Annotated in this window: 156 protein-coding genes, 2 tRNA genes and 1 pseudogene; 77 read left to right on the top strand and 82 right to left on the bottom strand. The window is 65.4% G+C overall.

What is annotated here, in order from left to right:
- Nucleotides 1–62: 62 nt before the first annotated feature.
- From VK98_RS07070 to VK98_RS07055, 4 genes are all read left to right on the top strand, one after another.
- A tRNA-Val gene (locus tag VK98_RS07070) sits at nt 63–139 on the top strand.
- Between the two features lie 6 nt (nt 140–145).
- Nucleotides 146–222 (top strand) — tRNA-Asp (locus tag VK98_RS07065).
- A gap of 188 nt (nt 223–410) precedes the next feature.
- On the top strand, nt 411–1,967 hold the full coding sequence (locus VK98_RS07060; protein ID WP_048413363.1) for a FecR domain-containing protein: 1,557 nt from the start codon (nt 411–413) through the stop codon (nt 1,965–1,967).
- A gap of 9 nt (nt 1,968–1,976) precedes the next feature.
- Nucleotides 1,977–3,629, top strand: coding sequence for a CHASE2 domain-containing protein (locus tag VK98_RS07055; RefSeq protein ID WP_048413362.1), 1,653 nt, complete (start codon nt 1,977–1,979; stop codon nt 3,627–3,629).
- Nucleotides 3,630–3,681: 52 nt separating this feature from the next.
- On the opposite strand, the gene VK98_RS07050 is transcribed toward VK98_RS07055, so the two are convergent.
- The 6 genes from VK98_RS07050 to pmbA form a co-directional block, all read right to left on the bottom strand.
- Nucleotides 3,682–6,327: a TonB-dependent siderophore receptor gene (locus VK98_RS07050; protein ID WP_048413361.1), complete on the bottom strand. Its 2,646-nt coding sequence runs from the start codon at nt 6,325–6,327 to the stop codon at nt 3,682–3,684.
- A gap of 313 nt (nt 6,328–6,640) precedes the next feature.
- Nucleotides 6,641–7,132, bottom strand: a complete 492-nt coding sequence (locus tag VK98_RS07045) for a disulfide bond formation protein B (RefSeq protein WP_048413360.1) — start codon at nt 7,130–7,132, stop codon at nt 6,641–6,643.
- Nucleotides 7,133–7,214: 82 nt separating this feature from the next.
- Entirely contained in the window at nt 7,215–8,354 is a 1,140-nt protein-coding gene (locus tag VK98_RS07040) for a patatin-like phospholipase family protein (RefSeq protein ID WP_048413359.1), read from the bottom strand.
- Between the two features lie 188 nt (nt 8,355–8,542).
- Nucleotides 8,543–9,460 (bottom strand): DNA-3-methyladenine glycosylase, encoded by a 918-nt coding sequence (locus VK98_RS07035; RefSeq protein WP_048413358.1) that lies wholly within the window; start codon nt 9,458–9,460, stop codon nt 8,543–8,545.
- 3 nt (nt 9,461–9,463) lie between these two features.
- Nucleotides 9,464–10,108 (bottom strand): DNA oxidative demethylase AlkB, encoded by a 645-nt coding sequence (gene alkB / locus VK98_RS07030; RefSeq protein ID WP_048413357.1) that lies wholly within the window; start codon nt 10,106–10,108, stop codon nt 9,464–9,466.
- 15 nt (nt 10,109–10,123) lie between these two features.
- Entirely contained in the window at nt 10,124–11,467 is a 1,344-nt protein-coding gene (gene pmbA / locus VK98_RS07025) for a metalloprotease PmbA (RefSeq protein WP_048413356.1), read from the bottom strand.
- Nucleotides 11,468–11,552: 85 nt separating this feature from the next.
- Between pmbA and yjgA the strand changes: the two genes are divergently transcribed.
- Genes yjgA through VK98_RS07000 form a run of 5 tightly spaced genes read left to right on the top strand, consistent with a single transcriptional unit; the run spans nt 11,553 to nt 15,590 of the window.
- Entirely contained in the window at nt 11,553–12,104 is a 552-nt protein-coding gene (gene yjgA / locus VK98_RS07020) for a ribosome biogenesis factor YjgA (protein ID WP_048413355.1), read from the top strand.
- Nucleotides 12,104–12,682, top strand: coding sequence for a molybdopterin adenylyltransferase (mog, locus tag VK98_RS07015; RefSeq protein ID WP_048413354.1), 579 nt, complete (start codon nt 12,104–12,106; stop codon nt 12,680–12,682). Before yjgA ends, mog begins: the two co-directional genes overlap by 1 nt.
- A 3-nt stretch (nt 12,683–12,685) precedes the next feature.
- Complete coding sequence (locus VK98_RS07010) at nt 12,686–13,633, top strand: YheT family hydrolase (protein ID WP_048413353.1); 948 nt, start codon at nt 12,686–12,688, stop codon at nt 13,631–13,633.
- A gap of 58 nt (nt 13,634–13,691) precedes the next feature.
- Nucleotides 13,692–15,008: an MFS transporter gene (locus tag VK98_RS07005; protein ID WP_048413352.1), complete on the top strand. Its 1,317-nt coding sequence runs from the start codon at nt 13,692–13,694 to the stop codon at nt 15,006–15,008.
- 12 nt (nt 15,009–15,020) lie between these two features.
- Nucleotides 15,021–15,590: a hypothetical protein gene (locus VK98_RS07000; RefSeq protein ID WP_053077275.1), complete on the top strand. Its 570-nt coding sequence runs from the start codon at nt 15,021–15,023 to the stop codon at nt 15,588–15,590.
- A 245-nt stretch (nt 15,591–15,835) separates the two neighbouring features.
- Here the strand turns inward: VK98_RS07000 and VK98_RS06995 are convergent, their stop codons facing one another.
- A complete protein-coding gene (locus VK98_RS06995; protein WP_048413351.1) occupies nt 15,836–16,987 on the bottom strand; it encodes an HD-GYP domain-containing protein in 1,152 nt (383 codons plus the stop codon).
- Nucleotides 16,988–17,154: 167 nt separating this feature from the next.
- Between VK98_RS06995 and VK98_RS06990 the strand changes: the two genes are divergently transcribed.
- On the top strand, nt 17,155–18,000 hold the full coding sequence (locus VK98_RS06990) for a dienelactone hydrolase family protein (protein WP_048413350.1): 846 nt from the start codon (nt 17,155–17,157) through the stop codon (nt 17,998–18,000).
- A gap of 6 nt (nt 18,001–18,006) precedes the next feature.
- Here the strand turns inward: VK98_RS06990 and VK98_RS06985 are convergent, their stop codons facing one another.
- A complete protein-coding gene (locus tag VK98_RS06985) occupies nt 18,007–19,113 on the bottom strand; it encodes an HD-GYP domain-containing protein (protein WP_048413349.1) in 1,107 nt (368 codons plus the stop codon).
- Nucleotides 19,114–19,255: 142 nt separating this feature from the next.
- Between VK98_RS06985 and VK98_RS06980 the strand changes: the two genes are divergently transcribed.
- The 4 genes from VK98_RS06980 (at nt 19,256) to VK98_RS06965 (ending at nt 21,755) form a co-directional block, all read left to right on the top strand.
- Nucleotides 19,256–19,855, top strand: a complete 600-nt coding sequence (locus tag VK98_RS06980; protein ID WP_048413348.1) for an HD family hydrolase — start codon at nt 19,256–19,258, stop codon at nt 19,853–19,855.
- 240 nt (nt 19,856–20,095) lie between these two features.
- Complete coding sequence (locus VK98_RS06975) at nt 20,096–20,299, top strand: cold-shock protein (protein WP_019101682.1); 204 nt, start codon at nt 20,096–20,098, stop codon at nt 20,297–20,299.
- Nucleotides 20,300–20,378: 79 nt separating this feature from the next.
- Nucleotides 20,379–20,939 (top strand): DUF1415 domain-containing protein, encoded by a 561-nt coding sequence (locus VK98_RS06970; protein ID WP_048413347.1) that lies wholly within the window; start codon nt 20,379–20,381, stop codon nt 20,937–20,939.
- Between the two features lie 81 nt (nt 20,940–21,020).
- On the top strand, nt 21,021–21,755 hold the full coding sequence (locus VK98_RS06965; protein WP_048413346.1) for a hypothetical protein: 735 nt from the start codon (nt 21,021–21,023) through the stop codon (nt 21,753–21,755).
- Nucleotides 21,756–21,858: 103 nt separating this feature from the next.
- Here VK98_RS06965 and VK98_RS06960 read toward each other — a convergent pair whose 3' ends face one another.
- The 3 genes from VK98_RS06960 to VK98_RS06950 form a co-directional block, all read right to left on the bottom strand.
- On the bottom strand, nt 21,859–22,428 hold the full coding sequence (locus tag VK98_RS06960; protein ID WP_048413345.1) for a lysophospholipid acyltransferase family protein: 570 nt from the start codon (nt 22,426–22,428) through the stop codon (nt 21,859–21,861).
- Between the two features lie 196 nt (nt 22,429–22,624).
- Entirely contained in the window at nt 22,625–23,263 is a 639-nt protein-coding gene (locus tag VK98_RS24420; protein WP_304413553.1) for a metalloregulator ArsR/SmtB family transcription factor, read from the bottom strand.
- Complete coding sequence (locus tag VK98_RS06950) at nt 23,263–24,483, bottom strand: MFS transporter (RefSeq protein ID WP_048413344.1); 1,221 nt, start codon at nt 24,481–24,483, stop codon at nt 23,263–23,265. Before VK98_RS06950 ends, VK98_RS24420 begins: the two co-directional genes overlap by 1 nt.
- 218 nt (nt 24,484–24,701) lie before the next feature.
- On the opposite strand from VK98_RS06950, the gene VK98_RS06945 reads away from it, so the two are divergent.
- The 3 genes from VK98_RS06945 to VK98_RS06935 all read left to right on the top strand — a co-directional run bounded on the left by VK98_RS06945 (nt 24,702) and on the right by VK98_RS06935 (nt 27,081).
- Nucleotides 24,702–24,929: a glycine zipper 2TM domain-containing protein gene (locus VK98_RS06945; protein WP_048413343.1), complete on the top strand. Its 228-nt coding sequence runs from the start codon at nt 24,702–24,704 to the stop codon at nt 24,927–24,929.
- Between the two features lie 96 nt (nt 24,930–25,025).
- Complete coding sequence (locus VK98_RS06940) at nt 25,026–26,393, top strand: deoxyguanosinetriphosphate triphosphohydrolase (protein ID WP_231589223.1); 1,368 nt, start codon at nt 25,026–25,028, stop codon at nt 26,391–26,393.
- A gap of 46 nt (nt 26,394–26,439) precedes the next feature.
- Entirely contained in the window at nt 26,440–27,081 is a 642-nt protein-coding gene (locus VK98_RS06935; protein ID WP_048413342.1) for a histidine phosphatase family protein, read from the top strand.
- A 44-nt stretch (nt 27,082–27,125) separates the two neighbouring features.
- Here the strand turns inward: VK98_RS06935 and VK98_RS06930 are convergent, their stop codons facing one another.
- The 3 genes from VK98_RS06930 to VK98_RS06920 are packed head-to-tail and all read right to left on the bottom strand — an operon-like array spanning nt 27,126 to nt 30,178.
- Complete coding sequence (locus VK98_RS06930) at nt 27,126–27,746, bottom strand: SCO family protein (protein ID WP_053077274.1); 621 nt, start codon at nt 27,744–27,746, stop codon at nt 27,126–27,128.
- A gap of 1 nt (nt 27,747) precedes the next feature.
- The gene (locus tag VK98_RS06925) at nt 27,748–28,194 is read right to left on the bottom strand and encodes a hypothetical protein (RefSeq protein WP_053077273.1); all 447 of its coding nucleotides are present in this window, start codon (nt 28,192–28,194) and stop codon (nt 27,748–27,750) included.
- Complete coding sequence (locus VK98_RS06920; protein ID WP_082158805.1) at nt 28,166–30,178, bottom strand: RICIN domain-containing protein; 2,013 nt, start codon at nt 30,176–30,178, stop codon at nt 28,166–28,168. Before VK98_RS06920 ends, VK98_RS06925 begins: the two co-directional genes overlap by 29 nt.
- A gap of 501 nt (nt 30,179–30,679) precedes the next feature.
- Between VK98_RS06920 and msrB the strand changes: the two genes are divergently transcribed.
- The gene (gene msrB / locus VK98_RS06915) at nt 30,680–31,072 is read left to right on the top strand and encodes a peptide-methionine (R)-S-oxide reductase MsrB (protein WP_048413341.1); all 393 of its coding nucleotides are present in this window, start codon (nt 30,680–30,682) and stop codon (nt 31,070–31,072) included.
- 248 nt (nt 31,073–31,320) lie between these two features.
- Here msrB and VK98_RS06910 read toward each other — a convergent pair whose 3' ends face one another.
- The 3 genes from VK98_RS06910 to hflX all read right to left on the bottom strand — a co-directional run bounded on the left by VK98_RS06910 (nt 31,321) and on the right by hflX (nt 35,893).
- On the bottom strand, nt 31,321–32,163 hold the full coding sequence (locus tag VK98_RS06910) for a PhzF family phenazine biosynthesis protein (protein WP_048413340.1): 843 nt from the start codon (nt 32,161–32,163) through the stop codon (nt 31,321–31,323).
- A 457-nt stretch (nt 32,164–32,620) separates the two neighbouring features.
- Entirely contained in the window at nt 32,621–34,288 is a 1,668-nt protein-coding gene (locus VK98_RS06905; protein WP_048413339.1) for an ABC-F family ATP-binding cassette domain-containing protein, read from the bottom strand.
- 216 nt (nt 34,289–34,504) lie between these two features.
- Nucleotides 34,505–35,893 (bottom strand): GTPase HflX, encoded by a 1,389-nt coding sequence (hflX, locus tag VK98_RS06900; protein WP_048413338.1) that lies wholly within the window; start codon nt 35,891–35,893, stop codon nt 34,505–34,507.
- A 162-nt stretch (nt 35,894–36,055) separates the two neighbouring features.
- Here hflX and VK98_RS06895 point away from each other — a divergent pair, with 162 nt between their 5' ends.
- Entirely contained in the window at nt 36,056–37,309 is a 1,254-nt protein-coding gene (locus VK98_RS06895; protein WP_197082987.1) for a DEAD/DEAH box helicase, read from the top strand.
- Between the two features lie 99 nt (nt 37,310–37,408).
- On the opposite strand, the gene VK98_RS06890 is transcribed toward VK98_RS06895, so the two are convergent.
- The gene (locus VK98_RS06890) at nt 37,409–38,188 is read right to left on the bottom strand and encodes an HAD-IIA family hydrolase (RefSeq protein ID WP_048413337.1); all 780 of its coding nucleotides are present in this window, start codon (nt 38,186–38,188) and stop codon (nt 37,409–37,411) included.
- 327 nt (nt 38,189–38,515) lie between these two features.
- On the opposite strand from VK98_RS06890, the gene VK98_RS06885 reads away from it, so the two are divergent.
- From VK98_RS06885 to VK98_RS06875, 3 genes are all read left to right on the top strand, one after another.
- Complete coding sequence (locus VK98_RS06885; RefSeq protein ID WP_048413336.1) at nt 38,516–39,256, top strand: acetoacetate decarboxylase; 741 nt, start codon at nt 38,516–38,518, stop codon at nt 39,254–39,256.
- Between the two features lie 214 nt (nt 39,257–39,470).
- Nucleotides 39,471–40,253 carry a 3-hydroxybutyrate dehydrogenase gene (locus tag VK98_RS06880; protein ID WP_048413335.1) on the top strand — a complete coding sequence of 261 codons (783 nt, stop codon included), beginning with the start codon at nt 39,471–39,473 and terminating at the stop codon, nt 40,251–40,253.
- A complete protein-coding gene (locus VK98_RS06875; RefSeq protein ID WP_048413334.1) occupies nt 40,250–41,437 on the top strand; it encodes a patatin-like phospholipase family protein in 1,188 nt (395 codons plus the stop codon). Before VK98_RS06880 ends, VK98_RS06875 begins: the two co-directional genes overlap by 4 nt.
- Before the next feature lie 159 nt (nt 41,438–41,596).
- On the opposite strand, the gene yfcF is transcribed toward VK98_RS06875, so the two are convergent.
- From yfcF to cmk, 13 genes are all read right to left on the bottom strand, one after another.
- Nucleotides 41,597–42,220: a glutathione transferase gene (gene yfcF / locus VK98_RS06870; RefSeq protein WP_048413333.1), complete on the bottom strand. Its 624-nt coding sequence runs from the start codon at nt 42,218–42,220 to the stop codon at nt 41,597–41,599.
- A 110-nt stretch (nt 42,221–42,330) separates the two neighbouring features.
- Complete coding sequence (gene cysM, locus VK98_RS06865) at nt 42,331–43,215, bottom strand: cysteine synthase CysM (protein ID WP_048413332.1); 885 nt, start codon at nt 43,213–43,215, stop codon at nt 42,331–42,333.
- A 94-nt stretch (nt 43,216–43,309) separates the two neighbouring features.
- A complete protein-coding gene (locus tag VK98_RS06860; protein ID WP_048413331.1) occupies nt 43,310–43,753 on the bottom strand; it encodes an NUDIX hydrolase in 444 nt (147 codons plus the stop codon).
- A complete protein-coding gene (rfaD, locus tag VK98_RS06855) occupies nt 43,750–44,745 on the bottom strand; it encodes an ADP-glyceromanno-heptose 6-epimerase (RefSeq protein ID WP_048413330.1) in 996 nt (331 codons plus the stop codon). Before rfaD ends, VK98_RS06860 begins: the two co-directional genes overlap by 4 nt.
- Before the next feature lie 54 nt (nt 44,746–44,799).
- Entirely contained in the window at nt 44,800–45,378 is a 579-nt protein-coding gene (locus VK98_RS06850; protein WP_048413329.1) for a DUF924 family protein, read from the bottom strand.
- Nucleotides 45,379–45,414: 36 nt separating this feature from the next.
- The gene (gene rfaE1 / locus VK98_RS06845) at nt 45,415–46,377 is read right to left on the bottom strand and encodes a D-glycero-beta-D-manno-heptose-7-phosphate kinase (RefSeq protein WP_053077271.1); all 963 of its coding nucleotides are present in this window, start codon (nt 46,375–46,377) and stop codon (nt 45,415–45,417) included.
- 8 nt (nt 46,378–46,385) lie between these two features.
- Nucleotides 46,386–47,705: a UDP-glucose/GDP-mannose dehydrogenase family protein gene (locus VK98_RS06840; RefSeq protein WP_048413328.1), complete on the bottom strand. Its 1,320-nt coding sequence runs from the start codon at nt 47,703–47,705 to the stop codon at nt 46,386–46,388.
- A 3-nt stretch (nt 47,706–47,708) separates the two neighbouring features.
- The gene (gene pyrF / locus VK98_RS06835) at nt 47,709–48,446 is read right to left on the bottom strand and encodes an orotidine-5'-phosphate decarboxylase (RefSeq protein ID WP_048413327.1); all 738 of its coding nucleotides are present in this window, start codon (nt 48,444–48,446) and stop codon (nt 47,709–47,711) included.
- 209 nt (nt 48,447–48,655) lie between these two features.
- A complete protein-coding gene (gene lapB / locus VK98_RS06830; protein ID WP_048413380.1) occupies nt 48,656–49,816 on the bottom strand; it encodes a lipopolysaccharide assembly protein LapB in 1,161 nt (386 codons plus the stop codon).
- 119 nt (nt 49,817–49,935) lie between these two features.
- Entirely contained in the window at nt 49,936–50,229 is a 294-nt protein-coding gene (locus tag VK98_RS06825; protein ID WP_019104285.1) for a lipopolysaccharide assembly LapA domain-containing protein, read from the bottom strand.
- 135 nt (nt 50,230–50,364) lie between these two features.
- A complete protein-coding gene (locus VK98_RS06820; RefSeq protein WP_019104286.1) occupies nt 50,365–50,679 on the bottom strand; it encodes an integration host factor subunit beta in 315 nt (104 codons plus the stop codon).
- A gap of 7 nt (nt 50,680–50,686) precedes the next feature.
- A complete protein-coding gene (gene rpsA / locus VK98_RS06815) occupies nt 50,687–52,378 on the bottom strand; it encodes a 30S ribosomal protein S1 (RefSeq protein ID WP_085951937.1) in 1,692 nt (563 codons plus the stop codon).
- A 92-nt stretch (nt 52,379–52,470) separates the two neighbouring features.
- Entirely contained in the window at nt 52,471–53,139 is a 669-nt protein-coding gene (gene cmk / locus VK98_RS06810; protein ID WP_048413326.1) for a (d)CMP kinase, read from the bottom strand.
- A gap of 229 nt (nt 53,140–53,368) precedes the next feature.
- On the opposite strand from cmk, the gene aroA reads away from it, so the two are divergent.
- Complete coding sequence (aroA, locus tag VK98_RS06805; protein ID WP_048413325.1) at nt 53,369–54,661, top strand: 3-phosphoshikimate 1-carboxyvinyltransferase; 1,293 nt, start codon at nt 53,369–53,371, stop codon at nt 54,659–54,661.
- A gap of 149 nt (nt 54,662–54,810) precedes the next feature.
- Nucleotides 54,811–55,230, top strand: a complete 420-nt coding sequence (locus tag VK98_RS06800; RefSeq protein ID WP_048413324.1) for a nucleoside triphosphate pyrophosphohydrolase family protein — start codon at nt 54,811–54,813, stop codon at nt 55,228–55,230.
- 176 nt (nt 55,231–55,406) lie between these two features.
- Here the strand turns inward: VK98_RS06800 and VK98_RS22710 are convergent, their stop codons facing one another.
- Both VK98_RS22710 and VK98_RS06790 read right to left on the bottom strand, forming a co-directional pair.
- Nucleotides 55,407–56,039, bottom strand: coding sequence for a bifunctional 2-polyprenyl-6-hydroxyphenol methylase/3-demethylubiquinol 3-O-methyltransferase UbiG (locus VK98_RS22710; RefSeq protein ID WP_082158802.1), 633 nt, complete (start codon nt 56,037–56,039; stop codon nt 55,407–55,409).
- Nucleotides 56,040–56,187: 148 nt separating this feature from the next.
- Nucleotides 56,188–56,817: a LysE family translocator gene (locus VK98_RS06790; RefSeq protein ID WP_048413323.1), complete on the bottom strand. Its 630-nt coding sequence runs from the start codon at nt 56,815–56,817 to the stop codon at nt 56,188–56,190.
- A gap of 207 nt (nt 56,818–57,024) precedes the next feature.
- Here VK98_RS06790 and VK98_RS06785 point away from each other — a divergent pair, with 207 nt between their 5' ends.
- Entirely contained in the window at nt 57,025–58,446 is a 1,422-nt protein-coding gene (locus tag VK98_RS06785) for a PLP-dependent aminotransferase family protein (protein ID WP_048413322.1), read from the top strand.
- Between the two features lies 1 nt (nt 58,447).
- Here VK98_RS06785 and VK98_RS06780 read toward each other — a convergent pair whose 3' ends face one another.
- Nucleotides 58,448–59,377: a L,D-transpeptidase gene (locus VK98_RS06780; protein WP_048413321.1), complete on the bottom strand. Its 930-nt coding sequence runs from the start codon at nt 59,375–59,377 to the stop codon at nt 58,448–58,450.
- 403 nt (nt 59,378–59,780) lie between these two features.
- Here VK98_RS06780 and rlmD point away from each other — a divergent pair, with 403 nt between their 5' ends.
- Both rlmD and VK98_RS06770 read left to right on the top strand, forming a co-directional pair.
- Entirely contained in the window at nt 59,781–61,319 is a 1,539-nt protein-coding gene (gene rlmD / locus VK98_RS06775) for a 23S rRNA (uracil(1939)-C(5))-methyltransferase RlmD (protein WP_048413320.1), read from the top strand.
- A gap of 258 nt (nt 61,320–61,577) precedes the next feature.
- Nucleotides 61,578–62,762 carry a NupC/NupG family nucleoside CNT transporter gene (locus VK98_RS06770; protein WP_048413319.1) on the top strand — a complete coding sequence of 395 codons (1,185 nt, stop codon included), beginning with the start codon at nt 61,578–61,580 and terminating at the stop codon, nt 62,760–62,762.
- Between the two features lie 62 nt (nt 62,763–62,824).
- Here the strand turns inward: VK98_RS06770 and VK98_RS06765 are convergent, their stop codons facing one another.
- The 4 genes from VK98_RS06765 to VK98_RS06750 all read right to left on the bottom strand — a co-directional run bounded on the left by VK98_RS06765 (nt 62,825) and on the right by VK98_RS06750 (nt 66,787).
- Nucleotides 62,825–63,124 (bottom strand): putative quinol monooxygenase, encoded by a 300-nt coding sequence (locus VK98_RS06765; protein WP_048413318.1) that lies wholly within the window; start codon nt 63,122–63,124, stop codon nt 62,825–62,827.
- 205 nt (nt 63,125–63,329) lie between these two features.
- On the bottom strand, nt 63,330–64,547 hold the full coding sequence (locus VK98_RS06760) for a 6-phosphofructokinase (protein WP_082158808.1): 1,218 nt from the start codon (nt 64,545–64,547) through the stop codon (nt 63,330–63,332).
- A 182-nt stretch (nt 64,548–64,729) separates the two neighbouring features.
- Nucleotides 64,730–65,530, bottom strand: a complete 801-nt coding sequence (dkgB, locus tag VK98_RS06755) for a 2,5-didehydrogluconate reductase DkgB (protein WP_048413317.1) — start codon at nt 65,528–65,530, stop codon at nt 64,730–64,732.
- Nucleotides 65,531–65,593: 63 nt separating this feature from the next.
- A complete protein-coding gene (locus VK98_RS06750) occupies nt 65,594–66,787 on the bottom strand; it encodes an MFS transporter (RefSeq protein ID WP_048413316.1) in 1,194 nt (397 codons plus the stop codon).
- A 130-nt stretch (nt 66,788–66,917) separates the two neighbouring features.
- On the opposite strand from VK98_RS06750, the gene VK98_RS06745 reads away from it, so the two are divergent.
- On the top strand, nt 66,918–67,853 hold the full coding sequence (locus VK98_RS06745; protein WP_048413315.1) for a LysR family transcriptional regulator: 936 nt from the start codon (nt 66,918–66,920) through the stop codon (nt 67,851–67,853).
- A 79-nt stretch (nt 67,854–67,932) separates the two neighbouring features.
- A complete protein-coding gene (locus VK98_RS06740) occupies nt 67,933–68,694 on the top strand; it encodes an alpha/beta fold hydrolase (RefSeq protein ID WP_048413314.1) in 762 nt (253 codons plus the stop codon).
- A gap of 168 nt (nt 68,695–68,862) precedes the next feature.
- Here VK98_RS06740 and VK98_RS06735 read toward each other — a convergent pair whose 3' ends face one another.
- The gene (locus tag VK98_RS06735; protein ID WP_048413313.1) at nt 68,863–69,372 is read right to left on the bottom strand and encodes a GNAT family N-acetyltransferase; all 510 of its coding nucleotides are present in this window, start codon (nt 69,370–69,372) and stop codon (nt 68,863–68,865) included.
- A 122-nt stretch (nt 69,373–69,494) separates the two neighbouring features.
- On the opposite strand from VK98_RS06735, the gene VK98_RS06730 reads away from it, so the two are divergent.
- The gene (locus VK98_RS06730; protein WP_053077269.1) at nt 69,495–70,274 is read left to right on the top strand and encodes an ABC transporter substrate-binding protein; all 780 of its coding nucleotides are present in this window, start codon (nt 69,495–69,497) and stop codon (nt 70,272–70,274) included.
- A 19-nt stretch (nt 70,275–70,293) separates the two neighbouring features.
- Here VK98_RS06730 and VK98_RS06725 read toward each other — a convergent pair whose 3' ends face one another.
- The 4 genes from VK98_RS06725 to VK98_RS06710 all read right to left on the bottom strand — a co-directional run bounded on the left by VK98_RS06725 (nt 70,294) and on the right by VK98_RS06710 (nt 74,145).
- The gene (locus VK98_RS06725) at nt 70,294–71,046 is read right to left on the bottom strand and encodes a LytTR family DNA-binding domain-containing protein (RefSeq protein WP_048413312.1); all 753 of its coding nucleotides are present in this window, start codon (nt 71,044–71,046) and stop codon (nt 70,294–70,296) included.
- A 29-nt stretch (nt 71,047–71,075) separates the two neighbouring features.
- Nucleotides 71,076–71,981 carry a sensor histidine kinase gene (locus VK98_RS06720; RefSeq protein ID WP_048413311.1) on the bottom strand — a complete coding sequence of 302 codons (906 nt, stop codon included), beginning with the start codon at nt 71,979–71,981 and terminating at the stop codon, nt 71,076–71,078.
- Complete coding sequence (locus tag VK98_RS06715) at nt 71,974–72,276, bottom strand: hypothetical protein (protein ID WP_048413310.1); 303 nt, start codon at nt 72,274–72,276, stop codon at nt 71,974–71,976. Before VK98_RS06715 ends, VK98_RS06720 begins: the two co-directional genes overlap by 8 nt.
- A gap of 153 nt (nt 72,277–72,429) precedes the next feature.
- The gene (locus tag VK98_RS06710; protein ID WP_048413309.1) at nt 72,430–74,145 is read right to left on the bottom strand and encodes an ABC-F family ATP-binding cassette domain-containing protein; all 1,716 of its coding nucleotides are present in this window, start codon (nt 74,143–74,145) and stop codon (nt 72,430–72,432) included.
- Nucleotides 74,146–74,652: 507 nt separating this feature from the next.
- On the opposite strand from VK98_RS06710, the gene VK98_RS06705 reads away from it, so the two are divergent.
- The 6 genes and pseudogenes from VK98_RS06705 (at nt 74,653) to VK98_RS06685 (ending at nt 78,680) form a co-directional block, all read left to right on the top strand.
- Nucleotides 74,653–75,381 carry an IclR family transcriptional regulator gene (locus VK98_RS06705; RefSeq protein ID WP_048413308.1) on the top strand — a complete coding sequence of 243 codons (729 nt, stop codon included), beginning with the start codon at nt 74,653–74,655 and terminating at the stop codon, nt 75,379–75,381.
- Nucleotides 75,382–75,406: 25 nt separating this feature from the next.
- A pseudogene (locus tag VK98_RS24135) lies at nt 75,407–75,757 on the top strand (arginase family protein); the annotation flags it as partial.
- On the top strand, nt 75,670–76,341 hold the full coding sequence (locus tag VK98_RS06700; protein ID WP_231589222.1) for a formimidoylglutamase: 672 nt from the start codon (nt 75,670–75,672) through the stop codon (nt 76,339–76,341). The pseudogene VK98_RS24135 and the gene VK98_RS06700, both read left to right, overlap by 88 nt.
- Before the next feature lie 106 nt (nt 76,342–76,447).
- On the top strand, nt 76,448–77,653 hold the full coding sequence (gene gltS, locus VK98_RS06695) for a sodium/glutamate symporter (RefSeq protein WP_048413307.1): 1,206 nt from the start codon (nt 76,448–76,450) through the stop codon (nt 77,651–77,653).
- A gap of 8 nt (nt 77,654–77,661) precedes the next feature.
- The gene (locus VK98_RS06690) at nt 77,662–78,246 is read left to right on the top strand and encodes a HutD family protein (protein WP_048413306.1); all 585 of its coding nucleotides are present in this window, start codon (nt 77,662–77,664) and stop codon (nt 78,244–78,246) included.
- A gap of 68 nt (nt 78,247–78,314) precedes the next feature.
- Nucleotides 78,315–78,680, top strand: coding sequence for a VOC family protein (locus tag VK98_RS06685; protein ID WP_043590104.1), 366 nt, complete (start codon nt 78,315–78,317; stop codon nt 78,678–78,680).
- Between the two features lie 64 nt (nt 78,681–78,744).
- Here the strand turns inward: VK98_RS06685 and VK98_RS06680 are convergent, their stop codons facing one another.
- The 3 genes from VK98_RS06680 to VK98_RS06670 form a co-directional block, all read right to left on the bottom strand.
- Nucleotides 78,745–79,731, bottom strand: a complete 987-nt coding sequence (locus VK98_RS06680) for a DUF1176 domain-containing protein (RefSeq protein WP_048413305.1) — start codon at nt 79,729–79,731, stop codon at nt 78,745–78,747.
- An 81-nt stretch (nt 79,732–79,812) separates the two neighbouring features.
- Nucleotides 79,813–80,184 (bottom strand): VOC family protein, encoded by a 372-nt coding sequence (locus tag VK98_RS06675; RefSeq protein WP_048413304.1) that lies wholly within the window; start codon nt 80,182–80,184, stop codon nt 79,813–79,815.
- Nucleotides 80,185–80,263: 79 nt separating this feature from the next.
- Complete coding sequence (locus VK98_RS06670; RefSeq protein WP_048413303.1) at nt 80,264–81,676, bottom strand: MFS transporter; 1,413 nt, start codon at nt 81,674–81,676, stop codon at nt 80,264–80,266.
- Between the two features lie 299 nt (nt 81,677–81,975).
- Between VK98_RS06670 and VK98_RS06665 the strand changes: the two genes are divergently transcribed.
- The gene (locus VK98_RS06665; protein WP_048413302.1) at nt 81,976–82,890 is read left to right on the top strand and encodes a LysR family transcriptional regulator; all 915 of its coding nucleotides are present in this window, start codon (nt 81,976–81,978) and stop codon (nt 82,888–82,890) included.
- A 10-nt stretch (nt 82,891–82,900) separates the two neighbouring features.
- Here VK98_RS06665 and VK98_RS06660 read toward each other — a convergent pair whose 3' ends face one another.
- The 6 genes from VK98_RS06660 to VK98_RS06635 all read right to left on the bottom strand — a co-directional run bounded on the left by VK98_RS06660 (nt 82,901) and on the right by VK98_RS06635 (nt 87,784).
- The gene (locus VK98_RS06660) at nt 82,901–83,680 is read right to left on the bottom strand and encodes a PhzF family phenazine biosynthesis protein (protein ID WP_048413301.1); all 780 of its coding nucleotides are present in this window, start codon (nt 83,678–83,680) and stop codon (nt 82,901–82,903) included.
- Nucleotides 83,677–84,387 (bottom strand): transcriptional regulator, encoded by a 711-nt coding sequence (locus tag VK98_RS06655; RefSeq protein ID WP_048413300.1) that lies wholly within the window; start codon nt 84,385–84,387, stop codon nt 83,677–83,679. Before VK98_RS06655 ends, VK98_RS06660 begins: the two co-directional genes overlap by 4 nt.
- 10 nt (nt 84,388–84,397) lie before the next feature.
- A complete protein-coding gene (locus VK98_RS06650; protein WP_048413299.1) occupies nt 84,398–84,823 on the bottom strand; it encodes a DUF2000 domain-containing protein in 426 nt (141 codons plus the stop codon).
- Nucleotides 84,816–85,361 carry a GNAT family N-acetyltransferase gene (locus VK98_RS06645; protein WP_048413298.1) on the bottom strand — a complete coding sequence of 182 codons (546 nt, stop codon included), beginning with the start codon at nt 85,359–85,361 and terminating at the stop codon, nt 84,816–84,818. Before VK98_RS06645 ends, VK98_RS06650 begins: the two co-directional genes overlap by 8 nt.
- A gap of 95 nt (nt 85,362–85,456) precedes the next feature.
- Entirely contained in the window at nt 85,457–86,650 is a 1,194-nt protein-coding gene (locus VK98_RS06640; RefSeq protein ID WP_048413297.1) for a serine hydrolase, read from the bottom strand.
- 114 nt (nt 86,651–86,764) lie between these two features.
- Complete coding sequence (locus VK98_RS06635) at nt 86,765–87,784, bottom strand: low specificity L-threonine aldolase (protein WP_048413296.1); 1,020 nt, start codon at nt 87,782–87,784, stop codon at nt 86,765–86,767.
- A gap of 230 nt (nt 87,785–88,014) precedes the next feature.
- Between VK98_RS06635 and VK98_RS06630 the strand changes: the two genes are divergently transcribed.
- A complete protein-coding gene (locus VK98_RS06630) occupies nt 88,015–89,310 on the top strand; it encodes a hypothetical protein (RefSeq protein ID WP_053077267.1) in 1,296 nt (431 codons plus the stop codon).
- A gap of 42 nt (nt 89,311–89,352) precedes the next feature.
- On the opposite strand, the gene VK98_RS06625 is transcribed toward VK98_RS06630, so the two are convergent.
- Genes VK98_RS06625 through VK98_RS06615 form a run of 3 tightly spaced genes read right to left on the bottom strand, consistent with a single transcriptional unit; the run spans nt 89,353 to nt 91,861 of the window.
- Entirely contained in the window at nt 89,353–90,297 is a 945-nt protein-coding gene (locus VK98_RS06625; protein WP_048413295.1) for an ornithine cyclodeaminase family protein, read from the bottom strand.
- Entirely contained in the window at nt 90,294–91,259 is a 966-nt protein-coding gene (locus VK98_RS06620) for a threonine/serine dehydratase (protein WP_231589221.1), read from the bottom strand. The genes VK98_RS06625 and VK98_RS06620 overlap by 4 nt, the downstream gene beginning before the upstream one ends.
- Nucleotides 91,256–91,861 (bottom strand): transcriptional regulator, encoded by a 606-nt coding sequence (locus VK98_RS06615; protein ID WP_048413294.1) that lies wholly within the window; start codon nt 91,859–91,861, stop codon nt 91,256–91,258. The genes VK98_RS06620 and VK98_RS06615 overlap by 4 nt, the downstream gene beginning before the upstream one ends.
- Before the next feature lie 203 nt (nt 91,862–92,064).
- Here VK98_RS06615 and VK98_RS06610 point away from each other — a divergent pair, with 203 nt between their 5' ends.
- Nucleotides 92,065–93,147: a hypothetical protein gene (locus VK98_RS06610; RefSeq protein WP_048413293.1), complete on the top strand. Its 1,083-nt coding sequence runs from the start codon at nt 92,065–92,067 to the stop codon at nt 93,145–93,147.
- 9 nt (nt 93,148–93,156) lie between these two features.
- Here VK98_RS06610 and VK98_RS06605 read toward each other — a convergent pair whose 3' ends face one another.
- Nucleotides 93,157–94,593, bottom strand: coding sequence for a PhoPQ-activated protein PqaA family protein (locus VK98_RS06605; RefSeq protein ID WP_048413292.1), 1,437 nt, complete (start codon nt 94,591–94,593; stop codon nt 93,157–93,159).
- 506 nt (nt 94,594–95,099) lie between these two features.
- Here VK98_RS06605 and VK98_RS23670 point away from each other — a divergent pair.
- The 4 genes from VK98_RS23670 to VK98_RS06590 all read left to right on the top strand — a co-directional run bounded on the left by VK98_RS23670 (nt 95,100) and on the right by VK98_RS06590 (nt 100,602).
- A complete protein-coding gene (locus tag VK98_RS23670; protein ID WP_156187788.1) occupies nt 95,100–97,346 on the top strand; it encodes an NACHT domain-containing NTPase in 2,247 nt (748 codons plus the stop codon).
- Nucleotides 97,347–97,739: 393 nt separating this feature from the next.
- Nucleotides 97,740–98,669 (top strand): substrate-binding domain-containing protein, encoded by a 930-nt coding sequence (locus tag VK98_RS06600; protein ID WP_048413291.1) that lies wholly within the window; start codon nt 97,740–97,742, stop codon nt 98,667–98,669.
- A complete protein-coding gene (locus tag VK98_RS06595) occupies nt 98,666–99,424 on the top strand; it encodes a hypothetical protein (protein ID WP_048413290.1) in 759 nt (252 codons plus the stop codon). The genes VK98_RS06600 and VK98_RS06595 overlap by 4 nt, the downstream gene beginning before the upstream one ends.
- Nucleotides 99,425–99,753: 329 nt before the next feature.
- Nucleotides 99,754–100,602, top strand: a complete 849-nt coding sequence (locus tag VK98_RS06590) for a family 16 glycosylhydrolase (RefSeq protein WP_048413289.1) — start codon at nt 99,754–99,756, stop codon at nt 100,600–100,602.
- 126 nt (nt 100,603–100,728) lie between these two features.
- Here the strand turns inward: VK98_RS06590 and VK98_RS06585 are convergent, their stop codons facing one another.
- The 3 genes from VK98_RS06585 to VK98_RS06575 form a co-directional block, all read right to left on the bottom strand.
- Entirely contained in the window at nt 100,729–107,208 is a 6,480-nt protein-coding gene (locus VK98_RS06585) for a putative adhesin (protein WP_082158798.1), read from the bottom strand.
- Nucleotides 107,209–107,544: 336 nt separating this feature from the next.
- Nucleotides 107,545–108,174, bottom strand: a complete 630-nt coding sequence (locus tag VK98_RS06580; protein ID WP_048413287.1) for a LysE family translocator — start codon at nt 108,172–108,174, stop codon at nt 107,545–107,547.
- Between the two features lie 317 nt (nt 108,175–108,491).
- On the bottom strand, nt 108,492–108,938 hold the full coding sequence (locus VK98_RS06575) for a GNAT family N-acetyltransferase (protein ID WP_048413286.1): 447 nt from the start codon (nt 108,936–108,938) through the stop codon (nt 108,492–108,494).
- A 200-nt stretch (nt 108,939–109,138) separates the two neighbouring features.
- Here VK98_RS06575 and VK98_RS06570 point away from each other — a divergent pair, with 200 nt between their 5' ends.
- From VK98_RS06570 to VK98_RS06530, 9 genes are all read left to right on the top strand, one after another.
- The gene (locus tag VK98_RS06570) at nt 109,139–109,453 is read left to right on the top strand and encodes a DnaJ domain-containing protein (RefSeq protein ID WP_048413285.1); all 315 of its coding nucleotides are present in this window, start codon (nt 109,139–109,141) and stop codon (nt 109,451–109,453) included.
- Nucleotides 109,454–109,727: 274 nt separating this feature from the next.
- Complete coding sequence (locus tag VK98_RS06565) at nt 109,728–111,176, top strand: alkaline phosphatase (RefSeq protein ID WP_048413374.1); 1,449 nt, start codon at nt 109,728–109,730, stop codon at nt 111,174–111,176.
- A 42-nt stretch (nt 111,177–111,218) separates the two neighbouring features.
- Complete coding sequence (locus tag VK98_RS06560; protein WP_231589220.1) at nt 111,219–112,580, top strand: alkaline phosphatase; 1,362 nt, start codon at nt 111,219–111,221, stop codon at nt 112,578–112,580.
- A 263-nt stretch (nt 112,581–112,843) separates the two neighbouring features.
- Complete coding sequence (locus tag VK98_RS06555; protein ID WP_053077265.1) at nt 112,844–113,515, top strand: hypothetical protein; 672 nt, start codon at nt 112,844–112,846, stop codon at nt 113,513–113,515.
- 263 nt (nt 113,516–113,778) lie between these two features.
- Complete coding sequence (locus VK98_RS06550) at nt 113,779–116,730, top strand: type VI secretion system Vgr family protein (RefSeq protein WP_082158797.1); 2,952 nt, start codon at nt 113,779–113,781, stop codon at nt 116,728–116,730.
- Nucleotides 116,723–118,648, top strand: a complete 1,926-nt coding sequence (locus tag VK98_RS06545; RefSeq protein WP_048413283.1) for a phospholipase D-like domain-containing protein — start codon at nt 116,723–116,725, stop codon at nt 118,646–118,648. Before VK98_RS06550 ends, VK98_RS06545 begins: the two co-directional genes overlap by 8 nt.
- 69 nt (nt 118,649–118,717) lie before the next feature.
- Nucleotides 118,718–119,680, top strand: coding sequence for a sel1 repeat family protein (locus tag VK98_RS06540; RefSeq protein ID WP_197082985.1), 963 nt, complete (start codon nt 118,718–118,720; stop codon nt 119,678–119,680).
- A complete protein-coding gene (locus VK98_RS23245; RefSeq protein WP_197082984.1) occupies nt 119,664–120,704 on the top strand; it encodes a sel1 repeat family protein in 1,041 nt (346 codons plus the stop codon). Before VK98_RS06540 ends, VK98_RS23245 begins: the two co-directional genes overlap by 17 nt.
- The gene (locus tag VK98_RS06530; RefSeq protein WP_053077261.1) at nt 120,688–121,728 is read left to right on the top strand and encodes a sel1 repeat family protein; all 1,041 of its coding nucleotides are present in this window, start codon (nt 120,688–120,690) and stop codon (nt 121,726–121,728) included. Before VK98_RS23245 ends, VK98_RS06530 begins: the two co-directional genes overlap by 17 nt.
- Nucleotides 121,729–122,127: 399 nt before the next feature.
- Here VK98_RS06530 and VK98_RS06525 read toward each other — a convergent pair whose 3' ends face one another.
- The 6 genes from VK98_RS06525 to VK98_RS06500 form a co-directional block, all read right to left on the bottom strand.
- Nucleotides 122,128–122,652, bottom strand: a complete 525-nt coding sequence (locus VK98_RS06525; RefSeq protein ID WP_048413282.1) for a GNAT family N-acetyltransferase — start codon at nt 122,650–122,652, stop codon at nt 122,128–122,130.
- Nucleotides 122,653–123,880: 1,228 nt separating this feature from the next.
- Nucleotides 123,881–124,990 carry a type VI secretion system protein TssA gene (tssA, locus tag VK98_RS06520; RefSeq protein ID WP_048413281.1) on the bottom strand — a complete coding sequence of 370 codons (1,110 nt, stop codon included), beginning with the start codon at nt 124,988–124,990 and terminating at the stop codon, nt 123,881–123,883.
- A 31-nt stretch (nt 124,991–125,021) separates the two neighbouring features.
- Nucleotides 125,022–128,867 carry a type VI secretion protein IcmF/TssM N-terminal domain-containing protein gene (locus VK98_RS06515; protein ID WP_048413280.1) on the bottom strand — a complete coding sequence of 1,282 codons (3,846 nt, stop codon included), beginning with the start codon at nt 128,865–128,867 and terminating at the stop codon, nt 125,022–125,024.
- A complete protein-coding gene (locus VK98_RS06510; RefSeq protein ID WP_048413279.1) occupies nt 128,864–129,628 on the bottom strand; it encodes a DotU family type IV/VI secretion system protein in 765 nt (254 codons plus the stop codon). The genes VK98_RS06515 and VK98_RS06510 overlap by 4 nt, the downstream gene beginning before the upstream one ends.
- A complete protein-coding gene (tssK, locus tag VK98_RS06505) occupies nt 129,618–130,964 on the bottom strand; it encodes a type VI secretion system baseplate subunit TssK (protein ID WP_231589224.1) in 1,347 nt (448 codons plus the stop codon). Before tssK ends, VK98_RS06510 begins: the two co-directional genes overlap by 11 nt.
- A 24-nt stretch (nt 130,965–130,988) precedes the next feature.
- Nucleotides 130,989–131,444, bottom strand: coding sequence for a hypothetical protein (locus tag VK98_RS06500; protein WP_048413277.1), 456 nt, complete (start codon nt 131,442–131,444; stop codon nt 130,989–130,991).
- A gap of 281 nt (nt 131,445–131,725) precedes the next feature.
- On the opposite strand from VK98_RS06500, the gene tssB reads away from it, so the two are divergent.
- From tssB to VK98_RS06455, 10 genes are all read left to right on the top strand, one after another.
- Nucleotides 131,726–132,271, top strand: coding sequence for a type VI secretion system contractile sheath small subunit (gene tssB, locus VK98_RS06495; protein WP_048413276.1), 546 nt, complete (start codon nt 131,726–131,728; stop codon nt 132,269–132,271).
- 36 nt (nt 132,272–132,307) lie between these two features.
- Entirely contained in the window at nt 132,308–133,786 is a 1,479-nt protein-coding gene (gene tssC / locus VK98_RS06490) for a type VI secretion system contractile sheath large subunit (protein WP_048413275.1), read from the top strand.
- A gap of 65 nt (nt 133,787–133,851) precedes the next feature.
- A complete protein-coding gene (locus VK98_RS06485) occupies nt 133,852–134,349 on the top strand; it encodes an Hcp family type VI secretion system effector (protein ID WP_048413274.1) in 498 nt (165 codons plus the stop codon).
- Nucleotides 134,350–134,352: 3 nt separating this feature from the next.
- Nucleotides 134,353–134,820, top strand: coding sequence for a type VI secretion system baseplate subunit TssE (tssE, locus tag VK98_RS06480; RefSeq protein ID WP_048413273.1), 468 nt, complete (start codon nt 134,353–134,355; stop codon nt 134,818–134,820).
- Nucleotides 134,820–136,619 carry a type VI secretion system baseplate subunit TssF gene (gene tssF / locus VK98_RS06475; RefSeq protein ID WP_197082983.1) on the top strand — a complete coding sequence of 600 codons (1,800 nt, stop codon included), beginning with the start codon at nt 134,820–134,822 and terminating at the stop codon, nt 136,617–136,619. Before tssE ends, tssF begins: the two co-directional genes overlap by 1 nt.
- Nucleotides 136,583–137,632 (top strand): type VI secretion system baseplate subunit TssG, encoded by a 1,050-nt coding sequence (gene tssG, locus VK98_RS06470; RefSeq protein WP_048413271.1) that lies wholly within the window; start codon nt 136,583–136,585, stop codon nt 137,630–137,632. Before tssF ends, tssG begins: the two co-directional genes overlap by 37 nt.
- Nucleotides 137,629–140,214: a type VI secretion system ATPase TssH gene (gene tssH / locus VK98_RS06465; RefSeq protein WP_048413270.1), complete on the top strand. Its 2,586-nt coding sequence runs from the start codon at nt 137,629–137,631 to the stop codon at nt 140,212–140,214. Before tssG ends, tssH begins: the two co-directional genes overlap by 4 nt.
- 76 nt (nt 140,215–140,290) lie before the next feature.
- The gene (locus tag VK98_RS23665) at nt 140,291–140,839 is read left to right on the top strand and encodes a hypothetical protein (protein WP_156187786.1); all 549 of its coding nucleotides are present in this window, start codon (nt 140,291–140,293) and stop codon (nt 140,837–140,839) included.
- 121 nt (nt 140,840–140,960) lie between these two features.
- Nucleotides 140,961–142,967 carry a type VI secretion system Vgr family protein gene (locus VK98_RS06460; RefSeq protein WP_048413269.1) on the top strand — a complete coding sequence of 669 codons (2,007 nt, stop codon included), beginning with the start codon at nt 140,961–140,963 and terminating at the stop codon, nt 142,965–142,967.
- 4 nt (nt 142,968–142,971) lie between these two features.
- Nucleotides 142,972–143,499, top strand: coding sequence for a toxin-antitoxin system YwqK family antitoxin (locus VK98_RS06455; RefSeq protein WP_048413268.1), 528 nt, complete (start codon nt 142,972–142,974; stop codon nt 143,497–143,499).
- Between the two features lie 389 nt (nt 143,500–143,888).
- On the opposite strand, the gene VK98_RS23240 is transcribed toward VK98_RS06455, so the two are convergent.
- Together VK98_RS23240 and VK98_RS06450 are read right to left on the bottom strand one after the other, a co-directional pair.
- On the bottom strand, nt 143,889–144,242 hold the full coding sequence (locus tag VK98_RS23240; protein ID WP_082158794.1) for a VOC family protein: 354 nt from the start codon (nt 144,240–144,242) through the stop codon (nt 143,889–143,891).
- 114 nt (nt 144,243–144,356) lie between these two features.
- The gene (locus VK98_RS06450; protein WP_053077260.1) at nt 144,357–144,998 is read right to left on the bottom strand and encodes a S24 family peptidase; all 642 of its coding nucleotides are present in this window, start codon (nt 144,996–144,998) and stop codon (nt 144,357–144,359) included.
- 489 nt (nt 144,999–145,487) lie between these two features.
- Between VK98_RS06450 and VK98_RS06445 the strand changes: the two genes are divergently transcribed.
- A complete protein-coding gene (locus VK98_RS06445) occupies nt 145,488–145,829 on the top strand; it encodes a hypothetical protein (RefSeq protein WP_048413267.1) in 342 nt (113 codons plus the stop codon).
- A 7-nt stretch (nt 145,830–145,836) separates the two neighbouring features.
- Here the strand turns inward: VK98_RS06445 and VK98_RS06440 are convergent, their stop codons facing one another.
- Both VK98_RS06440 and VK98_RS06435 read right to left on the bottom strand, forming a co-directional pair.
- A complete protein-coding gene (locus VK98_RS06440; RefSeq protein ID WP_082158793.1) occupies nt 145,837–146,847 on the bottom strand; it encodes a LysR family transcriptional regulator in 1,011 nt (336 codons plus the stop codon).
- Nucleotides 146,848–146,876: 29 nt separating this feature from the next.
- Entirely contained in the window at nt 146,877–147,965 is a 1,089-nt protein-coding gene (locus VK98_RS06435) for an agmatine/peptidylarginine deiminase (protein WP_048413366.1), read from the bottom strand.
- Between the two features lie 182 nt (nt 147,966–148,147).
- Between VK98_RS06435 and VK98_RS06430 the strand changes: the two genes are divergently transcribed.
- Nucleotides 148,148–148,972, top strand: a complete 825-nt coding sequence (locus tag VK98_RS06430) for an ABC transporter substrate-binding protein (RefSeq protein ID WP_048413266.1) — start codon at nt 148,148–148,150, stop codon at nt 148,970–148,972.
- 305 nt (nt 148,973–149,277) lie between these two features.
- Here the strand turns inward: VK98_RS06430 and VK98_RS06425 are convergent, their stop codons facing one another.
- On the bottom strand, nt 149,278–149,787 hold the full coding sequence (locus VK98_RS06425; RefSeq protein ID WP_048413265.1) for a hypothetical protein: 510 nt from the start codon (nt 149,785–149,787) through the stop codon (nt 149,278–149,280).
- Between the two features lie 644 nt (nt 149,788–150,431).
- Here VK98_RS06425 and VK98_RS06420 point away from each other — a divergent pair.
- On the top strand, nt 150,432–152,225 hold the full coding sequence (locus VK98_RS06420) for a patatin-like phospholipase family protein (RefSeq protein WP_048413264.1): 1,794 nt from the start codon (nt 150,432–150,434) through the stop codon (nt 152,223–152,225).
- 5 nt (nt 152,226–152,230) lie between these two features.
- Here VK98_RS06420 and VK98_RS06415 read toward each other — a convergent pair whose 3' ends face one another.
- The 5 genes from VK98_RS06415 to VK98_RS06395 all read right to left on the bottom strand — a co-directional run bounded on the left by VK98_RS06415 (nt 152,231) and on the right by VK98_RS06395 (nt 157,401).
- Entirely contained in the window at nt 152,231–152,623 is a 393-nt protein-coding gene (locus VK98_RS06415) for a DUF4280 domain-containing protein (RefSeq protein ID WP_048413263.1), read from the bottom strand.
- 60 nt (nt 152,624–152,683) lie between these two features.
- Nucleotides 152,684–154,381 carry a putative 2-aminoethylphosphonate ABC transporter permease subunit gene (locus tag VK98_RS06410; RefSeq protein WP_048413262.1) on the bottom strand — a complete coding sequence of 566 codons (1,698 nt, stop codon included), beginning with the start codon at nt 154,379–154,381 and terminating at the stop codon, nt 152,684–152,686.
- Complete coding sequence (locus VK98_RS06405; protein WP_048413261.1) at nt 154,375–155,475, bottom strand: putative 2-aminoethylphosphonate ABC transporter ATP-binding protein; 1,101 nt, start codon at nt 155,473–155,475, stop codon at nt 154,375–154,377. The genes VK98_RS06410 and VK98_RS06405 overlap by 7 nt, the downstream gene beginning before the upstream one ends.
- Before the next feature lie 68 nt (nt 155,476–155,543).
- Entirely contained in the window at nt 155,544–156,566 is a 1,023-nt protein-coding gene (locus tag VK98_RS06400) for a putative 2-aminoethylphosphonate ABC transporter substrate-binding protein (RefSeq protein ID WP_197082982.1), read from the bottom strand.
- Nucleotides 156,567–156,720: 154 nt separating this feature from the next.
- The gene (locus VK98_RS06395; protein ID WP_048413259.1) at nt 156,721–157,401 is read right to left on the bottom strand and encodes a DAPG hydrolase family protein; all 681 of its coding nucleotides are present in this window, start codon (nt 157,399–157,401) and stop codon (nt 156,721–156,723) included.
- A gap of 99 nt (nt 157,402–157,500) precedes the next feature.
- On the opposite strand from VK98_RS06395, the gene VK98_RS06390 reads away from it, so the two are divergent.
- Together VK98_RS06390 and VK98_RS06385 are read left to right on the top strand one after the other, a co-directional pair.
- Nucleotides 157,501–158,145, top strand: a complete 645-nt coding sequence (locus VK98_RS06390) for a TetR/AcrR family transcriptional regulator (protein WP_048413258.1) — start codon at nt 157,501–157,503, stop codon at nt 158,143–158,145.
- Between the two features lie 68 nt (nt 158,146–158,213).
- Nucleotides 158,214–159,836 carry a diguanylate cyclase domain-containing protein gene (locus tag VK98_RS06385; RefSeq protein WP_048413257.1) on the top strand — a complete coding sequence of 541 codons (1,623 nt, stop codon included), beginning with the start codon at nt 158,214–158,216 and terminating at the stop codon, nt 159,834–159,836.
- Nucleotides 159,837–159,877: 41 nt separating this feature from the next.
- Here VK98_RS06385 and VK98_RS06380 read toward each other — a convergent pair whose 3' ends face one another.
- The 4 genes from VK98_RS06380 to phnF all read right to left on the bottom strand — a co-directional run bounded on the left by VK98_RS06380 (nt 159,878) and on the right by phnF (nt 162,336).
- A complete protein-coding gene (locus VK98_RS06380; RefSeq protein WP_048413256.1) occupies nt 159,878–160,207 on the bottom strand; it encodes a hypothetical protein in 330 nt (109 codons plus the stop codon).
- A gap of 155 nt (nt 160,208–160,362) precedes the next feature.
- Nucleotides 160,363–160,932: a phosphonate metabolism protein/1,5-bisphosphokinase (PRPP-forming) PhnN gene (phnN, locus tag VK98_RS06375; RefSeq protein WP_048413255.1), complete on the bottom strand. Its 570-nt coding sequence runs from the start codon at nt 160,930–160,932 to the stop codon at nt 160,363–160,365.
- Complete coding sequence (locus VK98_RS06370; protein ID WP_048413254.1) at nt 160,922–161,614, bottom strand: DUF1045 domain-containing protein; 693 nt, start codon at nt 161,612–161,614, stop codon at nt 160,922–160,924. Before VK98_RS06370 ends, phnN begins: the two co-directional genes overlap by 11 nt.
- Nucleotides 161,614–162,336 carry a phosphonate metabolism transcriptional regulator PhnF gene (gene phnF / locus VK98_RS06365; protein ID WP_048413253.1) on the bottom strand — a complete coding sequence of 241 codons (723 nt, stop codon included), beginning with the start codon at nt 162,334–162,336 and terminating at the stop codon, nt 161,614–161,616. Before phnF ends, VK98_RS06370 begins: the two co-directional genes overlap by 1 nt.
- 168 nt (nt 162,337–162,504) lie before the next feature.
- On the opposite strand from phnF, the gene phnG reads away from it, so the two are divergent.
- The 7 genes from phnG to VK98_RS06330 are packed head-to-tail and all read left to right on the top strand — an operon-like array spanning nt 162,505 to nt 168,087.
- Nucleotides 162,505–162,945, top strand: coding sequence for a phosphonate C-P lyase system protein PhnG (gene phnG, locus VK98_RS06360; protein ID WP_048413365.1), 441 nt, complete (start codon nt 162,505–162,507; stop codon nt 162,943–162,945).
- Nucleotide 162,946: 1 nt separating this feature from the next.
- The gene (gene phnH / locus VK98_RS06355; RefSeq protein WP_048413252.1) at nt 162,947–163,519 is read left to right on the top strand and encodes a phosphonate C-P lyase system protein PhnH; all 573 of its coding nucleotides are present in this window, start codon (nt 162,947–162,949) and stop codon (nt 163,517–163,519) included.
- Nucleotide 163,520: 1 nt separating this feature from the next.
- Nucleotides 163,521–164,606 (top strand): carbon-phosphorus lyase complex subunit PhnI, encoded by a 1,086-nt coding sequence (locus VK98_RS06350; protein WP_048413251.1) that lies wholly within the window; start codon nt 163,521–163,523, stop codon nt 164,604–164,606.
- Complete coding sequence (locus VK98_RS06345; RefSeq protein ID WP_048413250.1) at nt 164,603–165,460, top strand: alpha-D-ribose 1-methylphosphonate 5-phosphate C-P-lyase PhnJ; 858 nt, start codon at nt 164,603–164,605, stop codon at nt 165,458–165,460. Before VK98_RS06350 ends, VK98_RS06345 begins: the two co-directional genes overlap by 4 nt.
- The gene (gene phnK / locus VK98_RS06340; RefSeq protein ID WP_048413249.1) at nt 165,457–166,230 is read left to right on the top strand and encodes a phosphonate C-P lyase system protein PhnK; all 774 of its coding nucleotides are present in this window, start codon (nt 165,457–165,459) and stop codon (nt 166,228–166,230) included. The genes VK98_RS06345 and phnK overlap by 4 nt, the downstream gene beginning before the upstream one ends.
- 4 nt (nt 166,231–166,234) lie before the next feature.
- The gene (phnL, locus tag VK98_RS06335) at nt 166,235–166,942 is read left to right on the top strand and encodes a phosphonate C-P lyase system protein PhnL (protein ID WP_048413248.1); all 708 of its coding nucleotides are present in this window, start codon (nt 166,235–166,237) and stop codon (nt 166,940–166,942) included.
- A complete protein-coding gene (locus tag VK98_RS06330) occupies nt 166,939–168,087 on the top strand; it encodes an alpha-D-ribose 1-methylphosphonate 5-triphosphate diphosphatase (protein ID WP_048413247.1) in 1,149 nt (382 codons plus the stop codon). The genes phnL and VK98_RS06330 overlap by 4 nt, the downstream gene beginning before the upstream one ends.
- A 190-nt stretch (nt 168,088–168,277) precedes the next feature.
- Here the strand turns inward: VK98_RS06330 and VK98_RS23660 are convergent, their stop codons facing one another.
- Together VK98_RS23660 and VK98_RS06325 are read right to left on the bottom strand one after the other, a co-directional pair.
- Nucleotides 168,278–168,424: a hypothetical protein gene (locus VK98_RS23660; protein ID WP_156187785.1), complete on the bottom strand. Its 147-nt coding sequence runs from the start codon at nt 168,422–168,424 to the stop codon at nt 168,278–168,280.
- 45 nt (nt 168,425–168,469) lie between these two features.
- Nucleotides 168,470–168,742, bottom strand: a complete 273-nt coding sequence (locus VK98_RS06325) for a hypothetical protein (protein ID WP_156187784.1) — start codon at nt 168,740–168,742, stop codon at nt 168,470–168,472.
- A 265-nt stretch (nt 168,743–169,007) separates the two neighbouring features.
- Here VK98_RS06325 and VK98_RS06320 point away from each other — a divergent pair, with 265 nt between their 5' ends.
- The 3 genes from VK98_RS06320 to VK98_RS06310 all read left to right on the top strand — a co-directional run bounded on the left by VK98_RS06320 (nt 169,008) and on the right by VK98_RS06310 (nt 171,239).
- A complete protein-coding gene (locus VK98_RS06320) occupies nt 169,008–169,295 on the top strand; it encodes a hypothetical protein (RefSeq protein ID WP_156187783.1) in 288 nt (95 codons plus the stop codon).
- Between the two features lie 802 nt (nt 169,296–170,097).
- Nucleotides 170,098–170,796, top strand: coding sequence for a winged helix-turn-helix domain-containing protein (locus tag VK98_RS22695; RefSeq protein ID WP_053077259.1), 699 nt, complete (start codon nt 170,098–170,100; stop codon nt 170,794–170,796).
- The gene (locus VK98_RS06310; protein ID WP_048413244.1) at nt 170,772–171,239 is read left to right on the top strand and encodes a hypothetical protein; all 468 of its coding nucleotides are present in this window, start codon (nt 170,772–170,774) and stop codon (nt 171,237–171,239) included. The genes VK98_RS22695 and VK98_RS06310 overlap by 25 nt, the downstream gene beginning before the upstream one ends.
- Before the next feature lie 178 nt (nt 171,240–171,417).
- On the opposite strand, the gene VK98_RS06305 is transcribed toward VK98_RS06310, so the two are convergent.
- Nucleotides 171,418–173,046, bottom strand: coding sequence for a lactate permease LctP family transporter (locus VK98_RS06305; RefSeq protein WP_156187789.1), 1,629 nt, complete (start codon nt 173,044–173,046; stop codon nt 171,418–171,420).
- Nucleotides 173,047–173,479: the final 433 nt, after the last annotated feature.

The raw sequence follows: 173,479 nt of genomic DNA, 5'->3' as shown, positions 1-173,479 counted from the left end.
GAGTCCCGTCCACTCCGCCAACAGCATTGCATAGCAGTACCCGGAAACGGTGCAACAGTTTCGGGCGGTTAGTCTCAGTTGGTAGAGCACTGCCTTCACACGGCAGGGGTCGCTGGTTCGAGTCCAGTACCGCCCACCAATTGCTGGAGTGGTAGTTCAGTTGGTTAGAATACCGGCCTGTCACGCCGGGGGTCGCGGGTTCGAGTCCCGTCCACTCCGCCAAGCATTGCAAAGAAGCAGCCTTTGGGCTGCTTTTTTGCATTTTGCGTCGCATATTTCATGCAAACATTCGCTTATCGCCCAATTTAGGACAAACAACTACCATTCTATTGCTTATCAGCTTGCAATGCGCCTAGGCTGCGGTGATACTTTTGGTTGACTTTCTGTATTTCATATAAAGAGATTCAACTATGCGCAATTTAATCCTGGCGGCTGGCTGCTTAGCCAGCGCGTTGGCCTGGGCAGGCGACCCCGCCGACAAGGCCATCTGGGAATATACGGTCAAGAACGGCGACAATCTGTGGTCGCTGGCGGCCGAGCATCTGTCGTCTCCCGGTTATGTGCCGAAGCTGCAAGCCAGAAATCGCATCGCCAACCCTTACCGGCTGATCCCCGGCAGCATCGTGCGGGTGCCCTACCCCTGGATCAAGCAAGCCCAATCCGACGCCACGCTGGAGGAAATGGCCGGCGAATCCGCCGCCGCCGACGGCAAGGGCAAGCCGCTGGAGCTGGCCGTGGGCAAGAAATACCCCAAAGGCACCCGCTTCACCACCGGCAACGACGCCATGATCAAATTGCGCTTCGTCGACGGCTCTTCGCTGGTGATCAACGCCAACACCGATCTGAGCCTGCAAACCCAGGTCTACTATCCCAGCACCGGGGCGATCCAGTCCCAGATCAAGCTGAACAACGGCAGCACCGGCAATTCGGTGATACCCAACATCCTGATGCCCAGCCGCTATGAAATCCGCACCCCGTCGGCGGTCACCACCGTGCGCGGCACCGAATTCCGCGTCAACGCCGCCGGCGGCGAAGACACCTTGGCGGAAGTGCTCAAAGGCAGCGTGGAAGTCAAAGGACGCCGCAGCAAGGTGGACGTGCCCGCCGGCTTCGGCACCCTGTCCAGCCGCAAAGGCGGGCCCAGCAAGCCGGAGGAACTGCCGCCGCCGCCCGACCTGTCCACCGTGGCGGACAACAGCCAATTCAATCCGCCGCCGCTGGAATGGCAGCGCGACGAGCGCGCCGCCTCCTACCGCGTCACCCTGAGCGGCAAGAAACGGCTGGCCGAACGCCAGTTGCAGACGCCGCGCTATTATCCGCGCCTGCCGGGCAACGGCGAATACGTGCTGAAAGTCCGCGCCAAGAACCGCTCCGGCCTGGAAGGCTACGACAGCACCCGCAGCTTCAAGCTGCAAGCCTACCCGCTGCCGCCGCTGTTGTTCACTCAAGCGGACGGCGTCCAACTGCGGGGCAAATCCCTTCCCCTGCGGGTAAACGCCAGCCCGGAACGGCCGCTGCGGCTGCAGATTTCGCGCCAGGCGGACTTCGCCCAGCCGCTGCTGGAACAGACTTTGACCGATGCCGAGTTCAAAGCCGACTTGCCGGAATCCGGCACCTGGTACTGGCGGCTGGCGCGGCTGGACGCCCAAGGGCGGCCCGGTCCCTTCTCCGCCGCGCAAAAGGTGGAGTCCAAAGGCTGGCTCAGCCGACTGGACCAAAGCGCCCCGGTGCTGGCCGCCCGTCCCTACCCCGTCGAGCGCGCGCGCTACACGCTGACGCTGAGCGCGGCCCAGGCCGCCAACGTCCCGCCGTTCTCGCTGAGCAGCGACCGGCCGCAATGGGAGCTGAAAGCGCTGGAAGCCTTGCCTGCCGGGCAATACAAAGCAACGGTCAAGATCGAGGGAGAACACGGCTACCAGGCGACGGAAGAGCAAGAAATGCTCACTCTTCCCGGAAAACTTCCCTAGAATGGCAACATGCTAACTCACTATCGCGACAAGATTTTGCGCTTGTTGCCCTTCTTGCTGGCCCTGCTGGCGGCTCTGCTGACCCTCTCCGGCCTGTTGCTGCGGCTGGATTTCTGGCTGTACGACGGGCTGATCCGGCTCAAGTCCAACCGTGACCAGGCCAGCAATATCGTCGTGGTCTCCGTGGACGAGCGCAGCCTGTCGGAACTGGGCCGCTGGCCCTGGCCGCGCGAATACCACGCCCAGCTGGTGGACAAGCTGTCGCAGGCCAAGGCGGTGGGCCTGGACATCGTGCTGGCCGAACCCTCGCACAACACCCCGGAGTCGGACCAGGCGCTGGCCGACGCCATCCGCCGCAACGGCAAAGTCATCAGCCCGGTGTTTCCCGAAATGCAGGGCAATCGCCTGACCGAAACCCGCCCCTTGCCCGGCATCGCCGCCGCCAGCGCCGGCCTGGGCCATACCGACTACGAACTGGACAGCGACGGCGTGATACGCCGCGTCTATCTGAAAGCGGGTCTGGGCTCCCCTCACCACCCGAATTTCGCGCAGGCGGTGCTGGACCTGGCCAACGGCCAGCGCCAATCCGAACAGCAAAAAATGGACATGCCCCACGGCAACCCGGACAGCTGGCTGCGCGAAGACCCGGTGATGGTGCCCTATCTGGCCGGCTCCCCGCCGTTCCAGCAAGTGTCCTATATCGACGCGCTCAATCAGCTGCCCCCGTCCTTCTTCGCCGGCAAGATCGTGCTGGTGGGCGCCACCGCCACCGGCCTGGGCGACATTCACTCCACGCCGCTGTCGGCCAACAACCGCGGCATGCCGGGCGTGGAAATCAACGCCTTCCTGCTGTACGGGCTGCAGCAGGACAACACGCCGGTGCCGCTGCCGTTGGGGTGGAAGGCCGTCATCAACGCGCTGGCCATCCTGCTGCTGGACTTGCTGCTCAGCCGCTACAAGCACCGCCAGGGCATCCTGCCGGCCTATCTCCTGGCCTCCTGTGGCGTGCTGGTGCTCAGCGTGCTGCTGCTGACGCTGGCCTCGGTGTTCTGGAGCGGCGTCACCACCGCCATCCTGCTGTGGCTGGCCGGCAGCGTGCGCTTCGTGTCGCGACAGTCCAAGCTGCTGCTGCAGGCCAACACCGACGGGCTGACCGGGCTTTACAACCGCCGGCACTTCGACGAGATCCTGGCGCCGACGCTGGACAAGCACCGCGCCGCCGGCAAGGCGCTGGCGCTGTTGATCCTGGACGTGGACAACTTCAAGGGTTACAACGACCACTACGGCCATTACGCCGGGGACCTGATTCTGCAAAGGCTGGCGCAAGAATTGAACGCCTATTTCAGCGCCCGCCGCCACATCGTGGCGCGCTTGGGCGGCGAGGAGTTCGGCATTGTGCTGGAAGAATGCGGGCTGGATCAGGCGGTGGCGGCGGCGGAAGGCTTCCGCGCCCGGCTGGAGGAATTGGAGCTGCCGCACGTGAAGAGTCCCTTGCGCAAAGTCACCTGCAGCATAGGCGTCGCCGCCCGGGTGCCGGAAGCGGACGACAACGGCCGCACCTTCTACGAAGACGCCGACAGCGCGCTCTACATCGCCAAACGCTCCGGCCGCAACGCGGTCAGCCCCGCCCCCGCCGCGCTGACCCCGCAGCACCAGCGCTGACCCCGCTCCGAAACGCCGCGTCGCCGACGCGCCGCGGACGCTGAACCAGCGTTTAGAATGCGTAGCGGCCGGACAAATACAACATCCTCCCCCATAAATCGGTGGCCGGGCCGGAGTAAGCGGCCGCCCCGCCGCTGAAGCCGGCGCCGGTGGCGTAGCTGGGCATCCGGTTGCCCAGATTGCGGATGCCGCCGCTGACGCTGAGGTTTTTGATCGGCTTCAAACCGAAATTGAGATCCAGCGCGGTATAGGACGCCACCCTCTCCTTCACGTTGCCGGCATTGTCGTACAGCTGCGAATACAGGTTTTTGTAGGAGGCGTAGCTGCGCGCCGTCAGCCCCACGGAATAGTCGCCGCGGATATAGCTCACTTCGAGAACGTTTTTCCAGCGCGGTTGCGCGCCGTAGTCGGCGTATTCCAGCAGCGGGTCGGTTTCGGTCTGCGACTCCTGATAGCTGAAGATCCGGTTTTGCGCATTGCGGAACTTCAGCTTGCCGTAAGCGCCCAGCGACCAATCGTATTGCAGGTCGATGTCCACGCCGGTGGTCCGGGTCTTGCCGATATTCATATAGGGCGCGGAGATGTAGTCGATGTCTCCCCTGACCCCGGGCAGATCCGCGGGTTTGCGCACCACGAAGCCGGGAAAGCGGTCCGGATTGTCCAGCACGTATTGCGGATCCAGCGACTGCACGGTGTTGGACACCTCGATCCGATACCAATCCACGGTGGCCGACAAAGCAGGGCTTGGCTGCAACACCAGGCCCAGCGCGTAGTTCCGGGAATCTTCCGGCTTCAGCCCGGCGTTGCCGCCGCTGCGCAGCTGATTGCTGGCCAAGCCGCAGCGCTCGCGGGCGATGCCGCGGTCGGCGCACTGCGCGTAGTCGTACACCGAGGCGTAAGCCTGGCGCGACGCGTACAGCTGCGGCAGCGTCGGCGCCTTGAAACCGGTGGTGACCGAGCCGCGCAGCATCGCCGGCTCCCAGGGACGGAAGGAAAAAGCCAGCTTGGGGTTGATCGTGTCGCCGAAGTCATTGTAGTGGTCGGCGCGCAAAGCCAGCTGGACCTCCAGATTCTTCAGCACCGGCAGATTGACCTCGCCGAAGGCGGACAGCACCGAGCGGCTGGCCTGCAGGCTTTGCTGCACGGCGAAGTTCATGATCTTGCCGGCTTGCAGCTGCGGGTCCGGCTGCGAGTCAATCGACTCGTGCGACCACTGCAGGCCGGCGGCGAAGCCGGCCGCGCCGGCCGGCAGCTGGAACCACTCGTCCGTGCTGGCCTTGAACTCGAACGCCGACAGGCGCGACGACGAGGAGTTGGCGATGGTGGTCAGATACGGCCGCAACGCTGCGGCGCTATTGTTCTGCGAAAACGGGTCGTACAAGGGCTGACCGGCGGCGCCGTTCCGCAGCATGGAAAGAAAGGCCTCGCTGAGCACCACATTGTTCTGCCTCGCCTCCGCCTTGTTGAGTCCCAGATTCAGCGAGCCCTCCACGTCCCAGCCTTGCAACACGGTGCGCGCGCCCGCCACCGCGCGATAGGTGTCGCTGGTGACCTCGTTGAGCCGTCGGCCGTTCTCGGACAGATTGCGGGTGATCTGCAGATTGTCGGTGGGCTTGAAATCCGGGTAGACCGAGGCCAGGCCGCCGTCCCGCGGATACACCGCCCAGCCCGGGCCGACTATGGTCTGGATGAAGGAATAGCCGCCGTCCAGCGGCGTCTGGCTGCGGTTCACGCCCAGTTCGGCGAAGAACTCGGCGTCGCCGCCCAGACGCTTGGTGTAGTTGGCCATCAGACCGTAGCGGCTGGTGCGCGGCGACAGCTGCGTGCCCAGCTCGTCGACATCGGACACGCACAACTTCGCGCCGCTGGGCCGCGTGGTCAGCCGCCACGGCGGGCAGCCCGGCAAGGGCTTGGCTAGCGCGTTGCTTCGGTCGGCATTGGGCGTGCGGTCGTTCCAATAGCCCCATTGCGCGCCGCTGCGCAGGTCCGGCCCGCCCTGAAACCGGTAGTCGTTGCTGCGGGTGGCGTCGTGCTTGCGGCTGAACACCGGCTCGCGGTGGTAGACGTCGAAGGACAGCAACAGGTTCTGGCCGTCCCGCTCCAGGTCGCCGAAGCCTCCGCTCAGGCTCAGCGCCTGCTCGACGCCGTCGCCGTCCAGATTGCCGCCGCCGCGCAGCGTCGCCTCCGCGCCCCGGTAATTGCGCCGGGTCTTGAAGTTGATCACGCCGGCCACCGCGTCGGAACCGTATATGGCCGAAGCGCCGTCGCGCAGAATCTCCACCGATTCGATAGCCGACAAGGGCAAGGTGTTCAGATCGACGAAGGCGTCGGTGCCGCTGATGAACATCGCGTAATTGGGCAGCCGCCGGCCGTTCAACAACACCAGCACGTATTTGGAGCTCATGCCGCGCAGGCCGGCGGTGGCCGCGCCGGCGGCGAAGCTGCTGGAGTTGGTGCCGGCCAGCAAGCTGCCCACCGACGGCAGCCGATCCAGCAGCTGGATCACCGTGGACGCTCCGGTCTTGTCGATCTCTTCCTTCTTGATCACCTCCACCGCCAAGGCCTTTTCCTTGCCGATGCGCTTGATATTGGAGCCGGTCACCGTCACCCGCTCCAGCGCGACGGTCTCCTCCGCCCAGGCGTCCGCGCCCAGCGCCATGCTCGCCGCCGCGGCGCAAGCCAGATAGCTGCGTTTCATCTCCTCACCCCCTTGTAGTTGGCGCGCCGTCGCCCAAAGCGGCGGCAACGCGCGCCCTTAAGCTGCCCCAGCGGGCGCGGCAAAGAGATCGGGAGCGGCCGCGCGCAGCCGCCCCCGGAGGGATTCATCGCAATATCATTAAAAATCAATAGCTTAATAAATAAATTATTGTTGCGGCAAAATGACAGGCCCGCCGCGCCGTCCCCGCCGTTGCGGACGCCCTCATTATTTTTTACATATTAAGCATGCAATAAGATCATGCGCCCATGAAAAAGGCCGCCCAAGGCGGCCTTGCATGGCTCGAGCTTGGGACTCAGGCCGATTTGCGCGCCAGCAGCCAGCCGGCGAAGCCGATCACGCCGACGAAGAACACCGCCACCCAGAACGGCATCGCCATGCCCAGGAAGGTCCAGTCCACGGTCGCGCATTCGCCGCTGCCCTTCAGCACCTTGGAAATCACCTCCATCAACGGCGAGGACTCCATCAGGAACTCCAGGCCCGGGCCGCAGGCCGGCACCTGGTCCGCCGGCAACTGCTGCAGCCACAGCTGGCGCAGCGACACCGACAAGCCGGCCAAGGCGGCCAGAATCGTCAAACCGCCCCAGACCCTGACGCCGCAGCGGCCGGGGTTGGCCAAGGCCGCCAGCAAGGCGATGATGCCGGCGGCGATCACGCCTATGCGCTGGAAAATGCACAGCGGGCACGGCTCCAGGCCCAGCTGGTACTGCGCGAACAGTGCGAAGCCCATCGCGCCGGCGCAGGCGGCGGCGATCAGCAGAAAACCTTGTCGGTTGCTCAAGCCCATATCTTCCTCAATGTTTGGCGGTAAAACGTCATGGCGCATGATTGTGCCATACAACATGGAGGATTCAGAACCGCGCCGCGGCTTAAAGTTCCAGGAAACGGCGGATCGCCTCTTTCTGCTGCAGGGCGTCCTTGTAGCCCAGCGTGATCAGCTCGCGGGTATAGCCCGGCTCGAACAGCAGATAGGTGGCCAAGGCAGTGCCGCGGTGGCGGGTGGCGCCGGTGCCCTTCATCAGGAAGCGCAGCAAGGGCGGAAACAACCGGGTATGCCTGTAGGCGATGCCCTCCAGCGATTTGCTGGGGTTGAGCATGAAGATGTCCACCTTGCGCAACTGGGTCTGGCGCGCCAGCTCCTCGTGGCTTTGCAGCAGCGACACAGTGTGGTTGACCCGGGTCAGCCGCTCCATGTCCACCGACATGCTGTCGATGAACACGCTGTTGAGCAGATGGCCGAAAATCTGCGCCGGCGACGGGTAGAAGCCGCTGTGGCGGCGCTCTATGGTGTCCGGCCGCTTGCTGGCCAGGCCGACGACGAACAGCTTTTCCGCGCCCAGATGCAGCGCCGGCGACAAGGGGGACAACTGGCGCACCGCGCCGTCGCAGTAGAACTTCTCGCCTATGCACACCGAGGGGAAAATCAGGGGAATGGCCGAGGTGGCCATCATGTGATCGATATTGATGCGCTCGCGCATGCCCAGCCGCTGATAGCGCTCCCACTCCTCCAGGCTGTCCGCGCCCTGGAAAAAAGTGACCGACATCCCGGTGGTGTAGCAGGAGGCGGTCAACGCCAGCGCCTTGAGCGCGCCGTGGCGAACGGAATGGTCTATGCCCTCGAACACCATCACCTTGGTCAGCAGCTCGCGCAGCGGGGCGTTGTCGAGAAAGCTCTTGGGATTGCGCCACAGCCGGCCGCCGGACAGGATGGACAGGCCGAAGTGCAAAAAGGTCTTCAGGAAGTAGCCGGAACTGGCGTCGTAGACATCCTGGATGTGCAGTTGCTTCCACATCTGCGCCAGCGTGGACACCGCCAGATGGAAATTGCCGGCGCCGGAGGCCAGCGCCACCGCGTTGATCGCCCCGGCGGACGTGCCGCAGATGATGGGAAAGGGATTGACGCGCGCGTCCGGCAACAGCCGGGAAATCCCCAGCAGCACCCCCACCTGGTAAGCCGCGCGCGCGCCGCCGCCCGACAATACCAATCCGATCTCGGATTGCCTCCCCATCCCGCACCTCGCGTGGCTATGTTGGCGGCCCGGCTTGCCGGACACCGCGCGGCTTCTTGTTCTATTTAGGCATAGTCAAACGCCGCGGCCAGCGCCAACTTCGCGCGGAGGAAATCCGCTGGACACGCCGGAAGCGCCGCCGCAGGCAGCGCAGCTACAACGCGGGCTCAGGGCTCTTGCAGCCGCCCTTAATAGCCGGCCGCCGTCTGCATCGCCCACAGATGCGCGCCCACCAGCGCGCGCCACGGCGCGAAGCCCTGCAGCCACTGCTCAGTCTCGCGCGGCGACACCGCCTCGGCCCGGCCCAGCAGGCCTTGCAGGCCGCGCCGCACCGCCACGTCGCCGTGCAGCGAACCGTCCAGCCAGCCATAGCCGCGCAGCAGCGCGTAGCTGACCGTCCACGGTCCGATGCCGGGCAAGGCCAGCAAGCGCGCGGCGATGTCTTCCGGCGCGCCGCCGTCCAGCCAGCCCTGCAGCGGCAGGTCGCCGTCGGCCGTCCTCCGGCTCAGCTCCAGCAAGGTCCGGGTCTTGGCGCGGGAGAAGCCGGCCTGGCCCAGTTGGTCCGCCTCCAGCTCCGCCAATTGCTCCGGCGACGGATGGCACAGCAGACCGCCGCTGTGGCGCTTGCCGACCAACTGCATCAGCCGACGCCGCAGCGAGATGGCGGCGTGGACGCTGATCTGCTGACCGGTGACGGCCCAAACCAGCGCCTCGAACGGGGTGGTGGTCTGCGGCACGCGCAAGCCGGGGCGCGCGGCGATCAGGCCGGCCAGCTGCGGATGGCCGCGATGCGCGCGCTCGAAATCCGCCACCGGCTGCGCCAAGCCCAGCATGCGGCGCGCCATGACGGTCAGCGCGGCCTCGTCGCCGGCCCGCGGCGGCGCGTCCGCGTCCAAGCCCACCCGCGCCGCGTCCGCGGAAAAATCCATGCTCAGGCAGGCCGGCGCGCCGCGCCACAGCAAGCCCTTGCGCAGGCTCAGCTCCGTCACCCGCTCGGACAGCTCCTGAGCGTCGCGGCGGTGGAAGGCCATGAAGTCGGCGCGGCGGAAATCCGCGGGCAGGGAAAGGGATATGGACAGCGAAACGGAATCGGCCGGTTCAGCCATGGATCAGCGCGCCTTGCGAAAAGTCAGATTGATGCGGCGCCGCCCCAGCAAAGGGTGTTCGCCCTCCGCCACCGGCAGCACCCCGTGGAACCGCATGCGGTCCGGCCCGCCCCACACCAGCACGTCGCCATGGCGCAGCTCGACGCGGCCGGGACGTTCGGCGCGGCTAAAGCCGCCGAACAGGAAGATCGCCGGCAGGCCCAGCGACACCGACACGATGGGCGCGCCGAAATCGCGTTCGTCCTTGTCCTGATGCAAGGACATCTTGGCGCCCGGCGCGTAGCAATTGATCAGGCAGGCGTCCGGCGCGAAGCCGGCAAAGCCGGCCTCGGCGGCGGCCTCCTCGGCCAGGGCCCGAAACAAGGCCGGCATCGCCGGCCAGGGCCGGCCGCTGCCCGGATCGCGCTCGGCGTAGCGGTAGCCGCGCGCGTCGGACACCCAGCCGTAAGCGCCGCAGCTGGAAGTGGCCACCGACATCGCCCGCCCTCCCGGCGTCTGCATGCCGCGCGGCGGCGCCTGTCGCAAAACCGCCTCCACTTCCGCCAGCAAGGCGGCGTCGATGTCGCTGGCGCGGCGGTGCAATAAGGCGGCGCCGGGCGACAGGCGCTCCAGCCAGCCGCCTTCTTCCGGCGCGAACAGATCCGCCATCGCCGGCCTCAGGCCTCAGGCCTCTCCGGCCACCATCATGCTGCGCAACAGCACCGAGCCCATCTGCCGGCCGCCGCGCTCCAGCACGTCGTTGCCCACCGCGTCTATCTGCATGAACATCTCGCGCAGATTGCCGGCGATGGTGATTTCCTCCACCGGGTGCACGATCACCCCGCGCTCCACCCAGAAGCCGGCCGCGCCGCGCGAATAATCGCCGGTCACGGTGTTGACGCCCTGACCCAGCAGCTCGGTCACCAGCAGGCCGGTGCCCATGGCCTGCAGCAATTCATCCAGGCTTTCGCCGGTGGAATGCACAACCAGATTATGCGCGCCGCCGGCGTTGCCGGTGGTCTGCATGCCCAACTTGCGCGCCGAATAGCTGCCCAGCATATAACCCTGCAGCACGCCCTTGTCCACCAGCCGGCGCGCCACCGTGGCCACGCCCTCGTTGTCGAAGGCGCCGCTGGCCATGCCGCGCAGCAGGAAGGGGTCTTCGTCCACGGTGACGTTGGCCGACATCACCGGCTTGCCCAGCGAATCCAGCAGGAAGGACGATTTGCGGTACAGGCTGCCGCCGCTGATGGCGGCCACCAGATGGCTGAGCAGCGAGGCGGCGATCGGCGCCTCGAACACCACCGGATACTGACCGGTCTTCACCTTGCGCGCGCCCAGCCGCCGCGCCGCGCGCTGGCCGGCCTTGGCGCCGATGGCTTGCGGCGCGTCCAGATCCTCGCGCCGCCGCGCCGACGAATACCAGTAATCGCGCTGCATCGCGCCACCGTCCTCGGCCACCACCGCCGCGGAGATGCTGTGGCGGCTGCTGGCGTAGCCGCCGATGAAGCCGTGGCTGTTGGCGTAGGCGAAATGGCTGGACTGAGACGAGGCGGTGCCGCCTTCGGAATTGCGGATGCGCGGATCGGCCGCCAAGGCCGCGGCCTCGCAGGACTTGGCCAGCTCGATGGCCTCCTCCACCGGCAGCGCCCACGGATGGTACAAGCTGAGATCGGGAAACTCGGTGGCCATCAGCTGGGAATCGGCCAGGCCGGCGCACGGGTCCTCGGCGGTGTAGCGCGCGATGTCCCGCGCGGCGCGCACGGTGTCGGCCAGGGCCTCGTCGGAAAAGTCCGAGGTGCTGGCGTGGCCTTTCTTCTGCCCCAGGTAGACCGTCACGCCCACGCCCTTGTCCTGGTTGTACTCGATGGTTTCCACCTCGGACAGGCGCACGCTCACGGTCTGGCCCAGGCCCTCGGAAACGTCGGCCTCGGCGGCGCTGGCGCCCTCGGCCTTGGCCAGTTCGATCACGCGGGAGGCGATGTCCTCCAGCGCGGCCTGGCTGAAACTGAATGTTTTGTCTGCCATAGTGTCTTTCGCAATGGTCGAAACGGCCGGAGGCCTTTTCCGGTATCATACCAGCCTTGAGAAAACCGATTGAGAATTGCCAACGATGACCCAATACCAGAACGACAGCCCGGACGACGGCTACGTCAGCAAATCCCAGCGCAAGCGCGACATGGATGCGCTGCAGGACCTGGGCCGCGAACTGGTGGAGCTGTCCAAGGACACGCTGAAGAAAATGCAGCTGCCTGAAGACCTGCTCACCGCTATTCTGGACTATAAACGCTTTACCGCGCACGGCGCGCTGCGCCGCCAGCTGCAATACATCGGCAAGCTGATGCGCGACGTGGACCCGGAACCGATCCAGCAGTACCTGCAAATTCTCAAGGGCGAATCGTCCGAGCACATCGCCTGGCAGCACCTGCTGGAGCGCTGGCGCGAACGGCTGATGGAAGACGACAAGATGCTGGCCAGCTTCGTCACCGACTTCCCGGCCGCCGATCCGCAGCAGCTGCGCACGCTGATCCGCAACGCGCGCAAGGAAAAGCAGGACAACAAGCCGCCCAAGTCCTTCCGCCTGCTCTACCAGGCCGTCAAGGACGTGATTCCGGAACCGGGCAAGCCGCGCCTGCATCAGCAGGACCAAGAGGACGACGAGTGATGTTGAAGGTAGGCCTGGTCTCGATCTCCGACCGCGCCAGCAGCGGCGTGTACGAAGACAAGGGCATTCCCGCGCTGCAAGACTGGCTGGCCGCCGCGCTGGCCAGCCCCTTCGCCGTCGTCGCCCGCCTGATCCCGGACGAACAGCCGCAGATAGAAGCCGCGCTCAAGGCGCTGGTGGACGAGGAAGGCTGCCAGCTGGTGCTGACCACCGGCGGCACCGGCCCGGCGGCGCGCGACGTGACGCCGGAAGCCACGCTGGCGGTGGCGGACCGCGAAATGCCCGGCTTCGGCGAGCAGATGCGCCAGATCAGCCTGCGCTTCGTGCCCACCGCCATCCTGTCGCGCCAGGTGGGCGCGATCCGCAAGCAGGCGCTGATCCTCAACCTGCCCGGCCAGCCCAAGGCGATCAAGGAAACGCTGGAAGGCCTGCGCGGCGCCGACGGCCAGGTGGAGGTGCCCGGCATCTTCGCCGCCGTGCCCTACTGCATCGACCTGCTGGACGGCCCCTACATCGAAACCCGCGAGACGGTGGTCAAGGCCTTCCGCCCCAAATCGGCGCAGAAAAAGCCGGACTGAGCCATGGCTTACCAGTCCCCCTCCTGGCTGCGCGGCGGCCACGCCCAAACCATCTGGCCGGCGCTGGCGATCAAGACCCGCCGCCCGGACTACCGCCGCGAGCTGTGGGACACCCCGGACGGCGCCCGCATCGCGCTGGACTTCGTGCCCGGACGGCCGGACGCGCCGCTGGTGGTGCTGTTTCACGGCCTGGAGGGCAGCAGCGACAGCCACTACGCGCGCGCGCTGATGCAGGCAGTGCAGCGGCGCGGCTGGAACGGCGTGGTGCCGCACTTCCGCGGCTGCGGCGGCGTGGACAATCCCTTGCCGCGCGCCTACCACGCCGGCGACGGCGCCGAGGTGCGCTGGATTCTGAGCCGGCTGGCGCAACGCTTCCCGGTCTTGGCCGCCGCCGCGGTGTCGCTGGGCGGCAGCATGCTGCTCAACTACCTGGCGGACGAAGGCGCGCAGGCGCTGCCGCGCGCGGCGGCTGCGGTGTCCGCGCCGCTGGACCTGGTGGCGGCCAGCACCCGGCTGGACCGCGGCCTGGGCAAGCTGCTGTACACCCGCATGTTCATGGGCACGCTCAAGCCCAAGGCGCTGGAATCGCTGCAGCGCCATCCCGGCCTGTTCGACGGCGGCAAGCTCAGCCGCGCGCGCACCTTCATCGAATTCGACGACCTGGTCACCGCGCCCATCCACGGCTTCGGCACCGCGCTCAACTACTGGCGGACCGCCAGCGCCAAACCGCGGCTGGGTCAGATCGCCCGCCCCACCCTGGTGCTGAACGCGCGCAACGACCCCTTCCTGCCGGAACAGGCGCTGCCGCGCCAGGCCGACGTGGCCGCCAGCGTCACGCTGGAATTCCCCCGTCACGGCGGCCACGTCGGCTTCGCCTCCGGCGCCTTCCCCGGCACGCTGGAATGGCTGCCGTCCCGCCTGCTGGAATTCTTCGAGCCGCATCTGGATTGACTGCGCGGCGCTTTCTGCGCATCTTGACGGCATCTCCCCAATCTCGCGAAAGCGCCGCATGAGCCCAGACGCCGTCCAAACCTCCGTTCTGCGCAAAACCTATCTGCGCATCCTCCTCCCGCTGTTCATCGCCTCGGTGCTGGCCTTTCTGGACCGGGTCAACGTCAGCTACGCGGCCTTGACCATGAACGCCGACCTCGGCTTCGACGCCAAGGTCTACGGCCTGGCCGCCGGCATCTTCTTCGCCGGCTACGTCTTGTTCGAAGTGCCCGGCGCCATCCTGGCCGAGCGCTGGAGCCCCAGCCGCTGGATCGCGCGCATCCTGTTCTCCTGGGGCGCGGTCAGCATGCTGCTGGGCCTGGTGCAGAACGAATGGCAGTTCTATTTCCTGCGCTTCATGCTGGGCGTGTGCGAAGCCAGCTTCTACCCGGTGATCTACGCCTCGGTGATCCCGCGCTGGTTCGTCGCCGAAAACCGCGCCCGCGCCATCTCCATCACCCTGAGCTCGCTGCTGGTCTCCGCCATCGTCGGCGCGCCGCTGGCCGGCTGGATGGTGGGTCTGCAGCCCTTCGGCCTCAAGGGCTGGCAAAGCCTGTTCCTGCTGGAGGGCGGCGTCACCGTGCTCTACGGCTTCGCGATCCTGCTGTGGCTGCGGGACGACCCGGCCAAGGCCGGCTGGCTGAGCGCGGAGGAAAAGCGCTATCTGATCGACGCGTTGCGGGCGGAAAAGGCCGCCACCCGCCAACAACAGCCGGCCACGCTGCGCCAGGCGCTGGCGCAGCCGGCGGTGCTGCGGCTGTGCCTGATCTATTTTCTGTGGATCACCGGCTTCTGGGGCTTCAGCTTCTGGATGCCCACGGTGATCAAGAACGCCTCCGGTTGGTCGCCGCTGGCCATAGGCCTGGCTTCCGCCGTGCCCATGCTGGCGGCGCTGGCCGCCATGCTGTGGCTGGGCCACTCCTCCTCGCGCCGCGCCGAGAAACGCTGGCACGTGGCGCTGCCGCTGCTGCTCGCCGCCGCCGGCTTCCTGATCGGCGCGCTGAGCGACAATGTCGCCGTGGCCCTGCTCTCCGTCACCGTCGTCGTCATCGGGGTCTACAGCCCGATGGGCGTGTGGTGGTCCATCCCCACCACCTTCCTCACCGGCACGCTGGCGGCCGGCGCCATCGGCCTGATCAATTCCGTCGGCAATGTCGGCGGCTTCATCGGCCCCTACGCGCTGGGCCTGATCGAGGCGGCCACCGGCAGCCACACCCTGGCCTACTTCTGGCTCAGCGGCTCCCTGCTGCTCAGCGCGCTGCTAGTGCTGGGCTTGAAGCCGCAAGCGCAAACAGCGGACAATTCAAGCCAAGCCGCCGCTTCCGGCGGTCGATAGGACGCCCGACCCATGCTGAAACGAATCTTCGCCCCCGCCCTCTGCGCGCTGCTGCTCGCCGGCTGCGCCACTATGGCCGATCGCCTGCGCGGCTCGCTGGAGCCGCCGGCCGAGCGCGGCTACGCCATCGTGTCGCTGACCGGCAAATCCGCCAATCCGGACAGCGCGACGCTGGGCCTGGACATCGCCAACGCCTCCGGCCGCGTCGTGGCCGCAGACAGCGCCAGCCTGCTGACCGACACCGTGTTCGGCGAGCAGGGCAAATCGATGGCGGAGGGGAAATTGATGCTGTTCACGCTGGAGCCGGGCAGCTACCGGGTGGAACAGGTCTGGGCCAACTGGCTGGAGGACGGCGCCTGGGGCGTCAACCGCAAGATGCGCAGCTTCCGCCTGGCCGCGCCCTTCGAGGTGAAACGCGGCGAGGCGGTCTATTTGGGCAATGTGGAGGTGGAAATGAGCTTCCTGCCGGAAGCGCGCCTGCGCGACGAGTCCGAGCGCGACTTCGCCCATGTCCGCCGCATCTGGAAGATCAAGGATGTGTCCGGCGTTCAGCTGCGGCCGCTGGGCCAGGCGCACCCCTGAGAGCCTGTTTACGATCTGCTGCGCTTCGTGAGCCGTGACACGGCGAGTGCCGCTTCGAAATGCTCATATACCTTATGTACGCTCCGCTTTCTTAGAACCTGTTTACGATCTGCTGCGCTGCGGCGATACGACGTTGAAACCCGCTTCGAAATGCTCATGTACCACTCGTACATTCCGCTTTCTCAGCGGTTTTCGTCTTGTCTCGCCCTAGCTCGCTAGATCGTAAACACGTTCGGAGAATTCGCTCACTTCTGCCACAGCTTGGCCAGATAGGCCGGCTTCACCACCGCCGCCGACAACGGCGCCGCCTCCAGCACCCGGTAGGCGTTCTGCCGGGTGTCGCGCAACAGCGCGTCGGCGTAGGGCGCGCCGTCCAGCTTGCGCAGAGCCGCCACGCGCGGCGCGTTGGCCTTGTCGCTGCGGTGGGTGACCACGCCGATCTCGTTGCTGGCCAACTTGACGAAGCTGCCGGGCGGGTACACGCCCAGCTCCTTGATCAGCAGGGCCGCGTGCTGCGGATCGAAGTCGCCCAGCTCGCCGCGGTACAGGCTGCCTATCACCAGCGCCGGCAAAGCCGGCTGCGGCTGATGTATGCAGGAACACAACACGTCCACCATGTGCAGCAAGGCCGCGTCCGGGTGGATGTCCTCGCCGCGCAGCCCCTGCGGGTAGCCGTCGCCGCCGCGCTGCTCCTGATGGGTCTGCACCAATAGATGCCAGTGCTCGTCCACCACGCCCGACTCGCGCAAGATCGCGGAGCCGACGATGGGGTGGGCGTAGAGATCGTCGCGCTGCGCGGCGTCCGGCGGCGTTTGCTGCCGCGACAGTTGATTCAATAGGCCGGTGATCGCCAGATTCATGCTCAAGGCCGCGCCCACCACCGCCTGCAAGCGCGCCTCCTCCATGCCCAGCCGTCGCCCCAGCACCGCCATGATCGCCGCCACGTGCACGCTGTGGGCGCTGCCGATGTCGCGGTAAGGCGTCAGCAGCACGCTGGCCAGCACCCCGTCCGGCTGCTTGCAGGCCAGCCGGATCAGCGCGTCCGCCATGTCCGCCAGCCGCCCGGCCAATCCCGGCACCGCCAGGCCGTGCAAGAGCAGGCCCTCGGCGCGGCGGGTCTGGAAGCCCAGCTCCATGATGGGGTTGGGCTGCACCTGCGCCGCGGCCTCTTTTTCGCGCTGCGCCGCGCGCTCCAGCTGTTCGCGCTCCAAGCGCGCCGCCACCTCCTCGCTGTCGCCGTGCGCCAGCGTCACCAGCCGCTCGCGCTGCTCCGGCGTCAGCACGTAATGGCCTTTTTTCAACAACAGCAGGCCGTTCTTGGCGTACACGTCGACCGGCAGTTGCTGGCCGATGCGCAAGAAGCTGGTGGGCAGCTTCACTTTGGAGGAGTCCGGCATAATCTATATACGTTTCGTTAAGTCATGCTTCAATGGCTGTGAATAATGCCGCATTCCCTCGGCCTAAGGAAGCCCCCGCGCTCCGGCGCGCGCGCCGGCTTGCCAGGCAATGCCGACAGCATTAATCTAGTTCCCTCAATCCCATCACCTCGTTGGAGAATACCGTTATGACAAGCAATCGACCTGTCGACGCTTCGCGCAGGGACTTTCTGAACAGCGCGGTGGGCGTGGGCTTCGCGCTGGCGGTGCAGCCCGTCGCCGCCAGCGCCATTCTCACCGACGGCGACGGCCTCAACGCCGGCGCGGCGGAGATTCCGACCGGACCGGCCGTCATGCCGGGCTATATGGCCAAACCCTCCGCGGCCGGCGGCCCGCTGCCGGTGGTGCTGGTGGTGCAGGAAATCTTCGGCGTGCACGAACACATCCGCGACCTGTGCCGGCGGCTGGCCAAGGCCGGCTACCTGGCGGTGGCCCCCGAGCTCTATTTCCGCCAGGGCGACCCCAGCAAGGTGGCCAGCATCAGCGAGCTGGTCAGCGGCCTGGTCAGCAAGGTGCCGGACAGCCAGGTGCTGGCCGATCTGGACGCCACCCTGGCCTGGGCCGGCGGCCACGGCGGCGACGTCAAGCGCGCGGCCATCACCGGCTTTTGCTGGGGCGGGCGCCAGGTATGGCTGTACGCGGCGCACAATCCCGCGCTCAAGGCCGGCGCCGCCTGGTACGGACGGCTGCAGGGCGAGGCCGGCGCCAACACCCCGCGCCAGCCGCTGGACGTCGTCGCGCAACTGCATGCGCCGGTGCTCGGGCTCTACGGCGGGCTGGACAAGGGCATTCCGCTGGAATCCGTGGACAAGATGAAGGCCGCGCTGCGCGCCGCCGGCAAAGCGTCCGAAATCGTGGTCTACCCGGAGGCCGACCACGGCTTCAACGCCGACTACCGCCCGACCTACAACGCCGCCGCCGCCAACGACGGCTGGCGTCGCATGCTGCAATGGTTCAAACAACACGGCGTCTGACACCGGCTACTCTCCCGGCGGCCGTCTGGCGCAGGCCGCCAGCCGCATGCGGATCACCTGATTGAAGCGCGCCAGCCAGTAGGGATCGAACTGACGCTCCGAGGCGTTGATCTCGGCGATGGCGCGCATCATCGAATGCCGCAAGCCGCGATGCGCGTGTTTCAAGGTCACCGCCTCGAAGGCGTCCACCAGGGCCAGGATGCGCGCGCCGCTGCAAATCTCGTCGCCGCGCAAGCCCAGCGGGTAGCCGCGGCCGTCCGGCATCTCGTGGTGCTGGGCCACCATCCGCGCCGCGTCGGCCCAGGCCGGCATCCGCTCCAAGAGGCCGGCCGCCCAGCCGGGGTGCTCCGCCATCTGGAGGCGCTCGGATTCGCTCATCCGCCCCACTTTCAACCAGAACGACTCCGGCAACAGCATCATGCCGATATCGTGCATATACACCGCCGCTTCCAGCTGTCTGTCGTCCACCATCCCCGGCGCCTGGCGGCTGGCCTCCAGCGCCAGTTCCAGATTGCGTTCGGTGCGCCCCTCGAACTGCGGCAGGCGCTGCTCGAATTGCAGGGCCAACAGCCGGAAAAACGCCAGATCGCCCTGGCTGAGCTGCGCGGCGGCGTCCGCCGGCGCATCCGGTTCGATCACGTGCAGGGGAATGCCGGTGATCTGTTCCACCAATTGCTGGCAACGCTGCAACAGCTCGCCCACCGGACACTCCGCCACCTGGTTCAGCGCCCGCATCAGCAGGGGCAGTTGCAGATCGTCCAGCAATTCATGGCTCTCCAGCGCCTCCAGCGCCAGGCCCAGGCGGTCCATCACCAGCAGCATCACATCGCCTATCGAATCCTCGTAGGCCACCTCGCCGCTGCGCAGCCGCTCCAGCAGGCTTTCCAGCGCGTGAACGAAGGGCACCACGAAACGCACCTGGCACATGCTGGCGTCGCCCTTGATGCTGTGCAGCAAGCGAAACAGCTGATCGATCTGCGCGGCGTCGTTGTCGCCGAAACCCAGCTGGCAAACCAGATGCTCAACCTGCGGCGCGTAATCGCTCATCACTTCCATGAAATCGTGAAACGCCTCCGGCTCCACGATCTCCAGCGTCAGCTCCTGCTTCCCCATGCCCCCTCCCATTTTCAATCGCCCTTCATTCCAGTATATGCAGCATGCGGCAAAGCGTGCGACGGCGGCCTTTCCAAACCCTCGCGCGCCGCGCATAATTTGCGCCCTCGGCGCATCGCCCGCCCATCCGCCCGATATTCCCATGCCAAATCAACTGCAAACGCTGCAACAACACATCGCCTTCATTATTGAAGTGGACAAACTCAAGACCGTGCTGCGCAAAACCAAGGCCGCCCACGTTGACCGCTACGAGAACTCGGCGGAACACAGCTGGCAGATCGCCCTGTTCGCCCTCAATCTGCGCGACTTCGCCGCCCAGCCGGTGGACATAGACAAAGTGGTGCGCATGTTGCTGATTCACGACTTGGGCGAGATCGACACCGGCGACACCATCGTCTACGCCGCGGACGGCGCCGCCGAGCGCGAAGCCGAGGAACTGGCCGCGATGCGCCGCATCCTGGGCCTGCTGCCCCAGCCCATGGGCTCGGAGCTGCTGGCCTTGTGGCAGGAGTTCGAGGCCAGAGAAACCCCGGAAGCGCGTTTCGCCCGCGCGATAGACCGCTTGATGCCCATCTTGCTCAATCTGCAATCCGGCGGCCAGAGCTGGCGCGAAAACGGGGTCAGCAAGCAACAAGTGCTGAGCATGGCGGTGGGCAAAGTGGAGGACGGCTGTCCGCTGGCGGCGGGCTGGTTGCGCGCGGAATTGGACCGCGCGGAGCGGGCCGGTTGTTTCGGCGCCTGAGTCAAAACCCTAAAAAACCGGCAGAAATGCCAGGGGCTCCTGAAAAAACAGGGGAAAAACCCTTTCGGCCATGCAGAAAACGCTTGCCATGTCCCGGAACTATAGGCACTATTCCTGCCGCAGGATGCTCAAGTTGTGGATGTGTTGTTGTCGTAGTGGCATTAAGTCCGTACCTCAGTCGCCATTTCCCTTGAACTTCGTGCCTTTTATTTCAACTGCTCGTTTTGAGGAATTAACAAAATGGCAACCGGTACCGTTAAGTGGTTCAACGACTCCAAAGGTTTTGGCTTTATCACCCCGGATGAAGGCGGCGACGACGTGTTCGCTCACTTCTCCCAGATCAATGCCAAAGGCTTCCGCACCCTGGCCGAAAACCAGCGCGTTAGCTTTGACGTCGTAGACGGCCCGAAAGGCAAACAAGCCTCCAACATCCAGCCCATCTAATCCTCGCGATTAGTCAGCTTGATGAAAACCCGGCCTCGGCCGGGTTTTTTGCATTTACGCCTCAACGCAAGGAATTCCCATGTCCGCCTCCGACGACCACGAACACATCATCGCCGCCACCCGCGACTGGCTGGAAAAAGCGGTGATAGGCCTCAATCTCTGTCCGTTCGCCAAGAGCGTCTACGTGAAGAACCAGGTGCGTTACGTGGTCAGCGACGCCACCCAGCCGGACCAGCTGGCGCAAGAACTGGCCACCGAACTGCAATTGCTGGCCGACAGCAGCCCGGACGAGATCGACACCACCTTGCTGATCCACCCGCGCGCGCTGCAACGCTTCCTGGATTTCAACGATTTCCTCGACATCGCCGACGCCATCGTCGAAGACATGGGACTGGACGGCGAGCTGCAAGTGGCCAGCTTCCACCCCAAGTTCCAGTTTGAGGGCACCGGCGTCAACGATATCGAGAACTTCACCAACCGCGCGCCCTACCCCACCTTGCACCTGCTGCGCGAAGCCAGCATCGGCCGCGCGGTGGAAGCCTTTCCGCAAGCGGAAGCCATCTACGAAAAGAATATCGAAACGCTGAAACAGCTGGGCCTGGACGGCTGGAAAGCGCTGTTCGCCGGCAAAACGCAGTAAGCGCACGCGAGTCGCGCATTGCCAAGCGCGGCGCCGGCATGGTACACCAACGGGCATTCCACCCCTTGGAGTTCAAGTCTCATGTTGCTCAGGCCCTTGTTGCCGCTCGCCGCGCTGCTGTTGAGCGCGTGCGCTTACACCCCGGTGCAGAAGCCCGTCGCCGGCGACGACTTCCGCGGCAACGAGCTGGGGCAGAGCAGCGCCAACCGCATGGCCAATCTGGCCATGCGCGACAATCTGGCCAGCTTGCAGACCCTGCTGGAAAAACTGTACAAGCGCAATCCGCGGGAGTGGCGCAAAACCGGCGCCGCCGACTACCCGGCCGCGATGCGGCAGGTGATGGCGGCGATCAGCAACAACGCCCCGCTGCCGGCCCTGACCGGCCAGCGCTCCATCTCGGCGATGAGCGTGGCCTTCGAGCCGGGCTTTGGCGGCGACCGCGCCGGCGCGCTGATCTACGGCATGGGCTCGATGCTGGTGGACGCCTACGGCGGACGCACCGAGCTGTTCCTGGTGCACGGGCTGGACGCGCAACAGCTGGCCAACGCCTCGCACAATCTGGAAGTGGCCGCCTGGATGCTGAACAACCGCCAGATCAGCGGCGCGCCGGTCTTGCTGTCCAATGAAATCGGCAGCGTGCGCAATCTGTCCTTCGAACGGGAATTCGGCAAGATGATGGCCAGGCTGGACCTGCTGGCGGAGTTGTCGGACGAGAAACTGCGCCGCAGCGCCATCGACTTCGGTCAATCGCTGATCGCCGGCCCCTTCCTGCAGTTTCTGCCGGTCAGCGCCGCCGCCCAGGCCGCGGCGCCCTAGGAACCGGTTCAAAACCTCGCGAACCAGGCGTTGCCGCTGAGAAAGCGGAATGTGCGAGTGCTATATGAGCATTTAGAATGCGGCACTCGCCGCGCCACGCCTTTCAGCTCCGACGCTTGCCCACCTTGTCGCCATAGAAGGCGCGGATGCGCGGCATATCGGCGTCGATATCGCCGCTGGGCGTGAACATCGGCCCGAAACCGGCCTCCTTGCGGCCGTAGTCCAGGTAGGCCAGCGCCACCGGCACTTCCGCGCCGCAGGCGATATGATAAAAGCCGGTTTTCCACTCGGACACCGCCTTGCGCGTGCCCTCCGGCGGGATCGCCACCACCAGCCGATCCGAGCGCCGGTAGACTTCCACCATCTGCTGCACCAGCGAATTGTTCTGATGCCGCTTGACCGGAATGCCGCCCAGCCAACGCATCACCGGCCCCATGGGCCCGGCGAACAGCGTGTGCTTGCCCATCCAGTAAATCTTGGCCCGCGCGGCGAAGCACACCGCCAGCGTCAGCGGAAAGTCCCAGTTGCTGGTATGCGGCGCGCCGATCAGCACGTATTTGTCCAGCTTGGGAAACTCCCCCCGCAGCTTCCAGCCGCTCAGCTTGAGCGCGACGATGGACAGGCAGCGGAACAAAGGCCGGATCACGGGCGTGTCAAAAATGGTGAAATGCATGACGGTCCTGAGCAAGGGCCTTGCCGCAGGACGAGAGAGCCGCAACCGAGGTGGCGCCGCCCAGCGTCGGGGCAAGCGCCAACCACGTGGAAAAACGCCGGAATGTACCTGATAAAACTATCCCGGTAAATCCGCATTGCGAAATACAATCAGATCTCGCAAGTCCATGAATTCAAACAGCAAGCGCCGCGCCGCCTCACGCCGTCAACGGCGCGATGTGGTACACGCAGCGCCGCCCGCCCTCGTCCAGCGCGTGCTCCAGCCGCCGCACCTCCACGCCCGGCCCCAGCACCCGGGAAAACAGCGCCAGCTCGGAACGGCACAAGCCCTGGCATTGACGCGCCGCCGCGCAGATCGGGCAATGATTTTCCAGCAACAGCCAAGCGTCGCCGTCCGGGCGCGCCTCCGCCATATAGCCCTCCTCGCTGCGAATCCGCGCCAGCGCGGCCACCCGGTCCGCCAACGCGTCGGCGCCGGCCATCGCCAGCCGGTACTCCTCCTCCGACTGCGTCTCCCGCCGCTGGATCAAGCGCTCCAGCCCGGCCTCGCCGAACAGCTCCCGCACCTGGGTCAGCAATTGCAGCGTCAGGTCCGCGTGCCGATCCGGAAAGCGGCCATGGCCGCGCTCGGTCAAGCGCCAAACCTGGGCCGGCCGGCCCACGCCCTGAGCCTGGGCCTCCATCCGCGCCAGCCCCTTCTGCTCCAGCGCCAGCAAGTGCTTGCGCGCGCCCATGCTGGTCAGGCCCAACTCCGCCGCCAGCGCCTGCGCCGTTTGCGGTCCCCGCGTTTTCAGCAGATACAGCAAGCGGTCCGCGCCGTTGATCGCCGCCGCCATCAGGCTTCCGCCGCCTCGCGGATCACGCCTTGCAGCCAGCCGGCGGCCAGGCCGCAGGTCAAGGCGCCCAACACCAGCACCAGCCGGGTGTCCAGAATGGTCAGCACGCTGCCCAGCAAGGCCACCAGCACGTTGGCCACGCAGAAGATCGTGGTCAGCAAGCCCATCACGCTGCCCTGCCCCAGGTTGGCGAAGCGCTCCGAACACCAGCTGGGCAGGATGGCGTTGTAAATCGCCAGCGGCACGCCCAACAGCACGATCAAGCCTATGCCCGGCCAGGGCAGATCCGCCAACAGGCTCAGGCCCAGCAGGCCCAGCGCCACCCAGACCGCATTGATGCGCGCCAGCTCCAGCGGCGCGCGCTTATGCCCGAGCTTTCCCAGCAAGACGCTGGCCGAAGTCATCAGCACGCACATCAGCGCCGTCACCAGCGCGATGCCGCGGCTGTCCAGCCGCGCGTACTCCACCAGCCACAAGGGATAGAACTCGTAAAAGGCGTTGACCCCGATGGCGAAGGCCAGCTGCATCCAGAACAGCCGCGCCAGCAAGGGGTCCGCCGACAACAGGCGGAAGGAGTGCTGGCCGCGCATCACTTGCAGCAAGGACTGATCCTGATGCATGCGCTCGCCGGTTTCCGGCAGGAAGGCCAACAGCACCGCCAGGCACAGCAGGATGGCGCCGGCCGCCAGCAGGAAAGGCACCGCCTCGCCCAGCGGCAGGGTCAGCCCGCCTATCAGCGGCCCCACCAGCCAGCCGGTGTAGAGCACCGCGTTGAGGATGGCGAAGGAGCGCGCGCGGTCCAGCTGCGGGTGCAGGTCCGCGACGATGGCGCGCGCCACCGCCACATTGCCCTCGGTCAGGCCGGTGACGAAGCGCGCCAGCACGAACAACAGATACCAGCGGCTCCACAAGGCGTACGCCGTCAACAGATAGCCGGCGAAAGTCAGCAACAGGGTGCCGGTCAACACCCGCCGCCGTCCCAAGCGGTCCGACAAGGCGCCGATCAAGGTGCTGCCCAACAGAATGCCCAGCGGGTTGGCGGCCAGGGCCACGCCCAGCAGCAGCTTGGGCGGCAGCCCCATAAAATGATTGAAGGCGTCCGGCGCGGAGTCCACGAAGATGGGCGCCAGGATGGGATAAGGCATGGCCACGCCGGCCGTGCTCATCAGCGCCACCAGACAGACTGTCAGCAGAATCAGTTTTTGGTGGGAAACATTCATCACGCATACCAATTGGACGATGGCCCATGCTAATCCCGCCCTCGAAATAAGTAAACAAAATAGTTTACTTAAGCGCCGTCACCCTCAGGAAAACACCAAGACAGCATAGGGGAAACTGTACGTATGGTTACGAAAAAGCGCCTATAAATCAGGAACCAGATGGCATCCCAAACGTCTCAAACAGCACAAGACCTACTTTATGTTCTTTGGAGACTTCCATGACTTCGATTACCAGCAAACCCGCCGTTAAAGCCATTGCCGCCAGCCTGCTCGCCGTCAGCCTGCTGTCCGGTTGCGCCAATATGTCCAAGCGTCAGCAGAACACCGCCATCGGCGCGGCCGCCGGCGCCGTGCTCGGCTCCGTGCTCACCGGCGGCGACGCCATCGGCACCGTGGGCGGCGCCGCGGTGGGCGGCGTGGTCGGCAATCAGACCGGCAAGCGCTAAGCCCGCGCCCTCATTCCAAGAGCCAGCCCCGCGCTGGCTCTTTTGTTTTGCCCGCCGCGCCCATATCATCAAGAGAACAGCACCACGGGCAACGCCATGACCTCCACCGCACGCATGAACTGGGAACGACTCCTCTCCACCAAACGCTTCAAAGTCATTCAGGGCCACGTCAAGGAAACCCGCACCCCGGCCACCGAGGAAGGCAGCCCGGGCCTGCGCACCGACTTCCACATCGACCACGACCGCGTGGTGTTCTCCAGCGCCTTCCGCCGGCTGGGCCGCAAGACCCAGGTGCACCCGCTGGCGCGCCACGACCACACCCACAACCGGCTGACCCACAGCGTGGAGGTGGCCAGCGTGGGCCGCAGCCTGGGCAACCGCGTCGGCATGATGATGCAGCACGCCCATCTGCTGCCGGACAACTACACCCCGCACGACATCGGCTCGGTGGTGCAAGTGGCCTGCCTGGCCCACGACATCGGCAATCCGCCCTTCGGCCATACCGGCGAATACGCGCTGCGAGACTGGTTCCGCGCCGAGCGCAACGCGCACTGGCTGCACGGCCTGGCGCCGGAGGAAATCCGCGACGTGCAGACCTACGAAGGCAACGCCCACGGCCTGCGCATGCTGGCCACGCTGGAGATGTACACCGGCGAAGGCGGCATGCGCCTCACCGCCGCCGCCCTGGGCGCGCTGATCAAGTATCCGTGGACTTCGGACGCCGAAGCCGCCCAGGCGCGCGACAAATTCAACATCTACCGCACCGAGCTTCCCTATTTTCAGCGCGTGGCCGCGGAGCTGGGCCTGCTGCCCAAGGGCGTGATGCAATGGAGCCGTCACCCACTGTCCTATTTGATGGAGGCCGCCGACGACATCTGCTACGCGATTCTGGACCTGGAGGACGCGGTGGAGATCGGCATCCTGGATTTCAAGGAATTCGAAACCCTGTTCTCCGGCTTCACCGAATACGAACGCATCTGGGACATGCAGGACGTGCGGCAGAAATGCGGCACCTTGCGCGGCATCGCCATCGGCCGCTGCGTCAGCGAGGTGGCGGAAAAATTCATGCTGCACCACGACAGCCTGCTGCGCGGCGAATTCCCGGCCAAGGACTTGATCAATCTGTGCGGCGCCCAGGTGCAAGACGCGTTGATCCACGCCAAGGAGCTGGCCAGCACCCGCGTCTACCGCCACCGCACCAAGCTGGTGACCGAACTGGCCTCCTACCCGTGCATGGCCGTCATTCTGGACGCGCTGATCCCCGCCGCCCACGCCTACGTCGGCAAGGGCGCCGAGCGTCTGAGCCCGCGCGAACACCTGGCCATGGGCCTGCTGGAACAGCACATCCGCAGTGACGACAGCCTATATCAGGCCTATATGAAAGTATTGGATTTCGTCGGCGGCATGACCGACAACTACGCCGCCAACCTGGCGCGCGACATCTCCGGCGTGGGCATTTTGTAAGGCGGCCCCGCCGCCTTTTCGGCAGTTAAAAATCAGAAAGACAGGAATGCAGCACATCACCCGATTTTGCATCGTCCGCCATGGCGAAACCGACTGGAACCGCGAATATCGATTGCAAGGCCACACCGACATCCCCCTCAACCCCACCGGCCAGGAACAGGCGGCCAGCCTCAGCCGCGCGCTCTGGCCGGGCCGCTACGCCTTCGACGCGCTCTACGTCAGCGACCTGACCCGCACCCGCCAGACCGCGGCGCCGCTGCAGACCGGGCTGAGCCTGATCCCCACCTACAGCGCCGAACTGCGCGAGCGCCACATGGGCGTGTTCCAGGGCCTGACCTACGCCGAGGCGGAACAAAGCATCCGCGACGACTATCTGCAGCTCAAATCCCGCGACCCGGACTACGACCTCAAAGGCGGGGAAAGCCTCAACGCCTTCATGCGGCGCATCCGCGACGGCTTCACCGGCATCGCCCGCCGCCACCTGGGCCAGACCCTGCTGGTAGTCACCCACGGCGGCGTGCTGGAAATGATGTACCGGCTGGCCACCGGCAAGCCGATGGCCGAAGCCCGCGATTTCCCCATCCCCAACGCGGCCTTGAACTGGCTGAGCTATAGCGACGGGCAATGGCGGCTGGAACAATGGGCCGACGAATCCCACCTGCCCGCCGCGCTGGACGAAATTCAATAGCGAGACGATGGCAGCCCGCTCAGGCCGCCGTGAACAGCGACCTGCTAAGCCAAGGCCGACAGGGTGCGGGCGATGGTTTCCGCCGACGGCAGTTCCGTCGATCGCCACGCCAGCCGGTGCTTGGCGTCAACCAGCAAGACTTCCGTATGATGCGCGTTCAAGTCCGTCCGCCGCTGATTGAACATGGCCAGCACCAGGTCCAGGGAGGCCAGCGCGGGGCTGGCCGCCCGCCAGCCTGGCTTGGGCCGAAACGGCGCCAGCCAGCGCCGCAGCTGCTCGGGCGTGTCGTTCAATGGATCAAGGCTCAGCGACAATAGCTGCACCCGCGCCCGCTTGGACTCCGGCATCAAGTCCTGCACCTGCCTGAAGGTCGCGCCCTGGATAGGGCAGACATTGGAACAACGAGTGAAAATCAGTTGCACGGCCGTCACCCGCCGCTGCAACAAATCATGAAACGAGCGCCGCAGACCGTCGCTGTCCTTCAGCATGAAATCCGGCAGCGGCAGCGGCGGGGAAATCTCCCCATGCGCCAGCGCCAACTCCCTCGGCAACACGGCCTTGGCCAGGGCGGCCGGGCTCGCCAGCCATAAGGGCGCCAGCCCCGCCAAACCCAGCGCAAACCGCCGCCGCCCTTGATTCAGGCGCTCGACATCCATCCCTTGCATGCTAATGCTCCTGCAAAAAAAGCCATAAGGCCCGGCACGCCGCCGCGCTCAGCCGGTAGCGCGGCATATCCGTGCCGATCAAGATCGCGGTCGGGTCTTTCCCGCTGCGCAGCATCTCGCAAAAGCTCTGCTCGGTGTACGCCCGCTCCGGCCCTCCGCGCCTGGCGCTGGGCTCCGTCAAGAAGCGCGCGCCCAGGTCCGGGCCGAAGCGGCCCTCCGCCGACGGCTGGTCCTGCAAGCGATGGCAGTTGGCGCAACGCACGTATTCGGCGCCCAAGGGGCGGTTATGGACGTACAGCTGGCCGATCAAAGCGGTTTGCCCGTAGAACAGCCGTCCGCCATCCGGCGCCTCCTCGCCGCCGGCCACCCAAGGCAGCCACCACAGCGCCAGCCCGAGCGCGAAGCCGCCCCAGCCGCGCTTAATTGACGGCGATGACGCGGGCGACACTGGGCACTCCCTGCGGGCTCAGCGCAAACAGCATGTAGTAACCCGGCAACACCACGCCGCTATCCGCCGGAATCTGCAGGGAATAACGCGTCTCGCCCGCCAGCGGCGTGATCTGCGACACCGACAGGGCGATGCGGCGCTGGTCGTTGTTGACCGTATGGGTCACCGCGGACAGCCGCATCAAGGCGAAGCGGCTCGCCGCCTGCTGGGTTCTGACTTCGATCAGGCTGCCCGGCCGCGCCTGCGTCGGCGCGGCGCTAATCACCGGCCGGGCGGCCGGGCTGCCGTCCGCGTTCAACAGATACGGCGGCGTCAATATCTCCGCGTTCAGGTGATTTTGCGGGCAGCCGGCGCCGCACAAGCCGCCGCCGCCGACAAACACCCGCCCGTCCTGCAACAGAATGGCCGTGCTATGGTAGGTGCGCGGCACCTGCATCGGTTTCAGGGGCAGGAAGCTCTTCTTGGCCGCACTCCACAACTCCGGCGTCAGCACCGCGTAGGAGTCCGTGAACGGTTGCGGTATCGTCTGCCCGCCCACCACCACCACGTCGCCGTCCGGCAACACCACCGCATTGGCGAAGGCGCGGCGATAGCTCATTCCGGGCAAGGGCTTGACCTGCACCGGGGCCTTGGGGCCGCCGCGGATATCGATCAGATAGGCCGAATTGCTGGCGTAAGTCGTGCCGGTGTTCTGCTGATAAGCCGGCGCCCCTCCCAGCTTCAGGATCAGGCCGGCGTCCACCATCACCGCATTGCCGTTGATGCTGTAAGGGTCGTTGCCGCGTGTTCCCGCCGAGACGATGCTGCCGGCGCCGCTGGTGCCTATCCAGTTCATCTGCGCGCTGGGGCCGGCATGGAACACCATCCCGCCGCCGCTGGCGAACAGCCACAAATGATTGTCGCCGCGATACACGCTGCCATTGGCGTCCTGCGGATCAGGACCGATCACATTGTTTTCAGGCACGCCGGCAAGGACGGTCCAACGGCCGCCGTCCCACACCTCCCCAGTGCGGTTGGGCCGGCTCTTGCTATTGTAGCCGCCGCTCCAGGAACCGCCCAAGGTCAGCACCCGGCCGTCCGACAACACGGTGTTGGCCTCGTAGCCCCGCGGGATGTTCATATTGCCGCTGGCGCTCCAGCGCTTGGCCGCCCAATCGTATATCTGCGTTTTAGGGCTGCTGGAGCCGCCGTTGATCAACAGATTGCCGTTGGCCAGCATCGATGTGCCGGGGCAGAACAGGTTCGCGCCGGTGGTCACCACCGTCAGCGGCAGCGGCGCGTTCTTCGCCGCGTCGAACAGCGCGGTATAGGTCTTGCTGTTGCCATTGCCGCTGTCCCCGCTGAAAGCGTCGGGAAAATCCGCCGACCACATCATCAGCTTGTTGTCCGGCAGATTGGCGACGCCCACCGGAGTCACCGGCAGGGGAATCACTCCGCTCCAGGCGGAGGGAAGCGCCGTGCTTTTGGCTCCGGGGTAATCGAACATGAACTGGTCGTTCACCTGCGCCTTGCCCTGGCAGGGCCATTGCACCACCTTGCTTCCCTGCGTCGCCACGCCGGAAAAAATGTTCACGCACTGGCCGCTGGACGCGGACACGATATGGTAGCTGCCGACGTCCACCGGCTGGATTTTCCACTGGTCATTGGTCGCCGCGACGCCCTGGCATGGCCATTGAATCAGCTGCACGCCCTGGTTGCGGCTGGAAGCCGGCACATTCAGGCACATCTGCGATTTCTGCGAGACGATGTGATAGAAGCCGTTGGCCAAGGGCACGAAGGTCCATTGCTCATTGCTGCCCGCCGAGCAAGGCCATTGAATGATGCCGGCGCCGGACTGGGTCGAACCGCCGCCGACGTTCAGACACTGGCCGCTGTTGACCGCCACGATGCCGGTGGTGGCCGCGCCCGCCTCGGGGCAAACCAGCCATGACAGCCCGAGCACGCCGCTCGCCAACGTCAGTAAATTGCTTCCAAGCCTCAACATGCATTCCCCCTTGAAGTCACGCGATCCCAATTCGTCCAGACTTGCCCAAGCGCCCTGCCGCCGCTCCCCCGCGGCAAGGGCGGCCCCTGCGCACGACGCCCATCCGCACCGCAAGGAAAGCCGCGCAAGCCGTGCCGCCACTCTGATGTCCGGCCTCGGCAAAGACAACAAAAATTTACAACAGATAATTGTTTTTGTATCAAATTCGGCACACTGCGCAGAATCTAAGGGATCAAACTCGCCGAAGGCTTGAAAGCAAGGACGCGATTCGAAAGCTTTTGCCCAAAAAAATAAATATATTAATAAATGTACGGGTCTTGGCCGCCCCTACCCGCCGAACGCCGTCATCCTCGAGCCGCCGGCGCGACTAAGCGACAAGACAAGAGCCCGCAAACGCTCTTTGCTCGAAGCAGGCATCACGGCGACACGCCAAGGCCGGATATACCGCAAGGACGCTCCCGCCTAAAATAGGACGGAATCCATCCGCGAAAGGAACCCACAATGACCATGCAAAAAACCGATCAGGAATGGCAAAAGCAACTGACGCCGGAACAATACCGCGTCACCCGCCAGGCCGGCACTGAGCGCCCGTTCAGCGGCGAGCACTACACCCGCACCGAAAACGGCGACTACCACTGCGTCTGCTGTGGCACCTTGCTGTTCCACAGCGACGCCAAGTACGACCCCGGCTGCGGCTGGCCCAGCTTCTGGGCCGAGGCCGCCGGCGCGCGCATCGCCCGCATCGTCGACCACTCCCACGGCATGAGCCGCGTCGAGGTGCGCTGCTCGGAATGCGACGCCCACCTGGGCCACGTCTTCCCGGACGGTCCAGAACCCAGCGGCGAGCGCTACTGCATCAATTCGGTGGCGCTGGGCTTCACCCCCAAGGCGTAAGCCGCCGACCGCGACACATCCTAGTCAGCGCACCCCATCGCCTTGCACTTGCACTTGCACTTGCACTTGCACTTGCACTTGCACTTGCAAGCTTGCGCCGGAATTGGGCTCCCATAAGGGCTAGCCCAATTTTTTTGTCCGCCCCCCTTTTCTTGCCCGGCCTCAAGCCACAGTCATTCAGCCAATTGCCCGACATCTTGATCCGGACCATATCCCGCCGGCTCTCCAACGACACGGCAGGCTGGCGGCTACAGCTTGAGGCGGCCTTCGATGCAGGTCACGGCGTTGCCGCCTATCCATACCTCGTCGCCCACCTGCTCCACCTCGACGCAGCCGGCGCGCCCCATGCTCAGGCCCTGGCTGACGCGGTAGCGCGCCGGCGCCAACCCGGCTCCAAGCAACCACTGGGCTATGCCGGCGTTCAGGCTGCCGGTGGCCGGGTCTTCGGGCATGCCGTCGCCGGCGATGAAAGCCCGTACCTCGAACTGCGCGTCGGTATCGTCGTGCTGCGGGTCGCAGGGTGCGACCACCCCCACCGCCAGCCCGCTCAACGCCGGATAGTCGGGTTGCAGGTCCAGCACCTGCTGGCGTTTGGCAAGCATCACCGCCAGCCAGCCGGCGCCGTTGTCGACCCACTGGGCGGCGACGATATCCCCGGGCGCCAGGCGCAGGCCCAGGCGCACCTGCTCCAGCAGCTCGGCCGCCACCGGCCCGGAACGCAGCAAGGGCGGTGCCAGGAACGCCAACCGCCGCCCCTGGCGGCGGATCCGCACCAGCCCCACCGCGCACTCCTGGATGATCTCCTCCCCCTGGGGCTCACCGCCGGACTCCAGCCAGGCGTGGCAGCTGCCCAGCGTGGGATGACCAGCGAACGGCAGCTCGTCCTGAGTGGTGAAGATCCGCAGGCGATAGTCGGCCCGCGGGTCGCTGGGCTGGAGAATGAAGGTGGTCTCGCTGAGGTTGGTCCAGTTGGCGAAGGTCGCCATCCGCCGGTCATCGAGCCCGTCGGCATTGAACACGACCGCCACCGGGTTGCCCTTGAGGGGGATGGAACTGAAGACGTCGACCTGCTTGAAGCTCAGGGATCTCATGAAATGTCCTGTTGGTACTCTGCTGGGACGGCTAGTCTACGCCCCAACATCACCCTCGTGTAGCCGCGGCCGATCCAAGGTTTCGACCCGCGGCGCCCCAGCAGCCATTCACGCCTGCTCGGTCCGAATCAGACAGCCGCCCTCCTGGTATGTCTGCACCGCGAAATCAGGAAAACGTCGTTTGAACTTGCTGGAATTGAATAGATTGTCGTGTTCATAGCAGGGCAGCAGTTCCCGAATTTCCCGCGCCGGCTTGGAGAACGGTTAATGCCCATTTCCCGACCAGCGCGATTGCCGGCAGGTTGGACGATCTTCGCGGCAAGGCAAGTGCCAGATCAGCCCAAACGCGGCATTGCGGCTCCATGCATCAAAACCAAAAAGGCAGCGCCGCCGTAGGGCGACACTGCCTTTGATGATTCAGCTGCACGCGGGCGGCTCAACGACCGCCGCTGCAGGCTTAGCGCTTGCCGGCCGCCTCTTCGCGCCGGCGCTTGGCCTCTTCCAGCAGATAGACCTGGTAATCGTCCAGATCGCCGTCAAAATCGCTGACCCCGCCGCGCGACACCATCCAGAACTCGTCGCAGACCGCGCGCAGCAGCGCGCGATCGTGGCTGACCAGCATCACCGAGCCTTCGAACTCGTTCAGCGCCACGCTCAGCGCCTCGCGCGTGGCCAGGTCCAGATGGTTGGTCGGTTCGTCCAGCAGCAAGAGATTGGGACGCAGCCAGACTATCATGCACAGCACCAGCCGCGCCTTCTCGCCGCCGCTCATGCTGCCCACCGCCTGCTTGACCATGTCGCCGCTGAAATTGAAGGTGCCCAGGAAGTTGCGCAGGCCCTGCTCGCGGCAATCGTTGGCCGGCGGACGCAGCTGCGCCGGCGTTTCGCGCGCCAATCTCAGCATGTGCTGCAGCGGATCGTCTCCCGGCCGCAGCACGTCCAGCTCCTGCTGCGAGAAGTAACCGATGTTCAAGCCCTTGCCGCGGATGATCTCGCCGCCGGTGGCGGTCAGCGCTTCGGCCACCGTTTTCACCAGCGTGGACTTGCCCTGGCCGTTGGCGCCCAGGATGCCGATGCGCTGGCCGGCCAGCACCGAGCGGTTCACGCCTTTGACAATCACCGTGGGCGGCGCGCCTTCCGCCGCGCCTTCCGGCGCCGGATAGCCGAAAGAGGCCTGCGACATGGTCAGCATCGGGTTGGGCAGGCTGCTGGGCTCCTTGAATTCGAACTGGAAGTCGGCTTCGGTCAGCACCGGCGCGATCTTCTCCATCCGCTCCAGCGCCTTGACGCGGCTTTGCGCCTGCTTGGCCTTGCTGGCCTTGGCCTTGAAGCGGTCGATGAACTTCTGCAGATGCGCCATCTTCTCCTGCTGCTTGGCCAGCACCGCCTGCTGCAAAATCAACTGCTCGGCGCGCATGTCCTCGAACTTGCTGTAATTGCCGCCGTAGCGCACCAGCTTGCCGTGGTCAATGTGCAGGGTGACATTGGTCACCGCGTCCAGGAATTCGCGGTCATGGCTGATCACCACCATGGTGCCGGCGTACTGCTTGAGCCAGGCTTCCAGCCAGACCAGCGCGTCCAGGTCGAGGTGGTTGGTCGGTTCGTCCAGCAGCAAGAGGTCGGACGGACACATCAGCGCGCGCGCCAGCTGCAGGCGCATGCGCCAGCCGCCGGAGAAGCTGTTCACCGGCTGCTGCAGCTCGGCCACGCTGAAGCCCAGGCCCAGAATCAGCGCCTGCGCCCGCGCCGGGGCGTCGTGCTCGCCGGCGTCGTTCAGCGCGGTGTAGGCGTGAGCCATGCGCATATAGTCTTCGCCCGCCTCGGCTTCGGCCACTTCGCGCCGCGCCGCCAGCAGCGCGGTGTCGCCCTCCACCACGAACTCGGTGGCGGTCTGCGAGGTTTCCGGCATGTCCTGCGCCACCTGCGCCATCCGCCACTGGCTGGGGATGGAGAAGTCGCCGCTGTCTTCGTGCAGGCTGCCGTTCAGTACCGCGAACAGCGAGGACTTGCCCGCGCCGTTGCGCCCTACCAGGCCCACCTTTTCGCCGGGGTTGATATTGACTGTCGCGCCGTCCAGCAAGACTTTGGTGCCGCGGCGCAAGGCCACGTTTTTCAGAATGATCATTGGGAATAGCAGTGTTGCAGAATTTTAGGAAGCAAGAAAACAGCAGCCCGGCGACCACTTGCGTCCCGGCGGAATGCCATGAATGAAACGCGCCCGCGGACAATCGCCGAGGGCACGAGGGGAGAGATTATACGCGGAAGCGCTCCGACGGAGGACAGGCGCTGCCGTCAAGCCGCGCCCCCTGCCCGCGACGCGCCGTCGCTTAGCAGCCCGGCCTCAGAGCTCCCAGTACTCCTTTTCCCTCCCCTGCGAACCGGGATTCAGCTGTTCGCGCAGGCTGCGCAGCTTGTCCGGCTCGCCGCGCACGCGGAACCAGCTGCCCTCTTCGTCCGCGCGCTCCTCCAGCACCTGGCAGTGGCTGTAGATTTCGCCGCGCAGCTGTTGCGCCGACCACGGCAGCAGCAGCTCGCCCTCTTCCAGATCGCGCTGGAAGAAGGCGACGATCAGGGCGCGCAGCGCGGCCACTTCCTCGGGACGGCGCGCGCTCATCACCACGCAGTCCGGATAGCGTTGCCGCAGCTCGGCGGCGCAGGCGGCCTGCGCCGCCGCGTCGCCGACGTGGTCTATCTTGTTGAACACCCGGATGCGCGGCACCTCGTCGGCGCCGATTTCCCTCAACACCTCGTCGGTGACTTCCAGCTGGCGCTGGAAGCCCGGGTCGCTGGCGTCGATCACATGCAGCAGCAAGGCCGCGTCCAGCGCTTCTTCCAGCGTGGACTTGAACGAGGCCACCAGGCCGTGGGGCAGGTTCTTGATGAAGCCTACGGTATCGCTGACCAGCACCCGCGGCACGCTTTCCGGGTAGATGGCGCGCACCGTGGTGTCCAGGGTGGCGAACAATTTATTGGCCACCAGCACCTCGCTGCCGGTCAGCGCGCGCATCAGCGTGGACTTGCCGGCATTGGTGTAGCCCACCAGCGACACCCCGCCCAGGCCTTGGCCCTGGCGCTCCACCCGGCGCGCGCGCTGGGTCTTGCGCTCCAGTTCCATCGCGATGATTTCGCGTTGCAGCTCGGCGATGCGGTCGCGCACCTTGCGTCGGTCCAGCTCGGTGTGCGATTCGCCGGCGCCGCGGCCGCCCATGCCGCTGCGCTGCCGGCCTTGCGGACCGGCCAGCTTGGCCGCCTCGCGCAGCCGCGGCGCCATATAGCCGAGACGGGCGATTTCCACCTGGGCGCGCGCCGCGCGCGAGCGGGCGTTGCGGTGGAAGATCTCCAGGATCACCATGGTGCGGTCCATCACCTCGCAGCCGACGGCCAGCTCCAGATTGCGCGCCTGCGACGGCGAAATCTCGTGGTCCACCAGCAAGGCGTCGATCTCCACCGCGCTGGCGTCCAGCACCGGCGGCGCATCGTCCAGCTCGTCGTTGCGCAGGCCGCGATTGACGAACTGGCTGATTTCCTCCAGCTTGCCCACCCCCATATAGGCGGTGCGGTCGAAGCTGTTACGCTTTTGCACAAAGGTCCGCACCACTTGGAAGCCCAGGGTCTTGGCCAGTTCGCTCAGTTCGGTGAGCGAGGCCTCGAACTCGACATCGCTGACATCCGGCAGCTGGACCGAGGCCACCAGGGCGTAGCGGGGTTTCTCTTTGACTTCTGTTTGCATGGGCGAATGACTTTAATCTTGATAGCGAGCCCAGATAGTACCCGCAAACGGAACTTCCCGCTGCGCGACGCGCGTTGCGCCGCCGCCACGCCCCGCTTGACCCGGCCGCTGGCAGCGCCGATACTCCTGCCGCTTCAAGCACCATAGTCGTCACCGCCACCCATGCCATTCACCTCTCTGGGCCTGTCGCCCGCGCTGGCCCAGGCCGCCAGCGATCAAGGCTATCTTGCTCCCACCGCCGTTCAGAGCGCCGCCGTTCCCGCCGTCCTGCAGGGCCACGACGTGCTGGCCACCGCGCAAACCGGCTCCGGCAAAACCGCGGCCTACTGCCTGCCGCTGCTGCAACAATGGCTGGCGGGCCGCCAGGCCGCGCCGCGCCAGGCGCAAACGCTGATCCTGCTCCCCACCCGGGAGCTGGCGGCGCAAGTGGGCGACGCCCTGCGCCAACTGTCCCAGGGACTGCCGCGCCGGCCCAAGGTCGCCGTGGTCTTCGGCGGCGTTTCCATCAATCCGCAGATGATGGCGCTGCGCGGCGGCGCCGACATCGTGGCGGCCACGCCCGGCCGGCTGCTGGACCTGCTGACGCACAATGCGCTGCGGCTTTCCGCCATCGACACCCTGGTGCTGGACGAAGCCGATCGCCTGCTCGACCTCGGCTTCGCCGACGAGCTGGCCAGCGTGCTGGCGCTGCTGCCGCCCTACCGGCAAAACCTGCTGTTTTCCGCCACCTTCCCCCCCGCCGTGCGCGCGCTGGCGGAACAACTGCTGAACCAGCCGCAGCGCATCGACATCGCGCCCGACGACGCCGCGCCGGACATCCGCCAGCGCGTCATCGAAGTGGACGCCGGCCGGCGCACCATGCTGCTGCGCCATCTGCTGCAAACCCATGGCTGGGACCGGGCGCTGATCTTCGTGGCCAGCCGGCACAACGCCGACCGGGTGGCCGGCAAACTGCAGGCCGCCGGCATCCGCGCCGCCGCGCTGCATGGGGATTGCAGCCAGGGGCAGCGCGGCCAGGTGCTAGCCGATCTCAAGTCCAGCCATCTGCAAGTCCTGGTGGCCACCGACGTGGCCGCGCGCGGCATCGACATCGCCCGCCTGCCGGTGGTGATCAACTACGACCTGCCGCGCTCGCCGGTGGATTACACCCACCGCATCGGCCGCACCGGCCGCGCCGGCGCCGGCGGCGAAGCCGTTAGCTTCGTCAGCGCCGACTGCGCCGCGCATTTCCAGGTGATAGAGAAACGCCAGCGGCTGCGGCTGCCGCGCGAGCGGATTCCCGGCTTCGAACCCGTCGTCGCCGCGATCCCGGCTCCGGGCGCGGCGGCCGACAACGGCGGCGTCAAGGGCAAGCGCAAGAGCAAGAAGGACAAGCTGCGGGAAGCCGCCGCCCAAGCGCAGGCCGAGCAAGGCTAAGCGCTCTCGGCGCCGAGCCCAGCGGAAAGCGCAAACAACAGGGCCGTTCCAGCTGGAACGGCCCTGTTTTCGCCCACGGCCAAGCAGGCCGGCAATACTTTACAAGGCTTGCGGATCAATCTCCGCCACGCTCTCGAACACATAGTCCGGCTGGTAGGGAAACTGCTCCATGGATTCGCGCGACGACACCCCGGACAACACCAGCGCGGTGCCCATGCCTGCCTCGATGCCGCCGACGATGTCGGTGTCCATCCGGTCCCCTATCATCACCGCCTCTTCCGGATGCACGCCCAGCTTGCGGGTGGCCAGCATCATCATCAGCGAATTGGGCTTGCCGACGATGTAAGGCTTCTTGCCGGTGGCGGCCTCGATGGCGGCCAGCAGCGTGCCGGCGGCCGGCTCGTAGCCGCCGCCCTCTATCGGGTCGATCATGTCCGGATTGGTGCCGATGAATTTGGCGCCCTGATCGATGAAGCGCACCGCCTTCTTGATCTGCTCGAAACTGAAGGTCTGCGACTTGGCCACCACCACGTAATCGGGGTGGGATTCGGAAATGGAAAAACCGACGTTGTACAACTCGTTGATCAGGCCGGCGCCGCCCACCACATAGGCGGTGGGCATGGCCTTGCGCGTCTGGCTGCGCAGAAACATCGCCGTCGCCATCGCGCTGGTGATGAAATTGTCTTCCGTCACGCCATTGATGCCCAGGCTCTCCAGTTTCAGCCTCAGATCCAGCGGCGTCTGCTCCGCGTTATTGGTCAAAAACAGGAAGGGCGTGCCGCCCTGGGTCAGGCGGTTGACGAAATCGCGCGCGCCCGGAATCAGTTGCTTGCCCCGATAAATCACTCCGTCCATGTCGGAAATGATGCTTTTGCTCATTACGGTATATCCAAAACACAGGTGCCGACTCCGCCGGCACGGTGGCGGGCCGCGGCGTCATTGCGCCGCAACCGCGACAGCATAGCACGGCGGGCCTGAGGCCAAGGGCTTCCTTGTCGGCCCGGCGCGGCGCCTCCGCCGGCCGCGCCGCTCCATCCCAACGGACAGGTGACGCGGCGACAAGCTATCTGTATGGGATCTTTGCCTGTACCATCAGTGCCAGATGCACGCCTGCCCGCCCGGCCGTTCCGCCGGCGGGCTCCTTTCGCAGCAGCGGCCGCCCCCTCTCCGGGCGCGACTTTTTGCCATCCAGGGAGCGCAGCACGTATGAACATCGACGCCATCCGCGAGCAGGCCTTCGCCATGCCGCTGACCAATCCCGCCTTCCCCCGCGGCCCCTACCGCTTCACCAACCGCGAATTCTTCATCATCACTTACCGCACCGACCCGGCCAAGCTGCGCGAAGCGGTGCCGGAACCGCTGCAGCCTGCCTCCGATCTGGTCAACTTCGAATTCATCCGCATGCCGGACTCCACCGGCTTCGGCGACTACACCGAAAGCGGCCAGGTGATCCCGGTCTCGCTGGGCGGCGTGGCCGGCAACTACACCCACGCGATGTATCTGAACGACCATCCGCCCATCGCCGGCGGCCGCGAGCTGTGGGGCTTTCCCAAGAAACTGGCCTGCCCGCGGCTGCAAGTGCATACCGACACCCTGGTGGGCGAACTGGACTACGGCCCGGTGCGGGTGGCCACCGCCACCATGGGCTACAAGCATCACGCCCAGGACGCCAGCGCGCTGCAGCGCTCCATGGTCAACACCCCCAATTTCCTCTTGAAGATCATCCCGCACGTGGACGGCAGCCCGCGCATTTGCGAGCTGGTGCGCTTCTACCTGAAGGACGTGACCGTGCACGGCGCCTGGAGCGGGCCGGCGGCGCTGGCGCTGTTCCCGCACGCGCTGGCCCCGGTGGCGGAGCTGCCGGTGCTGGAGGTGGTGGAAGCGCGCCACATCATCGCCGACCTGACCCTGGGCCTGGGTGAGGTGGAGTTCGATTACCTGAACTAAGAAGCTGTGCAATGTCTGCTGCGCGTCGTGAGACATGGCACGGTGAGCACAAGCTCAAAATGCTCACGCAGCACTCGTACATTGCGCTTTTTCGCTAGTTTTCGCCTTGTCTCGCTCTTGCTCGCGAGATCGTAAACACCTTCCAAGAAGCCGCTTGCCAGCGGCTGTAAACCGCTTCTAAACGGCCCTACCCACGGACAACAAGGAGAGCAGCATGCAATTGAACGGCAAAGTGGCATTGATCACCGGCGCGGCCAGCGGCATAGGCAAGGCCATTGCGGAAACCTACGCCCGGGCCGGCGCGGCGGTGGCCATCGCCGACATCAATCTGGCGGCGGCGCAGGCCGCGGCGGCGGAGATCCAGGCCGCCGGCGGCAAGGCGGTGGGCGTGGCGATGGACGTGACCAACGAGGAATCCGTCAACGCCGGCACCCAGGCGGCGGTGGACGCGCTGGGCGCGCTGGACATCCTGATTTCCAACGCCGGCATCCAGATCGTCAACCCGCTGGTGGACTACAAGTTTTCCGACTGGAAGAAAATGCAGGCCATCCACGTGGACGGCGCCTTTCTCACCACCAAGGCCGCGCTGCCGCATATGTACAAGGACAAGCGCGGCGGCACGGTGATTTATATGGGATCAGTGCATTCTCACGAGGCGTCCAAGCTCAAGTCCGCCTACGTCACCGCCAAGCACGCGCTGCTGGGCCTGTGCCGGGTGCTGGCCAAGGAAGGCGCGGAATACAATGTGCGCGCCCACGTGGTCTGCCCCGGCTTCGTGCGCACGCCGCTGGTGGAGAAGCAGATTCCGGAACAGGCCAAGGAGCTGGGCATCAGCGAGGAAGAAGTGGTCAAGAACGTGATGCTGGGCAATACCGTGGACGGGGTGTTCACCACGGTGGAGGACGTGGCTCAGACCGCGCTGTTCCTGGCCGCCTTCCCCAGCGCGGCGCTGACCGGCCAATCCGTCATCGTCAGCCACGGCTGGTATATGCAATGACGCCGCCGCACAATCCGGCCTGCCCGCAAACCGGCGGCCTGTACCAGAGCCGCAGCCTGCCGCCCGGCCACCGCTATCAGGTGCTGGCGCTGGTGCTGCAAGGCGGCGGCGCGCTGGGCTCCTACCAGCCCGGCGTCTACCAGGGCCTGGCCGAGGCCGACCTCCACCCCAACTGGGTGGCCGGCATTTCCATAGGCGCGCTCAACGCCGCCGTCATCGCCGGCAATCCGCCGGAACGGCGGGTGGAACAGTTGCGCGCTTTCTGGGACACCATCTGCCGGCCGCCGTTTCTGCCGCCCAGCCCGTTCAGCCACCTGGACACCCACCATTGGCCGGCGGGGCTGAACGGGCTGATGGCCAGCTGGGAGGCCTGGCGCGCATTGACCGAAGGTCAGAACGGCTTCTTCCTGCCGCGCTCGCCGTGGCCGGCCGGCGCGCCCTCGCCCGCCAATTGCAGCCTCTACGACACCACGCCGCTGAAAGGCACGCTGGAACGCTTCGCCGACTTCGACCGCATCAACGACAGCGATCAGATGCGGGTGTCGGTGGGCGCGGTCAATCTGCGCAGCGGCAACTTCGTCTATTTCGACAATACCCGCCAGCGGCTGCGCGCCGAGCATTTCATGGCCTCCGGCGCGCTGCCGCCCGGCTTTCCGGCGGTGGAGATAGACGGCGAGTACTACTGGGACGGCGGCCTGGTGTCCAACACGCCGCTGAAGCAGATACTGGGCTCCGAGCCGCGCAAGAACTCCTTGGTGTTCCAGGTGGACCTGTGGAGCGCTAAAGGGGAGCCGCCCACCGACATGAAGGCGATCGCGATGCGGCAGAAGGACATCCAGTATTCCAGCCGCACCCGGCAGATCACCGACACGATGAAGCGGGAGCAGAACTACCGCGGCCTGCTGCGGCAGCTGATGGAGCTGGTGCCGGAAGCGCAGCGCGAGCACCCCGCCTACCGCCACGCCCGCGAGCTGGCCTGCGGCCGGCTGTTGAAAGTGATCCACCTGATCTATCAGGACAAGGAATACGAGGACCACCACAAGGACTATCAGTTCGGCGCCCAGACCATGCGCGCGCACTGGACCAGCGGCTATCAGGACATCTGCCGCACACTGAGCCATCCGGACTGGCTGGAGATGCCGTCGCCGGACCGGCCCTTCGTCACTCACGACGTGCACCGCTGAGGCGGCGGCCCCGCCTCAAATCCAGGCCGCCGCGTTCTCCACGCCGGCGCTAAGCCTGGCGGACAAGTGCGATGGCTGGCGACAACAACTCATGAGCACTCCTAAAGCGGCGCCCACCGTGTTTCGCCCCGCGGCGCGTGGCGGATCGCTAGCCCTCCCTCAGGCTTGCGCCGCCCGCCGTCCCAGTTCCAGCCAATCCAACACCGCCGGCCGCCGCCACTGGCGCTCGGCGTAGGCGGCCAGCCGCGGCGGCAGGATGGCGTCGTATTGCAGCCGCTTCAACATCAGCGCCAGGTCGGTGTCGGCCAGACACCAGGCGCCGAACAGATCGCCGCCGTCGGCCGGCAGCAATTGCTCCGCCGCGGCGATCAGCTTGTGCGCCGCCTGCCGCGCTTCCGGCGCCAGGGTGCCGACCGCCGGCCGCAGAAACACCGCCTCGGTGTTGCGGTCTTCGCGCAAGGCCATCAGGTCGCTGCGCAGCCAGGCTTGCAGCTGGCGCGCGCGGGCGCGTTGGCGCAGGTCCAGCGGGTAGAGCCGGGGGCGCTCGGGATAAGCGTCTTCAAGATATTCGGCGATGGCCGAGGATTCGCTGAGTTGGAAGTCGCCGTCTTCCAGCATCGGCACGCGGGCGGTCAGCGACTGGCGCTGATAGTCCGGGGCCAGGTTGGCTTGCGCCTCAAGGCTCAAGGTCGCCAACTCGAAGGCCAGCCCTTTTTCCTTCAGGGCGACGAAGGCGGACAAGGCGTAGGGACTGAGGAAACGGGAATCGACATGCAGCAGCACGAGAGCCTCCGGAGGCGGAATACGGAACCTCAGATGCTAGCGACGTCAGACGTCCGGCGCCAGCGCCGAAACGCGAACACTGCGTTCCGGCGCGCCGCCCATTTGGGCGTTTAACCGAACAGACCGGTGGACAGGTAGCGATCGCCGCGGTCGCAAACAATGGAAACGATGACCGCGTTTTCCAGCTGGCGCGACAGGCGCAGCGCCACCGCCAGCGCGCCGCCGGACGAAGGCCCGGCCAGGATGCCCTCCTCGCGCGCCAGTTGCCGCGCCATGTCCTCCGCCTCCTGCTGGCCGACGTGCTGCAAATCGTCCAGCTGCGAGAAGTCGCAGATCTTGGGCACATAGGGATCTTCCCATTTGCGGATGCCGGCGATCTGGCTGCCCGGTTCCGGATGCACGCCCACGATCTGGATCGCCGGATTTTGCTGCTTCAGATAACGGCCGGTGCCCATGATGGTGCCGGTGGTGCCCATGCTGGACACGAAATGGGTGATGCCGCCCCGGGTGTCCCGCCAGATTTCCGGCCCGGTGCTTTCATAGTGGGCCAGCGGATTGTCCGGATTGGAAAACTGGTCGAGGATGCGGCCCTGGCCGGCGGCTTCCATCTTGCGCGCCAGGTCGATGGAACCGGGCATCGAGGCCTCCTTGGGCGTCAACACCACCTCCGCGCCGTAGGCGCGCATCGCCTGCACCCGCTCGGCGCTGGAGTTCTCCGGCATGATGAGAATCATCTTATAACCCATCATCGCCGCCGCCATCGCCAAGGCGATGCCGGTGTTGCCGCTGGTGGGCTCGATCAGGGTGTCGCCCGGCTTGATCTCGCCGCGCTCTTCGGCGCGGCGGATCATGGACAGCGCCGGCCGGTCCTTGACCGAACCCGCCGGGTTGTTGCCTTCCAGCTTGACCAGCACGGTGTTGCTGGTGACGCCGGGCAGGCGCTTGAGTCTGACCAGCGGGGTGTGGCCGACGAAATCTTCCAGATGCTTGTACACGACGCGTTCTCCAACGGGGAACGGCCATTATACCGATTGGCTATCAGCAAAGACGGAATCCTTATGTCTAAGCAAATAACCGTTGTTGCAACTATCAGCCCGCGGACGCTTCCGCCAGCATCGCCAGCAAGTCCTCAGGGAAATAGCGCTCGCCGGAAGCGGCCAGTTCGGCCGGCGACCACCAACGGCCCCGCCCCATTACCTGTCGCTCGACCTCGGTCCAGCCGGCGTCGTCCAGCCGCGCGTGCTCTAGGCGGACCAAATGGAAATGCTCGACCGCCCGCACCCGCTCGCCGTCCAGCAGCGTCAATTCGAACGAACGGCAGGCCACGACCGGGCCGGGATCGGCGATGTGATGGCCGGTCTCCTCCCGACATTCGCGCCGCGCGGCGTCGGCCAGGCTTTCGCCGTCCTCCACCTCGCCGCCCGGCGTGAACCAGTATTCGACCTGGCCCGCCGGCTGACAGGGGAACAACAGCACCCTGCCCGCCGGGTCCAGCGTCAGCAGCCGCGCCGCCTGCCGGATGCGCAGCGTCATTGCTTGATCAGCCAGTCCACGTAGCGATCCACGCCCTGCTCGACGTTGAAGAGCTCGGCGCCGTAACCGGCGCTGCGCAGCTTGCCGATGTCGGCCTGGGTGAAGCTCTGGTACTTGCCCTTGAGCGCGTCGGGGAAATCCACGTATTCGACGATGCCCTGGGCCGCCATCTCCTCCAGGCTCAGCGCCGGCTGGCCCTCATGGCGGCGGCAGGCGTTGACGGTGGCCACGGCCACGTCGTTGAACGGCTGCGAGCGGCCGGAGCCCAGATTGAAGATGCCGCTCTTTTCCGGGTGATCCAGGAAATAGAGATTGATCTTGGCCACGTCTTCCACCGACACGAAGTCACGGCTTTGCATGCCGTCGCCCCAGCCGTCCCAGCCGCCGAACAGCTTGACCTTGCCGTGCTCGCGGTACTGGTTGAAATGGTGGAAAGCCACCGAGGCCATGCGGCCCTTGTGCTGTTCGCGCGGGCCGTAGACGTTGAAATAGCGGAAGCCCACCGCCTGCGCGCTCAGGCCTTCCTTCATCCGTTGGCGCAACACCTGGTCGAACAGGAATTTGGAATAGCCGTAGACGTTGAGCGGGCCCTCGTACTGGCGCTCTTCCTTGAACACGGTGCCCTTGCCGTAGGTGGCGGCGCTGGAGGCGTAGAGGAACTGGATTTCCTCGTGCTGACAGTAGTCGAACAGGGCCAGCGTGTACTGATAGTTGTTGTCCATCATGTACTTGCCGTCGTGGTTCATGGTGTCGGAGCAGGCGCCCTGATGCAGGATGGCGGACAGCTCGCCCTCGAACTCGCCTTCCAGCAGCAGGGCCAGGAAATCGTGCTTGTCCATGTAATGGGCGATTTCGCAATCCACCAGATTGCGGAATTTGTCGCCGCTGGACAGATTGTCCACGGCGATGATGTCGGTGACGCCGCGCTCGTTCAGCGCCTTGACCAGGTTGGAACCGATAAAACCGGCGGCGCCGGTGACGACGATAGTCATGTTTTGCCTTTCCGCCGCCGGCCATCGCCAACGGCGCGGGATAGGGGTTTGCGTTTAAAAGCCGGCGCCGGGCTCGGCCAGATAGGCCCGCTCTTCCGGCGTGTCCGCGCGGCCCAGCGCGGCGTTGCGGTGCGGGAAACGTCCGAAGCGGACGATCACCTCGCGGTGGCGGTGCGCGTAATCGATGAAGCTGGCCATGGCCTTGTCCTCGGCCATGGTTTCAAACAGGCGGATGGCCTCGTCCTGATCCGCCAGCGATTCGCTGTGTTCAAACGGCAGATAAACGAAGGTGCGCGCGATAGGGGGCAGTTGCCGGTCCAGGCCCTGCTCCACCATGCGGCGGGCCAAGGCCAAGGCCTGGCCGTCGCTGGCGAAGGCTTCGGCCGAGCCGCGGAACAGATTGCGCGGGAATTGATCGGTCAGAATCAGCCAGGCCAGGCCGCGGCGGGCGTCGTCGGCGTCCGGCGGCAACTCGCCGGCGCGCGCCTGCCGCCACAGCCCCAGAAAGCGTTCGCGGATAACGCCGTCGAACACCTCGTCCTTTTTGAACCAGGCGCTGCGCGGCACCGACAGGAAGCTGTCGTCGGCGCCGCCGAACCAGAACTCTAGGATGGCATCGGTATAGTGCTGCATGCGTTCTCCTTCAGGATCTAGCCTGACTGGACGGGATCACACCGCGAAAAGTTCGCGCTGGCTGCACACCGCGGTGCCCAGCTTGCCCACCACCACGCCGGCGGCGGCGTTGGCGAGACTCATCGCCACCGGCAGCGGCTGGCCGGCGGCCAGCCCCAGGCCCAAGGTGCCGATCACGGTGTCGCCGGCGCCGGACACGTCGTAAACCTCGCGCGCGAAGGTGGGCTGATGCACCACGCCCTCGTCGCGGAACAAGGTCATGCCCTCCTCGCTGCGCGTCACCAGCAAGGCGTCCAGCGCCAAGGCGGCGCGCAAGGCCTGCGCCTTGGCGGTCAGCTCGCTCTCCGACGCCCAGCGGCCGGCCACCTGGCGGAACTCGCTGCGGTTCGGCGTCAGCAAGGTGGCGCCGGCGTATTTGCTGTAGTCGTCGCCCTTGGGATCGATCAGCACCGGCTTGCCGGCCTGGCGCGCCAGTTCGATCATCTTGCTGACGTGAGTCAGGCCGCCCTTGCCGTAGTCGGACAGGATCACCACGTCGTGCTCGGCCAGGATCTGCTGATACTCTTCCAGCTTGCCGGCCAGGATTTCATGGCTGGGCGCGTCTTCGAAATCTAGGCGGATCAATTGCTGCTGCCGCGCCACCACGCGCAATTTGATGGTGGTGGCAATGCTGGGATCGCGCTTCAGCGAGGTGGCGATGCCGTCCGCCGCCAGCAGGCGCTCCAGCGCCGAGGCGGCTTCGTCGTCGCCCACCACCGACAGCAGAGTGGCCTGGCCGCCGAGGCCGGCGATATTGCGCGCCACGTTGGCGGCGCCGCCGGCGCGCTCTTCGATGCGCTCGATCTTGGCCACCGGCACCGGCGCCTCCGGCGAAATGCGGGTGGCGTCGCCGAACCAGTAACGGTCCAGCATCACATCGCCCACCACCAGAACTTTCGCTTGCGCCAGTTCGGCGGCCAGTTTGGAGCTGTCCAGCCCCAGGTCTTGCATCAGGCCCATGGCTATCCTCAGCGGCCGATCGCGAAGTAATCGAAGCCCTGCTCGCGCATCCAGGCCGGATCGTACATATTGCGGCCGTCGAACACCAAGGGCTGCTTCAGCGCCTGCTTGACCGCGTCCAGGTCCGGCGCGCGGAACATCTTCCACTCGGTGACGATCAGCAAGGCGTCCGCCCGCTGCAGCGCCGCCATCATGTCGTCGGCGAAGCTCAGGCCGGCGATGTCGCCCATCACCCGCTGCGCTTCGTGGGTGGCCACCGGATCGAAGGCCACCACTTCCGCGCCGCGGCGGCTCAGTTCTTCCGCGATCACGCGGCTGGGCGCTTCGCGCATATCGTCGGTATTGGGCTTGAAGGCCAGGCCCCACATCGCGAAACGGCGGCCGGACAGATCCTGGCCGAAACGCGCCAGCACCTTGTCCACCAGGCGCAGCTTCTGCAGATCGTTGGCTTCTTCCACCGCCGTCAGCACGCGCAGATCATGGCCGTTTTCCTTGGCGGTCTGCACCAGGGCCTTGACGTCCTTGGGGAAGCAGGAGCCGCCGTAACCGACGCCCGGATACAGGAAGTGGTAGCCGATGCGCGGATCGGAGCCCATGCCCAAGCGCACCTGTTCGATGTCGGCTCCCAGGCTCTCGGCCAGATTGGCCAGTTCGTTCATGAAGGAGATGCGCGTCGCCAGCATGGCGTTGGCCGCGTACTTGGTCAGCTCGGCGGAGCGCACGTCCATCAGCAGCACGCGTTCGTGGTTGCGCTGGAACGGCGCGTACAGCCGGCGCATCATCGCGGCCGCGCGTTCGTCGTCGACGCCGATCACCACGCGGTCCGGGCGCATGAAGTCGTCGATGGCCGCACCCTCTTTCAGGAATTCCGGGTTGGACACCACGCTGAATTCCAGCGCTTCGCCGCGCTCGGCCAGGGTTTCCGCCACCGCGGCCTTGACCAGGTCGGCGGTGCCCACCGGCACCGTGGACTTGTCGACGATGACTTTGTAATCCGTCATATGGCGGCCGATATTGCGCGCCGCGGCCAGCACGTATTGCAGGTCGGCGGAGCCGTCCTCGTCCGGCGGGGTGCCGACGGCGATGAACTGCACGTCGCCGAAGGCCACCGATTCGGCGATGTCGGTGGTGAAGCTGAGCCGGCCGGCGGCGACGTTGCGCCGCACCATGTCTTCCAGGCCGGGTTCGAAAATGGGGATGCCGCCCTGTTTCAGGATGGCGATCTTATTGGGATCCACATCCAGGCAGCACACGTGATAGCCGGTTTCCGCCAGACACGTGCCGGTCACCAGACCGACATACCCCGTACCGATAACTGTGATTTTCATGTTTTATTGAGCCTGATAGTGCTGAATGTCTTGATTGATCGCGCGCAACACCGCCAGCGGGTCGGCGGCGCGGGTGATCGGCCGGCCTATCACCAGGTAGTCGGAGCCGGCCGCCAGCGCGGTGGTCGGCGTCATCACCCGGCGCTGATCGTCGGCGACGCTGTCCGCCAGGCGGATGCCAGGCGTCACCAGTTTGAAATCGCGGCCCAGCGCGGCTTTCAGCTCGCTGGCCTCCTGCGCCGAACACACCACGCCGTCCAGGCCGCAGTCACGGGTCAGCGCAGCCAGCCGCAGCACGTGCTCCTGCGGCGACGCGGCGATGCCGATTTCGGCCAGATCGGCGGCTTCCATGCTGGTCAGCACCGTCACCGCGATCAGCAGCGGGCGCTGGCTGTACGGCGCCAGCGCCTCGCGCGCGGCCTCCATCATCCGGCGGCCGCCGGAAGCGTGCACATTGACCATCCAGACGCCGGCTTCCGCCGCCGCCTTGCAGGCATGGGCCACGGTATTGGGAATATCGTGGAACTTCAGATCCAGGAACACCTGGAAACCCCTGGCCACCAGGCTCTCCACCAGGCTGCGGCCAGAGGAAGTGAACAACTCCTTGCCCACCTTGAGCCGGCACTCGCTCGGGTCCAGGCGGCTGGCGAAGCGCAAGGCGCTATCCGCGTCGGCGAAGTCCAGGGCCACGACGACGGGCGAAGTCGGCTGCGACGCGCCGGCTGCGATCAAAGGGTTCATGCTTGCTCCATTCTTGCCGCCGGATGCTGCCGGCGGTCTGTATTCAAATCAACGCAGCCGCTCTCCGGCGGCTGCTGATCCGCTAACCAAACCCCTGATCCCGCGTTGCGCCTCCTGGTAGTACAACGGGTACCGCCAGCGTCGGCGCGCCTTGGCTCAGGATCTCTGCGGGGTTTTGTTCGCGGCTCTTAATCTTAAGCCATGTCTTGTTACTGCGATTCCGAGCGGTTGGCGGTGAACCCTTCCCACTCGCCGCAGGCCGGGCAATGCCAGAAGAAGGCGCGCGAGCGGAAGTTGCAGCACTTGCAGCGATGCACGCTCAGGCGCTGCGCGTGCTTGAGCACCAGCGCGCGCGCCACTTCCGCGTCCATTCGGCCTTCCGGGCTCAGTTCGTCCATCTGCGCCTCGATCAGCCGGTAGACGCCGGACAGGCTGGGACGCGCGTGCACGCCCTCGCGCGCCACTTCCAGCGCCTTTTCCTCGCCCTCGTAAGTGGCGATCTTCTGGTACAACAGATCGGTCAGCTCCAGCTGCGGGAAGGTCTTCTGATAGCCGCGCAGCAAGGCGATGCCTTCCAGCGGCTTGTCCAGCCGCTCGTAGGCGTCGAACAGCCGCTCTGCGGCCATCGACAGGTATTCGTAGTTCTGCTTTTCGATGTTCTGCCAAGCCGCGATCGCCGCTTCCACATGGCCGCCGGCGAACTCGATGTCGCCGAGGATCAGGCTGGCGCGCACGCATTTGCGGTTGGCGGAAAACGCCTCGTCCACGTAGTGGCGCGCCTGCTCGCTATTGGATTTGTACAACTCGCCCTGGGCCAGCTCGCAATAGAACTGCGCCACTTCGTGCTGGAAGGAATGCGCGTCGCTGCGCAACTCCTTGGCGGTGGCGATGGCCTTGTGCCAGTCGCGGTCCTGCTGGTAGATGTCCAGCAGCTGACGGCGCGCCGCCAGGCCCATATTGCCGTCCTGCAGCTTGATCAGTATCTCTTCCGCCCTGTCCACCAGGCCGGCTTTGCGGAAATCCTGGGCCAGTTCGAAGCGCACCGCGTCGCGGTGCTCGGCCGGCAGGTCCGGCGCGTCCAGCATGCGCTGATGCAGGCGGATGGCGCGATCGTTCTCGCCGCGCTTGCGGTACAGCTTGCCCAGGGTGTGCTGCAGCTCCAGCGCCGAGCCTTGCTGGCGCGCCACTTCGGCCAAGGCCGAGGCGGCGATGTCGGTCTTGTCCTCCACCAGCGCGTCCAGACCGCGGAAAAAGCCGGTCGGCACCGCTTTCGCCTGCTTCAGCACCGTGCGCATGTCCACGCGCGCGGCAAACCAGCCCAGGCCGAAAAAGGCCGGAAACAATAGCAACCACCACAAATCCAGTTCCAACAGCAATCCTTTCCGGACAAACAACAACAGCCGCTCCGGGCGGCATCATCAAGAACGGCGGTTTGAATCGCGGCGGCGCCTAAGCGCGGCGCCGGCTCGTTTCGCCGCTCGCGCCAGGCTTAATCGGCGATCGCGTCGCTGGGATCGCTGATCACCTTGCTGGCGGGAGGACGGTTGCGCAATTCTTTTTTCAATTGGGAAAGCTCTTTCCGGCTGCGCAGATAATAGCCGAGCGTGGCGAGCAAACCAACCAGCGCGCCAACCACGAAAAACAGCAGCAGAAACACGATCAGCGGCGCGGACCAGGACTGGCCGAAGAACAATTTGAATTCAACCGCATGGCTGTTTTGCACGGTGACCGCGATCAGGAATACCAACAGGGCCAATTCAACGATACGAAGCAGGTAACGCATGATCTCGCTCGATTTGTTTGCCGGAGTGCAAGTTTAAACGATAGCCCGGCGCAACCCAAGCTGGAATTTCAGCCGCGCAAAGAAAAAGCGCCGCAAAAAGCGGCGCTTCGGATTCGCTAGACAGGGCATGAAGGCCTAGGCTTCGCTCTGCTCCAACAGGGACAGATCGACGCGTTCGCGCAATTCTTTGCCCGCCTTGAAATGCGGCACATATTTCTCAGGAACCGAGACGCTGGTGCCCGACTTGGGGTTGCGGCCAATCCGCGGCGGACGGTAGTTCAAATCGAAACTACCGAAACCGCGGATTTCAATCCGGTTTCCCTGCGCCAGGTTATTGGCCATCGCATCCAGAATGGTTTTGACGGCCAACTCAGCGTCTTTGTAGACCAACTGAGAATTGCGCTCGGCGAGTCGTTCCGACAGCCTAGCGATCAGCTCAGATTTGGTCATGTCTCAATTACTCGTTAGAGCCGGACAGTTTTGCCTTCAGCAGGGCACCCAGATTGGTGGTGCCAGCGGAAGCGCTGTCAACGGACAGGCTCTTCAGAGCAACGTTGTCTTCCTGAGCGTCTTTAGCCTTGATGGACAGGCTGATGTTGCGGGACTTGCGGTCCACGGCGATGATCACGGCTTCCACTTCTTCGCCGTCCTTCAGAACGGAGCGAGCGTCTTCCACGCGGTCGCGGGACAGTTCGGAAGCGCGCAGGTAGCCTTCAACATCGGTGTCCAGAGTCACGACGGCGCCTTTGGCGTCAACAGACTTCACGGTGCCCTTAACCAGAGCGCCCTTGTCGTTCATCGCAACGAAGTTGTTGAACGGATCGCCTTCCATCTGCTTGATGCCCAGGGAAATGCGCTCTTTCTCAACGTCGATGGACAGAACAACGGCTTCAACCTCGTCGCCCTTCTTGAACTTGCGAACGGCTTCTTCGCCGGCTTCGTTCCAGGACAGGTCGGACAGGTGAACCAGGCCGTCGATGCCGCCCGGCAGGCCAACGAACACGCCGAAGTCGGTGATGGACTTGATCGCGCCCTTCAGCTTGTCGCCTTTGTGGAAGTTGTCGGCAAACTCGTTCCACGGGTTGGCCAGGCACTGCTTCATGCCCAGGGAGATGCGACGACGGTCTTCGTCGATTTCCAGGATCATGACTTCCACTTCGTCGCCAACCTGAACTACCTTGGACGGGTGTACGTTCTTGTTGGTCCAGTCCATTTCGGACACGTGCACCAGGCCTTCGATGCCTTGTTCGATTTCCACGAACGCGCCGTAGTCGGTCAGGTTGGTCACCTTGCCGAACAGACGGGTGCCGGACGGGTAGCGGCGGGACAGGCCCACCCACGGATCTTCGCCCAGTTGCTTCAGACCCAGGGATACGCGGTTCTTCTCTTGGTCGAACTTCAGTACCTTGGCTTCCACTTCGTCGCCCACGGCCAGAACTTCGGACGGGTGCTTCACGCGGCGCCATGCCAGGTCGGTGATGTGCAGCAGGCCATCGATGCCGCCCAGGTCAACGAACGCACCGTAGTCGGTGATGTTCTTGACGATACCCTTGATGATGGCGCCCTCTTTCAGGGTTTCCAGCAGAGCTTTGCGCTCTTCGCCCAGGGTTTCTTCCAGCACGGAACGACGGGACACAACCACGTTGTTGCGCTTGCGGTCCAGCTTGATGACCTTGAATTCGATCTGTTTGTTTTCGTACGGGGTGGTGTCTTTCACCGGACGCACGTCAACCAGGGAACCCGGCAGGAAGGCGCGGATGCCGTTGACCATAACGGTCAGGCCGCCTTTCACTTTGCCGCTGATCAGACCGGACAGGATCTTGCCGGTTTCCAGAGCCTCTTCCAGCTCCACCCAAGCGGCCAGGCGCTTGGCTTTTTCGCGGGACAGCTTGGTTTCGCCAAAGCCGTTTTCCAGCGCGTCGATGGCGACGGTAACGAAGTCGCCGATGGCCACTTCGACCACGCCTTGGTCGTTCTTGAATTCTTCAGCCGGGATCAGGGACTCGGACTTGAGGCCTGCGTTCACGGTTACAAAGTTGGAATCAACTGCTACGACTTCGGCAGTGATCACCTCGCCCACGCGCATGTCGTGAAGGGTCAGGCTTTCCTCAAACAGCTGAGCGAAGTTTTCCATGGAGAGGGTAGTCATCAAGCGTACTCTCGGTGCGCGCCTTGCGGCGTGCGGGGTTAGGGTTGCACAACGGGTTTATTGCCTTGCAGCATTTTCACCCGACAAAAAAATCATAGGCCGGAGACCTGTCTTTCCTCGAACCAACGCAGAACCTGTGCGACCGCCTGGTCGATGGTCAGCTCCGTGGTGTCGAGCAAAAAGGCGTCCGGCTCCTGGCGCAGCGGCGCTACCGGCCGGGCGGCATCGCGCGCGTCCCGATCGATAATGTCCTGCAGAATCTGTGGGAGATTAGCAGAATCTCCCTTGCCGATCAACTGCTTATAGCGACGTTCGGCGCGCTCCTCGGCGCTGGCGGTCAAAAACACCTTCAAGGCGGCGGCGGGAAACACCACGGATCCCATGTCGCGGCCGTCCGTCACTAGGCCCGGCAACTGGCAGAAATCGCGTTGGCGCTGCAACAGCGCGGCGCGCACCGCCGGCAGCGCGCCCACCTTGGACGCGCCGATGCCGATGTCTTCGCTGCGGATCGCCGCGCTGGCGTCGTTGCTCTCCAGCCACACCGCGCCGTCGGCGAACTCCGCCGGCAGGCCGGCGGCGGCGGCGGCCAGCCCCGGCTCGTCGTCCCAGCCGATATTGTGACGCTGCGCGAACAGCGCCAGCAGGCGGTAAAGCGAGCCCGAATCCAGATAATGAAAACCCAGCCGCGCGGCGACCAGGGCGGCGACGGTGCCCTTGCCCGAGGCGGACGGGCCGTCGATGGCGATGACAGGTGCGGTCATGTACAGACGATGTCCTTGCAGAAATTCGCGCCGGCCGCCGCAACGGGCAACCGGCCAAACCGTCGATTTTATCTCAAGCCGCCGGCCGGCACAGCAAGATTCTACGGCGCGCGCGCCGCGGCCGCGCCGCAACGCGGGGTTTGCGCAAAGACCTTGCTGGCGGTTACATTGTCCGACGGGCGCCGCGGCGCCCTCCGCCAATCCCAAGAACACAAGATCCCGAACCGCCATGGAACAACTGCATCTCGCCCCCGTCCGCCGCCTGTCCGGCGCCATCAAGCTGCCCGGCTCCAAGAGCATCTCCAACCGCACCCTGCTGCTGGCCGCGCTGGGCAGCGGCAGCACCCTGGTGCGCGAGCTGCTGGATTCGGACGACATCCGCCACATGCTGGCGGCGTTGAAACTGCTGGGGGTGGAGATCGAACAGATAGGCGACAGCCGCGACTTCCGCGTGCAGGGCGTGGGCGGCGAATTTCCAGTCAAGAGCGCGGACCTGTTCCTCGGCAACGCCGGCACCGCCTTCCGCCCGCTGACCGCGGCGCTGGCGCTGATGCAGGGCGATTACCAGCTCAGTGGCGTGCCGCGCATGCACGAACGGCCGATCGGCGATCTGGTGGACGCGCTGCGCGAGGCCGGCGCCCGGATCCAATACCAGGGCCAGCCCGGCTACCCGCCGCTGGCCATCGCGCCGGCGCGGCTGGAGGCCGGCCGCCCGATCCCGGTCAAGGGCAATGTGTCCAGTCAGTTCCTCACCGCCCTGTTGATGGCGCTGCCGCTGACCGGCGAAACCGCGGTGATCGAAGTCGACGGCGAACTGATCTCCAAACCCTATATCGAAATCACCCTCAACCTGATGGCGCGCTTCGGCGTGCGGGTTGAGCGCGACGGCTGGCGGCGCTTCACCATTCCCGGCGGCCAGAGCTATATTTCCCCGGGCGAAGTTCACGTGGAGGGCGACGCCTCCAGCGCGTCCTACTTCCTCGCCGCCGGCGCGCTGGCGGGCGGCCCGGTGCGGGTGGAAGGCGTGGGCGCGGACAGCATACAGGGCGACGTCAAGTTCGCCGACGCGCTGCGTCTGATGGGCGCCGAGGTCAGCATGGGCCCCAACTGGATCGAAGCCAGCGCCCGCCTGCCGCTCAAGGCGATAGACGCGGACTTCAACCACATCCCGGACGCGGCGATGACGCTGGCGGTGGCGGCGCTGGCCGCCGACGGCACCAGCACGCTGCGCAATATCGAAAGCTGGCGCGTCAAGGAAACCGACCGCCTGAGCGCGATGGCCGCCGAACTGCGCAAGGTGGGCGCCGTGGTGGAGGAAGGCCAGGACTACATCCGCATCACCCCGCCGTCGGCCTTGACGCCCAACGCCGAAATCGATACCTACGACGACCACCGCATGGCGATGTGCTTCTCGCTGGTCTCGCTGCTGGGCGCGCCGGTCACCATCAACGACCCCAAGTGCGTGGCCAAGACCTTCCCGGATTACTTCGACGCGCTGGCGGCGCTGCGCGGTCAGGAATAAGAAGACGTCCTTGAGCCTGTCACCATAGCCAACAGACTCTCGCGTCCTCCCAGCCCCGCTCCGGCGGGGCTTTGTCTTGCCCGCCGCTTGCGTCCAGCCCGCCGATAAAACACAATATATGGATTAAAAAAACAGAAAGCACCTACATCATGGAAAATTTCTTCGCTCTGCGCCGCCAGTTCATGCACCAGTTCGACATTCCCAGCCCGCAGCGGCCGCAATGGCAGCCGCAACAGCTGGCGATGTGGGAAACCATGCTGGGCGAGGAACTGGCGGAATTCCAGCAGGCTCTGGCCGATTACAAGCGCCAGGACGGCGACGAGGCGGAACGCGCGCGGCGCATGGCGGAACTGCTGGCCGAAGGCGTGGACGTGCTCAATGTGCTCAGCGGCCTGCTGATGTCGCAAGGCCTGCCGCTGGAAGACATGTTCCGGGAAATCCACGCCGCCAATATGCGCAAATGCGTGGGCGGCAAGATTGTGCGCCGCGAGGACGGCAAGGTGCTGAAGCCGGCCGGCTGGCAGCCGGCCGACAAGGAGGGGGTGATACGCCGGGCGCTGGAGTTCTGAGAACCTGTTCAAAGTCTGCTGCGCGTCGTGGGCCTTACACGGCGAGCACGACTTCGAAATGCTCATGCGCCAAACGCGCACTCCGCTCTCTCAACCGCAACGCTTTGTCTCGCCTTAACTTTGAACAGGCTCTGAGAGCCCGATAAAGCCCGCCGCGCGTCGGCGACGACGACGATCTAGTGATCGCGCCGCGCGAACAGCCGGGCGATGCCGTGGTAATGCGGCTGGCCGTGGCCCACGTCCAGCGCGTATTCCTCCTGATAAGCCAGCAGGCTCAGCGCCGAGAACTGCCGGCGCAGCTCGCCGGACTGATAGTAGTGCTTGACGTAGGAAGCCGTTTCGCTGGCCACCCGCCCCTGGGCGTCGCAGCCCGGATCGTCGACCATGAACACCGACACGAACAGATAACCGCCCGGCTCCAGCGCGGCGGCCATCTGGCGCGCCAGCGCCTCGCCCTCGTTCGCGCCCAAATGGTCCAGCGAAGTATTGGCGACGATCAGCCGGTAACGCTCCGGCTCCAGCTCCAGGCCGGCCAGATCCGCCACCTTGCCGCCCACGTTCAGCCTGCGCTGGTCCGCCGCCTCGCCCAGGCTGGCGATCGCCTCCGCCGAGCCGTCCACCGCCGTCATCGCGAAGCCCTGCTGCGCCAGGAACAAGGCGTTGCGGCCCTGGCCGCAACCCAGATCCAGGCCGGCGCCGCCGCCCGCGACATGATATTTTTCCAAGTACTGAACCAAGGACGGGGACGGTTTGTCCCCGTAGAAAGACGTGCTCGAACGATACACGCCGTCGAATCCCGCTGCTGTCATGATGATGTCCCCGCTTCGGCTGCCCGCCTGATCGGCCCACCGCGGCCCGAATCTGCCGTCCGGGATACCTGTACGATAGGCCACCTACCATTTTGGACAGCATAGACGATGTCCCCAGCAAGAACATCCCTATCGATTTAGCTATTCATCAAATCATTTGCGGCAGCGCGTGCAGGGACTGCGCCGGCAGCATTTCCAGCAGCAACCAGATCGCGGTCACCGCCAGCATCGCGGCCATGCCGCAATTGAAAACGCGCAGCCGGCGCGGCGACGCCAGGAAGCGGCGCGCGGCCACGCCGGACCCCGCCCACAGGGCAATGCAGGGCAGGCCGATGACGAAGGTCAAGGCGGCGAACAGCAGGCCCGCGTGCCAGGCGTTCATCTTGGCCGGCAGAAACACCATGGCGATATTGAAGCCCATCAGCCACACTTTGGGGTTCAGCCAATTGAACAGCACTCCGCCCCAGAAGCCCATCGGCGCGCCGCCGGATTCGCCGGCGGCCGGCGCCGAGCGCGCCATGCCCCAGGACAGCCACAGCAGATAAAGACAACCGGCCATCGCCAGGTAAAGCTGCACCGAGGCGATGACGGCGATCAGGCTACCCAGAAACACCGTCAGCAAGCCCACCTGCACCGACAAGCCCAGCGACATACCCAGCAAGGCCGGCACCGTGCGGGAAAAACCGTGATTGACCCCGGACGAGGCCAGCACCAGGTTGTTCGGCCCCGGCGTGATCGACATCACCAACAAATAAGTCACCAATGCAACAAAATTCATTACCGTTCCAGCCCATTGAAGGCGCCAGGATGGTCCGGGCGCGGTTTGTTTTCAATGCGAGAATGATAACGCCGCGGCAAGGACGAATACAGATTCAGAAAAATTGAATTGGAACCATAACAGTTATAAAATAACAAAACTGTTATGGTCGCTTTTTCCGGAAATTGTACCGATGGCGACCCTCATATCTGTCAGCGAGGCCCAAGCATGAGCGACGAACCCCTGTACCAGCAGTTGGTCAACGAATGGATCACCCTGATCCAGACCGGGGTGGTGCAACCCGGCGAACGGCTGCCCTCGGTGCGCAAGGCCTGCGAGATGCACAAGGTCAGCCCGTCCACCATCCTGCTGACCTACCGCACGCTGGAGGACCGCGGCCTGATCGAGGCGCGGCCGCAGTCCGGCTTCTACGTCAAATCCGCCGCCACCCTGCCGCTGCCGCGCATGCGCCGGCAAAGCGCCGCCCACCACGCCGGCGAAGTGGTGGACCAGATCGAGGCGGTGATGACGGCGCAAACCCGAGAGGACTTCATCGATCTGTCGCTGGCCAGCCCGCGCGGCAGCGACTTCTACCCCACCACCCGCTTCAAGCACATCATGGGGCGGCTGCTGCGCCAGCACCCGGAGCTGACCACCGACTACCCGTTCCCGCCCGGCTCGGAGCGGCTGCGCCGCCAGATCGCCCAGCGCGCGGTCAGCTGGGGCTGCGTGCTGGCCGCCGAGGACCTGGTGATCACCAACGGCTGCACCGAGGCGCTGCAACTGGCGCTGCGCGCCTGCTGCAAGCCGGGCGACACCGTGGGTCTGGAATCGCCCACTTATTTCGCGCTGCTGCCCACGCTGAAGAACCTGGGCCTGAGCGTGATCGAGATTCCCACCCACCCGGCCAACGGCCTGTCGCTGGACGCGCTGGAGCTGCTGCTGTCGGAAAAGCGGCTGAACGCCATCGTGGCCATGCCCACGGTGCACAACCCGCTGGGCTGCACCATGCCGGCCGAGGCCAAGCAAAGACTGGCGGCCTTGGTCAACGAGCATCAGGTGCCGCTGATCGAGGACGTGCCGCACGCCGACCTGCATTACGACGGCGCCACTCCGGACGCGGTCAAGGCCTACGATCGGGACGGCTGGGTGCTGCTGTGCTCCAGCTACAGCAAGACGCTGGCGCCGGGCTTTCGCATCGGCTGGATCGCGCCCGGGCGCTTTTTGCGCGAAGTGACGCGGCTGAAGTTCGCCAGTTCGCTGGCCCAGCCGCGGCTATTGGAGGAAACGCTGGCGGAATACCTGGAAACCGGCGGCTACGACCACCACCTGCGGCTGATACGCCGCCATTTCATGAGCCAGATGGAGCGGCTGCGCGGCACCGTCGCCAGTTGTTTTCCGGCGCAGACGCGAGCCACCTCGCCGTCCGGCGGCTGCCTGCTGTGGGTGGAGCTGCCCAGCGGGGTGGACACCATGACCTTGTTCCAGACGGCGCTGGCCGAGCGCATCACCGTCGCGCCCGGCACGCTGTACTCGGCCAAGGGCCGCTACCGCAATTGCGTGCGGCTGTCCTGCTGCTATCCGTGGAACCCGGCGTACGAACGCGCCTTGCGGCGCGTTGGGGAATTGGCGGGGGAAATGGCCGACTGAATCAGGCCGGACGGCCGCTACGCGGCGGCTGGCCGCGCACGGCGGCGCGCGAAGAGGCCGGCGCCGAAGACGGCGCGACCGCCGGCGCGTGCTGCGGCGCGGACGCGGGCGGCGTCGCCTGGGCCGGCAACGGGCCGCCCGGCTCGCGGCCGGCCGGTTCGCGCGCGAACTGGGTGTCGTCCGCCTTGCCCGGCGACAGCCAGCGCACCGCGGACAGATCGCCGTCCACCTTGGCCTTGGCCACGTCCTTGCAGGTCAGGCACACCGGCACGCCCTTGCGCGCCTTCAAGGCCTGGTCCACCCGCGCGCCGAACACCACCGCGGACTTCTGCTTCTGCCAGGCCAGCAGCGTTTCCGCCAGCATCGGGAAAGAGGGATCGTCCTGCTTGTAGTGGTTGCGGTAAGCGGTCAGCCACAGTTCGCCGGCGGCGTCCTGGTTCAGCAACACGGTCTGATAAGCCACCGTGACCGCGTCGCCTCGGACCACGGTTTTGGACAGCGACAGGGCGTCGTCGTTTTTCATCCGCACGCAGCCGTGGCTGCGGAAGCCCGGCACCGAGCCGGGCGCGTTGGTGCCGTGGAAGCCCAGGCCCAGCTTGGCCTCGCCGAAACGGATGAACACCGGGCCCAGCGGGTTCTTGGGCCCAGGCGGCACCACGGTCTGCACTTCCTTGCCGCTGCGGCGCATTTCTTCCTGAATGGAGCGCGGCACATGCCAGGCCGGCGCCTTGTAGATGCCGGTGATGTCGAAGCTGCCGGTCGGGGTCTGGGTCAGCATCTTGCCCACCGCCACCGGGTAGATTTTGGACAGCCTGCCGTCCTGGTACTGGAACAGCCGCGCCTGCGGCAGATTCAACACCAGATGCAGGCCCGCGGGGTTGACCTGCACATCAGGCTCGGGAATCACCGCCGCGCCGACCAACGGCGTCACGCCAAGCCCAAGCCACCCCAACAGCCCAACACATCGCTTCAACATACCGCACCATATCTAAAATCACTATTGTTCGATTCTAACAGAAAGCGTGGGAAAGCAAGATTCTGACTATTACCAAGCCCTCCGCCCCGCCCGACCGCCGCTAATATTGTCGGTTTTACGCCAGCATAGCCGGCTTTGGCTCAAAGTTCCGGCCAATGCGCCAAGACCCAGGCCGCCGCGTACAAACGGGCGTGGGCCATCAGGCGGAGCCAAGCGCGCGCGCCCTACCCTGCAGGCTGAACAGCACCAGGCAGGCAGTCGCAGTCGGCTCGGCCTCGGCCACCGACAAAAAACCCCTGCGCGCCGGCGGATAATTTGAGAAAATCGCCGCTTTCCGTTTGATTTTCCAAGCAACACCATGACGCACAAACAGACTATCGCCCAGGTCGAGTCGCTGGACCACGAAGGCCGGGGAGTCGCCCACGTCGATGGCAAGACCATTTTCATCGACGGCGCGCTGCCTTATGAAACCGTGGTCTACAGCGCCTATCGCAAGAAGTCTTCCTACGAAAACGCCAACACCAGCCAGGTGCTGAAGGAAAGCTTTCTGCGCACGCAGCCGCGCTGTCCGCATTACGGCACCTGCGGCGGCTGTTCGATGCAGCATGTGGAGTTCAGCGCCCAGGTGGCGGTCAAGCAAAGGGTGCTGGAAGACAATCTGGCCCGCATCGGCCGGGTCAAGCCGCAACAGGTGCTGACCCCCATCGCCGGCCCGGCCTGGCACTACCGCCACCGCGCGCGGATGTCGGCGCGGCTGGTGGAGAAAAAGGGCGGCGTGCTGGTGGGCTTCCACGAGAAGCGCTCCACCTACATCACCGATATGCGCGAGTGCCACATCCTGCCGCGCCATATCTCGGACCTGATCGTGCCGCTGCGCGAGATGATCTACAAACTGTCGATCAACAACCGCATGCCCCAGGTGGAGCTGGCGGTGGGCGACAAGGTGGACATCCTGGTGTTCCGCAATATGGAAGCCATCAACGACGCCGACCACGCCTTGTTGCGCGCCTTCTCCGACGCCCACGGCAGCAAGGAGCGGCCGCTGCAAATGTGGTTGCAGCCCAAGGGGCCGGACACCTGTTATCCGGTCTACCCGCTGGACGCGCCCAAGCTGACTTACAGCTTGCCGGAATACCGCGTGGAAATGCCCTACTACCCCACCGAGTTCACCCAGGTGAACCCCGAAATCAATGCGGTGATGGTGGCGCGCGCGCTAAAATTCCTGGACCCGCAGCCGGGCGAGCGCATCGCCGACATGTTCTGCGGCATCGGCAACTTCACCCTGCCCATCGCCCGCTCCGGCGCCAGCGTGCACGGCATGGAGGGCAGCCAGCCCCTGGTCAAGCGCGCGGTGGAAAACGCCACCCACAACGGCTTGCAGGACCAGGTCAGCTATGAAATGGCCAATCTGTTCGACGTCACAGAGGAATCCTTCGCCGCGCTCGGCCGCTTCGACAAGATGCTGGTGGACCCGCCGCGCGACGGCGCGGTGCAGCTGTTGAAGGCCATCACCGAAGACACCGCGCCCAAGCGCATCGTCTACGTGTCCTGTAACCCGGCCACGCTGGCGCGCGACGCCAATGTGCTGGTGCACACCAAGGGCTACACGCTGAAGGCGGCCGGCATCATCAATATGTTCCCGCACACCGCCCACGTGGAATCCGTGGCCTGGTTCGAAAAGACCGGCCCGTGCAAGAGCCGCAGCGAAATCGCCGTGATCGAAGCCGCCGAAGAAGCCGAACGCGAAGCGGTCAAGGCGGCGCAGCGCGCCGAAGCGGCGGCGGAAGCCGCCAAGAAGGAGCGGGAACTGGCGGAAAAGGCCGCGGCCAAGCAAGCGCGCCGCGATTATTATTTCGCCGAGCAAGCGCGCCGCGAAGCGGAACAGCAAGCGCAGTAGACCCGTATGCGACAAGCCTCCGGCCATGGCCGGGGGCTTTATTTTTGCCGTCGCCGCGCAGCTTGTTTGATCAAACCGGCTGGTTTGCGATGGCGGATAAGCGCACAGTGGCGGGCGAATGCGTTTTACATGGAATCCTCGATAGCTTCATGTCAAAATTCGCCGTTCGCCTAATCAACAATACCAAGCACACACAGCGGGCACGCCCGCCAAACGTCGCCGCTCCTGCCTGAAGGGCGGCCCATCAAGGCAATAAACATGCACATATTTCAATTCGTCTTCGGACTGCTGGTTGTCTTCCTGCTGACCCAATTGGTGGCGCGCGACCGCAAGAACATCAAGATCCGCTACGTGCTGCAACTGGTGGCGGTGGAACTGGCGCTGGCCTATTTCCTGCTGCACTCCAGCTACGGCCTGACCCTGGTGGGCGGCGTGGCCGGCGTGTTCGACAAGCTGATGAGCTACGCCGGCGAAGGCACCAACTTCGTGTTCGGCGGCCTGCTCAACCAGGGCGAGTTCAGCTTCTTCCTCAAGGTGCTGATGCCCATCGTCTACATCTCGGTGCTGATCGGCATCCTGCAGCACATCCGCGTGCTGCCCTGGGTGATACGCGGCATAGGCTGGGTGCTGGCCAAGATCAGCGGCATGGGCAAGATCGAATCCTTCAACGCCGTCGGCTCCATGATCGTCGGCCAGTCCGAGAACTTCATCGCCTACAAGAACATCATCGGCAGCTTCTCGGAAAAGCGCATGTACACGCTGGCCGCCACCGCGATGTCCACGGTGTCGATGTCCATCGTCGGCTCCTATATGCAGATCATCCAGCCGCGCTACGTGGTCACCGCGCTGATCCTCAACCTGTTCAGCACCTTCATCGTGCTGTCGCTGATCAACCCCTACGACGCCAGCCAGGACGACGACGAGCTGATCAGCGCCGAAGCCGCCCACCGCATGTCCTTCTTCGAAATGCTGGGCGACTACATCATGGCCGGCTTCAAGATCGCCGTGATCGTCGGCGCGATGCTGATCGGCTTCATCGCGCTGATCACCACCGTCAACCACATCTTCGATGCCATCTTTGGCGTCAACTTCCAGTACGTGCTGGGCTATGTGTTCTACCCGCTGGCCTGGCTGATGGGCATCCCGGCCGCCGACATCATGCCGGCCAGCAGCATCATGGCCACCAAACTGGTGACCAATGAATTCGTGGCGATGATGGAACTGAAAAAGCTCACCTCCCAGTTGTCGGAATACACCATAGGCGTGATCTCCATCTTCCTGGTGTCCTTCGCCAACTTCAGCTCCATCGGCATCATCGCCGGCGCGGTCAAGGGCCTGGACGAGGAGCGCGGCAATATGGTGTCCCGCTTCGGCCTGAAACTGGTGTACGGCTCCACCCTGGTCAGCATCCTGTCGGCGCTGATCGGCGGCCTGGTGCTGTAAAAGCCTCTACGCCCCTCCCGCCAACGGGCCCGGCCGCTGCCGGGCCTTTTTCATGCCTCCGCTCAAGCCACCTTGTCGAGAAAAATCAGCTTGATCGGTTCCGCCAGCAATTCGTCGAAGCGCTGTTCGAAAGCCTGGAAATAAGGCGCGGCCAAGTGCTCGTCCAGCGCGGAACGGCTGACGAAAGCTTCCCGCATGTAAAAGCTGCCCGGCTCGTCCTTGAGCTCGAACAGGGTGTAATCGAGATTGCCCGCCTCGCGGCGGGTAGGTTCGACCAAGGCGGTCAGCGCCGCGCGAAGCGCTTCGCGCTGGCCGGGCCTGGCCTTGAGCACGGCGATGCTGATCAGGGGCGATGTCGTCATGACGTGGTTTCTCCGTAGTTGAAATGATGAATCGGCGGCGGCGCGCTTGCCGACGCCTCAGGCGGCCAGTATGGCGACGCCGCTCGCGGCCAAACAGGCCGGGCGCGCGCAGACTCTTTCAATCCGCGTTTGAAAACGCCGCGCCGCGCGCCGCACCATAAAAAAACCCGGCTCAGCCGGGTTTCCTTCTTGATTGCAAACAGCCTCACACCTTGGGCCAGGCGATGGGCCGGTAATCCGGCAAGCCGTCCTTGAACGGCGGAATCCGCTCGCCCTCCATCAAGGGCCGCACATAGTCGAGGAAGGCCGGCGTCACGCTGAAGCCGTCGGCGCCGATGAATTCCGGCGGCAGCCGCTTCTCCTGATCGCCCACCACCGCCAGCGGCACTTCCACCACGTCCCAGCAATAGGGATGGTTCTGGACGCGCTTGATGCCGGCCATCACCCCGCTCTTGCCGGCCAGCAGCCACTCCACCGCCCGCTCGCCCATGATGTAGGCCTGACGCACGTCCATGCTGGATCCCAGATGGCCGCCGGCGCGCTGCAGATAATCCACCTGCGCCACGTGCGCGGAAATGCCGCGTTCGCGCAGCAGCAGCTGGGCGATCCAGTGGCCGGCGCCGCCCAGTTGCTCGTGGCCGTAGACTTCGGACTTCTTGGCTTCGGCGACGAAGCGGCCGTCGGCGTCGGTAATGCCCTCCGCCACCGCGATCGCGCATTGGCCGAAGCGCGCCAGCCTGTCGTCCACCGCGGCGAGGAAGCGCTCGGCGTCGAAGGCCACTTCCGGCAGCAGCAGCAAATGCGGCGCTTCGCGCTCGTTGCGCGCCGCCGCCGCGCAAGCCGCAGCCAGCCAGCCGGTGTGGCGGCCCATGGTTTCCATGATGAAGACCCGGCCCCAGCCCATGCTGGTCATGTCCAGGCCCACCTCGCGCATCGCGCTGGCCAGGAATTTGGCGGAGGAGCCGTAGCCGGGGCTGTTGTCGGTGCCCACCAGGTCGTTGTCTATGGTCTTGGGAATGCCCACCACCTTGAGCGGATAAGCCATATGGCGTTCGAACTCCGCCAGCCTTTCGGCGCAGCCCAACGAACCGTTGCCGCCGTTGACCAGCAGATAATGGATGTCGTGCCGGGCCAGCACTTCGCGCAGCCGTCTCCAGTCGTCGCCGGCCTCGGCGAAGCCGCCTATCATGCGCCGGCTGACGCCGAAGCTGCCGCCGGGCATGAAGGCCAGTTGGGCGATGGCCTCGTCCGACACCGCGTCGGTGTCGCACAAGCGGTCCTCCAGCAAGCCGGCCAGACCGTCGAAAGCGCCGTACATCGACAGGCCGCGCTTGCGCGCGGTTTCAATCGCGCCCTGCGCGGAAGCGTTCAACACCGCAGTCGGGCCGCCCGACTGCAAATATACGGCACGGGGTTTGGACATCATCGCCACCTGGAGAAATGGAGAATCAAACGGCGCGGCGCGCGGCCGGGCCGGGAATACCACAAACATACCACTGGCCGGAAAGCCGCCTCAAGCCGGACGGCGCCGCCATTCCCCATTTCCTTGACCGGCGGCAAATCCGCGCGCAAGTTGCCGCCGCGCTACAGCCGGCCTTGGCCCGCCTAATCCCAGCGCGGGCTGAACTCCGGATTGGCCAACCGTTCGCCGCGCTCCAGACCGGCGATGGCCTCCATGTCATCCTCGCTCAAGCTGAGCGTTTCCGCCGTCAGGTTGGCGGCCAGATTAGCGCGCCGAGTGGACGACGGGATCACCGACAACCCCTGGCGCAGCAGCCAGGCCAGCGCCACCTGTGCCGGGCTGGCCTGATGGCGCGCGGCGATCCGCTGCAACAGCGGCTCCGCCATCACCTTGCCGTAAGCCAGCGGCATATAGGCGGTGACCGGCACCCCCTGTTCGCGGCAGAAGTCCAGCAACTTGCGGTTTTGCAGGAAGGGATGCGCCTCCACCTGCTGGCTGGCGATCTCCCCCGGCCCCAAGGCCGCCAGCGCCTGGCGCAGATGGGCGATGGTGAAATTGGACACGCCTATCCGCCGCGTCAGCCCCTGCTGCCGGGCCTCGGCCAGCGCCTCCATGTATTCCGCCACCGGCAGCGCGTCGCCGGGCGACGGCCAATGGATCAGCGTCATGTCCACCTGTTCCACGCCCAACAGCTCCAGGCTGCGGCGCAGGCTGTCCGCCAGACGCTCCCGGCCCAGGTTCTCGGTCCAGATCTTGGTGGTGACGAAGACCTGCTCGCGCGGCAGCCCGCTCCGGCGCAAGGCCAGGCCCACCTCGGCCTCGTTGCCGTAGATCTGCGCGGTGTCGATGTGGCGATAACCCAACTCCAGCCCGGTCAACACCGAGTCCACCACCTGCTGTCCTTCCAGACGGAAGGTTCCCAAACCAATTTTCGGCATATCCATGAATGAACTTCCTTTCCGTTGCGCGCCCCGCGGCGCTGCGTGTTTCAAGTCTTGATCCTGCGGTCAAACCGGCTGCGAACACAGCGCCGGCGTCCGCGCCGCGCGGCGGTCCAGCGCGCCGGACCAGGTGGTCAAGGCCAAGGCCGCCAGCACCACCAGCGCGCCTATCCAAGGCGTGGCCAGCAAACCCAGCTCCGCCACCACCCAGCCGCCGGCCCAGGCGCCGCCGGCGATGCCGACGTTGAAGGCGGCGATGTTCAGGCCGGAGGCCACGTTCACCGCTTGCGGCGCGTCGCGTTCCGCCTGCCGCACCACATAGAGCTGCAAACCGGCCACATTGCCGAAGGCCACCGCGCCCCAGGCCAGCACCGTGGCCACCACCCAGGCCGGCGACGGCGCGGTGAAGGTCAGCGCCAGCAACACCAGCGCCAGCAAGGCGAAGATGATCTGCAAGGCGCGCACCGGCCCCTTGCGGTCCGCCAGACGGCCGCCCCAGATATTGCCCGCCGCCACCGACACGCCGTACACCAGCATCACCAGCCCCACCCGCGACGGCGCGAAGCCGCTGACCTGCTCCAGCAGCGGCGCCAGATAGGTGAAGGCGATGAAAGAACCGCCGTAGCCCAGGGCCGTCATCGCGTACACCAGCAACAGCCGCGGCCGTTTCAGCACCGCCAGCTGCGCGGCCAGCGAGGCCGGCGGCGGCTGCGGGATGTCCGCGGGCACCAGCAGCAGGCTGCCGACCAAGGCCAGCACGCCCAGCGCCGAAACCGCCAGGAAAGTGGCCTGCCAACCCAGGGTCTGGCCGATGAAGGTGCCCAGCGGCACCCCGGTCACCAGCGCCACCGTGAGGCCGCTGAACATCAGCGCGATGGCGCTGGCCGCCTTGTCCTTGCTCACCAGGCCGGTGGCGATGGTAGAGCCTATGGAAAAGAACACCCCGTGCGCCAGGCCGGTGAGCACCCGCGCCGCCATCAGCGCCTGGTAGCCCGGCGCCTGCCAGGCCACCAGATTGCCCAGGGTGAACAAGGCCATCAGCGCCAGCAGCAAGGGTTTGCGCGGCACGCGGCCGGTCAGCGCGGTCAACAGCGGCGCGCCCACCGCCACGCCCAGCGCGTACAGGCTGACCAGCAGGCCGGCGGACGGCAGCGACACCCCCAGGCCGGCGGCTATGGTGGGAATCAGGCCCACGATGACGAATTCGGTGGTGCCAATGGCGAAGGCGCTCAAGGTCAGCGCCCATAAGGCAAGCGGCATGATGTTCTCCCAAAGAAAAGCCGAATCGGGCCCGCCCTTGCGGGCCAAACGAATAAGGCCGCATTCTCCGCGCTTGCCAGCCGCGGAAAAATCCGCTTCACTGACAAAAACTTTTGCTCAGGAGTCAATAATGCTGCCAATGGAGGCATTGATTGCGTTTGTCTCAGTCATAGACGCCGGCTCCTTCTCCGCCGCCGCGGAACGGCTGAACCAAACCCCGTCCGGCATCAGCCGCAGCGTCAGCCGCTTGGAAAAACAACTGGGCGTGGCGCTGATCACCCGCACCACCCGCCGGCTGGACCTGACGGCGGAAGGCCGCTGGCTGCTGGAGCGCGCGCGGCGCATCCTGGCCGAGCTGCAGGACACCGAGGCCCAGCTGGCCGCCAGCCTGGCCCAGCCCAGCGGCCTGCTGCGCGTCAACGCCGCCACCCCCATCCTCACCCGGCTGATCGCGCCGCTGGCCGCCGGCTTCCTGGAGCGCCATCCGCTGGTGCGGCTGGAGCTGGTGGGCGCGGAAGGCATCGTCGACCTGATAGAAGAGCGCGCCGACGTCGCCATCCGCGTCGGCATGGGCGCGCTGGCGGACTCCAGCCTCAGCGCCCGGCGCCTGGGCGACAGCCGCATCCGCCTGGTGGCCTCGCCGGACTATCTGCGCCACCGCGGCGCGCCGGACGACGTCGACGCGCTGGCGCGGCACCGGCTGCTGGGCTTCACCGCGCCGGAAACGCTCAATCAATGGCCGCTGCGCCACCGCGGCGGCAACGGCCTGGCCATCCAGCCCGCGCTCGCCGCCTCCAGCGGCGAAACCTTGCTGCATCTGGCGCTGAACGGCGCCGGCATCGCCTGCCTCAACGACCTGCTCACCGCCGAAGACCTGCGCAGCGGCCGCCTGCTGCCGGTGCTGGACGCCGTCAGCCTGCCGTGGAGCCAGACCATCTGGGCGGTGTTCTACAAACAGGGCGCGCTGGCGCCGCGCGTCGGCGCCTGGGTGGACTACCTGGCCGCGGAACTGGGCCAGAGGCTGGACCGGCCGCCGGAGGGACAAAAAACCCCGCGGCCATCATGAAACTCAGGAACTGAATTAATTTTCCGCTTACAAAAACAATGAGATAGACAAATTTCGGCGGCCGCCGCCCGCTCGCGCCATGACCACCCTGCCCCCAAAGCTCACCGCCGCCGTCGACGGCGTCGCCATGGAATACATCGCCGTCGGCGACGCGACCCCGCCCATCGTGCTGATCAACGACGCCGGCGCGCCGATGGAAAGCTGGTACAAAGTGCTGCCGGGACTGGAGGCGCTCAGCGGCGTGTTCGCCTACAACCGCTGCGGCATCGGCAACAGCGGCAACGCCCGCGAGGCGCAGACCGGCGCCGCGATGATGGAAACCCTGCGCGCGCTGCTGTTCAAGGCGGACCTGGCCCCGCCCTATGTGCTGGTGGCCCACGCGCTGGGCGGCCTGATCGCCAATCTGTTCGCCCGCAGCTACGCCGGCGAAGTGGCCGCCGTGGTGCTGCTGGACGCCGTCGCGCCGGAAGACATCAGCGCGCTGGACGCGCGGCAAGGCCGGCTGGGCCAGTTGCTGCGCCGGGCGCTGGACCTGGCCCAGGACCGGGACACCCTGAACGAAACCGGCCACTTGCGCCGCAGCGCGGAGCAGATCGCCGAAGCGCCGCCCTTCCCCGACATCCCGCTGTTCGTGATCAGCGGCGGCGCGCCGGGCCTGGCCTGGCTCACCTCCAAAGCGGTGCAGGACGCCCGCGCCGAAGGCCAGCGCCGCTTGGCGGCGCTGTCGCCGCGCGGCCGCCACCTCGTCGCCGCCCGCAGCGGCCACTTTCCGCAATTCTCCGAACCGGAACAGGTCGTCTCCGCGGTGCGCGACGCGCTGGCCGCCTCCGCCGCTCGCTAAGAGCCTGTTCAAAGTCTCGCGAGCAAGGGCGAGACAAGGCGAAAACGACCGAAAAAGCGGAATGTACGGTTGGTACATGAGCATTTTGAGGGTGTTTTCAACGCGGTATCGCCGAAGCGCAGCAGATTGTAAACAGGTTCTAAAGGCCGCGCCGCGGCCGTCCTCCCGTCACAAACGCTTGAAGTAATAGGCGGTGGGGTGCAGGCGGCCGTCCGGGCTGGCGGCGTAGTCCGGAATCTCCCCGCTCTTGCTCCAGCCCAGCTTGCGGTAGACCGCTTCCGCGCCGGAGCCGGCCTCGGTGTCCAGCACCAGCAGCCGTATGCCCTGTTTATGTGCATGATCCTCCAAGGCCGCCATCAATCGGCGCGCCACGCCGCGGCCGCGGCAGGCCGAATGCACCAGCAGCTTCTGCACCTCGGCGCGGTGGCGGCCGTTGCCGCGCTGGCAGGGCGCCAGCTGCACGCAACCCAGCAAGGCACCGTCCTCTTCCGCCAGCCATAATTGCAGGCCCGCGCCCAGCAAGGCGTCCACCTGCGCCCAATAAGCGGCGGCCTCTGCCTCCGGCAAGGGCGCGAGAAAGCCCACCGAGGCGCCGCCGGCGACGCAGTCGGCCAACAAGGCGCTCAGGCGCGAATAATCGCCGGCCGCCAGCGCCGGCGCCATTCTGATCGTGCTCATCTTTTCTTTCCCCGTTGAACGCCGCGCAAAGGCCGCGGCGACGAGCGGAGGCAAGCAGTTTTCATGCCGGGGCGCGGCGCGGCAAACCTGCTAGTCTGGAAAAAACCCTATCGGACGTTGTCATGATTTGGTCCCCGCTTCGCCTGGCGCTGATCTGCTGCGCCGTTCTCGCCGCGCCCCGTCTCGCCGCCGCGCCGCCGCCGACGCGGGAGGTGGTGCTGGCCAGCGGCGAGTGGCCGCCCTATCTGTCCGCCAAGCTGCCGCAGCAGGGCTATGCCTCCCATATCGTCAGCGAGGCCTTCCGCCTGGCCGGGATCTCGGTGCGCTACCGGCATTTCCCCTGGGCGCGGGCCGAGGCCATGGTGCGCAGCGGCGAGATCGCCGGCTCGGTGGTGTGGTCGATCACGCCGGAGCGCGAGCGGTTCGCGCTGTTCAGCCTGCCGGTGGTGGTGGACGAGGAAGTGGCGTTTCACCTGGCCAAGCGCCCGCTCTCCCCGGCGGCGCTGCCGGACTTGTACGGCCTGCGCATGGCCACGCCCAACGGCTCCAAGCTGGGCGTGTGGGGCGAGGCGGTGCGCGCCGGCCATATCCGCAACGACAGCACCCAGGACATAGAAAGCGGCATGCGCCAGTTGCTGGCGGAGCGCATAGACTTTTTCCCGCTGGTCAAATCGGTGGGGCAGTCCTTGCTGCGCCGGCGTTTCACCCCGGAACAGCGCGCCGCCATCGTCTACGCGCCCAAGGTGTGGGAGCGCAACGAATACCGGCTGATGCTGAGCCGGGCGCAGCCGCAAAGCCAGTGGCTGCTGGACCGCTTCAACGAAGGCCTGGTCCGCTTCAAGAACAGCGCCCAGTACCGGCGGATGGAACGGGACTTCGAGGACGGCGCCTACGATCAATGAGCGTCCGGCCGCTCCAGGCTCACATGCGCTGAAACAGATGGGCGTAGCTGCGGCTGACTTCCAGCGGCTCAGGATAGCCGCGCAATTGCAGCAGCAGGCCGCGCTGGCCGTCGTCGCGCTTGATCTGTTCGATGGCGTCCACCCGCACCAGAGTGGAACGGTGGATCTGCCAGAATTCGTCCGGGTCCAGCGCCTGCAACAGCTCTTTGATCGGCATGCGGATCAAGGCTTCGCAGCCGACAGTCTGCACCCGGGTGTATTTTTCGTCGGATTGAAAAAACAGCACTTCGCCGGTGCTGATCATGCGCAGGCTATTGCCCACCGAGGCCTTGATCCAGCGCAGATAGTCCGGCCGCGCCAGTTGACGGCTCAGCTGCTGCAAGGAGGCCTGCCAATGCGACGGCAGCGCCAGCTGCCGCTGCTCCCAGCGCTGGCGCGTGCGCGACAGCCGCTCGTCCTCCACCGGCTTGAGCAGATAATCCACCGCGCCTTCCTCGAAGGCCTTGATCGCGTACTGATCGTAGGCGGTGACGAACACCACCGGGCACAGGCCGTCCATCTCCATCGCGGCGGCGATGCCGTTCTGCACCGGCATGGTGATGTCGAGGAAGGCCAGGTCCGGCCGGTGTTCGCGCACCAGCTCCACCGCCTCGGCGCCGTCGTGGGCCTCCGCCACTATCCGCAACTCCGGCCACACCCGCTGCAAGGCCATGCGCAGCTGCTCGCGCATCAGGCGCTCGTCGTCGGCGATCACCGCGCTCAATTTGCTCATTTATCCACTGTCCTGTTCTGGCCGGCCGCTCACACCAGCGCGAACGGCAGGCCTATGGTGGCGCGGGTGCCACCTTCCGGCAACACTTCCAGCAACAGCTGGGCGCGCTCGCCGTGCAGCATGGCCAGACGCTCGCGGATATTGCTCAGGCCCAGGCCCTGCCCCGGCTGCTCCGGAAAACCGACGCCGCTGTCGCTGACCGCCACCAGCAGCTCGCCGGTCAGCACCTTGGCGCCGATGACGATCTCGCCGCCCTCGGCCTTGGGCTCCAGCCCGTGCTTGATGGCGTTTTCCACCAGGGTTTGCAGCATCATCACCGGAAAGCGCGCGTCCAGCAGCGACTCCGGCACCTCCAGCCGCACCCGCAGCCTGTCCTCCATGCGCAGCTGCATGATGTCGAGATAAGCGCGCGACAATTCCAGCTGCTGGCCCAGGCTGGTTTCCGCCGGCGACTCCCGCCACTCCGGCAGCGAGGAGCGCAGGTAGCGGATCAACGCCTTCTGCATCAGCAAGGCGCGCTCCGGCGCGGTTTCCATCAACTGGCACACCGAAGACAAGGTGTTGAACAGGAAGTGCGGCTCGATCTGCGCCTGCAGCGCCCCCATCCGCGCCTCCGCCAGCTGGCGTTGCAGCGCCTCCACCTCGGCCAGCTCCTCGGCCTGCTGGCTGCGGACCACCGCCGCGTCGGCGCGCTGGTCCGCCCGGCGCTTGCCGCCGGCCACGATCTTGACGATGCAGACGGTCACGCCCAGGAAGAAGGCCAGCACCGGCACTCCGATGATGCCGCCCATGATCAGGCCCAGGAAGCAGATCAGCAGCAGCCGCCCCCAGCCGACGATGGCCAGCCAGTCGAAAAACAGCCACCAGTAGATGGAGGCCTTGTGGCTGACGAGGTCAATGCCCGCCAGCGCCTCCGCATGTTTTTGCCTATCCATGATACGCTCCCCGGTCTTGCTTCATTTCTTCCTCGGTCCTCTCCGTCAGCGCCGCCGGCCGCGACGGCTTCGGCGCGACGCAGGCCTTGACCAGGAAGGACATCAGTATCAAAAAAACCACCGCGCCGCTCAAGGCCAGCACGCCGCTCAAAATCAGGGCCAGCAGCGAAACCAGCGCCAGCCGCCCCCAGCCGAGGCCGGCCAGCCAGTCTACATAAAGCCGCCAGTAAATGGCGATCTTGTGCTTGACGCCGTTCAGTCCGTCCAAGGCTTCCGCGTGTTTTTCCCGGTCCATGTCTAGCTCCTCGTGATGCGTTGTGGTTGACGCTGCTCACTGTAGCCAACGGCCAAAACGGCCGACAGCGGCTTGCGACGAAACGCACAGGGCGATGGACGAAACGGCCGAGAGAGCGACGAACGGGCGACGTTTTGACGCCGCCTGTCCAATTTACAAATCCAGCTCCCGCTCCAGCGCGCCCATCTCCCGCCGCCATTGCTGCTGCAACAGCGGCTTCTGATGCTTGGGCTTGCGCGCCAGATCCGCGCTCAGCAGCGCCTCCAGCTGATACAAGCGCTCCAGCTGCCGCTCCGCGCCGCTCGCCGCGGGCGTGTCGCCGGCGGCAAGCGTCGGCTCGGCCGCGGCCGAGACGGCCGGCGGAGTGAACAGCTGGGCGTAGGCGCTGGCGGCGTCCGGCCACTCGCGCAGCCGGCCGTCGTCGAGCACCCAGAAGCGGTTGCACGATTGCTCGATCAGTTCGCGGTCGTGCGAGACCAGCAGGAAGCCGCCGGCGAAACCGGCCAGTTCTTCCGCCAGCTCGCGCTTGCCGTCCAGATCCAGATGGTTGGTGGGCTCGTCCAGCCACAACAGGTGATAGCTGGCCAGCGACAAGGCCAGGAACAGCAGCCGCGCGCGCTCGCCGCCGCTGAGGGTGGCCACGGTCTGGCCGTGGCGCGCATAGGCGAAGCCGGCGGCAATCAGCGCCTGGCGCCGTTCCGCGTCGCTGAGCGGCGCGAACGGATACAGCGCGTCCGACAAGGAGGCGAGGTCGTCCAACTGACGCAGCGACTGATCGTAATAAGCGATGCGCGCCGCCGGATGCGGCCGCCAGCCCTCGCCGGCCTCGCCCTGCCGCCAGTCCTGCCAGCACTGGCGCAGCAAGGAGGACTTGCCGGCGCCGTTGGCGCCGAGCAGGGCGACTTTGTCGCCGCTGCGCAGGCTCAGCTCGTCGGCCTCGAACAAGACCGGCAGGCCCGGCGCGGCGCGCACTTGCAAGCCTTCGAAGGCTTGCAGCCGGTCCGCCGCCAACGCTTGGCCCTGCAGCCGCAAACGCCACGGGCTGCCGCGGCTGACGAAGGCTTGCTCCTCCTTCAGCCGCTCCACCCGCTTCTGCATGGACTTGGCCTTGCGCACCAGTTTTTCATTGTCGTGCTCGCGGCCCCAGATCGCCAGGCGCTTGCTGCTGGCGTTCAGGCGGTCTATCTCCTTCTGCTCGCCGGCGTGGCGCGCGCGCGCGGCGGCGTCGGCCTCCGCCAGCGCGGCCCGCGCCCGGCTGCACGGCAATTCGAAGCGGTACAAGCGCTGGTCGCGCAGCATCCAGCTGTGCGAAGTCACCGCGTCCAGCAGCCGCGCGTCGTGGGACACCAGGATGAAGCCGCCCTGCCAGCGGCGCAGGAAGTCCTCCAGCCACAGCAGGGACGGCAGGTCCAGGTGGTTGCTGGGTTCGTCCAGCAGCAGCAGATTGGGCTGGCGCAGCACCGCCCGCCCCAGCAGCAGCCGGGTGTGCTGGCCGCCGCTGAGGCTGGCCGCCGGGGTGTCGGCCGCGGCCGTCAGCTCCAGTTCGTCCAGCAGGCTGTCCACCCGCCAGCTCTGCTCCGGCTGGCGGTCCACCGCCTCCAGCAGCGCCGCTCGCGCGCTCAGAACCGCCAGCCGCGGCGGCAGATGTTGCTCCACGTATTGCAGCCGGCACAGGCCGGCGTATTGCACCGCGCCGGCGTTGGCTTCGCGCTGGCCGGCCAGCACGTCGAGCAGGCTGCTCTTGCCGCAGCCGTTATGGCCCAGCAGGCCGATGCGGTCGCCCAGTTTTACGGTAAAGGAAAGGTCCTGAAACAGCGGGCCGTGGCCGGCGTCCAGTTGCAGGGATTGCGCGGAAATCAGGGTTGTCATGCTCTTGCTCTCGTTTTTTCGGGACGTGACGGTCCCTGTCAACAGGAGCGCTGGCGACAACGTGGGAGTCGGCTAAAGACTCGGCGAGTGAAACTCGAAGTGAAGAGTGGCTTTGCTCCGACCCGGTTATCGCAGCGCGATGGAACTCGGGCAAGAGCCGGCAAATGCGCTAAACAAGCGGGCCAACATTTCTGGGCGCGCAAACTGAAGCATATTTACCTCCTTTCTTTCATGGTGGTGCGGAGCGCCTTGCAAAGCCGGCGCGTTCCGCGTCGCCGCCTCGCCAAGAGGAGACGGCCTCTCTTTATCCATGACGGATACAGGCTTGCAGTGTAAACCATGCGCCGCCGCGCGCGCCAGCCGCCCGCAAGCCCCTCCCGCCCCCCATTTCCCGCAATACGGGAATGAAAAGCAAGAATTTGCGATGAATTACCGCCAGATGGGAAACCCGGCTTTTTAGCGGCGGTCGCAACAGATAAGGTTAGAAAATCCTAATAAGGACCGGATATGACCACCCTCAGCTCTTCCTCCGATCGCCTGTTGCAAACCCTGCAACTGGTGGCGGCCTCGCCCCAGCCGCTGAGCGCCAAGGACATGGCGCGGCGGCTGGCCTTGCCACCGTCCACGCTCTATCGCCAGCTGACCCACTTGAGCCAGTGGGGCCTGCTGCAGGCGGGCGAGGACGGCGCCTATCACGCCGGCCCGCTGGGCCTGCAACTGGCGATGGGGTTTCAGCAGCACAACACGCTGGCGGCGCAGGCGCGCCCGGAGATGCAGCGGCTGGCGCGGCTGAGCAATGAAACCGTGGCCTTGATGGTGGCCACCCGCCAGCAGGTGATTTGCATCGAAATGATGGAAAGCCAGCAGGCGCTGCGCTGCGCCTTCGCCGCCGGCAAGGGGCAGCCGCTGGCGCGCGGCGCGTCGGCGCTGGCCTTGCTGGCCTTCATGCCGGCCGCGCAAAGCCAGGCCACCCTGGACAGCATGCTGCCGCCGGAGGAGCACGAGGCCATGCGCCAGACCCTGGCCGAGGTGCGCCGCCAAGGCTACGCCACCAGCGACAGCGCCATCGATCCCGGCATCTGGGGCGTCAGCGCCCCCTTGCTGCAAGGCCGGCGCAAACTGCTGGGCGCCCTGACGCTGATGGCGCCCTCCGGCCGCGCCCAACGCAGCGCCCTGCTGGTGGAGCAAACCCGCCAGGCCGCGCGCAAGATCAGCGCTTACCTGGGCTGCGACTGAGCGGCCCGACACTGAAAGAGCAAGCATGACGCTACATACTCCTCCGGCCGCCTGGAGCGGCCGCATCGACGCCGAAGGCGAACTGGCGCGCCGCTGGCATCAGCGCCTGCGTCCGTGGCAGCCCGGCGCCGCCGCCGGCTTCGCCCTGCTGGGCTTCGCCTGCGACGCCGGCGTGCGCCGCAATCAGGGCCGCCCGGGCGCGGCCGGCGCGCCCAGCGCCATCCGCCGGGCGCTGGCCAACCTGGCCTGGCATCAGCGGCAAAACGGCTACGACGCCGGCGACGTCCATTGCCGCGACGACGAACTGGAAGCCGCCCAGGCCGAGCTGGGCCGACAGGTCGCCAGTCTCCTGGACGCCGGCCAGTTCCCCATCGTGCTGGGCGGCGGCCACGAGGTGGCTTACGGCAGCTTCCAGGGGCTGGCCCGGCATCTGGAAACCGCCGGCCGCGCGTCGGCATCGTCAACATCGACGCCCACCTGGACCTGCGCCAAAGCCCGCGCGCCTCCTCCGGCACCCCCTTCGCCCAGATCGCCGCCGACTGCGAGCGGCGCGGCTGGCCCTTCCATTACCTGTGCGCCGGCGTGGCGGAAACCGCCAATACCGCCGCGCTGTTCGCCACCGCCAGGCAGCTGGACGTCCAGCTGCTGTTCGACGAGGAACTGCAGCCGTGGCGGCTGGAGCGGCCCTTGCGAAAACTGCGGGACTTCATCGCCGCCTGCGACTGCCTGTACCTGACCATAGACCTGGACGCGCTGCCGGCGTCGCAGGCGCCCGGCGTCAGCGCGCCGGCGGCGCTGGGCGTGCCCTTGGCCACGCTGGAAGCGCTGATCGACGTCATCCGCGCCAGCGGCAAACTGCGGCTGGCCGATATCGCGGAGCTGAACCCGGAGCTGGATCAGGATCAACTGACCGCCCGCACCGCGGCGCGGCTGATCCACCGGCTGACGCGGCCGCTCTGAAACCGGCTCCGCAAGCTGTTTAACGCCTCGCGCGTCAGCGCGGGACTCGCCAGACGGAACAAGCCGCGGCACAGCGGCGAACCGCACTTTTGCAAAGGAGAAACCCATGCAGCAATGGAAACTGGATTTGATCGCCACCACCGCGCTGGCGGTGCTGGCCCTGCTGGCCGGCTACCGACTCAAGCGCCATGTGCGCTTCTTCGAACGCTTCTGCATCCCCGCGCCGGTGATAGGCGGCTTCGCCGTCTCCATCGTCGTCCTGCTGCTGCGCGAGAGCGGCGTCGCCGCGGTCAGCTTCGACACCACCTTGCAAACCCCGTTCATGGTGGCCTTCTTCACCACGGTGGGCATAGGCGGCAGCCTGGCGCTGCTGCGCACCGGCGGCAGCACCTTGCTGATCTATCTGGGCATCTGTTGGGCGCTGGCGGTGTTCCAGAACGTGTTCGGCGCCGGCGCGGCCGCCCTGTTCGGCCTGGACCCGACGCTGGGCGTGATGGCGGGCGGGGTGTCGCTGGAAGGCGGCCACGGCGCGGCGGCGGCCTTCGGCCCGATGGCGGAGCAACTGGGCACCCGCGGCGCCACCGCGGTGGCGCTGGCCTCCGCCACCTTCGGCCTGATCGCCGGCGGCGTGCTGGGCGGGCCGCTGGCCAGCTGGCTGATCCGCCGTTACCAATTGCCCATCCAGCCCAGCAGCGGCGGCGCGCCGACGCCGGCCTATCACGACCACGAAGCCAGCGTCACCGTGAACAGCGATTCGCTGATCGCCGCCATGGGCCTGGTGCTGGCGCTGATGACCGCCGGCACGCTGCTCGCCCGACAAGTGGAACAACGCTGGGACTTCGTGCTGCCCGCCTATGTCGGCGCCATGTTCGCCGCCATCGTGTTCCGCAATCTGAACGACCGCGCGCGGCTGCTGCGGCTCAACAGCGCCGCCATCGACGCCATCGCCGACATCTCGCTGGGCGTGTTCCTGACCATGGCGATGATGAGCTTGAAGATCTGGGAGCTGTACGATCTGGCGCTACCGCTCTTGGGCGTGCTGTCCTTGCAGGTGGTCGCGCTGACGGCGATCAGCGTCTTCATCGCCTTCCGCCTGCTGGGCAAAAACTACGACGCGGCGGTGATGTGCGCCGGCCTGATGGGACACGGCCTGGGCGCCACGCCCAACGCGGTGGCCAATATGAGCGCGGTGTGCCAGAAGCACGGCGCCACCTCGTACAAGGCCTTCCTGATCATCCCGCTGTGCGGCGCGGTGCTGATAGACTTGGTGGCGATTCCCTTCCACGCCTGGATCATCAACTACCTGCATTGAGGCCCGCCATGACGCTCATCCGCCTACAAGACTGCCCGCCCAGCCCGTGGAAAAACGGCGGCGGCAGCACCCGGCAATTGCTGATCTCCCCGGCCGGGGCCGGCCTGGACGATTTCGACTACCGCGTCAGCCTGGCCAGCGTGGCCAGCGACGGGCCGTTCTCGCGCTTCGACGGCGTGGACCGGCAGCTGCTGATTCTGCAAGGCGCGGGGCTGGAGCTGGAACTGGAGGGCCGAGACCGCCTGCGGCTGACGCCGGGCGGCGCGCCGCTGGCCTTCGCCGGCGAAACCCCGGCGCAAAGCCGGCTGCTGGACGGCCCGCTGACCGATTTCAACGTGATGACGCGGCGCGGCCGCTACCGTTCGCGACTGGACCATCTGACAGTGGACGGCGAGCTGGAACTGCGTTCCGACACCGAGCTGACCTTGCTGCTGACGCTGGAGGACGGCGCGCAACTGCTGCAAGACGGCCGGCCGCGGCCGCTGGCGGCCTGGGACGCCGCCGTCGCCCGGCGCGGCGAGACGCTGCGGCTGCGCGCCGCGCGGCCGCTTCCGCTGTGGCGGGTGGAATTGGAGGCGATCAGTCCGGTCTGATCCCGCCTATAATCACTTAGGCCGTTGAAATAGGCCGATAGGCTATTTAATCCCCTAAGGAGATTTCCATGGCATCACCCATTTCCTATGTCGAGATCGGCGCCGGAGACGCCCGCGCCGTCGGGGCCTTCTTCGCCGAACTGTTCGGCTGGAGCTTCCACCCGATGGGCACGGACGGCGGCGGCTGGTTTCAGGCCGGCTCGATCAAAGCCGGCCTGCACGGGGGCGAAGCCGCGCCCCGGATCGATCTGTTTTTCCAGGTGCCCAATCTGGCCGCGGCCGTTGAGCGGGTGCGGGCCTTGGGCGGCCAAGTCGACGGAGAGATTGCGGAGGAGCCGGGCTTCGGCAAATTCGCTCAATGCCACGCGCCCGGCGGCCTGAGCTTCGGCCTCCATCAGCCCGAGGCCTCCTCCGCGGCGTCCAGTTCACGCTAAGGACGGACATCGGCGCTCCCGCGCTCTTGCGGGGCGCCGTTGGCCACGGCGGGCCCAAGCCCGCCTATTTCTGCCGCGTCACCCAGCTGCGCAGCGACACGCCGCCGGGAATGCCGCGGCACTGCGGCGCCTCGTCGGCGTGCATCAGTTCGAAGCCGCCGCCGGTCCAGGCCCAGGAGGCGCTGACGTTGCAATCGCCTATGCCCCGCCCCTTGGCGTAGCTGCTGAGCACGCCCTGATTGAATTCGGCGTTCATTAAATAGGCGGCGTCGCCGTCGGCCAGCTTGGCCAGCTCCGGCCGATACGGCGGCTTGTCCCGGGCTATCCACACGCTGAAACCGCCCTGATAAGCGCCGCGGCCGCATTCGCGCAGCACCAGCACCTTGTCGGCGCTCAAGCGGTGAACGTCTATCCCCGGGTTCTCCGCGTCCGGCATGTCCTCCCAGCAGCCGCGCTCGCGCACCGCTTTGAGAATGGGCGCGGCCAGCGCGGCGTCGCCGGGCCGGGCCTTTACCGACACCGGTATCAGCAAAGGCGCCGGCAAGGCCGGCGGCACCGAGGACTCCGGCTTCGCGCCCTTCCTCACCAGCGCGCCCGGCGTGCCCAGACGGCCCTGGGCCTCGTCCATCTTCAGCAAGGCGGCCTTGAGGCCGGCCAGCGACAGCGTCCATTCCAGCTTGCCGTCGCTCAGGCTGATCTCGTCCGCGTTGAGCATGCGCGGCAGCAGCTGCGCCATCTGCGCGGCGCTCAAGCTCTGCTCGGTTTTCAAGCCGCCCAGTTTGAAATCGCCCAGCCGCAAGGTCAGCGGCCCTACCTTGCCGTCGTCGGCGTCCGCCGCGATCAACTCTCCGGTCAGCGGCGCATTGGGGCCGCCGTCGCGCTTGAGCAGCAGGCTGACCGGATTGTCGCCGTCCGCGGCCTGGGTGCCGTTGGCCTCGCAATGGCGGGTGTTGTCGCAGGCCACCGCCCAGTCCTTGTAGCTGTCCACCTTGGCCCAGGCCGCGGCGGGCAAGCTCAACGCCGCCAAGGCGGCCATGATGTGTATTCGCATGATTACCCTTAGTTTTATTTCATACCGGCCGCGCGGCAGCGAGGCCAGGCCACCAAAACGCAGCAGGCATGACGCAAACGCTCAATCCCGCTGGCACACCCGGATCCGGTGCCCGTCCGGGTCTTGCGCCAAGAAAGTGCGGCCGAAGACTTCGGTGCTGGGCGGCTCAGCGATACGCAGATCGGGGTCGTTCCGCCAAGCGTGGTACAGCTGGTCCACCGCCTCGCCGGATGCCAGCATGATACCGGTTTCGACGAATCTCGGGACATCGGCATAAGGCGCAGCCCCGCCGCTCCACAAGGCGAACAGCGCCTCGCCGCCGGCGCTGAAGGCGACGTAGCGCGGGCTGACGAACACCGGCTCGGCGGCGAACAAACGGCGGTACAGCGCGGTGGAGCGCTGGATATCCGTCACATACAGCAATTGCAGATTGGGTTGGGGGGCCAAGGTCATGGCTTGCTCCTTTTCACTGAAATGCGGCTTGCGCCGTGGAAAAGAACCAGTCTGCCTGCCCCCTGCTGACAACGTGACGTCAGCAGGGGACGACTTTTCTACGCGCGCGCGCCGACGCCAGCAGCGCGGCCAGCATCAGCGCCGCCGCCAGGCCGAAGGCGACGCGCGTGCCGGCGGCCACTTGCGGCGGCGCGGCGACGGCGATGTCCGCGGCGCCGCTGGCCGCGGCGAACACCGCCCCCATCAAGGACGCGCCGCTGATCAAGCCCAGATTGCGCGACAGATTGAGCAGGCCGGACACTAGGCCGCGCTGCCGCGCCGCCGCGCCGGTCAGCGCCTGGGTGTTGTTGGCCGCCTGGAACAAGGCGTAGGCGGCGGTGATCAGCGCCAGCGGCAATAGATAGCCGGCCAGGCCCAGGCTGGACGGCAGCAGAGCCAGCGCCAGCGCGCCGGCGCCTATGCCCGCCAGACCGGCGCGCGCCATGGCTTCCGCGCCGTGGCGGTCCACCAGCCGCCCGGCCGGCACGCCGCTCAAGGCCGCCACCAACGGCCCCGCCGACATCGCCAGGCCGACGCCGGCGGCGTCCAGCCCCAGGCCGCGCGCCAGGTGGAACGGGCCCACCACCAGGGTGGCCATCAGCACGGTGGACACCAGCGCATTGCAAAACAGGCCGGCGGCCAGCGCCGGATCGCGCAGCAAGACCAAGTTCAACATCGGCGCGGCGGCCCTGGACTCGGTCCGGACAAAAGCCGCGCAGCCGACGGCAGCCACCAGCAGCAAGACGGCGTTGAGCGCGCCGAAATGGCCGCGAGAATGGTCAAGCTTCAGGGTCACGGCCAGCGCGTAGGCGGCCAGGGTCAAGGCCAGCCAGCCGCTGCCGGCGATGTCGAAGCCGGCATGCTCGACGGCCGGGCCGCGCTCCGCCGGCAACGCGCGCCAGACCAGCGCGAAAGCCAGCGCCCCCAGCGGCGGCAACAGCCAGAACATCGCGCGCCAGCCGAAAGCGGCGATCAGCGCGCCGCCCAGCGACGGCCCCAGCGCGGTGCCGACGGCGGAAATGGCGCCCAGCAACCCCATCGCCCGCCCCACTTGCTCGCGCGGCGCGATGTCGGCGACAAAAGCCATGCCCAGGGCCAGCATCAGCGCGGCGCCGACGCCCTGCAAGGCGCGCCCGGCGATCAAGGCCCAGAACGCGGTGGCCGCGCCGCAGCCGACCGAAGCGACGCAGAACAAGGCGATGCCGGCCAGCAACGCGCGGCGGCGGCCGAGTTGATCGCCCAGCCGGCCGGCGTTGACGCTGGCAAGCGTGATCAGCAGCAGATAGGCCAGCACCACCCATTGCGCTTGCTGGAAACTGATTCGGAACGCCGCGGCCAGCGCCGGCAGGCCGACATTAGCGACGCTGCCGCCCAGCGACGCCAGCAGGATGGCCAGCGCCAGGCCGGCCAGCGCGGCGGCGGAAGAAGACGAAGAGGATGGGGAAACAGGCATGACGGCGACTCCCGGCCGCGCCCGGACCCGAAACGCCGGGACCGCCGACACGGACCCAAGCCAGGCTACGCCACCGCCATGGCTGGCGGAAGACGCATGGTTTGCAGTTAATAGTTGCATATGACGCCAGGTATCGCTGCGCTAAGAGCCTGTTCAAAGTCTGCTGCGCTTCGGCGATACTGCGTTGAAAACACCCTTAAAATGCTCATGTACCATTTGTACATTCCGCTTTTTCGGCCGTTTTCGCCTTGTCTTGCCCTTGCTCGCGAGACTTTGAATAGGCTCTTTAAGGTAAGACCATGCCCATGCCCGATCTCAATCTGCTGATCACCCTGGACGCGCTGCTGAGCGAAGGCAGCGTGGCCCGCGCCGCGCGGCGCCTGCAACTCAGCCCCTCGGCGATGAGCCGGGCGCTGGCGCGGCTGCGCGAGGTCACCGGCGACCCGCTGCTGGTGCGCGCCGGCCGCGGCCTGACGCCGACGCCGCGCGCGCTGGAACTGCGCGAACGGGTGCACGCGCTGGTGCTGGACGCGGAAAACGCGCTGCGCCCGGCCGGAACGCTGCGGCTGGACAGCTTGCAACGCAGCTTCACCCTGCGCTGCAGCGACGGTTTCGCCGAGAACTTCGGCCCGCGGCTGTTGGCGCGGATGCAAGGCGAGGCGCCGGGCGTGCGTCTGCACTTCCTGCCCAAGCGCGACAAGGACAACGCGCCGCTGCGCGACGGCCTGGTGGATCTGGACACCGGGGTGGTGGGCCACGAAGCCGGACCGGAGTTGCGGGTGCGCATGTTGTTCCGCGACCGCTTCGTCGGCGCGGTGCGCGCCGGCCACCCGCTGGCGGCCGACGCCATCGACATCGCCCGCTACGCCGCCGGCCGCCATGTGCTGGTGGCCCGCCGCGGCGGCTTGCTCGGCCCGGTGGACGAAGCGCTGAACGCTCAGGGCTTGAGCCGCGACGTCGCGGTCACCGTGGGCGGCTTCGCCACCGCGCTGGCGCTGGCGCGCGCCAGCGATCTGATCGCCACCGTGCCGGAGCGCCACACCGGCCATTTGCGCGCCGGCCTGCATTGTTTCGCGCTGCCGCTGACGGTGGCGGAAATCACCATTTCCATGATCTGGCATCCGCGGCTGGACGCGGATCCGGCGCAGCAGTGGCTGCGCGCCTGCGTCAAGGCGGTGTGCGACGAGCAGTTGGCGGCGGAGGCCGCCGTGTGAAGCGCCGCCGCTAGACGAAGATTTCGCCCTTCAGATACAGCCGCGCCTGCCCCAGCAAGGCCACTTCCGCGCCTTCCACCCGGCATTCCAGGCTGCCGCGCCGCGCGCCGCCCTGGCGCGCCAGCAAGCGGGTCTTGCCCAGCACGCCGGCCCAGTACGGCGCCAGCCAGCAGTGAGCCGAGCCGGTGACAGGGTCTTCGTCGACGCCGACGCCGGGCCCGAACCAGCGGCTGACAAAATCGCAGTCCGCGCCGCGCGCGGTCACCGCCACCCCGCGCTTGGGAAAGCCGCGCAAACGCTGGAAGTCCGGCCGCAGTTCCGCCAGCTGCGCCGCGTCGTCCAGCACCACGATGTAGTCGTCGGCGGCCAGCACCTGGCCGGCGTCCAGGCCCAGCGCCGCCAGCAGGCCGGCCGGCTCGGCGCAGGGCCGCGGCGTCACCGCCGGGAAGCGAAGCTCGATGCGCTCGCCGTCGCGCCGCGCGCTCAGCTCGCCGCTGCGGGTCTGGAAAGCGATGCGCTCGCCGCGCCAGCCCAGTTCATGGAACAAGACCCAGGCGCTGGCCAGCGTGGCGTGGCCGCACAAGTCCACCTCGGTGGCGGGCGTGAACCAGCGCAACCCCATCCGCTCGCCGTCCGCCACCAGGAAGGCGGTTTCGGACAGATTGTTTTCCATGGCGATGGCTTGCAGCGTGGCGTCCGGCAGCCAGGCCGGCAACGGGCACACCGCCGCCGGATTGCCGTGGAACACCGCGTCGCAGAACGCGTCCACCTGGTAAATCGGAATGTTCATGCCTCGTCCTCCGCCGCCGCGCCGCGAATTTCGTCCAGATAGTTGTAGATGGTGTAGCGGCTGACGCCCAAGGCCTCGGCCGCGCGCTCCACCCCGCCTTTGACGATGAACAGACCCTGCTCCAGCATCTGCGCCACCGCCTGTTTCTTGTCCGCCTTCTTCATCCGCGCCAGCGGCTTGTCGTCCAGTGCTTGAGCGATGATGTCCCGCATCGCCTCGTCCATGGCCGGCGGCTCCGGCGCGGCCCGCGGCGGCGGCGGCGCGCGGCCCACCAGCGCCTGCAGGCAGGCCAGCGCCGCTTCCAGCTGGCTGCGGTCGCTGTTCAGGCACAAGGCGGCGAAGGGTTCGCCGGCGGCGGTCTTGAAGACGGCGCTGGCGGACAGCAGCCGCCGGCCGTCGCGGCTCAAGGTGTGGTAGCCGGACACCAGCGCCGGCTCGGCGCCGCCCTGGCGCATCGCTTGCTCGATGGCGGCAAAGCCCCGGTCGCCGGCCGGGCCGCCCAGAACGGCGTCGCCCAGCTGGCGGCCGGACACATGGCCGTTCTCGATGGCGACGACGGAGCGCTCCGGCCGTCCCAGGTCGTGCAGCACCACCTCGGTGTGCGCGTCCACCATGCCGCCCACCAGTTTGACCGCGGCGCTCAGCGCGCGTAGCACCGCCTGTTTTTCCGCCTGGGCCGGATCCGCCGTTTGCCTTGCTTCTTCCATGCGGCCCCCGTCAACGGTAAAGGCTGAACTTGCGCGTCAGCGCGCCCAGCGCCGCCTCGTCGCCGCACAAGGCTACGCCCCAGTATTCCAGCGCGGCGGCCGGGATGGCCGCGGTGCGGCGCAGCTGTTCGGCGCTGCCGCCCTCGCCCATGGTGTCGGTGAAATCCACGCAGGCCACGCCGGCCTCGGCCGCGGCCTGGCGCAGCTGGGCCAGTTTGGCGGAGTTGTCGGCGCGCAGCACGATGAAGGGATCGGCCGAAATCGCCGGATGCACGCCGCCATCAGCGTCCACATAATCGACATGGCTTGTCGCCGCGTCCGCGCGCCGCAGTCGGCAGGCCAGGGCCAGCGCCAGATGGCCCAGCACATTCATCGCCCGGCCCGGCTCCAGCCGCTTGTGGATCACCGCCACGTATTTGCGTTCCGCCTCACTCATCCCCGCCCTCCTCCGCCTCATGCTCGGCGCGCAAGATGGCGTAATTGGCCAGCGACAGATAGCGTCCGTCTTTCCATTCGCACTCGCGGCTGACGCCTTCCAGGGTAAAGCCCACGCTTTGCAACAGCTTGCGAGAGCCCAGATTGTCCACCTCCACTTGCGCGTAAACGCGGTTGAGCGGGAAGCGGCGATAGGCCAGCCTCAGAAAGCCGCGCAGGGCTTCCTGCATATAGCCGCGGCCCCAGTGTTCCGGCAGCAGCCAATAACCCAGTTCGGCGCAATGGTGCTGCTCCGACCAGGATCTGATGCCCACCGCTCCCAGAAAGCGCCCATCCTCCCGCGTTTCCAGCGCCAGCCACAAGCCGCTGCCGTCGGCGCGGATATCATCGAACCAGCGCATCTGCGCGCGGCAGTCCTCTTCGCTGGCGTAATGAATGCCGTAGTGCTTGATCACCTCCGGGTGCGACAGCCCGTAAAACACATTGGGCAAATCCTCGGCGCGAAATTCACGCAGCGCCAAGCGCTCCAATTGCAACATCGTTTCCCCTTCATGCCAGCGGCCCAAGCTCGAATCTTGCCGGGCTTGGGCCGCTAAAATTCAACAATATGTTGAAATTTACATTTTTGGTTTAACTATTGCAAGTTCGAGCCCGCACCGTACACCGCATCGCGCAGATCGGCGACGAAGCGCCCGGACATGCCTTCGTACAGAGTATTGGTGAAGGCCACCACGCTCAGGCCGTGCGCGCGGTCCACAAACCAGGAATGGCCGTAAGCGCCGCCCCAGCGCCAGGTGCCGGGCGATTCCGGCGAGGCGGCGGCGGCCGGATCGCGCAGCACCGAGAAGCCCAGGCCGAAACCGAAGCCGGGCATTTCCGGCAGTTCCTGCGCTCCGGTGTGATTGCGCGCCATCTCCTCCACCCACTCCGCCGGCAGCAGCGGCGCGCCGCCCTGGCGCAGCGCTTCCAGCAAGCGCAGGAAATCGTCGGCGCTGCCCACCATGCCGGCGCCGCCGGACGGGTAGGCGCCGGCGTCCAGCGCCCGCTCCGGCGCGAAGCGTATGCCCACCGTACCTTCGAACGGCGCCGCGAGCGCCGGCCCATCCATCCGCCATGGTCCGGCCTGGCCGTTGACGTAGACCGCGGCCAGACGCTGCGGCGCCAGCGCGTGGAAATCGGTGTCGTCCATGCCCAGCGGCGCGGTGACCCAGCGGCGCACCAGCTGCGGCAACGGCTCGTCCGCCACCCGCTCCAGCACCGCGCCCAGCACATCGGTGGCCAGGGAGTAAGCCCAGGACTGGCCGGGCGGATACAGCAGCGGCACGCTGGCGATGCGGCGCAGGTTCTCCGTCAGCGTGAGGCCGGCGGCGTCCATGCCGTCGGACACCCCTGCGCGGGCGTAAGGCCCGCTCTCGTCCTCTTCGAAAAAGCGATACCCCAGGCCGGCGGTATGGCTGAGCAATTGCCGCGGCGTGATCCGAGCCGGCGCGCCGTCCGCCAGCCGCGGCCGGAACTCCGGCAGCCAGCGAGCGATGTCCTCGTCCAGCTCCAGCCGCTGCCGCGCCGCCAACGCCATCGCCGCGGTGGAAACAATGGGCTTGCTGATGGACGCGAGCCGGAACAGCGCATCCTCGCGCATCGGCGTCCCTGCCTCCCGGTCCGCCCAACCGGCGGCCCGCCGGTAGGCCGGCGCGCCGTCCTTGGCCACCAGCACCACCGCCCCCACCAGCCGCTGCTCGCTCAGCGCCTGTTCCAGCACCGCGTCCACCCGCGCGTCCAGGCCCGCTTCCAGGCGGCTGGGCCGCACGCTGCATTCCACATTCGACATTTCGCTTCCTTTGGCTTCAAAACAGCCACCACGATAAGCGACGGCCACGCCGGGAAAAAGCGGGCAGAGCTCCGTGCTATTGTGAGAAATTGTCCGGAATGGAAGACCGGCGCTTCAGAGGCTGGCGCGTATGATGTCCGCCGCGCGCTCCATCTGCCCGCGCGTCACCAGGCTGCTGCTGATGAAGCGCACCAGGTCCGGCTTCCAGGCCAGCGCCAGCACGCCCCGCTCCGCCAGCCTGGCCACCATGGACTTGGCGTCCGTCGTCTCGATGAACACCATATTGGTCTCCACCGGGTACTTCAGCCGCGCCGCCGCGCTCAGCCTGTCGCCCAAGATCCGGGCCTTCTCATTGTCCTCTTGCGTCGCTTGCTGCCAGCGCCGCATCTTGTCCAGCGCGATGCCGGCCATCAGCCCGGATTGGTGCAGGCAGCCGCCATACCATTTGCGGAAGACCTTGGCCGCCTCGATCTTGTGGGCGGGGCCGGCCAGGATGGAGCCGAAGGGCGCGCCCACCCCTTTGGAAAAGCAGAAATTCAACATGTCCGCCGGCCGCGCGTAGCGCGCCGGCGACAGATCCAGATGACTGCAGGCGTTGAGCACCCGCGCGCCGTCCAGGTACAAGCTCATCCCCATTTCGTCGCACAGCGCGCGCATGCGCAGCATTTCCGCCGCCGGGTAGACGATGCCGCCATAGGTATTGATGCTGCTCTCGATCGCCACCACCTTGGGCACCGCGTACAGGCCGGACCAGCGCGCCTTGGCGTGGATGGCTCGGCGCGCGTCGTCGGCGGTGAGGACGCCGTCCGCGCTGTGGTAGGGATTCAGCACCAGGCCGCTGTTGGCGCTGACTGCCGAGGATTCGAAGAAATTGATGTGGTAGCCCACCTCGGTGACAATCTCGTCGCCGGGCGCGGCCAGACAGCGCAGCCCCACTTGATTGCTCATGGTGCCGGAGGGCATGAACAGCGCCGCCTCCTTGCCGAACAGCTCGGCGCAGTGCGCCTCCAGTTCGCGCACATAGCGGTCTTCGCCGTAACAGTCGTCGCCGATCTTGGCGAAGTCCAGCGTCTCCACATCGCTTTTGCAGACCCGCGTCAAGGTGTCGCTTCTCAAATCGATGATGTCCGGCATGTCTGGTTCCGTTCCTGAAGGTGGGCGGGAAAATGCGGCAAGAAAGGCGTCCGGCGAAGGCGGGCCAGCGGGGCGGCCGCCGCCCAGGCCCGCGCCGTTTGATGACAATGAAATGCGAGGCAAATGCTAGGGGCCGGCCGGCAATGATTCAACACTACTTTCGATAAGGTAGCCGCCGGACGGCGCGCTAGTTATTCGTACGGAGTGCGATTTTACGCTGGAGAACTACCATGGTAGCCACGCCGCCAATCAGCGAGGCCATCATGAAAAACCTGAAATACCACGGCTTGTGGCTGGGCCTGCTGCTGCTCGACATCGTCGCGGTCTACTGGCTGTCGAAGCTGATGGAGCCGCCTTTTTCCCATTCGCAGCATGTCAGCCATTTCGCGCTGGGCCTGTTGGCCACCGCGCTGGCGGCCGCGCCGATGATCCGCTTTCTGGTCATAGGCTGGGGCGCGCGCTACGAGGAGTTCCGCAACCGGCTCAACAACGGCGCTCTGGTCTATTACCTGCGCCAGTTCTGGCAGCCGCGCACCGACAAGCACCCGCAGCTAAGCGCCTGGCCGCTGCCGGAAAACGAGGAAGTGGAGGCCGCCGCCGAACAACTGTTCGAGCAGATCTACCGCGAGCACTACGGCCGCGCCGCCTTCCTCACCCCTATGGTGCTGATGCTGATCGCCACCCTGTGCATGAGCGTGCTCTACCTGCTCGCCGTCAACGGACAACTGGCCCTGCCCTTCAGCAAGCAGATCGTCTGCGCCGCCATCGCCGGCGCCTATCTGTTCGTGGTCAGCGACATGGTGCTGAACGTGCGCAAGCGCAGCCTCAATGTGGCGGACGTGTACTGGTACGCGCTGCGCATGATGCTGGCCATCCCCATAGGCGCGGCCGTCAGCGCCGCCGGGTCCACCGAGGCCGCTTCCGCGGCGCAGACCGTGTCCGCCTTCGCCGTCGGCGCCTTTCCGATGGACACCCTGTTCAAGCTGCTGCGCCGGCTGGTGGCGCTGAACCTGAGCGCCAAGGAACAGCCGCAGGAAAACGACCAGCTGATCCAGCTGGAGGGCGTGACCGCCAATATCTCCGCCGTGCTGGCGGCCGAGGGCGTCAACTCGATAGAACAATTGGTGTGCATAGACCCGGTGCTGCTCTCCATCCGCACCGGCTTTCCGTTCAAGTTCGTGCTGAGGCTGGGTTCGCAGGCCATCGTCTGGCGACACTTCGGCCAGCACGCCGCCGCCCTGTCCGCCATGGGGCTGGCGGACGCACCCGCCATCGTCACCCTCAACGAGATGCTGAAAAAAGAACCCGGCTCGGCGCTGCGCCAGCAGGCGGACAATGTGGTCGCCGACATCGTCGCCCGGCTGCAGGCCAAGGACGGCGTCGCGCTCAGCGCCGACACCGTCAAGTTCAACTTCCGCCAGGTGGGCAAGGAAAACTACACCCGCTTCCTGATGGCGGCGCAGAAACAGGGCGGCCACGCCCGGCCGCCGTTGCGGCCGGTGCATGGTTTCCCGCACGCGGCCTGAGAAGCGGTTGACGATCGGCTGCGCGTCGCGCGATACGGCGTCTCAGGCCAGGGCCTCCAATACGCATTTGGCGATCTGCGCGTCCTGCACCGCCAGCCCGGTCAGGTCCGCCAGCGTGATCTCGTCCTCGCCTTGCCGGCCCGGGCGCTCGCCGGCCAGCACCTGCCCCAGCTCCGCCAAACGCGTCCTCTCCAGCAGGCCGGCGGCCAGCGCGTGCGACACCTCGCCGTAAGCCGCGCACTGGGCGATGGAATCCACCACCACGCGGTCCGCGCCCGCCACCAGCTCCATCGCCAACTCCTGCTTGCCGGCGGCGTCCGCGCCCACCGCGGTGACATGGCTGCCGGGCCGCAGCCAGCCGGCTTGCAGAATGGGCTGGCTGGACGGCGTGCAGGTGACGATCAATTGGCAGGCGCGGGCCAGCGGCTCGGCGTCCCGCGTGGTCCGCACCCGGTAGCCCTCCGCCTCGAATTCGGCGGCGAAGGCCGCCAGCTCGGTCTCGGAACGTCCCCATACCCATACCTCGCGGCACGGCGTCGCCGCCTGCAAGGCGCGCAATTGCAAACGCGCCTGCAGGCCGGTGCCGACGATGCCTATCGCCTGCACCCAGCGCGGCGCCAAGACCCGCGCCGCCAGCCTGCCGGCCAGCGCGGTGCGCCAGGCGGTGAGCCAGCCCTCGTCCCGCAGCAGCGCCAGCGGCGCGCCGGTGCGGGCGCAGAAACACAGCACCAGGCCCTGATTGCTGGGCAGGCCGCGCTTGGGATTGTCGTAGAAACCGGACGACACCTTGACCGCGAACAGACCCTCCCCCTCCACGTAGCCGGATTTCACGCAGCAATCGCCGTTGGCCGCGGCGAAGGCGAAATGCTGCACCGGCGGCAGCTGCGCGCGGCCGGCGGAATAGGCGATAAAACCCTGGCGCAGCAGCGCCTCCGCCCGCTCCAGGTCCAGCCGCGCCAGAATCTCGTCCTTGTCCAGCGTCCTCATGCCGCCACCGCGCCCAGGAATTTGTCCAGCACGATGTTGCGGCCGCACAGCACCACCGCCACCTTCTTGCCCTGATAGCGCGGCGCCTGCTGCAGCAAGCCCGCCAGCGCCACTCCGGCCGCGCCCTCCACCATCCAGCGCTCGGTCTGCGCCAGCAGCCGCAGCGCCGCGCGGATTTCCGCCTCGCTGACCAGCGCGCAATGGCGGATCAATTCCCGGCACAGCTCGAAAGTCACCGCCCCCGGCTCCACCCCACCGGCGGTGCCGTCGGACAAGGTGTCGCCCTCGTCCAGCCCGACAATGCGGCCGGCCTGCAGGCTGGCGTGCATGGTGGCCGCCACCGACGGCCAGCAGCCCACTATTTCCGCGCCCGGCGCCAAACGCCGCAGGGCCGCGCCGATGCCGGAAATCAGGCCGCCGCCGCCCACGGCAACGAAGACCGCGTCCAGCTCCGGACACTGCTCGGCCAGTTCCATGCCCACCGTGCCCTGGCCGGCCACCACTTCCAGATCATTGTACGGCGACACAAAGGGCAGGCCCGCCCGCCGCGCCGCCTCGCCGGCGGCCAGCTCCGCCGCCAGCGCGTCGCCGTCCACCAGCTTCAGGTCCCCGCCCAGCGCGCGGATGGCGTCCAGCTTCACCGCGGCGGCGGAGGCCGGCGCGTACACCGTCACCGGCACGCCCAACAGACGGCCGGCCAGCGCCACCGCCTGGCCGTGGTTGCCGGTGGACGCGGCGATCACCCCGCCCCGCCGCGCCGCCGGGTCCAACAGCCGCAGCTTGTTGCTGGCGCCGCGGAATTTGAACGAGCCGGTGCGCTGCAGATGCTCGCACTTCAGATACACCTCGCAGCCGGTCAAGGCGGACAGGGCCGGGCTGTGCTCCAGCGGCGTGACCGGCGCCTGCGGGCGGATGGCCCGATGGGCGGCGGCGATGGCGTCGAACAGGGAATCCAGATTCATGTTTGCTCCTTCAGCTCTTTCAAATGCTTGAAAACCGTGGCGCGGCCCATGCCCAGCACATTGGCCACGTAGTTGGCGGCGTTCTTGCCGCGAAACGCGCCCTCGTGCAGCAGCGCCTCCACCAGCTCGCGCTTGTGTTCGCGATTGAGAATGGACAGGCTCAGCTGACGCTGTTGCAGCCAGCCGTGGATGAAGCGGTTGATGCGTTCCTGCCAGTCGTCCTCGAACAACAAGGCCGGCTGCGCCACCAGCTTGCTGCCGGACAGGAACAGGTCCAGCGCCGCCCGCGCGCCCTCGAACACCGAGATGTCCAGATTCACGCACATCATGCCGAGCGCGGCTCCGGCGTCGTCGCGCAGCACCACGCTGATAGAGCGCAGCTGGCGGCCGTCCCAGTTCAGTTTTTCGTAAGGGCCGATCACCGTCGCGTCCGGCGTGTTTTCCAACTCGTCCAGGCCGGAATCGTCGCCCAACTCGCGCTTGGAGAAATTGTTGGCGATATAGGCCACGGACTGGGTGGCCAGATCGTGCAGCACCACCTCGGCGTAGGGATAGAACAAGGTGGCGATGGCGTCGGCGATGGACTGGTAACGGGACAGCATGGCGGGCTTTCATTGGATCAATGAATCCATCCTAGACTCCACAATCCAAAATGTAAACCAAAAAGTCCATTTTGGACTTTTAGTCTACAAAACTGATGCAGCCAAGCCGCTATGCAATCGCGCCTGGATTAATCCAAACGCATTAATTATGCTGATTAGCAGTAATTCTCTTTGGACTATCCACCCTCACCGGGGAGACGCGCATGCCCGCCGTGAAGCTGCGTTATTGCAATCTGGAAGCCATCTGGAACGGACTCAATCCCCACATCCCGCTGCCGTTTGCCCAGTTCCGCTTCATCCAGCCTGGCGGCGGAGGCGACAACGGCGTGCTGTCCGCCCATGTCGACGCCAACGGCGGGTATCTGTTCGACGCCAGGAGCAATCTGGGCGGCGCCGCGTCGCGCGTCTACGGCGTGATCAGCGCCAACAACGGCTGCGGCCTGTATGTGCCGATAGGCAAGCAGTCGGTCACCCCCATGCTGGCCCTGCATCCGGTACCGATCTGCGTGGGCGGCGGCCGGGACATGAGAATCACCGCCGGCGGCTTGGTCAACGAAACCGATCTGGAAGTCATCGCACGCGAGGCGGCGGAAGAACTGGGCGAGCCGCTGCACATCCTGTCCAGCTCTCCGCTGGCCACCATACGGTCCGGAGGCCACGCCAACTACCACTTACTCAGGCTGAGCCGGGAGTTGTCGCGACTGTATTACGCCTGGGACGTGAACGGCAGCGATCAAGTCACCGCCGTCCGTTACTGGGCGGCGCCCTCCTTGCTGGAGCGCCCTCACGGGGGCAACCTCCCCGCCGACGGTCTGGCGGAGCAGTTGTTCGACGATATGGGCTGCGCCGACGCCCACCGCGACGCCTGGCTGCGGGAGTGGCACGCCGAGGCCTACGGCGAGGCCATCCGCACCCTGCTCAACCAGTCTGTGCGCCTGTACTCCGACGCGGAAGGTTATTACATCCTCTCCCGGTGGATAGGCAACCGCCGCTACGTCTACCGCGACCAATACGCCCCTTATCCGCCGGAAGTCACGCGCGCCCACGAGGCCGGCTGCAACGGCCAATGCCGGCAACGCTTGCAGGCCCTGCTGTTCCCGCCGCCCGTCGTCGTACACCCGCCCGTCGTCGCGCGCGCGCCCGGCGGCGGCGCCTCGTCCAGCACCTGGCGCGGCGGGGCGTCCTCGTCCTCCAACTGGCGTTCCGGAGCCGGCACCAGCAGTAGCACCAACAATAGCTCCGGCAGCCGCAGCGACGCCAAATCCTGGCGCCGCAAAGACGAATGAACGCTCGCCTCAGCGCCCCAGTTGCAAACGCGGCGCGCCAAACGGCACCGGCTCGCCGTTGGGATAGGCGTGCGGCCACACCAGGGGCGGCGTGCTCCAGGCGAAGTCCTGACTCTCGAACTCAATGAAGTAAGCCTGCCAGCCCGACAAAGAGGCGTCCGGCTTGAACTCGAAGCGGCATTGGCCGCGTCGGCACTGGCCCTCGATTTCCTTGGGCTGATAACGGATGCCGGAATTGAAGCGGAAATCCCGGCTCTTGGGATTGTGCGCCAACCACAAGGTGGCCTTGCCCGCCTCCCGCGCCGCCACGCTGACGCGCAGCCGGCCGCTGGCCGGATCGGCGTCCACCTGCGCCCGCGGCATCGGCTTGCCGGCCAGCCAGCGGCGCATGAACTGCCGCAAGGCCTTGCCGATCTGATCGCCCTTCACATAGTGCGACTGATTGGGCAGATAGCGCAGCTGGGTGGGGCCGGCGAAGTCCGGCAGATAGCTCCAGGCGGAATCCGGCACCGCGAAATCGTCGCCGGAAGCGGAAATCATGTACTTGCTCAAACGCGCCATGCCGGCGCGGTAATTGACCACGTCCTCGAAGCGCAACAGGGCGTCCAGACCGGCTCCGCCCTGCAGCACGTCCTCGGTGATGCCGTTGCGCTGGTAATCGCGCAGCGCCGCCGGCCACTGTTGGCCGTAGCTGTTGTAGACATGGGTGAAGTTGACGCGCACGTTCCAGAAATCCGCCACCACCGGCACGATGGCGCTCACCCGCTTATCGTTCAAGCCGGCCAGCCAGGTGGCCCAGCCGCGCTTGGACGCGCCGGCCACCACGAAACGCTCGCTGCCCGGCAGGCTGCGCTGCAAGGCGTCCATCGTCGCGCTCACCGCCTGCGTCATCGGCAGATGCAGGGAACTGAAACGCTCCGCCTGCGGCTGATCCACCGTCTTGCGCCAGGTATAGGCCACCAGCGCGTCTTCGCGGCCGGTGGGCTGCTCGTCCAGCTGCAACTCCTGATTGGGCGCGAAATACAGCTCGGCCACCGGCACGCCCAGATCGCGCGCCAGTTCCTTCGCCGGCAAGCGGTCCGGCAGCTTGGGCGGCTGCGCGTGGTTGCTGCCGCCGTTGACGTAGAGCAGCACCGGCGCGCCCGGCTTGCGCTTCAAGGGCAGGACCAGCTTGTACTGCTGCTCCCACAGCGGCGCGTTGCTGACAATGCCGCTGCCGGCCCCCGGCCATTGCTGCGACACCATCCGGTACATGCGCACCTCCACCCCGTCCTCCACCACCGAGCTGAGTAGCTCGGCCGGCTGCTGGCTGGCCTTGGCCTGTTGCAGATATTGGGAGACCACCGGCGATTCGGCGGCCGGCAAGGGCTTGGCCGGCGCGACGGCGGGCGATAACAAACACAGAGCGGCGCAGGCGCGCAGCGCGAGGGGGAGAGAAATGTTCATCGGCGGAATGTATTAATTGTTAGAGAGTGGGTGCTAGATTTTGCAGGAACTTAGAGTAAAAGATCAAGCCGTCCATCTACTTAGATACCTCTAGAACCATATTCCACATAAAATCAACCACATCTTAAATCAATTGCCTCAAAACACCTGTATGTTTAACAACAACAAATCAACGCATTACATTCAAAAAAACATCTAATCAGATCAAAATTTAAGATGGCAAATATGGCTTTCTAAGAGTGGCCAACAAAAGTTAGTTTCACATCTTAGGCAAGGTGCGCCGACGCAGGTAGTACTTGAGTACGGCAAGTCGGCGCAACGCAGCATCAAGTGTTTTGTTAGCCTCTCCAAACACAATAAAAAGCAAGTAAAATCAATTTTAATTTCGCAAAACAAATAATTAATAGCCCTTGAAAAAAACCACAAGCATAATTAAAATGCCATTAGAATATATGCAAACTGATAATTGAATATTTAAAATTTCATTCTGCCAAATTGGAAAAAAAATGAGTAGCTCATGGGCATCATTGGAAAACTACGTACGAAATATCGCACAAACCATCTGGCAACGCCCTGTTAAAAAAGACAGAATTGATGGTGTCAATTTTGATGGAGTAATTCACATTTCTGAGGAGGAGATAATACTATTAGAGATAACAGAAGAATTCAGTCTAGAAAAAATTCGTTCTGATGTTAGTAAAATTGCAGCCATCAAATTGAGATTCGCCGCCCAATCAGTATTAGCAAGAGCGTTTATAATCATTTCAAAAGAGCCAACTCAAGGAATGATTGACATTGGGAAAACTCACAAAATTCAGGTAGTTTCGGCCAACACATTTTCACAACAAGCATTTGATTTTCTGGCCTATAAAACCATAAGATTAGATGGTACATTTGGAAGTGCCATTGACCCTATATCAGGCAAACCCGACACTAACGACTTCATCCCTGTAACCTATTTAATAAATGGAGAGGAAAAATCAGTATTGGTTCAAGATATATGTGAAAAACTTAGCAAACGAAACAGATTAATTTTGCTTGGCGAGTATGGAACAGGAAAAAGTCGATGTGTTCGCGAAGCCTTCCAAATTTTGGCAAAATCCTATAGAAATGCCTCAGCCTATCCTATAGCAATAAGTTTAAGAGAGCACTGGGGGGCATTATCTGGCATTGAAATAATAGCAGGCCACTTCCAAAGACTGGGGCTTTCTAATTCAATAGATCAGGTAATGCAGCTACTTAGATCAGGCAGTATCTTGTTGCTTCTCGATGGTTTTGACGAAGTTGGAACACAGACATTTGGAAACAGTGAAGGAAAAAGACAGTCAATAAGAAAGCATGCTCTTAGTGGTGTCAGAGATTTATTATCAATATCAAAAGGTGGGGTACTCATAACAGGAAGACCGCACTACTTTAATGACGATGAAGAACTGCTCGAAGCGCTGGGCCTATCATTAAGACAAACCTCACATGCAATCATTCGGTGCCGTGATGAGTTTGAAACAGAGCAAGCGAATACTTATCTAACAGCTCTAGGATTGAGCTTATCTGCGCCAAAGTGGCTTCCCAAAAAGCCATTAATGTTTCAAATCTTAGCAACTATCCCTTCAACAGATGCAGAAAATATTTTGAAATCTGACTCAGGAGAAGTAGGATTTTGGGGACAGTTCATTGATACCGTTTGTGCTCGTGAAGCAAAGATGCACACATCTATAGAAGCATCAACAGTTCGAACCGTTTTAGCCAATCTAGCAAAGCTCACTCGATTAAGTCAACGCCCCTTAGGTCGTTTAACCCCAAGGGACGTAAACTACGCCTACGAGCAAGCAACAGGCTATGCTCCAGATGAATCAGGACAGTTAATGTTATCACGACTTTGCACTCTAGGACGTATAGAGCCCGAGTCGCCAGATAGACAGTTTGTCGATCCTTATATTGTGCAGTTATTATTTGCAGAGGGTGTAATAGAAGACATATCCAACAAAAATCACGATGACTTAAATATATCATACAACCAAGCTCTCGAACCCCTCGGCCTTTATTTTCTAGCACAATGGATCGACACATACAATTTTGAACAGGAAACCTTAGCCTTTATTTACCGAGAAGGCAATGCAAAGAACACTCAACTAATTGGTGAAGTAATTTGCTCACTACTCTTAATTGAAGGAGACTCAATAAATCTTGCAGGAATATCCTTGATTGGATGTGAGATTTACATACTCTCATTTGGAGCAAGAAAATTTTCTAACATTTTATTTTCAGACTGCATAATACATCACTCTGCTTTTGAAAACTGCCTTATAGACTCCGAATCATTTGTCACAATAAAAAACAGTGAAATCATTAAGGCAACAGGCCTCTCATCATCATCAGGATTACCCACCTGGATACAAAACTGCAAACTTTCATCCACCGACAATGTTTCAACATCATCCAGAATAAAAAGCAGTCAACTCCCACCTTCTCAAAAATTATTCTTATCAATAATACACAAAATATTTTTCCAAAGAGGAGGCGGCCGCAAGGAAAACTCTTTATATAAAGGTGGATTTGGGCAAAACTTCGACAAAAAAATTATTGACAAGATACTAACAATACTAGTATCTGAAGGGCTAATTGAAAAAAGCAAAGACAATTCTGGATTTATTTACAACCCAAAACGCGAGTACACTTCACGCATGAAAGCCATAAAAGACCAGCTAGCCTTAAGCAAAGATCCTCTCTGGGTAAAAATGGAAAATTTAAATTAACTCAAATAAAAACACAATAAAACTAAAAACCCCTGAAAATCAACTTCTCCAACATCAACCTAACTCCCGAAGCATGGTTTGAAACCTAAACCACGTATAGCAATACATTAGCCTAAAGTTTCAAATGCACCACTTACTAGATCAGTTTTTCAAGGCTAGCCCATGTAGACCACGTCCACGACTTGGCATCAGGCACAAACGCGGAAGTCCGAACTGGAAGACAAGGTCCCGTCACACCATAGCTAAACGGCGGACGCGGCGGCGCGGCGTCCCTGCCCGCTGCCGCCCTCCCCGCCGTGCTCTATAAAGAAGCCATATCCTTGAGCCCAGCCGCGCGGCCGGGCCTGGCCGGCGGCATGCCGGCGCATTCATTCGACAGGCGGGGAAACATCCATGCGGCGGCGTGAATTTCTATTGGCATCCCTGGGCCTGCTGGCCTGGCCCCGGCTGGCGGCGGCCGCGGCCAAGCCCACGGTGACCCTGGTGCTCAAATCGCTGAAAAACCCCTTCTTCACCGTGATGACGGCCGGCGCGCGCAAGCACCACGCGCAGCACAGCGGCGACTACCAGCTGACGGTGGACGGGGTGCAGGGGGAAACCGACCTGGCCGGACAGATACGGATCGTGGAAGCCTGCATCGCCCGCCGCGAGCAGATCCTGCTGATCACGCCGGCGGATTCCCGCGCCATCATCCCGGTGCTGATCAAGGCGGTGCAGAGCGGCATGCTGGTGATCAATCTGGACAACAAGCTGGACGACCGGGCGCTGGCCAGCCACGGCGTCAACATTCCCTTTGTCGGCCCCAGCAATTTCAGCGGCGCGCGCGCGGTGGGGGATTATGTGCTGCGGGCCCTGAAGCCGCGCAGCAAGGTGGCCATCATCGAAGGCCTGCCCGGCTCCATCAACGCCAAGGCGCGCAGCGACGGCTACCGCGAGGCGATCGCCAGCGCCAATATGACGCTGACCGCCCTGGCCTGGGGCGACTGGGACCGCGAGCCGGGCCGGGCCGCGGCGCTGAAGCTGCTGAAACAAACGCCGGACCTGGCCGCGCTCTTGTGCGGCAACGACAATATGGCGATAGGCGCGGCGCAGGCGGTGACGGAGCTGAAGCGGGACGGCAAGGTCTTGATCGGCGGCTACGACAATATCCCGGAAATGACCGCGCTGCTGGCGTCCAAGCGCATTTACGCCACCGCGGACCAGCACCCGGCCTTGCAGGCGGAGTACGCCATCCGCCTGGGCCTGGAGTCCTTCAACAAGCGGCTGACGCAAAGCGAGATGCAGAACATCGTGCGCACGCCGGTGGATCTGGTGAAGTCTTGAGCCTGCCGCCCGCGTTCAAACGGCTGGCGGCGACGCTGGCCGGCGTCGCCGGCCTGGCCCAGGCCGCGCCGCTGCTGACCGTGGTGGCGGACGCGCACCCGCCTTATCTGACGCCGGCCCGAGACAGCCTCGGCGGCCCCTACGCCGACGCCTTCCGCTACCTGACTGCCAAGGCCGGGCTGGAGGTGGCGCTGAAGAGCGTGCCGGCCAAGCGCGCGTATTTTCTGGCCGCCGCGGAGAAGAACACCTGCGCGCTGGATGTGAACTTCGATCAGGGCAAGGCGGAAACCGTCAGCTATGTGGCCGCCATCTCGCCGGTGGCCCTGCAGGCTTACGTGGCCCGCGGCAACGCGGCGCCGTTCAAAAGCCTGGGCGATTTGCGGGGACTGGCGCTGGGCACGGTGGACATCGCCGAAGCGCGCGACCTGCTCAGCAGCGCCCAGCTGAGCTACATCCCCATCGCCAAGCCGGCGCTGGGTTTCAAGATGCTGGCGGCCAAACGGCTGGAGGTCTTCGTCAGCGACACCCCTCCCGCGCCGGAGGACGGCCCGCCGCCGCGCAGGGCGCTGGTGCTGACGCCGGCCGAGCGCTGGCTGATCTGCCATCCGGACACGCCGCCGGCCATCCTGGCCAAGCTCAGGCAGGCCTTGCGCGCCGGCCTGTTCGCCAAGGACACGGCCTTCATCTGGGACAAGTACCGGTTGCACGGCTTGTTTCTGGAAACCCAGGCCTCTTGGGAGCGGAGCCGGCAGTAGCAGGCCGACCTCCCGCGCGCGCGACGCCGTCCAAGCCATCGCCGGGCCGCGGCGCAAACAGCTTGCCCTACCCGCCCGCCTGTCCCAAAGCGCAGGCGCACCCCATGACTATTGCATTAATCTTCAACGATAAATCGCGCCATGCCCTGTTGGCGCAATAACTTACAGCCGCCCGCTTTTAAAACTTCATGCCGGGCCGATAAAGGCCCCTACTCTCCGACAGCGCGTCTGTTTCCGCGGCGCTTGGTAAAACTGCCAAGCGCCGCCGCGCTGCGCCGCCGCCGCTTCCGATTATGCTGGACGCCGGACACACTCACGCGAGATCAGCGATGAAAAGCAAGATGGCGGCATGCGCCGCGGGCATGATGCTGCTGGGCGGCGCCGCCGCGGCGGCCAATTGGCAGTTGGCGTGGCAGGACGAATTCAACGGCGCGGCGCTGGACACCGCCAAGTGGCGGCTGGAATCCGGCCCCGGCCCCTGGGGCCTGCACGAGCTGCAGTACTACACCGCCGGGGACAATGCGGCGGTGCGCGACGGCGCGCTGCACATCGCCGCGCGGCGGCAGGCTTACGGCGGCCGCGACTACACCTCGGCGCGGCTGCGCAGCCAGGCCGCCTGGCGCTACGGCCGGATCGAGGCGCGCATCAAGCTGCCTTACGGCCAGGGCATGTTTCCGGCATTCTGGATGCTGAACCAGCAATGGGATCAGCCGGCGCATTACGGCGAGATCGACATCCTGGAACTGGTGGGCAGCGAGGCCGGCAAGGAAAACGCCACCGTCTGGGGCAGCGCGCACCGGCCCAAGCCCGGCGCGCCGGCCGGGACGGTGCAGACGGCGTCGGCCTCCTATGTCACGCCGGACCTGGGCTGGTTCAACGACAGCTTCCACGATTTCGCCGTGGAGTGGTCGCCGGCGGCGATACGCTATTTCGTCGACGGCCGGCTCTACCAGACGGTGGCGATGAAGACCGACGGCAGCGACGGCTGGCGCGCCCTGCAAGAGCCGGCCTTCATCGTGCTGAACCTGGCGGTGGGCGGCGACTGGGCCGGCGCGCCGGACGCGTCCACGCATTGGCCGCAGGAGATGGTGGTGGACTATGTGCGGGTGTACCGGGACGCGGCCGAGCCGCCCACCCGCCGCCGCGCGCCGGCATCGGCCGCCTCGCCGCTGCGCTGAACCGTCATCCCCCTGTCACAGGCGGCTGCTATATTGGCCGGGTGGTTCGGGGAGTCCTCCCCTCCTTTGTATTTATCGACTTCCTCTTGCCGCCCCCAGGGGCGGCTTTTTGTTTGTGCCCAACTATCACGGTTTGCCGGTCACGCCCGCCAGGCGCTGACGCTCCCTGAACTTGATGATGTCATCGCGAGTAAGGGTCGCCACCCGTTTTGGCGCGGGCGAATTGGCCGGCGCCGGCCGCCGCGTCAACACATAGGGCAGTATTTCGCGTATCTCCCGCTGGATGCGGACACCGTCAGCGTTTGGCGTCAGAGTAACCGCCTCATAGACCCAGTAGCCGTCAAAGGGGGTTTCATCCCCGTCCTGCGGCGCCGTTTCCGCGTTGCGCCGTTGACGCGGCGCGTCTTGCCGCTGCAGCGGCGTCTTGGCGAACTTGACTTCATAGCCCTCGCCCAATCCGGTTTTAAGCGATAGCAGCGTGCCCGGCGTTTTTTCTTCACGGCAGGCGGCGAACACCAGCTGCTTGTAATGGCTGTAGCGGCCGCCCGGCTTCATTTCCTCCAGCACGTCTTTCAGGGTTTTCTTGTTGCCGGCCATATCGCTGACGGTGAGCAGATCCATCTTGCTCTGGCTGCCGCTGGCGCGGTTGTTCAGGACCGCGAGCCGCGCCTCTTCCTCCGGCATCTTTTCGTAATGCTTGATGTGGTAGTTCTTGACCCAGTTGTCCTTGGCCACACCCGCGTTCACCTCGGTGAAGGCGGAATAATCTTTCCCTCCCACTCCTGCCCTATTTCGCAACCGGGCGTAAATGGCAGGGTATTCCGCTCCGTCCAGCAATTTCTGCGTGGGCAGAAAAGCGGCTGAGCTAGGCGGTTCCAACAGCACTTGGCCGTGCGGCCCCAGAAACACCAGATCCTTGCCCGCCGGCAGCAGAGCGTTGCGGCTGTCCCGCGTGTACCAGCCGTGAGCGCTAAGCACCAGGGTTTCAGCCGGGTCTCCATCAATGGAGGTCAGCGTGAAATTGGCGCTGGGGTCGGTACGAAGTTTTTCAAACAGGTCTGGGCGGCTGCCTTGAAACTGCTCCAACTGGCCCGCGGCCTTCCGGCGCCGGCTGGCCAAGTCGTCGAAACTTGAGCCGGCCGTTTCCATCCGCTGGAGCGTGCCCTTTTCCACCAGGTATTTTTTCATTGCCTCGTCAAACTCAGCCTTGTCCGCGAAGTCTTTCAGCTTTGGCTTGACCGGCGCCGGGGACAGGGCGCGCTCAGCCGCCTTGACCCCGCTTCCGGCTTTTGCCGGCACTTGAACGCCGGAAGGCCCTGGACGCGGGAGGCCAAGCGGCCCCGGCGGATTCAGGATGTCCTCGGCCCGCTTGCTCAAGGCCATGAAAGGACCTTCCCCTTTTTGCAGCCTGGCCAAGGCGTAAATAGCGCGCGCGGTTCTGCCGTTGCCGTCGCCAAACGGGTGATAGCGCACTACGGCCGCATATAGGGCGTCGGCAAGGTCCACCTGGCCCGCCACGCTTTTGGCCTCGATCTGGATCAACGCTTTTTCAAAACCGGAACGTGCGATGTCCGAGCCCATGAAGACGGGATCGCTGCTGGAACGAAACGCCCGCGGCAATTGCCCGGCAGCCGGCTTGTAAACGGCGTTGTGGAGGCTTTCCATGGTGCGGATATCCAGGAAATCCGCCTCGCTGTGCCCCTCTAGCGCGCTCTGAATTCTGGTTTTTAGTTCCTGAGCTTCCGCCGCGGTCTTGGCGGAGCGGCTATTGCCGGCAATCCAGCCCGCAGCCGCCTCTTCCGGCACGCCGGGCATCGGCTGACGAGGCACGGCCGGCGGGTGATCCAGCAGTTGGCGCATATGGCCGTTGACGTCGCTCAAACGGGCCAAGTCCGAATCCAGCCTCCGCTGGACGTTGGCCTGTTCCGTGGCGAAGTCTCCCCAGGCGAAGCGGGTTTTCTGCTGGCCTTCGAAATCTCGCAGCAGATTGTTGCGTATGGATTGCCGTACCGTCTCGCGATTGGTCAATTGCGCCAGACCGCGCGCTTGCGCGCCGTCTTGCATGGTATTGACCAATAGATCCACCTTGCGTGGGTCCGCCAAGCGGCCCCAGTTCATTTCACTGAGCACAGAGGGTATGACCCGGCGCGACACAGCCTTGGCCTGGCGATAAAACATGATGGCCTGATTCACGTTTTTCACCGAGTACGCCGCCTTGACGCCTTGTGAAATCAGCGGCGCGCCGCCCGCCACCGCGCCCACGCCACCGAGCACCCCCGCAATGATGGCTTCAGTGCGGAAGGCTTCCGCCTGGTCCGGCCGGTCCGACATATGGGCTTGCACGGCGCTGGCGCCGACATAGGCCGCGTCCAAAGCCAACGACGCCATGAACAGGCTGAGACGGGCCAAGACCGAGCCTGTGCCGGGGATGGCCACCGCCAGCCCGATGGAGCCGATGGTGAGGATTTTCTTGGCGACTTCCAGCGCGGCTTCGGTGATCTGTTCCGGGTAGCTGAACACCAGGGTGTCGATATCCGATTCCAGCCGCTCCATGAGGCCGTTGTACAGTTGATCGGCCAGCTGCTCCCTGCCCTGGCTGGCAACAAAGGAGAATGGCCGCTCCGTTATCACGCCAAACGAGGGGGGGAACATCAGCCCTCCCGGCACTCTCTTGATGACTTTGTATTTGAAAGCGCTCTGGTCTTGCTCATATTTAAGCGCTTGGTAAGAGGGCTGCTTGCTAAAGACCCACTCCTGGAACGCCTTGTTTTGAGGAAACGTAGACAACACTTCACTCTTCTTGCGTCCCGAATCAATGTAGTCATGCCGGCTGCTGCCGATATGGAAAAACTTGTCGTCATCCACGCTGAACATGACGCCGCCGGCCGGCCCGGCCGGAATCATGAATACCCCATTCAACGCCGTGCCGTGGAAAGACACCGCTTGGGCCTGAACCTTGCCCTCCAGAAAGTCCTTCACCGCTTGCGCGTACAGCGGCGTCTGGTGACCGCGGCTCAAATATTCCAGGCAGCGCACATTGATCATGTCCTGGTAAAACGACTTCATGCCGGCGGCGTTGTCCGGCTGGTCCCGATAGGCCTTGAGCTCGCGCTCCATGGCTGACTGCAAATTGTCCTTGGTCAGCGCATCCACCAGTTCCTGGTGTTGCATGCCGGTCACGCGGTATTCCCGCCCGGAGGAGTCCTTCAGGCGTTTGCTTTCATACAGGTACTGGCCGGTGACGATTTCCGTCAGCGTAAAGTAGCGGCTGGCGGGCAACGGCGCTCTCGGGCCTTGCAAATTAGGGTTGGGATGCACTCTGGGAAAGTAATCGACCCGTATCTTGCTGTCCGGCCGCAACTGCGTCTTGCTTCCCTTGCGCTGTTCAAAGGCGCTGATGCCCTTGCGGATATAGTCGTCGATATAGGACGCGGGATTCAGTATCGGCTGATACAGCCGCTCCACCCGCTCCAAGCTTTGCTCGCTCTGAAGCTGAAACGCTTGCTCCAACGCCTGGTCAGGGCTTGGCGGCGCGTCGGTCGGTACGGCCGCCCCTGTTGGCGGCGCGCTTTGCACGGCGAAGCCCTGCCGGTAACGCTCAACGATGGATTTGCTCAAATCGTCCGTCTGAGCATCGGCCAGCGCGGACAAGTCTTTCAAGATGACTTGGCCAAACTCGCGAAACTCGTTGAGGCTCGGCTTGTCCTTGATGTCGTCGATGAAAGCGCTGGTCAGCTCGATGGTCTTGAGCAGCCTCCGGATATCGCGCTCTTTACCCGGAGGCAGCTCCCGTACTTCGCCTGCCCGATCCGCCTTTTCGAAAAGGCGGTTGAACTCGGTGCGGATCGCCCTGCTCATGTCCAGATTGTGCAGCACCTGATCAATCTGAAACGGCAAGTCCTCCTCATCGTCTGTGTTTTCACTTGGCAAACTCCTGGCCGCTCGGCGCAGAGGAGCCCCTTCTTCCCCTTCCAGCGCCACGGCGAACTGCGGTTGATCAAACACAAAATGGAGATCATCCACATCCAGCTGCGTGATGATTTCATGCGCCAGCCGCAAGGCTTCGTCCTTGGCCGGGTTTGGCTGCGCCCCGTCTCGGCGCGCCCAGCCGTAGAGGAGAGCCCCGCCGGCGGCCATGGCGGCGATGCCGAGCAGAAGCGGCGCTTTCTGTTCCCACAACGCAGATCCGCCGGCAGCCGGCGCAGATGTGGTCATGGGCGGCTGGAACGGGCTGCTTTCGTCCTGAGACGCTGCCGGGGCCGAATGCACGAGTATTTCCTTCAGTTCTATCTCCGCCGGCAACGGTGCTGGCGCATCCTGACGCGCGCGCCACAAGGCATAACCGACAGCGGCCAGGCCCAGGGCTTCCAGGCTGATGCCGCCGGCCAATTGCCAATTGGCGGCCAGCCGGGACGGCGCGGCTGGCTGCGCGGTGGCCGGCTGCGCGGCGCTTGCGGCTTCGGCGCCGGGCAACAGGCCCCATGGCTGCTGTACCAGCGCATCGCAAGCGGACATGACGGCGTCCGCCAGCCAGTTTTCCATGCGCCGGGAGAGTTGTTCGCGCAAGTTCCGCACACTCTCGCTCTTACTGTCGGCCAGTGCGTCCAACCATTGATTGCCCCAGGCCAGCCAGGAGTCGGCAACCGGCTGCGCCCCCACGGTTTGGCCGGCTTCTCTCAAAGCCGGCAGCAAGGGAATCAGATCCACCAGTTTTTCCAACTGCGGATAATGCCGCACCACCTGGCAATCCTTGAGCTGGCGCGCCAGCAGCCGCAAGCGGTCCTCGGTTTCCACCCGGTCCTGGCTGTTGAAGGCCAGGCAAACCTGGTAAGCCAGCCTGGCGTTCAGGTATTGGCTGTAGGCAAACTGCAGGGTCTGGTTCTGGCTTTGATCATGGGCAACGAACCATTGCAGCGTCTGCTCCCAGCTGCTGTGGTTTTGCAGAGCTTCCGCGTACTGCACAGTGGCCGCGGCCAACGGGTCGCCCATCAGTTTTTCCACCAGATAGGGCTTGGCCACCGCCACAAAGCTGCCAGCCATGCGCTGAAACATGCCGCCCCAGCTTTCGGAAGCCGAACTTTCGCGGTAGAACTTTTCTAGCTCCTGCGCCGCATGAGCCGGCAGCCAGCGTTCGGCGAGATGAGCGCCGGCCCAAAGGCCGAGACTGGGCGCGGCGGCCTTGCCAAGATCGCGCATCAGCACCGCCCAGGATTCCGGACTCCGGTTCAACGTCAGCAGGCGATTCAACAAAACGACCGTGTCCGCATCCGCCCCCAGCGCGCTCTGAAACTGGCGGGTCCAAGACCATGCTGGACTCTCCACGCTGGTTTGGCCCAAAGCGCTCAGCAGCCACAAGGCCTGTCCACCCAGGCCGCTGTCCGCCGGGCTGCGGCCTAGCTGATCGGCAAACTGAAAAGCCGCAAGCAATTGCTCCGCCTGGGCTGGGCCGCCCAACAACATTTCCAGATGCGGCTGCAACGATTCCCGCAGCTCCGGTCGGGCCAGGGTTTCGGCCAACCAGCCCAATCGTTCCGCAAGCGAGCCGTTGACGGGATAAGGCACGGTCTTTTGCGTCTGCGCCAGCGCCTTGCCCAAGCGCAGCAAGGACGGGGCGAGCTGCTGTTCCAGCAACGGGTTGTCCGTCAAAATATCCAGATAATCACCTAGGCCGGCTTCCTGGGGCAGAGCCTGCCATAGCCGCACCTGGCCCAGGGTCTGCCTCATCGCGCCCAGGCTCTGGGCGATGCCGTCCAGCCGATCACCGTCCAGCGCTCGCTTCAACTGCGGATCCGCCAGCAGTTTCTCCGCGGCGGCCGTCAATTCCAGCGTCTTGCCCAGCACGGAAGGCTGATCCTTCAACTCCAACAAGCTGTGCTCCAATGCCGCCCACTGCCCGCTGGCGCTTTTCAACCAGGGGCCCACTGCGTCGAGATAGGCTTTCAATTTCCGGCCCTCCTGAGCCCCCAAGCCTTTGCCGCTGGCCAACTGCCGGCCAAGCCGGTCCAACGCCGTGGCCAGTTCTTCCAGTTTGCGCTGTGGGCTGTAATTGCCCTTGCAGATGCCACTCAGCTCTTCGTAGCTGTCCTTGAAGGCACGGAGTTGCGGCAGCGGGATCGCCTCGATGATGAGTTTTTCGAGCACCTTGTGAATGACTTTGCCAGCCATGTCCGACAGCATGCCGGCGACAGCCAGGCCAGGTCGCGGCTCCAACGGCGCCGTCTCGGCCGCACAGGGAAAAGCCGCCAGATAGGCTTGCGGGTGCTGCTCCACTTCCTGAATCACCTTTTGGGCGAATTGCTGCAAATACGACGGGGCGCCCTGCCCACCGCTTTTCCAGTCGTAGGCGTCCAGCTCCGCCAGCATGCGGTCGTTATCCCAGTGCGGGGATAACGACTGCTGTTCCGAATGCAGTTTTCCCGCCGCCATTTTGAGCAGTGCGGCGCTGTCATGGTCCCATTGGCGGAGATCGCGCAGTTTTTCCGTTTCACGCAGCAGCGCGGGATAGTAAGCCAAGGAGGTTTTGCTCTGCGGGGCTTCAGCCTGGCTCTGGACAGGAGCCTGGCTCTGAGGAGCGAGCAGGCGCGACAGCTTGGAAGAAATCATCATAATTGCAGGCTTTCGGATGGCGGATCAGGTGCGGTGGCCACGGACGGCGCTCTATTCGTTTGACCAAATTCGCCCTTGAGCGAATCTGCATGAAATGCGTTGGGAGGCGCATCATTCACGGCTACGCAAATTCCGAAGCAGATGAGGCGGGCTTGACGGATGACACGCGGCCTGACGCCGTGGCTTTCATTTAGGAATGCAGCTTAAAGGGCCGCCGGCAAGCCGGGCTTGCAAAAATTGTTGATTTGCCGAAATGGTTTTGTGAACACCTCCGCCCCATAAAAAAAACCCGCCAATATTGGCGGGTTCTTGTATGGCTGCGGTGTGAAAACCTGTTCAACTCATATCGCTGCGGCGGTACAGGCTGAGGCCGATGGCCAACACCGCCAGCATGCCGGCGCAGCTGCGGTTGATCCAGCCCATTACGCGGGCGGAGAAAGTGCGCATAGCGTGGCGGCCGCCGTAGGCGTAGATGAACATCATCACGCAATCCACGCTGGCGGTGACCACCGCCAGGATCATGTACTGCGTGAGCACCGGCTGGTCCTGGCGGATGAACTGCGGCAGAAAGGCGGTGAAGAACAGCAGGCCCTTGGGATTGGACAGGCCCACCACCAGCGAGCGCAAAAACGTGCCGCGGCCGCTGGCCTCGCCGCCCTGGGCGCTGGCCGTCAGCGCCTGGGTGGGCGCGCGCCACATCATCCAGGCCAGGTAAACCAGGTAGGCGGCGCCGCCCCATTTGACGATGGAGAACAGTTGTTCCGACGCCTGCAGCAGCGCGCCCAGGCCGCAGCCCACGGCGGCGATCAGCAGCAGATCGGACAGCACCGCGCCGGCAAAACCGTAGCTGGCGATGCGCATGCCGTGGCTGGCGCCGTTGTTGAGCGCCAGCAGCATGGACGGACCGGGGGTGATCATCACGGCGCTGACGGCGACGATGTACAGCAATAAGGTGGCGAAACTCATTCAAAACTCCAGGACGGCTATCATCTATGACTTGGCGCGGCCACCCGAAAACAGTCGACGACGACGGCGCGCGAAACGCGGCGTCTTGGCATGAAACAGGGAACTGGGTAGTACGGACAGGGGCGGCAAACAACGCAGAGCCGGCATCATAATATAAAAGCCGGCGCGGCTGTAGTGGCATATTGGCTTATGCTTATGCGCTTAAAGAAGAAGCGCTCCCTCTTTACCTGCACGCCACGCGCCTCCGTACGCCCGGGAACACGCGTATCCGGCACGCCCCCGGCCTCTTCAGGCTCGTCGCCGGAGGCGCGCCTCGCTCAGCCCTCGCGCCGCTTCTCGTACAGCACATCCCCGCCCTCGGCTGGGCCGGCCTGCCGCCAGCCCTGGCTCTGGTAAAAGCCGTTGGCGCGGATGGCGGCGTCGCCGTCGGTCGTCAGCCGGATCACCGGATGCTGCTGAAACAACGCGGCTTCGGCCTGACGCAGCAGTAGCCGGCCCAGGCCCAGGCCCTCGAACTCCGGCTTGACGAACAAGGCGAACACTTCGCCGGCGTCCAAGTCCGCCATGGCGAAGCCGGCCGGCTGGCCGTCCTGCTCCGCGATCCAGGCGCAGGGCGCGGCGGCGATGGTTTCGGCGATAGTCTCCGGCGTGATGCCCAGGCTGGCCAGTTGCTCGATGGAAAGGTGGTTTTGCCGGACGCTGGTGCGGATGTCGAACAGCGCGGCGATGTCGGCGCGGACGGCCGGACGGATGGTGGAACTCATACGCTTCCTTGCGGGCCGCTTACCTCCCGGATCGGCAAGCGGCGCTGGATTAAAGAACATAACCGGGCCGGCTGGGACCGCCCGCCGGCGGCAAAGTTCGCCGGCCGCGGCCCCGCGCCGGGAACCCGCGGCCGGCCCGCCGCTCCATAGTGCTATCTCGTCCGCAAACGCGGGCGGCTCTCTGCGAAGGAAGCGTCTCGATGCGATTGATTGCGTTGCTGTTGTTCGTCCTGCTGGCCTACTGGCTGATCCGCCGCGCGCTGAACCCGTCGCGGCCGGACGCGCCGCCGGCCGACGCCGTCTCCGAGACCGAGCGCGCCTGCCGGGTGCTGCAGGTGGCCTGGCCCTGCTCCGCTGAGGAGCTGAAAGCGGCTTACCGGGCGCGGATGGCGGAATACCACCCGGACAAGGTCAGCGCGCTGGGCCTGGAGCTGCGCGAACTGGCGGAACGCAAGAGCAAGGACATCAACGCCGCCTATCAGCGGCTGCTGCCGCTATGCGCCGACCGGCGCTAAGCGCCTGTTTACGATCTCGCGAGCTAAAGCGAGACAAGGCGTCGCGGCTGAGAAAGCGGAATGTACAAACGGTACATGAGCATTTTGAGCTTGTACTCACCGTGCAACACTTCACGAAGCGCAGCAGACTTTGAACAGGTTCTAAGCGCGTTCCGCCAACGCCGGCTCCCCCTCCCGGTTGGCCGCGCAACAAAAGCTTCATCAAAACCTCTCCTGGCCGAAACATGCGCCCACTATGCTGTGCCGGTTTTTTTCATGCCCGGAACATAACATCATGCGCACCCTCAGCCTGACCCTGGCCGTGACGGCCGCCATCGGCCTGGCCGCCTGCGGCAGCAGCGGCGGCCCCGCCAGCGGCTCCGCCAACAACAACCAGGGCCTCCGTCCCGCCGCCAAGAACGTGATCTTCTTCCTGGGCGACGGCATGGGCATCAACACCACCACCGCCGCCCGCATCTACTCCGTGGGCGAAGACGGCGAGCTGACCATGGACACGCTGCCGGAAAGCGGCTTCGTCAAGACCTTTTCCAACGACGCCCAGGTCACCGACAGCGCGCCGTCCATGTCCGCCTACATGACCGGCGTGAAGATGAACAACGAAGTCATCTCCATGTCCACCAACACCCAGGCCAAATCCCCCACCGCGGACTACACCTCCAACTGCGGCGTCGGCAACGGCCAGCCGGTCAGCACCCTGCTGGAGCTGGCCAAGGCCGGCGGCAAGGCCACCGGCGTGGTCACCACCACCCGCGTCACCCACGCCACCCCGGCCGCCACTTACTCCCACGTTTGCCACCGCGACGCCGAATCCGACATCGCCGCCCAACTGGTGCCGGGCGGCGCACTGTACAACGCCAAGCTGCAAGACGGCGTGGACGTGGTGTTTGGCGGCGGCCGCCAGTTCTTCCTGCCCAAGGCCGCCGGCGGCAAGCGCGCCGACGGCCGCGACCTGGTGGCGGAGCTGAAGGCCAAGGGCTACGGCTACGCCGCGGACAAAACCGGCTTCAACGCGCTGGACCCGGCCAAGACCAGCCGCGCCGTGGGCCTGTTCACCAGCAGCCACATGAGCTACGACCTGGACCGCGACGCCGCCAAGGAGCCCAGCCTGGCCGAGATGACTTCCAAAGCCATCGCCATGCTTGCGGACCGCAAGGACAAGCAGGGCTTCTTCCTGATGGTGGAAGGCGGCCGCATCGACCACGCGCTGCATGAAACCACCGCCAAGAAAGCGCTGCAGGACACCGTGGCCTTCGACCAGGCGATCAAGGCCGCCATCGACGCGATGAAACAGCGCGACCCGGACCTGAAAAACACCCTGATCGTGGTCACCGCGGACCACGACCACACCCTGGTGCTCAACGGCTACGCCCAGCGCACCGGCAAGACCACGCCCGCCAACCCCGGCGTGCTGGGCCTGGTGAAGAACTACAGCAACGGCAGCGTGGCCACCGACGCCGACGGCATGCCCTACTCCATCATCGGCTTCGGCAACGGCGAAAACCGCGTCAACGGCAACCGCAACGCCGCCGCCGCGCTGACCGACGCCGTGGTCTCCGCCAACGACTACCACCAGGAAGCGGCGGTGCGCATGCCGGCCGGCGGCGAAACCCACGGCGGCACCGATGTCTACATCGGCGCCATCGGCCAGGGTTCGGACGCCTTCCACGGCTTCCTGGAAAACATCGACGTGTTCGGCCTGGTGAAAAAAGCCGCCGCCCTGTAACGCCGCACCCGACCCTGCGCAAACCAATACAAGAGAACCAGAATGAAACCGATGATGAAACCGCTGCTCAGCGTCGCCGCGCTGACCGCCGCCCTGCACGCGCTGCCGGCCCAGGCCGCAGGTGAAGCCAAGAACGTGATCTTCTTCCTGGGCGACGGCATGGGCCCCACCACCGTCACCGCCTCGCGCATCTACAAATACGGCGAGGCCGGCAAGCTGAACATGGAACAGCTGTCCCGCACCGCCCGCGTCAAAACCTTCTCCAATGACGCGCAAACCACCGACAGCGCGCCGTCGATGTCCGCCTATATGACCGGCGTGAAGATGAACAACGAAGTCATCTCCATGTCCGCCGACACCCGCGCCATCGACCCCAACAGCAACGGCACCGGCAACTGCGGCAATGGCAACGGCCAGCCGGCCACCACCCTGCTGGAACTGGCCAAGGCCAAGGGCAAGGCCATAGGCGCGGTGACCACCACCCGCGTCACCCACGCCACCCCGGCCGCTACTTACTCCCACGTCTGCCACCGCGACGCCGAATCCGACATCGCCGCCCAGGCGGTGCCGGGCGGCACCGGTTACAACGCCAAGCTGGGCGCCGGCCTGGACGTGCTGATGGGCGGCGGCAGCAAGTTCTTCCTGCCCACCGCCTCCGGCGGCAAACGCCCGGACGGCCGCAATCTGCTAACCGAAATGCAGGCCAAGGGCTACACCCTGGTGAGCAGCGGCAGCGAGCTGGCCGCCTTCAACCCGCAATCCGGCAACAAGCTGCTGGGCATCTTCAACAAGGACCACATGGACTACGAGCTGGACCGGGTGAAGAACAGCCTGAACCAGCCCAGCCTGGCCGACATGACCGCCAAGGCCATCGACACCCTGTCCCGCAACGGCAACGGCTATGTGCTGATGGTGGAAGGCGGCCGCATCGACCACGCGCTGCACGGCACCAACGCCAAGCGCGCACTGGAAGACACCATCGCCTTCGACAACGCCATCAAGACCGCGCTGGCCAAGGTGGACCTCAACAACACCCTGATCGTGGTCACCGCCGACCACGACCACACCATGACCATCAACGGCTACGCCAAGCGCGGCAACCCCATCCACGACATCGTGCGCGGCTACGCCGACGGCAAGGAGTCCAAGGACGCGGACGGCGCCACCTACACCGCCCTGGTGTTCGGCAACGGCCCCAACCGCAAGGCCAGCCGCGTGTCGGTGGATTCCGCCACCGCGATGGGCGACGACTACCAGCAGGAAACCGGCATCCGCCTGTCCAGCGAAACCCACGGCGGCGGCGACGTGATGCTGATGTCCGGCGGCGCCGGCTCCAAGGGCTTCAAGGGCGTGATGGACAACACCAAGGTGTTCGGCCTGGTGAAAAGCGCGCTGGGCCTGTAAGAACCTGTTAACGATCTGCTACGCGTCGGCGATACGGCGTTGAAAACCAGCTCAAAATGCTCATGTACCACATGTACATTCCGCTTTTTCACTCGTTTTCGCCTTGTCTCGCTCTAGCTCGCGAAATCGTAAACAGGCTCTAACCCCCCCCTCGCGATGAGCTCCGCGCCGGCGCCGCTCCAGGCCCGGCGCGGCCGTCCCGGATTCACTCCATTCGGCTTGCCCTCGGGCAAGCCTCCTTTTACGACTGACGAAAGACCGCAATGACAATCCTGCTGCCGCTGGCCTTGCTGGCGCTGTCCCCGGCGCTGCGCGCCGCCGCGCCGGACCTGGTGGCCACCATCAGCTACGAAACCGTCACCGTCGGCAACGACGGCGTGGAAAAAACCATACGCTATCGGGAAAAACTGACCCGCCAGGGCAAGCACGTCTGGCGCGAACGGCTGAACGCGCGTGCCGGCGGCCACGATCACGACGACGGCCATGGCGCGGAAGACGGCCACGACCACATCGACTACGCCGCCGCCAGCCGCCATGTGTGGCTGGACGCCAAGGGCCAGCCGCGACTGGAATTCGCCGTGCCGCAACAGCGGCTGCTGGTGCAAGTGGGTCAGCGCGAATGGGGCGACGTCGGCTTCGACGGCTCCTGGGCCCTGGCCAGCCAGCTGGTGGACATCGCCAAGCTGAAAGGCTTTGCCGTCAGCCCGGGCGCGGACGGCAGCCGCTGGTATCGCAAGACCGCCAACGGCCACAGCAAACAATTGCAGTGGAGCACGCGCTGGGCGATGCCGCTGCGGGTGGAGTCGCGCTCCCAGGACGGCCGCCACCGCGAAAGCATGCGCGTGGAGATCCGCCCGCTGGCCGCCGGCCAGCCGCTGCCGTGGGCGCAGACCAGCCGGCTGCGCGGCAAGGACTATATGGATACGCTGGACTGAGCAGCCCCTCTCGCCAAACCAGACGCGGCGGCGTGAGCCGCCGTGCGCCCCCGCCTGGAAGACGGCACAGCTGCCTCCCAAACCCCACCTGACAATAAGGTCAGGCAGCGCCATTCAAGCAGCCAACATTTGATCCAGGCCCTTGTCACGTCATTGTCCTGATACTTAGAATCCCCTCGCTATCTAGTCTCTTGAGCCCAAAACACCCCTCAGACACCCTCCTGCGCGAGGGTGCCTCTATTTTTGCGTCAGGAAAAAAGCCCATGGACCTCAGCACCCTGCTCGCCAGCTTCGCCTCCGCCTTCAACCAGGACCAGCGCCTGCTCACCCTCAGCCTGGGCGACGGCAGCGTGGCGGCCGAGCAATTGCTGCCCCTCAGCCTGGCCGGCGAGGAAGGCGTGTCCCGGCCTTACGCCTACCAGCTCACCTGTCTGTCCCCGGACGGCGCGATCGAACTCAAGACCCTGCTCGGCCTGCCGGCCCGCATCGGCATCCTCGACGCCGCCGGCGCTGAGAGCCTGCGCTGCGGCGTGGTGTCCAAGGTGGAAAGCCTGGGCTCGGACGGCGGCTTCAGCCGCTACCAGCTGACCATAGAGCCGCCGTTCGCGCTGCTGCGTCATCGCGTCAGCTCGCGAGTGTTCCAGGACCTGACGGTGCCGGACATCGTCAAACAGATCCTGGCCGAGCATCAGCAAGCCAACCCGGTGTTCGCCCGCGTCCAGACCCTGGACTTCAAGACCGGCGCGGCCTCGCCGCGCAGCTATTGCCTGCAATACCGAGAATCCGATTACGACTTCATCGTCCGGCTGCTGCACGAAGAGGGCTATGCCTGGCGCTTCGATCATCTGGACGGTGAAGTACCGCAAGTGCAGTTGGTCGCCTTCGACGACCCCTATAGCCTGCCGCCGGCCGGCGTCGAGCGGGTGCGTTTCCACCGCAGCGACGCCACCGAGGCCGAAGACGGCCTGACCGAGTGGAATGCCCAACGCCAGATCGTCCCCGGCGCGGTGGCGCTGGCCAGCTTCGACTACCAGCCCGTCAGCACCCAGCACAGCGGCGACGACAGCCGCATCGACCAGGGCCAGAACGGCAAGGCGCTGCAGTCTTCTTTGCACGACTACGACCCGCAATCGCTGTACTACGCCGGCGACGCCGACCAGCTCAGCCACTACGCCCAGCTGCGCCAGCAGGCGCATGACCTCAAGGCCAAGCAATTCAGCGGCGGCGGCAGCGTGCGCGGCTTGGCCGCCGGCCAGTGGTTCCGCCTGGACGAGCACCCGGCCCACGATGGCGACAGCAGCGAACAGCGCGAATTCGTCGTCACCCGCCAAAGCTTAAGCGCGCGCAACAACCTGCCGGCGGATCTCAAAGCCTTCCAAGACGGCAAAGAGGCCCAACCCTTCCGCGCCGACTTCGACGCCCAACGCCGCGGCGTGCCGCTGACCCCTGCCTACGCCCACACCGAACTGGCCAAGCCCAAGTCCCGTGGCGTGCAAACCGCCACCGTGGTCGGACCGGTAGGCAGCGATGCCGGATCGAACAGTCCCGAAGAGGTCTACACCGATCAGTACGGCCGCATCAAGGTGCAGTTCCACTGGCAACGGATGGACGAACACCCCAGCATAGGCGCCAACCTCGACGACAAATCCTCCTGCTGGCTGCGGGTGGTGATGCCCAGCGCCGGCGCGGGCTGGGGCCACCAATTCATTCCGCGCATCGGCCAGGAAGTGTTGGTCGACTTCATCGAAGGCGACATCGACCGCCCGGTGATCACCGGCGTGCTCTACAACGGCAGCCACCCGACGCCGGACTTCAGCGGCGCCGGCGCCTTGCCGGCCAACAAGACCCTGTCCGGCATCAAGTCCAAAGAACACCAGGGCGGCCAGTACAACGAACTGCTGTTCGACGACACCCCGGGCGAAGTCAGAGCCAAACTCAGTTCCGAACCCGGCAAGACCCAGCTCAACCAGGGCTTCCTGACCCACCCGCGCAGCAACGGCAAGGCCGAAGCGCGCGGCGACGGCTTCGAATTGCGGACAGACAGCCACGGCGCCATCCGCGCCGGCCACGGCCTGCTGCTGAGCACCGAAGCGCAGAACGGCGCTGGGGGCAAACAACTGGCGCGCGAACAGGCGCAAAGCCAGCTGGACGCGGCCCTGGGTCTGAGCCAGAGCCTGGGCGACACCGCCACCGGCCAGCAGGCCGACACCATGGAAACCGGGCCGGACAAGGTCAATCCGGACAACAGCAAGGCGGGCAAAGGGGATAAGGGGCATTTACAGCAGCAGGCGGCCGCGCTGAAAGCCTGGGAAGCCGGTTCCAACACCGACAAAGACGGCAAGATGGCAAAAGACCAAGCCGGCCAGCAACCGCTGATCGTGCTGTCCGCGCCGGCCGGCATCGCCAGCCTGAGCCAGCAAAGCCAGACTCTGGCGGCGGGCACCAACCTGGACCTGGTGGCGCAGCGCGACACCAACCAGACCAGCGGCCGGCGCTGGCTCCACAATGTGGGCCAGCACATCAGCCTGTTCGTCACCGGGGTCAAGGACCAGATCGCGTTGAAGCTGATTGCCGCCAAGGGCAAGATGCAGGTGCTGGCGCAGAGCGACAGCATCGAGGTGACCGCGGACAAGGGTGTGACGGTGACGTCCTGCAAGGAAAGAATCACCGTGGCCGCCAAACAGGAAATCCTGCTCAATGTCAGCGGCGGCGCTTACATCCGCATCGCCGGCGGCAATATCGAACTGCATTGCCCGGGCAAGGTGTCGGTGAAAGGCGCCAGCCACCAGATGAGCGGGCCGGACCGGATGAATATCGCACACCCCGCTTTTCCCAAGCACCTGCCCAAATCCCCGCTGACGGTCCAGATCGACCAGGCAGGGCAAGGCGTAAACAGCAGTTGGGCCGGCATGCCCTTCACTCTGTACGCCGACGGCGCAGAGATGAAAAAAGACGTGCTGGACGACAGCGGCCGCCTGCATATCGACCACATGGCGCCCAACCAGAAATACCGGATCGAAATGGCCAACGGGGTCAAATACGATATTCCGGTGCCCAATGAATACAGTAATCCCAGCCAGGGCGAACCGGCCAATCTGGGTTTCCACGGCCACCAGGCCGGCAGCGCCGACGACGCCGGGCGCACCTCGCTGCTGGAGTCGGCGCGGGAGGATTTCCTGAGCCTGGCGAAAGGGAAAGGACGCAATCATGGCTGACGCAGGCAAGAACAAACCAATCAAAGTCCCGGTTGCTCAAAACCAGACCATGCGCTGCACCATCACCCCGCCCTGGTTTGTCGACAAATCGGAATACAATGCGCTGACCGCCAGTTTTCAGCCGCTGGTCAATGGCGAACGCGCCTTCCGCGCCGTGCATCAGGCGATTGAAGCGGCCAAGAAATCGGTCTGCATCATCTGCTGGGGTTTCCAACCGTCGATGTATTTCATCCGCGACGGCAAATCGCCTTGCATTGGCGAACTGCTCAGGCAGAAAGCCAAACAGGGGGTGAAGGTCAAAGTCCTGGGCTGGCGCATGGGACCGGCCGGCAGCAACCTGGCCCAGTACGGCCCGGAGAACAACCAGCCTGGCGGCGGATTGTTCAGCAGCAGCCCCACCGCCACGCCGGAGCAAAGGAAATACGATCATTGCTGGTACGGCAACTCGCAACACCTGATCGCCAACCCGCGCTTTGTCGGACGCGACTTCAGCCTGACCGAGCGGGCGGAAATTCTTTACCGCTCGCTGTTTCAAGCCACCGACACCCAGCTGAGAAAAACCACCAGCGCGGTTCAGGCCGCCACCGTCACCCATCACCAGAAAATGGTGCTGGTGGACTACGAAGACCCGCAGCGCGCGGTCGGCTTCGTGATGGGCCACAATATGTTGGACGAGTACTGGGATAAGGACGCGCACAGCTGCAAACGCTATCCGCCGCACCTGGGGCCAAATGGACACGGCCCGCGCCAGGACATTTCCAGCCGCGTGACCGGCCCCATCGTCGGCGATCTGTTCGCCAACTTCTGGCAAGCCTGGAAGAAGGAAACCGGGGAAACGCTGCCCAAGCCGGACTTCCGCGACTACCCCGCGCGCCCGGACAGCCAGAACCTGCCCATCCAGGGGCAAATCCTGCGCACCCAGGCGCAATACAATGTCCGCGACATCGAAAAGCTCTATCTGCAGGCGGTCAACAACGCCAGCTCCATGATCTACATCGAGAACCAGTATTTCCGCTGGCCGCCCTTGGCGGACAAGATCAAGGCCGCCGCCCAGGCGCAAACCCGCTGCGGCCGCGACCCCGGCAAGCACGACTCGCTTTATCTCTTTGTGGTGACCAACTCCAGCGACGAAGGCATGGGCGACGGCACCGTCAAAACCTATGAAATGCTGGACAGCCTGGGCCGGGCGGAAACCATCCCCAACGTCGCCCGGCTGGAGCGCGCGCAAGACCTGCAAACCCAAATGAACCGGACCGAGGTCGAAATCCGGCAAACCCAGCTGGAACGCAATCTGCAGCTGATACCCAATGGCTACGCCAACAAAGCCAAGATCCAGGCGTATCAGCAGCAAAAGCAGGCTTTGGAAGCCAAGCAGGCCGCGCTGGAAGCCCGCAAACGGCAGCAGGCTGCGCGGAAAGCGGCGCTGGAGCAGCCCGACGCCCCCATCCTGCCGGAAGAGCGGCCGGGCCTGAAAGTGCATGTCTGCACCCTGGTGGCGCCGGATTCGGAACCCACCACGCCGGACAGCAAACGCGTCAGGATGAAATACCCGATGAGCGCGGAATCCTATACCGTGCCCGGCCGGGACTGGACACCGGTCTACATTCACAGCAAGCTGATGATCGTCAACGACACCTTCATGACGCTGGGCAGCGCCAACATCAACACCCGCAGCATGCAGGTGGACAGCGAACTGAATATCGCCCACCACCGGCCGGAGATCACCCCGGTATTACGGCGGCAGCTGTGGAATATTCATACCAAGGGCATGGGGGCGCAGGATAAGCCGAAAGATGCGTATCAAAAATGGCTTGAGATAATTAATGAAAATAGAAAAGCTAATGCAAAATTTCAAACACCAATAGCCTCCCTTGTTGAGTTTTCCCGCCTAAGCGCCACACGCACCAACAAGGACTAAGTTGTGAAATACCTTTCACTTTTAACCCTATGTCTGATTCTCGCCGCCTGCGGTAATAAGGAGCGTAACGTGCCCACGCTTGATGAGGTCAAAGCCAATCTGGCCTTTAACTGTGTCTACGAAAAAGACCACTTGCCAACACGAGATCCCGACGCGGAGCAGCTCTATCGCTATGCGCGCCATGTGCAAAAGAATAATCTGCTGAAGGATGATGTCAGCGTTTATCCAGTGCTGGAGCGTTATTACCGCATCGCCACCGCTTACGGTCATGACAAGGCCAATCTGGAGTTGCGCCAGATGATAGCCAAGGGCCAGGCTTGGAGCGCCGACCCGGTCAAAGAAACCCTGGACCTGACCGAGGAACTGATACGCCTAGGCGTGCCGGGCGGCTATTACGATATGGCCCGCTACCTTGATGCCGGCTACGGAGTCAAAAAAGACCCTGAGCTGGCGTTACGCTATTACCGCAAGTCGGCGGACATGGGAAGTCCAGAGGGGCAGTACTACGTTGCTGAAAAACTAGCACCACTGGATCGAGCACCAGAAGTAGCACGAAAAATGTACCAGTGTGCAGCAGAGCAAGGAGACGGGAATGCTGGGGATAGTCTTGGGCGCGACCTTAAAGGCGACAAGCTTTTTAATGATGCATTAAAAGCTTTCCAGTTAGGGGTTAAGGGGGGAAACGAGGCTTCAGTTTCGACAATGGGAGAAACTTTTCTGGAGCCGCCGACGGCTAGTAAAATTTATTTCATGAATGTAGCCAAAGACCCTGAGCGTAGCCAGCGCTATAAGGCAATCGGTGACATCCTCGGCCGCTATTCCTACCTCCACCCCACCGTACCCGAGTTAGACGAGATCGTCCCGCTGCCCCCAGCCAAGCTACCACCCTGGGACGGCAAGATTCAGTGGCTGAAAGATCACGAAGCCAATATCGCCCCGCCCAAGCCCAGCGAAGAACTGATGGAAAAGCTAGCCAAAGCCAAGGGGCTGGCCCCTAAAACCGGCAGGCCGCTGGGTGCTGACGCTTCCTAAGCGCGCTCTGCTCTGGGCGCTGCTGCTTCTGTTGACCGCTTGCGGCAACAAGCAGCGCGCCGTGCCCACGCTTGATGAGATCAAAGCCAATCTGGCCTTTAGCTGTGTCTATGAAAAAGACCACTTGCCAACACGCGATCCCGACGCGGAGCAGCTCTATCGCTATGCGCGCTATGTACAAAAGAATAATCTGCTGAAGGACGACGTCAGCGTTTACCCCGTCCTGGAGCGTTATTACCGCATCGCCACCGCTTACGGTCATGACAAGGCCAATCTGGAGCTGCGCCAGATGATAGGCAGGGCACAAGCCTGGAGCGCCGATCCGGTCAAGGAAACCCTGGACCTGACCGAGGAACTGATACGCCAAGGCGTGCCCGGTGGCTATTACGATATGGCCCGTTACCTTGATGCAGGGTATGGGGTACAAAAAAATCCAGAATTAGCTTTACGCTACTACAGAAAGTCAGCAGATCTTGGCAACCCTGATGGACAATTCCTTGTGGGTGAAAAGCTTGACCCAATAGAAATAGCCCCAAATATCGCAGAACAAATGTTTATTTGTGCAGCCCAACAAGGACACGGACGGGCAGCCAATTCTGCGGCCATTGGGTATGAGTTAAAAGAAAAATATCAAGAATCAACCAGTTTATTTCATCAGGGAGTGAAGAATGGTGACTCTGCCTCTGCCTCTAGACTTGAGCATGGATTCTCAGCCCCACCCAATACCGACAAGTTATACTACCTAAACTTAGAAAAAGACAGTACACGCAGTCAACGCTATAAGGCCATTGGAGATATTCTTGAGCGTTACTCCTATCTCCACCCCACCGTGCCCGAGTTAGACCAAATCGTCCCGCTACCTCCGGCCAAGCTGCCACCTTGGGATGGCAAGATTCAATGGCTGAAAGATCACGAAGCCAATATCGCCCCGCCCAGGCCCAGCGAAGAACTGATGGAAAAGCTGGCCAAAGCCAAGGGGCTGGACCCAAAGACCGGCAGGCCGCTGGGTGCCGACGCTTCCTAAGCGCGCTCTGCTTTGGGCGCTGCTGCTTCTGTTGACCGCCTGCGGCAACAAGCAGCGCGCCGTGCCCACGCTGGATGAGGTAAAAGCCAATCTGGCCTTTAACTGTGTCTACGAAAAAGACCACTTGCCAACACGCGATCCCGACGCGGAGCAGCTCTATCGCTATGCGCGCTATGTGCAAAAGAACAATCTGTTGAAGGACGATGTCAGTATCTACCCAGTACTGGAACGCTATTACCGTATTGCCACGGCGTATGGCCATTACAAGGCTAACTTGGAGTTGCGCCAGATGATAGGCAAGGGCCAAGCCTGGAGCTCGGATCCAGTAAAGGAAACCCTAGATTTGACCGAGGAGCTGATACGCCAGGACGTGCCAGGCGGCTACTACGACATGGCTCGCTATCTTGATGCAGGCTACGGGGTGAAAAAAGACCCAGAACTAGCCTTGCGTTATTATCGAAAGTCGGCGGATATGGGTAGTCCTGAGGGGCAATACTATGTAGCTGAGAAATTGGCTCCGCTTGACAAGGCCCCCGATATTGCACGTCAAATGAGAAAATGTGCAGGTGAACAAGGGCATGGGCGAGCAGCTGATATGCTTGGGCGAAACATGAAAGGGAAGAGGATGTACGCCCAAGCTGTAGAAGCATTCCAACTTGGGGTAAAGGGAGGCTACTCTACTTCTGCCGTTGACCTACAACATGGTTTCGCTGGGCCTGAAGAAATAGACAGTTTCAACTACCTTGCGTTAGAGAAGGACTTTGAGCGTAGCCGCCGCTATAAAGAGATTGCCGATATTCTAGGCCGCTACTCCTACCTCCACCCTACCGTACCCGAGTTAGACGAAATCGTCCCGCTGCCTCCAGCCAAGCTACCGCCCTGGGATGGCAAGATTCAGTGGTTGAAAGATCACGAAGCTAATATCGCCCCGCCCAAGCCCAGCGAAGAACTGATGGAAAAGCTGGCCAAAGCCAAGGGGCTGGACCCAAAGACCGGCAGGCCGCTGGGTGCCGACGCTTCCTAAGAACCTGTTCAAAGTCTGCTGCGCTTCAGCGATACGCCGTTGAAAACGCCTTCGAAATGCTCATGTACCACGTGTACATTCCGCTTTTTCGCTAGTTTTCGCCTTGTCTCGCCCTTGCTCGCGAGACTTTGAACAGGCTCTAAGAGCGGCTAACAAAACTCCTGATACTGCGTTGCGCCGACTTGCCGTACTCAAGTACTGCCTGCGTCGGCGCGCCTTGCCTCAGACGTAAAACTGACAATGTCAGCCGCTCTAAACACATGTTTACGATCTCGCGAGCTAAGGCGAGACAAGGCGAAAACGGCTGAGAAAGCGGAATGTACATACGGTACATGAGCATTTCGAAGGCGTACTCATCGTGTAACGCTCCACGCAGCGCAGCAGATCGTAAACAGGTTCTTACACATTTCGCCCCAACAGCTGGCAAGGCCAGCCGTCCACGTCGAAAGCGGCGATGCGTTCGTAGCCGCAGGACTCGTAAAAACGCGCCAAGGCCCCGGAACCGCCGCCGTAGCAATCGACGCGCAAGCACCGGACGCCCGCCAGCCTCGCCTGCTCGTCCGCAAAAGCCATCAAGCGCCGGCCAATGCCGCGCGCGCTGGGGCGGCGCGAGGCCACCAGCAGGCGCACGTAGATTTCAGGCTCCGTCGCCGCCGGCACATAGGGCATGGCTTCCCCCAGCACCAAGGCGGCCAGCACCTCGCCGCCCCGCTCCTCCGCCACCCAGGCTCCCGGCAGCGAACAGGCCTCGACCACCCGTTCCACTTGCCGCGGCTGGCTTGACCAAGGCTCGCTTCCCCATTGCTCCGCATTGCCCATGGAGACAAACCAGGCAATGATTTCGTCGAAGATTTTCAATACCGCGGGCGCGTCGGCCGCGCTTGCGCGGCGGATGATCACGCCGTCCGATTCCGCGTTCACCATATGACCGTCCTTCTCTGAATGCTCGTCAGGCGGGGGCGGCTTATCCGCCTCAAATCCCGCTTTTTAAAAAACCTGCTCAAAGCCTCGCTAGCCAGAGCGAGCCAAGGCGAAAGCTGCTGAGAAAGTGGAGTATACCTTCAGCACATCAGCATTCCGAATGAGGTACTCGCCGTGTCACGCCTCACAAAGCGCAGCAGATCGTCAATCAGGAGCCAAGAACCTCTTCAACAAGCTTCCGCGTGGGTATCGCTACGCTCCACCCACCCTACTCATGACAAGCGGCCACGCGTAGGGAGGGAGGAGCCGCAGGCGATACCCGCCAGCTGCCGCTGTTTTCTCGGCGACAGGTTTTATACAGGGGATAACGCCAGCCTAGGCAAAACACGGCATATGGGCACTGAATGCGGCACTCGCCGTGTCACGCCTCACAAAGCGCAGCAGATCGTCAATCAGGAGCCAAGAACCTCTTCAACAAGCTTCCGCGTGGGTATCGCTACGCTCCACCCACCCTACTCATGACAAGCGGCCGCGCGTAGGGTGGGAGGAGCCGCAGGCGATACCCGCCAGCGCTCGCTGTTTTCTCGGCGACGGGTTTTATACAGGGGATAACGCCAGCCTAGGCAAAACACGGCATATGGGCACTGAATGCGGCACTCGCCGTGCCGCGTCTCACAAAGCGCAGCAGATCGTCAATCAGCTGCCAAGAGCTTCTTCAACAGGCTCCCGCGTGGGTATCGCTACGCTCCTCCCACCCTACTCATGACAAGCGGCCACGCGTAGGGAGGGAGGAGCCGCAGGCGATACCCGCCAGCTGCCGCTGTTTTCTCGGCGACGGGTTTTATGCAGGGGATAACGCCAGCCTAGGCAAAACACGGCATATGAGCACTGAATGCGGCACTCGCCGTGCCGTGTCTCACGACGCGCAGCAGATCGTCAATCAGGTGCCAAGAACCTCTTCAACAGGCTTTCGCGTGGGTATCGCTACGCTCCACCCACTCTACTCATGACAAGCGGCCGCGCGTAGGGTGGGAGGAGCCGCAGGCGATACCCGCCGGCGCTCGCTGTTTTCTCGGCGACGGGTTTTATGCAGCGCTTGGGGATAACGCCAGCCTAGGCGAGACAAGACGTTGCGGCTGAGAAAGCGGAATGTACAAGTGGTACATGAGCATTTCGAATGCGGTACTCACCGTGCCACCTGTCACGACGCGCAGCAGATCGTAAACAGCTTCTAAGGCAACACCCCCAGCAGGGACCACAGCCGCCGCGCCTCGGCGTCGCTGTCGATCAGCTCCGCCAGCAATTCCCGCAACGGCTTGTCTCCCCACTCCACCGCGCGGTAGATCAGATAGGGCACCGGGCTGTGCGGTTCGGTGCGCGCCAGGTAGTCGGCGATGCCGCGCAGCTGGCGGTAGGCGTCTTCCCTCCCCTGCGGCTCGCGTTGGGAAAACGCCGGCGCGGCCACCCGCGGCGGCGGCGCGTCATGGCCTGCTTCGGCTTCGATTTCCGCTGGCGGCGTGGCGGCTTCGGCGCGGCCTACGGCGGCGTCTTCCGCTTCCGGCGGCGCGCCGGGATGCAGCACCGCCAACTCCTGCAAGGCTTGCGCCGCCTGTTCCAGCGCCTGGTTCAGCGGCGCGTAGGACGGCGCGTCCGCGCCCATGTGCTCGTCGCACCAGCTTTGCAGCCGCGCCAGCCATTGCCGGCTGCGCGCCAGCGCGCCGCGGCTGTCCTCCAGCACAGCCGGCGGCAGCGCTCGCACCCAGTCGTGCAGCTTCTGCTGCTCGTGGCGCGCCTGCTCGCGCTCCAGCTTGCCTTCGTCTCCGCCGGCCAGCAGCCGGCGGTTGAGGTCCTGCCACTGCCGCAGGGTCAGCGGCTGCCGTTCTTGCGGCGGCGGCGCGTCCAGCAAGGGCACCTGGGCCGCCAGCGTGGCGGCGTAGGTCTTGGCCAGCCATTCCAGCGGGCCGGTGCGAAAGCTCTGATCGTCTTGCTGCGGCAAGGGATGCAGGCTGTCCCAGAATTGCTCGCAGCATTGCGCGCTCAGCGCCAGCCCCGCTTCCAGGCCGGACAGGCCCAGCAGGTGCAGCCAGGATTCGCCCAGCCAGGCGGCCACCATCAAATCCTTGCTGCGCTCGGCCAGCAGCGCGGAGGCGACGCGCTCCACTCCGGCCCAGTCCGCGCGCTTCAGATCGCTTTCCCAGATGCCGGCGGGCAGGCTGGGATCGTCCTCGCGCCGCAGCTCGCGCAGTTGGTCGTATTCCGGCGCGTAGCGCAGCGGCTCGCCGCCGGGATTGTCCGCGGCGATGGCTTGCAACAGGGTATCCAGACTCGGCGTGGCGCTCATGGCCGTTTCCTCATGGTGTTCAATGCGCGCATCAACTGCCTTCTATCGCGGCCAGCCGCGGGTTGGCGGCGGCGCGGAACGGCGACGGCGGCGCGGAGTAAGGCAGGCTGGCCACCGCCAGGCCGCTCTTGCCGCCCGGCGCCTGCAAGCTCAGCCGCAAAAACATCTGCGCGTTGCCGCTGCCCAGCAGCGCCGGGTTGCGCACCGGCAGCGCCAGCATCAGGCCCACGTCGTTGAAGCCGTCCGCGTTGTTGACGCGCAGCGGCGAATTGTTCTCGCGCAACAACCGCAGCAAGCCCCATTGGCCGCCGTAGTTCCAGCTGGCCAGCCGCTCGAACACGGTCAGTCCGTTTTGCGTCGAATCCTCCACCGGCGCCTGCTGGGACTCCTTGGCCCAGCGCAGGGTCGCCGTCACCGGCTGGCCGATGTTCCAGTGCAGGCGCTGGCCGTCGCCGCCGGGGTAGCGCAGGCGCTGGCCTCCGCTGGCCAGCGTCCATTCGATCACCTGGTCCGCCGCCTGCTCGTGTTCGCGGTCGGTGCGCCAGCGCACTTCCACGTCCACGCCTTGCCACGGCCCACCGCCCTCGCGGGCAAACATCGGGCCCAGCCAGGCCCGCGCCGCCTTGGCCGCGTCCAGGAAGCGCCGCGCGGCCTGGGCCTGGCCGGACTTGAGGTCTTGCAGCCCGGCCGCGGCCAAGGCGCCGCTGTCGTCCATCATCCGCATGAACTCCGCCACCCGCTCCGGCGCGGCGTCCGGCGCGCTCAGCTTGGCGGCGAAGGGGAAGCGATTGGCCAGGTATTGATTGAAGAAGGCGCTCAGCTTCAGGTAGGCGGCGGCGCCGGCCTGGGTGCGCAGCGCGCCGCAGCGGTCGCTGGCCAGGCTGACCAGGGTCTGGGCGCGTTCGGCGAAGATATTGCCGGAGGCCGGCAGCTCCACCTGGTCCAGCACCGCGCGGCAATTGGCCACGTCCATCTCGTTGAAGTCCTTGACGATCATGGTCTCCAGCACCGTAGGCGCGCTGTTGGCGGCTTTTTCCTTGTAGTGGCGCAGCTCGGTGGTCGCGCTTTGCCAGCGCTGCACCAGCTGCTGGTCGCTCACCGACATTTCGCTCTTGTGCGACAACAGCCAGTTCAGCGCCGGCGCCTGCGCCTGGGACAGGGTGCCGATCAGCTCCAGCTGCGAGCCCAGGTATTGTTGCAGTTCACGGGCGCCACCGGCGCGGAAGGCGCGGGCGCCGGCGTTGCGCGAGCCGTCCCACCAGCGGAAGCTGCCTTGCAAGGGCTGGTACACCGCCAGCCCTTGCAGGCTGCGCTCGGCGTGGCGCAAGGATTGCAGCGCGCGCCGGTCCATTTCCGCCACCAGCTTGCCGCGCAACGCGGTTTGAGCCAAATCGTCCATTGCCGCCAGCAAGGGGGTGGCCGCCTTGGCCTGGGCGTCGAAGGCGTTGCCCTCACCCACCGAGCCGCTGGTCAGGTCCGCCGACGGTTCAGAATGGCGGCTGCTCAATTCCCCCCACATCGCGCGCGCCGCGCTGTCCTGCAAAGCGCGCTCCAGGCCCTTGCGGTAGGCCGGCGGCATTTGAGCGGTGCTGCCGGCCACGTATTTCTGGTAGCCGTCGTAATGGCGCAGCGCCGCCGTCATCGCTTCGGCGTCCATCGTCGCCAGCCCGCTCAGGCCGGCCTCGCGCTGCGCCCGCGCGCTGGCGACGAAGTCCTGCTTCAGCAAGGAGGCCAGGGTCACGTTCAGCTTGAGCACCGCGTCCTGCAGCTCCAGGCCGCCGGACGGCCCTTGCGCCAGCAGCGCCGAGGTGGCGCCCACGCCGCCCAGCCAGCGCTTGCGGAAATCCTGGCGCGCCACCGCGGAATGGTCCACCACCCGCGCCACCGCGTCGCGGCCTATCAGGCTGGAGCGGCGCGCGCCGTCCAGCATCGCGCTGTAGCCGGGCACCAGATCCTGGCCGGCGGCGCGGCTCCAGGCGCTGTTGGTGGCGTTGACCAGACTTTGCAGCAGGCCGATGTGGCCGGCAACGCTGTCCAGCTCCGTCAGCGTATTGCCCTGGCCGGACTCCAGCATCTGCAATTGCTTTTGCAGCTGTTGGGCGGTGAGATCGAAGGTCTGGTTGGTGTAAAGCTGGCCGAGCCAGGCCTGCATCAGGCCGCTGAAGTGGTCTCCCACTTGCGGCCGGATCTTGGAAAGGTCTATCGGCTCGGCCACCAGTTGATCGCTGGACAGCAGGATGCGGCGCAGATTGTCGCGCTGGGCGTTCTGCGGCGCGCGCAGGCTGAGGCCGAACAGGCCGTTGGCCAGGTCCGCCGCTTCGTCCAGCGTGGCGCTGCCGTCGCGCACAGCGTGGTTGAACTGGTTGACGCGCTGCTCCAGCTTGACCGCGTCGCCGGCCAGTTGCCGCGCCAGCAGGTAGGCCGGCCATTTTTCCGGCGCGGCGGTGTCGTCGCTGACGCTGTCCGCGCCGGCCTCGCCCAGCCGCCGCACTTGTTCGGCGTCGCGCAGCAGCCGCTGTTGCAGCGGCTGCATCACCGCGCGCCGCAGCGCGTATTCGATGGTGTCGTCGATGCGGCCGTCCACCGGGGAAAACAGCGAGGTGGGCAGCAGCAGGGTGCCGAAGCGGCGCGACGGCGCGTCCTTGAGCGCGCGCCAGAAGGCGGCGACGCTTTGCCGCGCCGCGGCGTCGTTGCTCAGCTCCGGCCGCGGCCCGCCGCGCTCCAGCTGCAGGATGCGCAGCTGGCGGCCCAGCGCGTCGGCGTCGTCGGTCACCGTATGCCAGTACCAGCTGATGCCGGCCAGCCACAAGGCGGCGAACAGGCCCATGCCGATCAGGGTCCAGCGGTGCCAGCGCTGGCGCAGCCGCAGAATGCGCGGCACCGGCTGGGCCAGGCCCTGTTCCGCCAGCACCCGCTGACGCAGCAGCCGGCCGGCGAACAGGGGCAGCGCCGGCGGCGCGACGGTTTCTTCCAGATCGTCCTGCGGCGCCGCCTGGGCGCCGGTGAAGTAGATGCCGCGCAATTGCGGCGCCTCGCCCAGCGCGTTGCCGCGGAACACCGGATCGCACAACGCCTGCAGATTAGCGCGCACGTCTTCGAAGCTGCGCGGCAGCAGGTAGAGGTCTGTGGACACCCCGCCTTGCAGCGCGCCGAATTCGGCTATGGTTTCGCTCAGGGTCAGCCTCAGCCGCGTCAAGGCCTGCTCTATCCAGTCGGATTGATAGGCGGCGCTGGCGGCGTGGGGCGAGGACCAGCCCAGCATCGCGTCGCGCGCTTCGCGCGGCAGCGCCTGCGCCAGTTCCAGAAAGCCCGGCGCCTGTTCGGTTTCGGTCACCACCAGGTAGATGGGCAGGCTCAGGCCCAGCCTTCTTTGCAGATCGGAAAACTTCTTGGCGGCGGCCAGGCCGGCGCTGACCGCCAGGTGCTCGCTCCACAGTTGGCTGGCGGACACGGTCCAGATCAACGCGTCCAGCGGCCGCGCGGCGCGGCTGCGCAACAGCACGCCCAGCAGCCGCCGCCAGGCCGACAACGGCGCCAGCGCGCCTTCCGGATGGCTGAACATATCGTCCGGGATCACCAGCACCGCGCCGTCGCCGCCGTACCACCAGCGGCCGAACCAATTGGCCTCGCCCTCGCTCTTCAGCTGCAGCGAGGCGCACAGCGCCTCCACATTGCGCACCCGGTCGCCCACCGCCAGCACCCAGGGGGTCTGGTAGCGGTCTTCCGCGCCGATCTCGCGCTCGAAGCGACGCACCGAGCCGCGGAAGCTGCGCCGCGCCGGATCGGCCTCGCGCCGCAGCCACCAGATCAGCGCCGCCAGCGCCAGCAGGATCAACAGGGTCAGCAACACAATGCCGGCTATGGTCTGTATCGTCATTTGCTCTGCCCGTCCCCGTCCGTCCCGCGGTACAGCATGGGCTCCACCCGCGACACGATGTCATGCCAGAAGGCGTGGCCCACCACCGACATGCCCAGCAGAATGGCGGCCACGCCCAAGGCCAGCCGGAAGCCGTCCGGCAGCATGCGCCGCACCGTCAGCCGCAAGGGCGGCAGATTGCTGCTGCGCTCCAGCGCCGGCGCCAGGCTGCGGAGATCGGCGTCGCGCTGGTAGGCGAAGGCGAACAGCTCGCGCCGCCATTCCTCGTGCTGGGCCAGACCGCCCGGCCCGCGCAGCCGGCCGTAAAAGCCCAGGGTCAGCGTTTGCAGGCAGACGTTGGCCAGGTCGCGCCCGGCCGGGTCGCGCTCGCGCAAGACCCGCTCTATCAGCGCCGGCACCTTGTCGCCGGCGGCGCGGCTGCCGAACAGCCGCTGCTCCAGCGGCGTGGCCTGCCACAGGCTCTGCCCCGGCCAGTCCTCGAACAGCAAGCGCTCGTCGATCAAGGCGACGAACAGATATTGCAGGGACTCGATCTGGCTTTGCCCGGCCGCGCCCACGCGCGCGCCGGCGGCGCGGCTCAAGCGCCGCGCCAGCAGCCCGCCCTGCTCGGCCGCCAGCTCGGCCGCGGTTTCGGCCTTGTGGCCGCCGCCGGCCAGTTCGCGGAACACTTGCAGCCATTCGGCGTAGGCGTCTTCGAACGTGGCGCTCAGCGGCGCCTGCGCCAGCACGCCCAGCGGCTGGGACAAGGCGCTATCCAGCATGGCGTTCTCCGTTGGCCTCGTCGCGCGGGTCGGCGACGAAGAGCAGCGCCTCCCACGGCTCCAGCGCCGCGCCGCCGGCCGGCAGCGTCATCCGCAGCGGCTGCTCCGGCTGCAGCCAGTCGCCGCTGGCCAGCAGCGCGAACAGCCGGGTGTCGTCGCCCACGCTGTAAGCCACTTGTTCGGCGCGGTCCAGCGCTTGGAAGAACAGGCCGCGCATGCGCTGGCGCGCCAGCGTGGCCACATGGGATTCGGAGGCGATGATGGCCTGGCCCAGCCACTGCTGGGCGGCGGAATCCGGCGCGCCGCCGGGCATGCGCAGGCCCACGATCAAGCGCCCGCTGTCGCGCGCGGCCTCCGGCAATACGATCCAGAAACCTTCCTCGTCGCGGTTGAACGGCAGGCTGCGGTAGCCGGCCCGCACCCGGTCCAGCGCGGCGGACAGCCAGTTCAGCAAGGGCTCGTAACTGGCCAGCAATTCCTGGTAGTTGAAGGCGGGGAACACCGGCGCGCCGGCGCCCGGGTTCAGCGCGGTCAGCGAGCCGGCCATGCCGGCCAACAGGCCGAACATGGCGGCGGGATGTGCGGCGCGGCTGCCCAGCGCCGCCTCCACTTCCGGCAGCCGCGCCCACAGCGCCGCCAGCTGGCGGCGGATTTCGTCGATGTCGTCGTCCTTGCCCGCGTCCTTGGCCTGGCGCAGCCGGCCGCTGAGGAACACGCACTTTTCGCGCGCCTTGGCGCACAGCGCCGCCACCTTGCGCCCCAGCAGGCTGTCCGGCAACAGCCGCGGCGACGGCGGCGCGTAGGCGCGGCGGGCGAAGCCGCCGCCCTGCTGGGCGATGCGCAGCAAGGGCAGGCAGATCATGTCGGCGCGCTCGGACTCGGTGACCAGGCGGATGTCTGGCCGCCACAGCGTCAGGCTGGCCGGGTTCTCGCCGCTGCTCAAGTCCGGCACCGCCTCGCTGTTTTCCGAGCGGAAGCGGCCGGTCATCGCGTCCAGCCGGCCGGCGCGCCACAAGGGCGGCAAGGCCAGGTAGACCGTCACCGTGCGCCCCGGCGCCTCCGCCTCGGCCGCCGTCACGTCGCAGCTGAGCTCGGCGCCGTCGCCGGCGTCGAAGCGCAGCGGCAGGCCGTCCGGCAGCACCGCCTCCAGCGCGGACACCCGCGCCACGCCGCCGGCCAGCGCCGCCTCGTCCAGCTCCAGTTCCAACACCCCCCAGTACAGCGGCTGGGCCGCCGCCGCCAGCGCCGCGGACACCCCGTCCGCGCGCAGCGCCTGCCATTGAAAATGCTGGGGCAGCAACTGCATCCCCTCGTACCAACACACCGCCTGTGGCACTGCTTTCAAACCGCTCTCCCCCCGCTACGGCTCCATCAGCCGCATATTCTTGCTTTCAAAACGCAACCAGACCTTCTTGCGCGTATCCAGGCTCAGCCGGTGCATGCCCGGCCCGGCGTAGCTGGCGTACACCAGCAGGCCGGCCGCGGATTCGCCGCGTATCGGCACGTCTTCGGTTTCCAGGTGCTGGCCCGGCACCAGCTCCAGCCCCCACACCTTGATGCCCTCCGGGTAATCCCGCTGCAGCTGCTCGCGCTGCTCAAACCACTTGGCCGCCGGCAGACCCAGCAACAGCTTGTGCAGCTCCGGGTCCTTGACCGCGACGAAGTCCACCGCCAGCGGCGTGTCGTCGTTGGCCATGCTGACCACGTCCAGCGTGGCCGCCTGCAGTTTGACCGAGGGGCCGAAGCCCAGCGACGAGCAGCCGCCCAAGCCCAGCGCCAAACAGCAGAACAGCCCAGCCAGATACCCGTTGCGCATCCGCATCACCTCAACGCCATTATCCATTGCAAATAATATTGGCAAAAAAACGCCGACAGTTCTATAGGAATTGTTAAGCCATGGTCATTGAAAAATGCAAGTTGCAAGCATTTGTCAGCAAAAAAGGCTTCCATGCGACGGCTTGAGCCGGCATCAATGGAAAAGAGCGACCAGGCCCGACCGGGCAACACTGGTCTGACAATCATGCAATTTCGCCAAAGCGGACCGGACTCGCGGCCCGCCGTCGGCGTCCCTAGCTTCCCAACCGATCGAGGTCTGTTATGGCAGAGAGCACACAGCACAAGCTGGACCGGATTCGTCCGCCGCGCGTGCAAATCACGTATGACGTGGAAATCGGCAACGCCCTGGAAAAACGGGAGCTGCCGCTGGTGGTAGGCATCATGGCGGACCTGGCTGGCAAGCAGGAGCAGCCGCTGCCCAAGCTCAGCGAGCGCCGCTTCGTGGAAATCGACCGCGACAACTTCAACGCGGTGCTGGCCTCGCTGACGCCGCGCGTCACCGCCCAGGTGGACAACGCGCTGGCCGACGACGGCAGCAAGCTGAACGTGGAGCTGAAGTTCAACCACTTCGACGACTTCGACCCGGTCAACATCGTCAAGCAGGTTACCCCGCTGCGCCGGCTGTACGAGGCACGCCAGAAGCTGCGCGACCTGCTGACCAAGCTGGATGGCAACGACGAACTGGACAAGCTGTTGCAGGACGTGGTGGCCAACACCGAGGAACTGCAAAAGATCAAGAGCGCCCGCCCCGAGGCCCCGGCCGCCGCGGAAGCCGCGCCGGCGCCGGACGCGCCGCCGGCCGCCTGACGCCCAGTTCCCCCTACCCGACACCGGAGACATCTCATGGCTAAGACCCAAGCCGAAGCGCCCAGCGGCGACGCCGCCTCGCTGTCGCTGCTGGACCGCATCATCCAGGAAGGCCGCATGGCCCACGACGACATCCAGCAGGAATACGCCAAGGACCTGCTGTCCGAATTCGCCACCCAGGTGTTGGACGAAGGCATGGCCATCGACAAAGACACCGTGGCGATGATCAACCACCGCATCGCCATCATCGACCAATTGCTGAGCAAGCAGCTCAACAACATCCTGCACCACCCGGACGTGCAGAAGATGGAAGCCTCCTGGCGCGGCCTGCACTTCCTGGTGATGAACACCGAAACCAGCAGCCGGCTGAAGCTGCGCCTGCTCAACGCCACCAAGGACGAGCTGCAGAACGATCTGGAAAAGGCGGTGGAATTCGACCAGAGCGCGCTGTTCAAGAAGATTTACGAGGAAGAGTACGGCACCTTCGGCGGCCACCCCATCAGCCTGCTGATCGGCGACTACGAGTTCGGCCGCCACCCGCAAGACGTGGCGCTGCTGGAAAAGCTGTCCAATGTGGCCGCCGCCGCGCACGCGCCGCTGATCTCCGCCGCCAGCCCGCGGCTGTTCGACATGAGCAGCTTCACCGAACTGGCGGTGCCGCGCGACCTGGCCAAGGCCTTTGAAAGCGCCGAGCTGATCAAATGGCGCTCCTTCCGCGCCAGCGAGGATTCCCGCTACGTCAGCCTGGTGCTGCCGCACATCCTGCTGCGCCTGCCCTACGGCCCGGACACCAAGCCCACCGAGGGCATGAACTACGTGGAAGACGTCAACGGCACCGACCACGGCAAATACCTGTGGGGCAACGCCGCCTACGCGCTGGGCCAGCGCATCACCGACGCCTTCGCCAAATACGGCTGGTGCGCGGCCATCCGCGGCGTGGAAGGCGGCGGCGCGGTGGAAGGCCTGCCGGCCCACACCTTCGGCACCGTCTCCGGCGACATCGCGCTCAAATGCCCCACCGAGATCGCCATCACCGACCGCCGCGAGAAAGAGCTGGACGGCCTGGGCTTCATCGCGCTGTGCCACAAGAAAAACACCGATCTGGCGGTGTTCTTCGGCGGCCAGAGCGCCAACCAGCCCAAGCTCTACAACACCAACGCCGCCAACGCCAACGCGCGCATCTCCGCGATGCTGCCCTATGTGCTGGCCGCCTCGCGCTTCGCCCACTACATCAAGGTGATCATGCGCGACAAGATCGGCAGCTTCCTGACCCGCGACAACGTGGAAACCTATCTGAACAACTGGATAGCGGACTACGTGCTGGTCAACGACAACGCGCCGCAGGAAGTGAAGGCCCAGTACCCGCTGCGCGAAGCGCGGGTGGACGTGACCGAAGTGCCGGGCAAGCCCGGCGCCTACCGCGCCACCGTCTTCCTGCGCCCGCACTTCCAGCTGGAAGAACTGACCGCGTCCATCCGCCTGGTGGCGGAGCTGCCGCCGCCGGCCGCCGCCTGACGCCACACCAAGGGCCCGCCGCGCGGCGGGCCCGATATGTCTCATAACACGGAGAACACATAGCAATGGACGCCATCATTCTGGACCTGGGCAGCGACATCAAGGGCGAGTGCAAGCTGGAAGGCTACGCCGACAAGATCGAAGTGCTGTCCTACAGCCACAACGTGGCCATGCAGGTGACCAACGACGTCAGCAACACCGAACGCACCTCCGGCAAGCCGCATATCGGCGAATTCAGCCTGACCAAGTTCACCGATAAATCCACGCCGGAGCTCAACGCCTACTGCTGCCAGGGCAAGAACATCCCCGAGGTCAAGATCACCATAGGCCGCAACGCCGCCGACAGCAGCGGCAAGGTGCTGCCCTACATCGTCTACACCCTGACCAACGCCATCCTGTCCAATGTCAGCGTCAGCGGCGGCACCGGCGGCAAGCCGGTGGAAAACCTCTCGCTCAACTTCACCAAGATCAAGTGGGAGCTGACCACCCAGAAAGACACCGGTGCCAAGGACGGCAACGCCGCCGCGGTGTGGGACCTGGCCGCCAACAAGTACTCCAAGTAAACCATGCGCCAGCCTGCCCAGTTCCGCCCGGGTCTGTTCGAACTGCTGGCCGACGCCGAACCGCGGCAAAGGCTGGAAGCCGAGCCGCTGCTGCGGGTGGACCGCCGCCGGCTGCAGGAATCGGTGCGGGCGGAGCTGGCGCGGCTGCTGTCCAGCCGCCGCGCCGAACAACCCTACCTGGCCGAACTCAGCGTCATCGACTACGGCGTGGCGGACTGGAGCGCGCTGCACCCTGAACGCGCCGAAGACCGCCAGCGGCTGGCGCGCGAGATCCGCCAGGCGATACGCAGCTTCGAACCCCGGCTGGCCGCGCCGCGCGTCAGCGTGGACACGGTGCAAGGTCGCGGCCTGCTTCTCAGCGTGCGCATAGACGGCGAACTCCAGGCCGAGGGCAGCCGCTGGCCGGCCGCCTTCGTCGCCGAGCTGGACCCGTCCGGCGCGCGGCTGACCGCCTGCGAGGACGCCGGCTGATGGAATCGCTGGACCCGCGCCTGCTGGACTACTACCAACGCGAACTCGCCTACCTGCGCCACGCCGGCGGCGAATTCGCCCACCGCTACCCCAAGGTGGCCCACCGCCTGCAACTGAGCGACGGCGAATGCCCGGACCCGCAAGTGGAACGGCTGCTGGAAGGCTTCGCCCTGCTGTGCGCGCGGCTGCAACGCCGGCTGGACGACGACTACTCCGAACTCACCGACGCGCTGCTGGAGCAGCTCTACCCGCACGCGCTGCGGCCGATGCCCTCCTGCGCCATCGCCCGCTTCGAGCCGGACCCGGACAAGGGCAAGCTGGACGCCGGCTACCGCATCGAACGCGGCACCCCGCTGTTCGTGGCCACCACCGCCGGCGACAGCCTGCGCTTTCGCACCAGCGCCGCCGTCACCCTGTGGCCGCTGCGGCTCGCCGCCGCCAGCCTGCTGACCGAGGACGAAGCCCAGGCCGCCAGCGGCCTGGCCCAGGCGCGCGCCGCCCTGGTGCTGCGGCTGGAAAAACTGGGGCCGGAGCCGCTGGGCGCGCTGCCGCTGAACAGCCTGCGCATCCACCTGGCCGGCTCCCCGCTCAACGCCGCCGCGCTCTACGACCTGCTGTCCGCCCACAGCCTGCAAATCAGCTGCCGGCTGCCGGAGCGGCCCGGCCTGGCGCCCTCCATCCGCCCCGGCGCGCTGCCGCGCGCCTGCGGCTTTAGCGCCGACGAAGCGCTGCTGCCGGCCGAGGACGGCGTGCACCCGGCGCACGCGCTGCTGGCGGAATACTTCGCCTGCCCGGAAAAGTTCGCCTTCTTCGACCTGCCGCTCTGCCTGCCGCGCCAGGCGGAGCGGCAGCTGGAAATCGTCATCGCCTTCGAACGCGCGCCGGCCGGCCGCCTGGGCATCCAGCACGGCGACATCGCGCTGGGCTGCGCGCCGGTGATCAATCTGTTTCCGCACACCTCGGAACCGCTGCGCCCGGACGGCAGCCGCAGCGAATACCTGCTGGTGGCCGACGCCCACCGCGACCACAGCGTGGAAATCCACTCCATCCGCCAGCTGCGCGCCGCCGGCCCGGACGGCGCGCGCCGCATCGCCCCCTACTTCGCCTGCAGCCACGGCGAGGGCGGCGACGGCCGCTACTGGCATGCGCGCCGCGTGCGCGGTCTCAACCGCCTGCGCCCCGGCAGCGACATGCTGCTGACCCTGGTGGACGCCGATTTCGACCCGCTGGCCGCCAGCGAGCTCAGCCTCACCGCCGAGCTGCTGTGCACCAACCGCCACTTGGCCGAGCAACTGCCGGCCGGCGCGCCGCTGATGTTCGAACTGCCCGGCCCGGTGGGCCAGGCGCGGCTGCTACGCCCGCCGCGGCCGCAAACCGAAGCCGCGCTGGACGGCGCCTCGCGCTGGAAACTGGTGTCCCAGCTCAGCCTCAACCACCTGTCGCTGAGCGAAGGCCCGCAAGCGCTGGCAGCGCTGCGCGAAATGCTGGCGCTGCACAATCTGGGCGAACAGCCGGCCGCGCGCCGCCAGATCGAAGGCATCGCCGCGCTCGGCAGCGAACGCATCGTCGACCACGTCGGCGCCGACGCCTGGCGCGGCTGGCGCAACGGCCTGCTGCTGACGCTGGAGCTGGACCCGGCCTGCTTCGCCGGCGGCAGCCGCGTGCTGTTCGCCGCCGTGCTCGCCCACTTCTTCGCCCTCTACGCCCACGCCAACCGCTTCGTGCGCACCCGACTCGTCCACCAGCAACAGGAGATCCAGACATGGCAGCCCCCGCCCGGCCCCAACCTGGTTCTGTAGCCGAGCGGCTGCTGACGCGGCCGCAGGGCTTTGAATTCGCCCAGGCGGTGATGCTGCTGGAACGGCTGACGCCGCAGGCCGCGCCGCTGGGCCAGGGCGCGGACCCGGCGCGCGAGGCGCTGCGGCTGCGCGGCCCGCTGCTGCCCGCCTTCGCCGCAAGCGAACTGAGCGCGCTGGAACCGGGCGCGCTGGGCGGCGACGCGCGGGACGGCCAGCCGGCGCTCGATGTCGAATCCTTCGGCCTGGGCGGCCCGGACGGCCCGCTGCCCTACGCCTATCAGGAATGGCTGCAACAACGCCGCCAGGACAAAGACCACGCGCCGGCGGAATTCCTGCAACTGTTCCAGCACCGGCTGCTGGCCCTGCTCTACCGCGCCCAGCGCAAATACCGGCTGGCGCCCAGCTTCGCCGCGCCGCGGCTCAGCCCGGCGCGGCCGCTGCTGCTCAGTCTGTGCGGCCTGCTGCCCGCCGGCCTGCAACAACGCCAGGCGGTGCCGGACGCCGCGCTGCTGGCCCGCGCCGCCCTACTGGCGGACCGCCGCCGCTCGCTGGCCGGCTTCGCCGCCTTGGCCAGCCGCCACCTAGCCGCGCCGGTGCAAGCCAGCCCCTACGCCGGCGGCTGGCGCGAGATCCCGCCGGCCAGCCGCACCAGCATCGGCCCCCACGGCCACAACGCCGCGCTGGGCCAGGGCGCGCTGGCCGGCCGCCGCGCCTGGGACGAACACGCCGGCATCCGCCTGACCGTGGGCCCGCTGGACCCGGCCGGCTACCGCGCCTTCCTGCCCGGCGGCGAACGCCACCGCGCGCTGGCCGCGCTGGCGGCGTTCTACTTCGGCCCGGACCTGGACATCCAGCTCAGCCTGCTGTGGCAGGCCCCGGCCGCCGCGCTCAAGCTGCAAGCCCGCGCCGCGCCGCGGCTGAGCTGGGACAGCTGGCTGGGTGGCCCCGGCGGAGCCCGGCGGCTGGACACCCGGCTGCAACGGCCGTCCCCGCCCGGCGAGGAGCCGGCATGAGCGCCGAACTGTCCGAACTGGTGGCCCGCCTCAACCCCAGCTGCCGCAAGGCGCTGGAGCTGGCCGCCCAACGCTGCCTGCAGCAAAGCCACTACTATGTGGAAATCGAACACGTGCTGCTGGAACTGCTGGAACTGCCCAACGGCGACCTGCCGCTGCTGCTGCCCAAGCTGGGCCTGAGCACAGACCAGCTGAGCGCGGAGCTGCGCCGCAGCCTGGACCAGTTCAAGCGCGGCGAAACCCGCGCCCCGGCCTTCTCCAGCCACACCGTGGCCTGGCTCAAGGAAGCGCTGCTGCTGGCCACGCTGCGCCAGCAGGCCAGCATCCGCTCCGGCCTGCTGCTGCTCACCCTGCTGGAGCGCGACGAGCTGCGCAATCTGCTGCTGATCGGCGCGCCCTGCCTGCTGCGCGCGCCGCGCCAGCCGCTGAGCGAACAACTGGACGCCTGGGCCGCCGCCTCGCGCGAAGCCCCGTCCGCCGCCGCGGCGGAACCGGCCGGCGCGCTGGCGCGCTTCACCCACGACCTGGTGGCCGACGCCCGCGCCGGCCGCATCGACCCCATCGTGGGCCGCGACGGCGAAATCCGCCAATGCCTGGACATCCTGCTGCGCCGCCGCCAGAACAACCCCATCCTGGTGGGCGCGCCCGGCGTGGGCAAAACCGCGGTGGCGGAAGGCCTGGCGTTGCGCATCGCCCACGAGGAAGTGCCGCCGGCGCTGGCCGGCGTCGGCCTGCTGGCGCTGGACCTGGGCCTGCTGCAAGCCGGCGCCGGACTCAAGGGCGAATTCGAACAAAGGCTGCAAAGCGTGATGGACGACATCCGCGCCGCCGCCCGGCCCATCATCCTGTTCATCGACGAAGCCCACACCCTGGTGGGCGCCGGCGCGGCCGAGGGCCACAGCGACGCCGCCAACCTGCTCAAGCCGGCGCTGGCGCGCGGCGAACTGCGCACCGTGGCCGCCACCACCTGGCAGGAATACAAGAAATACTTCGAGCGCGACCCGGCGCTGGCGCGGCGCTTCCAGCCGGTGCAAGTGGAAGAACCGGACGAAGACCGCGCCGTGGCCATGCTGCGCGGCGTCGCCGCCCGGCTGGAACAACACCACGGCGTGCGCATCCTGGACGCCGCCATCCACGACGCGGTCAAGCTCTCCCACCGCTACATCTCCGGCCGCCAGCTGCCGGACAAGGCCATCAGCGTGCTGGACACCGCCTGCGCCCGCGTGGCGCTGGCCCAGCACGACCAGCCGCCGCAGCTGGAAAACCTGCGCCACCGCCAGGCCATGCTGGACGAAGAACTGGAGCGGCTGCTGAACGAACAGGCCACCGGCCTGGACCACGCCGCCCGCATCGCCGCGTTGCGCCAAGACAGCGCGCGCCAACTGCAAGCCATGCGCGAGCTGACCGTGCGCTGGCAGGACGAATTGCGCGCGGTGCGCGAAATCCTGCGCACCCGCCAGCAACTGCTGGACTTCCTGGCCAGCGAGCCCGAGCTGCCCGCCGGCGAACCGCCGCTGCTGCTGGAAGAAGCCGAAGACGGGACCGCGACCGCCAACGACGACGAAGCCGCGGACCCAGCGCTGCGGCTGGCGGAACAACTGGCGCGGCTGGAAGCCGGCCTGGACGCGCTGCGCCAGGACGACCCGCTGGTGCCGGAACACGTGGACTCCAAGGCGGTGGCCGCCGTCATCGCCGGCTGGACCGGCATCCCGGTGGGCAAGATGCTGGCCGACGAAGCCTACGCCATCCGCACCCTGGCCCAGCGCATGGGCCAGCGCGTGATCGGCCAGCCGGCCGCGCTGGGCAAGATCGCCCAACGCATCCAGGCCTACCGCGCCGGCCTGACCGACCCCGGCAAGCCGGTGGGCGTGTTCCTGCTGCTCGGCCCCACCGGCGTGGGCAAGACCGAAACCGCCTACGCGCTGGCCGACGCCCTCTACGGCGGCGAACGCAATCTGATCGTGGTCAACCTGGCGGAATACCAGGAAGCCCACAGCGTCAGCCAGCTCAAGGGAGCACCGCCCGGCTATGTCGGCTACGGCCAGGGCGGCGTGCTGACCGAGGCGGTGCGGCGCAAGCCCTACAGCGTGGTGCTGCTCGACGAAATCGAAAAAGCCCACCCGGACGTGTTGGAAGCCTTCTACAACGTGTTCGACAAGGGCCAGATGGAAGACGGCAGCGGCCTGGTGGTGGACTTCAACAACACCATCATCCTGGCCACCAGCAATGTGGGGGCGGAAGCCATCCTGGCCGCCGCGCCCGCCGCCATCGGCCACCCCGGCTTCATCGACCAACTGCGGCCGCAGCTCAACGCCGCCTTCCGCCCGGCGCTGCTGGCGCGGATGACGGTGGTGCCCTACCGCGCGCTGGACGACACAGTGCTGGCCGACATCGTGCGCAGCAAGCTGGAAGTGCTGCGCCAACGCTATCAACGCGCCACCGGCAAGATGTTTGATTTTGATCCGGGGCTAATTCAGGCGGTGCTAAACCGCTGCCGTGGGGCCGGGGCTAGGGATATTGATAATGTTTTATTGGCGGAGGTGGTGGGGAAATTGGCGGAGTGGGCGGTTGAGCAAAGTTAACTTACATCAGAGCTGGCTTTACTCAAAAAAGAGTAGCACTCAACAACACTAACAAACGAACACCCAGGAGAAGAGCATGGCCATGACATTAATAATTTCATTCTCGCAAGGAAATCCACACGACAAAAACAAAGTAAAGATTGACAATGGAATATGCTTTGGGCTGTGCATATGGTTAATCGAAACAGCCAAGTCCTTAGACAACCCAGAGTTTTTGCAATACGTTAGCAAATTCGCCTTAAAACCTGGGAAAATTATGGAAACTGGATTAACTTATCAAAAGCAATCAAATCAAGGTAGAAACGATACAATCACTGGATTAATTTTCAATATAGACATAGCATCAGGATCTGAAAACATAGGAGAAACAATGACATCAGCCTACACCTTATTGGACACAGCCGCGATTGCAAACTCCATATATATTTTATCATTTTTTGGAAAAAAATGGGGGCACGCCACGGTTTTATTAAAAAAAGGCGGGCAGTGTTACTGGTTCGACCCGAACTTTGGATTATACTCCATAGATCCAATTGACACGGTTGGCGAGTTAATGGGCTTCTTAAAAAAAACGTACCCAGACATATCAAAAGCCAAATTAAATTACTTAGCAATTACCCAATAATAAAAAATAAGAACAAATTAGAAAAACCATATTCAGATCAAAAAATTCATACACAAAACAGATCCGAAAACATTTCCAATATTTAGACCCTCAATCTCTATAAAATCATGCGATTAATACCATGCCCCGCCCCTCCGACAAAACCACCCCGCTCTCCCTCAGCGCCTCCGCGCTGAAAGAGTTGTACCCGGACAGCCTGTCCGGCGACGAGGCGCTGAACGCGCTGGGCAGCTTCACCCTGGCCGGCTTCAGCGACAGCGCGCTGACGCTGGACAAGGCGGTGGCCTCCCACCTGACGCTGAGCCTGCGCCGCGACGACAACACCCGGCCCGTAGACGGCCTGTGCGCGGCGATACGCCAATTGCCGGGCGACGCCACCGCGGACCGCTACAGCGTGACGCTGCGGCCCTGGCTGTGGTGGCTGAGCCTGGCCGGCAACAACCGCATCTTCCAGAACCAGAGCGTGCCGGACATCGTAAAAGCGGTATTCGCCGGCCACGGCTTCAGCGACTACCAGCTGAAGCTGGACGCCACCTACCCCAAGCGCGAATACTGCGTGCAGTTTGGCGAGAGCGATCTCAATTTTGTGATGCGGCTGCTGGAAGACGCCGGCATCTTCTGGTTCTTCACCCACGCCGGCGGCAAGCACACCCTGGTGCTGGCGGACGGCAACAGCCATTTCCCGGACTGCCCCAATAACGCCAAAATCCCCTATCTGGGCCAGGACCTGGGCGGGCGCGAGCTGGAAGGCGTGCGCAGCGCCGGCATCAGCCGCCAGGCGGTGGCCGGCGGCTACCGCGCCGGCGATTACGAATTCACCACCGCCAGCGCCTCGCTGTACGCGCAGGCGCTGGCCAAATCCGATCTGCCCAATCTCTACCAATACCCGGGCGGCTACGCCAAGAAGGCCGACGGCGACGCGCTGGCCAAGCAGCGCAGCGACGGCCTGCGCGCCGAGGAAGTGGAGCTGGTGGGCGACAGCGATTGCCGCTGGCTGATTCCCGGCCACTGCTTCACCCTGAGCGGCCACCCGGACCCGGCCTGCAATATCGCCTGGGTGGTGACCCGCGTCAGCCACGAGGCCGGCCAGCAGCATTACCGCAACCGCTTCGCCGCCATCCCCAAGGCCACCCCCTACCGCCCGCCGCGGCTCACACCCAAGCCGGTGATGCACCCACAGGTGGCCAAGGTGGTGGGCAAGGCCGGCGAGGAGATCTGGACCGATAAATACGGCCGCGTCAAAGTGCAATTCCCCTGGGACCGCGACGGCAAGGACGACGAATCCAGCTCCTGCTGGCTGCGGGTGATGCAGCCGTGGAGCGGCAAGGGCTTTGGCATGCAGTTCATCCCGCGCATCGGCCAGGAGGTGATTGTCAGCTTCATCGACGGCGACCCGGACAAGCCGCTGGTCAGCGGCTGCGTCTACAACGGCGACAACGCGCTGCCCTACGAACTGCCGGCCAAGCAGGCGCAGTCCGGCCTCAAGACCAACTCGACAAAAGGCGGCGGCGGCTTCAACGAATTGCGCTTCGACGACAGCAAGGACAAGGAGGAAGTGTTCTTCCAGGCGCAGAAGGACTACACGGTGAAAGTGCTCAACGACGCGGCCGCCGACGTGGGCCACGACGAAACCCTGGTGGTGAAGAACGAGCGCAAGCGCAGCGTCACCGAGGGCAACGACAGCCTCAGCGTGGACAAGGGCAACCGCACCGTGGAAGTGAAAACCGGCAATGAAACCCTCAACGTCAAGGGCAAGCGCACGGTCAAGGTGGAGGGCGACCAGAGCCACAGCACCGGCGGCAACCACGAACACAAGGTCAGCGGCAACTACACGCTGACCGTGGACGGCAACCTCACCATCAAGGTCAGCGGCACCCTCACCCTGCAAAGCGGCGGCGCCTTCACCGCCAAGAGCGACGCCGCCTACACCGCCCAGGCCGGCACCAGCCTGACCAACAAGGCCGGCACCGGGCTCACCAACCAGGCGGGCACCGAGCTGACCAATAAAGCCGGCACCACGCTGACCAACGACGCCGGGGTGTCGTTGACCAACAAGGCCAGCGCCAGCCAGACCGTGGACGGCGGCGGCATGCTCACCCTCAAGGGCGGGCTGATCCAGCAGAACTGATGCGATGGCGGAACCGATAGACATCCAGCAAGACCAGCAGCGCTTCATCGGCCAGCTGGCCGACGGCAAGCTGCAAGGCCCGGCGCGCATCGAGCAGGCCGGCGCGCCGCTGGCGCGCTTCCACTACCAGGACGGCCAGCTGCACGGCCCGGCCACCCTGCTGCACCCCGGCGGCCAGCCCTCGGCCCAGCTGCATTACCAGCGCGGCCAGCTGCACGGCGCCGCGCAGTATTGGTCGCCGGAGGGCGCGCTGCAACGCCAGGCCCATTACCGCCACGGCCTGCCGCACGGCGAAACCCGCACCCTGTTTCCCAACGGCCAGGCGGCGGAGCTGGCGGTCTACCGCAACGGCCTCAAGCACGGCCTGCAACAGCGCTACCACCCCAACGGCGCGCTGGCGGAACGGCAGAATTTTGTCGAGGGCAAGCCGCTGGGGCCGCCGGAGCGCTTCGCCGACGACGGCCGGCCGCTGAACGCGGACGGCAAGCCGATGGCGCGCTGGCGCTGGTGGTGGCGAAAAATGATGGGGTGAGAGCCTGTTCAAAGTCTGCTGCGCTTCGTGGGGCGTTGCACGGTGAGTGCGTCTACAGCATGCCCATCTGCCGCGGGTACGCTCCGCTTTTATTTCCGCTCTAAGACCGGCTAACAAAACCCCTGATCCTGCGTTGCGCCTCCTTGTCGTACCACTTGTACTGCCTGCGTCGGCGCGCCTTGGCTCAGGTACGCTGCGCGGTTTTGTTAGCGGCTCTAAGAACCTGTTTACGATCTCGCGAGCAAAGGCGAGACAAGGCGAAAACAAGCGAAAAAGCGGAATGTACAGGTGGTACATGAGCATTTTGAGGATGTTTTCAACGCCGTATCGCCGACGCGCAGCAGCGCGTAAACAGGTTCTAAGCATTCACTTCGCCAATCAAGACTGCTCTACATTTCCTGAACGAACATCACCGTATTTCCGGCTGGATCGCTGACTTGCGCAAGCTTTATGAATCCCAGATCCTGTGTTTCGCTAGCGGCGACACCAGCGTCTTGACAAACTGTCCTCTGCGTTTCGATATTGTGGACACCGCACACTACACATGATTTACCTGCCAGGCTTGGGTCAGGCGCAAGCGAAACTTGAATCCAAGCATTTTCCGCCAGCCGCCATTCGGCGACGCCCTCATAAGGGGTAACATCCGGCTTGCGCCCAAGCCATTTGGCGTACCATTCAACGGCTCCGTCGAAATCATTCACGTGAAGAACGGAGACTACACTCGTAAAATTGTTATTCGACATGTCCTTATTCTCCTTTTACGATTTTTTCAGTGCGTGAAATGCTGCGTAGCCGCGCAGCGGACTCAATGCCTTGAACAAGACTTCCAGTCGGCAAAGACCATGAACAGGTCAGCGCTACACCTGCCGCCCCAGCCACACCACCCGCCCCAACACCGAGAAATCCGGCGGCGGCGCGGCCAGGTCCACCTCGAACGGCGGATACGCCTCATTGGCGCTGGACAAGCCCAGCTTGCCGCCCGGCAGCCTCTGCGCCCGGCGCACCACCACCTCGCCGTCCAGCTCCAGCGCGTACAGGCCGCTGCCCGGCTGCGTCTCCGCCCGGTTGATCAGCACCAGATCGCCGTCGTTCAGCACCCCGGCCATCGCGTCGCCGGCCACCGCCACCGCCGCCAGCTGACTGGCCGGCAGCTTGAGCCGCGACTCCAGCCAGTCTTGGGCCAAAGGCAGAGCCGCGCCGGCGCCGTAACACGGCACTTCCACCTGCGTGTCCCACGGCGCATAGCGCTCTATCGTCTCGCCGGCCCGAAGACCGGCTTCGTCCGACAAGACCTCCCCCTCGCCAAACAGCAGCCAATCCAACCGCGCGCCGGTCAGCCGCGAAAACTTGCCCACCAGCACGGCGGACGGTTTGCGCGCGCCGCCTTCGTAGTTCTGCAGCGACACCAGCGAGATGCCCAGTTTTTGCGCGGTGACGTCGCGCGCTTCTTTCAGCACCGCGTCGCGGATAAACCTCAGTCGTTTGCCTAGATATTCCAATCCCCACCCCCTTAGAGCCCGTTCCTAATCTGCTGCGCCGCGTGAGACGCCGCACGGTGAGTACCACTTCGAAATGCTCATGTACCGTGTGTACATTCCGCTTTCTCAGCCGCAACGCCTTATCTCGCCTTGGCTCGCGAGAGCGTAAACACATTCTTAGATTGAACAACGAACGAAGCTGACGGACGAAAAAACAACATTTGCAGCCCGCGCAAAACATTGAATTTATTGAATATATTTAATTTATCGATTTACAGACCACGCTCGCATTTGCCCTTAACCGCAATCGTGGTCAGATATCGTCATTCCCGTGACTCGAACGGGCCGCCCCGCCAAGGCCGGACCGAACCCGTCAACGGATATCCGGCGGCCGTCAGCCAGGCCGCCCAGGCGCCAGCGCGATTCGTGCATTCTAAGCCGGCCTTTCCGAAATCGCGAATCCGGCCGGTTCGCCTCGCGCCCGCCCTTGACTGAGCTCCAGGAGCCGCCATGCCGATACGCCACCTGTTCGCCCTGTTCGCCAAGCCGCCGCCGGCCAGACCGCCCGCCCGTCTGATCAAGACCGTGCAGCAACTGCGCGCGCAGCGCGCCGACAACCCCACCCTCGCCGCCATCGACCTCGAGCTGGTCTACCTGTCCCGCTGCTGCGAACACTACGACGACATCGCCGATGAACTGCGCCGCTGCTGCGAAGGGCTGAGCGCGCTGCTGCTGATGCTGCGCCACACCGAAAACGCGCAGCTGCGCGGCAAGGCGCTGTGGGCCTTGCTGGAACCGCTGCAACAACGTTTGCAGCTGGCCGCGGCCAAGCTGGAGGCGGTGACGTCTTGACCGCGGCTTAGCCCTGCTCATCAAACCCCTGATCCGGCGCGGCGCCTCCTTGCGCGGCGCGCCGCCAATCCGCCGCCGCGCCCTCTTCCCGCAGCCAGTCGAACATGCGCGCCATCGCCTCGCTGCGCAGGCCGTCGCGCGGCCGCGACAGCCACCATTGCGCGCCCGGCAGCCGCGGGTAGCCGGCCAGTTCGCGCAGCCGGCCGTCGGCCAGCGCTTCCTCCAGCGCCAGCGACGGCAGGCAGGCGATGCCGTGGCCGCGCAAGGCCGCGTCCAGCGCCAGTTGCGGCGCGTCGTAGACGGCGGCGACGCCGAAACGCGGCAACAAGGCCTGCACCGCGGCCTCCGCCGGCTCCGGCATCCGCGCTTTTTCCAGACAGATCAGCCGCGCCAGCCGCGGATGGCGCTCGGCCGGCAGCGCCGCCAGCTCTTCCGCCAAGGCCGGCGCGGCGACGAAGCGCCAGTCCTCGCGCAGCCAGGCCGCGTCCTCCCAGCCGGCCATCGCCAAGGCTTGCCGGCCGATGACGATGTCGACGTCGATCTCATCCGCCTGGCCCGGCTCTTCGTCGGTGGACAGCAAGGGCACGATGTCCGGGTGGGCGGCGCGCAAGCGGTCCAGCCGCCCCTGCAGCCAGCCGTGCAGCAGAAAGGCCGGCCCCACCAGCACCACCAGGCCGGGATCGGTGTACACCGCGATACGGTCCAGCCCGCGCCGCAGCGTGTCCAGCGCGCGCCGCACGCTCTGCTGCAGCATTTCGCCGGCGAAAGTCAGTTCGATGCCGCGCCCCACGCGCTGGAACAAGGGCTGGCCGACAAAGGCTTCCAGCTGTTGAATCTGGTGGCTGACCGCGGACTGCGACAGGTGCAGCGCCTCGGCGGCGCGGGACACGCTGCCCAGGCGCGCGGCGGCTTCGAAGCCGGTCAGCAGCCGCAACGACGGCAGCCGGCCGGCCGCGCCGGTAGCCTGGTCTTCCCCCTCGTCCGCCTTCGGCCCCTTATGGTGATTGTTTGAATCCATGCTGATCTGTCCCGCGGGCTTCCCGCCGCTTAAAGCGGCTGCTGCTGGGTTGCGCAATGAATGCCTCCGCCGCCGGCGGCGATGCCGTCTATGTTCAGCTGCACCACCTCGCGCTGCGGGAACAGCTCGCGCAGCGCAGCGCGCGCGTTGCGGTCGGCCTTGGCGTCGCCGAACTCCGGCGCGATCACCGCCCCGTTGCAGACGTAGAAATTGATGTAGCCGGCCGCCATCTCGTGGCCCTCGTACTCGGGCCGCACCCGCTCCGGACCCGGCAAGACCACCACTTCCAGCTTGCGGCCGCGCGCGTCGCGCGCCTGGCGCAGCAAGGCCAGGTGGCGGCGGGTCACCGCGTAATCGTAGGACTGCGGGTCGGTGTCCAGGCCGGCCACCACCACGCCGGGGCGGACGAAACGGGCGTAGAAATCGGTATGGCCGTCGGTGATGTCGCGGCCGGCGATGCCGGGCAGCCAGATCACCTTGTCCACGCCCAGCAGCCGGCGCAGTTCGCGCTCGCACTGCGCCTTGCTCCAGCCCGGATTGCGGTTGGGATTGAGCACGCAGCTCTCGGTGACGATGGCGCTGCCCTCGCCGTCCACCTCGATGCCGCCGCCCTCCAGCACCAGGGAGGTCCGCAGCGCCGGCGCGCCGCTCTTGGCCGCCACCGCGGCGGCCACCTTGGCGTCCTTTTTATGCGCCTGCTTGCCGCCCCAGCCGTTGAAGTTGAAATCCACCGCCGCCGCCCCGTCCTTGCCCTTGACGAAGACCGGCCCGCTGTCGCGTATCCACAGATCGTCCAGCGGCTGCTCCACCAGTTCCACCTTGGGGCCGCACAGCTTGGCCGCCAGCTCCATGTCCTCGGCGCGCGCCAGCATGCGCACCGGCTCGTGGGCGGCGATGGCCTGAGCCACTCGCGCCAGATCGCGCCGCACCACCGGCAGCAAGTCCTCTCCCCACACCGCCAGACTGGGACCGAAGGCCATCCAGGTGGCGGCGTGGCGTTCGCCCTCGTCCGGCATGCGGTAGCCGGCCGCGCCCGGCACGCCGCTCCAGCCGCGGGCGGCCAGCAGGCTGCCCGCCGTCAACAGGCTCGCGCCCAGGAAGTGTCGTCTAGTGTTCATCGCCGCGTCTCCAAAACCGGTTTCCAGCCACATGGCTGCGCTCAGCATTGTGCAAGCGGCAATACATTTGAAAAAGCGATGAATTTTGCGGAAACCTATCTATTTCTATCATGTATTTGCCGCCGCCGCGCGCCGGCCGGCGGAATGACATAAGCTGAAGACGGAATACCGGAGGGACCGGCATGCGTCTCGCGCTCTGCATCCTCATCGTCGCCATCGCGGCCCAGGCCTGTCCGGCCCGGGCGCAGGAACCCGAACTGGTGATGGGCTACCGCACCAATGAGCGGCGCCCCTATATCGAGGAGGACAGCGACGACGGCATCTACAAAACCCTGTACAGCCGCGCCTGCCAGCGCATAGGCTGCGCGCTGAAAGTGGTGCGCCTGCCAAAGAAGCGGGTGCTGCAAGCGCTGGCGCAGGGCGAAGTGGACTTCTACCCCGGCTACACCTACAACGCGGAGCGCGAAGCCATCGCCCTGTTCGTGCCCAACGGCCTGCGCGAGCGCCACGTCTTCATCACCCGCGCCAAGCACCCGCCCATACGCGGCTACGCCGATCTGGACAATGAGGTGGAGCTGCGCAGCCTGGGCAATCCGGACCTGCTGCCCCCGCCGTGGCAAGCTCGCGTCAAGGTGCTGCCGGTGCCGGAGCTGGATGTGGAACGCGCCTTCCGCCTGATCAGCGCCGGCAAGGCGGATTTCTACATCTACGACGAACTGACGCTGCGCTTCTATTGGGAGCGGCTGCGCCCGCCCGGACTGACGCTGCATCCGTCGCTGGAGGCCTGGCAGCCGATGCAGATGGGCTTTTCCAAGCATTCGCGCTTTTACCGCGCGCAGCCCAATCCGGATTACCGCGCCGAGCTGCCGCTTAGCCCGGACAACTACCCGCTGCGGCTGGACCCGGCCTCGCTGGCCGGCAAGCTGAGCGCGGCCTTGCAGGCGATGAAGCAATCCGGCGAAACCGAACGCATCGTCGAGCATTTTCTCCAGACGCCGGCTCCTTGAGGGAAGGCCGGCGGCTCGCGCTGGCAGCCAAGCGCCCCAAACCCCTGGCGCCGTCTTGCTGCGCGGCAGGGGCTGAGGCGGCAGAGCCTGTTCATCATCTTGGGACCTTGAGGTCTTGGATGGATGCCCAGGAAACCAGGTATTCGGCCCGCCCCTTCAAGAACCTTCCGCGTGGCTATCGCCGCGCGCCCCACCCTAGCCATGACAAGCCGCCGCGCGCAGGGCGGGTGGAAGCGCAGGCAATGCCCGCCAACGGTCTCCTTTTCCGTCCATCCCGCCGACGCGCAGCGGATCGTAAACGGGTTCTAAGGCGTGACCCGCATATACGGCGTAGTGCTCAGCGTCGCGCTGATGGAACAGCCGCCGGACAGTTGCGCCGCGTCCAGGCCGATCACGGTTTCGCTGCCGTTGTCGGCCACGCTGCCGACGATCTTGGTGGGCCCGCACAGGCCGCCGCCGATCGGCGATTTCACGTTCACCGCCACATTGTCCAGTGTCAGCTGGGTGGCGGTGTCCACATGACCGGTCCACGGCGAGGTGACGGAGGCGGTGGGCTTGATCACCTTGCACAGCGCGCCGCCGCTGAAGGAGGCGCTGGTGATGGCCACATTGCCGTAGCCGTCCACGGTGCCGCTGAACACCGCCTTGCAATCCAGATCGATGCCGAACTTGCCCACCTTGGCCGGCCCCACCGCGGAGAACGGCATCGCCGCGCCGCCAGGTCCGGGCGGAGTAATGGTAACGGCGAAGGCGGAAGCGGCGGCCAGGCCGAGGGCCAGCGCGGCGGTACGGGAAAGCAGTGCGAATCTTTGCATAAATGCCCTTTCAATATTGACGTTGAAAACAGAGGGCATTTTTCACCGGACAGAAGATGACAAATTGATATCAATCAAGTCCATCTCAGCCAAATTACAAACAACTGACATTTAGGCTGATAAACGCAACACGTCCATGCAAGCATCACATATAAAATTTTCATTACTTGCTAATGATTCTTAAAATCTTCTCGCTCACCCACCCAATAAAATCCAACACACGCCATCAAATAAATTACAAAAATTACTACCGCAAATATTCTTAGTAATCGCACGTAGTCATTTAAACTTGATCTAACTAGAACAATGCATCTATACCCAGTAAACCAAGCCACCCCATGTCGCTAGCTTGACAGTCAGCACTTATTCTAAACTGCGTACTACGCACTCAAAAAACACATGGCAAGCATATAGAACTGTTTATTTTAAAACTATAAACATTGCAACAATAAATCATCCCTAAGCTCAAAGACCAAAGAAACGAAAAATGGTCTTCGTCGCAAATCATTGTGGCGACTTATTTAATCTTTCTTTTTTATTTGGATGGATCACGGCACTTTCACCAGTCATAATCCAGCCCGCACCGCTACCGGAATCATGAAACCATCTGGCAATGGAGGCGCGCATTTGTTTGGGAGAACACCATGAGCGAGTCTATTTTCGTATCCAGTGAACAGTATAAGGAAATCATGTCCGTACCGGCCGAACAGACTCGGTCACAAACGGACTTAAGTCAGAATGGCGTGTTTGAAATCGGCCTCTGTCTAGCCGGCGCGGTGTCAGCCGGCGCGTACACTGCCGGCGTACTGGATTTCCTGCTGGAGGCGCTGGAAGCATGGCAGCAGGCTAAAGCGGATCCGGCACAACACCCACCCAGCCACAGCGTCAAACTCAGCGTGATGGCCGGCGCCTCTGCCGGCAGCGTCGTGGCCGCGCTGCTGGCCTGCTCCTTGCACAGGAAATTCGCCCACGGCCCCAATTCCGACAACCCGCTGTATCACAACTGGGTGGAGGGCGTGGACATTCTGAACCTGCTCGGCACCCGGGACTTGCAAGACCAAGACTCCGGCTTTCCCTCCTTGCTGGATTGCAGCCGGCTGGATCAATTGGCCGAGGAAACCCTGGCCCAAACCGCGCCCGGCACGCCTTATCGACGCGACCATGTGGCCGACACCTTGCGGCTGGCGTTCTGCCAGGCTAATTTGTCCGGCGTGCCGTACGCGCTGGAAATGTCCGGCGACGCCAACGCGCCCGGATCGCATGGGCTGGATATGACGGCACACGCCGATCACATCCTGTTCGCGCTGAACACCCACCCCGATGGCCCAGCCTCACCACTGCGGCCCGATGAATACTCGCTTTCCACCGGCGCTCCACTCCAAGACTGGCGCGAGATGCTGCAACATGCGCTGGGCTCCAGCGCCTTTCCCGGCGGCCTGCGTCACCGCTTGCTGGAACGACACGCCAGCGACTATCTATATCGCTTCATCCCTCACAATGGACGCTTGATCCGTCTGCGGACGTCCTGCCAACTAACGGGCAATTACTCCTATCTATGCGTAGATGGCGGAACCATGAATAACGAACCGGTGGCGCTGACCCATCAGTTGCTCTGCGGCCCGCTGGGGCATCTAGAAACCCCGGATGGCATCGCCACCCGCGCCATGATCATGATCGATCCCTTCCCGGAGAGCGCCGCCTATCACGCACCGGAGAAAACCGATGATTTGTTCACCACCTTGCCCAAGCTGCTGGGAGCCTGGAAAGATCAGTGCCGCGCCGACAGCGCTGAAAGCATGCTCGCCGGCGATGACCATGTTTACAGCCGCTTTCTGATTTCGCCTAACCGGGGCGCAGCCTGGCAGCAGCAATACCCCAAACTTCCACACCTAGCCTCCTCCAGCCTTGGCGCTTTCGGCGGCTTTTTGCACCAGGCTTATCGCCATCACGATTTCATGTTGGGCCGCCGCAATTGCCAGCAGTTTCTGAAGCAGCATTTCACCCTGCCGGCCAGCCACCCCTTGTTCCGCCAGGGTGAACAGCAGCAAGCCAGGGCGCAGCAAGGCGAAGGGCCGGAAGAATGGCGGATTCTTCCTTTGCTGGGATCCGTCCGCGAAGAACTGCCAGCGCCGCAGCCGGAGTGGCCAGTCAACGCACTGGATCAAGCCAGACTGGCGCAGATTCGCGATGGCGTCAAAACCAGGTTCAAAGCCCTGGTCCAGGCGGACAGGCTGCCCCTCTCCGGCACACCCCGCTGGCTTTCCTCTTTGCTGCCCATCCCTAGAATGCTATTTGGCTGGTTGGTTTACGACAAAGTAATGGACACCATCATCGCGGCTCAGCGCACAGCCGGCTTGCTTGGTTCAGTTCAGCCAGCGCCACCCCGGCAGGCCGTTTCGCCGGTCCAGCCTCTAGGCCCAGCCAAGCCGGCCGCTTAAGCCGCTCAGGGAATCATCACCGTGAACTGGCCGGGCGAGTTGATCTTGATCACCCCGCCCCAGTTGCACATCAGTATGCTGTTGCTGTCCAGCGCCGGCATATTGCCTATCAGCACCGTGGGCGCGCCCGGCGTCCACGGCGCGGCGGTGACCGGGATGCAGGGCATGGGCGTCAGCACGCCCATGGCGGCGGCGGTGGCGGCCGCCACCATAGGGTTGGCCGGGCTTTGGCACATGCCGAAGGGCATTACGTTGAGCATGGGCACGTAGTCCATGATGTTGGCGGCCGGCACCCCGCCGGCCATCACTCTATTGGCCGGCAACACCACCAGGCTGCTGGGGGCGACGCCGAAGCTGCATTGCAGCATCGCGCCCATGCACACTTGCGGACATCCCATGCGCGTCTCCTCACTCCGGCTGGCCAAGACATGACATCGTCACGCCAAAGCCAAACGCCGTCAAGCGCGTCCGCGCCAGCCCTGACAACGCCGGCTCAAGGCCCTCTCCAGCCCCAGCAGCAATAGCGAAACCGCCGCCGAACTCAACGCGATCAGCGTGGCCATCGCCGCCGCCGCCGCGGTGTCGCCGGCGTCGTCCATGGTGACGATGGCCACCGCGGCCAGGCTGTTGTCCGGGCTGGCGATGAAGATCAGCGCCGACAGCGTGGTCATCGCCGACACGAACAGATAGCGCATCACGTCCAGCAGCGCCGGCAGGCACACTGGCAGCGTCACCCGTCGCAGCGTCACCCAGAACGGCACTTTGAGCGAGGCGGCCACCGCTTCGAACTCGCCGTCCAGCTGCTTGAGCGCGGTGCTCATGGTCAGGTGGCCGGTGGTGTAGAAGTGGGCGATGGTGCAGGCCGCCATCAGCGTCATGCCGCCGTAAAGCCCATGCAGCGGATTGTCCGGATGGTTGAAGAAGAACACATAGCCCAGGCCCAGCACCAGGCCGGGCACCGCCATCGGCAGCATGGCGAAGAAGCGCAGCAGCGCGCGCCCCAACGGCGCGGCCGGCAGCTTCTCGCAGGCGTAGGCGCCGGCGAACACCAGCAGGCTGCCCGCGCCGGCGGTGATGCAAGCCAGTTTCAGGCTGTTGAAGTAAGCGCTCCAGCCGCCGCCGTCCACGCTGTCGAACTGATAGTGGGCCAGCGTCAGGCTTAGATCGTACGGCCAGTACTTGATGAAGGAGGCGACGACGCCGACGCCGAGCAGGGCCAGCAGCGGCAGCGAGATCGCCGCCAGCAACAGCCAGGCGGCCAAGTCGCGCCATGGCGCGTGCCCCGGCGAAAACGGCACCGCGCGCGCGCTGAGCGCCGCCTGCTGACGGCGCGCCATCCGCCGCTCGATGAAGAAGGAAAACACCGCCGGCAGCAGCAACATCAGGCCCACCACCGCGCCGCGCGGGAAGTTCTGCTGCCCCACCACCTGCTTGAAGGCCTCCACCGCCAGCACGTTGTAGTCTCCGCCCACCACCTTGGGCACGCCGAAGTCGGTGATCACCAGGGTGAACACCACCAGGCCCGCCGAGACCAGGCCGTAACGCGCGCCCGGCAGGGTGATGGTGAGGAAGCGGCGCAGCGCGCCGGCGCCCAGCGCGCGGCCGGCCTCGTACAGCCGCGCGTCCGACGCCGATAGCGCGGTCAGCAGGATCAGCAGCGCGTGCGGAAAGGTGTAGAAGGCCTCGCCCAGCACCATGCCCCAGAAGCCGTAGACGCTGCCGCCGGCGAGCCAGGACTTGAGCAGGCCCTGGTTGCCGAACAGATACACCAGCGAGATGGCCGGCATCAGCGACGGCGCCAGCAGCGGCGACAAGGCGATCTGCCGAAACACGCCGCGGCCCCAAACGCGGCTGCGGCTCAGCCCCCAGGCGAAAGCGAAGGCCAGCGGCAGCACCAGCGCGGTGACGGTCAGCGCCAGCCACAGGCTGTGGCGCGCGGCGCGCATCAGGCCGGGGCTGTCCAGCACCTGAGCGAAGTTGGCCAGGCCGACGAAGCCGCCGTCCATGTCCAACACCGATTTGCCGAAGATGAACAGCAGCGGCAGGCCCAGCGCCAAGGCCAGCAGCGCCGCCAGCGTCCACACCAGCGCGGCGGCGACGCGGCGCTCGCCGTCGGCAGGCGCGGCGCGCCAGCCCTGCAAGGCGCGGCTCAGCATCCGCCCTCCCCGGCGTAGGCGCGCAGCAGCGCGGGCGGCAGCTCCACCGGCACCACCTCGCCCGGGGTCAGCGGCTGGCGCTGCAGCATGGACGGGCAGATTTCGGCGTGCAGCGCCAGGCCGGGCATGGCTTCCGGCTGCAGCCGCAGCCGGGTCATCGCGCCGCCGAAGCTGATGTCGTCCACCCGCGCCAGCACGGTGTTGGGCGCGCCGTCCCAGCGCGCCTTGACGATGATGTCCTCCGGCCGCAGGAACAGGGTCAGCGCCTCGGCCTGCGGCAAGGGCGCGTCCAGCCGCAGCAGGCAGTTGCCGACGGCGGCCTCGTGGCCGTCGCGCCGCCGCGCCGGCAGCCAGTTGGCGGCGCCGACGAATTCGGCGACGAAGCGGCTGGCCGGCCGGCGGTAAATCTCGGCCGGGGTGCCGACCTGCTCGACGCCGCCGGCGTTCATCACCACCACCCGGTCGGCGATGGCCAGCGCCTCGGCCTGGTCGTGGGTCACCATCAGCGTGGTGACGCCCAGCCGTTTTTGCAGGCCCTTGAGCTCGTCGCGCAGCTTGTCGCGCACCCGCGCGTCCAGCGCGGACAACGGCTCGTCCAGCAACAGCAGGCCGGGCGAGGTGGCCAGCGCGCGCGCCAGCGCCACGCGCTGCTGCTGGCCGCCGGACAGCTGGGCTGGATATTTGTCCTCGGCGCCGGGCAGGCCCACCAGGTCCAAGAGCTCGCGCACGCGGCGGGCGTGGCGCGCGCCGCCGCCGCGCGGCTTGAGGCCGTAGGCGATGTTGTCGGCCACGCTGAGGTTGGGGAACAGCGCGTAGCTTTGGAACACGATGCCGTAGTCGCGGCGCGCCGGCGGTTCGCGGGTGATGTCGCGCTCCAGCAGGTGGACGCTGCCGGCGTCCGGCTGGTCCAGCCCGGCGATCAGGCGCAGCAAGGTGGTCTTGCCGCAGCCGGACGGGCCCAGCAGGCAGACGAATTCGCCCTTGCGGATGGACAGGGACACGCCGTCCAGCGCGACGAAGCCGCCAAAACGGCGGCTGAGGCCGCGGACGGACAGGTGTTCGGACAAGCCGTCCAGGCTATCGGCCGGTTTCATGCGCAACTCCAGGATGTCTTGCAAAGGAACGACGCCGCCCGGCGGGCGGCGCGATGGCGGGAAGCGGCTCAGCTCTTGGGCTCGGCCTTGCTCTCGTAACGGCGCGACCATTCGCGCAGGATGGCCTCGCGCTGCTTGGCGGCCCAGGCGAAGTTGTTCTTGCTCAGGCGCTGGGCGTAGTCGGCGGGGATGAAGGGATTGGGCTTGGCCACGCCGGGCATGGCCAGCACCGCGTAGTTCTTTTCATACAGGCGCATCGCCGGCAGGCTGACCGAGAAGTCCGCCAGCTTCTGCGCGGCGGCCAGCTTCTTGCTGCCCTTGATGATGGCGGTGGCTTCCAGGTCCCAACCCAGGCCTTCCTTCGGATAGATCAGGTCGATGGGCGCGCCCTTCTCCTTGAGCTGGGCGCCGCGGTATTCGAAGGAGATGCCTACCGGATACTCGCCGGCGGCGGCCATCTTGCACGGCTTGGAGCCGGAGTGGACGTACTGCGCCATATTGGCGTGCAGCTTGTCCATATAGTCCCAGCCCTTCTTCTCTCCCATCATCTGCAACCAGGCGGACACGTCCAGATAGCCGGTGCCGGAGGACGCCGGGTGCGGCATCACGATCTGGCCCTTGTAGGCCGGCTTGGCGAGGTCCGCCCAGCTCTCGGGCTTGGGCAGGTTCTTCTTGGCGGCCTCCACTGTGTTGAAGCAGATGGTGGCGGCCCATACGTCCATACCGGTCCACTTGGGCGGCCTGGCCTTGTCGACGAACTCCGGGCTCAGCTTGTCCACGCCCTTGGGCGCGTAGGGCTGCAGCATGCCCTGCTGGTCCAGAATCATCAGGCTGGTGGCGGCCAGTCCCCACACCGCGTCGGCTTGCGGATTGTTCTTTTCGGACAGCAGCTTGGCGGTGATGATGCCGGTGGATTCGCGCACGAAGCGGATTTCGATGTCCGGGTTGGCCTTCTCGAAAGCCTCCTTGTATTCCTTGACCTGGTCCGCTTCCAGCGCGGTGTACACGGTCAGGGTGGTGGCGGCCTGCGCCAGCGGGGCCGTCAGGCCGGACAGGGCCAGGCCGGCGGCCAGGACAATCAGCTGTTTCATCGACATCGCTCCAATAGGTTTAGACGTATAGACCTCATGGTCCATGCGCCGTCCGTCAAATCAGCCGCCACCTTACGACGCGCCGATGACAGCGCGGTGACGGCCGGGTGAAGCTTGTCTTGCGCGGCTGGACGTCTCGCCGCCGGCGCGCGGCCTACCAGGCCAGCGGCCCTTTCTCGCCGTTGGCGTGTTCGCCGTAGTACAGCGAGGGCAGGAAGCGCGCCAGGCAGCTGAACTCGTTGTAGCAGTGGCGCATCAGTTCCAGGCCCAGGCGCTCCGGCACCGCTTCGCCGCTGCCGTCGGCCGCGCCCAGCAGGAAGCGGCTGCGCAGCACCGCGCCGTGGGCGGTGTCCCGCGTCAGGTGCACCATCTCGCCGTCCAGCGGATCGCCGTCGGCGCTGAGCCGCGGTTCATCGCCAAAGGCGATGCGCGCGCACACCGCCGCCGAGACGTCGCCGCGCGCCAGCGCGGCGCTGAGCCGGCCGGCGCCGAAAAAGTTCTCCGGCGGATGGAATTTCAGCACCGCCGGCACCGGCGGGATCTCGCCCAGCGCCTCCACCGCGCGCACGGTGGAGCCGACGTAGCCGCGGCCGGCGCGGCGGCGCCCGTCCCAGCCGCGCAGCTCCACATGATCGTGCGGGTGCCACCAGCGGATGTGCCGGGTGGAATCGAAGAAGGTGAACCACCAGTCGAACATGCGGCCGGCGCAGCCGGGCAGCTCGGTGCGCGCGGCCACCAGCAGCCGGCCGTCCTCCAGCCGGCTCACGCCGGTTTCCAGCATCAGCGGACCGGGTTGCAGCAGCTCGTCGTAAGATGTTTCATAGCGAGAATTCACAGTACACTCCTTGGCTTGAAGAATGATCAGGGCGCGATGCGCGGCTTTCCATTAATTTGGAAACGCATCACGTTTCCATAATGAGGAAGCCATATCCAGATGTCAAGCCAGGATCAAGGACCGCGCGCGCGCGGCCGCCCCGCCGCGCCGGAACAGGAATTGCGCCAGCAAGTGTTGGACGCCGCCACCGAACTGCTGCTGAGCCAGGGCTATCAGGCCGCCACCATGGCGGCGGTGGCGCAGCGGGCCGGCGTGGCCAAGAAAACGGTGTATCGCTTCGCCGACAACAGCGAGCAGCTGCTGGGCGCCGTCATCCACGGCTGGACCGACGCCTTCGTCGCGCCGATGCAGGCGCCGCTGGCGGACGCCGCCAACCTGCCTCAGGCGCTGGAGGCGCTGTTGAACACGGTGGCGGCCAAGGTGCTGACGCGCGAGGCGGTGGGGCTGTTCCGTCTGCTGATCGGCGATTTTCCCGGCCGGGAAGCGGCGTTGGCGCAATACGCCGAACACGGCGTGCAACGCTGCGCCGCGCTATTGGCCGGCTGGCTGGAACGCCAGGCGGAGCAGGGCCTGATCCGCTGCGCCGACCCGGCTCAAACCGCCGAACTGCTGCTGGCGATGACGATAGCGGAGCCGCTGCGCCGGATGGCGCTGGGCCTGACGCCGCCGCTGCCGGAGCACGACCCCGGCGAGCGCATCCGCGCCGCGGTGGCGCTGTGTTGCGCCGGCCTGCTGCCGCGCTGAGCCGCCCCAGGCATACAAGCCACCAAACCTTGGCTAAACTGTCTTGAAGACAACCATAACTTGCGACCATGAGCCTGCGCCGCGTCCTCGATAGCATTGTTACCCGCTTGCTGCTGCTGGCGCTGGGCATCGTGGCGGCCGGCGCGGTGGCGCGCTACTACGCGGTCAGCCAGTTTCTGCGCGAAGACTTGAGCAAGGTGGTGCAAAACCAGCAGATGGCGCTGGCCAGCTACGTCGCCCGCGACGTGGACTTCAAGATCCAGCAGCGCCAGGCGCTGCTGCGGCGGCTGGCCTCCACCCTGCCCCAGGAACTGCTGCAACGCCCGGACGAACTGCAAGCCTGGCTGCGCCTGCATTGCGACTTCCAGTGCCCGTTCTCGCAAGGCCTGTACGTGGTGACGACCGAGGGCCGCGCCATCGCCGACTACCCGTCCCTGCCCGGCCGCATCGGTCGGGACTACTCCGACCGCGACTACATCCGCATCGCGCTGTCCAGCCCGCCCAATCTGGACCGCATCGTCATCGGCCGCCCCATCATCGGCCGCGTCAGCAAAAAACCGGTGCTGCCGATGGCGGCGGCGCTGCCCTGGCGCGACGGCCGCCCGCAAGGGGCGCTGGCCGGCATCACCGCGCTGGCCGCGCCCGGCTTCATGGATCTGCTGCTGGCCTCCCACATCGGCGGCCCCAACAGCGGCTTCCTGCTGATCTCGCCGCAGGACAAGCTCTTCGTCGCCTCCTCCCAGCCGGACATGGTGCTCAAAACCACGCCGCCCACCGGGATCAATCCCCTGCACGACCGCGCGATGGCCGGCTTTCGCGGCGTGGGCATCACCGTCAACGCCCAAGGGCGCGAGGAAGTGTCCGCCATCGCCTCGGTGCCCAGCACCGGCTGGTTCGTGGTGGCGCGCATGCCCAGCAGCGAGGCCTTCGCCACCGTGGGCCGGGCGCAGACCTTCATGCTGAAAAACGCGGCGCTCGCCATCCTGGTGTTCGCCCTGGCCGCCGGCGCCGGCCTGTATCTGCTGTTCCGCCCGCTGTTCCGCGCGGCCAGCCACGCGGACCGCATGACCCGCGGCGACTTGCCGCTGGAGCCGCTGCCGGTCAAGCGCAACGATGAGGTCGGCCATTTGCTGGCCGCCTTCAACCGGCTGCTGAGCAAGCTGAACCAGCATCAGGAAGAGTTGGCGCGCATGGCCCACCACGACAGTCTGACCGGCTTGCCTAACCGCGCGCTGCTGTCAGACCGCCTGGCCATGGCGCTGGCGCGCGCGCAGCGCAACGCCAGCCGGCTGGGCCTGCTGTTCCTGGATCTGGACGGCTTCAAGCAGATCAACGACGGCTACGGCCACAAGGCCGGCGACAAGGTCTTGTGGCAGGCGGCGCAGCGCCTGGGCGGCATCGTGCGCCAGACCGACACCCTGGCGCGCATCGGCGGCGACGAGTTCGTGCTGTTGATAGGCGATCTGGGCGAGGACGCCGAGGAGGTGGCGCGCATCGTGGCGGCCAAGTGCATAGAGACGATGCAGGCGCCGTTCGACATCGGCGGCGAACAGCGCCTGTTGGGCATTTCCGTCGGCATCGCACTGGGCAACGGCGACAGCAGCGCGGACAATCTGCTGCAGGCGGCGGACCAGGCGATGTACCGGGCCAAGAAATCCGGCCGCAGCGGCTGCGAAAGCGTCACGCTGTAAGCGTCAGGCGGCCCGGCCGGGCGCGCCGCCGCGGCCGCCGGCTACACGATCTCGGGGATAGGCTCGATATAAGCCACCCGCTCGTTATTGTGCAGCACTTCCACCGCCGTGTACTTGGGCGCGCCCGGCGGCAACACCCGGTTGTAATGGGCGTGCGCCACCGCCAGCACCTGCGGCCACATGCCGGGTTTCTGCACCAGGTGCAGGTCCAGCATCAGGATGGCCGGGTTGATGCCCTGCGGCTCGCGCATGCACAGCAGCGCCTCCACGCCCGGATTGGCCACCACCACGTCGCCCGCCACGTGCAAGCTCTTGGGGTGACCCGGCATCGCGTTCAGCCAGGCATGCCAGTTTCTCGATTGCAAAGCCATGTCCATTCTCCTGCCAACGGCGGGACGACGATCGCAGGCGCGAAGCTCCGGCGTCCCGCCAGCCGGAAACGGCGCGCGGCCCGCCGCCACGCTGCCGGCGAACTGCCCCGGTTATAGCAAGCGGCGGCGGCCTCGCCGGTCCGGTTTTCCAGGCATTAAGGACAGTCGGCGCCGCCGTCCCCGCTCAACAGCCGCAGCAGCCGTTCGCCGGCCTCGGCCAGCTCGCCGTCGTTGCGCAGCACCGCCGCGCCCGGCGGCGGCCTCAGCGCGGCGGCCTCTTCCAGCCGCAGGGCGACGCGCTCGGCGGATTCGCGGCCGCGGCCGGCCAGCCGGGCCGCCAGCGCCGCCGGGCTGGCGACGATCCATACCGGCCGCAGACCGGGAAAACGCCGCACCGCCAGCGGCAGCGCCGAGCGCGAGCCGTTGACCACCACGTCCAGGCCCTGCTCCAGCCACAGCGCCAGCTCCATGCCCAGGCCGTAAGCCAGACCGTGGCGCCGCCAGCTCAAGGCGAAACAGCCGCTGCGCTCGCGCTGCTCGAACTCCTCGCGGCTCAGCGCGATATGGTTCTCGCCGCCGGCGTCGGCCGGCCGGGTGATGTAGCGGTGGGCGAACACCAGCCGTCCGCAGGCCGGCAGCCGCGCCCGCGCATAGGCCAGCAAGCTGTCCTTGCCGGCGCCGGACGGGCCGATCACATACCACAGCGCGCCGGGCTCAGGCTTCATAGCGCGCCGCCTGCCCGTCGAAGCCGCAATGCGCCAGATAACGGAAGGGCTGGCCCGCCGCCGGCTCCCAAAACACCGCCACGCCGTCCACCCGCACGCGGGAGAAAGCGGCGAAATGCCGGCGCGCCGCCTGCTCCAGCGCCCGTCCCGCCGCGTCGTCCGGCCTCAGCCGGCCGCTCAGCGTCAGGTGGAAGCGGTACTGCTCGAACACATAGGGATAGCCCCAGCGCCGCCGCAACTGCTCTTGGCGCGCGTCCAGGCCGGCGCGCGCCTGGCTGGGCGCTGCGCGGTCGGCCAAGGGCTCCATGTCGACGACGCAGGCGGCGGCCAGTTCCGCCAGCTCCGGCGGCGGATCCGCCGGCCGCAGCACCAGGAAATCCGTCAGCCAGGCCACGTCCAGGCTCAGCTCAAAAGGCTGGAAACGGCGCGCCAAGGCCGCGGTCCGCGCCAGCAACGCCGCCTCGTCCACGCCGGCGCCTAGGGCGAACGGCGCTTTCAGCGTGGCGTGCCAGCCGTAGCGGGCCGGCGCCGCGGTCAGCTCCGCCAAGGCGTCGGCATCCACGCCCGGCGCGTGCGGCTGCAACACCTGCAGGCCGCTGAGCGCGTCCTGGCCCAGCCAGCCGCTGCCCGCGCGCCAGAAGGCGCTGTCCGGACGCGGCGCGTAATACAGCGCGTAACGCATCAGAGATCCTCCATCACCAATTGCACCAGATCGCCGTTGAAGCAGGTGATCCCGTATTGCACCGGCCGCCCCTGCGGGTCCACGTTCAAGGACTTCACATGCAGCACCGGCCGGTTCTTGGGCAGGCCCAGATAGTCCACCGTCTCGCTGTCCGGCAGCCGCGCGCTGACGCGGGTGAAGCGCCGGGTGTAGTCGTCTACGCCGAAATGCGCGAGCGCGCGCGTCACCGAGCGCTCGCGCCGGTAAATCTCCGGCAAGCCGGGGAAGCGCGCCGCCGGGAAGAACAGCGTCGCCCAATCCACCACCCGCAGCTCCACCCGGCTCAGGGTCTTGATGCGCAGCAGCGGCTCGCCCGCCGCCACTTGCAGCAGCTCGGCCAGCTCGGCGTTGGCCGGCACCGTGTCGCTGGCCAGAATATCGATGTCCGAGTTCAGGTTCTGGCTGGCCATGTTCCGGGAGAAGCGGGTGCGCTTGCTGATCGCGTAGTCGATCGCGTTGTTCTGGACGAAGGTGCCGCGCCCCTGCTCCACCCGCAGCAGGCCGCGCTCCACCAAGGTGGCCACCGCGCGCCGTATGGTGTGGCGGTTGACACGGAAGCGCTGGGCCAGTTGCAGCTCGGTGGCCAATTGCTCGCCGGCGCGGATCGCGCCGCTGGCGATCTCCTCCGCCAGGCTGTTTTCTATCTGCCGCCAGACGGCGACGCCGGAACCGCGCTCAATCATCGTTTTCCCCCTTCCGCTGTCGCGGCGGCCATGGTCTAGCGCCGCCACCCAATCGTCACAAAAGCTTCATCGCCGCATGCTGTTAACGCCTTGTCGCCGGCCATTATCATGGATACGTCTATACGTTTATATGAATTTTTGTTGAAACCGATCAAGGGGATGCCCGATATGGAAACCTCGACCAGACAAGACTGGCTCAGCCTGCTGGCCCACACCCCGCCGCCGCAGCTGCGCCGGCTGCTGAGCCCGCAACTGCCGCCGGCGGCGCAAGTGGAATGGCTGCGCCGCGCCGAAACCGGACTCATCATGCTGCAAGGCCGCGCCGGCGGCAGCGGCGCCCGCTTCAATCTGGGCGAAGCCAGCGTCAGCCGCGCCAGTTGCCGGATAGACGGTCGCCTGGGCCACGGCTGGGCGCTGGGCAGCAACGGCGAACACGCCGAATTGATCGCCCAGGCCGACGCGCTGCTGCAGGACCCGGCGCAGCAAGCGCAGCTGCTGGCGCAATGGATCGCGCCCTTGCGCGCTGAACGCGCCGCGCGCCGCGAGCTGGCCGCGCGCGAAGCCGCCGCCAGCAAGGTGGAGTTCTTCACCCTGGTCAGGGGGGAATGAGATGCGCGCCGCCTTCGCCGATCCGGTCCACGACAGCCAGCGCTGCTTTCGCGCCGCGCTGGCCGCGCTGGCCGAACCCTTGCAGCCGCTGACGCTGCCCGTGCTGCCCGCCGAGCTGCCCGGCCTGATGCCGGCCACCGCCGCCCTGCTCTACACCCTGCTGGACCAGGACGTCAGCGTCTGGCTGCCGCCGCTGCCGGCGGACACCCTGGCCAGCCTGCGCTTCCACACCGGCCTGCGGCCGGCCGCCGCGCCGGAACAGGCCGACTTCGTGGTGCTGCCGCTGGGCGCGCCGCTGCCGCCGCTGGCCGCGCTCAAGGCCGGCGAGCCCGAATACCCGGACCGCTCTGCCACCGTGCTGCTGGAAAGCGCCGGCTTCAACGCCGAGCAAGTGGAAACCGACGGCCCCGGCTTCGCCGCGCCGCGCCGTTTCGGCCTAGACGGCGCGCCGGACGGTTTCTGGCGGCAATGGCGGGACAATCACGCCCGCTTCCCGCTGGGCGTGGACATCTTGCTGATCAGCGGCGAGCGCGTGGCCGGCCTGCCGCGCAGCACCCGTGTCAAGGAGGGTTGATATGTATGTAGCCGTCAAGGGCGGAGAAACCGCCATCGCCCGTTCCTGGGACCTGCTCGCCGCCAAGCGCCGCGGCGACGCGGCGACGCCGGAACTGAGCCTGGCGCAGATCCGCGGCCAGTTGCGGCTGGCGCTGGCCAGAGTGATGCAAGAAGGCTCGCTCTACGACGAGGAACTGGCGGCGCTGGCGCTGAAGCAGGCGGCCGGCGACTGCGTGGAAGCGGTGTTCCTGTTGCGCGCCTTCCGCACCACCCTGCCGCGCTTCGCCGCCAGCCGGCCGCTGGACACCGCGGCGATGCGGGTGCGCCGCCGCGTGTCCGGCACCTTCAAGGACGTGCCCGGCGGCCAGGTGCTGGGCCCCACCGCCGACTACACCCAGCGGCTGCTGGACTTCGGCCTGGCCCAGGCCGCCGAGCCGCCCGTCCCGGCTCTGGCCGACGCGCCGTTGCCGGAACGGCTGCCCTGCGTGCTGGACGCGCTGGCGCGCGAGGGCCTGATCGAACCCGAAACGCCGCCGCCGGGCGACCCGGAGCCCGTCGACCTGACCCGCGAGCCGCTGCTGTTCCCGGCCGGCCGCGCCGCCCGGCTGCAAAACCTGGCGCGCGGCGACGAAGGCTGGCTGCTGGGCCTGGCCTACTCCACCCAGCGCGGCTACGCCGAGAGCCACCCCTTCGCCGGCGAAATCCGCATGGGCGAAGTCAGCGTCGTGGTCTGCCCGGAGGAGCTGGGCTTCGACGTCGACATCGGCGAAATCACCCTGAGCGAATGCCAGATGATCAACCAGTTCGCCGGCAGCCGCAGCGCGCCACCTCAATTCACCCGCGGCTACGGCCTGAGCTTCGGCGAGGCCGAGCGCAAGGCGATGGCGATGGCGCTGGTGGACCGCAGCCTGCGCGCCGCCGAGCTGGGCGAGGCCGCGCACGCGCCGGCGCAGCAAGCGGAATTCACGCTCTGCCACAGCGACAACGTCGAAGCCTCCGGCTTCGTCCAGCACCTCAAGCTGCCGCATTACGTCGATTTCCAGGCCGAGCTGTCGCTGATACGCCAGCTGCGCCGCGAACACGCCGCCAAGGAGACGCAAGCATGAACACCGCCGCGCCATGGGCGTACAACTTCGGCTTCCTCGATGAAAACACCAAGCGCATGCTGCGCCGCGCCCTGCTCAAGGCGGTGGCCGTGCCCGGCTATCAAGTGCCCTTCGGCGGCCGCGAGATGCCGCTGCCCTATGGCTGGGGCACTGGCGGCATCCAGCTCACCGCCAGCGTGATCGGCCGCGACGACGTGCTCAAAGTGATAGACCAGGGCGCCGACGACACCACCAACGCGGTCAATATCCGCCGCTTCTTCGCCCGCGTCGCCGGCGTGGCCACCACCACCCGCAGCGCCGAGGCCAGTCTGATCCAGACCCGGCACCGCATCCCGGAAACCCCGCTGCGCGCCGGCCAGATCATGGTGTTCCAGGTGCCGGAGCCGGAACCGCTGCGCACGCTGGAGCCCAGCGAGCAGGAAACCCGCAAGCTGCACGCCCACCAGGACTACGGCCTGATGCACGTCAAGCTGTACGAGGACATCGCCCGCCACGGCCACGTCGCCGCCAGCTACGACTACCCGGTGCTGGTCAATGGCCGCTACCTGGCCTCGCCGTCGCCGATTCCCAAGTTCGACAACCCCAAACTGGACCGGAGCCCCGCCCTGATGCTGTTCGGCGCCGGCCGCGAAAAGCGGCTGTACGCGATCCCGCCGCACACCCGAGTGGAAAGCCTGGCCTTCGACGACCACCCGTTCCAAGCGCAAAGCTGGGAGCAGGCCTGCGCGCTGTGCGGCGCCGGCGACAGCTATCTGGACGAAATCATCATCGACGACGCCGGCGCGCGCCAGTACGTCTGCTCGGACAGCGACCACTGCCGGCAACGCCGCGACTCACAGGAAAGCCCGCAATGAATCCACCCCTACTCAGCGTCCGCGGCCTGAGCAAAGACTACGGCAACGGCAACGGCTGCTTCGGCGTCGACTTCGAACTCTACGCCGGCGAAGTGCTGTGCGTGGTCGGCGAATCCGGCTCCGGCAAATCCACGCTGCTGGCCGCGCTGGCCGGCAAGCTGTCCGCCGACGCCGGCAGCGCGCGCTTTCGCGAGCGCGACGGCCGCGAACACGAACTCACCGCCGTCGCCGAATCCGAACGCCGCCGGCTGGCGCGCAGCGAGTGGGGCTTCGTGTCCCAGCACGCCCGCGACGGCCTGCGCATGAACGTCTCCGCCGGCGCCAATATCGGCGAGCGGCTGATGGCGCTGGGACAGCGCCACTACGGCCGGCTGCGTCAGACCGCCGGCGACTGGCTGGAGCGGGTGGAAATCGGCCGCTCGCGGCTGGACGATCCGCCCAGCGCCTTCTCCGGCGGCATGCAGCAGCGGCTGCAGATCGCCCGCAGCCTGGCCACCCACCCGCGGCTGGTGTTCATGGACGAACCCACCGGCGGCCTGGACGTCTCGGTGCAGGCCCGCTTCCTGGACCTGACCCGAAGGCTGGTGCGCGACAGCGGCATCGCCGTCATCATGGTCACCCACGATCTGGCCGTGGCCCGGCTGCTGGCGCAACGCACGCTGGTGATGCAGGGCGGCCGGGTGGTGGAAGCCGGCCTCACCGATCAAATCCTGGACGACCCGCAGCACCCCTACACCCAGTTGCTGGTCTCCTCCATTCTGCAGGCCTGACGCGATGAACTTGTTGATAGACGCTAGCCGATTGAGTAAAACTTTCACCCTGCACCAGCAAGGCGGCCTGACGCTGCCGGTGCTCGACGACGTTTCGCTGCAAGCGGCCGCCGGCGAATGCGTGGCGCTGGCCGGCCCTTCCGGCGCCGGCAAAAGCACCTTGCTCAAGGCCTTGTACGGCAACTATCTGCTCCAGCGCGGCAGCATCCGCCTCCGCCACCGCGGCGGCTGGCTGGACATGGCCGCCGCGCTGCCGCACGAGATCGCCGACGCCCGCCGCCACACCCTGGGCTACGTCAGCCAGTTCCTGCGCGCCATCCCGCGGGTGCCGGCGCTGGACATCGTCGCCGAACCGCTGCGCGAATGGGGCGTGGACGCCGACGCGGCGCGGCGCGAGGCCGGCGCCCTGCTCGCGCGGCTGAACATCCCGGAGCGGCTGTGGCGGCTGCCGCCGGCCACCTTCTCCGGCGGAGAGCAGCAGCGGGTCAACATCGCGCGCGGCATGATCGCGCCGCGGCCCGTCCTGTTGCTGGACGAGCCCACCGCCTCGCTGGACGCCGCCAACCGCGCGGTGGTGATTGAACTGATGCGCGAAGCGCTGGCGCGCGGCGCGGCGCTGGTGGGCATCTTCCACGACGAGACCGCCCGCGACGCCGTCGCCGACCGCGTGTTTGAAGTGCCGCTGGCAAACCAACCGGAACACCGAGCATGAAACGGATCTTGAACAACGCCAGACTGATCCTGGCCGACGGCGTCGTCGAACGCGGCGCGCTGGAAATCGACAACGGCGTCATCGCCGCCGTCCACCCGCGGCCGCTGAGCGCGCCGCCGCCGCTGAGCGAAGACCTGGACGGCGACGACCTGCTGCCCGGCCTGGTGGAAGTGCACACCGACAATCTGGAAAAACACCTGATGCCGCGCAACGGCGTGCTGTGGCCTACGCTGCCGGCCGTGGTCACCCACGACGCGCAATGCGTGGCCGCCGGCATCACCACGGTGCTGGACGCGCTGTCGGTGGGCGATCTGGAAGGCGACAGCGTGCGGCTGGACACCCTGCAAAGCGCCTTCGAGGCGATAGACGCCGGCATGCGCCGGCGCGTGTTCCGCGCCGAGCATCTGTTCCACCTGCGCTGCGAGCTAGCCTATCCGACGCTGCTGGACGCGCTGTCGCCCTTGATCGGCCACCCGGCGGTGCGCCTGGTGTCGCTGATGGACCACACGCCCGGCCAGCGCCAATACCGCGACCTGGCGCAGTACAAAAAGTACTACGCCAAGAAGAACGTCAGCTGGAACGACGACACCTTCCTCGCCGCGGTGGAACAGCGCAAGCTCAAGCAGCGGCAATACGCCGGCCGCCACCGCCAGGCGGTGGTGGAGCTGGCGAGGGCGCGCGGCGTCGCGCTGGCCAGCCACGACGACACCGAGCTTAGCCATATCGACGAGGCGGTGCGCGACGGCGTGGCCATGTCGGAATTCCCCACCACCTTGACCGCCGCGCGCGCCGCGCGCGAACAGGGGCTGATGACGGTGATGGGCGCGCCCAACATCGTCCGCGGCGGCTCCCACTCCGGCAACGTCGCCGCCTTGGAACTGGCCGGCCACGGCCTGCTGGACATCCTGTCCTCCGATTACGTGCCGGCCAGCCTGCTGCACGCCGCCTACCTGCTGGGCCGCCAGCCGGGCTGGGATCTGAGCCGCGCCGTCGCCACCGTCACGCTCAACCCGGCGCGGGCGGTGGGGCTGGCGGACCGCGGCGCCGTCGCCGTCGGCCAGCGCGCCGACCTGGTCCAGGCGCGCGAACGGGACGGCATCCCGCTGGTGCGCCAGGTATGGAGCGCCGGCCAGCGCGTGTTCTGAGCCGCAGTGGCACGACAAGGAAGCGCAACGCAGGATCAGGGGTGTTGTAAGCGGGTATAAACCAAAAGGGCCGCGTTATCGCAACGCGGCCCTTTTCCATTTCCATCCAATAATTCCTATTTCCACCCGCTCCGGCAAGGCGAGGAGAAACCCGCGCCTGACTTTGCTGCCACAAACCAGGCGCAGGCGCTCACTCGCGCCGAAACGGCGCATTCAACGCCTTCTCCTTGCCGATATGCAAGAGCAGCATCAAAACGCCTATGCCCAGCGCCTTCATTCCGCACCAGAACAGGGCAATGCTAAATACCCGATAACAAACAAAGCCGATCAGCGACACTATTGATTTCCCAATCCAAAAATACACGCCACTACTGACCAAAAATCAAATGGAAAACGATTCCGACTTCACTGCCCAATAAATATCCAGACGTTCCTTGCGGGTCAGATACACTTTGCCGCCCACGCCGCCGCCTTTCAAAGCGACGCTGCATATTCTCAGCGCGCGATATAAGCCGGGCACTACCGCGCCCATGGCTGAGGTTTTTCTAATCAGGTTTTCGATATAAACCGTCAAACCCTCCAAATCCTGCCGCCAAATCATCTCCCGCTCCCGGGCCAATCCTTCCAATACTTTTTCATTTCCCGCCAATAACACGGTCGCTTGCCTCCCAAAAAACATCAGCGGCCAGCTTAACCTCGTTGATACTAAATGTCTTTATCTCAATCAGTACAATTTATTATCAGCCATTAGAAATGATTATCGTTTTTACCGCCGCCCGGCGTCCGACAACGCCCCGCACAGGCCCGATAGCGGCCGCAGCAATCATTATCATTCCTTACCACCCCTGGCAAAAAGCTTAATTCTCAAGGCTTGCGCCCCCGCTAATCCAAACTGCATGCTATGATCTGCGCTCTGTTCCGTGGGCGCGAAATCCGCTTTCGCCAGCCTAAATGTATTGAATAACGACACCACATCATTCAGCATGCAATATAAAAACAAAGACCACGCCAACGCCGGCGCTCCGCTAATGGAGCAACTCGCCAACAGCGCCAAACTCTCCGCCCTGATCCTGTGCCTGGATCAGGCCCAATTGCTGAGCGAGCAACTGTTAAACGAACTTAACAGCAGAGATAAAAGAATTAATGCGATAGAACAAGAGCTGTTGCAAGCGCAGCAAGAAATCAAACAGCTTAAATCCACGCATTAAGAATGTGTTTACGATCTCGCGAGCAAGAGCGAGACAAGGCGAAAACGGCTGAGAAAGCGGAATGTACAAGGGGTACATGAGCATTTCGAGGACAGTTTCAACGCCGTATCGCCGACGCGTAGCAGATCGTAAACAGGTTCTAAGAAAAAGGCGCGCGGGCCTTGGCAAGCCCGCCCGGCCATTTGCCGGAGCAGCCGATTCCATCCGGCTCTTCAATGGAAAACGCCGTCGGATCTTATTGGCGGCTCCCCTGCCCCTATTTTCAAACCCGGCTCGTCCCGGATTCGCCGCGACGGCCTTGTTCCATCCCGCTTCGACGCCGGCGCGCTGTAATCGCGACGCTACAATTCCGTAGTCATCGCGCCCTCCTCCGGCCTTGCGCCGAATTCATGGTTTTCGTTGCGAACAGGCCACGCCTAATACGCCGAACTCCCCGGCGCCGCCATCCCGGCGGCAATGCCCTACAGGCCTGAGTTCCAGCGGCTTTCACCACCCGCGCGCGCAAGCGCTCCGCACGGCGAACGCGGCCATCCTCTTGAAAAGAAGCGGATTCTGTTGGAAAATATTTGACGTCAAATCAAGAGCGCCCCCGGCGCTCTTGTCATTTCCGCTTACCTTTCGGCTCCCCCGCGACACCACTTGGCAAGGCCAGCTTGGCAGTTGGGTGCTGCCGCCTATAATCGATTTAGAGCAAATTACCTATGGGGTAATTTAAAATATCGCCGACCCCGCATTGGCCGTAATATCAAATGCCTGACGGCAGTCCAATACCGGCCGCAGCGTGGACAGAAAGATTATAAAAATGAGATTCCATATTGAAGACAAAGTCGTCTTCGACCCTGACGAAGGCAGCCTGCTGCCCGGGGATCAAGACAAGATCATCCTGAAATACAATGAAGCGCTGCTGCTCAAGCTCTTGCTCTCCGGACTGTTCGAAAAAAACGAGCTGATTGAAAACGTATGGGGGAAAACCATAGTCACCGACTCCAGCTATCACAAGCTGGTGTTCGATCTGCGCGCGCAGCTTGAGAAAAGCGGGCTGGATCCCAAGATCATCAAGACCATTCCAAGGCGCGGCTGCCAATTCGTCGGCGCCTTCATCCCGCTGGAGCCGCAGGCGGACGCAGACGACCCGCCTGCCCCGCCGCAGGCCGTGCCGTCCGAGACCGGAAGCGTCAGCGCGCCCAAGCGGCGCAAGGCGCGCTGGCGGCTGCCGGCCCGCATCGATCGCCGCCAGGTGCTGGCCGCGCTGGCGATCACCGCCGCCGGCCTGCTGCTGGGCTGGCACGCCTCCTGGTGGATTCCGCAGATGAACATTCATAAAATGCGCGACGGCGCGCGCAGCCTGTTCGTGGTGGGCAATGTCTACCGCGACGCGCCCAAGCTGCCGGAAAGCGGCGGCGACGCCTTCTACATCAAGAGCGGCAAGTGCACGGCGAGCTATCTGTGCGACAAGAAATACGGGAGCGATCTCAATTGCAAAAACAAAATCGTTTTCTGATCGCTCTCGGACTGTTCCTGATCGCGCTCTATCTGGGCTATGCCGGCCACAACTACATCATGGACAGCCGCACCATTTGCACCGCCCGCATCTCCGAACTGAAATTCCCGCGCAACAGCGGGGAAACGGCGATCACCAGCGGCTTCATCGATCTGGACATGAAGAACGAGACCATCCACTTCTTCCTGCACTCGCCCTCCGGCGACTACATCAACCGCCTGCTGCAGTTCAACACCAGCTACGGCTGGAACGGCGAGGCCAACGCGGTCACCATCGTCAAAAAAACCAAGTCCCCGTCCGAATACGGCAGCCTGGCCAGCGAATACCACATCTTCGACATCGGCACCCGCCACCTGATCAATATGGTGCCGGTCACCAACCACGTCACCCAGGTCAATTTCGACTCGATCAGCTTCTTCTGCGAAAACCAGGAAATCCTGTGAGCCCGGCCCGGCGCATTCCCGCCGCCGGGCCTTGAGCCAGTCCCCCCTGCCTCGCCAGCCAGAGCAAGACAAGCCCTTGCGGCGGAAAAAGCGAAATGCTCATGCCGTGCATGAGCATTTCGCCGTAGCGCTCGCCGCGCCGCGTCTCACGGAGCGCAGCGGATCGTGAAACAGCGGCTCAGAAATACGCCATCGCGTAGGTCATCGCCCCCACCAGGCTGCAGAAAATCAGGCTGTGCTTGAGGGTGAAGCGGAACAAATCCGCCTCCTTGCCCACCAGCCCCACCGCCGCGCAGGCCACGGCGATGGATTGCGGCGAAATCATCTTGCCGGTGACGCCGCCGGTGGTGTTGGCCGCCACCAGCAGGATGTCCGACACGCCCAGCTGATGCGCGGTGGACGCCTGCAGCGCCGAGAACAAGGCGTTGGACGAGGTGTCGGAGCCGGTCAGGAACACTCCCAGCCAGCCCAGGAAGGGCGAGAAGAAGGGAAAGGCCTTGCCGGTATTGGCCAGGCACAGCGCCAGCGTGCTGGACATGCCGGAATAGTTGGCGACGAAGGCGAAGGCCAGCACCATGCCGATGGACAAGATGGGCCGCTTCAACTCCGCCAGGGTTTCGCCGAAGGCGGCGACGGCCTGCGCCGGCCGGAAGCGCAGCAGCAGGATGGACAGCAAGGCCGCGACGAAAATGGCGGTGCCCACCGCCGACAGCAGGTCCAGCTTGTACAAGGCCTCGTAAGGCTTGTCCGCGGCCACGATGGGCGCGGTCTTGATCACCAGGCTGTCCAGATGCGGCACGTGGAACTTCAGCACCCAGTGCTCCAGCGCGCCGCCCTTGGCGAACAAGGCCTTGAACGGCTTCAGGCTCCACAGCGTCACCAGCGCGGTCAGGATCAGGAACGGCCCCCAGGCGCGGGCGATCCGGCCCAGGCCGAAGCCGGAGGCCTGGCGCGGGCTGGGCGCGCGGCGGCCGGCGAAGGTGAAGATCTCGCGCGGCTGCCACACTTTCAGGAACAGGGTCAGGCACACCAGGCTGACCAGCGCCGAGGTGATGTCCGGCAGCTCCGGCCCAATGTAATTGGAGGTGAAATACTGGGTGACGGCGAAGGAGCCGCCGGCCACCAGCACCGCCGGCCAGGTCTGGCGCACGCCTTTGAGACCGTCCATCATCATCACCAGCCAGAACGGCACCAAGACCGACAGAAAGGGCAATTGGTGACCGGCCTTGGCGCCGATGGCGAAGGGATCCAGCCCGGTGACCTGGCCGGCGACGATGATGGGGATGCCCATCGCGCCGAATGCCACCGGCGCGGTATTGGCGATCAGGCACAGGCCGGCCGCGTACAGCGGATTGAAGCCCAGGCCCACCAGCAGCGCGGCGGTGATGGCCACCGGCGCGCCGAAGCCGGCGGCGCCCTCCAGAAAAGCGCCGAAGGAGAAGCCGACCAGCAGCATCTGCAGGCGTTGATCCTCGGTCACCGACAGCACCGAGGCGCGGATGATGTCGAACTGTCCGGTCTTGACGGTGATCTTGTACAGAAACACCGCGGCGACGATGATCCAGGCGATGGGCCACAGGCCGTAGGCGAAGCCGAAGCCGGCGGCCGACAGCGCCATGTCCACAGGCATGCCGTAGAACAGCGTGGCCACCAGCAAGGCCAGCAGCACGGTCAGGCTGCCGGCGACGTGGCCCTTGAGCCGGAACACCGCCAGCGCCAGGAAAAAGAAAATAATCGGCAGCGCCGCCATCAGCGCCGACAGCGCCATGCCGCCGGACGGAAAGTAGTTTTGGGTCCAGATCATGATGTCTCCTCTGTAGTCTCTCCTTCTTCTTGCGCGCACGGACATCCGCGCGGCGGCGGAGCAGCCGCGGCCGTGTGGACGAAATACGCGCAGGGAAGGATGTTTACGGGCGTTTCAATTCGGCGCCGGCCGCCCTCCCGGACGGCGGCGCCATCAATGCGGCCTTCATAGCGGGCCGCTTTTAGAACCTGTTTACGATCTGCTACGCGTCGGCGATACCGCGTTGAAAACGTCTTCGAAATGCTCATGTACCATCTGTACATTCCGCTTTCTCAGCCGTTTTCGCCTCGTCTCGCCTTAGCTCGCTAGATCGTAAACACGCTCCGCGGGCCGGCCCTCACAAAGCGCGGCCAAGCTCCTCGTTCAGCAGCGCGAACAGGCCCTCGGGCCTGCCGTTCAGGAAGAAGTGGTCGCCGGGCATCATTTCGCCGCGAAA

Origin of the sequence: Chromobacterium sp. LK11 (assembly GCF_001043705.1) — a bacterium.
Classification (GTDB): domain Bacteria; phylum Pseudomonadota; class Gammaproteobacteria; order Burkholderiales; family Chromobacteriaceae; genus Chromobacterium; species Chromobacterium alkanivorans.
Note: the sequence above shows the minus strand (reverse complement) of the source record. Positions and strands in the feature narration are given on the sequence as shown.

Excerpts from the sequence above, each read along its gene's own strand:
- VK98_RS07060 (WP_048413363.1), top strand. The coding sequence starts at position 411 with ATGCGCAATTTAATCCTGGCGGCTGGCTGCTTAGCCAGCGCGTTGGCC.
- VK98_RS07055 (WP_048413362.1), top strand. The coding sequence starts at position 1,977 with ATGCTAACTCACTATCGCGACAAGATTTTGCGCTTGTTGCCCTTCTTG.
- VK98_RS07050 (WP_048413361.1), bottom strand. The coding sequence starts at position 6,327 with ATGAAACGCAGCTATCTGGCTTGCGCCGCGGCGGCGAGCATGGCGCTG.
- VK98_RS07045 (WP_048413360.1), bottom strand. The coding sequence starts at position 7,132 with ATGGGCTTGAGCAACCGACAAGGTTTTCTGCTGATCGCCGCCGCCTGC.
- VK98_RS07040 (WP_048413359.1), bottom strand. The coding sequence starts at position 8,354 with ATGGGGAGGCAATCCGAGATCGGATTGGTATTGTCGGGCGGCGGCGCG.
- VK98_RS07035 (WP_048413358.1), bottom strand. The coding sequence starts at position 9,460 with ATGGCTGAACCGGCCGATTCCGTTTCGCTGTCCATATCCCTTTCCCTG.
- alkB (WP_048413357.1), bottom strand. The coding sequence starts at position 10,108 with ATGGCGGATCTGTTCGCGCCGGAAGAAGGCGGCTGGCTGGAGCGCCTG.
- pmbA (WP_048413356.1), bottom strand. The coding sequence starts at position 11,467 with ATGGCAGACAAAACATTCAGTTTCAGCCAGGCCGCGCTGGAGGACATC.
- yjgA (WP_048413355.1), top strand. The coding sequence starts at position 11,553 with ATGACCCAATACCAGAACGACAGCCCGGACGACGGCTACGTCAGCAAA.
- mog (WP_048413354.1), top strand. The coding sequence starts at position 12,104 with ATGTTGAAGGTAGGCCTGGTCTCGATCTCCGACCGCGCCAGCAGCGGC.
- VK98_RS07010 (WP_048413353.1), top strand. The coding sequence starts at position 12,686 with ATGGCTTACCAGTCCCCCTCCTGGCTGCGCGGCGGCCACGCCCAAACC.
- VK98_RS07005 (WP_048413352.1), top strand. The coding sequence starts at position 13,692 with ATGAGCCCAGACGCCGTCCAAACCTCCGTTCTGCGCAAAACCTATCTG.
- VK98_RS07000 (WP_053077275.1), top strand. The coding sequence starts at position 15,021 with ATGCTGAAACGAATCTTCGCCCCCGCCCTCTGCGCGCTGCTGCTCGCC.
- VK98_RS06995 (WP_048413351.1), bottom strand. The coding sequence starts at position 16,987 with ATGCCGGACTCCTCCAAAGTGAAGCTGCCCACCAGCTTCTTGCGCATC.
- VK98_RS06990 (WP_048413350.1), top strand. The coding sequence starts at position 17,155 with ATGACAAGCAATCGACCTGTCGACGCTTCGCGCAGGGACTTTCTGAAC.
- VK98_RS06985 (WP_048413349.1), bottom strand. The coding sequence starts at position 19,113 with ATGGGGAAGCAGGAGCTGACGCTGGAGATCGTGGAGCCGGAGGCGTTT.
- VK98_RS06980 (WP_048413348.1), top strand. The coding sequence starts at position 19,256 with ATGCCAAATCAACTGCAAACGCTGCAACAACACATCGCCTTCATTATT.
- VK98_RS06975 (WP_019101682.1), top strand. The coding sequence starts at position 20,096 with ATGGCAACCGGTACCGTTAAGTGGTTCAACGACTCCAAAGGTTTTGGC.
- VK98_RS06970 (WP_048413347.1), top strand. The coding sequence starts at position 20,379 with ATGTCCGCCTCCGACGACCACGAACACATCATCGCCGCCACCCGCGAC.
- VK98_RS06965 (WP_048413346.1), top strand. The coding sequence starts at position 21,021 with ATGTTGCTCAGGCCCTTGTTGCCGCTCGCCGCGCTGCTGTTGAGCGCG.
- VK98_RS06960 (WP_048413345.1), bottom strand. The coding sequence starts at position 22,428 with ATGCATTTCACCATTTTTGACACGCCCGTGATCCGGCCTTTGTTCCGC.
- VK98_RS24420 (WP_304413553.1), bottom strand. The coding sequence starts at position 23,263 with ATGGCGGCGGCGATCAACGGCGCGGACCGCTTGCTGTATCTGCTGAAA.
- VK98_RS06950 (WP_048413344.1), bottom strand. The coding sequence starts at position 24,483 with ATGAATGTTTCCCACCAAAAACTGATTCTGCTGACAGTCTGTCTGGTG.
- VK98_RS06945 (WP_048413343.1), top strand. The coding sequence starts at position 24,702 with ATGACTTCGATTACCAGCAAACCCGCCGTTAAAGCCATTGCCGCCAGC.
- VK98_RS06940 (WP_231589223.1), top strand. The coding sequence starts at position 25,026 with ATGACCTCCACCGCACGCATGAACTGGGAACGACTCCTCTCCACCAAA.
- VK98_RS06935 (WP_048413342.1), top strand. The coding sequence starts at position 26,440 with ATGCAGCACATCACCCGATTTTGCATCGTCCGCCATGGCGAAACCGAC.
- VK98_RS06930 (WP_053077274.1), bottom strand. The coding sequence starts at position 27,746 with ATGCAAGGGATGGATGTCGAGCGCCTGAATCAAGGGCGGCGGCGGTTT.
- VK98_RS06920 (WP_082158805.1), bottom strand. The coding sequence starts at position 30,178 with ATGTTGAGGCTTGGAAGCAATTTACTGACGTTGGCGAGCGGCGTGCTC.
- msrB (WP_048413341.1), top strand. The coding sequence starts at position 30,680 with ATGACCATGCAAAAAACCGATCAGGAATGGCAAAAGCAACTGACGCCG.
- VK98_RS06910 (WP_048413340.1), bottom strand. The coding sequence starts at position 32,163 with ATGAGATCCCTGAGCTTCAAGCAGGTCGACGTCTTCAGTTCCATCCCC.
- VK98_RS06905 (WP_048413339.1), bottom strand. The coding sequence starts at position 34,288 with ATGATCATTCTGAAAAACGTGGCCTTGCGCCGCGGCACCAAAGTCTTG.
- hflX (WP_048413338.1), bottom strand. The coding sequence starts at position 35,893 with ATGCAAACAGAAGTCAAAGAGAAACCCCGCTACGCCCTGGTGGCCTCG.
- VK98_RS06895 (WP_197082987.1), top strand. The coding sequence starts at position 36,056 with ATGCCATTCACCTCTCTGGGCCTGTCGCCCGCGCTGGCCCAGGCCGCC.
- VK98_RS06890 (WP_048413337.1), bottom strand. The coding sequence starts at position 38,188 with ATGAGCAAAAGCATCATTTCCGACATGGACGGAGTGATTTATCGGGGC.
- VK98_RS06885 (WP_048413336.1), top strand. The coding sequence starts at position 38,516 with ATGAACATCGACGCCATCCGCGAGCAGGCCTTCGCCATGCCGCTGACC.
- VK98_RS06880 (WP_048413335.1), top strand. The coding sequence starts at position 39,471 with ATGCAATTGAACGGCAAAGTGGCATTGATCACCGGCGCGGCCAGCGGC.
- VK98_RS06875 (WP_048413334.1), top strand. The coding sequence starts at position 40,250 with ATGACGCCGCCGCACAATCCGGCCTGCCCGCAAACCGGCGGCCTGTAC.
- VK98_RS06860 (WP_048413331.1), bottom strand. The coding sequence starts at position 43,753 with ATGACGCTGCGCATCCGGCAGGCGGCGCGGCTGCTGACGCTGGACCCG.
- rfaD (WP_048413330.1), bottom strand. The coding sequence starts at position 44,745 with ATGACTATCGTCGTCACCGGCGCCGCCGGTTTTATCGGTTCCAACCTG.
- VK98_RS06850 (WP_048413329.1), bottom strand. The coding sequence starts at position 45,378 with ATGCAGCACTATACCGATGCCATCCTAGAGTTCTGGTTCGGCGGCGCC.
- rfaE1 (WP_053077271.1), bottom strand. The coding sequence starts at position 46,377 with ATGGGCCTGATGCAAGACCTGGGGCTGGACAGCTCCAAACTGGCCGCC.
- VK98_RS06840 (WP_048413328.1), bottom strand. The coding sequence starts at position 47,705 with ATGAAAATCACAGTTATCGGTACGGGGTATGTCGGTCTGGTGACCGGC.
- pyrF (WP_048413327.1), bottom strand. The coding sequence starts at position 48,446 with ATGAACCCTTTGATCGCAGCCGGCGCGTCGCAGCCGACTTCGCCCGTC.
- VK98_RS06825 (WP_019104285.1), bottom strand. The coding sequence starts at position 50,229 with ATGCGTTACCTGCTTCGTATCGTTGAATTGGCCCTGTTGGTATTCCTG.
- VK98_RS06820 (WP_019104286.1), bottom strand. The coding sequence starts at position 50,679 with ATGACCAAATCTGAGCTGATCGCTAGGCTGTCGGAACGACTCGCCGAG.
- rpsA (WP_085951937.1), bottom strand. The coding sequence starts at position 52,378 with ATGACTACCCTCTCCATGGAAAACTTCGCTCAGCTGTTTGAGGAAAGC.
- cmk (WP_048413326.1), bottom strand. The coding sequence starts at position 53,139 with ATGACCGCACCTGTCATCGCCATCGACGGCCCGTCCGCCTCGGGCAAG.
- aroA (WP_048413325.1), top strand. The coding sequence starts at position 53,369 with ATGGAACAACTGCATCTCGCCCCCGTCCGCCGCCTGTCCGGCGCCATC.
- VK98_RS06800 (WP_048413324.1), top strand. The coding sequence starts at position 54,811 with ATGGAAAATTTCTTCGCTCTGCGCCGCCAGTTCATGCACCAGTTCGAC.
- VK98_RS22710 (WP_082158802.1), bottom strand. The coding sequence starts at position 56,039 with ATGACAGCAGCGGGATTCGACGGCGTGTATCGTTCGAGCACGTCTTTC.
- VK98_RS06790 (WP_048413323.1), bottom strand. The coding sequence starts at position 56,817 with ATGAATTTTGTTGCATTGGTGACTTATTTGTTGGTGATGTCGATCACG.
- VK98_RS06785 (WP_048413322.1), top strand. The coding sequence starts at position 57,025 with ATGAGCGACGAACCCCTGTACCAGCAGTTGGTCAACGAATGGATCACC.
- rlmD (WP_048413320.1), top strand. The coding sequence starts at position 59,781 with ATGACGCACAAACAGACTATCGCCCAGGTCGAGTCGCTGGACCACGAA.
- VK98_RS06770 (WP_048413319.1), top strand. The coding sequence starts at position 61,578 with ATGCACATATTTCAATTCGTCTTCGGACTGCTGGTTGTCTTCCTGCTG.
- VK98_RS06765 (WP_048413318.1), bottom strand. The coding sequence starts at position 63,124 with ATGACGACATCGCCCCTGATCAGCATCGCCGTGCTCAAGGCCAGGCCC.
- VK98_RS06760 (WP_082158808.1), bottom strand. The coding sequence starts at position 64,547 with ATGTCCAAACCCCGTGCCGTATATTTGCAGTCGGGCGGCCCGACTGCG.
- dkgB (WP_048413317.1), bottom strand. The coding sequence starts at position 65,530 with ATGGATATGCCGAAAATTGGTTTGGGAACCTTCCGTCTGGAAGGACAG.
- VK98_RS06750 (WP_048413316.1), bottom strand. The coding sequence starts at position 66,787 with ATGCCGCTTGCCTTATGGGCGCTGACCTTGAGCGCCTTCGCCATTGGC.
- VK98_RS06745 (WP_048413315.1), top strand. The coding sequence starts at position 66,918 with ATGCTGCCAATGGAGGCATTGATTGCGTTTGTCTCAGTCATAGACGCC.
- VK98_RS06740 (WP_048413314.1), top strand. The coding sequence starts at position 67,933 with ATGACCACCCTGCCCCCAAAGCTCACCGCCGCCGTCGACGGCGTCGCC.
- VK98_RS06735 (WP_048413313.1), bottom strand. The coding sequence starts at position 69,372 with ATGAGCACGATCAGAATGGCGCCGGCGCTGGCGGCCGGCGATTATTCG.
- VK98_RS06730 (WP_053077269.1), top strand. The coding sequence starts at position 69,495 with ATGATTTGGTCCCCGCTTCGCCTGGCGCTGATCTGCTGCGCCGTTCTC.
- VK98_RS06725 (WP_048413312.1), bottom strand. The coding sequence starts at position 71,046 with ATGAGCAAATTGAGCGCGGTGATCGCCGACGACGAGCGCCTGATGCGC.
- VK98_RS06720 (WP_048413311.1), bottom strand. The coding sequence starts at position 71,981 with ATGGATAGGCAAAAACATGCGGAGGCGCTGGCGGGCATTGACCTCGTC.
- VK98_RS06715 (WP_048413310.1), bottom strand. The coding sequence starts at position 72,276 with ATGGACCGGGAAAAACACGCGGAAGCCTTGGACGGACTGAACGGCGTC.
- VK98_RS06710 (WP_048413309.1), bottom strand. The coding sequence starts at position 74,145 with ATGACAACCCTGATTTCCGCGCAATCCCTGCAACTGGACGCCGGCCAC.
- VK98_RS06705 (WP_048413308.1), top strand. The coding sequence starts at position 74,653 with ATGACCACCCTCAGCTCTTCCTCCGATCGCCTGTTGCAAACCCTGCAA.
- gltS (WP_048413307.1), top strand. The coding sequence starts at position 76,448 with ATGCAGCAATGGAAACTGGATTTGATCGCCACCACCGCGCTGGCGGTG.
- VK98_RS06690 (WP_048413306.1), top strand. The coding sequence starts at position 77,662 with ATGACGCTCATCCGCCTACAAGACTGCCCGCCCAGCCCGTGGAAAAAC.
- VK98_RS06685 (WP_043590104.1), top strand. The coding sequence starts at position 78,315 with ATGGCATCACCCATTTCCTATGTCGAGATCGGCGCCGGAGACGCCCGC.
- VK98_RS06680 (WP_048413305.1), bottom strand. The coding sequence starts at position 79,731 with ATGCGAATACACATCATGGCCGCCTTGGCGGCGTTGAGCTTGCCCGCC.
- VK98_RS06675 (WP_048413304.1), bottom strand. The coding sequence starts at position 80,184 with ATGACCTTGGCCCCCCAACCCAATCTGCAATTGCTGTATGTGACGGAT.
- VK98_RS06670 (WP_048413303.1), bottom strand. The coding sequence starts at position 81,676 with ATGCCTGTTTCCCCATCCTCTTCGTCTTCTTCCGCCGCCGCGCTGGCC.
- VK98_RS06665 (WP_048413302.1), top strand. The coding sequence starts at position 81,976 with ATGCCCATGCCCGATCTCAATCTGCTGATCACCCTGGACGCGCTGCTG.
- VK98_RS06660 (WP_048413301.1), bottom strand. The coding sequence starts at position 83,680 with ATGAACATTCCGATTTACCAGGTGGACGCGTTCTGCGACGCGGTGTTC.
- VK98_RS06655 (WP_048413300.1), bottom strand. The coding sequence starts at position 84,387 with ATGGAAGAAGCAAGGCAAACGGCGGATCCGGCCCAGGCGGAAAAACAG.
- VK98_RS06650 (WP_048413299.1), bottom strand. The coding sequence starts at position 84,823 with ATGAGTGAGGCGGAACGCAAATACGTGGCGGTGATCCACAAGCGGCTG.
- VK98_RS06645 (WP_048413298.1), bottom strand. The coding sequence starts at position 85,361 with ATGTTGCAATTGGAGCGCTTGGCGCTGCGTGAATTTCGCGCCGAGGAT.
- VK98_RS06640 (WP_048413297.1), bottom strand. The coding sequence starts at position 86,650 with ATGTCGAATGTGGAATGCAGCGTGCGGCCCAGCCGCCTGGAAGCGGGC.
- VK98_RS06635 (WP_048413296.1), bottom strand. The coding sequence starts at position 87,784 with ATGCCGGACATCATCGATTTGAGAAGCGACACCTTGACGCGGGTCTGC.
- VK98_RS06630 (WP_053077267.1), top strand. The coding sequence starts at position 88,015 with ATGGTAGCCACGCCGCCAATCAGCGAGGCCATCATGAAAAACCTGAAA.
- VK98_RS06625 (WP_048413295.1), bottom strand. The coding sequence starts at position 90,297 with ATGAGGACGCTGGACAAGGACGAGATTCTGGCGCGGCTGGACCTGGAG.
- VK98_RS06620 (WP_231589221.1), bottom strand. The coding sequence starts at position 91,259 with ATGAATCTGGATTCCCTGTTCGACGCCATCGCCGCCGCCCATCGGGCC.
- VK98_RS06615 (WP_048413294.1), bottom strand. The coding sequence starts at position 91,861 with ATGCTGTCCCGTTACCAGTCCATCGCCGACGCCATCGCCACCTTGTTC.
- VK98_RS06610 (WP_048413293.1), top strand. The coding sequence starts at position 92,065 with ATGCCCGCCGTGAAGCTGCGTTATTGCAATCTGGAAGCCATCTGGAAC.
- VK98_RS06605 (WP_048413292.1), bottom strand. The coding sequence starts at position 94,593 with ATGAACATTTCTCTCCCCCTCGCGCTGCGCGCCTGCGCCGCTCTGTGT.
- VK98_RS23670 (WP_156187788.1), top strand. The coding sequence starts at position 95,100 with ATGAGTAGCTCATGGGCATCATTGGAAAACTACGTACGAAATATCGCA.
- VK98_RS06600 (WP_048413291.1), top strand. The coding sequence starts at position 97,740 with ATGCGGCGGCGTGAATTTCTATTGGCATCCCTGGGCCTGCTGGCCTGG.
- VK98_RS06590 (WP_048413289.1), top strand. The coding sequence starts at position 99,754 with ATGAAAAGCAAGATGGCGGCATGCGCCGCGGGCATGATGCTGCTGGGC.
- VK98_RS06585 (WP_082158798.1), bottom strand. The coding sequence starts at position 107,208 with ATGATGATTTCTTCCAAGCTGTCGCGCCTGCTCGCTCCTCAGAGCCAG.
- VK98_RS06580 (WP_048413287.1), bottom strand. The coding sequence starts at position 108,174 with ATGAGTTTCGCCACCTTATTGCTGTACATCGTCGCCGTCAGCGCCGTG.
- VK98_RS06575 (WP_048413286.1), bottom strand. The coding sequence starts at position 108,938 with ATGAGTTCCACCATCCGTCCGGCCGTCCGCGCCGACATCGCCGCGCTG.
- VK98_RS06570 (WP_048413285.1), top strand. The coding sequence starts at position 109,139 with ATGCGATTGATTGCGTTGCTGTTGTTCGTCCTGCTGGCCTACTGGCTG.
- VK98_RS06565 (WP_048413374.1), top strand. The coding sequence starts at position 109,728 with ATGCGCACCCTCAGCCTGACCCTGGCCGTGACGGCCGCCATCGGCCTG.
- VK98_RS06560 (WP_231589220.1), top strand. The coding sequence starts at position 111,219 with ATGAAACCGATGATGAAACCGCTGCTCAGCGTCGCCGCGCTGACCGCC.
- VK98_RS06555 (WP_053077265.1), top strand. The coding sequence starts at position 112,844 with ATGACAATCCTGCTGCCGCTGGCCTTGCTGGCGCTGTCCCCGGCGCTG.
- VK98_RS06550 (WP_082158797.1), top strand. The coding sequence starts at position 113,779 with ATGGACCTCAGCACCCTGCTCGCCAGCTTCGCCTCCGCCTTCAACCAG.
- VK98_RS06545 (WP_048413283.1), top strand. The coding sequence starts at position 116,723 with ATGGCTGACGCAGGCAAGAACAAACCAATCAAAGTCCCGGTTGCTCAA.
- VK98_RS06525 (WP_048413282.1), bottom strand. The coding sequence starts at position 122,652 with ATGGTGAACGCGGAATCGGACGGCGTGATCATCCGCCGCGCAAGCGCG.
- tssA (WP_048413281.1), bottom strand. The coding sequence starts at position 124,990 with ATGAGCGCCACGCCGAGTCTGGATACCCTGTTGCAAGCCATCGCCGCG.
- VK98_RS06515 (WP_048413280.1), bottom strand. The coding sequence starts at position 128,867 with ATGACGATACAGACCATAGCCGGCATTGTGTTGCTGACCCTGTTGATC.
- VK98_RS06510 (WP_048413279.1), bottom strand. The coding sequence starts at position 129,628 with ATGCTGGATAGCGCCTTGTCCCAGCCGCTGGGCGTGCTGGCGCAGGCG.
- VK98_RS06500 (WP_048413277.1), bottom strand. The coding sequence starts at position 131,444 with ATGCGCAACGGGTATCTGGCTGGGCTGTTCTGCTGTTTGGCGCTGGGC.
- tssB (WP_048413276.1), top strand. The coding sequence starts at position 131,726 with ATGGCAGAGAGCACACAGCACAAGCTGGACCGGATTCGTCCGCCGCGC.
- tssC (WP_048413275.1), top strand. The coding sequence starts at position 132,308 with ATGGCTAAGACCCAAGCCGAAGCGCCCAGCGGCGACGCCGCCTCGCTG.
- VK98_RS06485 (WP_048413274.1), top strand. The coding sequence starts at position 133,852 with ATGGACGCCATCATTCTGGACCTGGGCAGCGACATCAAGGGCGAGTGC.
- tssE (WP_048413273.1), top strand. The coding sequence starts at position 134,353 with ATGCGCCAGCCTGCCCAGTTCCGCCCGGGTCTGTTCGAACTGCTGGCC.
- tssF (WP_197082983.1), top strand. The coding sequence starts at position 134,820 with ATGGAATCGCTGGACCCGCGCCTGCTGGACTACTACCAACGCGAACTC.
- tssG (WP_048413271.1), top strand. The coding sequence starts at position 136,583 with ATGGCAGCCCCCGCCCGGCCCCAACCTGGTTCTGTAGCCGAGCGGCTG.
- tssH (WP_048413270.1), top strand. The coding sequence starts at position 137,629 with ATGAGCGCCGAACTGTCCGAACTGGTGGCCCGCCTCAACCCCAGCTGC.
- VK98_RS23665 (WP_156187786.1), top strand. The coding sequence starts at position 140,291 with ATGGCCATGACATTAATAATTTCATTCTCGCAAGGAAATCCACACGAC.
- VK98_RS06460 (WP_048413269.1), top strand. The coding sequence starts at position 140,961 with ATGCCCCGCCCCTCCGACAAAACCACCCCGCTCTCCCTCAGCGCCTCC.
- VK98_RS06455 (WP_048413268.1), top strand. The coding sequence starts at position 142,972 with ATGGCGGAACCGATAGACATCCAGCAAGACCAGCAGCGCTTCATCGGC.
- VK98_RS23240 (WP_082158794.1), bottom strand. The coding sequence starts at position 144,242 with ATGTCGAATAACAATTTTACGAGTGTAGTCTCCGTTCTTCACGTGAAT.
- VK98_RS06445 (WP_048413267.1), top strand. The coding sequence starts at position 145,488 with ATGCCGATACGCCACCTGTTCGCCCTGTTCGCCAAGCCGCCGCCGGCC.
- VK98_RS06440 (WP_082158793.1), bottom strand. The coding sequence starts at position 146,847 with ATGGATTCAAACAATCACCATAAGGGGCCGAAGGCGGACGAGGGGGAA.
- VK98_RS06435 (WP_048413366.1), bottom strand. The coding sequence starts at position 147,965 with ATGAACACTAGACGACACTTCCTGGGCGCGAGCCTGTTGACGGCGGGC.
- VK98_RS06430 (WP_048413266.1), top strand. The coding sequence starts at position 148,148 with ATGCGTCTCGCGCTCTGCATCCTCATCGTCGCCATCGCGGCCCAGGCC.
- VK98_RS06425 (WP_048413265.1), bottom strand. The coding sequence starts at position 149,787 with ATGCAAAGATTCGCACTGCTTTCCCGTACCGCCGCGCTGGCCCTCGGC.
- VK98_RS06420 (WP_048413264.1), top strand. The coding sequence starts at position 150,432 with ATGAGCGAGTCTATTTTCGTATCCAGTGAACAGTATAAGGAAATCATG.
- VK98_RS06415 (WP_048413263.1), bottom strand. The coding sequence starts at position 152,623 with ATGGGATGTCCGCAAGTGTGCATGGGCGCGATGCTGCAATGCAGCTTC.
- VK98_RS06410 (WP_048413262.1), bottom strand. The coding sequence starts at position 154,381 with ATGCTGAGCCGCGCCTTGCAGGGCTGGCGCGCCGCGCCTGCCGACGGC.
- VK98_RS06405 (WP_048413261.1), bottom strand. The coding sequence starts at position 155,475 with ATGAAACCGGCCGATAGCCTGGACGGCTTGTCCGAACACCTGTCCGTC.
- VK98_RS06400 (WP_197082982.1), bottom strand. The coding sequence starts at position 156,566 with ATGAAACAGCTGATTGTCCTGGCCGCCGGCCTGGCCCTGTCCGGCCTG.
- VK98_RS06390 (WP_048413258.1), top strand. The coding sequence starts at position 157,501 with ATGTCAAGCCAGGATCAAGGACCGCGCGCGCGCGGCCGCCCCGCCGCG.
- VK98_RS06385 (WP_048413257.1), top strand. The coding sequence starts at position 158,214 with ATGAGCCTGCGCCGCGTCCTCGATAGCATTGTTACCCGCTTGCTGCTG.
- VK98_RS06380 (WP_048413256.1), bottom strand. The coding sequence starts at position 160,207 with ATGGCTTTGCAATCGAGAAACTGGCATGCCTGGCTGAACGCGATGCCG.
- phnN (WP_048413255.1), bottom strand. The coding sequence starts at position 160,932 with ATGAAGCCTGAGCCCGGCGCGCTGTGGTATGTGATCGGCCCGTCCGGC.
- VK98_RS06370 (WP_048413254.1), bottom strand. The coding sequence starts at position 161,614 with ATGCGTTACGCGCTGTATTACGCGCCGCGTCCGGACAGCGCCTTCTGG.
- phnF (WP_048413253.1), bottom strand. The coding sequence starts at position 162,336 with ATGATTGAGCGCGGTTCCGGCGTCGCCGTCTGGCGGCAGATAGAAAAC.
- phnG (WP_048413365.1), top strand. The coding sequence starts at position 162,505 with ATGGAAACCTCGACCAGACAAGACTGGCTCAGCCTGCTGGCCCACACC.
- phnH (WP_048413252.1), top strand. The coding sequence starts at position 162,947 with ATGCGCGCCGCCTTCGCCGATCCGGTCCACGACAGCCAGCGCTGCTTT.
- VK98_RS06350 (WP_048413251.1), top strand. The coding sequence starts at position 163,521 with ATGTATGTAGCCGTCAAGGGCGGAGAAACCGCCATCGCCCGTTCCTGG.
- VK98_RS06345 (WP_048413250.1), top strand. The coding sequence starts at position 164,603 with ATGAACACCGCCGCGCCATGGGCGTACAACTTCGGCTTCCTCGATGAA.
- phnK (WP_048413249.1), top strand. The coding sequence starts at position 165,457 with ATGAATCCACCCCTACTCAGCGTCCGCGGCCTGAGCAAAGACTACGGC.
- phnL (WP_048413248.1), top strand. The coding sequence starts at position 166,235 with ATGAACTTGTTGATAGACGCTAGCCGATTGAGTAAAACTTTCACCCTG.
- VK98_RS06330 (WP_048413247.1), top strand. The coding sequence starts at position 166,939 with ATGAAACGGATCTTGAACAACGCCAGACTGATCCTGGCCGACGGCGTC.
- VK98_RS22695 (WP_053077259.1), top strand. The coding sequence starts at position 170,098 with ATGAGATTCCATATTGAAGACAAAGTCGTCTTCGACCCTGACGAAGGC.